Genomic DNA, 230,686 nt, shown 5'->3' with positions numbered 1-230,686 from the left:
GCGAACGCGGTGTAGAAGTGCAGGAACTCACCGCGGGAGTCACGGTCGTACAGCACCGAGTTCGCCCGCAGCGCGGCGATCCGGTCCGGCGGGATGTCGAGCCTGGCTTCGAGGTCGTCGTAGTAGTTGCCGGGGATCTCCAGCAGCGGCGCTTCCAGCGCGCGCATCGCCCGCGCCGCCGCGACGGCGTCCGAGCAGGCGAACGCGACGTGCTGCGGTTCGGGTACCGCGGGCGCCCATTCGCCGCGCCGCACCAGGGCGCTGTCCAAGGTCAGCCGCACGGTCCCGGCCGAAAGGCCGCGGCTGCGCACCAGCCCGAACGGCGCGGCGAACTCCGTCACCGGCGACGGCGTCAGCCCGAACACCGCGCGGTAGAACGACGCGGCCTCCTCGAAGTGGTCGAAGGGCTGCGTGAGCGCGACGTGATCGATTCCGAAGACGCCCGCCCCGGGCGCGGTCTCGCCGGTCGGGACGAAGTCGTCGCGCCAGTCGTCGTTGCCGCACAGGAACACTTCGGTGCCGTCCGGTGCGGCGACCGACGCGAGATCGGCCTCCCGGGGCCCGCGGACCCGCGGCAGGACCGGCGCGAGCAGGGCTTCGGCCCGGCGAGCCGAGCGGGCCGGGTCGGTGCTCGCCAGCGCGACCGCGCCGACGGCGCCGTGCGCCGGACCGCCCTCGTTGACGACCACGCGGGCGTCGCCCTGTTCCCACAGCTCGACCGGCTTGGTCCGGTGCACACCGGTGCGCGCGAAGCCCAGGCTCGCCAGGACGCGCCCGGCGCCGGGGTCGGTGACGACCTCGGCGAACGCGTGACCGGTCAGCGCCGGCGCGGACGGCAGGTCCAGGACGCCGAGCGACTCCTTCAGCGCCACCAGCGACCGCATCGCGTCGACGGCGGCCGGCCTCGGATCGGCTTGGCGGAAGACGTCGTTGAAGACTTCCAGCGACAGCGGGCCGCGGTAGCCGGCGGCGAGCACGTGCCCGGTGAACGCCGTCAGGTCGAAGTCGCCCTGGCCGGGGAAGAGCCGGTGGTGCCTGCTCCACGGCAGCACGTCCATCGGCAGGCGCGGGGCATCGGCGAGCTGGAGGAAGAAGATCTTGTCGCCCGGGATGGCCCGGATCGGCGCCGGGTCGTGTCCCTTCGACAGGATGTGGAAGCTGTCGAGGCAGACGCCGAGCGCGGGGTGCGCGGCGCGCCGCACGATGCGCCAAGCGTGCTCGTAGCCGTTGACGTGCTTGCCCCAGGCGAGGGCTTCGTAGGCGATCCGCAGGCCGCGGGCGGCGGCGAGGTCCGCGAGCGCGTACAGCTGCTCGGCGGCCAGTTCGTCGTCGTCGATGGCGTCCGGCGACACCGAGGAGCAGACCAGCACGGTGTCCGTGCCGAGCTCGGCCATGACGTCGAACTTGTGCCGCGCCCGGCGCAGGTTGGCCTCGTGCAGCCGGGGCGGGACGGCTTCGAAGTCGCGGAAGGGCTGGTAGAGATCGATCGAGAGGCCGAGGCCGGCGCAGCGGCGGCGGATCTCGGCCGGGCTCGACGGCGAGACGACCAGGTCGTTCTCGAACAGCTCGACGCCGTCGAACCCGGCCGCGGCGGCCGCGGCCAGCTTGTCTTCGAGGGTGCCGGACAGGCAGACGGTGGCGATCGCGGTGCGGGGTTCAGGCGGCACGGGCGGTCTCCCCTTCAAGGGCGTCGAAGTGCCGCAGCATCCGCGCCGGGTCCGGGTCGACGCCGGTGAACAGCCGGAACGACTCGGCGGCCTGCAGCACGACCATGCCGCCGCCGTGCAGCACCCGGCAGCCGCGGGCGCGGGCGGCGGCCAGCAGCGGGGTTTCCAGCGGCCGGTAGACGATGTCGGCGACCCACAGCCGCGGGTGCAGCAGCTCCGCCGGGACCGGCGAGCCGGGGTGGGCGGCCATCCCGGTCGGGGTCGCGTGCACCAGGCCGTCGGCGTGGCCGACGGCGTCGAGCCCGCCGGTCCGCGCGCGGCCGGTACCGAACCGCTCGCGGAGCGCGCCGGCCAGCTTGGCGCTCCGGGCGCCGTCGACGTCGTGAACGGTGAGCCGCTTGGCGCCCAGGGAAAGCAACGCGTGCGCGACGGCCGCGCCCGCTCCCCCGGCGCCGAGGAGGACGACCTCGTCCATCCGGACGTCGGGCAGGCCGCGGCCGAGGCTGCGGGCGAAGCCGGTGGCGTCGGTGTTGTGCCCGATCGCGCGGCCTCGCTCGAAGACGACGGTGTTGACCGCGCCGAGCGCTTCGGCCTCCGGGGACAGTTCGTCGAGGTGCTCCAGGACCGCCTGCTTGGCCGGGTGGGTGACGTTGAGGCCGTCGAACCCGGCGAGCCGGGCCGCTTCGACGACGTCGGCGACCGGACGGCCTAGCACGTCGAGGTCCAGCAGGCGGTAGACGTAGCGGAGGCCGAGCTCGTCGGCCTCGCGTTCGTGCAGCGCCGGGCTGGCGGACGGCCCGATGCCCGTGCCGACGAGGCCGATCAGGTAGCTGGTCACGCCGCGCCCTCCGAAGCTAATGTACGAACTAGTACGTTCACGGTAGCGCGCCGCCCGCCCGGACGGAAGGGCTGGGCTAGAGTGGGGCCGTTCACCTGCAGGGGAGGGAGCCCGGTGGCCGCACCATCGTCGGAGGCCGAGCGCCAGCGCGACAAGGAACGCACGCGCGCCGACATCCTCGCGGTGGCCACGCGGGAGTTCGCGGACAAGGGCTACACCGGCGCCCGCGTGGACGAGATCGCAGCCCGCACCAGCACGACCAAGCGGATGATCTACTACTACTTCGGCGGCAAGGAACAGCTCTACATCGCTGTGCTGGAGCAGGCGTACTCCGCGATCCGCGCCCTGGAAAAACAGGTCGACGTCGAGCACCTGGCCCCGGAGGACGCACTCCGGCAGCTGGCGGGGCTGACGTTCGACCACCACGAGGCGAACCCGGACTTCATCCGGCTGGTCAGCATCGAGAACATCCACCACGCCGAGCACCTCGCGCAGTCGGAGATCCTGGCCGGGCTGGCCGACCCGGCGCTCGGCGGGCTGACGGTCGTCCTCCAGCGCGGGCGCGCGGCCGGCCGCTTCCGCGCCGACGCCGACCCGCTCGACGTCCACATGATCATCAGCTCGTTCTGCGTGTTCCGGCTGGCGAACCGGCACACGTTCCAGGCGATCTTCGGCCGCGACATGCTCGACCCGGCCCGGCGCGAGCACTACCGCACGATGCTCGGCGACCTGGTGATCGACTACCTGACCGCCTGAAATCCCCCTCTTGACACCCGGGGTCCGGTCTCGCACTCTCTATTAACTAACTAGACCGTACATTGCTTCCCGCCGACTCTGAGCAACGAAGCACAGACGTCAGGAGATCGTCCCCGTGACCGGATCGATGCCCCGCAAGGCTGCGCTGGCCGCCTGGATCGGCAGCGCGCTCGAGTACTACGACTTCTTCATCTACGGCACCGCCGCCGCACTGGTCTTCAACAAGGTCTTCTTCCCGGCCTCCTCCCCCGCCACCGGCACGCTGCTGGCCCTGGCCACCTTCGGCGTCGGCTACCTCGCCCGGCCGGTCGGCGCGTTCGTCCTCGGCCACGTCGGCGACCGGTTCGGGCGCAAGCGCGTGCTCGTCTTCACCCTGCTGCTGATGGGCGTCGCGACGTTCGCCGTCGGCTGCCTGCCCACGTACTCGAGCGTCGGCGTCCTGGCGCCGGTCCTGCTGGTCGTTCTCCGGCTGCTGCAAGGACTTTCCGCGGCCGGCGAGCAGGCGGGCGCGAACTCGATGTCGCTGGAGCACGCTCCGGAACGGCGCCGCGCCTACTTCACCAGCTTCACCCTCAGCGGTACCCAGGCCGGTCAGATCCTGGCCACCGCGATCTTCCTCCCGGTCGCCACGCTGCCGCAGGACCAGCTGCTGAGCTGGGGCTGGCGGGTACCGTTCTGGGGCAGCGCGCTCGTCGTGGTCGTCGGCTTCGTGATCCGCCGCAAGCTCGCCGAGACGCCGGTGTTCGAACGCACCGAGGTCGCGAAGCTGCCGGTCGCCGAGCTGTTCCGCCGGCACTGGGTGGACGTCCTGCGCGTGGTCGTCGCCGCGACGATCGCCTCGGTGAGCACGATCTTCACCGTCTACGCGCTGAGCTACGCGGTCAACACGATCGGCCTGGCGCGCACCCCGATGCTCTGGGTCGGCGTCCTCGCGAACGTCGTCGCGCTGGCCGCCATCCCGCTGCTGGCGGGGCTCGCCGACCGCGTCGGCCGCAAGCCGGTGTTCATCACCGGGTGCCTGCTGTGCGGTGTCCTGATCTTCCCGTACCTGTGGTCGATCTCGATCGGCTCGTACGCCCTGCTGTTCGTGCTCGGCATCGTGTTGTTCGGGGTGGCGTACTCGGGTGTCAACGGCGTCTGGCCCGCGCTCTACGGCGAGATGTTCAGCGCCCGGGTGCGCCTGTCGGGCATGGCGATCGGCACCCAGATCGGCTTCGCGGTGGCGGGGTTCGCACCCAGCGTCGTCGCGGCGATCGGCTCGGCGAAGGACGACTGGCTGGGCGTCGCGATCTTCACCGCGGCGGTGTGCGTGGCGGCGGCGATCGCCGCGGCGACGGCCAGGGAAACCTACCTGGTGCCGACCGCGGAGCTGGGCGCCAAGGCCGCACCGTCCACTGTGGTCATGTCTACTGTGGACGGCCAGCCAGCGCCACACTGACCGCCGTCACCGCGATGCCCAGCGCGAACAAGACCACGCCGGGCCACAGGCCGACGGCTCCGACGTGCCGGAGCACCCGCCACGCTCCCAGCCCGAACCCGGCCACGGTCAGCAGCGGGCCGAGGACCAGGCCCGCCAGCCGGGCCGTTCCCCGGCCCGCCGCCGTTTCCGCGAAGACCGGCGGTTCGTCGTCCGCCGGGAGCGCGTCGGTGTAGACGGCGCTGATCGACCCGAAGGTCACACGGTCACCGGTGCGCAGCAGCCGGGCCTGCCGCGGTGCCAGCGGCTCGCCGTTGACCAGCGTGCCGGTGCGCGAACCCGCGTCGGACACCCAGGTGCCGCGCGCGTCCCGCCGGAGCCACGCGTGCCGGGGGCTCACCCGATCCGAATACAGCCTCAGGTCCGCCTCCGGCCCGCGGCCGACCAGCCACGCACCCCGCCGCACCGCCAACCTCGCGACCGCGCCGTCGAGTGTCTCGATCGTCGCCGAGTCCCGTCGCCCCATCGTTCCTCCCACCACGTCCCGACTCCCTGCAGAGCCGGGCCGCGGCGGGAAGATGCGTGGCGAACGGGTGAACCGGTCAGGGTTCGGTCGCGGGTGCGGGGGCCTTCACCCGCTCCAGCAGCAGCTGGGCGACGTCGCGGACGTCGACGTTCTCCGCCTTCTGCTCGCTCTGGCGCTGGACCAGGCCGTCGGTGAGCATCACCCGGCAGAAGGGGCAGCCGGTCACGATCGTCTCGGCGTCCGTGGCGATCGCCTCGTCCACCCGCTCGAGGTTGATCCGCTTGCCGATCTGCTCCTCCATCCACATCCGCGCGCCACCCGCGCCGCAGCACAGGGCCCGGTCCGCGTGCCGCGGCATCTCCTCGAGCGTCGCGCCCGTCGCGCCGACCAGCTCGCGCGGCGGCGTGTAGACCTTGTTGTGCCGCCCGAGGTAGCAGGGGTCGTGGTAGGTGACGCGGGGACCCTCCTCCACCGGCTTGACCGGGGTCAGCTGCCCGCCGCGCACCAGCCGGTTGAGCAGCTGCGTGTGGTGCACGACCTCGTAGTGCCCGTCCAGGTCCGGGTACTCGCGGCCGAGGGTGTTCAGGCAGTGCGGGCAGGTCGTGACGATCTTGCGCAGCCGCGGCTCACGGCCCTCGAACACGGCGTTGAGGGTCTCCGCGGTCTGCTGCGCCATCATCTGGAAGAGGAACTCGTTGCCCGCGCGGCGCGCCGGGTCACCGGTGCAGGACTCCTCCTTGCCGAGCACCACGTACTTCACCCCGGCGATGTGCAGGAGCTCGGCCGTGGCGCGGACGGTCTTGCGGGCGTTGTCGTCGAAGGCGCCCGCGCAGCCGACCCAGTAGACGTACTCGACGTCCTCGGCCAGCTCGCCGTCGAACACCGGGACGTCGAAGCCGAGGTCCTTCGTCCAGGCGAGGCGTTCCGAGTTGTTCTGGCCCCACGGGTTGCCCTTGGTCTCCAGGTTCTTGAACAGCCCGCCCAGCTCGGTCGGGAACGCCGACTCGATCATCACCTGGTAACGGCGCATGTCGACGATGTGGTCGACGTGCTCGATGTCCACCGGGCACTGCTCGACGCACGCGCCACACGTGGTGCAGGACCACAGCACGTCCGGGTCGATGACGCCGCCGTCGGCCTCCGGGCCGACCAGCGGGCGCGCCTGTTCGTGCTCGGTGCCCGCGAGGATGTAAGGCGCCTCCTCGAAGAGGTTGTCGCGCAGGCCCATGATGAGCAGCTTGGGCGACAACGGCTTCCCGGTGTTCCACGCCGGGCACTGCGACTGGCAGCGGCCGCACTCGGTGCAGGTCGCGAAGTCCAGCATGCCCTTCCACGTGAAGTCGCCGATCTTGCCGCGGCCGAACGTGTCGTCCTCGCCCGGGTCCTCGAAGTCGATCGGCTTGCCGCCGGACTCCATCGGCAGCAGCGGGCCGAGCGCGTCCGGCAGCCGCTTCGCCGAGACGTTGATCGGCGCCACGAAGATGTGCAGGTGCTTGGAGTAGAGCACGATCGACAGGAACACCAGCATGACGCCGATGTGCAGCAGCAGGCCGACCGTCTCCAGCACCTCGGTCGTCGAGTGCCCGAGCGGCTCCAGGAGGTTCCCGACGCCGAGGGAGACGTACGCGCCGGAGTCGTAGGGGAAGTTGCCGGACGCCGAAGAAGCGCCGCGGAAGAAGAACATCGTCCAGACGACGTTGAAGATCATGATCAGGATCAGCCACGCGCCGCCGGTGTGCGAGCCGTAGAAGCGCGACGCACGGTCCTTGCGCTCGGGGGCGTTGCGGACGCGGATCACCGCGAACACGCCCAGCGAGACGGCCACCATGACGGCGATGAAGTCCTGCAGGAAGCCGAGCACCGCCCAGTGGCCGATCCACGGGATGGCGAACCGCTCGTCGAAGAGCGCGCCGTACGCCTCGAGGTACACCGAAGCGAGGATCACGAAGCCCCAGAACGTGAAGAAGTGCGCCAGGCCGGGCACCGACCACTTCAGCAGCTTGCGCTGGCCGAACACCTCGCGCACCTGCGCGAAGACCCGGGCGCCCAGGTCGTCGGAGCGTTTGGCGTCCGGCTGGCCCGCCTTGATCAGCCGGTACAGGAAGGCCACTCGCTTGCCGGCGACGGCGAGGCCGACGACGGTCATGAGCAGACCGAGGATGAGACGAACGAGCACGAGTCCTCCGCGTCGTGATGGAAGGACCGGCTCAGTGCGAGCCGGTGTAGTACCGGCACGCCTTGCACGCGTACCGCATCTTCGCGACCCGCCAGTGTTTCCGGTACAGATCGAGGTCGGACGATCGGCGGACGCCGAGGCGCTGGTAGCGCCCGGGCCGCCGCCGGCCGGTTTCGTACTGCTCGGTCGCGCGGCCGAGGTGGGCGCGCCGCAGCACGCACCCCCGCGTCCGGCAGCGGCCGAGCGCGCTGCGGCAGAAGCGGTGCAGCAGCACGAGATCGCCGGTCACTTCTTCGACGACGCCGTAGCCGGGGTGACCACCCGGCCCGGCCAGCCGCACCGGCAGCCCGCAGTACGCGCACTTGAGCGTGCACGGGAGACAGCCGGCGACGTGCCTGAGCCGCAGTTCGCGCCGGTCTTCGGAGCCGGGTCCTCGGACGCGCGACGCCATGGGACCTCCCGGAGCGACTGTGATCGGCACCACTGCCTGCTACTGGAGGGTAATGAGGAGATCACTTCACGCGACAGGTCCGAACGGCCTACTTTCCTTGCGCCATTCGGCGTAACGAGCCAGGGTTCAGCAGCCGGGCAACCCGGCCGGGAGCTCCGGGTACGCCGGGCCCGACAACCGGTCCGCGCCGCGATCCCGCCACCACGCGGCCTGCTCGCGCGTCTCGACACCGGTCACGCCGACCTCGGCCCCGGCCGCGTGCGCCGCGTCGATCAACGCCGACAGCGTGCCCGTCACCAGCGGGTGGTCCCGGCGCGCCACCAGGTTCGCCACCAGGCGGACCGCGCGCACCGGCCACTCCGTGAGGCAGGTGACGTCGCCGAAGCCGTGGATCTCCACCGGCACGCCGATTTCCGCCAGCACCTTGAAGTTGTCGGCCGCGTCGCCGGACGCGGCCAGGCCGGCCGCCGGGAAGCCGGGGCGCAGCCGCGAGGGCGCCAAGCCGGTGTCGCCGAGCACCCGGCGGATCTCGCCCACCAGCTCGGGGTCGGCGGCCTGCTGTGCGGTGAGCTCGACGACGAGCGGCACGTCGAGCCCGGACGCCGCGAGCCGCTCGGCCGCCGTCCGCAGCAGCCACGTGCCGAGCGGCAGCGCCAGCCCGGTCTCCGCGGCAAGCCGCACGCACGTCTCGTGCGGCAGCACGCCTTCGGACGGGTGGTTCCAGCGCAGCCGCGCCTCGAGGCTTTCGACCGCGTCGGCGCCCGCGGGCACCAGTGCGCGGTAGCCGACGACGATCTCGCCGTTCTCCCAGGCGCCCGCCAGCGACGCGGCCAGGCCGAATTCGTGCCGGTCGCGCCGGTCCAGCTCGCGGTCGAACAGGCCCCACTGGATCCCCGTCCGCTGCACGCGGCGCAGGGTCAAACCCGACGCGCGAAGCAGCTCCGCGGGCGTGATGTCCCGCGGCGGCCGGTGGACGACGCCGATGGCGGCCGACACCGCGACCCCGTGCTGCCCGTCGACGTACTCCGGCTCGGCGAGTTCGTGGGTGATCCGGTGGACGAGGGTCACCACGTCGGGGGTCTCCGCCGCGTTCTGCACCAGCACCCCGAACTCGTCGCCGCCGAGGCGTGCCACGAGGGCCGTTTCCCGGTCGAACACCACCTTCAGCTTCGCCGCGACACCCCGCAGCACCCGGTCGCCGAGGTCCTGGCCGAGCCCGCCGTTGATCTGCGAGAAGCCGTCGAGGTCGAGGTGGAACAGCGTCGCCCCGTGGACCGGGTCGGCGTCGCGAAGCAGGGTTTCGAGGCGGGTGCTGAAGAACTGGCGGTTGGGCAGGCCGGTCAGCACGTCGTGCAGGGCCTGGTGGCTCAGCCGCCGCTGCAGCAGCGACACCTCGGTGTCGTCGTCGACGATCGTCAGCAGCTGCCGGGGCGTACCGACGGAGTCGCGGATCACCGACGCGGCGAAGGTGGCCCACATCGGCTCGCCGTCCTTGCCGACCAGGCGGCGGCCGGTGCGCAGCCGGTGCAGCCGGCCGGCGACCAGGTCCCGGTAGCCCGCGCGGAGCTGCTCGACGTCGTCGGGGTGGACGAGGTCGAACAGGGTCAGGGTGGCGATCTCGGCCGGCGTGCGGTTGAGCGTCTTGGCGAGCGCGGCGTTGGCCCGCAGCACGCGCCCGTCGAGCTCGCTGAGCGCGACGCCGCTGGCGGAGCCGGCGAACACCTCCTCGAACTGCGCGCGGCTGATGACCTGCTTCTGCCGCGTCTCCTGCTCGACCTTGAGCAGCGCGCGGCTGAGGCCCTCCTGCCGCTTCTGGATGTCCTCGCGCAGCATCTCGCCGTAGCCGGAGCTGAGCGCGCCGAGCACCAGCACGAGCCGCTCGGCGAGCCCGTCGACCCGGCGCAGCTCCGGCTCGTGCAGCAGGGCCTTGCCGAGCACTTCCAGGCTGCGGCGCAGGCTGTCCGCGCCGACGCACCGCAGCTCGACGAGCCGTCCGCCGGCCGCCGCGGCATCGGCGGTGTCCGGCGGGTCGCTCGCGACGGCGTCGAACAGCCGTCCGGCCAGCGCCGTCAGCTCACGCTCGATCTCTTCGGGGGTGTGCGGGAGGTAGGCGGTGGTACTGATCAGGTAACCCCATTTGCGCGCGAGCGTGCCGAGCCGCCGCGCCGCGCGTTCGGCGGACGGCTTCTGCCGCGGGTCGTCACCGCGGGGACGGGGAGCAGTCACCTCAGGCTGTCCAAGGTTCTCGAGCACCCTCCGGTCGGGGGAACCGATACATCCTGCCGTGAAATGGTGCGGGTGCCCACGGTTTCAGTTTCGTCCGATCGAGTGATAACCCTGCGGAGCGATCCCCAGGCGGTTCTGCAGCCACGAACGGGTGGCGTCCCGGTATTCCCCGGCGTTTTCGTGCAACGCCACGGAATGCCCGGCACCCGGAAGGACGTACATCGAAAGCTTCGACGGATCGGCGTAGTACGGCGCCTCCTGCGCGCGCAACACGCCGGCGTCCGAACAGTCACGCAACGCCAGAAGGCCGCAGAAAAGGACGTCCTTTTCCCCGACCACCTGGAAAACCGGTGCGGCGATTCCCCACGTCGCCGGCAGCACGATACCGAACAACGCGACCGTGCCCATCCCGGGCACCGAAACCTGGTCCTTGGTCGCTTCGTCGGCCGCGATCACGCCCGGGTCGGCGTCCCCGGCGGCGTAGAAGAGCCCGGCCCGTGCCCCCGGTTTCGTGGTGAAGTACAACGGGTCGCTGCCCAGGTGGGCCGGCTGTTCGTCGGCGAACGCGGGCTGCAGGCCGAGGGCCGCGCCCAGCGCCAGCACCGGCAGCGCGGGCAGGTGCGTGATGCCGGTGAGGACGACGCCGTCGACGTCGTGGTAGGTCGACGCCTCCGCCGCGACGGTGCCCGAGCCGACCGAGTGCCCGACGATGACCACCTTCGCGAACGGCACCCCGCCGACGCGCCCGGCCCGCAGGTGCCCGACCACCTCGTGCATCGACTCGGCCGCGGCCCAGACCGACAGCGGCAGGCTCAGGGGACGGCTGCTGCGCCCGGCGCCGAGCTGGTCCACGGCGAAGGTCGCGTAGCCGTGGGCGGCCATGTCGCGCTGGTAGGAGTAGCGCGCCGGTTCGTACGGCAGGTCCCAGTAGGCGCTGTTGTACGTCCCGCCGTGCACGAGCAGCTGGACGGTATCCGGCCCAGCACCGGCGGGCAGGCACAGGCGGCCGTGCACGGTCGCGGGGGAACCCGGGACCAGCGGTGGCAGGCCGGGACCGGTGACCGGCAGATCCGTGTCGCCGCAGGAGATCGCGGCGGCCTCGGCGGCCTCGGCGGGCGCCGCCGCGGTCAGCGACGCGAGCAGGACACCGCAGGCGGACAACACCGACGTCAGTTTGAGCGGCCGTCTCAAACCGCATTCCCCTTCCGAAACGGGCGGGCTGAAGGACCCCGGAACACTACACCCGGTAGTGGAATCGGCACCGTCAGGTCCGGCGGGGCACCACGGTCATCGGCAGCCGGTTCGGCTGCATCGTGGCCTTGATCTGCGCGTACACCTTCTTGCCGGGCACGGGATCCAGGCGCCAGCGGGCTCCGATCGTCGCCGCCACGATGGCGATCTCCGTCGGCGCGAACACGTGCCCGGGGCACAGCCGCGCGCCCGCGCCGAACGGGATGTACGCGCCCTTCGGCAGTTCCGCGGCGCGGCCGGGCGCCCAGCGGTCCGGGTCGAACCGGTCCGGCTCGGGGAACCAGCGCGGATCGCGGTGCAGGGTGTGCTGGCTGACGGCGACCTCGCTGCCCGCCGGGATCGCCACCCCGCCGAGTTCGACGTCCTCGCGGGCGCGGCGCATCAGGATCAGCGGCGGGGTGCGGCGGACGATCTCGTTGACGATCTGTTGTGTGTAACCGAGATCCGGCAGGTCCTCGAAGCGCGCGGCCCGGCCACCAAGGACTCCGCCCCCAAGGACCCCGCCGCCCCCAAGGACACTGTCGACTTCGGCGTGGAACCGGCGCTCGACGTCCGGGTGCTGCCCGAGCTCGTGGAAAAACCAGGCCAGCGCGACGGCGGTGGTCTCGGCGCCGGTCGTCAGGATCGTGATGACCTCGTCGTGCACCTGCCGGTCGGACATGCCCTCGCCGGTGTCCTCGTCGCGGGCCAGCAGCAGCATCGACAGCAGGTCGCCGTGGTCGGCGCCGTCTTCGCGGGCGGCGACGACGGTTTCGCCGATCACCTCGCGCAGGCGCGCGGCCGCGGCGTCGAACTTCCGGTTCGGCGGGATCGGCAGCTTCTCCACGAATTTCGGCGAAAACGCGCGGACGAGCACGTACTTCAGCATGACCGGGATCGAACGCCGGATCTCTTCGAGCGCCTCGTCGCCGAGCGCGGTGGAGAACAGCGTCTGCCCGGCGACGGTCAGCACCAGGTCTTGCATGCACTGGTCGAACTGGACGACTTCGCCCGGCTGCCACGAATCCACCAGGGCGGCGGCCAGTTTCGTCATGGTGTTTTCGGCGTAGCCCGCGATCCGCGCGCGGCCGAAGGCGGGCATCACCAGCCGGCGCTGGCGGCGGTTGAGCTCGCCGTTCGAGGTGGCCAGGCCGTCACCGAAGAGGGGCCGCATCTTGTCGAAGACCAGGCCCTTGTCGAACTTGTCGGCGTCGGTGGCCAGCACCTGCCAGGCCAGCTCCGGCGTGGTGACCACGTGCACCGGCAGCGGCCCGAGACGGAGTTCGACGACTTCTCCGTGCGCCGGAAGGGAAGTGAAGAGCTTCAGCGGGTCGCGCAGCAGGGACACGGTGTGCCCGAGCACAGGCAAGCGACCGGGAACGGGACGCGGGTTCGGCATGGCCTCGCCTCCTCGTGACCGGGCCACCCTAGCCGGGCGGCCGGTCCGCCGAGCGCGAGTCCACACGAACGGATGAGAGCGCTAAACTGCGCCACTTCGGAGTGCTCGAGGGGTGGGAGGTCCCGTGACCGGGGAAGCGAGCTGGGTACCGCCGGAGATCGACACCACGGTGCCGAACCCGGCGCGGGTGTACGACTTCTGGCTCGACGGCGACCACAACTTCGCCGCCGACCGGGCGCTCGGGGAGCAGATCCTGAAGATCATGCCCGGGGTCCGGGACGCGGCCCGGCTCAACCGCGCCTTCCTGCGCCGCGCCGCGCGGTACATGGTCGACGCCGGGGTCCGGCAGTTCCTCGACATCGGGTCCGGCATCCCGACGGCGGGGAACCTCCACGAGATCGTCCAGCAGGCCGACCCGGCGTGCCGGGTGGTCTACGTCGACCGCGAGCCGGTCGCGGTCGCGCACAGCGAGCTGCTGTTGCAGGGCAACGACAACTGCGCGGTGCTCCAGGCCGACCTGCGCGACGTCAACGACATCTTCGACGCGGAGCCGGCGCGCCGGCTGCTCGACCCCGAGCAGCCGATCGGGCTGTTCATGTTGCTGCTGCTGCACTTCGTGCCCGACTCGTGGGATCCGGAGGGCATCCTGACCCGCTACCACGACCGGCTCGCGCCGGGCAGTTTCCTCGCCGTCACGCACGTCGCGGCGGACTCCGGTTCGGCGGGCCTCGACGAGGCGATCGAGGTGTACACGAGCCGGCAGAACCAGCAGAACCGGCCGTTCCCGCGCACGCACGACCAGGTGCTCCGGTTCTTCCAGGGCTTCGACCTGGTCGAACCGGGCCTGGTCGGCTGCGCGATGTGGCACCCGGAGGGAGTCGGCGACATGTCCGAAGACCCGTCGGTCAACTCCCTCCCCTACGCGGGCGTCGGGCGGAAACCGTAGGTCACCGCAGCGAGAACGTCGCCACGTTCACCGGGCCGTCGAAGGTCAGGTACACGTCGTGGCGGCCGGCGGCCTTCGCCAGTGCGGCGGTCACCGTCGTGTACGCGTACCGGTCACCTGTGCTCGGCACCGAAGCCGTTCCCAAGACACGGCCGGTCGGCGAGTCCAGGCGGATCGTGACACGCGATGACGCCGGCGCCGACACCGAAGCCGAGAAGCGCGCCGGGCCGTTCAAGGCCACATCGCGGTACGCCACCCAGCTCCCGGCCACGCCCGCGACCGAGGTACCCGAAACCTTCGACGTGTCCGTCAACGTCGTCCCGGAGTAGTCATCGAAGTTCTGGGCCTGCGTCGGACGGCTCAGGTCGCGCGGCAGGGCCCGCTCGCCCGGCACGTAGACCGGCTGCGGTGCCGAAAGTTCGGCGGCGTTGCGGCCCACCGAGAACTCGTAGACCCCCGCCGCCACCACGGACCGGTCCCGCGAGACGTCCCAGGACGCCAGGTCCGCGACGGGCACCTCGAACCGCAGCGTACGGGTCTGCTTCGGCGCCAGGGTCACCTTCGAGAAGTCCCGCAACCGCTGCACGCCGGCGTTCTTCGAGTAGAGCTGGACGACGTCGGTCCCGGCGCGGGCGCCGGTGTTCGTCACGTCGACGCTCACCTGGACCTTGCCGCCGGCCTGGACGGCCCGCACGCCGCTGTAGCGGAAGCTCGTGTAGCTGAGCCCGTACCCGAAGGGGAACAACGGCTTCCCGCGGTAGTACTGGTACGTCATCCCGGTCTTCGCGATGTCGTAGTCCAGGATGCTCGGCAGCCCGGCGTCGGAGGCGTACCAGGTCTGCGTCAGCCGCCCGCTCGGGTCCTTGTCGCCGAAGAGCACGTCGGCGACCGCGTGCCCGGTCTCCTGCCCGGCGTGGCTGGTCCACACGATGCCCGGCACGGACAGCGTGTCCCAGCCGGTCGTCGGATAGCTGTTCTCCACCACGACGACGGTGTGCGGGTTGGCCTTCTGCACGGCCTCGATCAGCGCGCGCTGCGCCGGGGCGAGCTCGGTGCTGGTCCGGTCGTTGGCCTCGCGGCCGTTGATGAACGGCATGCTGCCGACCACGACGACGGCGGTGTCCGCGTCCTTGGCGGCGGCGACCGCGCTGCCGACCCCGCTGGTGAGCACGTCACGGCCGAACTTGGTCGCGTGCGCGGCGTCCGGCGAGGAGATCGTCAGGACCCCGTCGGCGCCGACGACGGCGAACTTGTTCGGGCCGAACCACGGCTCGTTCACTTCGTTGCCCGCGTATTCGAGCACGTAGCTGCCGTCGGGCTGGGCGTCGAGCTTCAGCTGCTGCTGCACGAACCAGCCGGCCGGCTGGTCGACGTCGTTCACCAGGGCGCCGCCGGAGTAGCTGAGGAACTTGCCGTTCGCGGCCGCCCGCAGGGTGTTCTTGCCCGCGCCCCAGTCGTAGACGTCGAAGGATTCGGTGGTGCCCGCGATGGTCCCGCCGGCAGTCACCTTCCCCGTGGTCGTCGGCGCGGTCAGGTACCGGCCGGTCGAGAGGTCCTTCAGCGCGATCCGGTCGACGCCTTCCGACGACGCGACCGTGCCCGCCGAGCCGAGCCGCTCCTTGATGCCCTGCACCGGGGTGACCTTGGTCTGCATCGCGCCGCTGTACCAGTCTTCGTACAACGTGTTCGAGAGCGGGCCGACGACCGCGATCTTCTTGTTCCGCGCGGCGTCCAGCGGCAGCGCGCCGCCGTTGTTGCGCAGCAGCACGACCTGCTCGTCGGCGGCCTTGCGGGCGAGGGCCTGGTGGGCCGGCGAGTTGATGACGGCCGGTGTGATCTTCGCGTAGGGGTTGCGTCCCGGCGGGTCGAACTCGCCGAGCCGGAACCGCAGCGAAAGCAGGTGCCGGTCGGCCTTTTCGACGTCGGCCATGGTCAGCAGGCCCTTGCTCAGCGCCTCCTTGACCGCGGCGGCGGTGATCGAGCCGTCGGTGTCGTTGTCGGTGAAGCTGTCGAGCCCCGCCTTGATCGCCGCCGCGTCCGCCTCGGCCTTGGTGGCGTAGTACTTCTCGGAGTTGACCAGGTTGGACGGTGCGCCGGCGTCGCTGACGACGGCGATGTCCTGGGGCGCCCACTGCCGCAGCTTGCCGCCGAGGTCGGGGCTCACCGTGTTCGGCCGCCCGTTGACCAGGTTGTACGACGGCATGACGGCGTTGGCCGCGCCGGCCTCCAGCGGGATCTTGAACGCCTGCTCGTCGTAGTCGTGCAGGATCTTGGGCGGCACCGAGGAGTTGCTGGTGTCGCGGCTGACCTCGTTGTTGTAGGCGAGGTAGTGCTTGAGCGTGGGGGCGGCCTGCAGGTACCGCGGGTCGTCGCCCTGGATGCCGCGGCCGTAGGCGGTCGCGAGCTCCCCGGTGAGGTGGGGGTCCTCGGAGTAGCCCTCTTCGTTGCGGCCCCACCGCGGGTCGCGCAGCAGGTTCACCACCGGCGCCCAGAGGTTGAGGCCCCACAGCGTCGGGTTCCGCGCGTTGAAGCCGCGCGCCTCCTGCCCGACGGCCGAGCCGACCTGCTTGACCAGTGCCGGGTCCCAGGTGCTGGCGAGGCCGATGGCCTGCGGGAACACGGTGCCGTCCGCCTTGACGACGGCGCCCTTGTTGTCGTAGTCGGTCGACCACGCGATGCCGTGCAGCGCCTCGGTGCCGGTCTTGAACACGCCGATGCCGAGCCGCGGGATGGCCGGTTCGTACTGGTGCAGCAGGGAGATCTTCTCGTCCGCCGTCAGGCGAGACAGCAGGTCGTCGATCCGCGTCGCCAGGGGCAGCGACGGATCGCGGAACGGGGGCGGGGCCGCCGCGAGCGCCGGCGAAGGGGCCAGCAGCAGGGTCGCGGCCACCGCCGGGACGAGAGCACGGCGGAAGAGGGAGTGGCGCACGGACAGCCTCCGGAATCGTCGAATCGTTTCGACGGCGCGGCGCAAACATTCGCGTCGAAGGGGTGGGGAGCGTGACGACTATTACAGCCGGGTGAGCATCCGGTCAAGAGTTCCTGGGAACGCTCCCAGACACCATGGTCGAATCGCCGCACTCCGGCGCTGAGCTGCAAAAACTGTCCTCAACAGGGACCTTCGACACTTTCGACGAACACACCCGCTGTCGAAATCGAATCGAATGCGGGCGAACGGTGAATGATGCTTGTGTTTCCGGCGTGTGTCACTTACCTTCGTGCCATCGTCGATGCGCTTCGACACCGCACCGCTCGCCCGTCCCCAGGAGGCCGCCCGTGGTCACGATCAACGACGTCGCCAACGCGGCCGGCGTGGCCCCCAGCACGGTGTCGTACGTGATCAGCGGGAAACGCTCGATCTCGCCGAAGACCCGGCGGCTGGTCGAGGACAGCATCCGCAAGCTCGGGTACCACCCGCACGCCGGGGCGCGGGCGCTGGCCAGCAGCAAGACCAACGTGCTCGCCCTGGTCGTGCCGCTGCGCACGGACCTCAACGTCGCCGTCGTGATGGAGTTCGTCGCCTCGGCGGTCACCGCGGCCCGCGCGTACGACCACGACCTGCTGCTGCTCACCAAGGACGAAGGACCGGCCGCGCTGCAGCGGGTGGCGTCGTCGGCGATCGCCGACGCGCTGATGGTGATGGACGTCGAAACCGCCGACCCGCGGGTGCCGATGCTGCTGGCGCTCGACCTGCCGGTGGTGCTCATCGGCGTGCCCGACCACCCCGCCGGGCTGAGCTGCGTCGATCTCGACTTCACCGCCGCCGGCACCACGTGCGTCGCGCACCTGGCCGAGCTCGGCCACCGCTCGATCGCGCTGATCGGCCCCTCCCCCGCGGTCTACCGGCGCGGCACGAGCTACGCGACCCGGTTCCTGCGCGGCTTCGACGAAGCCACGAAGAGCCGCGGGGTGCGGGCGGAATCCCGGGCGTGCGCCCACTCCTACGAAGCGGTGAGCGCCTGCGTGGACGACCTGCTCGCCGCCGACCCGGACCTGACCGGCCTGGTCGTGCACAACGAGGCCGTGCTGCCCGGGCTGCTGTCGGACCTGCGCCACCGCGGCCTGCGGGTGCCCGAGGACATCTCGGTCATCGCCGTGTGCCCGGACAGCATGGCCGAGCAGCACGTCGTCTCGCTGACCAACGTGGCCATCCCGGCCGAGGAGGTCGGCACCCAGGCCGTCGAAATGACCATGCGCCGGCTCGCCGGCCACACCACCCCGGAGGTCCGGCTGCTCGGGCCTCGCCTCACCCGGCGCGAAAGCACCGCCGCGCCCCGCCCTTAGTCCCGGTCCCGGTTCTGCTCCGCCGCTGAAGGAGAATCACCATGTCCGTAGCCCGTCGCGCCCTCGTTCTGACCGCGAGCGCCACGAGTGCCGTGCTGCTGGCCGCCTGCAGCCCCAGCCCGGCCCCGTCCGCGTCGAACGGCGCCGGCGCTCCGGCCGCCACGTCGATCACCGAGCTCGACTACTACGCCGACGAGCAAGGCTCGGCCGCGTGGCAGAAGATCCTCGACACCTGCGCCACGCAGACCGGGATCAAGATCGAGCGGCAGAAGGTGCCGACCAACCAGATGCTGCCGAAGGTCCTGCAGAGCGCCAGCTCCAAGACGCTGCCGAACCTGCTCTTCACCGACAACCCGACGCTGCAGCAGGTCGCCGCCACCGGCGCGCTGACCCCGCTGACCGACTACGGCATCACCACCGACGGCTTCTACCCGAGCATCGTCAAGGCCGGGACCTACCAGGACAAGCTGTACGGCGTCGCCCCCGGCGTCAACGGCCTCGCGCTCATCTACAACAAGGACCTGCTGCAGGCCGCGGGCGTCGAGCCGCCGAAGACCTGGGACGAGCTGAAGGCCGCCTCGGCGAAGCTGACCAAGGGCGGCAAGTACGGCCTCGCCTTCTCGGCGATCCCGTCCGAAGAGGGCACCTGGCAGTTCCTCCCGTTCTTCTGGAGCAACGGCGCCGAACTGTCCCAATTGGACTCGCCGCAGTCGACGCAGGCCCTGCAGTACGTCACCGACCTGGTGAACTCCGGTTCGGCGTCGAAGTCCGTGGTGACCTGGAACCAGAACGACGTCGCCGACCAGTTCGTCGGCGGCAACGCGGCGATGATGATCAACGGGTCGTGGAACATCGCCCGGCTCGACGAGCAGAAGTCCCTGCACTACGGCGTCGTGCCGATCCCGGTTCCGCAGGCCGGCGGCAAGCCGGTGGTCGCCCTCGGCGGCGAGGTCGGCACCGTGCCGGTCACCAGCGGTCCCGCCCAGCAGGCCGCCGGCAAGGTGCTTTCCTGCATCCTGTCCGAGCCGACGATGCTCGAGTGGAGCAAGGCGCACGCCTACATCCCGTCGAAGACGGCCACGGCGCAGAAGTTCGGCACCGAGCAGCCGGCGATGCAGGCGTTCGTCGACGAGGTCGGCACGGCCCGCTCCCGGACCGCCGAGCTCGGCGAGAAGTACCCGAAGGTGTCGCAGGCGCTGGCCGACGCGCTCCAGGCGGCACTGACCGGGAAGACGCCGGTCGACCAGGCCCTCAAGGCCGCACAGCAGGCGAGCGGTTCGTGACGGTCACCGCCGCCCCGACGGTCTCGGCACCGCCCCGCGCGAACCGGAAGTCCCGGCGGGACACCCGGTTCGCCGCGTGGGCGTTCCTCCTGCCGGCACTGGCCTACATCATCGTGTTCTTCGGCTATCCCTTGGTCGCGAACCTGGTGATGAGCACCCAGAACTACACGGTGAAGTCGTTCTACACCGGCGAAGCGCCGTTCGTCGGCTTCTCGAACTACTCCGCCGTGCTGAGCAGCCCGCTGTTCTCGACGGCGGCGCTCAACACGGCGCTGTTCACCGCCGGGTCGCTGGTCTTCCAGTTCGGCATCGGCCTGGCGCTCGCGGTGTTCTTCAACGGCCGCTTCCTCGGCAGCGCGCTGCTGCGGTCGCTGCTCCTGCTGCCGTGGCTGCTCCCGCTGGTGGTCAGCGGGGCGATCTGGCGGTGGATGTTCGACCAGGACCACGGCGTGCTCAACGCGGGCCTGCGGTTCGTCGGGCTCGACGCGGTCCCGTGGCTGAGCAGCACGAGCTGGGCGCTGCCGGCGGTGATCCTCACCAACATCTGGATCGGCATCCCGTTCAACCTGGTGATCCTGCACGGCGGGCTGCGCGCGATCCCGGCGTCGCTCTACGAAGCCGCGGCGCTGGACGGCGCCGGCGCGTGGCAGCGGTTCCGGCACGTCACCTGGCCGCTGCTGCGGCCGGTCACCGGCATCGTGCTCATGCTCGGGCTGGTCTACACGATCAAGGTGTTCGACGTGATCATGGTCGTCACCGGCGGCGGGCCGGCCAACGCGACGCAGACGCTGACAACGTGGTCGTACCGGCTGTCCTTCCAGGACTTCGCGTTCGGCCAGGGCGCGGCGGTCGGGAACGTCCTCATCGTGGTGGCGACCGTGTTCGGGCTGCTGTACCTGCGCTCGGCGAAGGCGACGTTGGCGGAGGCGGCGGCATGAAGACGTCGAACTGGCCGCGGACCGTGGCCGGCGTGCTGATCGTCGCGGTGCTGCTGTTCCCGCTGTACTGGATGGTCAACGCGTCCCTGCAGCCGAGCGGCGCGCTGCTGCGCCCGGACCCGGCGTTCTTCCCGGTCGGCGGCACCCTGGACGGCTACCGGAAGGCCGTCGCGACGCAGGGCCCGAACCTGCTCTCGAGCGTCATCGTCGCGCTCGGCGCGGTGCTCGTGTCGCTGCTGGTGGCGGCACCCGCGTCGTACGCGTTGGCGCAGCTCAAGGTGCGCGGCGGCCCGGTGCTGGTGTTCGTGCTGCTCATCGTGCAGATGATCCCCGGCATCGTGATGGCCAACGCGCTCTACACCGTGTTCAGCAACCTCGGCCTGATCGACAGCTACCTCGGGCTGGTCCTCGCGGACTCGACCGCGACCATCCCGTTCGCCATCCTGCTGCTGCGGGCGTTCATGATCTCCGTGCCGAAGGAGCTCACCGAAGCGTCCCGGGTGGACGGTGCGGGGTACTGGCGGACGTTCTTCTCGATCATCCTGCCGGTCAGCCGCAACGCGCTGGTCACGGCCGGGCTGTTCTCGTTCCTGTTCGCCTGGGCCGACTTCCTGTTCGCCGTCACCCTCACCACCGGGCAGGTGTTCGAGCCCATCACGGTGGGCATCTACCGGTTCGTCGGCAACCAGTCCGCCGACTGGAACGGGATCATGGCCACCGCCGTCCTCGCCGCGGTCCCCGCGGCCATCCTGCTCGTCGTCGCCCAGCGTTACGTCGTCGCCGGGCTGACCAGCGGCGCCGTCAAAGACTGAATCTTCTCAAGGAGACCCTCGTGATCGCCACGACCGAAGACGGCCGCTCGCTCGAAGTCCGCGTGCGGCACGAGGTGCTGCGCATCGAGCCGTGGGGCGACGGCAGCCTGCGCGTACGCGCCGGACGGCACCGCATCCTCGACGACGTCCCGGGGGCGCTCGTGCCCGCGAAGCCGTCCGCCGCCACCGCGGAGGCGTCCGAGCGCTCCGGCCGGGTGGTCAACGGCGCGCTCACCGCGATCGTCGAGATCGCCGACACCGACACCGGGATCGACGCGCAGCTGCGGTTCGTCCGCACGGACACCGGCGAGGAGCTGCTGTCGGAGCAGCGCGCGCACTTCTGGTGGCCGGGGGCGCGGCTGTTCATGCCGTCGCGCAACGGCTACGGCCGGCTCGAACAGCGGTTCACCGCCTACGACGACGAGCGGATCTTCGGCCTCGGGCAGCGCACGCACGGCCGGCTCGACCAGAAGGGCCTCGTGCTCGACCTGGTGCAGCGCAACGCCGAGGTGTCGGTGCCGTTCCTGCTGTCGAGCCGCGGCTACGGGTTCCTGTGGAACAGCCCCGCCGTCGGCCGCGTCGAACTGGCCGCCAACGGCACCCGCTGGGTCGCCGACGACGCGCGTCAGATCGACTACTGGGTCACCACCGGCGACGGGCCACGGCAGATCCTCGGCCACTACGCCGACGCGACCGGCCACGCGCCGATGCTGCCGGAGTGGGCGGCCGGGTTCTGGCAGTCGAAGCTGCGCTACCGCACCCAGGACGAGCTGCTGGCCGTGGCGCGGGAGTACCACGAGCGCGGCTTGCCGCTGTCGGTGATCGTGGCGGACTTCTTCCACTGGACGCACCTGGGCGACTGGAAGTTCGACCCGGCCGAGTGGCCCGACCCGGCGGGGCTGGTGCGGGAGCTGTCCGAACTCGGCGTCAAGCTGATGGTGTCGGTGTGGCCGTCGGTCAACCCGCAGTCGGAGAACTACCGGGAGCTGCACGAGAACGGCCTGCTGGTCGCCACCGAGAACGGTGTCCCGTTCCACGCGCCGTGGAAGGACAAGGGCTTCGACGTCGAGATGCCGGTGGCGTTCTACGACGCGACGAACCCCGCGGCGCGGCAGTTCGTCTGGGGCAAGGTCAAGCAGAACTACTACGACCTCGGCGTCCGCGCGTGGTGGCTGGACGGCGACGAGCCCGAGATCCAGCCCGGCCACCCGCACAACCTCGGCTTCCACGCCGGCCCTGGTGCGGAGGTGTTCAACCTCTACCCGCACGCGAACGCGCAGACCTTCCACGACGGCATCCGCGCCGAAGGCGACGACGAGGTCGTGCTGCTCAGCCGCTCGGCGTGGGCGGGCAGCCAGCGGTTCGGGGCCGCGCTCTGGTCGGGCGACGTCGGGGCGACGTGGGCGTCGCTGCGGGCGCAGGTGCGGGCGGGGCTCAACGTGGCGGTCGCCGGGATCCCCTGGTGGACCACGGACATCGGCGGCTTCCACGGCGGCGACCCTTCGTCGCCCGAATATCGCGAGCTGATGGTGCGCTGGTTCCAGTACGGGGTGTTCTGCCCGCTGTTCCGCCTGCACGGCTACCGCGACCCGCGCCCCGCCTTCGGCCCGGAGATGACCGGCGGCCCGAACGAGGTCTGGTCGTACGGTTCCGACGCGTTCGAGGCGATCACCGCGTCCCTGCGGCTGCGGGAACGGCTGCGGCCGTACCTGATGGACCAGATGCGGGTGGCGCACGAGCAGGGTGTCCCGCCGATGCGGCCGCTGTTCGTCGACTTCCCCGCGGACCCGGCGGCCTGGGACGTGTCGGACCAGTTCCTGCTGGGCCCGGACGTCCTGGTGGCGCCGGTGCTCGAACCCGGCGTCACCGGGCGGCGGGTATACCTGCCCGCGGGGGCGACGTGGACCGACGCGGTGACCGGCTCGCGCCACGAAGGCGGCGACTGGATCGAGGCGGCGGCCCCGCCGGAGCGCATCCCGGTGTTCCTCCGCGACGGGGCGGACCTGCCGATCATGCCCGGGTGAGGTCAGCCCGGCGGCCAGGCCCGCCGCACGTGCGCGTCCGTCCGGGCGCGCGCCCCGGTGAAGAGGAAGCCCGCAGCCGTCGCTCCCGTGAAGTCCGCGTGGCCGCTGAAGCGCGCGCCGCCGAACAGGACATCCGCGGCGCACCGGGTGTCCCGGAACGACGTGGGGCCGGCGAAACCGGCGCCCTCGAACGACACATCGTCACCGAAAGAAGCGCCGGCGAAGTCCGTGCGAGCCGAGAACCGGGCGGCGTCGAACCACAACTGCCCGTGCGTGGTGATCCGGGGAAAGGCGGCCGTGCCGGTGAACGTGGTGCGCTCGAAGTCGGCGTCCGCCCCGAACCGCGTGCCGCCGAAGAAGGCGTGCCGAGCGAACCAGGCTTCCTCGAAGCTCACCGACCCGGTGAAGACCGCGCCGTCGAAGCGGGCGTCTCCGGCGAAATGCACCTGGCGGAAGAAGGCGTCGCCGACTTCGCAGCCTCGCAGATCCACATCGTGGAGCACCATCGCCTTCGGGTAGAGGTTCATCCCCGGCCAGAACTCCGGTGACCCGCGCCGCAGTCGCCTCAGCAGCACCGGCCAGAGCTTCGCCTGCCAGGCCGCGGACTCGGGCCACGTGTAGCCCAGCTGGACGAAGAACTGGTCGACGAAGTCCTGCCGCAACGACGGATCGCGGTCCGCGAGGTCGGCAAACTCGTGCACACCCGTCAGCCGCACGTCGCACTCGTCGGCGAAGATCTTCCGCTCGATCACGGGGTCGATGGCCTCGGGCGCGGCGGCCGGGTGGACCACCTCGGCGTACCGGTGCCGGCGCAGGAGCAACCACGCCGTGAACGCCCCGGAGACGGCGCCGATCAGCGCTAGGACTGCGAAGGGCGTGACGGTGGACATACCGGGGATTGTCGCGTCCCGGCGGGTCTGCGCGACACCGGTTTAACGGGGACCTGCGGGAACCGGCGCTGAAGCCGGTTCCCGCTCCCGGAAATCAGGCGGACTTGATCGCGGAGATCTCGAACTCCAGCGTGACCTTGTCGCTGACCAGCACGCCGCCGGTCTCGAGCGCGGCGTTCCAGGTGATGCCGTAGTCCTTGCGGCTGACCGTGGTCGAGCCCTCGAAGCCGATCCGGTCGTTGCCGAACGGGTCCTTGGCGGAGCCCTCGAACTCGAACGGGATGGTCACCGAACGGGTGACGTCCTTGATCGTCAGGTCGCCGGTCACCTCGAAGCTCGTGTCGCCGGTCTGCTTGATCTCGGTCGAGGCGAAGGTGATCTGCGGGTACTCGTCCATCGACAGGAAGTCGTTGCTCTTCAGGTGCCCGTCGCGGTCGGCGTTGCGGGTGTCGATGCTGTGGGCCTGGATGGTGACCTGGGCCGACGACTTCTCCGGCGCGTCGCCGTCGATGGTGGCGGAACCGGTGAAGTCGTTGAAGCTGCCGCGCACCTTGGTCACCATGGCGTGCCGGGCGACGAACCCGATCCGCGAGTGCGAGGGGTCGATGGTGTACTCGCCGGTCAGCTGGGGGTAGGTGGTCGCGCTGGTCATCGCTGTTCTTCTCTCCTCGTGGTGGCGCCCCCTGGTGATTGAGGGTTCAACGACACTGTACTCACTTTGGCTGGTTGCGCAAGCAAGCTTTCGGTAGACTCGCCGGAATGGGTGATACCTCCGCGCTCGACCTCGACGAAGCCGCCTTCTGGCGGCCGCTGATGCGCATCATGACGGCGCTGCCGCGCGCGCTCGAGGACCACTTCCTGCCTGAGACGGGCCTCACCATCACCGACTACGGGGTGCTCGTCGCGCTGTCCGAGGCGCCGGATCACCTGCTCCGCATCTCGGCGCTGGCCGCGACGACGGGCCTGTCGCTGAGCCGGATCAGCCGGGTGGTCGACGACCTGACCCGCCGTGGCCTGGTCGAGAAGCGCCGGTGCGCCGAGGACGGGCGCGCGTCCAACGCCGTGCTGACCGAGGCGGGGTCGGCCAGACTGGAGGCGGCCTACCCCGGCCACCTCGCCCGCGTGCGGGCTTCGGTGTTCGACCACCTGAGCGCCGAGGACATCCGCGCGGCCGGGCCGGTGCTGGCCCGGCTGGCCGCGGCACTGGACACCGCTCCCCCGACCGACGACTGCTGAGGACGCCGATGACCGACAAGGGCGAGTACAAGCGGGACCTGAACTACCTCCCGGACCGCATCACCGCCGACGGCCGCGACGGCTGGCCCGTAGAGCCCGGCCGGTACCGGCTGGTCGTCGCCCGCGCGTGCCCGTGGGCGAACCGCGCGGTGATCGTGCGGCGGCTGCTGGGTCTGGAGCCGGTGCTGTCGATGGGCATCGCCGGGCCGGTGCACGACGAGCGGAGCTGGAGCTTCGACCTCGACCCGGACGGACGTGACCCGGTGCTCGGCATCGAGCGGCTGCAGGAAGCGTTCTTCAAGCGCGACCCGGACTACCCGCGCGGGATCACCGTGCCGGCCTTCGTCGACATCCCGAGCGGCAAGGTCGTGACCAACGACTTCGCGCGGATGACGCTGGACATGTCGACCGAGTGGACGGCCTACCACCGCGAAGGCGCCCCGGAGCTCTACCCGGAGAAGCTGCGGGACGAGATCGACGACGTCGCGCAGAAGGTGTTCACCGACGTGAACAACGCGGTGTACCAGTGCGGGTTCGCCCGCTCCCAGGAGGCGTACGAGCACTCCTACCGGAAGCTGTTCGCCCGGCTCGACTGGCTGTCCGAGCGGCTGGCGGACCAGCGGTACCTGGTCGGCGACACGATCACCGAGGCGGACGTCCGGCTGTTCACGACGCTGGTGCGGTTCGACGCGGTCTACCACGGCCACTTCAAGTGCAACCGCCAGAAGCTGGCCGAGCTGCCGGTGCTGTGGGCCTACACCCGCGACCTGTTCCAGACGCCCGGGTTCGGCGACACGATCGACTTCGCCCAGATCAAGGAGCACTACTACGTGGTGCACAAGAACGTGAACCCGACGGGCATCGTCCCGCTGGGCCCGGACGTGTCCGGCTGGCTGACCCCGCACGACCGCGAGCAGCTGGGCGGCCGCCCGTTCGGCGACGGCACCCCGCCCGGCCCGCCGCCCGCCGAAGAGAGGGTGCCCGCGCTCTGATTTCTTGGTTACGGTGATCACCATGGAACGCCTGCGCGATCGCCGAGTCCTGGTCACCGGCGCCGGTTCCGGCATCGGCCGGGCCACCACCCTGCGCCTGCTCGACGAAGGGGCGAAAGTCGTCGCCACCGACGTCAAGGGCGTCGACGAGCTGCCGGGGTCTCCCGGCCTGAAGACGTTCACCATGGACGTGTCCGACGAGACGTCGGTGGCCGAGGGCACGACCGCCGCGATCGACCACCTCGGCGGCCTCGACGTCTTGGTCAACGCGGCGGGGATCCTGCTGGCGTCGCACACGCACGAGACGTCGCTGGAGCTGTGGAACCGCGTGCTCGCGGTGAACCTGACGGGAACGTTCCTGGTGACACGCGCGGCCTTGCCGGCCCTGCTCGAGAGCGGCAAGGGCGTGGTGGTGAACTTCAGCTCGACGTCGGCGTCGTTCGCCCACCCGTACATGGCGGCGTACAGCGCGAGCAAGGGCGGCATCCAGGCGTTCACGCATTCGCTGGCGCTGGAGTACGCCAAGCAGGGCCTGCGCGCGGTGAGCATCGCACCGGGAAGCGTGAAGAGCGGCATCACGGACTCGGCGGTGAGCTGGCTGCCGAAGGATCCCGACTTCACGCTGTTCGGGAGGTTGCTCCCGATCTTGCCGACAGGCTTGACAACGGAGGTGGGCAACCCGGTGGCCCGCCCGGAGGCGGTGGCGGGAGTGGTGGCGATGCTGGCGTCGGACGACGGCGAGTTCATCACGGGCACCGAGATCCGCGTGGACGGCGGGACACACACGTAGCGGCCGATCGCCGGTCGCGCCCTTCCTGCGGTAGGAGATGGACGGCTGCTGTGCATTTCGCTTATGCCTGGCGCCTCGGGATCCTCGGGTAGTTGAGCCGATCCGGCATTGACGCGCGTGGGTGTAGGCCCGCAGCCGTGTGGCTGCGGGCCTTCCCCGTGTTCGGTTGTCTATGCCGCGAAGGGCAGGGGTTGGTGGAGGTTGTTGCGCCTGGGTTTTCGCTGCTTGTCCAGGAACACCGGCGGTAGGAACTCCGGGAGACCGTCGGCGGCGATGCGAACTTCCCACCCGGAGCGATGCACCAGCCGATGGTGGTGGGCGCACATCAGCACGAGATTGCCCAGCTCCGTTGGACCACCATCCGCCCAATGGCGAACGTGGTGGCCCTGACAATGCCGGGGCGGCCGATGACACCCCGGGAAAGCACAACCCCGGTCACGCAGGTAGAGGGCATGCCGGATCCCCGTGGGAACCAGCCGCCGCAGGCGCCCAACATCAAGGGGTGCGCTCTGGCCGCCGAGGACCACGGGAATGATCTTGCAGTCGCAGGCATGCAACCGCGCCTCGGCCGCGGAGATTGTTCCGGTATCACCCAGGAGGGCGGTGCCGATCCCGGACTTCAAGTCCTCCAGCGAGACCGCGACCATCACGTGCGCGCGTTCACCAGCCTGCCTCGGCAACTCCGGGCCATTCAACGCCAGATCGACCGCGTCGGAGAACGCATCGCCGTAACGCTCCTGCGGAGACCGCAAGTCGGGACCCTCGCCGGTGCTGCGACGCTGAGCAAGCGAGTCCAGCAGCGCACTGGCGCGGGCACCGGTCTCATCATCCAGCTTGCCGCTGATCTCCCACATCCCGGTCCGCTTGCGCCGCAACGACAGTTCCCGGGTGGGGGTGGTGATTTCGGTGTCGTCCGGTTCGGTGCCGTCGGGGTCGAGGTGGGCCAGGATCCGGGCGCCGAGCGCGGCGACCTGCCGATGCCCGGCCTCCTCAGCAAAGGTAAGCAAATGCTGCTCGGCACCCTCACGATGCTCAGGCGGAACATCCTGCAACACCCCGACAATCACATCGATCATCGGGTTACTCAACCGCCCCGACCGAGCCACAACGCCCGTGGCAGCAGCGACTGCGGGAATCGGGGTGCCGTCGAGGGTCGCGCCAGGGTTGATGGCCCGGGCGCGTTTCACGATCCGCTCGGCCGAGGATTTCGGGACATCCACCAGATGCTCGAGCAGCCGGGGAACGGACCGGTAGCCGAACAGCTCCAGCACACCCCGCCGCTCGATCTCCACCACCAACGCACCAACTTCAGCCTCAGCAGACCGCATGCACGCGAACAGCTCACCGAGACGGTCGGCGAGTGCCACCGCATCAGCTTGCCAGATCGCATGTTCGGCCATAACTCAAGAATACCGACAATCGAACACCTGTCATCACACGATCAGGTACCACCAAAGCCAACCTGTCACAGCAGCAGAACACCTACGAGAAAGGCGGAAGGGACTCGGTGCGTGGGGAATCGGCGCTGCCGACCACAACGAGAAGACAACCCGAGAAGCGCCGATTTCCCACGCCACGGCGAAGCCGCATCTTGAAAGCCCAGTAATTCAGTCCACAATAGACGACCGACGCCGCCGCCGATCAACAGCACCATCGAGCAGCGGACGCAGTTCAGCAACAACAGTATCGAGCGGCGCAACGTCCCGATGCGCCCGAGCCAGCACAATGGCCCCCTCCAAAGCACTGAGCATGAGCACGGCAAGAGACGAGCTACGAACCGGCGGCACGCCGAGCTGTTCGAGGGTGGCCGAGACCGGCCGCTGCCAGCCATCGAAGGCCTTGCCGACCGCTTCACGCAGGTCGCCGCTGGTCGCGGCCGTGTCGGCGACCGTCGCGACCAGGGGACAGCCGGCGTCGAAACCGGCGGTCGTGAACTCGTCGCGCCACTGAGCAGCCATGGCTTCGAACAGCTTCCCGGGCGTCGGGTCCTCGAGCTTCGCGGCGACGCGGGCCACGCGCCGGGCGGCGTAATCCCCAGCCCAGGCGACGGCTTCGGCGATCAGCTGGTCCTTACCGCCCGGAAAGTAGTGTTGCAGCGACCCCCGCGGCGCTTCGGCGTGGGCGACCACGTCCCGCATGCCGGTCGCCCCGACACCGTGGATCCGCACCAGCTGCGCGGCACTGAGCACCATCCGCTCGCGCGGTGTCCTGGTCATCGACCGCCTCCTTCATGACGTCCGTCATGGTAGCCCAGTCCGGCACGACGAGCGCGAAGTCGCGTTCGCCGCGCTCGTACGCCGGTACCGGCCGGAAGCCCTGGCCCAGCAGCAGCGCCTCGGCTCCGGCGTTCCCGGCCTGGACAGTGGCCCGCACGGTCCAGCCCGGCCAGCGCCCGGACGCCCACAGCCACCGGCTCAGCGCGCTGCCGATCCCCTGCCGCTGCCACGCGTCGGCGACCAGGACCCCGACCTCGGCCTCGCCCGGCGTCTCCGCGACGAAGTTGAGCAGGCCCACCGGAGTGCCGCCGGAAAAGGCCAGCAACGCGACACCGGCCGGCGGGCCGGCGAGCAGGAACCGCTGGTAGCGGTCGAAAACCTCGGTGGGCCGGGCCGGGCCGCCCATCATGAACCGGCGCCGGAGACTGTCCGGCGAGCAAGCCGCGACGAGGGTGGCGACACACTCGCGGTCGGCGACCCTTATGACGATGGTCATAGTCCCATGAGAACACACTGCGGCGCCGGCCACACTATGACCGCCGTCATAGACCACCGTGGCGGTTCGCCCGGCGGGGTGCCGGGTACGTTGCCGTGGCCGCGCTCCCCCACCGCGAAAGGCGCCCCGATGCAGCTCTACGCCGAACGGCCGATCCGCCGCACCGCCCAGCTCGTCAGCGACCTGCTCGCCCTGTTGCTCGTCGTCCTGGCGGTGTGGCTGGGGACGTCGGTGTATGACCAGGTGATGAAGCTGCGCGCGCCCGGGGACGGGCTCGTCGACGCCGGGACCGGGCTGCGGGGCACGTTCGATTCGGCGGCGAACACGGCCGGCGGGATCCCGTTCGTCGGGAACGCGCTCGCCAAGGCCCTGCACGGCGGTTCCGCCGTCGGGAACAAGTTCGCCGACGCAGGCCACTGGCAGATCGAGGCGGTGGAGAACCTGGCCTGGTGGATGGCGGCCATCATCATCGCGCTGCCGGTGCTGACGCTCGTGGTGACGTGGTTGCCACTGCGCTGGCACTTCACCCGCCGCGCGACCGCGGCCGCGCACCTGCGGACCCTCGGCGACGAAGGGCTGGACCTGCTCGCGCTGCGGGCCCTGGCCACGCAGCCGCTGCGGCGCCTGGCTTCCGTGGACGCGGCGGCCACCGGCTGGCGGGAGCGGGACCGGGACGTCATCGAGAAGCTGGCCGGGCACGAGCTGTCCCGGCACGGCCTCATACGCTGAACAGCGCTGCTACGCGTTGGCGCGGGTCAACGCGTGCACCGACTCGATCAGCTTCTTGGCGGACATCGCCCAGGTTCGTTTCGCCGAAAGCTCGTCGCGAAGCTGCCTCGCGGCGAAGAAGGCGGGCTTAGGATGGTTCAGCACGGCGGCCAGCGCGTCGCCCCAGCGCAGGGCATCCACTCCTTCGTCGTCTGTCACGGGAAGCACTCGGTTCAGTTCGACCGACAGGTCCGCACGCTCTTCCTCGAGCAACGCGCCCAAGCCGCTGCGTCTGCTCACCAAGGTCGGCACCCCCGCGGTGATCGCCTCCAGCCCCACCAGGCCGAAGCCTTCGGTGCGAGAGGGCATCACCACGACACTCGCCTGGTGCAAGTCCTGGGCCAAAGTAGCGGCCTTGGGCGAATATGGACGAGGGACAACACGCAACGAAGGCATCCCCGCCCAAGCCCGGACCTCGTCGGCCAACGGCTTCCCTTCCTTGGCCTCGACGCCACGAAGTACGAGTTCTACTTCAGGGTCACCCGGGCCTCGCTGTTTGAGAGCGTGCCCGAGTGCCCGGGCCAGCAGGTCGATGCCTTTCACCTGCGCCTCACGACGAGAGAGCCTGCCCACCATGAGCACTCGAACGGTGTCGCTGACCGGGGGCAGTCCGGCGAGCACGTCCGCCGCGTCGAACCCCGGATCAAACCGGATCGGGGGCCTTCCCGGGGTGCCGTGGAGCCGATCGCGCAGGTAGTGGTGCAACACCGGCCCGACACCTATCGCGAGGTCCGCGCGGGCGGCGATGGTGAACTCCTCCTCATAGCGCCTGTCGGCTTCGAGGACTGGATCCTCATCGGAGTCGTACACCTTTTCGAGTTCGACACGATCGGAAATCACGTGGCAGAAGTGCACCAGCTTGGCGTCGCGGAAGTGGTCGTCGACCAGCCACATAGCCGGCTCACCCGTCTTGCGGCCATGACCGATCACCACGTCCGGGACGATGCCCTCCGGCAAGCGTGGAGGCCGGGAAAGCGCTGTCTCGGGCGCGTTGAGAGCCGGTGGCGGGTGAACCAAGGCGACGCCCATCTCGCCGGCGTCACGTCGCTCCTCCTCGGAAGCGAACGGCGTCGAGCAATAGACCTCGGCGTCTTGTGCCGCCAGGGCCTTGCACAGCTCTCGGTTGAACGTGCTCAGCCCGCCGTTCAGCGACGTCCATTCCGTGTTCACGGCGAGCACCCGCAGCCGCCGGCGCACCAAAACGCGGGCCTGCGTCGCCACCTCACCGCATCCTGGCTCGGCCGGCCTTGACGCGGTCTCCGTTGCGCTGACGCGCGCCGTCGGCGACTCCGCCACGGCGTGGTGCGTCGACGATTCTTCTCGGAGCCGCGTGATGTCGGCCGTAGCACCGACTTCTTCGTACAAAGCGGTCGCTGCCGCGCGGTGCGCGGCCGCCTCCACCACGTCACCGGACGCGGCAGCCACCCGGCTGAGGCCCTCGAACGCCACTGCTTCTTCCCTCGTGGCTCCGCCGGCGCGAGCCCGCTCCACGGCCTCCCGGTAGTGGTCCCCGGCTGCTGTGGTCCGGTCGAGACGCAGCTCCGTTTCACCGAGGTGGGACAGCAGCTGTGCGACGTCGCCATCCCGGAATCCCAGCTCGCCGAACTCGACGAGGGCCCGCCGGAAATGGGTTTCGGCCTCCTCCAGCAGACCGAGCCCCAGCTGACATCGCGCGATGAGGTCCAGCGCGATGGCCGCGTTGAACCGCTGGTGCTCTCTCTCGTAGAACTGCCAGGTTGTTTTCGCGTGTCCCAGTGCGACTTCGCGATCCCCGTTCTCGTAGGCGAGCCAAGCATGGTTCGCCACCACGTTCATCTCGCCGTAGGGGTCCTCGGCGGTGACGAACTCGGCCCTTGCGCGCGAGTAGAGGCGCATCGCCTCGTCCGGCTCGCCGAGCTGGCCGAGCGCCAGACCCAGGCCGTTGAGCGTGACGCCCAATGCCCGGTGATCACCAGTGCGCCTCGCGGGCTCGACCGCCTGCTTGAAACAAGCGACCATGAGCTCCCACTGCTTGGTCGCGTAGAAGTACTCCCGCAGGTTGTGGACGAACTGCCAGCATTCGGCGTCGTTTCCCTGGGCGGCCATCTCTTGCACCAGCGGAAGGAAGTTGTCGACCTCGAGGTCCATCCACTTCTTCCCCGCTTCCGCGTCCGCGAACGCCGGGCTCGTCACCGGTGCCGACGGCGGCTCGACCGGGATCCGGTAGCGGTGTTCGTTGCCACTGCTGTTCGCGGCGGCGGTCGTGTGCAGGAAATAGTCGAACAGCCGGCGGCGGCCCGCGACAGCCTCCCCCTCGGACAGGATGCCGATCCCCGGACGACGCAAGTGGTCCCGCAGCATGTCGTGCAAGCGGTACGCGTTGTGCGAATGCCGCTCCAGCATTCCGGACCGGATGAGCTCGTCGAGCAGGTACTCCGCCGCGTCGGGGGCGAGTCCCGCGAGAGCTCCCGCCGCATACGGGTCGATCCTCGGGCCCGGATGCAAAGCGGTGAGCGCGAGCATCGTCTGTTGAGGGTCGGACAAAGTCGCGCAGGCTGCGGCGAAGACCGCGGTCATGCTCCGCACGCCGTCGTCGAATTCGCGGGGACGCACGGCCTCGTCGGCCAGGCGAGCGGCGACGTCTTCGAGGCGGCGCACGGGGTTGTCGCGGAATCGCGAGGCGACGATACAAAGCGCAAGGGGAAGGTGGTAACACATTCGGGTGATTTCTTCGATCACCGCCGGATCACCTCGTTCGTCCGAACCAGGCCGCAGCCCCGCAACAGCGCGGAACAGGTCAGCCGATTCGCCAGGGGCGAGCGTCGCGACTTGCCTGACGAGAGTGGCCGCTAGCGAAGTCAGCGGCCGGCGGCTCGTGATGATCACCGCTGACCGCCCGTTCGGGGGCAGCAGGCGGCCGATCTCCTGCGCGTTCTTCACACTGTCGAGAATCAGCAGGACGCGTCGGCCGGCCAATTTCTGACGAAGCAACGCGCCGCGGTCGTCGGTGTTCCTCGGAACCAGCTCGCCGGGAACTCCCAGGCGTCGCAACACACGATCGAGTGCCTCTTCTTCCGACACGTGCTGACTGTCCGGGTTGTACCCCTGCATGTCGAGGTAGAGGCGACCGTCGGGGTACTCGGCGTGGAACAGCTCAGCGACACGCAAGGCGATCGCCGTCTTGCCGACACCGGGCAAGCCGTGCAACACGCACACGCGGCCGCCGGGGCGGTGGCCGGCATCCGCCAAGTGGTCTTGCAAAGCTTCGACCTCCGCGGCCCGTCCGATCAACCTGTTCGGACCGGCAGGCAGGTCGAACGCGGGTTCGGCGGCCATCCGCCGGTCACCGACCGCGCGCTTCGCGGCTGCCCTCGCCAGCTCACCCCCGGTGCCGAAGACGCGGTCACACGCGGCCGCGAAGTTCGTCGTCGGTGGAGAATGCCCCTGCTCAACCCGGCTGACCTGCGCCTTGCTGTAGTGGATCAGGTCGCCGAGCGCCCTGGTGGACAGGCCGGCGGCCATCCGGAGTTCGCGCACCCTCCGGCCGAAGGGCTTCCAGTCTTCGTCCACGTCGCCTCCTCCGGCCCGCCACGGTCTGGCAACCGCTACCCCATCATCCGGCACAGCCACTGAGCGTGAAGTCACGGGCGCAGCCCACCGGCGTTACAAGATAAAGGGAACGATGTAACGCTGCCACGCAGTGTGAGCGCTGGTACAAATGGGGGACCCAGGCCTTCGGCCGCTACCCGTGGCGACGTGCGCGCAAGTCGTCAACACCCGAGAGGACCAAACGACTTGCTGGACGCGAAATACGATGTCTTCTTGTCCTTCTCCGGGCCAGACCGGGAAGCGGGACGACAACTCGCCAACGAGCTTCGCACGCTCGGAGCGCGCGTCTTCGTCGACGAGAGCATCGAGTGCTACTCCGGGATCACCAAGAGTATCCGGACGGCGTTGAGCGAGTCGAAGACACTCGTCGCCTACTTCTCGACGGATTACGCGGAGCGAGCTGCGTGCCAGCATGAGCTCTTGATGGTGTTCCTCGCCGGTGAGCGTGAAGGCGATCCGTGCGGCCGGATCATGGTGATCAACCCCGAGCCGGGAACCGGCCACCTACGCCCGATCCAACTGGCCGACGCCAAGTTCGCGGTACCCGACGCCGGTACGGCCTCCACCGCGGGCCTCATCGCCAAGCGGGCCGCGGCGCTCACCACTCCCATCGGAACTGTTCTCCCGGCCGCTCCCCCGCGTTGGCCCGCATCCCGGGCAGGCATCGTGCGGAACTTCGTCGGGCGGTACCGTGAACTCTGGGATCTCCACACTGCTTTGCACGCCGCCGATTACCCGTTGATCGACGAATCCGCATGCGGTTCGTTCGTCGCCGTGTCGGGACTGCCGGGCGCCGGCAAGACGGCATTGGCCACCACGTACGCCTGGCGGTTCGCCGGAGCGTTCCCCGGCGGCGTGCGGTGGGTGAGCCTCAAAGGCTCGTCGGCCGATCCTGAATCTCTGAGGCTCCGGTACGAGGCCACGCTGCCGGGCACCGGCGGGGAGCAACCGGCAAGGAGCGACGGACGCTCGGACGGTGCGAGCTTGCTCATCGTCGACGACATCCCCGCCGGCGTAGGACCTGAGCTGCTCGAGACCCTTCCGCTTCCCACTGACAGCGCAGTCCGGACGATCCTCGTCTGCGAAGACGACATCTTCCGCGACTGTCTGCCGGTCGTGCGCGTCGGTCCGTTGCCGTCACGCGACGCCGCGACGCTGCTGGACGCCTACCGCTTGCCGGACGACGACCAAGATCGCGCTGCACGCGACCAGCTGGCTGAACGACTGGGGCACAATGCGGCCGCACTGGTCACCGTCGGTGACCACCTTCGCGATCGGCACGGGCTGCTGTCTTACCGGGCTTTCGCGGACGATCTCGACCCCACCGGAACGGTCGGCGGCGCGATCTTCGCGCCGGCACACGGCGTCCTCGACCGGATGACGTCAGCTGAGCGGACCTTCCTGTCGAAGGCGAATGAGCTGCAAACCACGACGTTTTCCGCGCCCGAGCTGATCGATTTGGGCCGTCTCGTCCCCTTCGACGTGGGTGCAGCGCTGAAAATGCTGCGGCACCGCTCGGCCGCCGTCCGGATCGACACCAGCTGGTACCTCGATCCCTATGTCATGTACGCGGCACGCCTGGATTCTTTGGTGGTGTCCGGCCGGGGGTGAACTCCAGTGCGGCCGCTGCCGCGGGGCGCGGGAAGGTCTCCCCGCCGGGGCTCAGGACTCCGGCGGGGCGACCTCCGCACTCCGCAGGCTGATGGACGTGGAGTTCAGCCGACGGAGGGGCCCATCCCGAGGGACTGCGGTGTGCTCGCGTCCGGTGAGGGCTGGTGGAGGCCTTCGTCCAGCGGGCCGAACTCCGTCATCAACGCACGGCTGCCGCCCCACGGGGTCTGTTCCTCGGCGATCAGCGAGTTCGTCGTCAGCAACAGGCCCGCCACCGAAGCCCCGTTCTGGACCGCCGACCGGCACACGCGCAGCGGATCGACCACGCCGAGGTCGATCATGTCGCCGAAGCGGTCGTTCAGGGCGTCGAAGCCCTCGTCGGCACCCAGCTCGCGAGTGCGCGCGACGATCTCGTGGGCCGGGTGGCCCGCGTTGTGCGCGATGAGGAACGCCGGTTCCGCCAAGGCACGCCGGACGATCTCGACGCCGATCGCCTGGTCGCCTTCGAGGCCCAGGTCTTCCAGGGCCTTCTCGGCGTGCAGCAACGCCGCTCCCCCGCCGGCCACGATGCCCTCGGCCATCGCCGCCCGGGTCGCCGACAGGGCGTCCTCGACCCGGTGCTGCAGCTCCTTCAGCTCGGCCGGGGTGGCCGCGCCGACGCGCACCACCGCGACCTTGCCGGTCAGGGCACCGATCCGTTCGGTCAGGACGTCCTCGTCGACGCCGAACTGCGCACGCTCCAGCTCCGCGCGCAGCTGGCCGACCCGGAAGTCCACCGCGGAAGACGAGCCCGCGCCGCCCACGATCGTCGTGCGGTTCTCGGTGACCCGGACCTGCTTGGCGCGGCCGAGGTGGTCGAGGGTCATCGTCTCCATCGTGAACCCGGACTGCCGCGAGAGCACCGCGCCGCCCACGATCGCCGCGAGGTCCTCCAGCTTGTGCAGCCGCCGGTCGCCGAAGCCGGGCGCCCGCACCGCCACCGACTGGAACGTGCCGTTCAGGTGGTTGTGCACCAGCATGGACAGCGCCGTGCCCTCGACCGTCTCGCCGATCACCACCAGCGGCCGCGGTGCCCGCATGACCTTGTCCAGTAACGGCATCAGCTGCTGCACCTTGGTGATCTTCTCCGCGCACATCAGGATGTACGGGTCGTCGAGCACGGCTTCCAGCCGGCCCGGGTCGGTGACCAGGTACGGCGAGAGGTAGCCGTTGCCGAACTCGAACCCTTCGACGAACTCGACGCTCATCCCGATCGACGGCGACTCCTCGACCGTCACGACGCCGCTGTCGCCGACGGTGTGCAGCGCCTTGGCGATGACCGCGCCGACGGCGTCGTCGTCGTTGGCCGAGATCGCCGCCACCCGTGCGTAGTCCTGTTCGGACACCACCGGGTGGGCCTGCTTCTCCAAGTACGCCACCAAAAGGCTGACGGCGTGGTCGATCCCGCGCTTGACGAGGACCGGGTTGCCGCCCGCCGAAATGGCCCGCATGCCTTCATGGACGATCGCCTGGGCCAGCACGGTGGCCGTGGTGGTGCCGTCGCCGACGACGTCGTTGGTCTTGATCGCCGCTTCCTTGACCAGCTGCGCGCCCATGTTCTCGAACTGGTTCTTCAGGTGGATCTCGCGTGCGATGGTGACGCCGTCGTTGGTGACCACCGGGGAGCCGGTGATCTTCTCGATGATCACGTTGCGGCCCTTGGGGCCGAGGGTGGACTTGACCGCTTCGGCGAGTTTGTCGACGCCCGCCAGCAGCAGGTCGCGGGCGTCCGGGCCGAACCGCAGTTCCTTCGCCATGAGCCTGCTCCTAGGGGGTGAGGATGGCCCGGCCGCGCACGCGCCCGGCGTCGAGGTCGGCCAGCGCGTCGAGCGCCGCGTCCAGGGGGTACTTCTTCGTGTGGAGGGTGACCTTCCCGGCCTGAGCCAGCACCATCAGCTCGGCGAGGTCGTTGTAGGTGCCCACGAGGTTGCCGATGATGTTGCGCTCGGTGGAGATGATGTCGATCGTCGGGATCTCGATGTTCGAGCCGTAGCCGATGACGAAGTGCGCCCCGGCACGGCGGGTCATCGCGAAGGCGTCCTGCTGGGCGCCCTGCTCGGCGACGAAGTCGAGGACGACCTCGGCGCCGTTGCCGTCGGTCAGGTCCAGGACCGCCTCGACCTGCTTGCCGTCGGCCAGCACGGTCTCGTCGGCGCCCAGCGTCGATGCCAGCTCGAGGGCGTCGGCGTTGCGGTCGACCACGATCACGCGGGCGGCGGTCAACGCTCGGAGTGACTGGATGCCGATGTGCCCGAGGCCGCCGGCGCCGTTCACCACACACGTCGTGCCCGGGTACAGCTGCGGGACGGCCTTGCGCACCGCGTGGTAGGCGGTGATGCCCGCGTCGGCGAGCGCGGCGACGTCTTCCGGTTGCGTCGAGGGATCGAGCTTGATACACGCCCGCGCCGACGTCAGCAGGTATTCGGCCATTCCGCCGTCGCTGCTGATGCCGGGGAAACTCCCATGGGGACAGTGCATGTCGTCGCCCGCGCGGCAGGCATGGCAGAGCCCGCACGTCGGCGTCGGGTGCAGGATGACCGTGTCGCCGACCTCGACGTTCGTCACCGCCGGACCCACCTCGTGCACCCAGCCCGCGTTCTCGTGCCCGATCGTGTAAGGCAGCGTGACGCCGGACTTCTCGGCCCACTGCTCCTCGATGATGTGCAGGTCGGTGCGGCAGACGCCGGCGCCGCCGATCTTGACCACGACGTCGAAGGGCCCGGTGGCGCGCGGCTCCGGGACGTCTTCGATCACCGGGTGCTGGTGGTACTTCTGCAGCCGCACGGCCTTCATCCCGTGCCCTCCTCTTCGCTGGTCAGGGCGTACCGCGCACGCAGCATGCCGCGGCAGACGCCCGAGTTGGCCTCCATGCTCGTACGGGTCAGCCGCGCGAAGGCGAGGTGCCGCTTCGCGTCGGCCGCGGACACAGCTCGCCCGGTGGCCGGGTCGAGCAGCAGCGGGTCGCCGTCTTCGGCGGGAAGGCCCAGCTCGCGGCGGCGGGTCCGGAGCCGGGCCAAGTCGGGGCTCGGCGGGACGTCGCCGAGGGTCAGCGATTGCGGGTCTCGGCCCAGGGACCGGCAGACGCGGTCGGTGCCCGCCAGCACGGCCTTGCGGACGAAGTCGTACCGCAGGGTGTCCAGCTCGTCGACGGCCTCGCCCTCGAACGACGCCACGAACCCCTGCCGGGCCGCCACCCCGCGGTTGATGACGTCGGACGCGAAGTGGTCGTCGAGGCGGATGTCGAGCCCGGTCAGGCCCGGCACGCCGGCCACGGCATCGTAGGCGTCGGCCACCATCAGGAACGCGAAGTTGGGCGCGCAGAAGTACGTCGGCAGCCGCAGCCGGACGACGGCGTGGCCCTCGTCGCTCACCTCGCAGCGGGCCACGAACCCGAGGTCGGTGAGGGGTTCGTCCAGTTCGGGATCCCGGACGGTGCCCAGCGCCGCCCACACGGCGGCGCGGGCCCCGGTCACCAGCGTGGTCATGAGTTCGGCACGCCGACGGGCTCGACGGTCTTCGGGTCCGGGAGCCGCAGCTCCTCGGGGACGTCGATGCCGTAGAGGCGGGCGGCGTTCAGCCCGAGGATCTTTTTCTTCTGGTCGACGGTCAGCGGCGCGAAGTCCGACAGCTCGTCGTCGGCCGGCATGTTCCAGTCCACGAAGCCCTCGACCTGCCACTTCGGTTCCCAGATGGCGTAGTCCGCGCCGAAGATCAGCTTGTCCTCGCCGAGCCAGAACATCAGCTCGCCCATGACCTTCGCGAAGAACTTCGGGCGGGCGTGCATCAGGCCGCCGACGACGACGGCGAGCCCCGCGTAGACGTTCCGCTCCTGGGTGGCCATGAAGCAGAAGTCCTCGATGCGCGGCAGGCCGACGTGCTCGACGATGAAGTTCAGGCCCTGGAAGCTCGTCGCGACCTGGTCCACATCGGACACGTCGAAGGCGTCCTTGTCCAGCGGCCAGATCGTCGGTCCCTTGTGGATGTGGACGTTGGTGACGCCGAGTTCCTCGCACTTCTCGAGGTAGCGAGCCGCGGCGGGGTCCTTGAGGCTCCAGCCGCGGGAGCCGCCCCGCCACTCGGCGGTGTAGAGCTTGACGCCCTTGCAGTCGTACCGCTTCACGCGCTCCTCGAACGCCTTCATCCCCGCGTCGCCTTCCCGCGGGTCGAAGGTGGTGTTCACGAGGAACTTGTCGGGGTGCTTCTCGGCCAGCGCGCCGTCGTTCTCGGTGGTGTTGAAGCCCGTCTTGTACCACTGCCGCAGGTTGGTCGGCTGGAAGATGGCCTTGTCGACGTGCCCGACCTCGAAGAGGTCGTGCATCATCAGCTCCTCGGAGTACTTCTGGAACCGGTCGATCGGCCAGTGCGTCTCCTTCGGGCCGAGCCCCTGGTAGGCGTGGAAGCACTCGATCCAGCCCTTGGCGTATTCCTCCTGCCCTTCCACCCAGTTCTCCGGGCTCGCGTCCCAGAAGTGGGTGTGGGCGTCCACCACGAAGTATTTCTCGCCGTCTTTTTCGTACATTCGTTGATCCTCCTGAGCCGGATCGAGTGCTGTGTTGTTCCGGGGCTTCGCCCCGGGCCGGGGGCTCCGCCACCCGGAGCCCCCGAAAGAAATTGGTTGTCTAGCGAATGGGCTTGAGGTCGAAATCGAGGTATTCCGCCGCGTCCTCGGGGTTGGCGAACATGATCGTGCGGTCGTCCTCGTGGATCATCCGCCCGTAGTGGGTGGACATGCTCTCCTCGAACTCGGCCGCGTTGAACCAGCCCTCTTCCTCACCGGCGGCCTCGTCGACTTCGGCGTAGACCAGGTCCGTCCGGCCCCGCGCGTCGACGCGGATCATCGACGGCAAGGGCGTCACGGTCACGTTGTCCTTGGTGGCCATGACTTCGGCGATGATCGCGCCGACCTGGTTGTTCATCAGGGTGAAACCGCACATGTTCGATGCGGTGTTGTCGGCCTTGAACGGGCTTTCCGCGGTTTTGAAGATGGTCACTGGCCCAGCTCCTCGGGTGCCTTGAGGCCCAATTCGGACAGGATGCCGGCGAACCGGCTCTTCACGCGGTCGAGACCGTCCTCGAACCGGATCGGCTTGGCGTCGGGCTGCGACCACAGCGGCTGCAGCACGCGGGCGGCGGCGATGCAGCGCGGCACCCAGTCCTCGAGCCACTTCTGCAGCAGCGCCTTGTTGTGGTCGGCGAACTCCTTGTCGTTGATCAGCAGGTGGAACAGCGGTTTCGTGTAGCGGAGGTCGCGTTCGGAGAAGTCGAACTCCTCGGCCCCGATCAACGTCGGGGTGACGAAGTCGCCGTTGGCGGGCGCGGCCTGCTGGACGAGGTTGCTGCGGAACAGCTCGCCGACGAGGGGCTCGAAGACGACGTTGGCGGCGAAGATCGCCTCGCCCCAGTCCCAGATCCCGGTCAGCTGCTCGGCGGTCTCGCGCACGCCCTGCCAGGCCGGGTCCTCGTTCCAGGTGGCCAGGTGGGCCGCGCCGTCGAAGCCCTCGATCTCCTCGGTCAGCGTCAGGTTGTACAGCGCCAGGTCCTGCGCCGCGCGGATGCGATGCATGCTGTTCACCGAGATCGCGTTGTTGTGCATGTTCGTCGGGGCGCGGCGGTTGGCGTTGGCGAACAGGTACAGGCCGAGGCCGTGGTCGACGTGCATCCAGGCGCCGACGTGCTTGGCGACGAAGTCGACCCAGTTGCGGTTCCACTGCTCGAACGCCTTGGCCTGGCGGGCGGCGTCGACGTTCTGGTTCAGCTGGCGCACGACGTTCGCGTTGTAGCGGTAGAGGGTGAGCTCCCACTCCTCGTTGGGGTCGCGGAACTCGTGCCAGCCCAGGGCCGGCCAGTCGTAGCCCTTGCCGCCGGACCCCGGGCCGCGCTCGGGCACCGGCCGGTCCGAGCCCCACGCCTTCAGCGCGGTCCATTCCAGCGGGTACCCGGCCTTGCCGTCGGCGAAGGCGTAGAGCCAGCCCTGGGACAGGTAGTGCCGCGGGTCGGGCTGGACCTCGACGGTGACGTCCTCGTAGTGGCTCTGCTTGCGCTTGGCGGCGGTGAAGTAGTTGAACTGCCGGGCATCGGAGTCGGGGAAGACCTTCGCGCCCGCTTCGGCGTCGGTGAACGCCGGCTTGGGCACGCTGCGTTCTTGGGTGGCTGTCATGGGTTCCTTACCCTTCGCCCGTGGTGGTGAACTTGTCGTAGAAGACGCGCTTGCCGTCGACGCCGAGCGCGGGCAGCAGTTCCAGCGCGGCCTCGACCATCGGCGGCGGCCCGCAGACGTAGGCGTCGGCTCCGGTGAGGTCGGCGCCGGCCCGGCGCAGGACGTCGGTGACGAAGCCGGTTTCGCCGGTCCAGTCGTCGTCGCCCGGCTCGGAAAGTGCTGGTACGTAACGGAAGCCGGGTAGTTTCGCCTCCAGCTCCCGCAGTTCCGCCTCGAAGCAGAGGTCGCGCCGGCGGCGGGCGCCGTAGTAGAAGGTCGCCGTCCGGTCGAGGCCGCGCTCGGCCATGGACCGCAGCAGGGACAGGATCGGCGCCATCCCGGCCCCGCCGCCGACGAAGACGAGGTCCGCGTTCGGGTTGTCCCGGAGGGTGAACACCCCGAACGGGCCGGTCACCCGGAGCCGGTCGCCGACCGCGACTTCGGCGGCCAGGAACCGGGAGAACAACCCGTCGGGGTAGATCTTGATGACGAACTCCAAGAGCCCGTCACGCGCCGAGGTGTTGGCCATGGAGAACGACCGCGTCTCCTCGGTGCCCGGGACGGCGAAGTCCAGATACTGGCCGGGGAAGAACTTGAGGTCGCCGTCCAGTCGGACCACCAGGTGCCGCAGGTCGTGGGTGACGGGGTCGTTGGCGACGACCTCGACCGTGGCCTCCTGGATCGGCAGGCCGGACTGGATCATCTCCTCGTCGTAGTTGAGCAGCTCGATCGTCAGGTCTTCGTAGGCGTGGGCCCGGCACAGCAGCGTGAAGCCTTCCTCCTTTTCGTAGTCGGGGAGCGCGAAGGTCGAATACCGGTCGTGTTCGACGTCGTCGCCGTCGAGGAGGAACGACTTGCAGGCCGCGCACTGCCCTTCCTTGCAGCCGTGCATGAGCATGACGCCCTGCTCGGCGGCGGCGCGCAGGATCGTCTGGTCCTCGGCGACGTCGATCTCGATCCCGACCGGCTCGAACCGGACGCGGTGCTTCTCCGCCATCCCGCCCCAATCCGGCACTTTCACGTGAAAGTGCCCACCTGGGGGCGGCACTTTCACGTGAAAGTGCCGCCCTTCCCGTCGTGTCAGGCCTGCGGCGCCGGGCGCCCGGCCGGGCCCTGGCGGTTGTAGTCGGCCACGAACGCGGCGCGCTGCTCGGCGGTCATCTGGTTGAGCAGCACGTTCGGCGACTGCACCTCGGGCATCCGGCGCAGGTGGTCGAGCGTCCACATCTTCTTCGGGTCGAGGTCCAGGTGCGGCTGGGCGACCATGGTCTTGCCGTCGTCGCGGACGAAGCCCATGTCGGAGACGACGTCGGCCCAGTTCCAGCCGTGGTAGAGCGTCTCCCACTCGCGGGCGCCGACCAGCTGGCCCATGTTCGGCGTGTTGCGGCCCTGGTAGGTGGGCCGGAACGCCTCGGCGTCGGTCCAGCGGCAGGTCTCCGAGCAGTACGTCCGGTGCTGGCCGTCGACCTCGTCGACCACCATGTCCTCGCGGATGAGGCACGGCACCATGCAGGTCCAGCAGCGGTGCGGGTACACGTAGCCGACGTCCTCGGCGACGATCGGGTGGTGCCCGTTCGGCGTCGCGAGGCGGTTGTAGTTCTCCCACCACTTGCCGTACTTGTCGTACCAGCCCGGGTACTTGTACTCGAACCACTCGAAGTCCTTGTCCGTCATCGGGTCGATGCGCCAGTAGTTGGCGAGCCACCCGGTGGCGAAGAACTGCGCGACTTCGTGGACGTAGCCCTTGTTCCAGATCCGGTTCCAGGCTTCTTCGATGAGGTCGTGCGGGATGACGAGCCCGTACTTCTCGAGCGGGACCAGGTACGAGCGGTAGTAGTCGTCATAGATCCAGCGGCGCCACATTTCCGCGTAGCTTTCGCGGTCCTTGCGGCGGTCCTTGGTGCCGTACTCGATGAACGTGCCGATCGCCGCGTCGACGACGGCGTGGTTGTTCCACCACGCGTAGCGCAGGTCGCGTTCGAGCAGCTGGTGGTTGCTTTCGTCGGACAACGCCATCAGCAGCGTCGCGTAGCCGTTGCTGATGTGGCGGGATTCGTCGGACTGGACCGAGTGGAACACCGTCGGCAGCAGGTAGTCGCCGTTCGCGGCGGCTTCGGCCGGCATGGCGACGAACAGCGTGTTCGTGAACGCCGTTTCGGCGACGATCGTGAGGTAGATGCTCGCCGCGGTGATGGCGTCCCCGGTGATGAAGCCTTCCGCGAACTGGCGGCCGATGGTGCCGCAGTAGTCGTTCTGGAAGTTGCGCAGGCTCGAGTTGAAGCCCGCCGGGTCGATGTAGTTCTGCATGTACAGACGCTTGAGGTTCTGCTGGATCGTCGAGTGCCGGACCTCGTCGATCATCTGGATCGCCTGGCCGTTGTGCAGTTCCGGGTTCGGGACCGTGCGGAACAGCAGCGGCATCGCCCGCGCCGCGGAGATCTCCGGCAGCGGGATGATCGACAGGAACAGCTTCTGCCACTCCAGCCAGCGCTCCTGGACCTGACGGAACATGTTGCCGCGGATCGCGCCGTCCTCGGCGCCGTAGACCCGGTGGTCCTTTTCCTCCTGCATCGGGAAGTACGAGCGGAGGACCTGCTTCAACGGGTCCTTCTTCTTGGCCTTCTGGAAGGTGTAGTCGGTGCCGTAGTGCGAAACCGGGGTGTGGTACGCCGGTTCCCACGACAGTTCCTGGATCTTCTGGTGGGCTTTCGCCACACTCTGGCGACTCATGGATCAGCTCCTTATCCGTGGTTCGCCGCCCGGGGCGTCCTGCGTTCACCATTAAGGGGGCGTCCGCGGCGGACGCGGGTCTCAATCTGAGACAGAACCGCTGCTCAGGGTGTGTCGAGCAGCCGCGCGCGCAGGGCGGCGAGCTCGTCGTGGATCCCGGCCTGCACCCGCGCGTCACCTTCGACGGTCGGCACGATCCCGAAGGTGCGCAGCAGCGCGGCGGCGGGTTCGCCGGGGTGGCCGTCCGCGCCGAGGGCGGGATGCAGCCCCTGCTCGGCCAGGTGCGCGAAGACCAGGTTCACGATCGTCCAGGGGTTGTACGTCTCGGCGGCCATGGCTCCATCGCACCGCCGCCGCGCCGCCGGGAGCGTCTCAATTTGAGACACCGGCACCGGCGCCGCACGCCTAGGCTGGACGGGCGGCACAACGGGTGTGCCCGCACCCACGTGGGCCGCGGGAAACGGGAGGTCACGTGGACGAGATGGCGCCCGGCACCCTGCTCGCCGACGGCGAACTGGCCCGCAGCCGGGTGCGCTTCCTGACCGCCGAACCGGTGCCGGACGGCGCGGTCCGGCAGACGATCCTCGCCTCGTGGCGGCGTTCGCGGGAGTTCCGGGTCGAAGCCGACCGGATCGACCCGCTCTACCTCGGCGACCAGCACCCGGACAGCCCCCTGGTCCGCGGCGCCGAGCCGGTGCTGCACAAGCTCGGCGAGCAGTTCGAAGGCCAGCCGATCAGCCTCATCCTCACCGACGCGAGCGGCGTCGTGCTCACCCAGCGGACCGGCGACGCCGACCTGGCCCGGCACCTGGAGCGCGTCGAGCTGGTGCCCGGGTTCAGCTACGGCGAGCAGTCCGTCGGGACCAACGGCATCGGCACCGCGCTGGAGGACGGCCGCCCGACGACGGTGTTCGGCCACGAGCACTACGCCGAGCACCTGGAGAACCTGGCGTGCGCGGGCGTGCCGATCCACCACCCGATCTCGGGCAAGAAGGTCGGCGCGGTCGACCTCACCTGCTGGTACAAGGACGCGGGCGGCCTGCTCGTCGCGCTGGCCCGCTCGACGGCCGAGCAGATCCGCCAGGCCCTGCTGCGGCACAGCGACCTGCGGGAGATGATCCTCTTCCAGGCCTACCTGCAGACGTGCCGCCGGTGGACCGGCATCGTGCTGGCGTTCAACGACGACATCGTGATGATGAACGACCGGGCCCGGCAGCTGCTCGACCCGGCCGACCAGTCGGTCCTGCTCGGCCACGCCACCGAAGCGCTGGCCGAGGGACGGCGGACGCCGGCGACCCTGGCCCTGTCCAGTGGCCTGCGGGTCCGCGTCTTCTGCCGCCGCGTCCCGGGGCAGCGGGCGACCGACACCGCGGGCGGCGTCCTGTCGGTGAAACTCATCGAAGCGGACGAGACGCTCGCGGCGGCGACGCCGACGGTGCCCCTGTACCTGCCGGGCGTCGTCGGCTCGGCGCCGCTGTGGCTGCGCTGCGGCCACGACCTCGACACCGGCCACCGGCGCGGCGAGTGGGTCGCGCTGGAGGGCGAGCCGGGCTCCGGCAAGCTGACCCTGGCCAAGGGCCTGCACCAGCGGCACCACCCGGCGGCTCGGCTGCTCACCGTTGACGCGGCGCCCGGCACGGACTGGGACGCGCTGCTGCGCGAACACGCCGAAGCCCCGATCCGTACGCTGGTGATCCGGCACGCCGATCGCCTGACGGCCCCGGCGGCCACCGCGCTGGCCGCGGTCCTGCGGACCCTGCGCGAGGACCCGGGCGCGCCATGGGTGGTGGCCACCCTCGTGCCGGAGGCCGAGACCGAGCCGGCGCTGGCCGAGCTGCTCAAGGCGTTCCCACGGACAGTCCGGGTGCCGCCGCTGCGCCACCACGTCGAGGACCTGGCGGAGCTGGTCCCGCTGGTGCTGAGCAAGCTCGGCTACGGCGGCCGGCTGACCTGCTCGGCGGCGGCGCTGCACCTGCTGATGCGGGCGGAGTGGCCGGGCAACACCGGCCAGCTCCACCAGGTGCTGCGCGTGGCGGCCCAGCGCCGCCGCGCGGGCACCATCCACCCGGGCGACCTCCCGGCCGAGTTCCACGCGGTGACGCGGCGGCCGCTCAACCGGTTCGAGTCGATCGAGCGGGACGCCATCGTGCGGTGCCTCGAAGACGCGGACGGCAACAAGGTCCGCGCGGCCAAGCTGCTCGGCATCTCCCGGGCGACGATCTACCGCAAGATCCACGAGTACGGCATCGTGCCCCCGGCCCGGTAGAGCGCGGCGGCGGTGTCATGAACGACTCTTTCCTGTCGTCGGACGAGGTGAAAGAGTCGTTCACGACGTGCGAGAACCCCGTCGTCACTTCGCCGGCGGGTTCACCGCCGCGGCGACGTCGGCGATCGTGGTCGCGTCGACCAGCCCGGTGTCCTCCAGGACCGTCATGTGGTCGAGGACGGTCTGGTTCGCCTGCGTCGCGTGCCGCCGGATGACGTCGTTCTGCGTGCCGGCGCGGACTTCGGCGATGGTCGCGAAGATCTTGCCGTGCGACGCGCGGAGCAGGTTCGCGAACAGCTTGTCGAACTCCAGGCCCTGGGCGTTGGTCAGCTGGCGGACCCAGCCCTGCTGCTCGGGGGTGGCCAGGTCCGGGAGTGTCACGCCGAGGATCTTCGCGTCCTCGCGGACGAGCTGGTCGAGGTGCGAATGCCCGTCCAGCAGGTGCAGCCCGGCGCGCTTCACCTGTTCACTGCTGGCGTGGGTCTGCGCGAGGTCGCCCGCGGGGATCTCCCAGAGCCCGGCTTGGCGGACCTTGACAAGGAACGTCTTGTCGAGCTCGGTGACCGGTCCGGCGCCGGCCACGTCGTTCGCGGCCCCGGGCTGGGCGGCCGAGCCCAGCTGCATGCCGGCCATGCCCGGGCTGTGCGCCGGGACCTGCGCCTGCGTCGAGCCGGGCGCGGTCTGGGCGCTGGCGTTCAGCACCATGACCGAGCCCACGCCGACCACGGCGAGCGTGGCCACCACGACCAGCGCGGTCCGGGCCTTGGCGCGGCCCGTCATGCCACGGTGATCCGGCATGGGTTCCTCCTTCTGACGACAGTTCGGTACGGGGTACACGGACGTCGTCGCGGGGAGGTTCAGCGAAATCCTTATGAATGTCTTACGTGCCAACGGATTCAGCGCAGGGAGCAGCCTTCGGCCACGAAAAATTGAGCTGCGGCCGAGACGGCCGGAACCGCCGGCGAGCGCCGGGGATGTCCATCTTGACCGATGCTCTTGCGGTTGGCAAGTATTGCGGCATGCAACCCATCCAAGACGCCGACCCGGATGTGGCCGCGCTCGACAGCCTCACCGTGGTCCTGGTCGGGATCGCGTGGGAATGCGCGCACGCGGCCCCACCCGAGGTGTCGTTCCCGCAGTCGCGGCTGCTGCTGATCCTCGACCGCCTCGGCCGGGTCCCGAGTTCGCAGCTGGCGGTGGCGATGGGCGTCAACGCGTCCTCGGTGACGCGGCTGGCCGACCGCTTGGAAGCCCTCGGCTACGTGGCTCGCGGCCGCAGCCCCGGCAACCGCAGCGTCGTCACGCTGGAGGTCACCGAGACCGGGCACGAGATCGTGGCGCGGATGCTCGACCGCCGGCACGCCGCGCTGGGCGCGCTGCTGGACAAGCTGCCGCCGTCGCAGCGGGCCGCCGCGGGCGCGGCGGCCCGGCAGCTGGTGCACGCGGCCGCCACCATCCCGGCGCTCGGCCCGGCGGCACTGTGAGTGCCATCCTGGACGGCATGCCGACCCGGTGGACGTGCCCGCGCTGCGACCGCGAGTTCGCGCGCGCCCGCCAGGGGCACACGTGCGTCCCCGGCTGCACCGTCGACGAGACGTTCGCCGGCAAGGCTCCGTGGCAGCGTGCGGTCTACGACGCCGTCGTCGGGCATCTGCGCACCCTCGGCGACGTCCACGAAGACGCCGTCAAAGTCGGGGTGTTCCTCAAACGGGACCGGAAGCTGGCCGAGCTGCGCCCGCGGTCGCGTGACGTCCTGGTGTACCTGTGGCTGCCGCGGCCGATCGAAACGGCCCGCATCGCCCCGGCGAACTGGGCGAGCGGGCCGCGCGTCGGGCACAAGCTGAGCCTGCGCGCCGTGTCCGATGTGGACGAAGAGGTCCGCGGCTGGCTGACCGCGGCCTTCGCCATCTCCTGAAGCTCGTGAAGGCCACCTTGAGGAACTTGAAGTTCCTCAAGGTGGCCTTCACGAACTTGCGCGAATCAGGAGGTCGCCGGGCCCGTCCAGCCGTCGGGCACGTGGCCGATGCGGACCCGCTGCGGGTGGTCGCCGACCGGGACCGAAACGAGCTTCCGCCCGGTCGCGAAGTCGATGGCGGTGACCTGGTCCGCGCCGGCCTCGGAGATCACGCACGCGCTGCCGTCGCCGCTCACCGTCGCCCAGTACGGCTTCACCGCGGGCACCAGCGGTCCCGGCTGCAGGGACGTCCGGTCGACGACCGTGGCGTAGTCGTCCATGGTCCCGGCGACGCAGAGCTTGGTCCCCGCCGGGTTCATCGACAGGCCGTGGTGGCGCGAGTCGTTGACGAAAGTCTTGCGGTCGTCGCTGGTGGCCGGGTTCTTCGGCAGCTCCTTGACCCGCGTGATCTTGTCGGTCGCGACGTCGTACTCGGCGAAGCCGTTGAAGAACGAAACCTGGAAGTACAGCTTCGACCCGTCCGGGGTGAACGCGACCGGCCGGACGGCGTCCGAAAGGTCGCTGCGCCCGAAGGCGTCGAGCCGCTGCCGCATGTCGATCACCTTGACCTGGCGGAAGGTGGCGGCGTCGACGACGGTGATGTGCCGGTCCCCCTTGGTGAAGTCCCAGCCGGGGTCGTCGAGGTCGGTGTTGACCTCACCGATCGACATGTTCCACAGATACCGGCCGCCGTCGGTGAAGACGTTCTCGTGCGGCTTGTCCCCGGTGGCGAACGAGCCCACCTGCTGCCCGGTGCCGATGTCCAGCACGTGCACGGTGTTGGACGTCGAGGCCGAGACGGCGACGCGGCGGCCGTCCGGCGACACCGCCATGTGGTCGGCGCGGAAGCCCGACACCGGGAAGCGCCAGTTGATCCGGCCGGTGGCGAGGCTGATCGAGACGACGTCGGCGAAGCTCGGCCGCGACGCGACCACCGAAGTGCCGTCCGGCGTGGTGTACATGTCGTCGACGAACTGGTCGTGCCCCTCACCGGGGCCGTTGCGGATGCCGAGGAAGAACGCCAGCTTGACCGGGTTCAGGTAGATCTCCGCGAGCCGCTGGTCCTTGTCGGGGATGATGTTCACCCGCCCGATGCGGGCGAAGGAGCCCCGGGACTGGATGACGTCCGCCGTGCCTTCCCAGTTGTTGCCGACGAACATCACCTCCCGCAGCGCCGCCGGGGCGCCGCTCGCCGGGACCGCGATAGCGGTCGCCACCAGGGCGGAGGCGGAGACCAGGTACGCCAGGCGCGAGAGGTAGGACCGCCGTCGGCGGCTGTTCGGGGAAATGGGCACGGCAAACACCTTTCGACGCTGAAGAGGTGTGGTGACCTCGCGAAAGCCAGGGAATCGCGTTCGCGGAGGAACGGGGTTACTGTCCGGTATTCTCACGATAACCGGCCACCGGAGCCGCTCCGGTAGGGCCGCTCGCCCAACATCGCGCACACGGTGTTGTGGCCGTGCCACAACGGGGTGGGGAGGTGCCGTGCCGGCGTCACCGCTGATCAGGCAGGTGCTCGACGCGATGGCGGCGGACGAGGACCTGCTCGACGAACTGGTCAAGGCCGCGCGAAGCCAGTCGCCGGAGGTCGCCCGGCTGCCCGAGGCGGAGAACCGGCGGCACGTCCAGTTCCTGCTTTCCGCGGCGCTGCGGGCCGCGACCAATCCCGACAACGCCGACTACACCACGGCCGAGGCGCTGGGCGCCGACCGCGCCGCGCAGGGCGTCCCGCTCGCCGACCTGCTGAGCGGTGTCCAGGCCGGCCGGATGCTCGCGGCCCGCTTCGCCGTCGAACGGGCCAGGGCGGTGGGCGTGCCCGACAAAATCATCCTCGAAACCGTCCTCGAGGCCGAGCGCTACACCGGCGCGCTGGAACGCCACGTCGTCAAGGGCTACCACGCCGCCGAGCTGCAGCTGTCGCGCACAGTGCGCGACGCGCGGACCCAGCTGCTGCGGACCTTGCTGCTCGCCGGGCACCCGCCCACGCCCGAAGAGCTGCGGCCGGCCGGGCTGCGACCCGACGGGCGGTACTCCTGCGTGGTGTCCGACGTCAGTGACCCGGCGCGGGCCCGCACACTCGAGCAGGCGCTGCTGGAGTTCGGCGGGGTGTACGGGCTGGTCGAGGGCAGGCTCACCGGCTTGGCGGCCCGGCCGCCCACCGGCGTCGGGCTCGCCGAAGACGTCCTGCTCGTCGTCGCGCCGCCGGCCGCCTTACCCGAACTGCGCGAGGTGCACCGGCTCTGCACGGCGGCGGCGCGGATCGCCGGGCGCGGCTACCACGACCTCAGCGAGCTGGCGGGCGAGATCGCGCTGGGGGCGCAGCCGCTGCTCGGCGAACTGCTCACCGCGGACCTGCTCGGCGAGCTCGATCCCGGCAACGCGTTCCACCGCGAGCTGGCCGCGACGGCGCTGACCTACCTCGACCACGGCCAGCGCCTGCGTCCCACGGCCGACGCGCTGCACCTGCATCCCAACACGGTCCGCTACCGCCTCGACCGGCTGATCGAGCTCACCCCGCTGGCGCTGGCGGAGAACAGCGGCGGCCGGGTGCTCGACGCCGTGCGGTCCTGGTGGGCACTGCGCCACTGGCTCGGCGGCCGATAAGGTCGCCCACATGGCAGAACTTCACCGCATGCCGCCGACCACGTCCGGCGGAGAATGCGTTTTCTGCGCGATCGGCACGGGCCAGGCGCCCGCGGCGTTCGTCCACGAGGACGACGAGTTCGCCGCCGTCGTCGACCTGCGCCCGGTGACCACGGGCCACCTGCTGGTGCTCCCCCGGGCCCACCACGCGGACCTGGCCTCCCTCCCCGCCGAAGCGGGGGCGCGGATGTTCACCATCGCCCACACGCTCGCGGCGGCGCTGCGCCGCACGGACCTGCGCTGCGAGGGGATCAACCTGTTCCTGGCCGACGGCAAGGCCGCGGGCCAGGAGATCCCCCACGTCCACCTGCACGTGATCCCCCGGTTCGCCGGCGACGGTTTCGTCATGGACGCCGACTGGCGGGTGCGGTCGAGGGAGGAGCTGGCGGAGGTCGCGGCCAAGGTGAAGGCCGCGCTCTAGACGAGCCGCGCGGCCGGGTAATCCTTCAGCACCAAGGCGTTCGCCGCTTCACGGACCGGGCGGGCCATCTGCTCCAGGACGCGGTTGCGGCCCGGCAGGTACGGCATCAGCCGGATCATCCGGGTGGTGAACCACGCGAATGCCCGTGACTGCGGGATGATGCCGCGCAACGCCGTCTTCGCCAGCGCCTGGTTCTTCTCGATGAACGGCCGCATCGCGGCTTCGTACCGGGACAGTGCCGTCGCAAAGCCGGCCTTCGCGAAGTCGTCCGAAGTGGCCAGTTCGCCCGCCAGGACGTACGCGCCCGCCAAAGCCAGGCTCGTGCCCTGGCCCGACGCCGGGGACGGGCAGTATCCCGCGTCGCCCAGCAACGTCACCCGGCCCGTCGACAAAGTCTCCATGACGATCTGGCACACCGGATCGAAGTAGAAGTCGCCCGCTTCGCGCATCGCCTCCAGCAACGCCGGGATTTCCCAGCCCAGGCCGGCGAACCGGTCCGCCACCAGGTCCTTCTGGCCGTCGACGTCCCGGCGGTCGTAGGTCAGCGGGGGTGCGGTGAACCAGAACGCCGCCTTCGCGTCGGCCGCCCGCGCGGTGCTGTAGACGTTGACCATCTTGCCCGGCGCCGCCGAGTGCAGCAGCTCCCAGCGGTCCAGCTCGAAACTGTTGGGCACCGTGGAGATCGAGAGGTAGGCGTCGAACCGGCGCAGGTAGTCCTCCTCCGGGCCGAACGCCAGCGCACGGACGCCGGAGTGCAGGCCGTCGGCTCCGACGACCAGGTCGAACCGGCGGGGCGCGCCGTGGGCGAACGTCACCTCGATACCGTCGGGACGCTGGTCGAGCCCGGTGATCCAGTCGCCGAAGACGTACTCGGTGTGCGAGCGGGTGGCGTCGTAGAGGATCTTCGCCAGGTCGCCGCGCAGGATCTCGGTGTCGTCGCCGTGGCGGAAGCCGAACGTGTCCGCGTCGAGCGTCGCGAGCTGCTTGCCGCGCTTGTTCACGAACGCCGCGCCCCGCATGCCGGTGCTCGCCGCGCGCACTTCGTCCAGCAAGCCCATCCGGCGGACGACGTCGACCGCGACGCCGCGGATGTCGACCTTGTAGCCGCCTTCGCGCAGGCTCGGGGCGCGCTCGACGACGGTGGCGCGGAAGCCGTGGTGGTGCAGCCACCAGGCGAGGGCGGGGCCGGCGACGCCGGCGCCGGAGATCAGGATGTGCTTCGTCATGCCCCGAAGGATCGGCGGGGCCGCTGACCGCTCACGAACCGAGCGCGAACCGCCGCTGACCGGCCTCTTCGACGGCCTGCTCAGGGGGCATTTCGCGGCCGCGGTCGAACGCCTCGGCGTAAGCCGAAGCGCCGATGCGCGCCCGGACGCGGTCCGCCACCCCGGCGACGTCGGCGTCCCCCGTGACGGGCGAGCCGCGCAGCCCGACCGCGACGCCGAGCAGGAACGCGGCCCGCTCGTCCTGACCCCGCCCGGCCAGGACCCCGGCCAGCCCTTCGATCGCCTGGGCCGCGCCGGGCAGGTTCGCGTGTTCCAGCGCCGTGGCCAGCGCTTCCTGGTGCAGCTCGGTCGCCTCTTCGAGGTGGCCCTCGGCGGCCGCCGTCCAGCCGAAGCCGGTGTGCAGCCGGATCCGCGTCTCGCCGCCGGTCACCGGGTCGGTGGCCAGGCCGAGCGCCGAGGAATACCAGCGCCGGGCTGCGGCCAGGTCGCCCGCGCGCCGCGCGATCTCCCCCAAGCCGCCGCGGGCCCGGGCGAGCATCACCGGCGTGCCCGCGGCGCGCGCCTGCTCGGCGGCGGCTTCGTAGTCGGCTTTCGCGGCTTCGGCGTCCCCGTGCCGGAGCACGCCGTCGGCGCGGCGGCAGAGCAGGTCGGCGGCGTCTTCGGCCGCGCCGAGTTCGCCGGCCAGCCGCACGGACTCGTCCATCAGCTCGCGAAAGCGCGCGTGGTCGCCGTGCCAGTCCGCGAACTCCGCGAGTTTCTCCAGCGCGCTCGCCTCGCCCCAGCGGTCGCCCAGGGTGCGGAAAGCCGCCAGTGACGCCGAAAAGTGCGCTTCGGCTTCGGCGATCCGGCCGCGGTACTGCGCGCCGAGGCCGTCGCCGATCCGCGCGAACGCCAGGGACCACGCGTCCGGGCCGATCAGCGCGGCCAGCCGTTCGCCGTCCTCGGCCTTGGTGCGCGGGGAAAACGCCCACAGCAGGAAGAGGTACGGATATCGCAGCGGCCCGTCGAGCCGCCGCAGGATCGGCTCGATCGCGACGTCGGTGCCCGAAGCCTGGATCACGCACAGGACGTATTCCTCGGCCAGCCCCGGCGGCGGTTCCGGACCGACGGCGGCGAGCACAGTGTCCGCGATCGGCGTCGCCTCGCTCCGCAGGCCGCGCAGCCACCAGTACCAGGACAGGGCCGCGATGAGCCGCACCGCGGTCTCCGGCTCTTCGGTGACGCTCCAGCGCAGGGCCGCCTGCAGGTCGGCGTGTTCGGCGGTCAGCTCGGCCAGGGCCGTCAGCTGGTGCGCGCCGCGCAGCTTCGGCTCGTTGGCCGACGCCAGGTCCAGGAAGTACTTCGCGTGCTCCGCGCGCCGGTCGTCGCCCTGCTCGGCGCAGAACGCACGGATGGTCTCCAGCATCCGGTACCGGCCGCCGTCGAACTCCACGAAGGACTTCTCGACCAGGCCGGTCAGCACGGCGTCGGCATCAGGGACGTCACAGACGCGCTCGACGGCGGCCGGCCGGGCGCCCCCGGCGAACACCGCGAACCGCCCGGCCAGGAGCCGTTCCTCCGGGTCGAGCAAGTCCCAGCTCCACTCGACGACGCCGCGCAGGGTCCGGTGCCGCGGCTCGGCGGTCCGGTCGCCGCGCGAGAGGAGACCGAACCGGTCGCCGAGCCGGGCGGCGACGTCGTCCGCGGACAGCGACCGCAGCCGGGCGGCGGCGAGCTCGATGCCCAGGGGGAGGCCGTCGAGGGCGGCACAGATGCGGGTGACCGTGGCCGGTGCGGGCGGCTCCCCGGGGGCGACCGCCGCGGCCCGCTCGGTGAACAGCCGCGCCGCGGCGCCGGCGGGCAGGGCGCCGACCGGCACCAGCGTCTCGCCGGTCAGGCCCAGTGCCTCCCGGCTGGTGGCCAGCACGCGCAGGCCGGCGCACTCGCCCAGCAGGCGCCGCACCAGCCGCGCGGCCTCGGCGACGACGTGTTCGCAGTTGTCGAGGACCAGCAGCAGCGGCCGGTCGGCGAGCCCGGCGGCCAGCCGGTCGGCCGGGTCCGCGCCCGCGCCCGGCGTCAGCACCCCTTGTTCACGCAGGCCCAGCGCGGCGAGGACGGTGCGCGGGACCTCGGTGGTCGTCGCGAGTTCGACGAAACAGGCCTCGCCCGCCGCCCGGGCGGCGGCTTCGACGGCGAGCCGGGTCTTGCCCGCGCCGCCCGGTCCGGTGAGCGTGACGAGCCGGGCGTCGCGCAGGGCCGCGGTGAGCCGGTCGAGCTCGGCGCGGCCGACGAACCCGGTAAGCGGCACCGGCACCCGGCGCGCCGGGGCGGGGGCGGCTCGGAGGACCGCGGTGTGAGCGGCCGCGAGCTCCGGCGACGGGTCGGCGCCGAGTTCGTCGGCGAGACGTTCCCGGATCTCGGCGAACACCGCGAGGGCTTCGGCGGACCGGCCGCTGCCGTGCAGAGCCCGGATCAGCTGGGCGATGAGCCGTTCGCGCAGCGGGTGCTCGCGGGTGAGCTCCCGCAGCTCGGCGACGAGCCGGTCGTGGTGGCCGAGCGCGAGCCCGGTTTCGACGCGGTCCTCGGTCGCGGCCAGCCGCAGTTCCGCCAGCCGGGCCGCGCGCGGCGGGTCGGCGAGCCCGTCGAGCGCGGGACCCCGCCACAGCGCGAGTGCTTCGGTGAACAGCTCCAGTTTCGCCGCGGGACCGGGGGCTTCCCGCGCTTGCGCAGTGAGGTGTTCGAAGCGGTGGACGTCGACGTCCCGGGGGTCGACGGCCAGCCGGTATCCGGCGGGGGTGAACTCGACGAGGCCGTCGGGCGCGCCGCCGTCCCGCAGCCGCCGCCGCAGCCGCGAGACCTGGGATTGCAGGGCTTCGGCCGCGCCCTCGGGCGGGTGCTCGCCGTGCAGGCCGTCGATGAGCTGCTCGGCACTGACGACCCGCCCGGCGTCGAGGGCGAGCAACGCGAGCAGCCCACGCAGCTGCGGGCCACCGAGGGCGATCGGGGTCCCGTCGGGACGGCGGGCTTCGACCGGCCCGAGGATGGCGAACTGCACGACGACGATTCTGGCCCAGCGCGGCGGTCCGGCGGTCAGTTTCCGGTGAACCGGACCGGCCGTTCCCCCGCGTCGAGGAACGCCAGCAGCCGCCCGGCTTCCCCCTCGATCTCCGCCCGCTCCCCCGCAGAGAGCCGGTCGTGCGGCGAGACCTCCAGGCCCGTGCCGTGCAGCCGCCAGTCCGCGCGGTAGAAGCCGTCCACCAGCACGGTGCCGCGTGAAGCGCCGTTGCCCGGCGGCAACGGGACCCGCCGGCCGGGCGGGAGCACCCGGGCCCGGTCGGCGTGCGAAAGCAGGACGTTGTCGTACTCCGGCAGGAACCGCGCCGGCGCCGGGGTGTCCGGGTCCGGGAGCAGGCCGTCTTCGACGTCGTAGAGCACGTCGCCGGACTCCGCGCGGACCGTCCGCAATTCCATCGGCTCGACGACTTCCCGCAGCTTCGTCAGTCCCGACCACGCCTGGACGTCGGCGACCGACGCCGGGCCGAACGCGCGGAGGTAGCGGCGCACGACGTCCTCGATCGGCGGCTTTTCGGCCAAGGGACGGCCGAGCCAGCCGTCGAGGGTCGTGAGCACGGCCGGGCCGGTCGAACCCCAGACGCCGCGGGGCGGGACCTGGGCCGTGGGGACGAAGTAGCCGACCGCGTACGAGAGCGCCTCGGCATCGTGGTCAGGCCAGCGTTCGGCGAGGAGATCCCGCAGCTGCCGCCGCGTGCGTGGCCGTTCTTCGAGCCACGCGCGCCCGGCGGCGGCCACCACGTCGAGGTCGGCGTCGCCGATCCGCCGGCCGAAGTGCCCGGTGTAGCCGCTCGCCACGACGCGCTGGATCAGCGGCCGCAGGATCAGCGCGTCCTCGGCGAGGACAAGGTGGACCGTCCCCCGCATCAGCGACCCGCGCACGGCGTCACGCCCGGTGATCAGCGCGGCCAGTTCTTCCGGCCGGAAGCCGGAAAGCCGGGTCCACAAACCGACGTACGGCGCCAGCGGTGCCTGCGCCTGCAGGCCTACGAGGTGCCCGAGCATCGCGGCGGCCGGCTGCGCGGTCCGCTCGAGGAGGTGCTGCCGCGCGAGCAGCGCACGGTTGAGCGCGCGGACGTTCACGGCCGAAGCTTACGGAAGAACGCGCGGATGTCGCCCACGAGCAGCCCGGGCTCCTCCATCGCCGCGAAGTGGCCGCCCTCGGCGAAGTCCGACCAGTGCACGATCTTCTCCTCCGGGTCCATGATCCGCCGGACCACCGGCGAGGTGTTGAACACCGCCCAGCCCGCCGGGACGTCGGAGGGCGCCAGCCAGCCGTGTCCGGAGTGGGCGGCCTCGTAGAGGAACCGGGCGGCGGTCGCGCCGCTGCGGGTGAACCAGTAGAGACTGACGTTGGTCAGCAGCCGGTCGCGATCGATGCCGTCCGCCCCGGTCCACGCTTCGAACTTCTCCGCGATCCAGGCCAGCTGGCCGACCGGGGAGTCGGTCAGCGCGGCCGCGATCGTTTCGGGCTTGTGCGACTGGAGGTCGAGGTAACCGCGGCCCGCCCGCCACGCCGCGCGGGCGGTGTCCAATTCGGACTGTTCGGCCTCGGACAGGTTCTCCGGCACCGGCAGTTGCTCGCCGGCGAGCACGATCGTGCCGCGGTCGCTGTTGACGTGGGTCCCGATGACGCGGTCCGGGTACACCGCCGCGAGCCGCCCGGTGACACCCGCGCCGAGGTCGCCGCCCTGCGCGGCGAACCGGTCGTAGCCGAGCCGGGTCATCAGCTCGGCGAACGCGCCGGTCGTCCGGGCCAGGTCCCAGCCGGGGCCGCTCAACGGCGTCGAGAACCCGAACCCGGGCACCGACGGGACGACGACGTGGAACGCGTCCGGGCCCGGCTCGGTCAGCGGGCCGATGACGTCGAGAAACTCGGCGATCGAGCTGGGATAGCCGTGGGTGAGCAGCAGCGGCATCGCGTCGGCCTGCGCCGAGCGGACGTGCAGGAAGTGGATCGTCTGGCCGTCGATCACGGTCGTGAACTGCGGAAACGCGTTGAGCGCCGCTTCCTGGGCGCGCCAGTCGTAGCCGTCGCGCCAGTACTCGGCCAGCTCCCGGACGACGTCGGCGGGGATGCCGCGGGACCAGTCCGGCTCGTCGCCGGGCACGGGTTCGGCGAACCGGGCGGCGGCCAGGCGCCCGCGGAGGCCGGCCAGCTCGGCCTGTGGGATCTCGATGCGGAAGGGGCGGATTTCGTTCGTCATGGGAAGCACGTTAGAAGCCATTGCGGAAGACTTCCTTCCGCGATTCGTGCGATCCTCGGAGCATGTTGCAGACCTCCGCCCGCCTCCTGCGGCTGCTGTCGCTGCTCGAAACGCGGCGCGACTGGACCGGCGCCGACCTGGCCGGCCGGCTCGGCGTCACCGCGCGCACCGTCCGCAGCGACATCGGCAAGCTGCGCGAGCTCGGCTACCCGGTCGAAGCCGCCCCCGGCGTCCAGGGCGGTTACCGCCTCGGCGCGGGCGCGCAGCTCCCGCCGTTGCTGCTGGACGACGACGAAGCGGTGGCCGTCGCGGTCGGGCTGCGGACGGCCGCGGGCGTCGCCGGCATCGCCGAGACGTCGGTGCGCGCGCTCGCCAAGCTGGAACAGGTGCTGCCGTCGCGGCTGCGGCACCGGGTGCGGGCGCTGCAGACCGCGACGGTCACGGTGCCCGGCGCCGGCCCGGCCGTCGACGCCGACGTGCTCACCGCGATCGCGGCGGCGATCCGGGCGAGCGAGCGGCTGCGGTTCGGCTACACGAGCCACCAGCGCACGCCGAGCCGGCGCGACGTCGAGCCGCACCGGCTGGTCAGCTGGGGACGGCGCTGGTACCTCGTCGCCTGGGACACCGCCCGCGACGACTGGCGCACCTTCCGCGTCGACCGGATGACGCCGAAGGTGCCGAACGGCCCGCGGTTCACCCCGCGCGAGCCGCCCGAGGGCGACGTCGCGCAGTTCGTGCAGCGGAGCGTAGGCGCGGCGACCTGGCGGTTCCACGCGAAAGTACGGCTGCACGCTTCGGCGGACCACGTGCGGGCCCGGCTGCCGATCGCCGTCGGCGTGACGCCCGAGGGCCCGGACCGGTGCGTCGCCGAGGTCGGGTCCGACAACGCGCAGATGCTCGGGCTGTACCTCGGGATGCTCGAAGTGGACTTCGAGGTGCTCGACGCCCCGGAACTCGCCACGGAACTGGCGAAGACCGGCGAGCGGTTCCTGCGCGCGGCCGGCGCGGGAAGCCCGCCGGCCCCCGGGACTATTTCACATCAGTCTTGGTAACAGAGCTTTGCGGCGATCGCGACCGGGACCTTTTCGCACAAATCTCCCGTGCCGCCAGTCTGGGCGATCCAGGTTCCGTTCCGGTAGGCGAACAGCACATTGCCCCCGTCGATGTCGTTGGAGAAATGGGCGAACGCCCAGGGAGCCACGCATTTGATGCGCTGGAGGCCCTTGCTGTCGACGAGAAGCGAGCGGGAGAGCTGCTTGTCCGCCTTGAGCGCGGCTTCCAGCCTGGCCTTGGTCGCCGAGGCACAGGCGTCGGCCGGCCCGTTCGCCGCAGGCTGCACAGGCTTCGCGGCCTGCGCGGTGGTGGCCGGGCCGGTCGTCGTGGTCGTGGCCGGCCCGGCATCCGGCGATTTCTGCTGACCGGAACAGGCAGCCAAAATCACGGCCGCCGCCAAAGCGGCTCCGGCACCGAAACCAGCGCGCACGACACGGTTGAGCGAAGTCATTGTTCCCCTGAGCACAGTGGCGGCCCCTCGCCGCCTTCACAGCCATCAAGACGCTCAGTGGTATTCCCGGTTGTACGGCCAAGCTAACGGTAGAATAACGCGCCGAGCCCCCGCGTTATCGCAAGGAGTTCGCCAGCTCCTCGATGATCACCATCTGCTCCTGGACGCCGACCTCCATGCCGGATTCGAGGATCGTGTCCCGCAGCTCCCGGCTGCCCGTCTCGGTCAGCAACTCCAGGCGCGTGCGGTCGCCGTCCAGGGCGGTGAAGGTGACCGTGTTGAGCGGCCCGTCCACGGCGTCGAGGTCCACGCCCGGCATCTCGAACACCTCGGTGTAGACGATCCGCTCGTCCGGGACGATCTCGCGGTACTCGCCGTGGAAGCCGACCTCGGCGCCGTCGTTCGTCTTCAGCACGTACCGCCAGCGCCCGCCGGGCCGCAGGTCCATCGCGACCTCGGTGGTCGTCCCGCGGTGGCCGCTCCACCAGCGTTTCACCAGCTCCGGCGTGGTCCACACGCGGTAGACCAGGTGTTTCGGCGCGTCGAACTCGCGCGTGATGAGGATCCGGTCGTCGGCGGGGGTGGTGATCTCCACGTCACTGCTCCTGTTCCTTGAGTTCCTCGAGGACGTCGTCCATCAGGTCGAACCGCTCCGCCCACGTCCGTTCGTACCGCTTGACCCAGTCGTGGATGGGTTTGAGCGCCGGCCCGTTGAGCCGGTAGAGCCGCTGGCGGCCGTCGCCGCGGACGTCCACCGCGCCGACCTCCCGCAGCACCCGCAGGTGCTTCGACACCTGCGGCTGGGCCAGGCCGAGCAGGTCGACGAGGTCGCCGACCGACCGCTCACCGGCCATGAGGAGGTCGAGGATCTGCCGCCGCCGGGGTTCGGCGACCGCGTTGAACGTGTCCGCCGTCGTCGCTGCTCGTGCCACGCGACTCATCATATTCCCATATGGGCATGCGTCAAGGCCCCACATCGTGGGCACGCTGGGCGCGGGGCGCCGCGTCTGCGACGATCGAGCCATGCCCTCCCCGGTGGACGGTCCACAGAGGACGGACGCGCGCGGCGCCCGGCGCAGCGCGAGCGCGAGCGCGGTCCTGCGGGCGGTCCTCGACTCCGGGCCGATCGCGCGCAGCACCATCGCGCGGCAGACCGGGCTGTCCGCGGCCGCCGTCACCGGGCACACCGCCGAGCTGGCCCGGCTCGGGCTGCTGCGCGAGCTCCCCGAAGCCGAACCCCGCCGGAGCGTCGGGCGGCCGCACGTGCCGGTCGGCCTCGACACCGGCCGGCACGTCGCCGGCGCGCTGCACCTGGCCGTCCACCACGCCACCGTCGCGCTGCTCGACCTGCGCGGGAACGTCCTGGTGCAGCACGAAGAGCCGCACGACGGCCTGGCCGCCGAAGACCTGCTCGCGCGCGCCGCCGAGATCCTCGACGACCTCCTGCTCGGGCACGCGCCGGACCGCGAGCCGCTCGGCCTCGGGGTCGCCACCGGCGGCTGGGTGGACCGCGAGTCCGGCACCGTGGTCGAGCACCCGCCGCTGGGCTGGCGGAACGTGCCGGTGCGCGACCTGCTGGCCGAAAGCACCGGGCTGCCCGTGGAGGTGGACGGCCACGCGCGGGCGCTGGTCCACGCCGAACGGCTCTTCGGGCACCCGCGGGCGCGCGAAAGCATCGTGCAGCTGTTCACCGGCAACGTCGTCGACGCCGCGTTCGCCACCGGCGCGGGAGTGCACCACGGCCCGCGGTCGGCCGCCGGCGCCGTCGCGCACCTCCCGGTCGACGACAGCACCGAGCCGTGCCACTGCGGGCGGACCGGCTGCCTCGAAGCCACCGTTTCGGAAGCGACGCTCGCGCGGCGAGCCGCGGAAAGCGGGCTTCTCACGCGTCCGGACTTTCCGGAATTGCTCGCGCTCGCCGCGTCCGGCGATTCCGCGGCGGTGCGGTTGTTCCACGAACGCGCGCGGCTCATCGGCCAAGCGGCCGCTCTCCTGCTCGACGTGCTGAACCCGGCGGTGCTCGTGGTGGTCGACCGGAGTGTAGCGCGGGTGCCCGGCTGCCTTCCCACCATCCGGGACGAGGTCCGGCGGCGATCACGCTGCCTCGATCCGGCGGAAACCGTTGTGGGCACGAGCTTCCCGGGCACCGAGCTGGCGACGGCCGGCGGCGCGGTGCTCCTCGACGTGCTCTACGATGACCCGCTCGGTCCGCTCCTGACCCGGTGGCCGCGCGCTTCGTAAAACGGGCACTGTCCTCAACGGCGGAGTTATTTCACGAACTCGCAAAATTGACCGTCCGCTCGGCGGTCCCGAACAATCGAGGGCAACCCCGCCGACTCCCGGAACGGACGAAACCACCGTGAAGAAAACCCTGCCCCTGCTCGCCTTCGCCGCGGTGCTGCTGGCCGGCTGCGCGTCGGCGACGGCCACCAGTACGCCCGGGCAACCCGAGAAGCTGGAGCTGCGCTACCAGGGCAGCGCGAACTCCGTGACCCTGCCCGAACTCGCGCAGGACCTGGGCTACTTCGGCCCGGTCAAGCTGAAGTGGGTCGGCAACACGATCAGCGGCCCGCAGGACATCCAGTCCGCGGCCACCGACCAGACCGACTTCGGCGGCGCCTTCACCGGCGCGGTCGTCAAGCTCGTCGAAGCCGGCGCGCCCGTCAAGGCCGTCGTCAACTACTACGGCTCCGACGCGAAGGCCTTCATCGGCTTCTACACCAAACAGGACAGTCCGATCCGGACCGCCCGCGACCTGATCGGCAAGAAGGTCGGCGTCAACACCGCCGGCGCGAACCTCGAGGCCGCCCTCGACACGTGGCTGAAGGGCCAGGGCCTGTCCCGTGACGAGATCAAGCAGGTGCAGCTCGTCGTGATCCCGCCGGTGAACGCGGAGCAGGCGCTGCGCAACGGCCAGCTCGACGTCGCCGCCCTGCAGGGAATCCTGCAGGACCACGCGCTCGCGGCCGGCGGCGTCCGCCCGCTGTTCAGCGACGTCCAAGCGTTCGGCCCCTACAACGGCGGCCCGTACGTGCTGCGCACCGAATTCATCAAGAAGTACCCGGAGACGACGAAGATCTTCGTCGCGGGAGTGGCCAGGGCGATCGAGTGGGAGCGCACGACCCCGCGCGACGAAGTGATCGCCCGCTTCACCAAGATCATCCAGGCCCGCGGCCGCAACGAGAGCACGGACACGCTGAAGTACTGGAAGAGCGTCGGCATCACCCGCGGCGGCCTCATCTCGGACCAGGACTACACGCTCTGGGAGCCGTGGCTGAAGGAGCAGGACTACCTCAAGGGCGACAAGATCGACACCTCGAAGCTCTACACCAACGAGTTCAACCCCTACCGCGACGGCGCCCCGGCGGTGACGAAGTGATCGCCATCCGCTCGGTGACCAAGACCTTCGGCGAGCTCACCGCGCTCGACGACGTCTCCCTCGACATCGCCGACGGCACCTTTCTCTCCCTGGTCGGGCCGAGCGGCTCGGGCAAGTCGACGCTGCTCGACCTGCTCGGCGGGCTCGCCACCCCGACGTCCGGCGAGGTGCTCATCGACGGCCGGCCGGTGCGCGGGCCCGGCCTCGACCGCGGGGTCGTGTTCCAGCAGTACGCGCTGTTCCCGTGGCGCACCGCCCGCGCCAACGTCGAGTTCGGCCTGGAAGGCGGCTCGCTCGGCAAGCGGCAGCGGGCGGAGCGGGCGCGCGAATACCTCGCCCTGGTCGGGCTTTCCGGTTTCGAGGACCGCTACCCGCACGAGCTGTCGGGCGGGATGAAACAGCGCGTCGCGATCGCCCGCAGCCTCGCCTACGACCCGGCGGTGCTGCTGATGGACGAGCCGTTCGCCGCGCTCGACGCCCAGACCCGCGAGCAGCTGCAGGAGGAGCTGCTGCGGATCTGGCGCCGGACCGGCAAGACCATCGTGTTCATCACCCACGGCATCGACGAGGCCGTCTACCTCGGGCAGCGGGTCGCCGTGCTGACGTCGCGCCCCGGCAGGCTCAAGGCCGTCGTCGACGTCGACCTCGGCGACCGCGACGGCGACGTGCGTTCCGGTGCGGCGTTCGGGCGGCAGCGCCACCTGCTCTGGGAACTGCTGCACGACGAGGTCCGCAAGGCGGCCGAACACGAACGGAGCGCGGTCCGATGACCACCACCCTCGACGCCCCGGCCGTCCACACCGGACCCGTTCCGGTCGCGCGACCGCGACGACGCTGGACGAAGAAGCTCACCCGCGCGGTCCACGGCTCAGCCGCGGTCGTGTTGTTCGCGGCGCTCTGGGAGCTGGTCCCCCGGTTCGTCCTCGACGAGAGCACGCGGACGTTCCTGCCGCCGCTGTCGGAAGACCTGCAGGCCCTGTGGGGCCTCATCGCCGACGGCGAACTCGCCGAGCACCTGCAGGCCAGCATCGGCCGGTCGGCCGCCGGGTTCGCGCTCGCCGTCGGCGCCGGCGTCCCGCTCGGGCTGCTGATCGGCTGGTACCGGCCGGTGGCGCGGTTCCTGCAGCCCCTGCTGGAGCTCGCCCGCAACACCGCCGCGCTGGCGCTGCTGCCGGTGTTCACGCTCCTGCTGGGCATCGGCGAGCTGTCGAAGATCAGCCTGGTGTTCTACGCGTGCGTGTGGCCGGTGCTGCTCAACACGATCGCCGGCGTGCATTCGGTCGACCCGCTGCTGGTCAAGGCCGCCCGCTCGCTCGCGCTGTCCAGTCCGCGGCTGTTCCGGAAGGTGATCCTGCCCGCGGCCGTGCCGACGGTGTTCACCGGCATCCGGCTGGCTGCGTCCTACTCGATCCTGGTGCTGGTGGCCGCCGAAATGGTCGGTGCGAAGGCCGGGCTGGGCTACCTGATCAACACCACCCAGGTGAACTTCCTGATTCCCCAGATGTACGCCGGGATCATCGCGGTCTCGGTGCTCGGCGTGCTCGTCAACCAGGGCTTCGTCGCCCTCGAACGCCGGTTCTCGACCTGGCGTCCCAAGGAGAAACCATGATGCACCTCAACGCCTTCGTGATGCCGAACGGGCACCACGAGGCCGCCTGGCGGCACCCGTCGACCGACCCGCACCGGGCCCGGACGCTGCAGCACTACGTGGACATCGCGCGGACCGCCGAGCGCGGCAAGCTCGACTCGCTCTTCCTCGCCGACGGCGTCGCGCTGTGGGGCAACGTGAAGCACAACTCCCACAGCCACTTCGAACCGCTGACGCTGCTGTCGGCGCTCGCCGCGTCCACGGTCCACATCGGACTGATTGCGACCGCGTCGACGACCTACAACGAGCCCTATCACCTGGCGCGCAAGTTCGCCTCGCTCGACCATCTCTCCGGCGGGCGCGCGGGCTGGAACATCGTCACCTCGGCGGGCATCGACGAGGCCCGGAACTTCAACCTGGCCAAGCGTCCCTCGCACGACGCGCGGTACGACCGGGCCGAAGAGTTCGTCGAGGTCGTCAAGAAACTGTGGGACAGCTGGGACGACGACGCCGCGGTCGTCGACCGGGCGAGCGGCGTCTACGCCGACACCGGCCGCATCCGCGCGATCTCCCACGACGGACCCCATTTCCAGGTCCGCGGGCCGCTCAACATCGAACGGCCGGTGCAGGGGCACCCGCTGCTCGTGCAGGCCGGGTCGTCGGAAACCGGCAAGGAATACGCGGCCCGGCACGCCGAAGCCGTGTTCACCGCGCAGCAGACCTTGGCCGAGGGCAAGGCGTTCTACGACGACGTCAAGGGCCGGCTGAGCAAGTACGGCCGGACGCCGGACGAGCTCAAGATCCTGCCCGGGATCTCGCCGATCCTCGGCCGCACCGAAGCGGAGGCGCGCGAGCGCGAGGCGGAGCTGACCGCGCTGATCACGCCGGACTACGGGCTGCAGCAGCTGTCGAAGATGCTCGACCACGACGTCACCGGCTACCCGCTGGACGGCCCGCTGCCGGAAGTCGGCAGCTTCACCGAGGGCGGCCAGAGCCGGTTCGAGCTGGTCGTCGGCCTGGCCCGGCGCGAGGACCTGACCATCCGGCAGCTCCTGGAGCGGCTCGCCGGCGGGCGCGGGCACCGCGTCTTCGCCGGAACCCCGGTCCAGGTCGCCGACGAGCTGGAGGCGTGGTTCACCGGCGGCGCCGCCGACGGCTTCAACGTCATGCCGCCCACCCTGCCCGGCGGGCTCGACGACTTCGTCGACCTCGTCGTCCCGGAACTGCGGCGGCGCGGGCTTTTCCGCACCGAGTACTCCGGCAGCACCCTGCGCGAGCACTACGGGCTCGCGCGTCCCGTCAACCGCAACCGAGTGAAGGAGCCCGCATGACCGCGATCAGCACCGACGTCCGCAAGCTCACCGGGAGGATCGGCGCCGAGATCATCGGCATCGACCCCGCCGGCGACCTCGACGCCACCCAGGTGGCTTTCCTGGCCGACGCCCTGCACGAGCACAAGGCGCTGGTGTTCCGCGGCGTCGACCTCGACGACGAGGGCCAGCAGCGGTTCGCCGCGCGCTTCGGCGAGCTGACCAAGGCCCACCCAACCGTGCCCGCCGTCGAAGGCGCGCCGGCGATCCTGCCGGTGGACAGCGAGCGCGGGCGGGCCAACCACTGGCACACCGACGTCACGTTCGTGCTCAACCCGCCGAAGGCCAGCACCCTGCGCAGCCTCGTGGTGCCGCCCTACGGCGGGGAGACACTGATCGCGAACACCGCGGCGGCCTACCGCGACCTGCCGGCGCCGCTGCGCGCGTTCGCCGACACCCTGCGCGCGGTGCACACCAACGACTACGACTACGTCCAGCCGCCGGAAACCCTGGACGAGCAGGAGAAGGAGCGCCGCGCCCAGTTCGTCTCGCGCAAGTACCGGACCGTGCACCCGGTGGTGCGGGTGCACCCGGTGACCGGCGAGCGCGGCCTGTTCATCGGCGGGTTCGCGCAGCGGATCGAGGGCCTGTCGGTGACCGAGTCGCGGGATCTGCTGCGGCTGCTGCAGTCCTACGTCACGCGGCCGGAGAACATCGTGCGCGTGACGTGGGAACCGAACCAGCTGGTGCTGTTCGACAACCGGGTCACCCAGCACTACGCGATCGACAACTACGACGGCCTGCCGCGGCGGCTCAACCGCGTCACGGTCGCCGGGGACGTGCCCGCCGGGATCGACGGGCGCGCCAGCGAGTCCCTCGAAGGTGACGCTTCGCACTACACCTCCGTCGCCTAGCCAGGCGCCGTCCGCACCCGGGTACCCGGGTGCGGACGGAAGGAGGGCGAGCGTGGTCGGTGCCGCGTCACCGCCCGTTCCGCGCCAGGTCCCGGAAGCTGTCCCAGGCCCGGCTGACCAGCGCCGGGTGCGTCCGCAGGTCGATCGCCGTGCGGGCCAGCGCCGCCGCCGACGCCAGCATCGCCGCCCGCCCCCGCGGGCTCGCCGCCGCGGCCGCGAACTCCGGCGTGTGGACCGACTTCTCCTCCGCCGTGATCGCGATGAACGGGTGGATCGCCGGCACGCGGACGCTGACGTCGCCGATGTCCGACGACCCCAGGAACACGCCGGGCGCCGGCGGAGTCGCGTGGATCCCGCGGGCCGCCAGGTGCTCGGTGAACCGCTCCGACAGCACCGGGTTGTCGCGAAAGTGCGCGTAACCGCGCCCGAGGCGTTCGACGTCCACCTTCGCGCCGGTCGCCAGCGCGGCACCCTCGGCGCAGGTCGCGACGTCCTCGGCCAGGCGGTCCAGCGCGTCGGTCGTCAGCGCGCGGAGGCCGAACCGGCCTTCGGCGCGGTCGGGGACGATGTTCGTCGCCTCGCCGCCGTGGGTGACGATGCCCTGGACGTGCGAGCCCGCGGGCAGCCGCTGGCGCAGGGCGGAGACCGCGCCGAACGCCTGGATCAGCGCGGCGAGGGCGTCGATGCCGTGCTCGGGATCGCCGGTCGGGTGGGCGGCACGGCCGTGGAAGGTCACCTTCAGCTCCACCTGCGCGGTCAGCGGAGCCCACGACCACGAGTGCACGCCGGGGTGGACCATCAGGGCCGCGTCGACGTCGTCGAAGACGCCGGCCTCGGCCATGGCGACCTTGCCGCCGCCGCGTTCCTCGGCGGGCGCGCCCACCGCGAGCAGCGAGCCCGGGCTGTCCCCCAGCACCTCCTTGGCGGCCAGCGCGGCACCGAGCCCGGCCGCGGCGATCAGGTTGTGCCCGCAGGCGTGCCCGAGGCCGGGCAGCGCGTCGTATTCCAGCAGCAGCGCGACGCACGGCCGTCCGTGACCGGCGCGCGCGACGAACGCGGTCGGCAGCCTCGCGACCCCCGTCTCGACTTCGAACCCGTCCGCGGCCAGCTCGCCCGTGAGCCGGTCGGCGGCGGCGTGTTCCGCATAGGACAGTTCCGGTCGTTCGTGCAGCGCGGTCGCGACGGCCCACAGCCGCTCGTCCAGGTGCTCGATCCGCTCGTCCGCCCGCTCGTGCAGCTCCTCGTGCCACTCCATGCCCTCCGGAATACCCGCACCACGCACGGTCACACAACCGGGGGTGTCCACGCGGCCCGGCTCCGGGCAGCGATCAGGCCTTCGCGCTCTTGAGGTCGAGGGGGTTCTTCGGGGCCTTCGGGCGCGCGTCGATCATCCGCTGTCCCAGCTCCTGCAGCTGCTTGCGGCCCATGGCCGAGCGGACCTCGGGGAACCACTCGTCCTCTTCCTCTTCGACGTGGTGGCGGACGTTCTCGGTGAGCACCGTGACCTTCGCGTCGAAGGTCTCCTCCTTCGCGTCCATGGCGAGCAGCTCGGAAAGCATCCACACGACGACGTGGTGCTCTTCCACGCTTTCCAGGATGTGGTCCTTCGTCTCCGGCACGGCCGCCCGCGCGGCCGGGTAGAAGATCTCTTCCTCGATGTAGGCGTGGACGGTCAGCTCCTCGATGATCGAGTCGGCGATCCGGCGCTTCTCGTCGTACGCGTCCTCCCCCGCCTTTTCGAATTGCTTGAAGAGCTTCTCCACGGTCTTGTGGTCGTTCTTGAGCAGCACGATCGCGTCGGTCGACATCGGTGTCCTCACGGTGTGGCCAGGTCCCGCAGGGCGACCTGGGAATTCTCGAGTTCCTTCGTCATCAGCAAGGCCACGGTCCCGGCGTGCGCCAGCGCCCGGCCGACCTCCCCTACCGAGTCCCACGTGGCCGCGACCGCCTCGCCGTCACCGAGGTGGACCACCTCGCCGGACAGCAGGCCCGCCTCCAGCCGGCTCTGCAGCGCCGGCAGCAGGTGGGTGAGATCGCCGGCCAGCAGGCGCAGGGCCCCGAGCACGCGGTACATCTCGGCCGGGGAATCGAGCTCGCCCCCGCCGACGCAGCGTGACAGCCGGCGCACGGTGGCACCCGCGTCGGCGGCCAGCAGCGACGGCGAAGAGGCGGCGCTCGGGTTCATGACCGGCCGGATACCCGCTCTCCGCCGGGGAAAACGCCGTTTGCCGGATTCCCTGCCCGGGTACTCAGGCGGTCCCCGGTGGCACCATTCGGGGCGGAGCCCCCGGAACCCCGAAAACGACCTCCAGGAGAACACCGGTGAACGAACCGACCGGCGATGTGCTGACCTTCGGCGTCGAAGAGGAGTTCTTCGTCGTCGACCGCCGGGGCCACCTGTCCCAGGCCGGCGACGACGTCGTCGACGCCGCCGAGGCGGCCGGCGACGAGCAGGGCGAGCTGCAGCACGAGCTCACCCGGTCGCAGGCCGAGGCCGCCACCGACATCTGCCGGACCCACGCCGAGGCCCTGCGCCAGCTGCGCGGGCTGCGCGGCGACCTGGCCCGGGCCGCGCGGCGGCGCGGGTGCCGGCTGCTGCCCGCCGGGTCCCCGGTGCTGTCCGAAAGCGACCCGCCGCGCATCACGCCGAACCCGCGCTACGAGCGGATGGCCGAGCACTTCGGCGCCACCGCGCGGACTTCGCTCACCTGCGGCTGCCACGTCCACGTCGCGATCCCCGACAAGGAGACCGGCATCCGGGTGCTCGGCCGGATCCGGCCGTGGCTGCCCGCACTGCTGACGGTGACCGCGAACTCGGCGGTCGCCGACGACTACGACACCGGCTACAGCAGCTGGCGCTACCAGCAGTGGAGCCGCTGGCCCTCGGCCGGCCCGCCGCCGCGCTTCGCGTCGCTGGACGAGTACGAAAGCATCGTCGACGCGTGGCTGCGCGCGGGCTCCATCCTCGACCGCGGGATGATCTACTGGGACGTCCGGCTGTCGGAGAAGCAGCCGACGCTGGAGTTCCGCATCGCCGACGTCGCCGCGACGCCGGAGGAAGCGGTCCTGCTGGCCGTATTGGCCCGTGGCCTGGTCGCCACGGCGCTCGACGACGACGATCCGCCGCCGTACCTCTCGAACGAGGTGCTGCGCGCCCAGCTCTGGCGGGCCTCGCGGGAAGGGGTCATGGGCTGCTGCCCGCACCCGAAGAGCGGGAGCCTCGAACCGGCGAAAGCGGTGCTCGACGACCTGATCGCGCTGACGGCGCCCGCGCTGGAAGCGGCCGGGGACCTCGAATTCGCGAGGGAAGGAACGGCGCGGCTGGCGGCCGAAGGCGGCGGCGCCGACCGGCAGCGGCGGCGCTTCGCGGAGCGGCAACGCGGCGAAGACGTCGTCGACCTGCTCGCCGGCGACAGCTGACGAGACCCCTAACTCGCCGGCGAGCAGCTGACGAAACCCCCTAACGAAGGGGCACGTCGAGGGCGTCGAGCAGTTCGAGCGCGCGCACGGCCGCGCGGGAGCGCCCGGGGTCGATGACGAGGTGGACGCCGGCGGCTTCGGCGTCGCGGTGGGCCCGGACCAGCGTCCGCAGGCCCGCGGCACCGAGGAACCCCACCTGGCCCAGGTCGACGCGCAGGACGCCGGGGCACGCGCGGACGTGCTCGGCCAGCGCGGCTTCCAGCAGGGGCGCGGTGCACGCGTCGATCTCCCCGCCGACCTCCACGACGATCGCGTCCGCGCTCTTCCACCGGGTCTGGCTCCGCAGGTCGCCGTCCGACGAGGCGCGGGGCGCGGGCAACCGGCGTGCCGACGGCGGATCCACCGTGGCCACGCGCACCCGCTCGTGAGTTGTCATGGGTGCGAGGTACCCGCGGCGCGCTCACGGCGAAACAAGCCCGGAGTCCGGGCGCATTTCCGGGGCCGGAACGGGTATCCCCGGCGGACGACCGTCCGGAAGGAGCCCGCCCATGTCCGACGGCCCGCCCACGATGGGTGTCGAAGAGGAGTTCCTCCTCGTGAACCCGCGCACGGGACACGCGTCGCCGTGCGCTGAGCCGGTGCTGGCGCGCTACCGCCACCACGGGCCGCTCCCCCACGGCGTCAAGGTCCACCGCGAACTGCGGCTCACCCAGATCGAGGCCGCCAGCGGCGTCTGCACCACCGCCGACGAGCTCCGGAACCAGCTGACGGTGGCCCGGCGCGTGCTGGCCGGGGCCGCGGCGGCCGAGGACTGCGCGCTCCTGGCGACCGGCACGCCGGTCGGGCCCGGACCGGCCGCCGCGCCGCCCGAAGGCACGGGCCGCTACGCCGAGATCGACGCCGCTTACGGCGCGGTGGTCGCCGACTACGACGCCTGCGGCTGTCACGTCCACGTCGGCGTCGCCGATCCCGACACCGCGGTCGCCGTCGTCAACCACCTGGGCCGCCGGCTGCCGACGCTGCTCGCGCTGTCGGCCAACGCGCCGTTCGACCACGGGCGCGACACCGGTTACCACAGCTGGCGGATGGTCCTGCAGTCACGCTTTCCCGGCTCCGGCGTCGCGCCGTACCTGCGAGACCACGACGAATACCGCCGGGTGGTCGAGACGCTGGTCGGCTGCGGCGCGCTCGTGGACCCGGACCAGACGTTCTGGCTGGGCCGCCCCTCCGGCCGGTTCCCGACGGTCGAGTTCCGGATCGCCGACACCGCGCTGACCGTCGACCACGCCGTGCTGCAGGCCCTGCTGAGCCGGGCCCTGGTCCAGCGGGCGCTGGCCGACCTCGACCGGGGCCGGGAAGCGGCGCCGCTGTCCCCGCAGGTGGCCGCGGCGGCGGTGTGGGCGGCGGCGCGCCACGGCCTCACCGGGGAACTCGTCGACGCCGGCGAGGAGACCCGGCACCCCGCGTGGTCGCTGGTCGGCGAACTCCTGGCGCACGTGCGGGAACCCCTGGAAGAAAGCGGCGACCTCGACGAAGTCGAGAACCTGCTCGCGGCACTGCGCACCGACGGCACCGGGTCCGTGCAGCAGCGCGCGGTGGCCGGGCGCGGGACGGCGGCCGCGGTGCGGTGGCTCACCGCCCGAACCGTGCCGTCGGGGCATGGAACGCTGCTCACGGGGTAGCCGGAGTCATGACGACCTCCCTCGCCGGGGCCGCACTCCCGGCCGCCCGGGGCTCCCTCTCGGAGTCCGTGCTCGCGATTCTCCTGCGTGCCCGCCCGCGGGCGGACCTCGACTTCGACGGCCTGGCGGACGCCGACCCGCTCGGCGACGACCTCCAGCTGGCCCTGCACCTGTGCTACGAACTGCACTACCAGGGCCTGCCCGGCGTGTCGGCCGACTGGGAGTGGGACCCTGAGCTGCTGCGCCTGCGCGGCGCGCTGGAGGCCCGGTTCCTCACCGCACTTCGCGAAAACGTGGCGGGTGGCGACGACGTGGCGGCCGAACTCGACGCCCTGCTGGTCGAGCCGGTCGACGCCGAAGGCGTCTCGCACTTCCTGCGCGACCACGGCGGCTGGAAGCAGGTGCGGGAGTACTTCGCGCACCGGTCGATCTACCACCACAAGGAAGCCGACCCGCACGCGTGGGTGATCCCCCGGCTGCGCGGCCGCGCCAAGGCCGCGCTGGTCGCGGTGGAGTTCGACGAGTTCGGCGGCGGCCGCGCGGAGTTCGTGCACGCGCGGCTGTACGCCGATCTGCTGCGTGCGGCGGGGCTGCCGGACGGCTACCTGGAGCTGATCGACCACGTCCCCGGCACGATGCTGGCGGTGGTCAACATGATGTCGCTGTTCGGCCTGCACCGGTCGCTGCGGGGCGCGCTGTGCGGCCACTTCGCGGCGGCGGAGATCACGACCGCGCCGTCCGCGCAGCGGATGGACCAGGCCCTGCGGCGCCTCGGCGCCCCGGAGGCGTGCCGGTTCTTCTACACCGAGCACATCGAGGCCGACGCGGTCCACGAGCAGGTGATGCGCCACGACGTGCTCGGCGACCTGCTCGAGCAGGAGCCCGAGCTGGCCGCCGACGTCGTCTTCGGCATCCAGGCGACGGAGTTCCTGGAGGGCCGGTTCGGCGCACGGTTGCTGAACAGCTGGAAGGCCGGCCGCTCATCGCTGCTCCGGCCCCTCGGCTGATCGCCCCGGCGGAAAGTCCATGAGGGGCACCCTCATGGACTTGAAAGTCATGAGGGTGCCCCTCATGTCCCTTGCCTCAGCCGTCCTGGGTGCGCACCCGTTTGCGGTGGCTGGTGTCACAGAACGGGTACCGCTTGCTGCGCCGGCACGCGCACACCGCGACCAGGAACCGGTCGGACTTCACGACTTCGCCGTCCGGCGTGCACAGCTCGACCGGTCCTTCCACCAGGACCGGCCCGCCGGGTACGACGGTCACGCGGCGGGGACGGCGCTCAGCGGTCGGCACGCAGCACCACCAGCTCCTCCATCCGCTGACCGGGTTCGATCAGCCCGGCCGACTCGAGGAACGCCGTCCGTCCGGACAGGACCGGGCCGAACGGGATCCGCGCACTGCGGGCCACCGACGTCCGGAGGCCTTGCGCGGCCAGGAGCTCCCGTGATCTGTCCACATCGGACATCGTCGACTGCACGAGCAGCAACGTCCCGCCCGCGCGCAGGAGCGTGCCGGCGGCCGAGCACAGCGGGTCCAGGACCGCCCGGCCGTCCGGGCCCGCGTCCCAGCCCCGGCTGGACCGGACCGTCGGCGCCGGGGACGGCACGTACGGCGGGTTGGCGACCACGACGTCGAACGGGCCTTCACCCAGTGCTCTGGCGAGGCCGCCCCGGCACGGGCGTACCGCGAGCCGGCGCGCGAACGCGTTGAGCCGCGCCGAAACCAGCGCCCGGCGCGAAAGGTCCACCGCCAGCACGGTTCGCGCGCCCCGGCGGGCCAGGGTGAGCGCCTGCGCGCCGGTGCCGGTGCAGAGGTCCAGAGCCCGCGCGCCGGCCGGGATGGTCAGGTCGTCGATCGCCGCGGCCAGCAGGGCGGTGTCCTCCTGGGGGCGGTAGACGCCGGGCAACCGCAGCAGCCGCGGGACGGGCGGCACGGCCCGGGCGGCCAAGGGGCCCGGGCGGACGGGTTCCGCCGACGTGGTCATCTCGGTCTCCTTCACCTCGCCGCGGTCCCCGGCGCGATCGCCGGTGAGACAACCGCGTCGGCCCCCGGCTACCCGGCGATGATCGCGGCAAACGCTGCGGTTCGACCGGCCGCGGAGGGGTACCCGGGCCGGAAAGGACCGATGAAGGAGGACCCGAAGTGACGTCCGAGGACCGCACGCAGCACCCGACCGAACCCGCCGGAGGCGGCCGCGACCCGCACGGCGACACGCCGGAAGCCCAGCGGGAAACCCTGCGCGGCGAGCAAGGCACGTCGAGCGGTGACGAGCACGACGACAGCGACCCGCAGTCGGGCTGACTCCGCCGCAGGAAAAGCGACCGCGGGAAAGCGGGGGTCGCGTTCGGACTGTCCGAACGCGACCCCCGTTCTCTTATGCCTGGTCGAACTCGAACGGCAGCGCGTCGACGCACGCCTGGTACTTCTGCACCATTTCGTGCTCGGTGTGCCCCGCGACGAACAGGTGGGCCAGCTCGAAGCTGTAGCTGTCCTGCTCCGGCAGGTCCGAAAGCCGTTGCCCCGCTTCGGGGATGATCTCGATCTGGGTGCCTTCGACGCGCTCCTGGATCGCCGCGATCTCGTCGGCCGTCGGCACGCGCGTCACGACGCCGTCTTCGAAGCGGCGCAGGTACCACTTCCCGGCGATCTGGTACTTGCCCTTGCTGGGACGGCGCCCGGGATTCTGGCCGAGGCCGAGGCGCACCATGATCTCGTGGTTGGCGACCCCGTCGACGAACTCGAAGAGTTCGGCGTGCGACTGCGAATGCCGCGGGTTGATCTCCAGCAGGCACACCTGGCCGGACTCGGGGTCGCAGAAGAACTCGATGCTGAAGGTGCCGTTGTCGAAGCCGATCTGCTTCATCACCCGCTCCGCGACGTCGCGCATCCGCTGGACGGCCTCCTCGCCCAGCTGCGACGGGTACTGGTGGCGCAGGAACGACGAGCTGTCCGGGTAGTTGATCGAGTCGAGCGCGCCGTAGACGACGACCTCGCCCTGGTAGACGTACCCCTCCACAGCGGCTTGGACGCCGTGCAGCGCCGCTTCGGCCAGGCAAGCCGCGCCGCCGACGCGGGCGATCTCCGGCGGGAGCTCGACCTGTTCGAGCACGTACCCGAACGGCTCCCCCACGCGGCCGACACCGGCCCGGATCTCGGCGACGGCGTCGGCGAACTCGCTCTCGTTCCCGGCCTTGAACGCGAGCTCCGAGGAGAACGACTTGACCGGCTTGAGCCACATCGGGAAATCGACGCCCTCGGGCGGGGCGGGCCGCTCGGCGTCGAGGTCGACGATGCCGAAGTTCGGGAGCTCGTCGATCACCTTTCTCTGTTCGAGCCTGCTCCAGTACTTGTGTTCGCACTTCAGCACCGCCTCCAGCGACACGCTGGGCAGGTCGTACCGCGCGCACAGGATGGGGACCAGCGACGCGGCCGGGAAGTCCCAGTAGCTGACGATCGCGCCGACGTCGCCGTCGAACGCGTCGAGCTCGTGCTGCGCCGTCTTCAGGAGTGCTTCGAAGTCGATTTCGCCGTGCTGCAGCTCTTCGGGGGTCAGCAGGCCGTGGAACCGGTAGCTCCCGGACCAGGGCAGGCGATCGAGGACCCGCCGGTTCTCCTCGTCCAGGCCGATCACGAAGATGTTCGTACTCATGGCCAGGGGCTACCCGACGCGCCGAGCGGCCGAAACGGGCCGGATGGCCGGTTTGGCCCGGCGATGAGCGGGCATCCGCAGGCATGACAGCCCTGCCCGAGCCGCTTTCGCTGTGGATCGAGACCGCCCCCGCCCCGGATCGCACCGGCGTGCCGGTGCCCGGGTCCGCCGACGTCGCGGTGCTCGGGGCGGGCATCGCCGGGCTCACCACCGCGCTGCTGCTCGCCCGCGGCGGCCGGTCGGTGGTCGTGCTGGAGGCCGAACGGGTCGCCGCCGGGGTGTCCGGCCACACCACCGCCAAGGTCAGCGCCCAGCACGGGGCGAAGTACGCGGAGCTGACGGCCCGGCACGGCGCTCCAGCCGCGAAGATCTACGCCGGGACCCAGGCCGCGGCGGGCGAGTGGATCGCCGGCACGGCGGCCGAGCTGGGGATCGACTGCGGGTTCACCCGCGCCGACAGCTACGTCTACACCACGCGCGAAAAGACGGTGGACTCGCTCAAGCGGGAAGCCGACGCCGCCGCGGCGGCGGGCCTGCCGGCGTCGTTCACCGAGGACGTCGCCCTCGACGTGCCCGCGCTCGGCGCCGTGCGGACCACCGGGCAGGCACACTTCCACCCGCGCCGGTGGCTGCTCGGCCTGGCCGCCGAGATCGAGCGGGCGGGCGGGACCATCGTCGAGCACGCCCGCGCGACCGCGGTGAACGGGCAGACCGTCCGCACTTCGCGAGGCGACGTCGTGGCGGGCGACGTCGTCGTCGCGACCCACTACCCGGTGCTCGACCGCGGCCTGTACTTCGCCCGGCTCGACCCGGTGCGCGATCTCGTGGTCGCCGGCCCGGCGGCCGGGAACGCCACGGTGGAAGGCATGTTCCTCGACGCCGACACGCACCATTCCGTGCGCAGGTACACCGAGCGGGGCACGCCGATGGTGATCGCCGGCGGCGAGCACTACCGCGTCGGCGCCCACGTCAACGTCGAACGCCGGTACCAGCGGCTCGCGGACTGGGCGGACGAGCACGCGGGCCTGCACCGCGTGACCCACCGCTGGTCGGCGCACGACATGTCCACTGTGGACAAACTGCCGTACGTCGGCCGGTACCTGCCCGGGACGAAGGACCTGTGGGTGGCCACCGGGTTCGGCCAGTGGGGCATGACCGGCGGCACCGCGGCCGGGCACGTCCTCGCGGCGCGGATCCTCGGCGAGCCACACCCGGCCGCGGACCTGTTCGACCCCAACCGCTTCGACCCGCGGTCGGTCCTCGAGGTCGCCCAGGACAACCTGATCGTCGCGAAGTACCTGGTCGGCGACCACGTCGCGGCGCTGTGGCGGTCGGAGAAGCTCGACGACCTCCAGCCCGGCGAGGCCGAGGTGGTTCGCGTCGGCGGCGAGCTCGTCGCCGCCCACCGCGACGACACCGGGCAGCTGCACACGGTCGGCGCGCACTGCACCCACCTCGGCTGCCTGGTTTCCTTCAACGACGCCGAAAGGACCTGGGACTGCCCCTGTCACGGCTCCCGGTTCGGCGTGGACGGCGAAGTCGTGCAAGGCCCGGCGGTCCGGCCGCTGCACCGCGGCCCGCGATGACAGCAACAACAGGGGTGACCGGCCGGAGGAGACGTTCCTCCCCTCTGCAGCGAAGAACGTCCCCTCCGGGCTCGGGCGGCTAACCGGACGCGAGCTTCTTGCCCGCGTCGTAGAGCAGGTGCAGGGCGTCCGCCATGCCCACGGCGGTCAGCACCGTGGCCGCCAGGCGGGCCGGCCGCGGCGCGATCACCAGGCCCGCGGCGAGCCCGGTGCCGATCCAGACGTTCAGGCAGAACGGGCACGAAAGAAGCTCGCCCACCGCGTGCTCGACGGGCCCCTTCCCGGGCACCGACTCGTTCAGCTCGTCGTTGCCGGCCGGCTCTTCGTACCGGGTGAACGGCGCGCGCACCGGGCTGGTGACCGCGTCCTTGGCCAGGAGCCGGCTGGCCTTGAACGTCGCCGCGGCCAGCAGCACCGTGTCGCCGGCGCCGAACCGGCGAGGCAGCCGGGCCCCGGCGGCGCGGCCCAGCAGGGTCAGCCCGCCGACGAAGGCGCCGTACACGCCCATCACCCCGACGTAGCCGGCCAGTGGCCGGTCGGCCTCGCCGGCGTAGCCGCGTTGGACCCGCTTCGCCTTCTCGGCGACTTCCTTGACCACGCTCATGCGTCCGCCGATCCCTCGTGCCGGGCGAACTGCCTCGCCGGCTCGAGCCCGATCCCGCCGGACGCGCCGGTGAGGACGGCCCGCGGGCTGGTTGCGGTGGTCATGCGTGCTCCTTTCGTCCTTTCGTGGCGGCTACCCGCCGCGGCGGGCGGCAATCATGGTTTCCCGGTACGCCGGGCGGGTATTTCGCGGCGGTGGGACGCACCAGACTCCGGCGCAGTGACCTGCGCGGCCCCGGCATCCGGCGGATCCGCCGCGGCCGCGGGTTCTCCTATGCCATGCCCGACGGCTCGCCGGTGACCGACGCCGAGCTGCTCGAGCGGATCAAGGCGCTGGTCATCCCGCCCGCGTGGCGGAACGTGTGGATCTGCCCGTACCCGAACGGGCACGTCCAGGCGGTCGGGACCGACGACGCCGGGCGGCGCCAGTACCTCTACCACGAGCAGTGGCGGCGGGATCGCGACGAGGAAAAGCACGACCGCGTGCTGCAGCTGGCGCGCCGGCTGCCGAAGTGGCGGGCCCAGGTCGAGGCCGACCTCGCCGGCCGCGGCCTGACGAGGAAACGGGTGCTCGCCGCGGCGCTGCGGATGCTGGACCGGGGCATCTTCCGCACCGGTGGCGAAGAGTACGCGGAGGAGAACGGCACCCACGGCGTCGCCACACTGCTGCGGGAGCACGCCGCCGTCCGCGGCGGCGAATGCCGGTTCTGCTACGTCGCCAAAGGCGGCCTCGACCGGGAGGTGGCGATCCGGGACCCCGAGCTGGCCGCGGTGGTGAAGTCGCTGCTGCGCAGCCGGTCCGGCAGCGACCGGCTGCTCGTCTACCGCGAGGGCGGGACCTGGCGCGAGGTGCACGCCGCCGACATCAACGAGCGGTTCAAGGAGCTGGCCGGCGAGGACTGCACGGCGAAGGACATGCGGACCTGGAACGCGACGGTGCTGGCCGCCGCCGCGTTCGCCGCGGCGGACCCGCCGACGTCGGAGACCGCCCGCAAGCGCGCGGAGGCGAAGGTGATGAAGGAGGTCTCGAAGGCGCTCGGCAACACCCCGGCCGTCTGCCGGTCGTCCTATGTGGACCCCCGGCTGGTCGAGGCCTTCCGCGGCGAGCGCACGATCGCCCCCGCGCTCGAGCGGGCGGCACGGCTGGACGGCGACGAGGCACGGACGGTGCTCGAAAAGGCCTGCATGCGCCTGCTGAAGGCGTCGTGATTTCGTGATTGAAGATCACCCGGAAGGGGAACCCGCCGGGCGCGCAGACGTCCCCAAGCAGCAGGGGTCCACGAGCGACAGGGGGCACGGTGAGTGAACGCCGATCCATCCGAACGTGTACTGGCCCGCGGACCCGGCCGTCCGGGACGCTGGAGACGATGAAACCGGACCCCTCCCCCGTGCGCTGGCGCGCGTCGATCGGCCTCGCCGTCGGCGACGGCCCGGTGTCGAGCATCGTGGAGTCCGACCACGGCAGCGAAGGCTCCGCGCGGGAGTGGATCGAGCACAAGCTGCCCCGCGCCCGTTTCCCGGCCTGGATCCCGCCCGCCCGCCGCGCGGACGGCGTCGAGCTGTTCGGCCGGGTGGCCCGCGGCCGGGTCGTCACAGGCCGGCTCGTGCCGACGTGGGAGTCCGACACGGGCACCGCGGTCTGGCACGCCGACCGGGCCGGCGACCACGTACAGTGGCGCCGCTGCCCGGCCGGCGAGCGCTGAAGCCGGTCTACCAGCGGCTACACGCCGTCGTGGTCGGGGTCGGCGTTCAGCACGATGCAGCCGACGTACCCGTCAGGGGCCTTGGTCACCTTCAGCAGCATGCTCGGCTGGTAGATCGAGTCACCGTCGTTGAAGGTGTCCCGGCCGGTGCGCTGTGCGTACGGCTGCTTGGCCAGCACCTCGGCGTTCAGCGCTTCGTCGAACATGAGCTGCGTGGTCAGCGTCTTCTCGTTGCCGACGTGCACCATCACGTGGACGTGCACGGTGCGGCCGCGGTACCAGCCCGGCCAGATCGTCGTGAACTCGACGATCCCGCGCTGGTTGGTGACCTGGGCGCCGCGCAGGTACCGCTTGTCGTCGGTGGGCTCGAGGTCGGCGTTCCCGCCGGGCGGCGTGCCGGTGGGCGGGGTGCCGGTCGGCGGGGTGCCGGTCGGCGGCGTCCCACCCCCGCCGCCGGAGGCCGCTTCCGCGCCGGAGTACAGGCCGCCCGCGTCGCAGTGCCAGATCTCGACCACCGCGTGCGGAATGGGCTTGCACGTCTCGCTGTCCTGCACCTGCAACGCCAGCCGCAGCTTCACGCCCTGCTTGTCCTCGCGGATGTCGCTGCGGATCTTGTCGGCGTCGAAGTAGTACGGCCCCTGCGTGGTGGAAGCGGTGAGCGTGCACGTCCGCGCGCCGGCGAACAGCGCGGTCAGGTCCGCGTCGGTGACCGCCTGCAGCGCGACCGTTTCCCCGGTGGTCGTCGTGACCGGGCTCTTCCCCGCGCACGCCGTGACGAGCGCGCCCAAGCCGACCGAGCTCACGCCGGCGAGCAGCCGCCGCCTGCTGACCCGCTGTCCTTCGTGGTCGTTTCCCATGCCTGTCCCTTCGTGGTGGTCGGGGTAATGGCCGGTTGACTTCCGCCTGACCCGGCCTTGGGCCAGCGTGGCGAGCACAGCTGTGCCAGGGCTGTGGTGGAGCTGTGCGTCGCCGATCGGTCACGGAAGGCGAGCGGGTACGCTGATCTGCGGTACTCAACAAATTGACTAGGTGAGGTGCGCTGTGAGCAGCTTCCGCAAGGCCGTCGAGGCCCGCGACCCCGACGCCATGGCCGCGACGCTGGCGGAGAACGTGGTGTTCCGCAGCCCCGTGGCGTTCAAGCCGTACCCGGGGAAGGCGATCACGGCCGCGATCCTGCGCGGCGTCCTGCGCGTGTTCGAGGATTTCCGGTACGTGCGCGAGCTGACCGGCGGCGAAGGCCGGGACCACGCGCTCGTCTTCGAAGCCCGGATCGGCGACGTGCGGGTCGAGGGCTGCGACTTCCTGCACCTGGACGAACACGGCCTGATCGACGAGTTCACGGTGATGGTCCGCCCGCTGTCGGCGGCGCAGGCGCTGGCCGAGGCGATGGCGGCGCAGTTCGACCGGATCCAGCGCGAAGCAATCAACTAGTTGAGTATGGCGCTGCGGCACGCACTGATGGCGGCGCTGCTCGAGGGCGAGGCGTCGGGCTACGACCTGGCGAAGGGGTTCGACGCCTCGGTGGCCAACTTCTGGGCGGCGACGCCGCAGCAGCTCTACCGCGAGCTCGACCACATGGCGGCCGACGGGCTGGTGCACGCCCGGGTCGTGCACCAGGAGCGGCGGCCGGACAAGCGGCTGTTCTCGCTGACCGAAGCCGGGCACCGGGCACTGCACGAGTTCACGGCCCGCCCGCCGCGCCCGGGGGTGATCCGCGACGAGCTGCTGGTCCAGGTCCAGGCGGTCGACGCGGGTGACGGGGCGGCGGTCCGGCGCGCGCTCGAGGAGCGGCTGAGCCGGGCGGAGGCGAAGATCACCCGTTACGAAGGGCTTCGCGCGCGGTTGCTGGACGGCCGCTTCGAGGACGACTACCTCGCCGAAGCCGAGCGGATCGGCCCGTACCTGACGTTGATGCGCGGCCTGTCGTTCGAGCGCGAGAACCTGCGGTGGTGCGAGCAGTCGCTGAAGATCCTCGCGCGCCGGGCAGCCGCGGCTCCCCCGACGTCATGAACGACTCTTTCCTGTCATCCGGCGACAGGAAAGAGTCGTTCACGACGTTCTCCGGCGCGGTCTCGGGTGAGCCGGCCCCCGTCCGATGTGGACTGCCATGGGCGGCTTGTACGGCTCTTGTACGGCCCGCGCCGACGATGGGTCCCATGTCATTGCACCGTCTCACCAAGGCCGCGCTGGCCGCCGGCGTGCTCGCGGGCCTGGTCGCCGCGCCGGCGGCCGCCGCCGCGGCCGCGCCGACGACCCTGCCCGCGGACCAATACACCTTGACCGCCGGCTACAACCAGTTCGACGCGGTGAACAGCGCTCTGGTGTCGACGCTGGGCACCGCGGCCGTCCACACCGTCATGGAGAACGCGAACCACGACCGCACCGCGCTGCCGTCGTCGTTCTCCGTCGCCGGGCTCTCCACGGGGTTCCGGTTCGACAGCGACGACAACTCCGACTGCGCCAACTACCCGCAGGGCATCACCACCAGCCGCGACGCCGTGGGGACGGCGAACGGCGGCAACTACGACGGGCACCAGCTCATCGCGGTCAGCTGGTACACCAAGGACGGCTGCAGCGGTGACCAGTCGCGCAGCCGGATCACCCTGGTCGACTGGGACTCCACCTACCCCAACAAGTACCGCAAGATCCTGCTGGTCGAGCCGACCGGGACCGCGGCGGCACCGGACTTCAAGGACATCCCGATCCACGCCGGCGGCATGTCCTGGTACGGCGACTACCTCTACGTCGCCGACACCGGGAAGGGCATGCGCGTGTTCGACATGCGCAAGATCCTCAAGACGAACGGCGGCGGCACCGCCGACCAGATCGGCCACCAGAGCGGCAGCACGTACTACGCCCACAACTACACCTACGTCCTGCCGCAGGTCGGCACGATCGCCTCGAAGACGACGTCGGGAACGAACCTCGCGTGGTCGTCGATCTCCCTCGACCGCGTCAGCAAGTCGATCGTGATGACCGAGTACACCTGCCCGTCCGGCTGCACGGACTACCCGAACCGGGCGCCGCGGGCGATCCGCTACCCGTTTGCCTCCTCCGGCACCTTCGCCGCCACGACCACGGCGAGCCAGGCGCTGCAGCTGCCCTGGTACAAGCTCAACGGCGTGGCCTCGCACAACGGCCGCTGGTGGTTCCAGTCGTCCGGCCAGAAGCAGCTCTACTACTGGAAGCCGTCGGCCGCCGCGCAGACCTTCGCCTGGGTCAGCAGTGGCGAGAGCATTTCCTACTGGGAGGACGACACCAGCGCCGACCTGCTGTGGTCGCTGCAGGAAGGCGCGGGCAGCCGCAACGTCTTCGCGGTCACCCAGGCCACCTACGGCGGTGGCTGAGCCGGCCTGATCACGACGGGCCCGTCCGGGACAGTTCCCGGACGGGCCCCTTTTTTACTCCGCGAGCCTGACCCCACGAGGGTGTGGCTGCGCTACCCCGCCGCTGCCCATACTGGCTTCATGGAGGCCAGACGACGACTCGGCGAGTTCCTCAAGACCCGCCGTTCCCACCTGCGGCCCGAAGACGTCGGCCTGGCCACGTACGGGGACCGCCGCCGCGTGCCGGGGCTGCGCCGCGAAGAGCTCGCCCAGCTCGCCGGGGTGAGCGCGCCGTACTACTCGCGGCTCGAACAGGGCCAGTCCGCCAACGCCTCGCCCGAGGTGCTGGACGCGCTCGCCCAGGCCCTCCGGCTCGACGACACCGAACGGCGGCACCTGCACGAACTGGCGGCCGGAGCCCGGAAGCCGGGCACCCGCCGCCGTCCGGCGCCGGAGCGCGTCACCCCGGCCGTCCGGCAGCTCCTGGCCACCCTCGGCGACGTGCCGGTGGTCGTGCTCGGCCGGCGCAGCGACGTCCTGGCGTGGAACACCGCCGGGCACGCCCTGTTCGCCGGGCACCTCGACCCGCACGCTCCCGAACAGCCCGGACACCGCCCGAACATGGCGAGGCTGGTGTTCCTCGACCCGCACACCCGCGAGCTGTACGCCGACTGGACCGCCAAGGCCCGCGCGGTGGTGGCGACGCTGCGGATGGCGTCCGGACAGTACCTGGACGATCCGCGGCTGGCCGCGCTGGTCGGCGACCTTTCGGTGCGGAGCAACGAGTTCGCGTCCTTCTGGGCGGACCAGCGGGTCAAGTCCGGCGGCGACGCGGTCTACGAAATGCGCCATCCGCTGGTGGGCACGATGACGGTCACGCACCAGGCGCTGCGCACCGAGCAGGAGCAGCACGTCGTCGTCGCCACCACCGAACCCGGTTCCCCGTCCCACGCGGCGATGACCCTGCTGACCCACACCACCATCACCGCGCGCCGCACCCAGCCCGCGCACGGCTGACACACCCCTTACCCCCCAAGGCATTCGCGACGAATGCCGGGTCGAACGCGCCCGAAACACCCCAGGAGAAAGAGAAAGATGAACGAAATCAAGCTCGGCGACGTCACCGTCACGCGCGTCGAAGAGCAGCACGGCCCGGTCATGCCGGCGCGGGACTTCTTCCCGGACCTGCCGGAGCGGGCGTGGCAGGAGCACCGCCACGAGCTGGAGCCCGACCACCTCACCGCCGACGACCTGGTCCTTTCGGCGATGCAGACCTGGTTGCTGCGCAGCGAAGGCCGCACGATCCTCGTCGACACCGCGGTGGGCAACGACAAGCACCGCCCGGCCGTCCCCGCGTGGGACCACCTGCGGCTGGACTACCTGGACCGGCTCCGCGAAGCGGGCGTCCGGCCGGAGGACGTCGACCTGGTCGTCAACACCCACCTGCACCTCGACCACATCGGGTGGAACACGCGCCTCGCCGACGGCGCGTGGGTGCCGACCTTCCCCAACGCCACCTACCTCATGCCCCGCGCGGACTTCGAGCACTGGGATCCGGCCCGCAACCCGGCTGTCGCCGGCGGCGTCAACGAACACGCCTTCGAAGACAGCATCCAGCCGGTGCACGAGGCAGGCCAGGTCCAGCTGTGGGAAGACAGCCACACGATCGACGCCCACCTCCGCCTCGAAGCCGCACCCGGCCACACCCCCGGCTCCAGCGTCGTGAAGCTGGCGTCCGGGAGCGACCGGGCCCTGTTCGCCGGCGACCTGCTGCACACTCCCCTGCAGCTCGCGGAACCCGGGCACAGCAGCTGTTTCTGCGAAGACCCGGCCCAGGCGAACGACACCCGGCGCCGCCTGCTGGGCTGGGCCGCCGACGAAGCCGTCCTGCTCCTGCCCGCCCACTTCGGCGGCCACAGCGCGCTGGAGGTCGAACGCCACGGCGGCTCGTTCGCCGTCAAGCGGTGGGGGCCGTTCTCCCACCGGTGACCATCGGGTGAGATCCAGGTCACGTCGGCGTGGTTCGGCGAGCCGGGGAGGCGGGCGCCTGCCATCCTGTGCCGTCAAGAAGTAGCGGACGAGAGGACACCCCCCGTGGGCATCATCGCTTGGATCGTGCTCGGTCTCATCGCCGGGGTGATCGCGAAAGCTCTCATGCCGGGCAAGGACCCGGGTGGCTGCATCATCACGATCCTGCTGGGCATCGCGGGCGCGTTCGTCGGCGGCTGGGTGGGCAAGACGCTGTTCCACACCCAGCTCGGCACGTTCTTCGACCTGCGCACCTGGGGCCTGGCGATCCTGGGCGCCCTGATCATCCTGGCCGGCTACCGGCTCATCTTCCACCGCCGCGACTGACCGCACCGGTGGGGGCACCGCGTGGTGCCCCCACCGGTCGTGCGTTCGGGTTGCAGCGGAGATGTTGTGTCACAGCGGTTTTCGAACTGAGGTGAACAAGATACCCCTGTTCGCACGAAGCTGCCCCGCCGTTCGCGTGTCTATGCTGGACACCGGCAAGCCCCACGGTTTCCGGGAAGTTGCGCGACATGAACGACCAGCGGCAGGTGCTCCTCCGGGCGGAATCCCGCCGCGTCGCCGTCCCCGACTTCGGCGGCAGTGACGAGACACTCTCCTACCCCGGTGTCACGCTCACCCGCGTCATCGCCGGCATTCCGGACGACGAGACCTGGCTGCCGATGGGCGACCGGCCCACCGAGGTCGACGACGAAGCCCTGATCGCCGCGCTGCGGGAAGCGTTCCTCTGGCGGATCGGCCTGCACTGAACGGCCGCATGAGTATCGGCCGCGTTTCCGGGTAGACCTCTTCGAAAGGAGGGGTCCGCACGGTGCAAGTGAACTGGGGAGCGGCGGACGAGCCGGGGTGGCAGGTGCTGGACGTCTCCGGTGCCGGCCTTCCGGGGCTGGCGGGCGCCCGCCGGTGGGCCGAGGCCAGGCTGGCGTCGCTCGCCGAACGGCACCGGGTCGACGTCCTGATCGTCGTCGGGGAGCTGCTGGAGAACGCGTACGTGCACGCCGGCGGGCCGGACCAGCTGCGCATCCACCACGCGCTCGACCCCTGTGTGATCACCGTGGCCGTCGCCGACGTCGGAACCGGTGAGCCGCGGCCACGGGTGCCCGGCCGGACCGGCGGGCGCGGCCTGCTCCTGGTCGACCAGCTCGCCTTCGCCTGGGGCGTCAGCCACCACGACGACGGCAAGATCGTGTGGGCGCGCCTCGCGTGCGAATAGCGGCCGGTGGCCTGCTTCAGCGCTGCGGCGGCTTTCCGTTCCAGTGGACGACGTCCGGGAACTCGAGGAACTTCCGCAGGTGCTGCTGCTCGGTGCGGCCGTGGATGGGAAGCCGGAAGATCGAGCCGTCCGGCCAGGTCAGCGTGCTTTTGCGGAAACTGAGCTCCGGCGCCTGCGGCCTGCGTGCTTCCCAGACGATCCGCGGCGGGGGCGCGTCGGCCGGATCGGTGGCGGTCGTCCCGGTGTCCACCACCGCCAGGCACGACGGCGAGCACGCCAGCCACGCGCCCTTCACCGGCCGGAGCCGGTCGGCCAGGTCGAGCGCCATCGCGTTCTCCGGGCCCGAAACGCCGATCTTCCGCTGGAACGGCAGTCCCGGCCGTTCGCCGTTCGCCAGGGCGAAGACGGCGAACACCGCGGCGCCGATCCCGCGCAGGATGTTCCAGAAGAACCGCCGGACGAGCCGCTTCCCCTCGACGGTGCCGTCCTGGCGGCGGCCGGGGACGTCGTAGCCCACGTCGGTGTCGCCGAGATGCAGCACGATGACCGGCTCGCGCCACCGGTCCCGCACCAGCACCTCGACCCGCTCCCGGAACCCGGGGCGGACCCGGGTCTGCTCGGCCCAGCTCTCGACGTTTTCGGCGAACCCGCTCAAATGTCCAGGTCCTTGCGCGTCTCCTCCGGGCTGCGGTCCCCGCCGATCTCGCTCTTGTCGAACCACGGTTCGTCCCCCTCGGCCGTGACGGCTTCCTTGCCTTCGGCGAAGGCGCCCTTGCCCGCCCCGGTGCCGGCCTTCACGCCGGCGCCGGCGAGGAACGGCTTCACGCCGGCCGAGGTGCCGAACATCGTCGTCAGTGCCCGGTTGCTCGGCTGCCAGCCCTCGGCGACCGCGCCGAAGCCGAACTTCGTCTCGCCGGGCATCACGCCGACGCGCAGCTTGCGGGTGAAGACCTCAAGCTTCCCGGAGTACCGGACCAGGAACTCCATGAACTTGTCGAGCAGCTTGCCGAACTTGCCGAGATAACGCGTCACCTTCTGCAGCACACTGGCCGCCTTGGCGATGGACGCGGTCATCGCCGCCGCGACGGTGCCGCCGAAGCTGATCACCGAAGCGGCCAGCGCGGGCAGCCACAGGGTGATCAGCCAGGAGACCAGCTCGGTGATGATCCCCTTGATCACCTCTTCGATGACCACCATGACCATCGACCACATCTGCAGCACCTCGGCCACCGAACCGGCGGCCGAGCCGACGCCGCGGATGCCGGCGGAGAAGTCGCCGAGGGCTTCCTTCGCCGCGTTGCCCGCCTCGTCCACCCACTCGGCCAGCGCAGCGTCGCCGGTGCGCTCGAAGTCGTCGGCGAGCGCGACGAACCCCTGCGCGATCGTGACGAAGTTTTCCGACGCGTGCCCGATGGCCGGGCCGTCGCCGGTGACCTGGTGCAGCGCGTCCTGCAGCGGCTGGACCAGTTCGAGCAGCATGTTGAGGCCGTGGCTGACCAGCCAGCCGATCGGGTCCATGGCGAAGGTGACCATGTCGCCGGCGGCGGCGCCGACGAACGCCGCGCCGTCGCCGACCAGCGCGGCCCCGGCGGACGCCAGCTCGCCCGGGCCGTCGGCCTCCGCGGCCTGCCGGGCGTGCTCGCCGATCTTCTTGCCGGCCTTGTAGGCGGTGCCGGCCACCGGCACGTAGCCCGCCGCGCGGTCGAGGTTGGCGCCCGTGCTCTCGTCGTAGGCCCCGACGTTCAGCGCGTCGGCGATGCTCTTCTTCGGCTCGGTCATTCGCCCTTCCCCACCGCGTCGATTTCCGCCTCGTACCGGCCGAAGGTGACCTTCCCGGCGTCTTCCGCGCCCTGGTACATCTCCGCGGCCTTGGTGAGCTTGGTGGTGAAGCCGTCCACGCCGTCCTTGAGGTCGGTGAGCAGGGAACGCAGCTCGGTGAGGCGCTCGGTGTAGCCCTGCTTGGCGAAGAGGCCGACGAGGCCCCACGCTTCGCCGGTCACGTCCGCGGCGTCGATCTTGGCGCCGAACTTCTCCGCTTCCTGCTCGTAGTAGGGCAGCTGCCGGGCGTAGGCGGAGATCGCGGCGATGTTCGTCTGTATTCCGTCTGGCATGGCGTTCCCTAGGATCGGCGGAGGATGGGGCCCTGGCCGAAGTCGTCGTCGTCCTCGGCGGGCCGTCGGGCGGGCCGCGACGGCGGCCGCGGCTGCTGCTCCGACGCGGGCTCGGCCGCCGTGGTTCCGAACGCCTCGGCCTGGGCTTCGCGGACCTGCGCCGAGACGTCGACGCCGAACGCGTCGCCGAAGGCGTCGTCCACGATGCCGGCCTGCTGCTGCGCGGCCCCGGCCACCGCCCGGCGGATGGTGTCCATGATCGTCGCGGCGAGCTGCCCCGCTTCCACGCGCGTGGCCCCGGCGGTGAGCCGCAGGCCGGTGATGGTCCCGCCGGCGCCCGCGGTCACCGTCACGGTCCCGTCCGGCGAGGTGACGGTGGTCTCGAGCCGGGCGATCCGCTCCTGCATGTCCCCCACACCGGCGAAGCGCGCCTCGGCTTGGCGCACCTTGCTCTGGAAGTTCTGGAACTGGGCGATCAGCTCGTCCATCTCGGCGGACATCGTGTCTCCCTTTGCGCGGTTCGGGGCCTGTGTCCGCATCATGGCAGATCCGTTCGGCCGCCGATCGCGTTTCGCGCCGATCGCGCGATCAGAAGCCGACGAGCTCCACGGTCACGGTGCAGGTGTCCCCCACGTCGAGGCCTTCGGCCGCCCGGACGGCCCGCTTGAGGGGCAGGACGTAGGCCTCGCGCGAACCGTCCGGGAAGATCGAGGTCTGCCACCTGGTGGCCCCGATCGTCACCCGGACGCGCACCGAACCGAAGCCCCGCCGCGGCTCGGCGGCGAGCTCGCGGATGTCGTCCGACGCGTCGGCGGGCAGGCTGACGAAGACCCAGCTGTCGGTGCGCCGGGCATCCCATTCCCACAGCCGCGCCTCGAAGACGATGATCACGCCCGCAGTGTCACACGGGGCACCGACACGAATGAAGTGAACACCTCGGCCCAGCACCACCTGCCCGGACGGGCCGGCGGGCCACCCGGCTAGGCTCTTCGTCGGCGAAAACGACCAGCTTCGCCGACGAAAGCGCACCACGACGCGGGGAGAACACCCAATGCCGGACCGAGCGGTCATCGACGCCCTCTTCCCTGCCGACCTGCCCGAGCCCGAGCACTGGGAGCAGCAGTACCCCGCCCGCGACCTCCCCGAAGGCGCGCTGGTCACGCGCCTGGGTCCGTCGCCGACCGGGTTCGTGCACCTCGGCGGCATCTACGTCGGCCTCATCGACCAGGACGTCGCCCGGCGCTCCGGCGGCCGCTACCTCGTCCGCGTCGAGGACACCGACCAGTCCCGCGAGGTCGAAGGCGCCCTCGCGCAGTTCGAGCGCGGCTTCTCCTACTTCCACCTCGCCGCCGACGAGGACCTCGGCCGCGGCGGCGGCTACGGCCCCTACCAGCAGTCCGCCCGCGAGCGGATCTACCTCACCTACGTCCGCGACCTCCTCCGCCAGGGCAAGGCCTACCTCGACTTCGCCACGAAGGAGGAGCTGGCCGCCATCACCCAGCGGCAGCAGGCCACCAAGCTGCCCACCGGCTACTACGGCAGCTGGGCGATCTGGCGCGACGCCGACCCGGCCGACGTCCAGGCCAAGCTCGACGCCGGCGACCCGTACGTCGTGCGGTTCCGCGCCCCTGACGACACCGGCGCCCGCGCCCGGTTCACCGACGCCATCCGCGGCCCGCTGGAAGCCGAGGCCAACCGCAACGACGTCGTCATCCTCAAGAGCTCCGACCAGAGCCCGCGGCTGCCGACCTACCACTTCGCCCACGCCGTCGACGACCACCTCATGCGGGTGAACCTGGTGATCCGCGGCGACGAGTGGATCTCGTCGGTCCCGGTGCACCAGCAGCTGTTCGACGCGCTCGGCTTCGAGCCGGTCACCTACGCGCACATCGCGCCGCTGATGAAGCAGGAGGGCGGCAGCAAGCGCAAGCTGTCCAAGCGCAAGGACCCGGAAGCGTCCGTCGACTTCTTCATCGAGGCCGGCTACCCCGCCGAAGCCGTCCTGTACTACCTGCGCGGCCTCGTCAACGGCCGGCTCGCGGAGATGCCGCTGGAGCAGGCCCTGACCGAGCCGATCAACCTCGACGAGTGCGGCGTCGCCGGCCCGCTGGTCGACCTGGTCAAGCTCGACGACATCGCGGCGGATCACATCGCCACCCTCTCGGGCGCCGAGATCCTGGCCGCGGTCCGCTCCTGGGCCGAGCGGTTCGACCCCGAACTGCGCCGGGTCCTCGACGACGAGCCCGACCTGGCCCTGCGCGCGCTGGCCGTCGAGCGCGACGGCGCCGAGAATCCCCGCAAGGACCTGAAGAAGTGGAGCGAATTCCGCCCCGTCTACGGCTTCTTCTTCCCCCAGCTCCACGCGGCCGTCAGCGGTCCCGACGACGAACGCATCGCCGCGCTCGGTGTCGACCGCGTGGTCGTGCAGGCCGTCGCCCGGGACTTCGCCGCCGACTACCGCCAGCTCGACGACGGCCAGGAGTGGTTCGAGCAGATCCGCGCCGTCGCGGCCAAGCACGGCTTCGCCCGCAACGCCAAGGAGTTCAAGAAGAACCCGGAGGCGTTCCCCGGCTCGATCCGCGAAGCCTCGCAGATCATCCGCATCGCGCTCACCGGGTCGACGCGCAGCCCCGACCTCCACGCGATCACGCGGGCACTGGGCCAGGAGGAGGTCCTGAACCGGATCTCGGCGCTCACCAAGTAGTCAGGCGCGTTCCGGGACCGCTACCCGGCCCGACGATCATCGGCGGCGCCGGGCGGCGGGGACAGGACGGCCCAGACGACCTTCCCACCGGCCCACGACCGGCTGCAGCCCCACGTGCGCGCGATCTGCGCGACCAGCTTCAGCCCGATGCCGGGCTCGAACGGCGAAAGCCGTTCGAGCAACATCGCCGGCCGCGTGTCGTGGTCGGCGACGGCCACCGTGCCCACGCCGTGGCGGAGGTCGAGCCGCAGCCGCGGCTCCGACGCGGTGTGCCTCAGCACGTTTTCGACCAGCTCGGTGACGATGAAGCGGGCGTCGCCGGCGAGTTCCGGCACGGCCCACTCGGTGAGCTTGGCGGTGACGAAGTCGCGGGAGCGGGCCGAACTGGCGTCGGCACGGGGGAAGACGCGTTCACACCGCCGTCGCACCGGTGGGTCCAGCGCCACCACCGCCGCGGCCAGGTCGGCGCGGACGGGGACGTAGCGGTCGACGACGTGGCGGTTCAGCAGCACCCGGTGGCCGGCCTCGCCGGCCGCGACCGTGAACGGGATGCCCGGCCAGTCACCGATCCGCAGGGCGATCAGGGAGAAAACGCTCACCAGCGACGAATCTTCGATCGTCAGCCCGCTGATGTCGGCCACCAGGCCGTCCGGCGCGTCCGTCGCGATCTTGAGCAGGCCATCGCGCAGCGACGGGTACGACGCGGGGTTCAGCTCGCCGGTGACCGTCACGACGGTCGCCTCCTCGCGGCGGCCGATGGCGAGACGGACCGGGTCGCGGTTCATCGCGGCACCCCGCAGGCCAGGGCTCCGGCGACCTCGAGGTCACGCCGGAAAGGCGGCACGACGTCCACCTCCTTCGAGCTTCACGGTAGAGCACGTCGTCCGTTACGACGAGTAGCCGCTGCCGGCCGGGCTAAACACCGGCCGCATGTCCGGGACCATCCCCGATGCCGGGCCCGGTACGGACGTGAGATGCTGCGACCGCGCAGGCAGGCCGGAGCGGGAGGCGGAACGGGTGACCACCTGGATCGACGTGATCAACTTTGTCCGGACGCGGTACGAAGTCCTCGAAGAACGGGACGGCTGGCTGCGGTTCCGGCTCGACGGCCCGCAGGACCGGACTCAGCAGGTGACGGTGCACCACCTCCCCGAGCTCGACGGCGGCTCGTGGATCGAGATCTCCTCGCCGGTCGGCTGGGCCGACCGCATCGACCTGCGGAAGCTGCTGGAACTCGCCGGCGGCTCGGCCGTCGGCGGCGCGGCGGTCGTGGACGGCGTCGCCCTGCTCAAGCACACCGTGCCCCTGGAGGACCTGAGCATCCAGGAGGAGTTCGAGCGCCCGCTCAAGTCGGTCGTCGCCCGGGCGGACGCCTTCGAGCACGAACTCACCGCATCCGACGAGTTCTGACCCTGATCGACCGGCGGCGGCCGGGACAGCGGTCGCCTTAGGCGGGTCGCCGGGACGTCATGAACGACTCTTTCCTGTCGTCCGACGAGGTGAACGACTCGTTCCTGTCGTCACCGGCCCGTCGCTGTCCCCTGTGGACCGGCCCCCGGCGCGGGGGCGCGCCGGGCTCGGGCATGCTGGTGGCCGGTGTTTTGCGGGGACGAGAGGGCGAGATGGGTGCTTCACCCGAATTGACCGTGCCGGCGAAGGTCGACAGCCCGGTGGCACCGAAGCCGCCGGCTTCCGGCGTGGCCCGGTGGCTGCTGGAGCACCGGGTGGCTCCGGTCGGCCGCGCGGGCGGCGAGGACCACGGCACGCCGCAGGCCTGGTGGAAGGTCATGTGCCTGACCGGCGTCGACTACTTCTCCACCCTCTCGTACCTGCCGGGGATCGCCGCACTCGCCGCCGGGGCGCTCTCGCCGCTGGCGACCCTGCTGATCGTCGCGCTGACGCTGCTGGGCATGCTGCCGATGTACCGCAGGGTGGCCGCGGAAAGCCCGCACGGCCAGGGCTCGGTGGCGATGCTGGAGAACCTGCTGCCGTTCTGGCGCGGCAAGCTGTTCGTCCTCACCCTGCTCGGGTTCGTCGCCACCTCGTGGATCATCACGATCACCCTGTCGTCGGCGGACGCCACCGTGCACATGCTGGAAAACCCGTACCTGCCGGGCTTCCTGCACGGTCACGCCGTGCTCATCACCGTCGTGCTGCTGCTGGTCCTCGGCGGCGTGTTCCTGCTCGGCTTCAGCGAAGCGGTCGGCGTCGCCATCCCGCTCGTCGCGGTCTTCCTGCTGCTCAACGCCGTGGTCACGGTGGCGGGCGTGATCGACCTGCTCGGCGACTCCGCGGCCCTCTCCCGCTGGACCGACGCGCTGACCGCGGGCGGCGGCGGGTTCACCGGCGTCATCGGGCCGGCCGTGCTCGCGTTCCCGCTGCTCGTGCTGGGTCTGTCCGGGTTCGAGACCGGCGTCAGCATGATGCCCCTGGTCGCCGCCGACGGGAAGACCGCGGAAGAGAAGCTGGAATCCCGGATCCGCAACACGCGGAAGCTGCTGACCGCGGCCGCCCTCATCATGTCGGTGTTCCTGATCGCGACGAGCTTCGTCACCACTGTGCTCATCCCGGCCGACGCGTTCAAGGACGGCGGGGAAGCCAACGGCCGCGCGATGGCCTACCTCGCCCACCACGAACTCGGCGAAATCTTCGGGACCGCCTACGACATCAGCAGCGTCCTGATCCTGTGGTTCGCCGGCGCGTCGGCGATGGCCGGGCTGATCAACATCGTCCCCCGGTACCTGCCCTCCTACGGGATGGCCCCGGAATGGGGCCGCGCCGTCCGGCCGGTCGTGCTCGTCTACACGGCGATCAGCGTCCTCATCACCATCGCGTTCGGTGCCGACGTCAACGCCCAGGCCGGCGCGTACGCGACGGGGATCCTGGCGATGATGGTCTCCGGCTCGGTCGCGGTGAGCATCTCGGCGATCCGGCGGCGACGGCACGGCGCCACCGCGGGGTTCGTCGTGCTGACCCTCGTGCTGCTGTACGCCCTGGTCGAGAACGTCATCGAAAAGCCGGACGGCATCGCCATCTCGGCCCTGTTCATCCTCGGGATCATCGTCGTCTCGCTGGTCTCCCGGGTTTCGCGGACGACGGAACTGCGTGCCGAGCACATCGAATTCGACGAGGAGGCCCGCCGGTTCATCGCCGACTCGCTGGCCAACGACGGTGCCCTCAACATCATCGCCAACCGCCGCCAAGGCGGGGACGACGCCGAGTACTCCGCCAAGGAAGCCGAACAACGGGCGTTGAACCCGGTTCCCGGCGCCGCCGACGTCCTCTTCCTCGAAATCGACGTCGTGGACCCGTCGGAGTTCAGCAACGTGCTCAAGGTCCGCGGGGTCGATGTCGACGGGCACCGGATCCTCCGCACGGACAGTCCCGCCGCGCCCAACGCGATCGCCGCGATCCTGCTGGCGCTGCGGGACGCGACCGGCGTCCGGCCCCAGTGCCACTTCGAATGGGCCGAAGGCAACCCGCTCGGGCACCTGTTCCGCTACCTCCTGCTCGGCCGCGGCGACACCGCGCCCGTGGTCCGCGAAATCATCCGCACCGCCGAAAAGGACCCCGCCCGCCGTCCGGGCATCCACGTCGGCGGCTGAGGAAGCTCAGCGGGCCACGCGGCTCATCGCGTGGCGGGTGGCGGCCCTGCGCGCCGGATCGGGGCGCGGACGGGCGCCCGGGGCCCCGCCGGACGCGGCATGCGAGCGGGCGCCCGAGCCGGTGAGCGCGCCGGTGCCGGGCGCCGCGCCCGCGCCGGAGCTGCCGCGGGTGGCACCGGGCCGGGACGGTTGGCCCAGGAGTCGAAGAGGAGGATCAAGCCCGCGAGGGCGGCGAAGCCGAGCCCCAGCGGCACGTTGACCAGCGCGCCGAGGATCCCGGCGACGAACAGCACCGGCAGCACGGCCAGCAGGCAGTACGGATCGATCCGGCCGAACTTCGGGCGGGAGGGCCCCTCGCGCGGGCTCACCGCGCGGGCTCCGGGTTCTTCGGCGGCATACCTGCAGTATGCAACGCCGAGCCCGGCGCGGCCACCGCGTCAGCCGGCGCGGACCGCGAACACCATCCCGATGTCCGCGGCTTCCTGGACCGGGTCCTGCACCACCTCGACCGCGAAACCTCGCGCGGCGAAGAGGTCACGGACCGTGTCGCGGTGCTGCCGCCATCCCTCGACTTCGACGACCGCCTGCCGGACCAGGGGCCAATGCCGGTCCTCGAGCCCCCGCAGCACGTCGAGCTCGGCCCCTTCGACGTCGACCTTGAGCAGGTCGACGCGGTCGATGCCCTGCTCGTCGAGCACCGCCGACAGCGGCCGGACGCGGACGCGGTGGGTTTCGAGCTCCCGCATCACCCGCAGCTTGCGCCCGACGAGCCCGCGCAGGACGGGCGCCGGCACGCGGCGCAATCCCGCGCCCAGGCCACCCCGGCGGATCATCTCGACGACGCTGGCGGTGACCCGCCGCCGCTCGGCCTCGACGTTCCCCTCGTCCCGGAACGACGACGAGAAGATCGTCGCGGCCGGGAAGTAGCTGAAGTCGAGCTCGTCCTCACCGGCCGCCAGCCCGTAGGGCAGCGCGGTCAGCCGCCCCTCGAAGAAGTCGCGGCCGTTGCGCTCCAGGGTTTCGTGGAGCGGCGGCATCGGCTCGAAGGCGTAGATCCGCACGTCGCCGTCCAGCCGCTCGTACACGGCCGCGGAGAAGACCCCGATGTTGGCGCCGACGTCGAGGACGGTCGCGCCCGGGGCGAGTTCGACGCCGTGGGCGAAGTAGGCGCCCACCTCCTCGCGCAGGAACGACACTTCCCACGGGTTGACGCTGTGGAGGTCGATCACGTCCTTGGTCACGCACAGAGGAATATCAGCATCGGCCCCCGTGATCCAGGCCCGTTCGGCGGTTCCTCACCCTGACCGCCGGGTAACCGGCTGCCATGACCGAATCCGAACACGGGCCGCTGAGCCCCGACGCACCCCGCCCGCCCGGGACCCCGGACGTCGACCTCGACGTGGAAGTTCCCGAGGTCGAGCGGGAGAACCCCGGCACCCAAGACGTCGACGAAGACGCCGGCGAGGTGGAACCGCCCAGCTGAGCGGCTACCCGGCCGGCCAGGGGCGCGCTGCGGCCATCAGGCCGATCATGCCGGCGACCAGGCGCATCTGGTCCACTGTCCGGATGTCGGCTTCGACGAGCCGGGGTGAGCACACCAGGACCGCGAGTGCCTGCGCCCGCGACAACGCCACGTTGAGCCGGTTGCGGGACAGCAGGAAGTCGAGGCCGCGGGGCAGGTCGACCGCCGACGACGACGTCATCGTCGCGATCACCACCGGCGCCTCCTGGCCCTGGAACCGGTCGACCGTGCCCACCCGGACGCCGGGGAAGCCCGCGTCCGCCAGGGCCCGGGTCACCGTCCGCGCCTGCAGGTTGTACGGGGCGACGACGAGGATGTCGGCGTCGCCGAGTGGCCGTGCCGGCCCGTGGTCCGTCCACATGCGACCGTGCACTTCGGACACGATCCGGACGACGGCGGCGGCTTCCTCCACCGATCGGGTCGTGTTGCCCTGGTGGTCGGCCTCGGCCAGGTACAGGCCCGCGGTGACACCCTCCAGGACGCGGACCGCGGCCGACGGGTGGGCGTGCAGCCGTCCGGCGTAGGAGAGGTTCGACACCGGTTCGCACACGGCCGGATGCATCCGCCGGGTCTCGTCGAGGAAGTACCCCAGCGACGGCGGCATGATGTCGGCGTCGCCGATCAGGTGCCCCAGCGCCGAAGCCTCGGCGCCCGCCGGGTGCGTCCCCTGCACCACCTGGGGCAGCTGCTGCGGGTCGCCCAGCAGCAGGACGTTGCGGGCGCACACCGACACCGCGAGCGCGTCCGCGAGGGCGAACTGGCCGGCCTCGTCGATGATCATGAGGTCGAAGGGTTCCTCGCGGATCGCGGCGTTGGCGAACGTCCACGCGGTTCCGCCGACCAGGTGCCCGGTGTCGTGCTCTTCGCGCCACTTCACCAGCGCCGGGTTGCTCTTCGGCTGGTCCCACGGCGCGGCCGGGTCCGGCGTCTTCTTCGCGCGCTTGGCGCACGGCAGCTCCGGCGCGCTCTTCTTGGCCGCGCTCAGCACGTTTTCGACGGCTTTGTGGCTCGTGGAGGTGACCGCGACGGTCCGCCCGGCGCGCACGAGGTGGGCGATCAGCTTCCCGGCGAGGTAGGTCTTGCCCGCGCCCGGCGGACCCTGCACGGCGAGCGCGGAGCCGTCGAGCGCGTCGACCGCCTCGATCACCGTGGCGACCAGGTCCTCCCCCGGCTCGGGCAGCGCCCGGCCGCCGCGCAGCCGTGGCGGCGTCCGGCGGAGCAGGTCGACGCCGGGGTGCCGCGGGAGCGCCGGAAGGGTGCCGACGACGAGGCGGGCCAGCTCGGCGACCGCCTCGTCCTTGGGCGAGGGCCGCACCGGGCTGCCGGGCAGCACCGCCGTCGGCCGGTCGTTCGTCGTCGCGTCCGGCGGGCAGCTCTCCTCCAGCGTCAGCTCCACGGCCGAAGCGGTGACGACCTTCGCGTCGCGGGCGGTGTCGCCGTAGCGCAGCCGCACGTCGTCGCCCGGCGCGAAGGGGTGCGGCCGGTCGGGGTCGCACGCCAGCATCAGCGTCCGCTTCGCGGTGCGCGCCCGCCCGGCCGGAGGCACCCACTCCCCTGCCTCCAGCGAAACCGGCACGGCGCAGGCGGTGTCCACTTCGAGGTCGCCGAGCGGGGCGGCCAGCCGCCGGAAGTACTCCCACCACGCGGGGTTCGTCTCGCGGCGGTGGTAGCCGACGGACGCCGCCAGCAGCGCGCGGGCCCGCTCGTCGGCGGTGAACCGGCCCGGGTCGTCCGGCAGCCCGTCGAGCAGGGGGTCGACCAGCGCGGCCAGCTGCGCGGCCCGTTCGGCACGCCGCTCGGCGGCGACGTCCTCCTCGGCCGCGCGGAGCAGCGCGTCCTCGGCGGATTCGACGGCCGGCTCCGGGACGGCGATGCCCGCGTCGTCGCGGACCCGGTGCAGGAACTCGAACAGCCGCCGCGCCGAGACGCAGTCGTCCTCGGTGTTCTCGCCGATGCGGCGGAGGGCCTCGTCCGCGCGTTCCGGCTCGCCGGACTGCGCGAGCGCCAGGTACTCCTCGTACGCCTCGACGTCGGACACCGCGGTCTTCCCGCGGGCGCCGGGCTGGTAGAGCGGCTCGAGGTGCCGGATCGAGTACGACCGCTGCGACACCCGCAGCGCCTTGCGCACTACCGCGTGCAGGTCCACCACCGCGCCGCTGCGCAGCAGGTGGTCGACGGTCTCCTCGCGGGTGCCGTGCACCGCCGCGAGCCGCTTGATGGCGGTGACTTCGTACGGCGCGTAGTGGTAGACGTGCGAGCCGGGGTGCTCGGCGACCCGTGCCGCGGCGAAGTCGACGAAGTCCTCGAACGCGCGCCGCTCCTGGGCGCGGCTGTGCGCCCAGAACGGCGTGAACCGCCCGTCGCCGACCGCGCCGAACAGGTACTCCAGCCCCTCGCCTGCGAGGGCGTGCGGGTCGCCCGCCACCTCGGCGAACACGTCACCCGGCGCGGGTGACGGCAGGGTGGCCAGCGCGCCGGGGTCGACGATCTCGTAGGCGATCTCGCCGGTGGTGTCCTGCCGGACCTGCAGCGCGGCCTGGGCGCGCAGGGCCGCGAACGACGTCACGGACAGGTCCCGCGGCCGGTCGCCGGGGCCGGCCGCGGCCAGGGCGTCGATCGAACCCAGCCCGGCGGCCGCGAGCTTGCGGCGCTGGTCACCGCGCATCCCGGCCACGAGCGAGAGGTCGCGGTCGGCTTCCCTGGCCGACGCGCAGTGCCGGCCGAACCCGCAGCCGGCGCAGGCCGGGCGTTCGTCGGCCCACAGCGGGACCGGCAGCCGGGGCGCCCGCCCGCGCAGCCGGGCCCGCAGGCGGTCCACGAGCGGCCGGAAGTCCTCGACCCGCAGCGTCCGGGTGCCGCCGTCGCTCAGTCCCAGGTGCAGGTGCGGCCCGGCGGGCCAACCGGCCCGGCGCAGCACGTCGGCGCACGCGGTCAGCTGCACGACCGCCGCGGGCGTCGCGTGCCTGACCGGCTTCGCGTCGTACACCTCGTAGCGGCCTTCGTCGTCCCGGACCAGGAAGTCCACCTGACCCGAGAACTCGTCGTCACGCAGGACAGCGCGATGGATCACCGCGGCCCCGGACCGCGCCGCCTCCTCCGTCGCCTTCGCGGCGAGGGCGGAATCGCGGACGTCGATCTCGGCCACTTCGCGGCCTTCGGCGCGGAACCGGGCGAGGATCGCCTCGGCCACGGCCCGGCCGCTCGGGGCGTCCGGCTCGCCGGGCCGCGGCGCCCCCGGCAGGCCCGCGGCCAGCGCCTGGACGAGGATGCTGCGGTGCTCGCATTCGAGCAGGTCGGCGAGATCGGCTGGGGTGAGCATCGCCGCGAAGTCTGACACGGTCGATCACCGGGCCGGAGCACACCGTCCCCGACACGCCGAAACTTTCGGAATTCCACGGTATATCGCCAATTCTTGACACCTCGGACCACGCCCGCAATAGTGCGAGAAACGAACTGAATACTCGGGACCACGCTGGGGGAACTTTGTCTCTCCACGACGAGAACGAGCTGAGCGGGCTGCGCCGGCGCTCATTCCTGATCGGCAGCGGAGCCGCCCTGACCACGTCGGTGTTCGGCGCGGCCGCGGCGCAGGCGAGTCCGCCGAGTGCCTTTCCGAGCGGCTACGACGGCTCGGACCTGTGGCTGCGCTACGAACCGATCGGCGATCCCGGCCTCCTCGCCCGGTACCGCGCCGCGCTCGGCGCGATCGTCGTGGAAAACGCCGGCCGGACCAAAGTCCACCGCCACACGACGAACCTGAGCATGGCCCCCGGATCCACCGAGCACCTGGTGGAAAGCACCCTGGAAGCGGCGCGGGACGAACTCGTCCGCGGCCTCGGCGGGCTGCTGGGCCGGCCCGTGCCGGTGCAGGGCGGGTTCCCCGATCGCGCGGTGGTCGTGGGCACTCCGGACAGCTCGTCCCTCGTGCGCCGGCTCGTCCCCGCGCGCGACCTGACCTCGCTCGGCGCCGAGGGCTACCTCATCCGCTCGGTGTCCCGGGGCGGGCACAGTTCGGTCTTCATCGCCGCCACCACCGATCTCGCCGCCCTGTACGGGACTTTTGCCTTCCTCCGGCGGCTGCAGGCCCGGCAATCCGTTACTAACCTCGACATCCGGTCGGTCCCCCGGATCCACCACCGGTACCTGAACTACTGGGAAACCGAGCGCCTCTACGCCGGGAACAACGCGGCCGGAACCGGCGGGCTGAACGGCGAAAACGGGGCGATCTTCGACTTCGCCGCCACCGGCGCTTCCGCCGGCCTGAACCTGCCGGTGATCCTCGACCGGTATCTCGTGGCGGCGCGCGCGATGGCCTCCGTGGGGATCAACGGCATCACGATCAACAACGTCAACGCCAACAGCTTCTACCTCACCCCGGCCGCCATCGAGCAGGAAGCCGCCCTGGCCGACGCGCTGCGCCCGTACGGCGTCAAGCCGGCCTTGTCCATCAACTACGCGGCACCGACGGATGCCCGGTTCGCCCCCGACACCCTGACCCGCGAACAGCTGGATCCCTACAGCGACCAGTTCCGGGGCTGGTGGACCCGCCGGGCCCGGCAACTGCAGGCCGCGATACCCGACTTCATGGGCTTCACCGTGAAGGCGAATTCCGAGGGCCAGCCAGGTCCTCAGGACCTGGGCTACGACCACGGTGACGGCGCCAACGGCATGGCGGCGGCGGTGGCGCCGCTCGGGATGCGGATCTTCTGGCGGACCTTCGTCTACAACGCCGACGTGGACGTGGACCGGCTGAAGCGGGCCTACCTGGAGTTCGGCCCCATCGACGAGGAGCCCCAGCCCGACGGCACGAAGGGCCGGTTCGCGGCGAACGTGTTCCTGCAGACCAAGAACGGCCCGCTCGACTACCAGGCCAGGGAGCCGGCCAATCCGCTCTTCGGCCGGATGGAACACACCAACCAGGCCCTGGAGCTGCAGGTCACCCAGGAGTACACCGGGCAGAACACGATGCTGTGCTACCTCGGCCCGCTGTGGGAAGAGGTCCTGAAATCCGACACGTACGCCACCGACGAGCAAGGCCGGCTGCTGGAGAAGCGCCTGGTGGGCCACGTCGTGGACGGCACGGCCCAGGGCCACCCGGACAGCGCCATCGTCGGCGTCGCCAACTTCGGCAATGCCGACGACCTGACCGGGCACCACTTCGCGCAGGCGAACCTGTACGCCTTCGGCAGGCTGGCCTGGGACTGGACCCTGGACGCCCACAGCATCGCCGAGGACTGGGTCCGGCTGACGTGGAGCAACCGCGACTCCGTCGTCCGGACGATCGTCGCGATGATGCTGGGCTCCCGGGAGGCGCTGGTGAGCTACCAGACGCCGCTCGGCGTCGCGCACCAGTTCCGGTCCAGCGACCACTACGGCCCCAACCCGGCCGAACGGCTGGCGCGGGACGACTGGAGCCCGGTGTACTACAACCGGGCCGACCGCGCCGGGCTGGGCTACGACCGCTCACCCACCGGCAGCGGCTTCACCGCGCAGTACTTCCCGGTGCTCGCGGCCCGCTACGCCGACATCGACGCCGTCCCCGAGAACCTGCTGATGTGGTTCCACCACGTGCCCTGGGACCGGCGGCTGCGCAGCGGCCGGATCTTCTGGGACGAACTGGTGTACCGCTACCAGACGGGCGTCCACTACGTGTCGTGGATGCGCCAGGCCTGGGAATCGCTTCAACCCTGCCTCGATGCGCGGCGCTTCGCCGAGGTCAAGGCCAAGCTCGCCGCCCACGAGGCCGACGCGGGCACGTGGCGCGACACCTGCGTGCGCTATTGGCAGGAGTTCAACGGTCTGCCCGTCCCGACGGACGGACCCCTCGCGATCGAGATCGTGGTCGGCGGCCGGACGATCGGCGGCTTCGACGCCGGCGCGCCGTCGTACACCATCCCGGTGGCGGCCGGTACGTCACCGGAAATCACGAAGGTCGTGCCCGCCGATCCCACCGCGAAGTGCGCGATCCTCGGCCAGGCTCACGGGGTCCCCGGGCGCGCTGTGGTGCGAATCACCGCGAACAGTTTCTTCGGGCCCATCCTCAAGGACTACGTCTTCGACCTCGTATCCCCCACCGGCTGAGCCTCGGGAACCACCCGGCGCCCGTGTCCGTTGTCGTATCCTACGGCACCGTAAGTTACGGTTGCGTAGGTACGGAAGGACGTTGCCCCATGCCGGTTCCCGAAACCACCCGTCTCCTGCACGAACTGGAAGGCACGGTCGAAGAGAACCTCAACCGGCACCTCGCCGCCGCCCAGGAGTGGATGCCGCACGAGTACGTCCCCTGGAGCCAGGGGCGCGACTTCGCCGAGCTCGGCGGGGAGGCGTGGGACCCGGAGCAGTCCCGGGTGACCCCGATCGCGCGGACGGCGCTGGAAGTCAACCTGCTCACCGAGGACAACCTGCCCAGCTACCACCGCGAGATCGAGCGCGCGTTCGGCCGCGACGGGGCGTGGGGCACCTGGGTGCACCGGTGGACGGCCGAAGAGGGCCGCCACGGCATCTGCATCCGCGACTACCTGCTGGTCACCCGCGCCGTCGACCCCGTCGAGCTGGAGCGCATGCGGATGGAGACCATGCAGGCGGGCTACGACACCGGCGACAAGCCGCTGCTGAACGTCTGCGCGTACGTCTCGTTCCAGGAACTGGCGACCCGGCTTTCGCACCGCAACACCGGCCGCTACACCCAGGACCCGCTGGCCGAGCGGCTGCTGGCCCGGGTGTCCACGGACGAGAACCTGCACATGGTCTTCTACCGCAACCTCGTCAAGGCGGCGCTGGAGATCTCGCCGGACGCCATGATGCGCGCGATCACCGACGAGGTGCTCAACTTCGCGATGCCGGGCGCGGTGATCCCGAGCTTCGCGCGCAAGGCGGCGCTGATGGCCAAGGCCGGCATCTACGACCTGCGGATCCACCACGACGACGTCGTCCAGCCGCTGCTGCGCTACTGGAAGGTCTTCGACCTGACCGGCCTCGGCGCGGTCGGGGAAGCCGCGCGGGAAGAGCTCGCGACGTTCATCAAGGGACTCGACACCCAGGCGTCCCGGTTCGAGGAACGCCGGGACGCCACCGCCGCGCGCCGGGCGGCGCGGGGCATAGTGGACCTCTGAGCCGCACCCGCCGGAGGTCGCCGTTGCCCCATCGAGGTCGCGTTCCCGGCGCCACCGGGCCGGTGCTGGGCCGCGCGCTGCGGGTCCTCGAAGCGTTCTCCCCGGACCGGCCGGCGCTGCGGCTGAGCGACGTCGCGCGCCGGGCCGGGATCCCGGCCGCGACCGCGCACCGGCTGCTGCGGGAGTTCTGCGAGTGGGGCGCGCTCGAACGGGACGAAGTGGGCATCTACCGCGTCGGGCTGCGGCTGTGGGAACTCGGGTCGCTCGCGCCGCGGGGACTGGGCCTGCGGGAGCTCGCCCTGCCGTTCCTGGAGGACCTCTCGCAGATCACCCGGGAGAACGTCCAGCTCGCGGTCCGCGAGGGCACCGAAGTGGTGTACATCGAGCGGATCGCGGGCACCGGGGCCGTGCCCGTGCTGACCCGCGTCGGCGGGCGGTTCGCGCTGACCGCGACGGGCGTCGGGCTCGTCCTGCTCGCCCACGCCCCCGCCGAGGTGCAGGAGGACGTCCTCGGCCGCCCGATCGAGGGGTACACCAGCGAAACCGTGACCGATCCGGACCGGCTGCGCCACATGCTGGCCGACGTGCGCACCCACGGGTTCTCGATCAGCGAGCGCCAGGTGACCCTCGACGCGTTGTCGGTCGGCGCGCCGATCCTCGACTCGCGCGGCCAGGTCGTCGCGGCCGTGTCGCTCGTCGTGCGGTACGGCAGCGCGTCGCCGCACGCGCTCGCTCCGCTGGTGATGACCAGCGCCCGGGCGATCTCCCGCGCGCTTTCCATCTTATGAAATAGCCCTTCGTGGCACCCGGGCCGGTCCCGCAGGCTGTGACCCGGCCCACCACGAAAGGACGACCCGATGAGCGCCTTCCCCCGCGACCAGTGGTACGTCGCCGCCTACGGCTCCGAGATCGGCCAGGAACTCTTCAGCCGCACCATCTGCGGGGAACCGATCCTGTTCTGGCGGACCCGCGACGGGAGCGTCACCGCGATGGCCGACCGGTGCGTGCACCGGCGGTTCCCGTTGTCGCAGGCGCCGTCCCGGCTGGTCGACGACCAGGTCATTTGTGGCTACCACGGCTTCACCTACGGCGTCGACGGCAAGTGCGTCGCCGTGCCCGGGCAGACGCGGGTGCCGCGGACCGCGCGGCTGACGCACTACCCGCTGGTGGAGCAGGACTCCTTCGTCTGGGTGTTCATCGGCGACCCTTCGAAGGCCGACGCGGCGGCGATTCCGCGGGCGCCCTGGCTCGACTCGCCGGACTACACCACGGTCTGCGGGATGGAACCGCTCAAGGCGCGGTATTCGCTACTGGTGGACAACCTGCTGGACCTGTCCCACGAGACCTACCTGCACGGCGGCTACATCGGCACCCCCGAGGTCGCCGAAACGCCGATCACGACCGAAGTCGACGACGAAGCCGGCGTCGTCTACGTCTCGCGGCACATGGCCGACGCGGCGTGCCCGCCCTTCTACGCCAAGTCGACCGGCCTCGAGGGCCGCATCGCGCGCTGGCAGGACATCGAGTACACGCCGCCGTGCCTGTACAAGCTGCACAGCCGCATCGCGCCGGTCGGGTCCGTGCCGAACCCGGACGGCAGCGACCCGGACGCCTTCCACGTCGAGGTCGTCTACGCCATCACGCCGGAAACCGAGCACTCCACACACGACTTCTGGGCGGTGGCCCGGGACTTCGCGCTCGACGACGAGGGCGTGTCGGCCTTCCTCGCCGAGAACAACCGCACCGTGGTGCTGCAGGACGTCGAAGCACTCGACGTCCTCGAGCAGGTCATCGCCACCGAACCGGACGGCTACCAGGAACTGTCGATCAACATCGACACCGGCGGTCTCGCGGCCCGCCGGATGCTGCAGCGGATGGCTGCGCCGGTGACGCCGTGACCCGCCCCATGCTCACCGGGGACCGCGTCTACCGGATCCACTGGGTGCTCGGCACCGACCGCCTGCGCGCGGTCTGCCACTGCGGCGCCGAGCGCGAGTTCGAAGACCCCGTAGAGCTGTGGGAATGGCTCCTCGCTCACCCTGAAGGACACTGATGGCTCTCGATCTTTTGGTGGACCGCAAGGAAAAGCTGGCCGACGGCGTCGTCCGGCTCACCCTCCGCGCGCCCGGCGGCGAGCCGCTGCCGTCGTGGGAGCCGGGGGCCCACGTCGACCTCCTGCTGCCCGGCTTGGTGCGGCAGTACTCGCTGTGCGGCGATCCCGGGGACACGTCGGTGTACCAGGTGGCGGTGCTGCGGGAGCCCGACGGCCGCGGCGGCTCGGCGTACGTCCACGACGCACTGGCCGACGGGGACCGCGTCGAGGTGGACGGCCCGCGCAACCACTTCGCCCTCGTCGACGCCGAGCGATACCTGTTCATCGCCGGCGGCATCGGCATCACTCCGATCCTGCCGATGCTCGACCGGGTCGCTCGCTCGGGCCGCGACTGGCAGCTGGTGTACGGCGGCCGTACTCGCGCGTCGATGGCGTTCACGTCCGACCTGGCTTCTTACGGCGACCGGGTGAGGTTCCGGCCCCAGGACGAACAAGGCCTGCTGGACCTCCCGACGCTCCTGGCCACGGCAGATCCGGGCACGGCGGTGTACTGCTGCGGCCCGGAACCGCTGCTGGCCGCGGTGGAGGCCCTCGAACCGGGCAACCTGCACGTCGAGCGCTTCACCGCTCAGCTCGATGATGGTCCGCGCACGGCGTTCGAGGTCGAGCTGGCCGGGTCGGGCCGGGTGCTGCCGGTGCCCGCGGACCGATCGATCCTCGAGGTGGTCGAGGAAGCCGGGGTGACGGTGCTGTCGTCGTGCCGCGAGGGCACGTGCGGCACCTGCGAAACCGGCGTCCTCGGCGGCGAACCGGACCACCGCGACTCGGTGCTGACCGAGGCCGAGCGGCTGGAGAACGAAGTGATGATGCTCTGCGTGTCGCGCGCCTGCTCCCCGCGGCTGGTGCTCGACCTCTGACGGAGCGTCACTGCGCGGCGGGCCGGGCCGATCTGTAGTGATATGGGACGGTGAATGCTTTCCTGGACAAGGTGGACGAGCGGCTGGGCGACGGGCTGGAGAGCGTCCTGTGCGCCCACCACCGGCGGCGGCTGCACCGGCTCGGCTGGGGTGCCGTGCTCGACCCTGGCGGCGCGCACGACCCGCTCGGCGGCCGGGCTCCCGTCCGGGACGGCAACCGCGTCGAGGTGCTGATCGACGGCGAGGAGTCGCTGCCCGCCGTGGCGGACGCCATCCGGCGGGCGAAATCGCACGTGCACATCGCCAACTGGCACGCGAGCGCCGACTTCCGGCTGACGCGCGAGCCCGGCTCCCCCACCTTGCGTCAGCTGCTCGCCGAGGCCGCCGGGCGCGGCGTCCAGGTCCGGGTCCTGCTGTGGGCCGGGCCGCCCTTTCCGGCGTTCCAGCCGTCGCGGAAGCTGGCACGGTCCGAGCGGCGGAAGTTCACCGACGGCACCGACGTGCGCTGCGTGCTCGACGCCCGCGAGCGGACGATGCACTGCCACCACGAGAAGCTGGTGATCGTCGATGACGCCGTCGCGTTCGTCGGCGGGGTGGACCTCACCGCGCTGGAGGGCGACCGGCACGACAGCCCGGACCACCCGCCGCGGCCGATCGGGTGGCACGACCTGATGGCGCGGCTCGACGGACCGGTCGTCGCCGACGTCGCCGACCACTTCCGCCGCCGGTGGAGCGAGGTGGCGGGCGAGGACCTGCCGGCGTCCGCGGTGCCGGAACCGGTGGGCGGCAGCCGCGTCCAGCTGCTGCGGACGGTGCCGAACGACACCTACGACTTCCTGCCGAAGGGCGAGTTCACCGTCCTGGACGGCTACCTCCGGGCGCTGCGCTCGGCGCGGCGGCTGATCTACCTGGAGAACCAGTTCCTGTGGTCGCCGGAGATCGCCGAGGTGCTGCTGGACAAGCTCCGCAACCCGCCGTCCGACGAGTTCCGTGTGGTCCTGCTGCTGCCCCGCAAGCCGAGCAACGGCTCCGACACCACCCGCGGCCAGCTGGGCCGGTTGCTCGACGCGGACGACGGGAACCAGCGGCTGCTGGCCACGACGATCAGCGCCCACGACGGTGACTCGGCGGCCCCGGTGTACGTCCACGCGAAGCTCGGCATCGTGGACGACTCGTGGTTGACCGTGGGCTCGGCGAACCTGAACGAGCATTCGCTGTTCAACGACACCGAGGTCAACATCGCCACCGACGACCCGTCCGTGGTCCGCGCGACCCGGCTGCGATTGTGGGCCGAGCACCTGGGACGTCCGGTCTCGGAACTCGAAGACCGGGACCCGGCGGATGTGGTCGACAACCTGTGGCGGCCGCTGGCCGAGGAACAGGCCGAGCGGGAACGCCGCGGTGAGCAGCGGACCCACCGGCTGGTGCTGCTGCCGGGGGTTTCGCGGCGGGCGGGCCGGCTGCAGGGACCGTTGCGAGGGCTGCTGGTGGACGGCTGAGCGTTACCGGATCCGCAGCTTCCGCATCAGCTTCAGCCCGGAAAGCATGCTCTCGACGTACTTCTCGTACCCCTGCCCCGGCCGCGGTCCCATCACCTGCTTCTTCAGCACGGCCAGGTTCTGCACGTCCGTGTACTTGAGCAGTCCCTGATCACCGTGCCGCGCACCGACTCCGGAGTTCTTCACCCCGCCGGACGGCGTCCCCTTCGCCGCGTACGCGGTCGCGAGGATGTCGTTCACGTTCACGTTGCCGGACTCGATCCGGGCCGCCAGCGCGCGGGCCGCCGTGACGTCGGTGCTCCAGACCGAGGCGTTCAGGCCGTAGTCCGTGTCGTTGGCCAGCGCCACCGCTTCGTCGACCGTGCGGTACTTGTGCAGTGCCACCACCGGACCGAAGGTCTCCGTCACGCCGCAGTCCATGTCCTTCGTGACACCCTCGAGGATCGTCGGCTCGAAGAAGGCCGGGCCGAGGTCGGGCCGCGGCTTGCCGCCGCACAACACCGTGGCACCCTTGGCGACCGCATCGTCCACATGGGACTTCACCCGGCGCATGTGGTCCACCGAGACCAGCGAGCCCATGTCGGGGCCGAAGTCGTAGGCCGCGCGGACGTCGAGGGCCGACGCCGCCGCCACGAACGCCGTCTTGAACTCCTCGTACCGGGACTCCGGCAGGTAGATCCGCTCGATGTGCATGCAGATCTGGCCCGTGTTGCCGAACGCACCGAAGATCGCGCCCTGCACGGCTTCGGCCAGCGAAGCGTCCTCCAGCACGATCATCGGGTTCTTGCCGCCGAGCTCCAGGCAGCAGCCGATCAGGTTGCGTCCCGCCCGCTCGCCGATCACCCGCCCGGTGGCCGTCGAGCCGGTGAACATCACGTAGTCGGCGTGGTCGATCAGCGTGGGTCCGACGTCGGGCCCCTCGCCGCACACCACCTGGAACAACCCTTCCGGCAGCCCCGCTTCCTCCAGCAGCCGAACCCCGTAGAGCGGTGAGAGCGCCGTTTTGTTGTCCGGTTTCAGCACGACCGCGTTGCCGGCCATCAGCGCCGGGATCGCGTCGGAAACGCCGGTGGCGAACGGGAAGTTCCACGGCGCGATGATGCCGACGACTCCCTTGGGCAGCCGGACCTCGGTCGAGTTCGTCAGCAGCGGCACCGGGCCGCCGCGCTTCGTCGGCGCCAGCAGCTTCGCCGCCCGCTTCAGGTAGTGGCCCATCACCATCGGCGGGTCGCAGGTCTCCTCGATCGCCATCCGCCGGTTCTTGCCGCTCTCCACCTGGATGAGGTCGGCGACGGTCCGCGCCCGGTCGACGAACAGCGTGTGCGCCCGCTTGAACACCGCCAGCCGTTCCTTGACCGGCGTGGCCGCCCACTTCCGCTGGGCCTCGCGCGCGACGGCGAACGCCCGCTCGATGTCCTCCGGCGTCGACTGCGGCAGCTCGACGAGCACGTCTCCGGTGTAGACCTCGGTCAGCTTCCAGGTCGCGCCGGACGAACCCGGCACGCGGGACACCAGCTGCGCCAGGAAAGCGTCGGTGACGGACGCCGGACGGGTGAGTTCGAGCGGGGTGAGGGTCACGGCCTGCTCCCGAGGACGAGCTGGGCGCCCATTTCGCCGATCATGACGCAGGGCGCGTTGGTGTTGCCGCCGGTGATGGACGGCATGATCGAGGCGTCGCAGACCCGCAGGCCCTCGACGCCGCGCACGCGCAGGTCCGGGCCGACGACCGCGAGCTCGTCGACGCCCATCCGGCACGTGCCGACGCCGTGGTAGACCGACGTCGCGCGGTTCAGGATCGCGTCACGCAGGTCCTGCCCCCGCAGCTTCGCGCCCGGGTGGATCTCTTCCTTGACCGCGCCCTTGAACGCCTTCGACGCGAAGATCTCGCGCGCCATCTCCGAGCCCTCGCCGAGCAGCTCGAGGTCGGCCGGGTCGGACAGGTACTGGAAGTCGATGAGCGGGGCCGCGGCGGGATCGGCCGAGGCGAGCCGCAGCGTGCCGCGGCTCTTCGGGTAGATCAGGGTGGTCAGCACGGTGAGCGCGGGCCGCTTGTCGACGTCGTGCCGGATCGGCGCGTCCTGGTTGGGCGAAACGTAGGCCCACGGCAGCAGGTGCAGCTGCAGGTCGGGAATCTTCCCGGCCTGCGAGGTCCGCAGGAACGCGACCGCCTCGAAGACCGAGTTCGCCAGGAACGTGGTGCCGGGCCGCAGCAGCTCCCTGGCCAGCCCGCGGGCGAAGTACGGCGCCGTGCCCTTGTTCTTGCTGGTCGTCACGTGGAACGTCAGGGCGTGGAACATGTGGTCGTGCATGTTGTCGCCGACGGGCAGGTCGGCGACGACGTCGATGCCGTGGTCCTTGAGGTGCTCGGCGTGGCCGATGCCGGACAGCATGAGCAGCTGGGCCGAGCCGATGACGCCGGCGGAGAGGATGACCTCCTTGCCGGCGCGGATGGTGCGACGACGGCGTCCGTCGAGGACCTCGACACCGACGGCGCGGCCGTTTTCGATCAGCACCTTCTCGACCAGCACCCGGTCTTGCAGCTGCAGCGTCGGGGACGCGAGGTCGTGGAGGTAGCCGCGCGAGGCGCTGTAGCGCAGGCCGTCGGCGGCGTTCTGCTGCATCCGGCTGACGCCTTCTTGGGACTCGGCGTTGTAGTCGTCGAGGATCTTGCAGCCGAGCGCGTCGGCGGTGGCGTCGACGAACTGCAGCGAGCCTTCCTGCGGGTTCTTCGCGCGGGTGACCCGGATCGGCCCGCCCGCGCCGCGGAAGGCGTTCTCGCCGTCTTCGAAGTCCTCGATCCGCTTGTAGGCGGCGTTCACGCTGTCGGCGTCCCAGCCGGTGTTGCCCTCGGCGGCCCACGAGTCGAAGTTGGCGCGGTTGCCGCGGACGTAGACCATGCCGTTGATGGAGCTGGAGCCGCCGACGACCCGGCCGCGCGGCACCGGCATCCGCCGATCGAGAACGTGTTTCTGCGGCACGCCGTAGAAGCCCCAGTCGAGCGGTTTCTTGAGCTGCGGCACCGCGTGCATCGGCCCGACCAGGCCGGGCTTCTTGACCAGCAGCTGGTCGTCGCTCTTGCCGGCTTCCAGCACGATCACGCTGGCCCCGGACTGTGCGAGCCGCCCCGCGATCGCCGCCCCGGAGCTCCCCGACCCGACGACGACGTAGTCGGCCTCGTCGCCGCGCGCCGCCCTTTTCGCCATGTCCGCTCCTCGGTGACCGGCCCGACAAACTATAACGTGTTCTAGTTCGCCAACCGTATAGCGTCGCCACCCGGTTCCGCAACGGTCCTAGGCTCGCTTCCGAAGTGCCTCGGTGACCTGCTCCCCCACCTCGGGCGTCAACGGTCCCGCCAGTTCGAACCCCAGGCGGTCGGCGACATCGCGCCCGTGCAGGTCGACCGCCGCCTCGACGAGGTCGGCGTACACCCCGACCGAGCGGCGGATCCGCCGCCGCGAAACCAGCAGCAGCCCGAGCCCCGGCACGAGCGCGGGCCACCAGTACGCGCCGACGGCCAGGTAGGCCAGGCCCCACACCGGCGTGCGGGCCGCCGAGGCGCACCGGTCCTGGACCGTCGTCACCTCCGTCCGCACTGCGTCCGGCAGTACCAGCCACAGCCGCGGCCACGTCGTGGTCAGGTCGAGGCCGGTGCCGCGGCGGACGCGGACGGCCACCGCGCGCAACCGGTCGCCCGCCCACGTCGGCGCGTCCGGCTCGATCTCGGAGATCGCGTCGCGGCGCAGCACCGATCGACGCGCTTCGGCCTTGGCACGGCGGTTTTCGCGATCGGCCAGCACCGCCTCGACCGCGGTGTCCGCCTTGGCCGCCGCCCGGCGCCAGCGTCGGCGGCGCAGCGCGGTGAACGGCCGGCCGGGGCCGGTGCCCGGCGCGCCCCACGCCGCGGTCACGACGCCGCCCAGCGCGGTCACGGCCAGGCCGGCGAGCGTGGTCGCGGCGAGGAACCCCGCCGCGGCCCACACCAGGGCCGGGCCCGTGGACACCGTCGTCACCCGGGTACGCAGCAACGCGAAGTCGAGCGCGTGCGCGGGCCCGAGCACGACCGCCACCACCGTGACGGCCACGAACACCGCGGCGGGCACCGCGAGCGCGGCGGCCCAGCGACCGGCCAGGTTCTTGCCGAGCTCGGTGAGGAAAGCGTTCACAGCTCGACCCGGGTCTCGCGGAACGGCCGCCCGGTCAGCCGGCACGACGGCTGCTCGCCGGTCGCCACGCGCGGGCACGCACCGGTCGGGCACTCCCACCCGGTGGCGACGAGTTTCCGCGCGCCCGGCCACGGTTCGAAGCTGCGGTGCCCCCGCGTCAGGTGGTCGATGCCGTGCCGGGCGAAGGCGCTGTCGAGCAGATCGAGGTCGGCTTCGGCCACTTCGCCGCGAGAAGCCGCCGCGACGACCCTGGCCAGCACGTCCGCCACGCCGTACCGCGCGGCACGGTCCGCCAGCGCCTCCCCCGCCTGCTCGCACAGGATGCCGACACGCGGACCGGTCGTTGGTGCCATACCGCTCTCCGAACCCCCTTCGCCACGAACCCGCACACGCTACCGTGAACCGGAGAGGGCAGGGGGCCGCGCGTGCACGACGACGTCCGATCGGTGGTCGAGAACTTCGAGTACTCCGGTGACGTCGGTGCCCTTCTCACCGCCGCTCTCCCGGCGCCGTCGGAGTGCCCGCGGAACCTGCTGCCGTACCTCGCGCGGGCGTACTGGCACCGGTACCGCGCACAGAGCGGGTTCGACGGCCTGGCCGACCGCGAAGTCTGGGCGTCCCTGGCCGGCGAGCGGGCCGACCTCGCGGTCGCCGGGGTCACCTCCTCCGACCCGTACTGGGAGCTCATGGCGGCACGGGCCGAGTTCGATGTCCATCAGGACACCGATGCGCTGGTCGCCCTCGTGAACGCCTACACCGCGGCGATGGAATCGGTGGACGACGAGCGGATGAAAGCCGCGCTCACCGTCGACCAGGCCGGGTTGCTGCTTCGGCTCGACGAACTGGACGGCACGAACCGCTACGCCGAGCGGGTGGTCAACGCGCTGGACTGGGCGGTGGCCCGTACGCCCCGGGACGACCCGCAACGCGCCCGCCGGCTGGTCGACCGCGCCCGTGCCCAGGCGAACGCGGGACGGCGGCCGGGTCAGGTGCTCGCCGGCTACCGGGCCGCCGCCCAGCTGGCGCTGCGGGAGAGCCCGGTGTGGCGCGACGTCGTGGTCGAACTCGCCCAGTACGAGGCCGACCTCTACGCGAACGGCGGTGCGCCGATCCACCTGGCGGGCGCGCTCGTCGCGTGCCGCGACCTCGCCGGCGCGCTGGAGCGGGACTTCGGCGACACGGCGGCGCTGCCCGCGCTCGCTCAGCTCGAACACGAGGTCAGCAGCCGGATCGGGCCGGACGTCGCGCGGTTCCTGCGGACCTGCCACCGCGATCCCGATGTGCTGCGGGCGCAGCGAGACAAGCTCGAAGCCCGGAAGCGGCAGGACATCGGGCCGGGCGTGCTGCTGGACCGACGGGACCAGGCGTGGCTGCTCGCGCTCGGCCTGCCGCTGGACCACGAGGGCAGGCTGGACGCGCTGATGGACCTCTACCGCGGGCACAGCGACCTGTGGGTGCTCGGCGGCGACCACGCGGCGATCGGGCTCGCCTACGACACGGTCACCGAAGCGCAGCTCACCACGTCACCCGGCGACGCGGGCAAAGCCCGGTTGCACAGGGCGCTCGCCCACGCCGCGTCGACCTTCGCCGTCCAGACCGGCTCCCCCGACGACGCGAAGATCGCCGTGGACGCGGCCCGCGCCCTGGTGCGGCTGCCGGCCCAGGACGACGGCGAGCGAGCGCTGTGGCTCAGTACCCTCGCGTTCGCGCTGGAGCGGCAGTACGAGCTGGGCGCCAACCCGGCGGCGGGGCGGGAAGCCGTCGCTCTCGGGGAAGAGGCCATCTCGTTGACGCCCCCCGGCGACGAGAATCTCCCCGTGCGCTGGTCGGCGTTGTCCACCGCGGCACGGCGAGTGGCCGAGAACGGGGACCACGAACTGTTCGCGAAGGCCGTGGAAGCGGGCGCACAGGCGGTGCGCACCATTCCCGCGGACGACGTGCGCCGCGTCGGGATGCTCTACAACTACGCCGCCGCCGTGCAGGTCCAGGCGACGAGCATGAAGGTGACGGACGAGGAGCCGTACCGCGAGGCCGAACAGGCCTACCGGGCCGCGCTCGCGTTGCTGCCGGCCGGTCACCCCGACCACCCGCGCATCGAGAGCACGATCGCGGACCTGCTGGGCCGGCGGTACCGGCACTGCGGGCACCTCGACGCGCTGGACGATGCGCTGGAGCTCGCCGAAAAGGCCGTCCGCGAAACGCCGCCGGACCACCATTGGTGGCCGGTGCGGGCGCTCGCCCTGGCCTGGTCGGCTCGGGAGCTCGCCACGTTCGGCGGGCCACGGGCCGGCGAACTGCGTGAGCTCGCCATCACCCACTACCGCTCGATCGGGGCGCACCCGGCCGCCACCGCGCAGCAACGGATGCTGTCCGAAAAAGCGCAGGCCGCGATGCTCGCCGAGGCGGCCCCCTCGACGTGGCTCGACGCGCAGGAACGCGTGATCGCCGCCATTCCGGCGACGGTCAGCCGGGCCCTGCCGTGGTCCAGACGACTCGACGGCGTGCGGCTCGTGGACGGGCTCGCCGACCAGGTGGTGCACGCCGGCGTGCGGTCGGGCGAGCTGGACCGGGCGGTGGCGCTGGTCGAGCAGTGCCGGGCCGTGCTGTTCGGCGACGCGTGGGGGATCCGGCGCGGCTGGGCGAAGCTGCGCGAAGTCCGGCCGCGACTCGCCGACGAGCTCAGCCAGGTGGAGTCGGACCTCGACGAAGCCGACTCGTACGCCGACTTGACGTTCCACATCGAGGTCAAGTTCCAGGACCGGACCTCCGCCCAGGACTGGGACCCGCGGCCTCAGGCCGTGGAGCGGATCAGGCGGCTCGCCGCGCGGCGAGCCGAACTGCTCGAAACCGCACGGGGAGTGCCGGGGCTGGAAAACCTGCTGCGGCCACCGGATCCCGGGCACCTGCGCGAGCGCCTGGCCGGGCACACCGCGGTGGTCGTCAGCGCGACGGGTACCGCGCTCGTCGTCCCCGGCGACCGCGGACTGCCCGTCGAACCCGTGTCACTGCGGCAGCTGAGCGAGGTCACGGTCCGCGCCCAGGTCGGGAAGCTGCGGGCGGCGCTCGCCGCCGCGAAAGACCCGGCGTCCTCGTTCGACCGGCGCGAGCAGGCGCAGCTGGACGTGCACGCCGTGCTGGAGTGGCTCTGGGACACCACGGCGGGCCCGATACTGGACCGGATCCCGGACACGCGGCTGTGGTGGTGCCCGATCGGCGTCGCGGCGGGGCTGCCGCTGCACGCCGCGGGACGGCACCGCGAAGAGGCCGGCCGGACGGTGTTCGACCGGGTCGTCTCCTCGTACACGCCGTCGCTCACCGCGCTGGCCGACACCGTCGCGACGCCCCGGCCGCACCACGCCCGCGCCACCGCGCTCGTCGTCGGTGTGGGCGAACGGGAAGGCGTGCCCGTGCTGCCGGGCGCCCGCGCCGAGGCCGAAGCGGTGGCCGCGGCGCTGCCCGGCTCCACCCTGCTCCTCGACGCGGACGCCTCCGCGGACGCGATCAAGCAGGGACTGCACGAGCACGCGATCGCGCACTTCGCCTGCCACGGCCGGGCGGCCGGCTCCGACCGGCACCGCGACACCGGTGGGCTGGTGATCGCCCACGGCCTGTTCGTGCCGTCGTTCGTGCGCGACCTGCGTACCACGCGGGCGCAGCTGGCGTTCCTGTCCGCGTGCGACACCGCCGGCCCCGACCGGACGCTCCTGGACGAGCCGCTGAACCTGGCTTCGGCGTTCCACCTCGCCGGGTTCCGCGGCGTCATCGGCACGCTGTGGCACACCGCCGACAGCACCGAAACGGCCACGGCGGTCTACGACGCGCTGACCGCGCACGGGAGCCGTCCCGCCGACACCCCGCTGGCGGCCTCCGCGCTCACGGAAACGTTGCGCCACATGAGGGACGCCTATCCGGCCGTGCCGGCGCGCTGGGCCGCCCACGTGCACGTCGGCGACTGAGCGCGGGCCCCGGCTCAGCCCCAGGTCAGGAAGCGGTAGTGCAGACCCGCCGACGACTCCAGCCACTCCCCCACGGAGTCCGCCGGACGCCCCACCTCCGGCGCGTACGTGTCCCCCTCGAAGGACTCCCGGATCTCGGTGACGACGACGCGGTCCGCGAACGGCAGCGCCGCCCGGTACACCGCCGCCCCGCCGATCACCCAGACGTCGTCCGCCGCCGCCAGCGCCGGAGCCAGGTCCGGGAACGTCTCGGCCCCCTCCTGCGGAGTCCGCGAAAGCACCAGGTTCCGCCGCCCCGGCAGCGGCCGGAACCGCGGCGGCAGCGACTCCCACGTGCGGCGTCCCATCACCACCGCCGCACCGGCGGTCAGCTCCTTGAAGTGCCGCAGATCCTCCGGCAGGTGCCACGGGAGCTCGCCGTCGCGGCCGATGACGCCGTTCGCCGCCTGCGCCCAGACGAGCCCGATCACACCGCCACCGGGGCCTTGATGCCCGGGTGCGGGTCGTAGCCGTCGAGCGCGAAGTGCTCGTAGGTGTAGCCGAACAGGCTGTCCGCCGGCTTCAGGCTCAGCGTGGGGAACGGCCGCGCCTCGCGGGCGAGCTGCGTCCGGACCTGGTCGACGTGGTTGTCGTAGACGTGGCAGTCCCCGCCGGTCCAGACGAAGTCGCCGACGCGGAGCCCCACCTGCTCGGCGATCAGGTGCGTCAGCAGCGCGTAGCCGGCGATGTTGAACGGCACGCCGAGGAACAGGTCCGCGCTGCGCTGGTACAGCTGGCAGGACAGCTCACCGTCGGCGACGTAGAACTGGAAGAACGCGTGGCACGGCGGCAGCGCCATCCGCGGGATGTCGGCGACGTTCCACGCGGACACGACGATCCGCCGCGAGTCGGGGTTTTCCCGCAGCGTGTGCAGTACCTCGGCGATCTGGTCGACGTGCCCACCGTCCGGGGTCGGCCACGAGCGCCACTGCACGCCGTACACCGGGCCGAGGTCACCGTCCGGCGCCGCCCACTCGTCCCAGATCGTGACGCCGTGCTCGCGCAGCCACCCGACGTTCGCGTCGCCGCGCAGGAACCACAGCAGCTCGTAGGCGATCGACCGGAAGTGGACTTTCTTCGTGGTGATCAGCGGAAAACCCTCGGACAGGCGGTACCGCAGCTGGTGCCCGAAGATCGACCGCGTGCCCGTGCCGGTACGGTCGCCCTTGCGGGCACCCGTGTCGAGGACGTGGCGGAGGAGGTCTTCGTACTGCGTGTCCGGCATGCCCGGGAGCCTAGCCAGGCCGCTGACTCAGCGTGAACTCCGGATGCCCGACGCGCCGCCCGAACCATAACTTGACCCATTCCAGAAAACGCCCTAGGGTCCCTGGTGATGTCAGACTTCGAAGCGCAGTTGCGGGCGGTCTCGCTGCGGGTCACGCGGCCCCGGCTGGCCGTGCTGTCCGCACTGCGCGACCATCCCCACGTCGACACCGAAACGGTGATCGACCTGGTACGGGCCGAGCACCCGACGGTGTCGCACCAGACGATCTACGACGTGTTGCGGGCCCTCACCGACACCGGGCTGGTGCGGCGCATCCAGCCGGCAGGCGCGAACGCCCGCTACGAGTCACGGGTGGGTGACAACCACCACCACGTCGTGTGCCGCTCGTGCGGGGCGATAGCCGATGTCGACTGCGCCGTCGGCCACACCCCCTGTCTGACCGCCTCGGACGACCACGGTTTCGTGATCGACCAGGCGGAGGTCGTCTACTGGGGCACCTGCCCCGAGTGCGCGGCCGCACGCCCCCGAAATGATTCGCCGCTCCCGGAAGGAAGTAAATGAGCTCCACCCAGGACAACGCCCCGTCCAGCGCGCAGGGCGTGGACCAGAAGGCGGCGGCCGGTTGCCCGGTCGCGCACGACTCGGTGACCTCGCACGGAAGCGAGAGCGAAAACCCGGCGATCGACTCCCCGACGCCGAAGACGGGGGGCCGGCCGCGCACGAACAAGGACTGGTGGCCCAACCAGCTCGACCTGTCGGTGCTGCACGCCCACTCGGCCAAGGGCAACCCGCTCGGCGAGAACTTCAGCTACGCCAAGGAGTTCGCGAAGCTCGACGTCGAGGCCCTCAAGCGCGACATCACCGAGGTGCTCACCACCTCGCAGGACTGGTGGCCCGCCGACTTCGGCCACTACGGCGGCCTGATGATCCGCCTGAGCTGGCACGCGGCCGGCACCTACCGCATCCACGACGGCCGCGGCGGCGCCGGTGACGGCAACCAGCGCTTCGCCCCGCTCAACAGCTGGCCGGACAACGCCAACCTGGACAAGGCGCGCCGCCTGCTGTGGCCGGTCAAGCAGAAGTACGGCCAGCAGGTCTCGTGGGCCGACCTGCTCGTGCTCGCCGGCAACGTCGCTCTGGAGTCGATGGGCTTCAAGACCTTCGGCTTCGGCTTCGGCCGCGAAGACGTCTGGGAGCCCGAAGAGGTCATCTGGGGCCCGGAGGACGACTGGCTGGGCGACGAGCGCTACGTCAGCGAGGCGGAGATGGCGCCCGAGGTCGGCGCGACCGAGATGGGCCTCATCTACGTCAACCCCGAGGGTCCCCGCGGCAGCGCGGACTTCGAGGCGGCGGCCCACTTCATCCGGGAGACCTTCGCCCGGATGGCGATGAACGACGAGGAGACCGTCGCCCTCATCGCCGGCGGCCACACCTTCGGCAAGACCCACGGCGCGTCCACCGCCGACGACCACGTCGGCCCGGAGCCCGAGGGCGCCCCGATCGAGGCCCAGGGCCTCGGCTGGCTGAGCACGCACGGCACCGGCAAGGGCGCCGACGCGATCACCAGTGGTCTCGAGGTCACCTGGACCGACAAGCCGACCGAGTGGAGCAACCGCTTCTTCGAGATCCTCTTCGGCTTCGAGTGGGAGCTCACGACCAGCCCCGGCGGCGGCAAGCAGTACGTCGCCAAGGACGCCCCGGAGATCATCCCGGACCCGTTCGACCCGAACAAGAAGCACAAGCCGACGATGCTCACGACGGACCTGTCGCTGCGCTTCGACCCGGTCTACGGCCCGATCTCGCGCCGCTTCCTCGAGAACCCGGACGAGTTCGCGCTGGCCTTCGCCAAGGCCTGGTACAAGCTGCTGCACCGTGACATGGGCCCGGTCAGCCGCTTCCTCGGCCCGTGGGTCGCCGAGCCGCAGCTGTGGCAGGACCCGGTGCCCGCCGCCGAGGGTGACCTCGTGGGCGACGCCGACATCGCGGCCCTCAAGGCGAAGGTGCTGGAGTCCGGCCTGACCACCGCGGAGCTCGTCAGCACCGCGTGGGCGTCGGCCGCGAGCTTCCGCTCCACCGACAAGCGCGGTGGCGCGAACGGCGCCCGGATCCGGCTGGAGCCGCAGCGCAACTGGGCGGTCAACCAGCCCGAGCAGCTCGGCAAGGTCCTCGAGGTCCTCGAGGGCGTCCAGCGCGAGTTCAACGAGGCGGGCGGCGCGAAGATCTCGCTGGCCGACCTCATCGTGCTGGCCGGCTCGGCCGCCGTCGAGAAGGCTGCGCGCGACGCCGGCGTCGAGACGACCGTGCCGTTCCACCCGGGCCGCACCGACGCCTCGCAGGAGCAGACCGACACCGACTCGTTCAAGGTGCTCGAGCCGCGCGCCGACGGGTTCCGCAACTACCTGCGCTCCGGCGAGAAGCTGCAGCCGGAGGTGCTGCTCGTCGAGCGCGCCTACCTGCTCGACCTGACCGCGCCGGAGATGACCGTCCTGGTCGGCGGCCTGCGCTCGCTCGGCACCAACCACGGCGGTGCCGCGCACGGTGTGCTCACCGACAAGCCGGGCGTGCTCACCAACGACTTCTTCGCCAACCTGCTCGCGCCGGGCACCCGATGGAAGGCGTCGGAGTCCGCGGAGAACGTCTACGAGATCCGCGACGTGGCGACCGACGAGCTGAAGTGGACCGCCACCGCGGTCGACCTCGTCTTCGGTTCCAACTCGCAGCTGCGGGCCCTCTCCGAGGTCTACGCCGCCGAAGACGCCCACGAGAAGTTCGTGGCCGACTTCGTCACGGCGTGGACGAAGGTCATGGAGCTCGACCGCTTCGACCTCGCCTGATCACCGGTTCGTGAAGGCCACCTTGAGGAACTTGAAGTTCCTCAAGGTGGCCTTCACGGCTTTCAGCGCCAGCCCAGCTCCGGGGCCACGTGGGTGAGGATGCTCTCCAGCACGTGGACGTTGTATTCCACGCCGAGCTGGTTCGGGATGGTCAGCAGCAGGGTGTCCGCGGCCTGGACGGCCTCGTCCTCCTTGAGCTCCCGCACCAGTTCGTCCGGCTCGGCGGCGTACGAGCGGCCGAAGATCGCCCGGGTGTCCTCGTCGATCATGCCGACCTGGTCGCGCGAGTGGCGGTCGCGGCCGAAGTAGGCCCGGTCCAGGTCGTTGGTCAGCGCGAAGATGCTGCGGCTGACCGAAACCCGCGGCTCCCGCTCGTGGCCGGCTTCCGTCCACGCCTCGCGGTAGGCCTCGATCTGCTTGCGCTGCTGGACGTGCAGCGGCTCGCCCGTCTCGTCGTCCTTGAGCGTCGAGCTCTGCAGGTTCATGCCCAGCTTCGCGGCCCAGACGCTCGTCGCGTTCGAACCGGAACCCCACCAGATGCGGTCGCGCAGGCCCTCGGAGTGCGGCTCGAGCCGCAGCAGCCCCGGCGGGTTGGCGAACATCGGCCGCGGGTTCGGCTGGGCGAAGCCCTCGCCGTCGAGGAGCTTGAGGAACACCTCGGTGTGCTGCCGGGCCATGTCGGCGTCCGTCTCGCCGTCGGCGGGGTTGTACCCGAAGTAGCGCCAGCCGTCGATCACCTGCTCGGGGGATCCCCGGCTGATGCCGAGCTGGAGCCTGCCGCCGGAGATGAGGTCGGCGGTACTCGCGTTTTCAACCATGTACAGGGGGTTCTCGTAGCGCATGTCGATCACGCCGGTGCCGATCTCGATCTTCGAGGTCCGCGCGCCGATCGCCGAGAGCAGCGGGAACGGGCTGCCCGCCTGCCGCGCGAAGTGGTGCACGCGGAAGTACGCGCCGTCCACGCCGAGCTCCTCGGCGGCGACGGCCAGGTCGATCGACTGGTGCAGGAAGTCCGCGGCCGACCGGGTCTCGGAGTGCGCACTCGCCGACCAGTGGCCGAACGAGAGGAAGCCAATCTTCTTCACGCCAGCTCAAGCGTCCGGCGACCGGGTTTGATTCCCCGGTGTGAGCGGGCCGACCGGTTCGCCGTTCACCGGATCGAAGGAACTCCCCCGGCGAGCCGCGGTTTTCGCGCTGCCCCTCCCCTACCTGCCGTGATTTGATCTTGCCGGCTGGTGCGCGAGGAAGGAAACTGCGGTGCGAACGTCCCGAACTGGGCTGGCGGTGGCCGTCTCGGTCCTGGTGGCGGCCACGGCGCCCGCCGCCGCGACCACGCCCGATCCCCTCGCGCCGTACCTGACACAAAAGGTCTCCTGGGGCGCCTGCCCGTTCAAGCAGCGGGACCAGTCGCCGTCCGCGCAGTGCGCGCGGATCACCGCCCCGCGGGACTGGGCGGCCCCGGCCGCCGGTCCCGAGCTCCAGGTGGCGATCAGCCGGGTCACGGCCACCGGGGACCGGCGGGGCGCGATCCTGCTGAACCCCGGCGGGCCCGGCGGCCAGGGCACCTCGCTCGCCGGCGCGCTGGCCGGGCTGGAGCCGTCGGTGCGCGAGCACTACGACTTCGTCGGCATGGACCCCCGCGGCACCGGCCAGGAAGGCGGCACGGACCCGGGGTTCGTCTGCCGGGTGCCGCTCGGGCGGCTGCCCGCCGACGACGGCCTCGACGCCCGCGACCGCTCGGCCGGCAGCATCGCGCTGCACCAGCGGACGCCGCGGGTCCTGGCCGAGGCGTGCCAGAGCGACGCCCTCGCGCCCTACATCACCACCTGGCAGACCGCGCACGACATGGACCTGATCCGCGCGCTGCTCGGCGACGAGAAGCTGAACTACCTCGGGTACTCCTACGGCACCTGGCTCGGCGCGAAGTACGCATCGCTGTTCCCCGAGCACGCCGGCCGGATCGTGCTCGACTCCAGCGTCGACTTCGAAGGCCGCCTGCAGGCCGCGTTCGAAGCGTTCCCGAAGATCGACCAGCGCCAGTTCGACCGCGTCTACGCGCCGTGGCTGGCCCGCCGCTTCCCGGACCAGCTGGGCAAGACCGCCGCGGAAGTCCGGGCCAAGTGGGAGCGGCTGCGCGCCTTCTTCAAGGGCAAGGGCGTGCCGCCCGACGTCTTCGACCACATCTTCGTCGGCAACGGCAGCGGCCGGCAGTGGCTGGCCGGCGCGCTGGTCCTCACCAAGGGCGCGGCCGCGCTCGACGGCACCGCCAAACCGCCACCCGCCGCGCTGAAGGACGACCTCGACCGCGTCTCGCGCGCGGTCTTCGGCCGCCCCACGGAGAAGCTGACCGCCGCCGACGTGGCGGCGGCCGCGCCGGAGCTCCGCCGCACTCAAGAACTCCGCCGCACTCAAGAATTGGAGCCCGACTACGCCGACGTGCCCGGCACCCGGTTCGCGGTGGCGTGCGGCGACCAGCCGGCCCGGGCGGCGACCTGGTACAAGCTGCTCAGCGACCTGCAGGGCCCGGCCTACCCGCTGTTCGGCTGGGCGTACGGCCTCAGCGAGCCGTGCGGCTTCTGGTCCGACCTCCCCCGCCACGAGCTGCCGGAGCTGCCGGTGCGCGCGGCGAAGAACGTCCTCGTCGTCCAGGGCGAGTTCGATCCGCAGACCGGCTACGAACAGGCCGAGACGGCGGCGAGGGCGGCCGGGGTCCCGATGATCTCGGTGGCGGATTCGCCGTTCCACGGCCAGTACGCCGTCGGCGGCAATTCCTGTGTGGACGATCTGGTGAACACGTTCTTCCTCGGGACCACGCGTCCCGCGGCCACCGTCTGCCCCGGCGTCCCGCTGCCCGGGGAGAACAAGGTCTTCCCGGTGGAGGGCCCGGCCGGCGAGCCGACCGCCCCCTCCGAGCCGGCGCCGCGTGACGCGCATTCGCCGACGCGCCAACGGCTTCAGGACACCATCAGCTCGGTCAACCGCGGGGACTGAGCCGGCCCGGAAAGCGACACTCCGGCTAAAGCCGTGAATGGCACATTGAGGGACTTGAAGTCCCTCAATGTGCCATTCACGGCTTTTCGGTGCTCACGCCTGTTCGGCGAAAGCGGCGAACATCCCGGGCTCGTAGGAACCGCCCTTCTGGTGCACGATCACGGCGAGCCGGTTGGCCGCGTTGATCAGGGCGACCAGCGCCACCAGCGCGGCGACCTGCTCGTCGTCGTAGTGTTCGCGCACCCGGGCCCAGGTCGCGTCCGACACGCCCTCGCCGGCGTCCGCGAGGCGCGTGCCCTCCTCGGTCAGCGCGAGCGCGGCTTCCTCGGCCGCGGTGAACACGGTCGACTCACGCCACGCGGCGACCAGGGCGAGCCGGACCGCGGTCTCCCCGGCGGCCGCGGCGTCCTTCGTGTGCATGTCGATGCACCAGCCACATCCGTTGATCTGGCTGGCCCGCAGGCTGACCAGTTCCTGCGTGGCCTTCGGCAGCGGCGACCGCGCGACCACCTGGCCGAGGTTCGCGAACCGCTTGGTGAGCCGGGCGCCGGTCTCGGTGGCGAACAGGTCCATACGGGGTTCCATGGCTTCGTCCTCACTCTGTCATCGGGTTCGACGCCCTGAAGACACCGGCTCGGCAAAGCCTGTGACAGCTCGCTTGTGTGACGCGGACCACGGCTCCCCCGGCTACCCGCGGCCGAGCAGCCTCCCGACGAACCGGCGGCGGCGCGGCCCGGGGATGGGCGTGGTCCCCGCCCGCAGGACGATCTCCAGCAACGCCGCTTGCTGTTCGGCGGCGGCTCGCACGTAACCGGGCGAAGCGGTCACAGCGCGGCGAAGGTCGTCAGGGTTGGCCGTGGCGGTGTCGAACCCGGCGACCCGGGTCACGTCGATCGGGCCTCGCCACTGGTGCTCCACGCGAACGTTCTCCTGCTTTCCGGGGTGGGCTGTCGATGCTCTCGTTATCGCTCCGTTACCGCCCGCGCGTTACCGGTTCCGCGTCACTCGGACAGGTGAGACTTCGCCTTCGCGGCGGCTGATTGACAACCACCGCGGCGCGGAGGAATCTGGGAGCGCTTCCAGACCGAGCGCTTCAGACACCGACGTCCGATGGGGTGCGCCCGTCGAAAGCGGAAGGAGAGTCCATGGGATCCGCCTCCCGCCGGATCGCCGGGCGGCCGGCCGTCCTCGCCGCGGTCGCCGCGCTCGTGCTCGGTGTTTCCCTGCTGTGGCCGTGGAGTTCGGGTGCCGCGCCGGCGAGCCCGGTGACCGGCAACGCGACCCACTTCGACGGGCTCGGTGCTCCCTACGGCGGCTGCGGGCTGCCCCAGGAAGTGCTGGACGCACCGGATTTCGTGGCCCTCAACGTCTACAACACCCCCGGCGACTACTCCTTCTACCCCCGGCCGCTGCCGCCTTCCCAGGCCGCCAAGATCGGCCTGTGGGACAACGGCCGCAACTGCGGGCGCTTCGTGCAGGTCACGATCGGCGACTACTGCACCGGGGTCAACGACGGCGCGCCCGGGCAACCGTTCTGCCGCAACGGTTCCTGGGTGTCCGACGGTTACGCCGGCGCCCAGCTGACCATGGTCGTCGCCGACAGCTGCGGCGACTCGAACGCCTGGTGCCGCGACGATCCCGGCCACCTCGACCTCTCGACGGCGTCGCTGAACCGGTTCGTGAAGAACGGCGTGCCCGTCGGCGACATGAACCCCGCGCACTGGAACAACCGGCGGATCTCGTGGTCGTACGTGCCACCCCCGAACTACACCGGCGACCTCAAACTCGGCTTCCTCCAAGGCTCACAGCGGTACTGGACGGCCGTCGCCGTGTCGCACCTGCCCAACGGCGTCCACGGCGTCGAGTACCTCGGCGCGGACGGCACCTGGCAGCAGGCACAACCGGACAGCGACATGGGACAGGCCTTCTTGATCGGCCCGACCGCCACGGCGGGCACCGCGTACGCGATCCGGGTCCGGGACGCGAGTGACGCGCTCGTGAACAACGGCCGCGTCTACCGCTTCTCCCTGCCGGACCAGTGCCTGTCGGGGTGCGCGGCCGCCTACACCGCCACCGGCTACACGACCGACCCCGGCAACCCTGCCACGACCACGACGCCCACCACACCGGCCACCACCACGAGCACGCCGCCCGGCGCGTCGTGCTCGGTGACCGCCGCGGTCACGACGACCTGGAGCGGTGGCCACCAGCTGGAGTTCACCGTGCGGAACACCGGCTCGGCCGCGCTGTCCGGCTGGACGACCACGTTCACGTTCGCGGGGAGCCAGCAGCTGATCAACACCTGGAACGCGGTGCCGACCCAGACGGGCCACGAGGTGCGGGCGGCCAATCAGACGTACAACGGGACACTCTCCGCCGGGGCCACGACGACCTGGGGCGCCGTCGTGAACGGCGACGCCCAGCCGTTGTCCGGGCTCGGCTGCACCGCGCGGTGACCTCCGCTCAGCGCACCGTCGCCCAGAACGACACCGGTGCCGCCGCGCCGCGGGCCGGGCCGTAGGTCATCCACTGGCGACCGAGGCCGTAGGCTCGTCGTCGGATGCGGAGGTAGGTGACGGTGTGACTGGGCGTGAACGTCTGCCGCGGATCAAGCGCGCGACGATCGAGGACGTGGCCCGGGAAGCCGGGGTGGGTCGTCAGACGGTTTCACGCGCTCTTCGCGACCTGCCGGAGATCGCGCCGGAAACCCGGGAACGCGTGCTGGCGGCCGCGACGCGGCTGGGGTACCGGCCGAGCGCGCTGGCCAAGGGCATGCGCACCCAGCGTTCGGACGTCATCGCCCTGGTCGTTTCCGACATCGCGAACCCGTTCTACCCGGCGGTGGCGCGCGGGGTGTACGACGCGGCCGAGGCGGCCGGGTGCAGCGTCGTCCTGTACAACACCGACGCCGATCCCGGCCGGGAACGCGACGCCATCGAGGACGCCCTCGCCCGCTCCGCGCGCGGAGTCGTCGGCTTCTTCTACGGGACACCCGAGGACGTCCTCGCCGACTACGCGCGCTCGGTGCCCCTGGTCGTCGCCGACCGCGAACTGTCGACGGACGTGGCGGCTTCGGTGAGCAACGACTTCGCGACCGGGACCGCGGCCGCTGTCGACCTGCTCGCGCGACGGCCGGACGCCTGCCTCGGCATGCTGGCCAGCTCGGTCGGCGTCGCGGTCGACGAACGGCGGCTGGCCTTCCTCACCGCCTGCGCCGCGCACGGGTTCGGCGACGTCTCGGCGCGGATCGTGCAGGGGCCGCCGAGCATCGCGGGCGGCACCGAGGGGACCCGCCAGCTCCTCGACGCGTGGCCCGAGGTCAACGGCATCTTCGCGTTCAACGACCTGATGGGGATCGGAGCGGTGCAGGCGGTGCTCGCGCGTGGCGGCGCGGTTCCGGCGGACTGCGCCGTGGTCGGGTTCGACGACCTGGAGATGTCCGCCTACCTCAACCCGCCGCTCAGCACGGTCCGGATCGACAAGTACGACCACGGGCGCGCCCTCGTCAAGGCCCTGCTGGCGGACACGGCCGACCGGATTTCGCTGCCGGTCTCGTTGATCACCCGCGCGACCGCCTGAATCGAACCCGTCGACACCCCTCTTGACGGCATCGCCCCGAGATGCGCATACTCCCCGGGAGCAGCGGCCGGGAACATTCCCGGGAACGTTCCCGGGCCCCACGGGACACGGACACGGGAGACCACGGCATGAGCGGCGAGCACGCAGGCAGGCCCGAGCTCGGCGTCCGCCTCACCACGACGCCGGATCTCGGCTGAAGCCGCCACCCCCGAAAGGACCGAACGCAATGGTGCGTACTTCTCCCTCGACAAGACGGCTCCGCCGGCTGGGGGCCGTCCTGGCCGCGGCCGGGCTCGCGCTCGCGACGGCCGCCTGCGGCAGCACCGACGCCGCGGCGCCGGCCGCCGCGGCCTGCGCGCCGACCGGCGGCAAGGTCGAGCTGTCGTTCTGGTCCTGGCTGCCCGGCATCGACCAGGCCGTCGCCCTGTGGAACCAGGGCCACCCCGACATCCACGTGACCGTCGAGCAGACGCCCCAGGGCAACCAGGGCACCTACAACAAGATGTTCACCGCGCTGAAGGCGAAGCAGGCACCGGACCTCGGGCAGGTCGAGTTCGACTCGCTCCCCGGCTTCCGCGTCCAGCAGGGCCTGCAGGACATCTCGGCCTGCCCCGGCGTCGCGGACGCGAAGTCCAAGTTCGTGGACTGGACGTGGGCGCAGGCCTCGGTCGGCGGCGACGGCGTGTTCGCCGTCCCGCAGGACACCGGTCCGATGGGCCTGTTCTACCGCAAGGACCTGTTCGAGAAGTACCACGTGCCGGTGCCGACGACCTGGGACGAGTACGCGCAGGCCGCGAAGACCCTGCACGCCGCGGACCCCAAGCTGACGATCACGCACTTCCCGCAGAAGGACGTCAACTGGTTCGCGGGCCTGGTGTGGCAGGCCGGCGGGCACTGGTTCACCCAGGACGGCCAGCAGTGGAAGGTGAACCTGACCGACCCGGCCTCGACCAAGGTCGCCGGCTACTGGCAGAACCTGCTTTCGCAGGGCCTGGTGTCGAACTACCAGGGCTTCTCCGAGTCCTGGAACAAGGCACTGGACTCCGGCCAGATCGCCACCTGGACCGGCGCCGTCTGGGGCGTCGGCACGATCGCGAAGTCCGCGCCTTCGACCGCCGGGAAGTGGGCCGTGGCGCCGCTGCCGCAGTGGGCGAAGGGCGAGCAGCGCTCCGGCAACTGGGGTGGCTCGACCACCGCCGTGTTCGCCGGGACCAAGCACCCCGCCGAGGCGGCGCAGTTCGCCCTGTGGCTCAACAGCGACCCGCAGGCCCTGGCCGTCCTGACCGCCCAGGCCGGCATCTACCCGGCCACCGTCGCCGCCCAGGAGTCGGCGAAGGCGTCGCCGGAGAACACGCAGTTCTTCGGCGGCCAGGACGTCAACGCGGTGTTCCGCGAGGCGGGCAAGGGCATCAGCCAGGACTTCACCTGGGGACCGTCGATGGAACAGACCTACGCCCACGTCCGTGACGGCTTCGGCGCCGCGCTCGCCGGCAACGGCACGCTCGGCAAGGCGCTCTCCGATGCCGGCGCGGCGACGATCACCGACCTGCAACGCCAGTCCATCCCCGTGGCGAAGTAAGGACGACGATGGTTGTCGCAGCGTCCGAAACCGTCGCCGGCGCGCCGGCCCGCCCCAGGGTGGCGCGCCGGCGACGGGCGAGCAGCAGCACCCGCGCCGCCTGGCTGCTGCTGGCTCCGTTCCTCGCCGGGTTCGCGGTGTTCTACGTGGCCCCGGTCGTCGTGGCCGTGGTGAAGAGCTTCACCGCGGTCACGAGGACCTCGACCTACGGCCGTCCCGTCGAGGTGTTCGCCGGGCTCGGCAACTACACCGCGGCCCTCGGCGACAGCGGGTTCGTCGGCTCGATCGGGCGGGTCCTGCTGTTCGGCGTGATCCAGATCCCGATCATGCTCGGCCTCGCCCTGCTCCTGGCGCTCGCCCTGGACTCCGCGGTCGTGCGCTTGCGGCGGTTCTTCCGGCTCGCGTTCTTCCTGCCGTACGCCGTGCCCGGCGTGATCGCCGCGGTGATGTGGGGCTTCTTCTACGCCCCGAACCTCTCGCCGATCAACCAGCTGCTCGACCCGGTCGGGCTTCACCCCGACCTGCTGTCCGGCAAGGTCATCCTGTACTCGATCGCGAACATCGTCACCTGGACGTTCACCGGCTACAACATGCTGATCCTCTACTCGTCGCTGCAGGCGATCCCGCCCCAGCTCTACGAAGCGGCCCGGCTCGACGGCGCGTCCGGCTGGGCGATCGCCTGGCGGATCAAGGTGCCGGTCATCGCGCCGTCGCTGGTGCTGACCGGGGTGTTCTCCATCATCGGCACGTTCCAGCTGTTCACCGAACCCCAGGTGATGGCCGGGGTCTCCAGCGCGGTGTCGTCGGCCTACACCCCGTCGATGGCCGCCTACGCCCAGATTTCCGCCCAGAACTACGGCCTCGGCGCCGCGATGAGCGTGCTCGTCACCCTGCTCATCGCCGTCCTGTCCTGGCTGTTCTTCCGGATCACCCGAGCGAGGGCCGCCCTGTGACCACTCACCCGAACACCCGGCGCCCCACCGGATCCTCGGTCGTGGTGACCACGGCGATGTTCGTGGCCGCGGTCTACTTCCTGCTGCCGGTGGTCTGGCTGGCCATCTCGGCCACGAAGTCCGCGTCCGGCCTCTCGACGACGTTCGGGCTCTGGTTCTCCGGCAACCACTTCGGTGAGAACCTGCGCGACACCGTCACGTTCGGGGACGGGCTCTACCTGCGGTGGCTGGCCAACAGCGCCCTGTACTCGGTCGTGGGTGCCGCGGCCGCCACCCTGCTTTCGGCGATGGCCGGGTACGCGCTGGCCAAGTTCACCTTCCGCGGGCGGTCGTTCACGTTCTCCACCGTTCTCGCCGGGGTGCTCGTCCCCCCGACCGCGCTCGCCGTCCCGCTGTTCCTCATGCTCGCCGGAGCGGGGGTGACGAACACCGTGTGGTCGGTGCTGCTGCCCAGCATGATCAGCCCGTTCGGGGTCTACCTCGCCCGCGTGTACGCCGCGGCGTCGGTGCCCGACGAGCTGCTCGAGGCCGGCCGCATCGACGGCGCGGGGGACGTGCGCATGTTCTACACCGTCAGCCTGCGCCTGATGGCGCCGGCGCTCGTCACGATCTTCCTGTTCCAGTTCGTCGCGATCTGGAACAACTTCCTGCTCCCCCTGGTGATGCTGACCAGCGACCGCCTGTACCCGGTGACCCTCGGCCTGTACACCCTCAACACCCAGATCAGCCGCGACCCCGACCTCAAGGCCGTCGTCGTCACCGGCTCGCTGCTGTCCATCATCCCGCTGATCCTGGCTTTCCTGGCGCTGCAGCGGTTCTGGCGCACCGGGCTCGCCGCCGGCGCGGTCAAGGACTGACCGCGCCGGGCTCGGCGAGATCCCGGGCGTGGGAGCGCGTCTCCTCGTCCATCGGGAAGAAGCACTCGATGCGCAGCTCCTGAAGGGTCACGTCCTGCGGGGTGCCGAGGGTGGTCACCGTGGAGAAGTAGGCGAACCGCCGGTCGCCCCGCGCGTACCGGATCGGGACGATCGGCAGCGTCGGGACCGTCGCGTCGAGTGAACGCAGGCCCGGCGGGACGCCCGGGTAGGCCAGCACCTCGTCGAGGATCCGCCGGGCCCGCTCGTCCTCGACGCCGCCGACGGCTTCCCGCCTCGCCCGCCGCACCAGCGCTTCGGCGACCTCCGGCCAGTTCGTCACGTGCGGCCGCACGCCGTCCGGGTGGAACATCCGGCGCAGGACGTTCGCCGGGCCCGGCGGGCTCGCCGGCTGTCCACTTCGGAGGAACGCGAAGAACCGGCGGGCGGCCGAGTTGGCGTGGCGGATGTCCCAGCCGCGGTCCATGACCAGCGCCGGGAACGGTTCCTGCTGGGCGAGGATCGTCTCCAGGGCGGCACGGACCGCGGACAACGACGGCGCGTCCAGTTCCGACTCCGGGTACTCCGGGGAGAACCCGGCGCTGAGCAGCAAGGTGTTGCGTTCGCGGAACGGGACGTCCAGCACCTCGGCGAGTTTCAGCACCATGGCCCGGCTGGGGTTCGCCCGGCCGGTTTCGACGAAGCACAGGTGCCGGACGGACACGGCCGCCTCCGCCGCCAGCGCCAGCTGGCTCAGGCGCCGGGCGCCACGCCAGTGTTTCAGCAACACGCCCACGTCAGCCACCGGTCGAGTGTCCCGCGGTCCAGGCGTACGGCGCCACCGCGTCCTCCAGCGGTGGCCGGGCGACGTTGGCGGTGTAGTTCGTCATCACCGAGATCGCGATGCCGGTGACGACCTCGAACACCTGCTCGCCGGTGAAGCCGGCCGCTTCGAAGGCGGTCACCTCGGCCTCGCCGATGTGCCCGCGCCCGGCGATCAGCGACCGCGTGAACGCCGAAAGCGCCGCCATGCGTTCGTCGCCGGGAGCCTCGCCCCGACGCAGCGCCTCGACCACGTCCGGTTCGACACCGTCCGCGAGCGCCTCCAGGGAATGGAACGCGACCGCCCACTCACTGCCGTTGGCGACGGCGTTCGACAGGAGCAGCACCTGCCGTTCGGCCGGCCCGAACGTGCCGGTCCCCCGGAAGTACCCGAACGCGGCGAAGAAGGTGTTGAGCAGCGCCGCCGAGTTCGCCATCAGGCCCGCGGCGGCGGGCACGAACCCGAACGCGCCCTGCAGGACCTCGAGCGGCTCCCTCACGGCTTCGGTGGCGGTAGCGGCGGTGTGGATCCGGTAACTGGTCATGGCCCGAGCTTGCGGCACCGACGTCATCGAACCAATTCCCTCCGAGGTAAACGCCCCGGCGAGCGGGCGGAATAACCTGTTGGTGTTCGGGGGAAATTCGGGTTAGGTACCGCCCATGGCCCAGACGCGGGGTACCTGTGACGAGCGGTTCGAAGCGGTGCGGGCGGCGCTGGAGGCGTCCCTGGACGGACCGGACGTCGGAGCGTCGGTCGCCGTCTCCCTCGACGGCGAGCCGGTGGTCGACCTCTGGGGCGGGTACGCCGACGCCGACCGCACCCGGCCGTGGGAGCGGGACACGATCACCTGCGTCTTCTCGACCACGAAGACGATGACCGCGCTGTGCGCGTTGATCCTCGCCGATCGCGGCGAGCTCGACCTGGACGCGCCGGTCGCGCGGTACTGGCCCGAGTTCGCGGCCGCGGGCAAGGAAAAGGTGCTGGTGAGGCACGTGCTCGGCCACACATCGGGCCTGTCGACGTGGCAGGAGCCGCTGCGGCCGGAGCAGCTCTACGACTGGCCGGTCGTGACGAGCCTGCTGGCCGAGCAGGCGCCGACCTCGGAACCGGGCGTGGTGGGCGGCTACCACGCGGTCACGCAGGGGTACCTGATCGGCGAGGTCGTCCACCGGATCACCGGCCGCGGGTTCGCCGCCTTCTTCGCCGAGGAAGTCGCCGGGCCGCTGGGCGCCGACTTCCACATCGGGTTGCCCGCGGAGCACGACCACCGGGTCGCCCCGATCATCCCGTCCCCGACCCGCGCGCCGGAGATCGTGGCGCGAGGCCCGGGAAACCCGCCGCTCGATCCCGAAATCGTCAACACCGAGGCCTGGCGGCGGGCGGAAGTCCCGTCGGCGAACGGGTTCGGCAACGCACGGTCGGTCGCGGCGGTGCAGTCGGTCCTCGCCTGCGGCGGCCAGGCAGGAGGAGTGCGGCTGCTCTCCCGGGCGGGCTGCGAGCGGGCGCTGGAAGAACAGTTCCGTGGCGAGGACGAGGTCCTGGGCGCGCGGATCCGGTACGGCATGGGCTACGGCGTGCAGGGCCGGACGTGTTCGTGGGGTGGCTGGGGCGGTTCGATCGTCACGACCGACCTGGACACGCACCTGACGGTGGCGTACGTGATGAACCAGATGGTCGAGCAGGGACCGCTGGGCGACGACCGCGGGCTGGGCATCGTGATGGCCGCTTACGAAGGGCTGGGAAACGCTCTCTGAGCACGCTCACGCACGCCGTTCGGCGCAGCAACCGACAGTGATCGCGGCGCGCGGCGTCAGTGGTGATCCGTGCGCAGCGCATAGCGGCGCTCGGCGTACGCGAGGTCGTCCCGCCAGAGGCGGGCCGCGGCGCGGCGCATCAGGGGGCGCAGGACCGGCGCCAGCCGGGCGGCCCTGGCGAACCCCGGCCGGCCGGACGCGGCGATCGTCGCCTCGATCACCGCCGTGCGCGGGCGGCCGTCGGTGCCAGGGCCGAGTGGCGTCGCGTGGGTCTCCACCACGCTGCCGGCCCCCTCACCGTCCACAATGGTCATCAGCACCGTGCGCGGCCCCGGGCAGGTGAACTCGGCGACCACCGGCACGCCGAGCTTTCCCGCGAGCCGGAACGTCACCTCCACGACGAACCGGTCGTCGGGCTCCGCGACGTCGATGCCCCGCGGCGCCGACAGCACCCGCAGGCGGGCGAAGGAATACGGGTGGAACCAGGCACCGTGCCAGGGGTCGAGCCGGTTGGCGACGACGTCTTCGGGCTCGCAGACCCCGGTCAGCGTCGCGACCGCGTCGACGGTGGTGCCGCGCGGGCGGGCCGGCACGACCGGACGTTCGGCGGGCGGTTCGCCGCCGGGCCGGTCGAGGCGGACCCACGCCAGTACCCCGTCGTCGTACGACGGCAGCGCCGTCCACCCGGGACGGTCGCCGCCGACGCGCAGGCCGTGCCACCGGCAGACCAGCTCGCCGCAGTGCACGCGTGCCTGAGCCAGCGGCGCGCCGAGGTGCGGGCAGGCGCCCGGGCCGACCCGCAGCTCGCCGCCGGGTCCGCGCCAGGCCACCAATTCGCGGCCGGCCACCCGCACGCCGGACGGCCGGTCGGCGCGGACTTCGCGGGCGGCCGCGAAGACGAACCAGTTGCCGGCCGGGCGGGAGCCGGCCCGCTTGACCGCCGCTTCGATCAGCGCGGGGCCGCACTCCGCGTAGGTGGGTTCCTGACGGGCCCAGGCCGGCTCGCGGAACGGCCGCACCGGCCACCGCTCCGGCCGGCGCCCGATCAGCTGCCGCTTGAGGTCCACGGACCCATCATCAAGCATGCGGAGCGATTGCGCAACGCTTCCCCCGATTCACGCTTTGACGCGTTCGGCGGCCAGCTCGAGCGCGCCGGGCAGGTCGTCGACCCAGCGGACGCCGTCCTGTCCGGCGAGGTTTTCCCAGCCCGGTCCCGCCATGACGACGTCGAACCCGCGGCGCCGCAGCCGGCGGCCGAGCAGGTCGTCGGCGGTGGCGGCGGACATCGACCACAGGAACACCGCCACCGGGCCGAGCTTTTCCGCGCCGGCGATCGTCGTCTCGGCGGGCACCATCTGTCCCAGGTGGACGGCCGGGATCCCGGCCTCCGCCAGCGCGGCGCGCAGCACCTCCATCGGCAGGCCGTGGCGTTCGCCGGGGCAGCACGCCAGCAGCACCCCGCGGCCGGGCGGGGCGGTCGCGAACCGGGCGCCGCAACGCTGCAGGGCGAGCGAGATCTCGCCGGTCAACGCCCACTCGGACGCGAAGCAGAGGTCGCCGCGCAACCAGCGGCCGCCGAGGTGCCGCAGGACGGGAACGAGCACCTCGGTCCACGCTCCGGCGGGTCCGAGCGCGTCGAGCGTTTCGTCCAGCAGGGCGGCCAGCGACCCGTAGCCGAGCTCCTCCGCCGCCCGCTCGAGCTCCTCGGCGCGCCGGGCGTGGGAGACTTCGGGGACCGCCTCCCCCGTGCCCGAGAACGCGGCCGCGGCGGCTTCACGGGCGCGCATGCCCCGGTCGACGAGCCGCTGCATGTGCTGCAGGCGGCGGACATCCGCGTCGGAGTAGCGCCGGTGCCTGCCGTCGTCCCGCAGGGACGGGCCGACCCCGTAGCGCGCGGCCCAGGTGCGCAGGGTCACCGGGGAGACGCCCAGCAGCCCGGCGACCTTGCCGGGCGTCCACGAGCCTTCCGCCCGGGGACGCTCCCGGCCATCCACCTCGTCGACGTCCATCGGCACCACGTTTCCACACGTCCGGCGGATCCGCTCCCGCAGACTCCGCGGCCCCGTTCGAGTGGACAAGCTACACCACCTGTGAAACGGTTGTGCATCGAATACTCGGAGACCGGGAGGGCGGCGGATGACAGCGATCATGACGGCGGGGGTGGCCTCCGCGGACGAGGCGGCCGCCGGGTGGCTGGACACCACGGGCCGCCGCTGCCTGGCCGAAGCACACGATTTCGTGAGCGCGCGGGTGGCGGAGCACTTTTCCGGGCGCAGCGAGGGCGCGCTCGCGGAAACCGCGCTCCCCGAGTTCGTCGCGGGCGGAAAATGCCTCCGCCCCCTGTTCGCCTGCGTCGGGTGGCGGTGCGGGCAGCCGGAATCCCCGGCCGCGGTTCGCGCGGCCGCCGCCCTGGAACTGTTGCACTGCTTCGCCCTGGCCCAGGACGACGTGATGGACGGCTCGCCGCTGCGGCGCGGCCGCCCGGCCCTGCACGCCCGGTTCGCCCGGTGGCACGAGGAGCAGGGCTGGGCGGGGCCGGCGGCCCGGTTCGGCGAGTCGGCGGCGATCCTGTCCGGGGACCTGTTCCTGGTGTGGTCCGAGCAGATGCTGCGCGAAAGCGGGCTCGACGCCGCGCAGCTGGCGCGGGGCTGGCGGCACTACGACCTGATGCGGGCGGAGCTGGCCGCCGGCCAGCTCGCCGACCTCGTCAACGACGCGCGCGCCCTGCCCAGCTGGGACACCCTGCTCGACGTCCTGCGCCGCAAGTCCGGCAACTACACCGTCCGGCGGCCGCTGGAGTTCGGGGCGGCGCTGGCCGGATGCGGCCCCGGACTGCTCGCCGGGCTGGCCGAGTTCGGTGGCCTGCTGGGCGAGGCGTTCCAGTTCCGCGACGACCTGCTGGGCGCGTTCGGCGATCCGGCCGTCACGGGCAAGCCCGCCGGGCAGGACCTGCGTGACCGCAAGGCATCCAGCGTGGTCGTGCTGGCCGCCGCGATGGCCGGCCGGCGTCAGCAGGCCGAGCTCGCCGAGCTGCTCGAACTCGACGGCGTCGACGACGACGCCGTCGCGCGGTGGCAGGAACTGATCGTGGCGACCGGCGCGCAGGACCGCATGGGCGAGCTGATCGCCGAACGGGCGGGCAAGGCACTCGCGGCAATCGACCCGGCGGTGGTCCCCCGGCACGCCGCCGACCTGCTCGCCGCGCTCGCGGCCCGGTGCACCGAGCGCGACCGATGAAGACGGTGCCCGGGCCGTCGGACCGCGTCGTCGTCGTGGGAGCGGGCCTGGCCGGCTTGGCCGCGGCGATGCACCTCGCCGGGCGTGGCCGGGAGGTCACCGTCCTCGAACGCGACCCGGGGCCCGGTGGCCGCGCGGGACGCGTCGAGCGCGACGGCTACCTGCTCGACACCGGCCCGACCGTGCTGACCATGCCGTCGATCCTGCGCGGCACCTTCGCCGCGGTGGGCGCCGAACTGACCGAGGAACTGCCGCTGACCCGGCTCGATCCGGCGTACGTCGCGCAGTTCGCCGACGGCAGCACGCTGCCCGTGCACACCGACGCGGACGCGATGACCGACGCGGTCCGGGACTTCGCCGGCCCGGCCGAGGCCGCGGGCTACACCCGCCTGCGCGACTGGCTCACGAAGCTCTACCACGCCGAGTTCGGCCGGTTCATCGACGCGAACATCGACTCGCCGCTCGGCATGCTCCGGCCGGAGCTGGCCCGGCTGGTGGCCCTGGGCGGGTTCCGGCGGCTGGACGGCCGGGTCGGGCGGTTCCTGGCCGACGAGCGGCTGAAGCGGGTGTTCACCTTCCAGGCGCTCTACGCGGGCGAGTCGCCGATGCGGGCGCTGGCCCTCTACGCGGTCATCGCGTACATGGACACCGTCGGCGGCGTGTACTTCCCGGCCGGTGGCATCGCGGCCCTGCCGCGGGCCCTGGAACGCGTCGCGGCCGGCGCCGGGGTGAAGTTCGGCTACGGCGACGCCGTGCACGCCCTGGAACGCCGCGGCACCCGCGTCACCGCCGTCCGCACCGCCTCCGGTGCGCGGTACCCGTGCGACGCCGTCGTTCTCACCACCGAACTGCCGGAGAGCTACCGGCTGCTCGGGCGGCACCCGCGTCGGCCGGTCCCGCTCCGGGCCGCGCCCTCGGCGCTCGTCGTGCACGCCGGCGGCCCGGCCACCCACCCGGAGATCGCGCACCACACGATCTCCTTCGGACACGGCTGGCGGTCGACCTTCGACGAGCTGATCACCCGGGGCAGGCGGATGAGCGATCCCTCGCTGCTCGTCACGCGGCCGACCGCGACCGATCCCGGGCTCGCGCCGCCGGGGCGTCAGCTCTACTCCGTGCTCGCCCCGGTGCCCAACCTCGACCGCGGCCCGGCGGACTGGACCGCCGAGTCGGGCCCCTACGCCGAGGAGGTCCTCGAAGTGGCCCGTGACCGGCTCCTGCCCGGCTTCGAGCCGGAGTTCACGCACGTGGTCGGCCCGGCCGGCTGGGCGGCCCGCGGCCTGGTCGCCGGGACGCCGTTCGGCTACGCGCACTCGTTCGTCCAAACCGGACCGTTCCGGCCGCGGAACCTCCCGCGCGGTACGGACAACGTCGTCCTGGCGGGCGGTGCGACGGTCCCGGGCGTGGGCGTCCCGACCGTGCTGATCTCCGGCAGGCTCGCCGCCGACCGGATCACCGGAGGGCCGCGATGACCCGCCGCGAACTCGACGCCGCCGGCATCCGCGAACCGGGGCTGCGCTCGGCGTACACGTGGTGCCGCGAGCTCAACGCGCGCCACGGCCGGACGTACTTCCTCGCGACGCGGATGCTGACCCCGGCGCAGCGGCCGGCCATCCACGCGCTCTACGGCTTCGCCCGGTGGCTCGACGACATCGTCGACGAGCCCGAGGACGACGCCACTCCCGAATCGCTCGCCCGGCGCCTGCACGACGTCGAGGCACGCTTCCTCACCGATCTCGCCGCGCGTGCGAGCGACGACCCGCTGCTGACCGCCGTGATCGACACGGCCGCCCGGTACGCGTTGCCGGAGGCGTACTTCCGGGCCTTCTTCACGTCGATGCGGATGGACCTCACCGTCACCGGCTACGCCACCCGCGCCGACCTCGACGGCTACGTGCACGGCTCGGCCGAGGTGATCGGGCTGCAGGTGCTGCCGGTGCTCGGCACCGTCGCGCCCCGCGACGAGGCCGAACCGAGGGCCGCCGCGCTCGGCAAGGCGTTCCAGCTGACGAACTTCCTGCGCGACGTCGCCGAGGACCTGGCCCGCGGGCGCGTCTACCTGCCGGCCGACGAGCTGGCCGCGCACGGCGTGGACCGCGACCGGCTGGCGTGGTGTGCCCGGCACGGGCGGGCCGACCAGCCGGTCCGGGCCGCGATCCGGCACCAGATCGCCGTGACCCGCGAGGTGTACGCCGAGGCCCGGCCCGGGATCGCGATGCTGCACCCGGTTTCCCGCCCGTGCGTGGCCACGGCGGCGGCCTTGTACGGGCGGATCCTCGACCGGATCGAAGACGCCGGTCACGACGTCTTCGCCGGGCGCGCCACCGTGTCCCGCGGGCGGCGGCTGGCGGTCGCGTGCGGGGCGCTGGCGCGCACCCGGTGGGCCCGGCGGCGGCACCCGGCTCCGGCGCTTCCGGTGGCGGTGAGCTGACGTGGGTCAGGCGGAATACCTCGTCGTGCTGGCCGCTTGCGTCCTCGTCACGCTGCCGCTGGAGTTCGCCGGTGCCCGGGTCTACCGGCAGCCGCGGCGGCTGGCCCGCGCGGTGCTGCCGGTCGCGCTGGTGTTCCTCGGGTGGGACGCGCTGGCGATCGCCGATGGGGTCTGGGACTACGCACCCGGCCACGTCACCGGGATCCGCGCGCCGTTCGCCGTGCCGCTGGAGGAGGTCCTGTTCTTCGTGGTGATCCCGATCTGCGGAGTGCTGACCTTCGAGGGCGTCGAGCTGACCCTCGCGGTGTTCCGGCGGCGTGCCCGGCAGGAGGCCCGCCGGTGATCCCGTGGGGCTACACCGTGCCCGCGGTCGCCTCGGTCGCCGTGGTCGTCCTCGCCGAGGTCTGCCTGCTGCGGACGGGGTTGTTCCGCCGTCCCGGCTACTGGATCACAATGGCCGTCGTGACCGCCTTCCAGATCCCGGTGGACGGCCGGCTGACCGAGCTGTCCGACCCGATCGTCCGGTACGCCCCGGAGCACATCACGAACTGGCGCTTCCCGTGGGACATCCCGGTCGAGGACTTCCTCTTCGGCTTCGCCCTGGTGACCGCCGTGCTGCTGGTGTGGGAACGGGCCGCGCCCCGCGAGGAGCGATCATGAACGCGATGGCGAAGGATGTGCCCTGGCCGCGGCTGCCGGCCGCCGGCCGCGGCACCGACCGCCGGATCGTGACGCGGCCGGCCCCCGCGGGCCTGGCCGACGCCGGGCAGCTCGGCAGTCGCCCGGCCGCGGCGGTCGTCGGCGGGGGCATCGCGGGCCTCACCGCGGCGACCGGGCTGGCCGAGCGCGGGGTCACCGTGACGCTGTTCGAGCGGGAGGACCACCTGGGCGGGCGGGTCGGCGGCTGGACCGACCGGCTGCCCGACGGCACCGCGGTCACGATGAGCCGTGGCTTCCACGCCTTCTTCCGTCAGTACTACAACCTGCGGTCGCTGCTCACGCGCACCGATCCCCGGCTGGACCGGCTGACGCCGCTGGCCGACTACCCGCTGCTGGACGCCCAGGGGCGCACGGACACCTTCGCCGGTCTCCCCCGGACCCCGCCGTGGAACGCGCTCGCGTTCGCCTGGCGCAGCCCGACCTTCACCCCGCGGGACCTGCTGCGCATCAACGGCCGCGGCGCGCTGCCGCTGGCGACGGTCAGCGTCCCGGAGACCTACCGCCGGCTCGACGACATCGACGCGGCGAGCTTCCTCGAAGCGATCAACTTCCCGGAAGCCGCGAAGCACCTGGCATTCGAGGTCTTCTCCCGGAGCTTCTTCGCCGATCCCCGGGAGCTGTCCGCGGCGGAGCTGGCGACCATGTTCCACCTGTACTTCCTGGGCTCCAGCGAGGGTCTCGTGTTCGACGTACCCACCGAGCCGTTCCCCCAGGCGCTGTGGGACCCGCTGTCCGGCTACCTCGGCGATCGCCGGGTGACCCTCCGGACCGGCACCGCGGTGGCGTCGCTCGAACGCACTCCTGACGGCTTCGCGGTCACGACCGCGGACGGCACCGGGCAGTTCGACGCCGTCGTGCTCGCCTGCGACGTGGCAGGACTGCGCGAGATCGCCGCCGCGTCGCCCACGGTCGGCAGTGTCGAGTGGCGAGCCGCCATCGCCGGGTTGCGCACGGCACCGCCGTTCCTCGTCCGCCGGCTCTGGCTCGACCGGCCCGTGGCCGCCGCCCGGCCGCCGTTCCTGGGCACCGGGAGCGTGCCGCCGCTGGACAACATCAGCCTGCTCGACCGCTACGAGGGCGAGGCGCGGCGGTGGGCGGTCCGCACGGGCGGGTCGGTCGTCGAACTGCACGCATACGCGGCCACGACCGGGGATCGCCTGGCGAAAGCCCTGGACGAACGGCTGCACGAGATCTACCCCGAAACCCTCGACGCGCGCGTCATCGGTTCGATCTCGCTGTGGCGTGCGGACTGCCCGCTCTTCGGGGTGGGTGACTTCGCGCGGCGGCCGATGGTCGAAACGCCGGATCCGGCGCTGGTGCTGGCCGGCGACGGCGTGCGGATCGACCTCCCGGTCGCGCTGATGGAACGGGCGGCCACCACCGGCTGGGCCGCCGCCAACACGCTCCTCGCGGGCTGGGGCCTCGCCGGGCACCCGGTGCGCTCGGTCCCCAACCGGGGCCGGATCGGCCTGCTGAACCGGCTCGCCGCGGGCGGCCGGTGATGGCGCGCCACGAGACGGACGTCGTCATCGCCGGCGCGGGCCTCGCCGGCCTGGCCGCCGCCGTGACGCTGCACCGGGCCGGAGTGCCGTGCGCGGTGCTGGAAGCGTCCGACGACGTCGGCGGCCGGGTCCGCACCGACGTCGTCGACGGCTTCCGCCTCGACCGCGGGTTCCAGGTCCTCAACCCGGCCTACCCGGCGATCCGGCGCCTGGTGGACGTCGAAGCCCTGCGGCTGGGCCGGTTCTGGCGCGCGGTCCGGGTGGCCGGCGACGACCGCGTCGCGCTGCTCGGCAACCCGATCGACACGCCCAAAGCGGTGCGCGACATCGTGGCCCGGCGCTATTTCTCGGCGAAGGACCTCGCCGCGCTCGGAGCGCTGTCCGCCCGCGTCGCCGCGGGGCCGGTCCACGGGATCCTCGACCGCGACGACCGCACGACGCTGGACGAACTGCGCCGCGCGGGGTTGTCCGAGCGGGCGGTGGAGACCGTGCTGCGGCCGTTCCTGTCGGGCGTGTTCCTGGAAAGCGGGCTGACGACGTCCTCGCGCTTCTTCCAGCTGGTGTGGCGCAGCTTCCTGCGCTCGGCGCCGTCGCTGCCGGCACTCGGGATGGGCGAGCTGCCCCGGCAGCTGGCCCGTTCGCTGCCGGCCGTTCGCAAGAACACGCCCGTCGAGGCGGTCCGGCCGGGCGTCGTCCGCACCGCCACCGGAGACACCTGGACGGCCCGCGCGGTCGTCGTCGCGACGGACGGCTCCACGGCCGCCCGGCTCGCCGGTGTGGCGGAGCCGAAGTGGAACAGCGGGACGACGTGGTACTTCGCCCCGCCGCGGTCGCCGTTGCGCGAACCGGTCATCGTGATCGACGCCCGCGGCGGCCCGGTCGCGAGTACGAGCGTGGTCAGTGAGGTGTGCCCGACGTACGCGCCGCCCGGCGCCGCGCTGGTGAGCGCGTCGGCGCTGACCACGTTGCCGGTGACCGACGTGCGCCGGGCGCTGGGCCGGATGTACCGCACGGACGCGGCCCGCTGGCCGCTGGTGGGCCGGTACGAGATCGCCCGCGGCCTTCCGGCGATGCCGCCCCCGCACGACATCCGCCGCGAGGTCCGGCTGGGCGACGGACTCTACGTGTGCGGCGACCACCGGGACACGAGTTCGCTGCAAGGCGCCCTGGCTTCCGGCCGCCGGGCGGCTCGCGCGGTGCTCGCCGATCTCGGCTCCTGAACGGCACTTCGACCCGGCGGGATCACAGTTCGCGGGCCGTGTCCATGCCGCCGCCGGTGGTGACCAGCAGGGCGCTCCAGGCCGCCGCCGGGCTGATGTTGAGCAGCACCGCGCGGTCGCCGTCGGTGAACTGCCCTTGCTCGCGCGCACTCGACAGGTTGAAGAACACGTCGTTGGGGCCGAGGTGGCCGTAGCGGGCGAGATTCTCAGGGCACACCGGGGAAATCGGCGCGCCGATCGCTTCCGACCAGCTTCGGAACGCGGCCGTCGACAGGTTCTGCGTCAGGTAGCACGTGATGTCGGCCGGGCCGAGGCCGTTGCGATCCAGGAGGCGGGTGACCAGGGATCGCAGCCGGTTGCGGGTCTCGACCGCCAGCCGGAACGAATACGTGGCCTGGTCGGTGCATTCCTCCCGCCAGCGTGGGTACGGCTCGTCGCGGTACTCGACGTGGAACAGGTCCGCGTAGGCGCCGTTCGTCTCCAGCAGGATGTCCCGGATCCGGACCGCGCCGCTGCGGCCCAGCAGCAGCGCGCCGCCGCTGTCGCCGTTGACCGTGACGGGGTGGCGGTACCGGCCTGGGGTCGCCGGCTTGCTCCCGTGCAGCACCAGCACGTTCGCCAGGTCCGGGTCGGCGCGCAGCAGCCCGCTCGCGGCGAGCAGGGCCGGGGTGAGCGACGCGCAGCCGAGGCCGCCGACCGAAAACGCCATCGCCCGCCCGGCGCCCAGCATCTCCTGCAGCCGGGTGGCTTCCGAGCTGACCAGCGTCTGCGGTGCCCTTGGCTCCACCGTCAGGACGACGTCGACGTCGTGGGCGTCGAGGCCGGCGGCGGCGAGCGCGCGCCGGCCCGCACGGGCGGCGAGGTCGGCCGCGGTGAGCGTGTCGTCGGCGGGCACCCGGTCGATGCCCAGCGCGGCGCAAATGGCGCGTTCGGCCTCGGACAGCGAGGGCAGCTCGGAGACGGCCAACGACGTCTCCGGCAGGTACCACGCCGACGCGGCCAGCGCGATCACGCGTTCGCCGCATAGGGAAGCTCTTCGAAGGCACCCAGGATCTCGTCGGCGAGGGCGTCCATCCGGTCCTGGCCCACGCCGCCGGCCACGGCCAGCCGCAGCGCGCCCTCGCGCACCGCGGTCGTCACGACCAGCGGGAACCACGACGCGACCGCGCGTTTGAGGCTCAGCGACAGATCCCAGCGGGTCCGTAGCAGGCGAACGCCGGAGTCGAACGCGGAGGTGTCGCTCGGCCCGTGGAGCACGAGGACGTCCGGTTCGTCCAGTGCGCGCAGCCGGGCCGTCCCCGGCGAATCCGGCGAAAGGTGGCGCAGCATCCCGTAGCCGACGCCGTCGTTCGGCACGGACCGCAGGCGGTCGGTGATCTCCGGCAGGCAGTCCCGGGCCGTGGTCCCCCGTCCGACCGGCAGCACCAGCGGGTGCAGGGTGGTAAACCAGCCCACCGACGGGCCGCGGCCGGCCAGCCGGAACGGGTTGGGGGTGGACTCCCCCTCCGTCATCACGAACGCGCTCGGCGCGTCCTGCCAGCGGGCGAGGCCGCACGCCACCGCGCACAGCGCCGCCTCGCGGCCGTGCGCGGCCCCGGCGGCCAGCAGCCGCGCGAGCTCCGGGTGCTCCAGCGTCCGGGCGGTGATGTCGTCGCCGGGCGGGCTGCCGATCGTCCCGGCTGCCGCGCCGGCCCGCAGGGTCGCCGTCCAGTAGGTCAGCTCGCCCGCGAGCTCGTCCGAGGTTGCCATGGCCCGCAGGTGCTCGGCCCACTCGCGCCACCGCGGCGGCCGGGGCGCCGGGTCCGGGGTCCGGCCCGCCGTGAGGTCGGCGAGCAGCACGTCGAGGTCGTCCAGAACGACCACAGTGGACATGTTGTCGAAGACGAAGTGGTTGACCAGCAGCACGAGCAGGCCGCCGCGGGCGCGGCCGCGGTCGTAGTGGCGGACGCGGAACAGCGGCCCGCGCGCGGGATCCATCTCCGCCTTCAGCGTCTGGCAGTCGTCCATGACGATCGCGAGTTCCTCGTCCTCGCTCAGCGGCGGGAGGACCACGGCGTCGAACACGTCGGTCACGGTCATGGTCCCGACCTCGAGCCGGGTGCCCAGTGCGTTGCGCCGCAACCGGTAGCGCAGGGGTTCGTGCATGGCCAGGAGGTGCCCGACGGCCGTCCGGATCGCGGCCGCGCCGACCTCGGGCGTCGTTTCCACCGTGTGCACGTCGACGAAGTCCCCGGCCTCGTCCGGCAGCCGGTGCAGGAAGCTGTGCATGATCGGGGTCGGCGGGATCGCCCGGACGGGCTCCGGCGCCGCCGAGACCGGCATCGTCGAGACCGGCACCGGCTGCGCGGCCGGGCCGTCGACGACCGCCGCCCGCGCCAGTTCGCCGAGGGTGCGGCACTGCAGCAGCTGCTGCGGGGTGAAGTGGACGCCCTCCTTCGCCGCCCGCGCGGCCACCCGGACACCGAGGACCGAATCGCCGCCGAGGTCGAAGAAGTTGTCCTTCGGCGACACCGGGTGGTCGGTCAGCAGGTCCGCGCAGAGCGCGGTGAGGACCCGTTCGGCGTGGCCGAGCGTGTCACTGTCCACAAGGGAAGGTGGGGTCATGGTCGGCTCACTGCTCCGGGGGGTGGTGGCGGGGCGCGGGACGGCGCCGAGCGGGACGGTGCCGATCGGAACAGCGGGTTCGCGCAGCAGGGCGTCGAGCAGGCCGGGCAGCAGGCGGGCGAGTGCCGCCGCCGTCTCCCGGTCGAACAGCGCCGTCGCGTATTCGAAGTACCCGTCCATCGGCCCGTCCTGCTGGTCGACGACGCCGACGGTCAGGTCGAACTTCGCGGTGCCCGGCGCGATCCCGGCGATCCGGCCGCCGTCCGAGTACTGCGAGCAGCCGAGGCCACCGAGCTCCGCGGTGTCCTGCAGGACGTTCTGGTAGGTGTAGGCCACGTCGAACAGCGGCTGGCGGCCGGGTTCGCGCGGCCCGCACACCGCCGAGACGATCTTTTCCAGCGGGATCTCCTCGTGGTCGAGCACCTTCGCGACGGTGTCCGCGCAGCGCCGGACCAGGTCGGTGAACGACAGCGACCCGTCGACGCGCGTGCGGAACGGCGGCAGGTTGTTGAAGTACCCGATGAGGTCGTGCGTCGCCGGGTGCGTCCGGCCGGAGGTGCCCACCCCGACGACGACGTCGGTGAGCCCGGCCCAGCGGTGCAGGAGGGCGTCGACCAGCGCGAGCATCGTGACGAACGTCGTCACGCCGTGCTCGCGGCTGAACCGGCGGGCGGCCTCGGCGGCCGTCGCGTCCACGGTGAACTCCACGAGGTCGCCGTCGAAGGTCTGGACCGCCGGGCGGGGCCGGTCCAGCGGCAGTTCCGCGACCGGCGGGCCGGCCAGCTCGGTGCGCCAGAACTCGAGTCCGCGCTCCAGCGTCTCCCCCGTCAGCCGCTCCCGTTGCCAGGCCGCGAAGTCGGCGTACTGGAACGGCAGCTCGGGCAGCTCCGGCTCGCGGCCGGCCAGCCGCGCCCGGTACAGCTCGGAGAAGTCGCGGAAGAACACCGTCGGCGACCAGCCGTCGAAGACGATGTGGTGGTAGGTCCACACCAGGACGTGGTCGTCCTCGGCCAGGCGCAGCAGGGTGACGCGCATCAGCGGCCCGGTGGCCAGGTCGAACGGCCGGACGGCCTCCAGCGCGGTCAGCTCCTGCGCCGCTTCGTGCCGGTCGAGTTCGGGCAGTGTGCTCAGGTCGCGCACGACGAGCCGGGGCGCGGACTCGACGAGCCGGACGAACGGCACGCCGTCCTCGCTCGGGATGCGGGTGCGCAGGATCTCGTGCCGGGCGACCAGGTCGTCGACCGCGCCGGCCAGCGCGGCCTCGTCGAGCGGGCCGGACAACCGCAGGTCGTGGGGGATGTTGTAGAGCGCGCTGCCGGGGTTCAGCCGGTCCAGGTACCACAGCTGTTCCTGGCCGAACGACAGCGGCAGCGGGCCCCCGCGCGGCAGCACCGCCACGGCCGTGACCTCGGCGGACGGGCCGCGCTCGGCCCGCACCGCCTCGACGCGGGCGGCGAAGGCCCGCACGGTCGGGTGGGCGTAGAGGTCGGCGAACGTCAGGTCCACGCCGAAGTCGCGTTCCATCGTCCGCAACGCGGTGATCGCCGCGATCGAGGTGCCGCCGAGGGAGAAGTAGTCCGACTCGGGCCCGAGCCCGTCTTCGCCCAGGGCGCGCGCCCAGATCTCGGCGATCCGGCGCTCGGTGTCCTCGTGCGGCACGGCCACCGGTTCCGGGACCCGGGCCCGGCGGGAGACGGACGGCGCGCCCGGCGGGCGGCACCAGCAGCGGACGCCCTCGAACGGGTACGTCGGCGCCTCGATCCTGGGCACGGCCACGCCGTCGTAGTGGCGGTCCCAGTCGAGCCGGACGCCGAGCCGGTAGAGCGACGCGAGCTGCCGCAGCACGGCCCGCCGTCCGGCACCGGCGATCAGCTCGATGCAGCCGAGCTCGGGGGCCAGGCGGCGCATGCTCCGCGACAGGACGCCGCCGGCGCCCAGCTCGACCAGCACCGCGCCGTCGCGGGCGAACCCGCGCACCGCCTCGGCCAGCCGTCCGGAGTCGAGCCCGGGACCGACGGGCCGGTCCGCCGCGGCCGCCAGTCCGTCCACAAGGGACAGTTCGCCGCGCGCGATCCGCACCGACAGGTTGCCCGCGCCCGAACCGACGAGGTGGGTGCCGGGGATGCCCAGCGACCGAGCCAGCCGGTGGAGGGCGTGGTGGACGGCGACCAGCCGCGGTCCCGGCTCCTCGGGCAGCGGGTCGTCGCCCAGGACCGGCCACTCGGCGCACAGCTCGCGCCAGACGTCGGGTTCGACGCCGCCGTCGCCGGAGAAGAGCAGCACCACCGGCGGGTCGTCCGCGGCGGGCGTGTCCGGAACGGCGGCCGATCGCAGGGCCGCGGCGAGGCCGCCGGGTTCATCGGCGACCACGGCGACGCGGAACGGGTGGTCGTCGCGGCCCCGGTTCATCGCGTGGCCGATGGCGAGCACGCCCTGCCCGCTCGCTTCGGCGAACTCGGCGAGCCGGTCGCGGTAGCGGGTGAGCGCGGACGCCGTCTTGGCCGAAACCGTGACCAGCTGGGCGGTCCCGGCGGGTTCGGCAGGCAGCGAGGCCGGCGGGGGCTCCTCCACGACGGCGTGCACGTTGGTCCCGGTCAGCCCGAACGAGCTGAGGCCCGCGCGCCGCGGCCCTTCGCCGTCCCACGGGCCGAAGGCGGGGTTGACCCGCACCGGGCCGCTGAAGTCGATCAGCGGGTTGGGCGTCTCGAAGTGCGCGGTCGGGTAGCGGACGCCGCGTCGCACGCTGAGCAGCACCTTGATCAGCCCGGCCAGGCCGGCGGCGTTGTCCAGGTGCCCGATGTTGCCCTTGATCGAGCCGATCGCGCAGCCCGGGCCGGTGACGCGCGCGTCGAGGAACGCCTGGCGCAGGGCCTCGACCTCGACGACGTCGCCGAGCGGCGTGGCCGAGCCGTGGCACTCGACGTACCCGAGTGTGGCCGGGTCGACGCCGGCGTCGCGCCAGGCCGCGGTGATCACTTCGGTCTGGCCTTCCCGGCTCGGCGCGCTCATGCTGGCCATCCGGTAGCCGTTGTGGTTGACGGCGACGCCCTTCAGCACCGCGTGCACGTGGTCGCCGTCGGCGAGCGCGGCGGGCAGGGGTTTGAGCACGACGATCCCGCCGCCTTCGCCGCCGACCGCGCCGGTGGCCTTCTCGTCGAACGGGCGGCACCGGCCCTCGGGCGACTCGACGCCGCGGACCGGGATGTGCCCGGCCTCCCGGATCGGCAGCGGCCGCACGCTGATGCCGCCCGCCAGTGCCAGTTCCGCGGCCCCGCCGCGCAGCAGGGAGACGGCGTGGGCGATCGCGACCAGGCTGCCGCTGCACGCCGTGTCGAGGACGAGCGCGGGCCCGGTGAAGTCGTGGCGGTAGCTGATCCGGGCCGCCATCGAAGCACCCAGGATGCCCAGGATCTGCTGCGGGTCTTCCTCTTCGAAGAGCTCTTCGTAGTCCGAGCGGGCGTCCCCGAGGACGACCGCGGTGCGCGTTCCCCGCAACGCCTGGGGCGCGTAGCACGCGTTCTCGAGGGCCTCGTGGGCCAGCTGCAGGATCAGCCGCTGGTGCGGGTCCATCCACGCGGCCTCGGCCGGCGGCACCCCGAAGAACCGGTGGTCGAACCGGTCGATCCGGTCGAGGTAGCCCATCGGCAGGTACTCGGCGTCCACCGGAAAGCCGTTGTCCCGCAACCGTTCCAGGTCCGGCTGCCCGACGGCGTCGCGGCCCTCGGCGAGCAGCTCGTGCACGGCGTCCAGCCCGTGGGCGCCCGGGAGCAGGGCGGACACCCCGATGATCGCCACGTCGTCGTTGCGCACCGGCTCCGACCTCCTAGAGCTCGTAGTCCTTCGGTTCGGGCGTGGGGTGCTCCAGCAGCTCGGCCAGTGCCCCGACGGTGGGGTTGTCGAACAGCGCCCGCGGCGGCAGCTCGGCGCCGAAGTCCGCGCGCAGCCGGGCGGTGACCCGCAGGCAGAGCAGCGAATCGCCGCCGAGGACGAAGAAGTCGTCGTCGACGCCGACCTGCTCCACCGCGAGCACCTCGGCCCAGATCCGGCTCAGCGCGCGTTCGGTCGCGGTGCGGGGTGCGAGGTAGGCCCGGTCGCCGGGACCGCGCACCGGAATGGGCCGCGCGGGCGGCAGGTCACGCGGGGGTGCGGCCTCCCGTGCCGGTTCCCGCAGCAGGTCCGCCAGTTCGCCGGCGAGTGTCTCGACCGTGCCGGTGTCGAACAGCGCGGGGTCGTAGCCGAGCCGCAGCCTCAGCGGTTCGTCCTCGCGTGCGCTGCCATAGGCGACGAGGGTCAGCGGGTAGTTGGTGACCTCGATGGCGGACAGCTCCGCCACGTGCAGCCCGCGCTCGGCCAGGCTGTCGGCGTCGAGGGGGTAGTTCTCGAACACGACGATGCTGTCGAAGAGGGCCACCTGGGCGGGCAGCCCGCTCCAGCGGCGCAACGCGGCGAGCGAGACGTGCCCGAACCGGCGGGCCTCGGCCTGGTCGGCCTGCAGCCGCCGGAACCAGCCCGGCCGGTCTTCGGACTCCGCGACGGTGACGCGGACCGGCACGGTGTTGACGAACATGCCGGCGATCGAGTCCGCGCCGGGGAGTTCGGGCGGCCGGCCGGACACCACCGATCCGAAGCAGACGTCCGGGTCGCCGCCGTGGTGGGCGAGCAGCCGCGCCCACGAGCCCTGCACGACGGCGTTGACGGTCAGCCGGTGCCGCCGGGCGAAGGCGGCCAGCCGGCCCGAGTCCACTGCGGACAGTTCACGGTCCACTGTGGACGAGGACTGCGTCCGGTGGGCCCGGCCGGGCGGCCGGTCGAACGGCAGCCGGGTGGGGGTGAGACCGGCGAGGACCTTCCGCCAGTGGGCTTCGGCCGCCCCCGCGTCCTGCCGGGCCAGCCACGCCAGGTGGTCGGCGAACGGACGGCGCCGCCGGGCCGGCACCCCGGTCACGTGCGCCAGGACGTCGGTGAGCACCTCGAACACGCTCCAGCCGTCGAGGATCACGTGGTGGAACGTCCAGACCGTCCGGATCCGGTCGTCGCCGAGCCGGATCAGCGTCACCCGCATCAGCGGTGGCACGGCGGGGTCCAGCCCCGCCGCCCGGTCGGCGGCCAGCACCCGGCGCAGCGCGTCGTCCCGGCCGGCTTCGGGCAGTGAGCGCCAGTCGTGCACGGTCACCGGAAGCGTCACGGCGCGGTGCACCACCTGCACCGGCTCACGCACGCCGGTCCAGCGCACGGCGGTGCGCAGCACCGGGATCTCCGCGACCACCCGGTGCCAGGCGCGCTCCAGCGCCGCGGGGTCGCCGGCCCCGCTCAGCGTGAAGGAGATCTGTTCCAGGTAGGTGCCCGGTTCCGACAGGCTGTGGAACAGCATGCCCGCCTGCATCGGGGTCAGCGGGTAGACGTCCTCGACGTGCCTGCCGTCGCCGATGACCCGGTCGAGCTCGGCCTGGTCCGCCGCGGCGAGCGGGAAATCCGACGGGGTGGCACCGCCCGCCGCCGGATCCGCGCAGTGGGCGACGATCTCCTCGAGCGCCGCGAGCACGTCACGCGCCAGCCCGGCGACGGTCCGCTCCTCGTGCGCGCCCGGGGAGTACGTCCACTCGAACTCCAGCTCGCCGTCGCCGGTGACGGCCGCCATGACGTCGAGCCGGGCGGTGCCGGTCGGGTGGGCGGCGCGGTCCAGCCCGACCACGGACGGGGCCGCCCGGTACGGCTCGCCGTCGGCGAGGTCGAACCGGCCCAGGTAATTGAACGCCGCCACCGGCCGGGGCACGGGCAGGGGCGCGTCCCCGAGGTGGCGCAGGGCGCCGTAGCCCAGTCCGCGGTCCGGCACCGCGCGCAAGCACTCCTTGACCGACTTGAGCACCGCGCCCCAGCCACCGTCCGGGACGTCGACCGCGCAGGGGTAGAGCGTGGTGAACCAGCCGACGGTCCGGGACAGGTCCACGTCGTCGAAGACGTCCTCGCGGCCGTGGCCTTCCAGCTCGAGGACGACACGGCCCTCCCCCGTCCACCGGGCGAGCACCCGGCCGAGCGCGCTCACCAGCAGGTCGTCGATCCGGGTGCGGTAGGCGGCCGGGGCGTCGCGCAGCAACGCCGTGGTCGGCCCGGCGCCGAGCCGGACGGTCACCGCGCGGGGCGGCAGCGGGAGGCCGTCGGGGGCTGCCTGGGCGCCGTCGGCCGCGCGCCGCCAGTGGGCGAGCTGATCGCCGAACCCGCCCGAAGCGACGTGCGCGGCCAGCCGCCGCGACCAGTCCCCGAACGAGGTGGTCCGGGGCGGCAGCTCCACCGGCCGCCCGGCGCGGGCGGCCCGGTAGGCGGTCCGCAGGTCCGCCAGGAGGATCCGCCACGAGACACCGTCCACGACCAGGTGGTGGGCGGCCAGGAGCAGGCGCGACCCGTCCAGCACCGCCGCGAACAAGCCACCGCCGTCGAGCTCGAACAGGTCCATTGTGGACAACGCGCCGACGCGGAACACGTCGTCCGGCACGGCGTCCGTGTACTCCTGACGCCATCCACCGTCGACGCGCCGGAAGCGCAGCCGGAGAGCGTCGTGGTGGCGGACCAGCGCCTCGACCGCGATGCGCAGCGCTGCCGGGTCGGTGTCCGCGACGAGGTCCGCCGACACCCACTGGGCGAAGTGCGCCGGGTGCTCGGTGATCGTCGCGAAGAACCAGTGCTGGATCGGCGACAGCGGAACCGGGCCGGACGGCCGGGGTGCTTCCTGCGCCGCCGGCGCCTCCCAGACGGCCGCCGCGGCCAGCGCGGCCGGGGTCTGCCGGAGGAAGACGTCCTTGACGCTCAGGCGCAGCCCGAGCTGCCGGGCGCGCGCCACGACCTCGATGCCGAGGATCGAGTCCCCGCCGAGCTCGAAGAAGTTGTCCTCGGCCCCGGCGCGCTCCACGCCGAGCACCTCGGCCCACACCCGGGTCAGCAGCTCTTCGGCCGCGCCGCGCGGTGCGGTGGGGGCCCGGCCGGCCCGGCGCCGCGGCGCCGGCAGCGCCCGGCGGTCGATCTTGCCCTGCGGCGTCAGCGGGAACCGGTCGAGCAGGACGAGAGCGCCGGGAACGAGGTGGCCCGGCAGCCTTTGGGCGAGGAACTCCCGCAACGCGCTCGCATCGGCCGGGCGGCACGGCACGACGTACCCGGCCAGCCGCTTGTGGCCGGGGGTGTCCTCCCGCGCCACCACGACGGCCTCGCCGACGTCCGGGTGCCGCCGCAGTGCCGCCTCGACCTCGCCCACCTCGATCCGGAAGCCGCGGATCTTGACCTGGTCGTCGGACCGGCCGAGGAAGTCCAGCACCCAGTCCTCGTCAGCGCGCCAGCGCACGACGTCGCCGGTGCGGTACAGCCGGGTGCCGTGGCCGAACGGGTCGGCCACGAACCGGTCGGCCGTCAGCCCGGGACGGTCCAGGTAGCCGCGCGCCACGCCGCCCCCGATGTACAGCTCGCCGGGCACCCCGGCCGGCACCGGATCGAGGTCGCGGTCGAGGACCAGGCAGTGGAGTCCGGGGACCGGCCGCCCGATCGGCACCGGCCGCCCGTCGTCGGCGGCGCGGACGCGATGACACGACGTGAACGTGGTGCTCTCGGTGGGACCGTAACCGTTGACCAGCTCCAGGTCCGGCCACCGGCGCAGGACCTCGGCACACTGCTGCGGCGACAGGACGTCGCCGCCGGAAACCAGCCGCCGCAGGCCCTTGAAGACCCCGGGGCCGGCCGCCGCCACCTCGTGGAACATCCCCGCGGTCAGCCAGAGCGCGGTCACGCCCTCGGCGCGGATGAACGCCCCGAGAGCCTCTACCGACGGCACGTCTTCGGTGTCGATCGCCAGCCGGGCGCCCGACAGCAGCGCGCCCCAGATCTCCAGCGTGGAGGCGTCGAACGACAACGTCGCGTACTGCGACGAGACGTCGTCCGGGCGCAGCCGGGCGAACGGGCCGGCACACAACCGGACCACCGAGCGGTGCTCGATCAGCACGCCCTTCGGCCGGCCCGACGAGCCGGAGGTGTAGAGCACGCAGGCCAGGTTGGCCGGCCGGACCCGTGGTGCCGGGGAACCGCCGGGCAGGCCGCGCTCCCAGCCGTCGTCCAGGCCCAGCACGCGGACCCCGCGAGGCACCCGGTCGCGCACCGCCCGCGTCGCGAGGACCGTCGAGACCCCGGAATCCGCCAGCAGCAACGCCAGCCGCTCCTCCGGGTAGCGGGGGTCGAGCGGGACGTAGGCCGCGCCGGCTTTCAGGACGGCCAGCATCCCGGCGATCGCGTCGATCCCCCGCGGCACGCACAGGCCGATCCGGACGTCCGGTCCGGCGCCGTGCGCGATCAGGCCGTGGGCGAGCCGGTTCGCCCGGGTGTCCAGCTCCCGGTAGGTCACCGTCTTTCCGGCGCAGGTCACCGCGAGCGCGTCCGGGCGCTCGCGGACGCGCTCGGCGAAGACATCGAGCATGGTCCGGTGCGGTCCCTCCGGCGTCCCGCGTCCCACTTCCAGGAGTTCGCGCCGTTGTGCCGGAGCCGGCCACGGCAGCCGGGACAGCCGCCGCCCCGGATCCTCGGCGATGCTCGTGAGCAGGGCGAGCATGTTCTCCGCCAGCCGCCGGATCGTGTCGGCGCCGAACAGCTCGGTGCTGTACTCGACGGTGGTGCGCAGGCCGCCGTCCCGCGGCTCGAACTCCACGGTGAGGTCGAACTGAGCCGCCTGCCGGGGCAGGTCGGCCTCCTCGACGGCCAGGCCGCTCATCGCGGGTGCCGGCGACGGCGCGTTCTGCAGCGCCACCATCGTGTTCACCAGCGGCGACCGGCTCGCGTCGCGGTCCGGCGCGAGCAGCTCCACCAGGCGGCCGAACGGCACTTCGTCGTGGGCCATCGCGTCGAGCACCGTCGAGCGGACGCCGGCGAGGAAGTCCGTGAACGACGGGTCGCCGTCGACCCGGGACCGGATCACGACGGTGTTGACGAAGAAGCCGACGAGGTCCGCCAGCTCGTCCCAGGACCGCCCGGCCGTGACCGTACCGAGCGCGATGTCCCGCTGGCCCGTGTAGCGCGCGAAGAGCACCTGCGCCGCCGCGACCAGGGTCATGAAGAGCGTGGCGCCGCGTTCCCGGCCGAGTTCGGCCAGCCGGGCGGTCACGGCCGCGGGCACGGTGAACCGGTGGGCCGCCCCCGCCGTCCCGCGCACCGCCGGTCGCGGGCGGTCGGTGGGCAGTTCCAGGGCCGGCACCCCGGCCAGCTGCCGTTCCCAGTAGGCGATCCGGTCGTCCAGCTCCGGGCCGGCGAGCCGGTCGCGCTGCCAGGCGGCGAAGTCCGCGTAGCGCAGCGGCAACGGCGGCAGCTCGGCCGCGGCTCCATTCAGTGCACCGGAGTACAGCAGGCCGAGTTCGCCCGCGAGCAGGCCCATCGACCAGCCGTCGGTGACGATGTGGTGCAGCACGAGCACCAGCAGGTGGTCGTCCTCCCCCAGCCGGAGCACGGTCGCCCGGAACAACGGGCCGCGGGCCAGGTCGAAGGGCCGCTGGACCTCGGCGAGCAGTGCGTCGTCGACGTCGGACGCGGCCACCGCGCGGATGTCCGGCCGGACCGCGACCGGCGGCCCGACGACCTGGACGCCCCGTCCCTCCACCGTGGGGAACGTCGTGCGCAGCGACTCGTGCCGCTCGACCAGCGCGGTCAGCGCCGCTCCCAGCGCGTCCAAGGACAGCGGCCCGCGCAGCCGGAACCCCGCGCTGATGATGTACTCGGCGCCGCCCGGGGCGAGCTGGTCGAGGAACCAGAGCCGCTGCTGGCCGGACGACAGCGGCAGCGCCGTCCCCGGCGCGGTCCGCGACGGCGCGCGCCCGGCGTGGGCGGCGGGGATCGCCGCCGCGAGCCCGGCGACCGTCCGGTGCTCGAACACGGCCTGGGCGGGCAACGCCGTGCCCAGCCGCCGGTTGAGCGTCCCGGCCACCCGCATCGCGAGGATCGAGTCCCCGCCCAGCTCGACGAAGTCGTCCGAGACGCCGACCCGCGGCACGCCGAGCACTTCGCGCCAGATCCCGGCGACCAGCTGCTCCGCCGGGTCGCCGGGAGCGGCGTCCCCGTCGTGGCTTCCGGGCACGGGCAGCGCGCGCCGGTCGATCTTCCCGCCGGTCGTCAGCGGCAGTTCGGCCAGCTCGACGAACCGGGCGGGCACCAGGTGTTCCGGCACCCGGGCGCGCAGGAAAGCCCGCAACCGGGCCGGCAAGTCTGTGCGGCAGCCGGTGCGGCAGGGTGCCGGCGCGGTCACCGGCACGACGTAGGCGACCAGGTGGTCGGCGTCCCGGCCGTCCCGCCGCGCCACCACCGCCGCGGCGGCCAGTTCGGGGTGACCCAGCAGGGCCGCCTCGGCTTCGGCGGGGTCGACGCGGATCCCGCGGATCTTGACCTGCCCGTCGGCGCGGCCCAGGAAGTCCAGCAGCCCGTCGTCCCGGCCGCGCACCCGGTCGCCGGTGCGGTACATCCGCGAGCCCGGCGGCCCGGCCGGGTCGGCGACGAACGCGGCCGCGGTCACCCCCGGCCGGCCGAGGTAACCGCGGGCCAGCCCGTCCCCGGCCAGGCAAAGCTCCCCCGGCTCACCGGGTGGCACCGGCCGCAGACCGTCGAGGACCTGGGCGCGCGTCCCGGCCACGGGCTTGCCCAGCACCACGCCCCCGGCAGGCTCCGCCCGGCACACCAGACTGTCCACCGTGGTCTCGGTGGTGCCGTACGCGTTGTGGACCCGCACCCCGGCGGCCGTCAGCGCGGCGACCAGATCCGCGTCGACCGGCTCGCCGCCGGTGACGACCACCCGAGGCCGCGCGGGACCGTCCAGCAACCCGGCCAGCAGCAGCATGCGGAGGTACGACGGGGTTTCGTCGAGTACGTCGACGCGCGCGGCCGCCAGCGCGGCCACCGCGGCCCGCGGGTCGAGCCGGGTGGGGCGGTCCAGCACGTGCAGCTCATGGCCGGCCAGCATCCACAGCAGCGGAACCCAGGACGCGTCGAAGGACAGCGCCGCGGTGTGCGCCACCCGCAGCCGCCGCCCGCCCGCGGCCGGCTCGAAGATCTCCGCGCGGTGGGCGGCGAACAGGCGGCTCAGGCCACGATGGGTGCCCAGCACGCCCCGGGGCCGTCCGGTCGAACCGGACGTATAGAGCACGTAGGCGAGGTTGCCGGGCCGGATCCGCGGCCGCGGGGGGACCGCGGATCCGGCTTCACCGCCCGCGACGAGCACCGGCTCGCAGCGGGACGGGACCCGGTCCGCCAGCTCCGGCTGGGTCAGCACGAGGCCGGCTCCGGCGTCGGCGAGGAGTGCTTCCCGGTAGTCCGGCGGGTGGTCCGGATCGAGCGGGACGTACGCGGCGCCGGCCTTGAGGACGGCGAACACCGCGACGACCATGTCGACGCCGCGCTCGACGAGGAGCCCGACCCGGCTCTCGAGCCCGGCGCCCCGGGCGGCCAGCCGGGCGGCGGCTTCGTCGCTGCGCGCGTCCAGTTCCGCGTAGCTCAACCGGGTTCGGCCGTCGGCCACGGCGGTCGCCCCGGGATCGCCGGCCGCCCGGTCGGCGAGCAGGCCGCCCACGCCGCTCCACGCTCCAGTCGTGACCGTCATCCCCCGAGTCATCCCCCGAAAGTTGCCCGTTCCCGGCGCCGGAAACCGCAATGGTTTCCGGCGTTTTTCCGGCGGCGATCCTCGGATACTTCCAGCGGCCGCCCGCCGTCGGCAAGCCGCCGAACGAGGGATCACCTTAACTTACGTTCAGCCACAATGGAAATTGATCGTCCACAATGGATGCCCAAAAACGGCGAGCAAGCGATTAGGCCGTTCGGAGCCGTCGGCCGAACCGGACGCCGTGTTAGCTTCAGATGGGGAGTTCGGCGAGGGAGGGTGCGGTGACCGGCCAGCGGACCGTGAGCGAGGACAGCACCGCCGAGGAAATCTTGGCGGACCTGAAGGGATTCTTCGCCACCGCGACCGCCGGGAACACGCCCGGTCCCGACGAGGACTACTTCGCGCTGGGGCTGGTGAACTCGCTGCTGGCCCTCGAACTGGTCGCGCACGTCGAGCGCCGGTTCGGCATCGAGGTCGGGGTGGAAGACCTCGACCTCGACAATTTCCGGACGATGAACCGCGTCGCCGGATTCGTGCGCCGAAAACGATCGGCCGGAATTTCGTGACCGCGGATTTCGTGACCCCGGGTTTCGCGAACAGAGTGGATTCCGCCGCGTTCGCGGCTTCGGTGCGGCCGGACGCGGCGGGCTGGGACGCCCGCGGCGCGGTGCCCGCCGAAGTGGTCAAGACCATGGCGCGGGCGGGTTTCCTGGCCGCCGACCTGCCCGTGTCCGCCGGCGGGACCGGACGCACGCAGGCCGGGCTCGGTGAGCTGTGCGCCGACCTCGGTGGCGTCTGCGGTGCGTTGCGGGCGCTGGTCACGGTGCAGGGCATGGTCGCCGCGGCCGTCCTCCGCTGGGGCACCGCCGGGCAGCGGGCCGGCCTGCTGCCGGAACTGGCCCACGGCGAGGTGCTGGCCGGGTTCGCGGCCACCGAGGCCGGCGCCGGAAGCGACCTGTCGGCCGTGACGACGTCCGCGGTGCGCGAGGGCGGGCAGGTGCGCGTGCGGGGCCGCAAGCTGTGGGTCACCTTCGGGCAGCTCGCCGGCGTCTTCCTGGTGCTCGCCGAATGCGCGGGCCGTCCCGTCGCCGTGCTGGTCGAAGCCGACCGGCCGGGCACGGCGGTCGAGCCGGTGCGCGGTCAGCTGGGGCTGCGGGCGGCCCAGGTCGCCCACGTCCGGTTCGACGGTGTGCTCGTGCCCGAGGAGAACCTGCTCGCCCCGCCGGGGTTCGGCCTTTCCCACGTCACGGCGACCGCGCTGGACCACGGGCGGTTCACCGTCGCCTGGGGCTGCGTCGGCATGGCGGAGGCGTGCCTGCGCGCCGCCGCGGGGCACGCCGGAACCCGCGTGCAGGGCGGCGTGCGGCTGGCCGGGCACCAGGCGGTGCGGGCACTGCTCGGCCGTTGCCTCGCCGACGCCGCCGCGGCGCGGCAGCTGTGCGCCCGCGCGGCGGACCTGCGGGAGCGCGGCGACCCCGAAGCCGTGGCCGGGACCGTGCTGGCCAAGTACGTGGCGGCGCGCGCGGCCGCCGCGGTCGCCGACCGGGCCGGGCAGGTCCTCGGCGCGGCGGGCTGCGCGGAGGACAGCCTGGTGGGCCGTTTCTTCCGCGACGCCAAGGTCATGCGGATCATCGAAGGCGCCGACGAGGTCGCCGAGCAGCAGCTCGGCGAGTACGCGTTGCGGTGGCGGCCGTGAAGCGGGTGACAACCGAGGCTTCGCCTCGGGCCGGGGGCTTCGCCGCCCGGACCCCCGAAAAGCGGGTCAAGTGCCTGGTCTGGGACCTGGACGACACCCTCTGGGACGGTGTCGTGCTCGAAGGCGACCGGCCCCGCCCGTTCCCCGCCGCGGTCGAGACCCTGCACACGCTGGACCGGCGGGGCATCCTGCACGCCGTGGCGGGCCGGGGCGAGCTGGCCCGCGCCAGCGGCCACCTCGCCGAACACGGCCTGGAAGACCTGTTCTGCGCGCTCGAAGTCGGCTGGGGCGAGAAGTCGGCGTCGATCCGCCGCATCGCCGCGGAGCTGAACATCGGCCTGGACACCATCGCCTTCGCCGACAACGACCCCGCCGAGCGCGCCGAGGTCGCCGCCGTCCTGCCGATGGTGCGTTGCTACCCCGCCGAGCGGGTCGGCGAGCTGCCGGGCCTGGCCGAGTTCCGGCCCGAGCTGGTGACCGGCGAGTCGCGCCGCCGTCGTCACCGGTACCTCGCCGAACGGGACCGGGCCGCCGCGGAACGCGCGTTCCCCGGTCCGCCGGCCGAGTTCCTCGCCTCGCTCGGGCTCACGATGACCGTCCGGGCCGCCACCGAGGACGACTTCGCCCGCGCGCACGAACTGACGCTGCGGACCCACCAGCTCAACACCACCGGCCGCACCCTCGACGCCGGCCGGCTGCGCGCACTGTGCGCGTCCCGCGAGCACGAGGTCCTCGTCGCGGACGTGACCGACCGGTTCGGCGCGCACGGCACGGTCGGGCTCGCCGTGCTGCGTCTCGCCGGCCAGGACGTCGTGCTGGAACTGCTCCTGACGTCGTGCCGGGTGCTGAACCGCGGCATCGGCACGGTCCTGCTCGGCCACCTCGTGCGGGACATCCTCGCGCGGGGGCGGCGGCCCGTCGCCCTCTTCGTCCCCACCACCGCCAACCGGATCATGCTGGTGACGCTCCGGTTCGCCGGCTTCGAACCAGCCGGCCCGGAGGGCGCGCTGGCCTTCGATCCGCGGCGGCCGCCACCACCCCGGCCGGGGCACGTCCGGATCGTCGACGGGAGGAACCGGTGAAGATCGGCGTGGTGGGCGCGGGCGTGATGGGAACCGGCGTCGCCCAGTGCTTCGCGGCGGCCGGGCACGACGTCGTCGTCGCCGACCCCGACCCGCGGGCGCTGGACCGGGGCCCCGCGCGCGTCCGGGACGGGATGAGGCTGACGGCTCTGCTCGGCCGCCGCCCGCCACCGGCGGCCCCCGACCGGATCCGCTGGAGCGACCGGCTCGAAGAGCTCGGCGGCAGCGGGTTCGTCGTGGAGTGCGCCGCCGAACGGCTGCCGCTGAAGGAGACGCTGTTCGGCGAGCTGGACCGGCTCTGCCCCGCCGCGACGATCTTCGCCTCGTGCACGTCCGCCGTCCCGATCGGCCACCTCGCCGCCGCCACCGCCCGCGCGGACCGCGTCATCGGCACCCACTTCATGAACCCGGCCCCGGTCAAGGACGCGGTCGAGGTGGTCCGCGCGGCGGCGACGAGCGACGAGACGCTCGGTGCGACCACGGAACTCCTGACCGCCATCGGCAAACGGCCGATCGTGGTCGCCGACGGCCCCGGCTTCGTCGCGAACCGCGTGCTGATGGCGACGATCAACGAGGCGATCGCGACGGTCGGCGACGGCATCGCCGACGCCGTCACCGTCGACCAGGTCTTCGAAAGCTGTTTCGGTCACGCGATGGGCCCGTTGCGCACGGCCGACCTCATCGGCCTCGACGTCATCCGGGACACCTTGGTGGTGCTGCGGGAGTGCACGGGGAACCCGATGTACACCCCGTGCCCGCTGCTGACCGAGCTGGTCGACAGCGGCAGGCTGGGCCGCAAGACCGGCCGCGGTTTTTATCCCTACCCGGCCGGTTACTGTGCCGATCGTTACTAATCCGACCACAGTCACGGCCGAATGACTTTCGTAGCAACAGTTACGCGCCGCGCGAGGGTCGGCCTACTTTTGGTCGGATTAGTAACACCAAAAGAGCACTATTGAGCCGTTCGAGTGAAACACCCTCCTACCGTGGCAGGCAAACCACCGCGAGGCCATACTTAATTGTGTCAAGCAGCATTTGCTGCAATCACCAAGGGGGGTTCCATGAAAAGAATGCTGATCGCCGCATCGACCATTGCCGCACTGGGCATGGTGGCCACGGCCGTTCCGGCGTCCGCCGCTTCAGCGCCGGAAAACACCACTGCGCAGGCGAAAGCCGGCCACTGGGCACTCTACGACACCTTTGGCGGAGGAATTCGCGGTGAGATCGAGTGTTCCGTGGCCGGCGAAACCGGCCTCCGGCAGGGCCGCTGGCCCGCTTACTACTGCGACAACGGAGTCTTCGAGACAGATCTGATGATCTGGATTCCCTGACCGATTCCACTGAATGTGCCCGGCGGCCCTTCGATTCCGAATGGCCGCCGGGTACATCTCTTTTTCTCTCCGGCGCGGTTCACCCGCAACGTCATCCGAACAGGAAACGCCCGAATCCGACGAAGACCCGGCCCAGCGCCATGCCGAACCTGAACGACGTCTCGGCGAGCGCCCGGGCCACGCGCCAGACGATGCGGCCGGCATACCCCAGGACGCGCCCGGCCGCCTGCGTGATGCCGGTGACCACCGTCCGGGCGAAATGGACGGTGGCACCGGCCACCCGGGTGACGCCGTGCCACACGTCCCGGACCGCCCGCCCGGCCTTGCAGGCCCAGCTGAAGATCGACCAGCACCGCGTTCCGTCCAGGTCCTGCCGGTTGACCGGGTCGCCGTGGACGTAGTCGTAGTCGTTCGCCGAGCCGCCGTCGACCGGGTCCACCGAGAGGAACCGGCCCAGCGCCGGGCTGTACGGCCGAGCGCCCATCTCCACGACGGCCAGCGAACCGGCGTGTTCGTACGGACGCTGGTACTGCCCGAGCCAGCCGTCGTCCAGCTGTCCCGGCCCGTTGTCCGGCACGTTGTCCGGGTCCACCGCGCCGTCGGAACCGAGGGGCAGGCCGTCGGGCGTGTAGGTCCGCAACGCGCCGACGACGAGTCCGCCGTTCTGGACGGTGGCGAACAGGTCGCCGCGCACGGTGGGCAGGTCCCAGTTGTCCGGTGCCTGGGACGTCTGTTCGGTCCAGACCACACCACCGGGTAGCACCTGGGTCCAGGTCAGGACGTGGTGGTCCGCGTCGAAGGTGACCGAGGCGTTGTCGCCGTCGGCGGCGTAGCCGTAGAGCACCGCGGCCGGCTGGTCGCCTTGGGCGACGTCGCGCCGGATGATCCGGTTCGTCGCGTCCCGCAGGTAGGACACGTCCGCGGCGCCCGGACCGGTGACGGACAGGCCGAGGTTGCGGTCGGCGGAGTCGAACCGTACGAAGGTCGTCGAGCCGCCGGTCGTGGACGCCGTGGTGTTGCCGTGGGTGTCGTAAGTGACGCCGCTGGTCGCACCCGCGCCGACGGTGGCCAGCAGCCGGTCGGCGTTGTCGTAGCAGTAGCCGGTTTCCGCGGTGCCGCCCGCGGTCTGGTCGAGCAGGCGGACGCGGTTGGTGTCGCGGCCCGCGTTCGCCTGTGTTCCGGTGGGGCAAGTACCGCTCGCGACGGACGTGAAGTCGTAGGTGAAGTGGTGTCCGTTGACGTACGCCTGCGTCAAGCGGCCGGCCGCGTCGTAGCCGTAGTTCGGGCCCGCGGGGTTGGCGTCCACTCCGGCCAGCGACTCGTCGGTGATCGTGCCCGCCAGGGAGCGCGTCACCGCAGACACGGTTTCCTTGCCGTCACCGGTCTTCCAGGTCTGCGAGGTGATCCGGCCGGCGTCGTCCCGGCCGATCGCGGCCAGCGACGTGCGGTTGGAGTAGGACACGGACGCGAGCTCACCGGCGCCGTCGTAGGTACTGGTGGCCTGGGTCGTGCCGTCGACCTGGACCGTCAGCACCCGGCCCGCGTCGTCGTAGGCCGTCACGGTCACGCGCGGCGGGTCGTTGGACAGCGACGGGTCGCCGGCCGTCCGGACGACCCGGCCCGCCTGGTCGTAGGTCGTGGTGGTGTCGGTCCCGTTGGCGTCCCCGTACTGGACGACGCGGCCGAGCAGGTCCACCTTTGTGGTGACCGTGCCGTTGTAGTCGCTCACCGCACTGGTCAGCGGGTCGCCGCCGACGGCGTAGTCGTGGGTGACGGTCCGGGCGCCGATGGCCGGGTTGGCCGGAAAGGTCTGCCGGGTGATGCGGTCGCGGACGTCGTAGCTCGTGCACGACCAGTCGCCGGAGGTGGACTTGGCCACCACCCGGCCGGACGCGTCGTACACCTGCTCGTCGACCCGCGCCGGCCCGGAAGCCGGCATGGCGCCGGTGGTCTGCCGGGCCATCCCACCCTGGTTGACGGCCGGGCTTCCGGCGACGCACGGGTCCGATCTCGTCTCCGTGTCCCCGTAGTAGGCGTAGGTGGCCTGACCGCCGGCCGGCAAGGTCTTGCCGGTCTTGCGCAGGTATCCGCCGCCGGGCTGCTCGTAGCCGCTACCCTCGCTCAGCGAGAGTCCCGCAGGGTCGGTGACAACCGCCGAAGCCAGGCCGAACGCCGGGTCCAGGCCGGTGTAGCGGGTCGCGGCGGTCCGGTCGGGCACCCCGCCGGACTCGGCCGTCACCGTCGAGGTGACCAGGCCGTACCGCGGCCGCAACCGGCTGCCGGGCACGGGTTCCTGAACCCCGCCGGGTGTCGTCCAGTGCAGTTCCAGCTGGGCGAGGGACGTCGCGTCGTAGTAGTCGACGCGGATCCGCCGGATCCGGCCGGGGGCGTCGCTGCGCACCGTCGCCTGCCGCCAGCTCGCCGCGGTGTCCTTCCAGTCGTCGATCACGGTCCCGTCGTCGATCCACACCCGCACGCCGTCGTCGGCGAGCACGCGCAGGGTGTAGTCGCCGGTTTCGGGGAACACGATCTCGCCGGTGGCACGCAGCGAAAACCGATCGGCGGGAATGCCGTCGGCGGGCGCGGCGGTGTCCCAGTTGCGGACGAGCCCGCCGCCGGGATCGCCGATCCCGGTGGCGAACACCTTGGGCGCGCCGGTCAGGGAGTCGTTGTCGTAGTAGGCGACCGAGAGGCCGTTCATGCCTTCGTCGTAGCCGGTGTGCTCGTGCGGCACGGTGTTCGCGCACGCCGCGGTCGGCAGCTGGCCGCTGAAGCACGCGCCGGGCGCGGGGCCGTAGGAGCCGACCAGCCGGTCGGCGTGGTCGTAGACCTTGGCCGACACGCGGCCGGCCGGGTCGGTCGACGTCAGCTGCCGGTCCTGGGCGTTCCAGGTCCGGCCGGTCGTCCGGCCGGTCGCGTCGGTGCTCGTCAACGCGCGGTCGGCGGCGTCATAGGTGACCTTCGTGGCGTACCCGGGCGCCGGGGACAGGCCCGCGACGTCCGTATAGGTCTGGCGGCCGGCCGGGTCGTAGCGGTAGGTCCGGCCCTGCCGCGCCTGGCCGATCGCCGGAACCGCGGAACCGAGACCGGTCGCCTTCGGCTTGGCTCCGTCGTCGTAGGTGACGAAGCCGGTCACGTCCGCGGCCTGGCCGGTGCGGGCGGCCGGGTCGGCGGCGATCCAGTCGTTGGCCCGGCTGTCCCGCAGGCCGTTGAGCAGGCCCCGCGCGGTGTAGCCGAAGTCGGTGACCTCCGCGCCCGGGTCTTCGATCCGCGCGAGGTTCCCGGCCGAGTACCAGAGGCGGGTCTCGGTGCCGTCCCAGTACGTGACGCGGCACAGCATCTGCGACGGCGGCAACGGGTCCGCCCCGGGCGGCAGTGGTGTCCCGCCGTAGCAGTCGTCGCCCGCGCGGTTGTAGTGGAGGACGTGCGAGCGGCCGGAAACCGGATCCTTGATCTCCCGTAGCCGTGACGGCGCGCCGTCGTAGACGTTCCGCAGGGTCGCGGGCTTGCGCGAGTCGGCGACGCTGGTCTGCGACTCGAGCCTGCCGTCCGCCCGGAACGAGAACACGTTGGGGCCCTCGGTCAGGGTCACCCGCCCGCCCGCGTCGAGCCCGAGCACGCCGACCTCGCCGGACGGCGGGGTGTACCCGCCGGTCCCGGCCTTGACCCACGTGTGTTTCGCGCCGGTGCCGTCGGTGAGCACGATCGACTGATCGGCGATCTTCGCCTCGACGTAGCCCGTCCCCTCACCGTCCACATCGGACGAAAGCGTCCAGCCACGGGGCACCGCGGGCAGGTCCGCCGAGTAGAGCCAGTCGCTCGGCACGATCTGCGCGGACACCGTCGCGCCGTCGTCGGCGCGGGTGAACAGCTTCATCTGGGCGAGCCCGGTGGCCTCCGCCAGCTCCACCTTGACCGGCACGCGCTGCCCCGCGGCGAGGGACGTCGGGGCCGACTCGGTCCAGTTGACGTCGCTCGGCCCGGACACGTCGTAGACCTTGGCCCCGTTGACCCAGACCACCGCGCCGTCGTCGTGGACGCCGGCGAACTGGTACCGGCCGGTGGCCGGCGCCTGGAAGTAGCCCTCCCACCGGACGACGAACCAGTCGGCCGTCAGCGCGGGCGCGAACGGCGACTCGCCGCCCCAGTTGACGTTGACCTGGGGTTCGGTGCGGACCAGCACCGGTTGCTGCGCGTCGCTGATCAGGCCGTTGTGCGACAGGTCGGCGAAGTAGGACGTCTTGAGCCCCTTGGGCTCGGCCTGCTGGGAGTTGTAGCCGAACGAGAGCCCGGCCTTGCCCGCCACCGTCGTGAACGCCGGGCCGCTGACCCGGGTGGACAGGTTCCCGTTGGCCAGGTTCACCGTGAACGGGCCCAGGGTGTCCACCGGCGACGGTTCGTGCTCGCCGATGCGCTGGTCCACCTTGAAGTGGCCGACCCACGGCGGCGCGGTCGTGGTGATCCCGCTGGCGGTGGTGGCCTGCCAGGTGTAGGTACCCCCGTCCTGGAGCACGCCGGGTGGGACCGTCCACGTGGGACTGTTCAGGCAGCCGGAGTCGACCACGACGCCGGACTTCGCGTCAGGACCGGTCGCCACCTTGTAGCAGTAGGCGACCGGGTCGCCGTCCGGATCCGACACCGGGTTGACCGCCAGGGTCGGGCTCAACGACGTCAGCACGCTGTTGTCCGCAGGTGCCACCGGGGTCGCCGCCGGGGGCGCCGTGCCGGTGTCGACCGTCAGGGTCGCGTCGAGGTTCTTGTACGTCCAGGTTCCCGGCACCTCGCTGCCCACCAGCATGAAGAACGCCGCCTGCCGGGTATCGACGACGTGCCGGAGGAACCCGGTCAGCTCCGCCGAGGAGAACGCGCCGACATCGCCGACGAGCGCGCTCGCCAGCCGCGCGCCGAGCCCGTTGAAGTTCAGCGCGGCCGCGTGGTACAGATCCGCGTTCCACGTCTTGAGCGATCCGACGACGCTGGTGTTGCGCGTGACGTCGACCCGGGCACCGACAACGGTCTTCCCGTAAAGAGGCGAGTAGTCGAACCGCAGGGCGGTCCGGTTGTAGGAGTCGCCACCGAACTGGCTGTTGCCGATCCGAAGACCGCAGTTGTCGCAGACGTAGCCATCGGAGCGGTACGCCTGTGAGCTCAACACACCGAAGGTGAACGTCGGATCGACCCGCACCGGGTACACGCGCTTCGGATCGCTCAGCCAGTTCCCGTCCACCGAGACCGTCAGGATCCAGTGCGCACCGGCGCGTTCGACCCGGTACCGGCCCCCGGTCAGCCCCGGGGCCCGGTCGGCGCCGCCAGAAGAGTCCCATGCCTCGACGGGGGGCATGACCAGCCTGACCACCGATTCGTCATCGACGAGCCGGACCGTGCCGTCCGGTGCCACGCTCGGCGTCAGTCCGGCGGTGGACAACCGGAACCGCCACTGCGCTTTTCCCGTCGCGGGCGGCTGCTTCAAGACCAACGTCTCCTTGACCGCGCCCCTGGTGATCTCGTACTCCAGGTCGGTGCCGGTCTGCGCGTTCTCGTACGTCACCCGGTTCCCGGTGACGCGCGCCGGGCTCGGTGCCGCCTGCTCCAGCCCGAGCGAGGCACGCTTCCCGGCCACCGCCACCGAGACGACGTCCGGGTCGGCGGCGTTGGGCCCGAGGGACGGCGCCAAGGGCTGGGCATCGGCCGCCAGTCTGCCGGACGGCACGCGCCGCAAGGTCGTGTCGACCGGATGCCACTGTCCCTTCGCGTCCGCCACGTTCATGGGCAGGCTCGACTGCCGCGACGTGCGCGTGCCATCCGGATTTTCGTACTCCTCGGCGAACATCGAGCGCGACACCAGCCTCGACCGCCGCGGATCGAAGTGCGCCGCGGTTCCGGCGCGCGTCGACATCGGCCCGAAGCCGGCCTTGGCGACCGCGACGGGGTCCGCCACGACGGGCCGGCCCGGGATCACCGGAACGTCTCGCGGGTCGATCCGGCGCGGCGCAGCCGCCGCCGGTGGTGCGCCCGCTGCCGTCGGCACGTCGAACGCCGTCATCCCGAGTGCGACGACCGCGGCGAGCACGAAGGCCCGGCATCCGCGCGCTCGGCATCGTCCGAACCGGCGTGGCATCGGCATGGCTCCCCCTAGCGTCCGCAGCCCCAGTGAGCGTCACAGTAGCGCGACGCCCCGTGGTGCGCGCCGATTCACATGTGCGCTGGTCATCAGGCTTTTTGCGGCGGCGAACCGGCAACTTTGCCGCGACGGCGGCCGGTCTCGACCAGGTCCGTCTGCGCCTGGTCCGCCTCGGCCAGGGCGTAGGGCACGGTGCTGACGCTCAGGTGATGAGCCCCGGCGAAGCCCAGGAACTCGCGCGGCCGCCGGGCAACGCCGCGGGGACGACCGCGAACCACGACCTCGCCGACCACCCTCGTGGTGCAGTCGGTCGTCTCGGGCGTCACCGCGGTGACCGCGATCGCCGCGCTCGTCTACACCGCCCAGTCGACCACCCGGCAGCTGCACCTGACCGAGCAGGGACAGGTCACCGATCGCGCCGCCCGCGGATCCGTCGAATAACTCACCGTCACATCCTCCGAGGCACCCGGCCCGGCGGCGGCCCAGCTCAGCCGCACGCCTTCCCGTTCACCGTGAAGGCCGCCGGATTCGAGTTGGTTCCGGTGTAGCTGCCGTTGAAGCCGATCGGCACCGACTTCCCGGGCGCCACCGAGCCGTTCCAGGGCATGGCCGTGGCGGTCACGTCCGGGCCGGACTGCGACCACGTCGCCGACCAGCCCTGCGTCACCTTCTGGCTGCCCGGGAAGGAGAACTTCAGCGCCCACGTCGTCCAGGCCGTGGTGCCGGTGTTGGTCAGGGTGAGGGCGGCGGTGAACCCGCTGTTCCACGTGTTCGCGGTGTACGTCACCGCGCACCCGCCGGCCGGCTTGTCCGGCAGCGTCGTGAACTGCGCGGACGGCGAGTCGGGACCGGCGAGGCCCGCGCCGTTGCGGGCCACCACGACCAGGGTGTAGGCGGTCGACGGCGTCAGGCCCGTCAAGGTCGCGGTCGTCCCGGTGACGGTGGCGAGGACCTTGCGGGCCGCGCCGGTCACGCTGACCACGTCGTAGCCCTTGATGCCGCTTTCCGGATCCGAGGACGCCGCCCAGGTCACCGTCGCGCTGGTGCCGGCCACCGCGGAGACGGCGGGCTCGCCCGCGGCGGCCGGGGGTGTCGTGTCCACAGTGGACGGGGACTTCTCCGCGGTCCAGTTCGCCAGCCACGCCAGCGCCGAGTTCCAGTTGATGGCGACCTCGTTCACCGAGTACGCCTGGATGTCGTCGACGAAGCAGCGCTGGGGCGCGCAGCCGGCGAGCAGCCGCGCGGCGGTCGGGTCCTGCAGGCCGCTGTTGGGCCCACCGGACAGCGCGCCGGGCGGGGCGGTCGGCAGCGACGGGTCCAGCTCGTGCGCCCAGAACCGGTGGTGCACGTTCTGCACGGCCTGGTCGCCGTGGCCGGAGACGTAGGAGTAGTTCGCGGGGTTACGTCCCAGCAGGTAGTCCATGGCCTGGAACGCGCCGTCGCGGTACTTGTCCTGCTTGGTGAAGTCGTACGCCAGGCCGAGCACCACGCCGTTGTTGGCGACCAGGCCGTTGGAGCCCCACTCGTACGTACCGTCGGCGGTGCGGTAGGGCGCGGGGTAGCCCATGGCCGCCATCTGCGCCAGGTGGCTGTCGGCGGTCGTGGTGATCGCCGTCTTGATCGCCGCGACGTCGGCCGCCGGCAGGTCGTTGGACACCAGGGCGAGAGTGATGTCGCCGAGCGCGCCCGTCGAGCCCCAGTCGAAGCCGTGGGTGGTGAAGCTGGCGCCGCGGTAGAGCGAGGAGCCCGTGACGTCACTGCGGTAGGCGCTCTTGCCGGTCGTCGTGTACAGCTCCGCGGCGGCCCAGTAGAACTCGTCGGTCACGGTGTTGTCGCTGTAGGTGCCGCCACCGGTGCCGTCGTTGGGGTCCGCGAGCACATTCGGGTTGGCCTTCGCCGCGGCGTAGGCCTTCTCGGCCGCGGCCAGCAGCTTCGCCGAGTACGCCGGGTCGATGGTCCGCCACAACCGCGACGCCTGCGCCGCGACGGCGGCCATGTTCAGCGTGGCGGCCGTGCTCGGCGGGGAGAGCCGGCGAGGCTGGCTGTCCTGGTCGGGGCGGGTGGGCAGGCTCGTCCACTGCGCGTCGTGGATCTTGTGGTGCACCATGCCGGCGTTCGGCTTGCCGTCGGGGACCTGCATTTCCAGCAGGAAGTCGACCTCCCAGCGCGCCTCGTCGAGGATGTCGGGCACGCCGTTGCCCTGTTCCGGGATAGCCAGCTTCCCGTCGCCCAGCGCGCTCGCGTCGCCCATCCGCAGCGCGCGCTCGTACTCGTCGAGCAGTTCCCACGTGGCGATGCCACCGTTGACGACGTACTTCCCCTGGTCGCCGGCGTCGTACCAGCCACCGCGCACGTCGAGGGTGTAGCCGCAGTTCAGGTCGGACCGGCAGGGAACGTTGTTGTCGCCCTGGTTCGGCGCGACGTTCAGGTGCCCCGCCGGGCGAGCGTAGGCCGCGCCTGCGTATCGGGCGTCGATCGCGATGCCGCTGCGCTGGTGGTAGAAGAACGCGAGCGAGTCGTAGCGCAGTTTCTTCAGCCCGTCCGCGGAGATGTCGAAGGGGAAGCTGGTCTCGGAGCCGACGGTCAGCGTGTAGCCGGTCCCCGCGGTGTCATAGGCGGAGAAGTCGATCTCGTGCACCTTTTCACCGGAAGCGGCGTCCGCACCGCGCGGCCGGGTCTGCCCGGTGGCGACGGCGGCGCCGGCGGAGTTCTTCAGCGTCCACGTCAGTGCCGTGGCCGAGTCGCTGATCACGGTGGCCTTCTTGGGCAAGCCAGGCGTGTAACTTTCCTGGTTCACCCGGATGCCACTGGTGGGTGGCAGGCCACCGGGCGGAATGACACCGCCGATCAGGGAGATGTTGTCCAGGCAGACGGTGTTGTTCGCGGCCTGGCCGCCGAACCAGAACGCCAGCTGCCCGTTGCCGGCGTTCGGGAAGTCCAAAGTGGACGTGAAGGTGACGGTGAAGTGCTGGGTCGCCGGCGTGACGGTCAGGTCGGTGCGCGAGATCTGCCGGTAGGGTGAGACGGCCTCCCCGGCGACGGCGGAGATCTGCTGGGCGGTGGTGGCGTGCGCGTCGAAGGTCAGCGTGTACTGCTGTCCCGCCTCGAAGGGAACCCCGTTTTGCCCGGCCAGAGCGTCGTAGCCGTTGGCCGTACCACCGGTGACGTCGGTGCAGAACTCCCCAGCGGTGACGCGGCCGGTAGTGCCGGACCCGGCCCACCAGGGGTCGATGGTGCCACCGGAGAAGGTGCCGTTGAGCAGCCGCTCGTAGTCAGCGGCCGACGCGGGAACGGACCCGGCCGTCAGCCCGAGCGCCGCCGCGGCCAGCAAGGCCAGACCGGTCCGCAACTTCCTTGCCCGCATTCGCCATCTCCTCGTCGTCGAGCCGGCCGCAGGTTGGGAGCGCTCCCAGGAAGGAGACTGTAAACGGCCCGGCACACGGTTGGCAATATCCGCACTGTGCGGGCCGGGATCAGCTGCTTGAGGAGGCGTTCGGAGGTATGGGCCGTTGGTGGGCAGCCGCCTGCTGTCATGCCGCTGCTGCTCCTTGGGAATCCGGGGCTCGGCGGACCCCCGGGCACTGCCGGCAAGCCGCGGAGGTGACGGGATAGGCCTCAGCCGGCTGCGTATCACCCCAGTGGCGGGTATCCGGGGCCAGGGCCGGGGCCGGCTCAGTACGGGGCGGGCAGGTGCTCGACAAGACGGCCGCACCGTGCGGGTGCGCCCATCCGAAGCAAGACAGAGCCGAGGCCGACCCAGTACGGGCGACCAGGTGCCCGGCGAGACGGCTGCACCGTCTTGACAACGTGCACCAGTGCATCGCGCTCGGTGGCGGTCGACCACGATCGACCTGGGCACGACCGTCCACACTGGAGTCCAGTTGTACTCATGGGACTCCGCGACCGTCTTCAACGCCAGTAGGCTCAACGTGTGTATGAGAATGGCGTGGGTGTAGGCCCGTAGCCGTGCGGCTCCGGGCCTGTCCCATGTTCTGTTGTCTATGCCGCGAAGGGCAGGGGTAGGTGGAGGTTGTTACGCCTGGGTTTTCGCTGCTTGTCCAGGAACACCGGCGGTAGGAACTCCGGGAGACCGTCGGCGGCGATGCGAACTTCCCACCCGGAGCGATGCACCAGCCGATGGTGGTGGGCGCACATCAGCACGAGATTGCCCAGCTCCGTCGGGCCACCATCCGCCCAATGGCGAACGTGGTGGCCCTGACAATGCCGGGGCGGCCGATGACACCCCGGGAAAGCACAACCCCGGTCACGCAGGTAGAGGGCATGCCGGATCCCCGTGGGAACCAGCCGCCGCAGGCGCCCAACATCAAGGGGTTCACTCTGGCCGCCAAGGACCACAGGAATGATCTTGCAGTCGCAAGCATGCAACCGCGCCTCGGCCGCGGAGATTGTCCCAGCGTCACCCAGGAGGGCGGTGCCGATCCCGGACTTCAAGTCCTCCAGCGAGACCGCGACCATCACGTGCGCGCGTTCACCAGCCTGCCTCGGCAACTCCGGGCCATTCAACGCCAGATCGACCGCGTCGGAGAACGCATCGCCGTAACGCTCCTGCGGAGACCGCAAGTCGGGACCCTCGCCGGTGCTGCGACGCTGAGCAAGCGAGTCCAGCAGCGCACTGGCGCGGGCACCGGTCTCATCGTCGAGCTTGCCGCTGATCTCCCACATCCCGGTTCTCTTGCGCCGCAACGACAGTTCCCGGGTGGGGGTGGTGATTTCGGTGTCGTCCGGTTCGGTGCCGTCGGGGTCGAGGTGGGCCAGGATGCGGGCGCCGAGGGCGGCGACCTGCCGATGCCCGGCCTCCTCAGCGAAGGTAAGCAAATGCTGCTCGGCACCCTCACGATGCTCGGGCGGAACATCCCGCAACACCCCGACAATCACGTCGATCATCGGATTACTCAACCGCCCCGACCGAGCCACAACGCCCGTGGCAGCAGCGACTGCGGGAATCGGGGTGCCGTCGAGGGTCGCGCCAGGGTTGATGGCCCGGGCGCGTTTCACGATCCGCTCGGCCGAGGATTTCGGGACATCCACCAGATGCTCGAGCAGCCGGGGAACGGACCGGTAGCCGAACAGCTCCAGCACACCCCGCCGCTCGATCTCCACCACCAACGCACCAACTTCAGCCTCAGCAGACCGCATGCACGCGAACAGCTCACCGAGACGGTCGGCGAGTGCCACCGCATCAGCTTGCCAGATCGCATGTTCGGCCATAACTCAAGAATACCGACAATCGAACACCTGTCATCACACGATCAGGTACCACCAAAGCCAACCTGTCACAGCACCGGAACACCTACGAGAAAGGCGGAAGGGACTCGGTGCGTGGGGAATCGGCGCTGCCGACCACAACGAGAAGACAACCCGAGGAGCGCCGATTTCCCACGCCACGGCGAAGCCGCATCTTGAGACTCAACCAGACGAAGCACGACGCTCAGCAGAACCGGCAAGAAGAAGGTAAGCACTGGCAGTCCAGGTATAAGCACGATCACGCAACCCCTCACCGGTCAAGGCGTCGAAGTTCTCCGCAAACCCGGACTTCTCACACACAGAACGAAACCGAGCACTGACACGATCGGCAAGATCGACAGCACCAGCCCGCCGCAGACCGTCTTCGACGAGCACCGTCGCAGGCGCCCACACCGGACCGCGCCAATAACCGTCAGCCTCGTAGAACGAGGAAGCCGGCTGCTCAGTGGCCAGCCCGATGTCGGTGAGATGCTCCTCAAGCCCGGCCACGACCTTGTCACGAACGTCGGAAGGCAGGTACTCCCCCAGCACGATCGGCATGAGATCGAGCAGGCTCGAGCCGGTCGAGACCGGCTGGCTGACGAAACGAGTGCCGTCCCACAGCCGGTCCAGCAGCGCCGTCAGCAGGTCGCCCGCGAGAGAACGCCACCGCGCAGCAGCGCCGGGGTCCTTCAGCTCGACAGCCAGGACGGCCAGTTCGTTCAGCTGCAGCACCAGGAACGCCGCGAGGTCGGGAGTCCGCACGAGCCGCCGTTCGGCGAACGGGGTCGCGTTGTCCCAGCCGCTGTCGTTGCCGTGCTCGTAGTGGGCGAACGGCTGGCCCGGCACGCGGCGATGGTCCAGCCAGAACGTCGTCCACGCCGCCAGCTGCCGGTAGACGCGCTCCTTTTCCGGCAGGCCACCGGGAAGACGGCCGCGCAGGCGGGACAGCGTCCAGCCGTGGATCGGAGGCTTGACGAAATTGCGCAGCACCTCGGCGTGGGTGATCGAGTCCGGCAGGGCGCCCTGGTCGTCCTGGTGGTCGAAGACGACCTGGAACTGGTCCCACGCCAGCCCGGGACGGCCGGCGGCGAGGGCGAGCGCGTTGAAGCAGTGGTCCCAGCTCCACACCTTGTCCATCCAGTGCTTCGACATCAGCACGGCCGGACGCCCCACGAACCCGGACGGTCCCACGATCGCCGACCAGAGCACGTAACAGGCGAGTTCGGCCGCCGGGGTGCGTTCGCTGCGCCACGGCGCCACGTCGTCGGCGAAGGTCGTGAACGCGGCGAGTGCCGCCGTGACGACCTCGTCGAACGTCTGCTCCGGCACGTACTGCGCGCGGGCCCCGGGCAGTTCCTCGATCGCCACCTCCCACTCGTCGCCGCTGACGACGACCGCGCGCTCGGCTGTGCCGAGTGCTTCGGCTCCGATGTGCCGTACGTGTCCGGAAAGGACGGTGATCCGGTAGCGGTAGCCGGTCTCGTACGAGGTGAACACACCGGAGCCGTCGACCGGGTCGGTGAAGAAGTACGTGCCGGTGAACGGGGTCAGCGTGGGCTCCGCCGCCCTGATCCGCAGCTCGGCGCCGCGCCCGGCGATCCGCAGTGCTTCCGGGGACGCGAACGCCGCCCTGATCCGCCCGCGGCCCCAGGCGAGTTCTGACGGCGTGGCCGTCACCGGTCCGTCGGCGACCAGGGCCAGGACGGCGTGCATGCCGTGGCGGTGGGAGACCAGGTGCGGGTCGTCGGCGCAGGTGGCCTGGGCCACCACCGGGGAGACGTCGAGCCACGATCCCGGGTAGCTGAACGGGATCTCCCGCAGCGAGAATTCGCCCGTGGGCACAGAAGTTGTCCTTTCCGGAAGGGGCTAGTCCTTGACGGCGCCCGCGGTGACGCCGGCGGCGACGAAGCGCTGCGCCAGCACGAGGAGCACGGCGGCCGGCACCGAGGCGACCACCGCCGTCGCCATGATGGAGTTCCACTCCTGGTTGTTGTTGCCGATGTAGCGGTAGATGCCCAGGGTCAACGGCCGCATCGAGCCACCGCCGTCGAGCGTCGCCGCGAAGACGAAGTCGGACCAGGCCCACAGGAACGAGAAGAGCCCGGCGGTCACGACCCCGTTGCGGCTCGCGGGCAGCACCACCGACCAGAACGTGCGCACCGCGCCCGCCCCGTCGATCGTGGCCGCCTGGACGAGCTCGTCCGGCACGGAGGTCATGAAGGAGGTGAGGATGAGCACGGCGAACGGCACCGCGATCGTCGAGTCGGCCAGGACCAGCCCCCAGGCCGTGTTCGTGATGCCCAGTTTGACGTAGATGCCGTAGAACCCCAGCGCCATGATGATGCCGGGGACCATCTGCGCGACGAGCAGCACGAAGCCCAGCGACCGGTGCCCGCGCGGGCGCAGCTTCGCCAGCGCGTACGCCGAAGGCGCGGCCAGGGCCAGGGTCAGCGCGACCGTGCCCAGTGCGACGAACAGGCTGGTGGTGAAGTACGGCAGCTGCTCGCGCAGGACCCGTTCGTAGCCCTCGAACGTCGGATCGGCGGGGAACCAGTCGGGCGGGGACTTGCGCATCCGCCCGGCCGGGGTCAGCGACACGTTGACCATCCAGTAGACGGGGAACAACATCACGGCGGTGAGGACGAGCCCGGCCGCGGTGCGCCAGTGCCGGGTCACGCTTCCTCCTGCCTGCGCTGCGTCCGGATGTAGAGCAGCCCCGCGACCAGTGCCAGCAGGATGAGCACGTTGCCCACGGCGGCGCTGGGCCCGAACCGCGGGAGCATGCTGCCGAACCCGAGCTGGTAGGACCAGGTGGCCAGGGTGGTCGACGATCCGCCGGGGCCGCCCTTGGTCATGATCCAGATGACGTCGAACACCTTCAGCGTGTAGACGAGCCCCAGCAGCAGGGTGATCGCCGAGACCGGTCGCAGGAGCGGGAACGTGACGTGCCGGAACCGCTGCCAGGCCCCGGCGCCGTCGAGGGACGCCGCTTCGTACACCTCGGCCGGGATGTTCTGCAGGCCGCTGTGCAGGACGACGAGGTTGAACGGCACGCCGATCCAGATGTTGGCGATGATCACCGAGACCAGCGACCAGGACGGCGACGTCAGCCAGTCGATCTTGCCGCCGCCGACCCAGCCGAGCACGGAGTTGACGACGCCGGACTCGCTGTTGAGCAGCCACGCCCAGGTCGATCCCGAAACGATCAGGGGCAGCAGCCACGGCACGAGGAACAGGGCCCGCAGGGTCGGGCCCAGGCGGAAGTTCCGGGCGAAGAACACCGCCATCGCCAGCCCGATGCCGTACTGGAACAGCAGCGACGCGGCGGTGAAGACGACCGTGTCGAACAGCGCCGTGCGGAACGTCGGATCGCCGAACACCGTGACGTAGTTGTCGAACCACACCAGCGGCGCCCCGCCGTGGACGAAGGTGCGGACCGTGTAGCCGCGGAGGCTGAGGTCGATGTTCGTCGCCAGCGGGTAGCCGTAGCACAGCACGAGGTACGCGACGAGCGGCAGGAGGAACGCCCACGCGAGGAGCTGCTGCCGCCGTCGCCGCGCGCGCCCGGCCCGTCCGGGCGCCGGAGCGTCCGGACGGGCGGTGAGCACGACCGGCTCACGGATGTCCTGCATGAGCCGGCCTACTTCGCCGCGGCGGCGGTCGCCTGCGCGGCCGAGAGCGCGGCACCGGGGGCTTTCGCGCCGGTCAGCGCGGACTGCACGGCGCCCCAGAGGGGTTCCGAGATCCGGGGGTAACGGGTGCCGAGGTTGTCGCCGGTGCGGCCCTTCGCGACCTTGACCGCGTCGACCCACACCTTCAGCTCCGGCTGGGCGGCGACCTGCTTCTCCTGCACGGACGGCACGGCGGAGACGTAGGTCAGCGCCGTGTCCGAGTCGAGGACGTTCGCGGGGCTGGTCAGGCAGGACGCGATCTTGCCCGCGGTCTTCTCGGCGTCCGGGCTGCTCTGGGCCGGCACGGTGACGAACTCGCCACCGGTCGGCGCCGGGGCCGCTCCCCCGGCGCGTCCCGGGATCGGCAGGACGCCGTAGTCGAGGCCGGCCTTCTTCGCGTTCTGCAGCTGCCAGGTCCCGTTCTCGGCGAAGGCGTAGTCCCCGGTCGCGAACTCCTGCCAGCTGGTGGTCTGCGTGTTGCCGACGACGGAGTTCGGGGCGTATCCCTGGTCCAGCCACGACTTCCACTGGGTGAGCGCCGAGACGGCGTCTGCCGAGGACACGTCGGTCAGGTTCGCGCCCGAGCCCCAGAACCACGGCAGGAACTGGAAAGTACCTTCCTCGGTGCCGATGGCGGAGAACGTGATGCCCTTCTTGCCGGCCGTCTTCACCTTCGCCAGTGCGGCGTTGAGCGAGGCCCAGTCCCGCACCGACGCCGGGTCGACGCCGGCCGCGGTCAGCACCTTTTTGTTGTAGTACAGGGCGAGCGTGTTCGCGCCGATCGGCACGCCGTACACCTGGCCCTTGACGTCGGCGGCGGCGAGCAGGTTCGGGGCCACCTGGGCCGCGTCGAGACCGGTGTCCTGATTGGACTTCAGCACCCCGGCCTCGGCCAGGGTGGAGACCACCGGGTTGTCCACCACCAGCACGTTCGGCGCCGTGTTCTGCTGGGCGGCAAGCAGCACCTTGTTCGTGAGGTCGGTCGTGTCGAACGCCTGCCGCGCGATCTTGACGCCGGCTTCGGCACCGCACTTGTCGATGACCTTCGCCCAGGCGGAGCTCGCGTCGAACTGCGGGTAGGGGTCCCAGACCGCGAAGGCGCCGCCGGCGCCCGTCCCGCCCGAGCCCGTGGCGGGGGCCGTCCCCGAGGAACACGCGGCCACGGTCGTGACGGCGACGGCCGCCGACAGCAGCCGGATGAGGGGGAGACGCTTCATGAGAGGTCCTTCCTGTCGGCACCTGCGACGACCTGGAGGCGGTCGACCCGTCATCGAACCGGTTCGACGCTTGATAGCGGCGTCACCGTAAACCGCGAGCCGGGTCCGGCGCAATACTCAGTTCCGCAGGAGGTCAGACCCGTGTATTACCATCGACGCGACGTCGAACCGGTTCTGACGACCGGGGTCAGGAGCGGCATGAACATCGGGGAGATCGCGCGCCGCGCGGGAGTTTCGCGCAGCACCGTGTCCTACGCCATCAGCGGCAAGCGACCGGTTTCGGCGGCCACCGTGCAGCGCATCAACGACGTCATCGCCGAGCTCGGCTACCGGCCCAACGCCAGCGCCCGCGCGCTGGCCGAAGGCCGCACGCGCACCCTGGGCCTGGTCGTGCCGCCGGCCAGCCGCCGGCTGACCGACGTCCAGCTGGGGTTCGTCGGCAGCGTCGTCGACGCGGCCGCCGCCCACGATCTCGACGTCCTGCTCTCCCCCAGCGGCGGCGACCACGACCGCTCGTTCGAGCGCATCGTCACGGGGCGGCGCGTCGACGGCGTGATCCTGATGGAGATCCTCCTCGAAGACCCGCGGGTCGAGCGGCTGAGCCAGGCGAGCCTGCCGTTCGTGACCATCGGCCACGTCGAGCACCCCGGGGCGTCCTGGTGGGTCGACGTCGACTACGGCGCCCTCATCACGCGCTGCGTGCACCACCTCGCCGACCTCGGCCACGAGGAGGTCGTGCTCGTCAACCGGTCGGCCGAGCTCGTCGCCGCGGGCTACGGCCCGGCTTTGCGTTCGGCGACCGGCTTCCTCGAAGCCACGGCCGCGCGCGGCCTCACCGCGCGCACCGTGTGCTGCGCGGACGACGCGGCCGCCGGCCTGGCCTGCTTCGAAGAGATCCGCACGCAGTGGCCCTCGGTGACCGCGGCAGTCACGATCAACGAAGCCGCGCTGCCCGGCGTCCAGCGAGCCCTGCACCGGGCCGGGCTCGAAGTGCCTCGCGACTTTTCGCTCACCGGCGTGATCGCCGAGCGGCTGGCGGAAGACTTCCACCCGCCGCTCACCGCGGCCGACGTGCCGGCCGTCGAGCTGGGCCGGCTGGCCGTCGACCTGCTCCTGGCGCAGATCGCCGACGGCGACGCCGCCCCGCGGCACGCCCTGCTCGAGCCGCCGATCTCGCTGCGGTCCAGCACCGGCGCCCGCCCGCGCCACGTCTGACCAGCACCTTTCCCCCACAACCCTCTCGAAAGTCCATGAGGGGCACCCTGATGGACTTAAGAGCCATGAGGGTGCCCCTCATGACTTTGCCATCGTCGAACCGGTTCGACGACTCCCGCCGCCCGGCTGGAAACGACCCCGCGGCGCCGCGGTTTCGGACCGGTGCCGGGGGGTAGTTCACTGAGGAGGGGGGCCGCCGACCGTGCTGAGAGGCTTCGATGTCGTCCCTCGACCACCTGATCATCGCCGTCGTCGGTGCCCGCCGCGCGGAAGCCTGTGAGCCCCGGCCCGCACCGGGAACCGACGCGCTACGCCGTTCAGACGCACGGAAACAGCGCCCGGGCGCACCTGACCCGGAATCCGGCCACAGCCGGCCGAACCCGGAGTAACCGGGCTTGTGGTCCGGACCGCGGGCCCCCTACGGTGGGCCCGGGTCGACACGGGGAGGGGCACCGTGGGGAGGGGCAGGGACACTGTGCGGGTTTTCGGGGCGGTCCTGGTGAGCGCTTTCCTGCTGGCCGGCGGCACACCTGCGGTAGCGAGCACCAGCTGGTCACCGATCACCTGGGCGGCCTGCCCCGACGACCCGGACAGTCCCGAGCCGCCGGACGGCGAATGCGGCACGCTGCGGGTGCCGCTGGACTGGGACCGGCCGTGGGGACCGGCGCTCGACCTCGCGGTCGCCCGGCACCGGGCCACCGATCCCGCGCACCGCCTCGGCGTGCTGATGATCGATGGCGGCGGCCCCGGCAGCTCGGGCGCGGAGTTCGCGCTGGCCTCGAGCCACGTGTTCAGCCCGGAGATCCTGGCCCGGTTCGACATCGTGGGCTTGGACCTGCGCGGAACCGGGCGCAGCGCGTTCATCGAGTGCGACGACACGATCACCCCGCCGAGCGACGAACCCACCGACCGAGCGGAGTTCGAGGCCCTCCGGCAGTACAGCCGGCAGGCGATCGCCGACTGCCGTGCCCGCAACCAGCCGGTCTTCGACCACGCCGACACCGGCGTCAACGCCCGGGACATGGACGCCGTCCGCCGTGCGCTGGGGGAAGACAAGATCAGCTTCCTCGGCGTCTCCTACGGCACGCTGCTCGGCCAGCAGTACGCCGAGCGGTACGGCGACCGGGTCCGGGCGATGGTGCTGGACAGCACCATCGACCACAGCGTCGACATCCGGCGCTTCATGGGAGACCGGGCGGCCGCCGCGGACGAGCTGTTCCGGCAGTTCGCCGCGTGGTGCGACCGGACGGCGACCTGCGCGCTGCACGGCCGGGACGTCCTGGCCACCTGGAAGCAGGCCCTCGTCGCGGCCGACCAGCTGCCCCAGGCGCACAACTGGCTGCCCGACCGGGTGTTCTCGGACATGTACGGCCCGGACTGGGACGACGTGGCCCGGGTGATCGCCGAAACCGCGACCGGTCAGCCGCCGATGAGGGCCCAGTTCCAGTACAACTACCGGTCGATCCGGCTGGCCGTCGTCTGCCAGGACTTCGACCTCCGGATCGGGTCCTTCGCCCAGTATTCGGCGCTGCGCGCAGAAGAGCTGCGCCGGTCGCCGCTGATGCGAGGCCGCACGATCGGTCACTACGAAGCCACCACGTGCCTCGGCGCCGCCGGCCCGCCCGCGAACCCGCCGCACCGGCTGAACATCTCGCGAGCGCCACGGATCCTGCTGGCGAACTCCCGCTTCGACCCGGCGACCCCGTACGCCTGGGCGGTGAACATCCACCGCCAGGCTCCGGCGAACACCACCCTGCTGACCTACGAAGGCTCCGGCCACGGCGCCTTCTCGCGCACCCCCTGCACCCGGACCACGGTGGACCACTACCTGCTGACGCAGGAGGCTCCCCGGCACGACGTCAGCTGCCCGGCGGCCTGACCCCCGCCGGGCCGGTCTCCTCGACCCGCCCCTGCCGCTGACCCCCGACCGCCAGCTCGTCGCCGACTTCCGCGGCGACGACGAAGGTCCCGTCCTCGGCCACCGTGGTGGCGCCGTGCGGGGTCGAGACGACCGTGCCCGGCGCGGCGGCGCTGTGGCCGCCGACGAACAGGCGGTTCTCGGGCGCCGAACCGGTCGGCGTCACCGCGACCTCGTACCGCTCGACCGGCTCGCCAACCGGGGCGAGCAGCGCACTGTCCACAGTGGCCGTCACGGTGATGTCGAGCCCGGGCTTGAGCTGGCCGCCCAGTGCCGACCAGAAGTCCGAGTTGTCCCGGCCGTCGCCCGCGCCGACCTCGATCGACGGCAGCGGCCGCACGGCCTGGTAGGCCCCGCGCAGGTAGCGGCTCTCCAGCTCCGGGTGCCGCAGGAACACCGCGAGGGCGTCGCCCAGCAGCGAGTGCTCGTCGCGGATGTCGGAGGTCCACGCGGTGACCAGGTACCGGCAGTCCACCCGCGGCAGCCTCGCCCGCCGGTACCGCGCCCCATCGGCGCCGGAGACGGTCTCCACACCGAATTCGCGGTCGCCGAGGTTGCGCCGCACGTCCCACAGGTAGAGGTTCAGCGTCGGCCGGGACACCTTGGCGGCCCAGTCCTTGTCCGGCGCGGCGAAGGCGACGTCGACCTCCCGCTTGGCCACCGGGACGACGGTGGCGCGCAGGAACTCCTCCAGCGACTCGTCAAGCAGGTGCAGCATCGTCGTCCCCGTTCACCAGTGGGAAGTACGGGCCGAACTCGGCCTCGGTGCGCAGCCGGCCCAGTTTCTGGAACTCGCGCTTGAGGGCCAGCGCCACGCGGTTCATCGTCACGGCGGCGCCGTCCTCGGCGGCGAGGAACGCCGCGCCGAGCGCCGCGTTGCGGATGACCCCGCCGGTGACGCGGAACTGCCGGGCGAGGAAGTCGAAGTCGAGCCGCTCGCCCAGCGGCGCGCCGGCCGGGAAGGCGCGCTCCCAGATCAGCCGGCGCCGCCGCTCGTCCGGGGGTTCGAAGTCCACCGCCACCGAGATCCGCCGCAGGAAGGCGTCGTCGATGTTGCGCTGCAGGTTGGTCGCGAGGACGACCAGTCCCTGGTAGGCCTCCAGGCGTTGCAGCAGGTAGGCGACCTCGATGTTGGCGTACCGGTCGTGCGCGTCGGCGACCTCCGAGCGCTTGCCGAACAGCGCGTCGGCCTCGTCGAAGAACAGCACGAGGTCCCCGGCGGACGCGGCGCCGAAGATCCGCTCGAGGTTCTTCTCGGTCTCGCCGATGTACTTGCTCACCACCGACGACAAGTCGACTTTGTAGAGGTCGAGCCCGAGCCGACCGGCCACGATCTCCGCGGCGAGCGTCTTGCCGGTGCCGGACGGGCCGGCGAACAGCGCGACCACCCCCGGCGCGGCCACCGGCGCGAAACCCCAGTCGTCGTAGACGATCCGCCGCAGCCGGAACCGCGCGACCAGTTCGTCCAGCTGCGCCGTCCGGTCGTCGGGGAGCACGAGGTCCTCGGGCCGCCGGTGGGGGCGGATGCGGACCGCGAGGCCGTCGAGGTGCCCGCCGGCCAACCGCCGTACGCCCGCCTCGAGCCGCGCGGGGTCGCCGCCCGCGGCCGCGCCGACCAGCCGGATCTGGTCGCGGCTCAGCAGGTACGCGGGTTCCGGCCGGGTGCCGAACGTCGTTTGCCAGTCGGCTTCGTCCGCCGCGGCCGACTCGAGCCGCAGTTCCGTCCAGGGCCGGTCCGGCAGCGTGTCCAACGCCAGTTCGCCCGCCGAGCCGAGCACCCAGTCCAGGTGCGCGGCGCGGTCGATCCGATCGGCGGCGGCGCGCGTGAGCGGGGCGGCCAGCTCCAGGAAGACGGCACGGCCGCCCAGCCCGGCTTCGCGCACCACGGCGGCCCACTCCGCGTCGTCAGCGGGCAGCGGCGACACGAGGAAGGGCTTGTGCGGCAAGGCTTTCCTGGCCGCCGCCAGCCGGCTGGCGGCGTCCGCGCCGGCGACCAGCAGCAGACGCGGCCGCGCGGGAACGCCGTCGCCGGCCGACGCGGCCAGCCGCCGGGCCCCCGCCGGCAGCGCGGGATCCGCGGAGTCGTCGCCGGTCAGGGCCCACAGGACCCGGGTGGCGGGCCAGCACATCCGCGTGGCCCACGGCCCTTCGGCGCCGGACTCGGCGAGTTCGGCCCGGCGCAGCGGGGCGTCCGGGGCCAGCGCCCGGGCACCGCCGCCGAGCAGCCGGCCCAGGCTCGCCAGGGTCAGCCTGGGCAGCTGGACATTGTCCTGAAAATAGGCCACCAACCGCATCCGATGCGGTGAACATTCCACCGCGGCGAGCAGGGCGAGAGTTTGCGCCGGCAATTCGCCGAGGTGCGCGTGCCGCACGATTCCGGCGAAGACGGACGCGCCGGTCAGGTATTCGGAGAATTGCTGACGAGCAGCGGCCAATCCCGGTTCGAGCTGCCGCGCCAGCGCCTCGGCCCGCTCCTCGGGCGGCCCCGAAATCCCCGGCAGAGCACGCAGCACACGGTCGACTTCTTCGGAAACCACGTAGAGACCGGCGAAATCGTGCGGCAGCAGCCCTTCCCCGAGCCGGCACAGGAGTGCTTCGCGTTGCAGCAGGATGTCGGCCATGAGCTGCCACGGCGGGGCTTCCTCTGCCACGTCACCCCCTGTCGGTCCGGCTCGAACCTAGCATCGGCGCCGCCTGCCGTCGGCAATTGCCGCCCCTTCGGGCACGCGGAACGCCACCACGAAGCGATCGGCCACCCTAGTATGGGGTGGTGGCGCGATTTACGGCCGAGCAGATTTACGCGTTCGCCCGCGAAGCCGGTTTTTCCCCGGATCGCGCCGCGACGATGACCGCGGTCGCCCTCGCGGAGTCCGGGGGCAACAGCGGTGCGCACAACCCCCACGGCGAGGACAGCCGTGGCCTGTGGCAGATCAACGTGCGCTCCCACGCCACGCTCGGCCAAGGCAACCTCTACGACCCGCTCACGAACGCGAAGGCGGCGTACGCGGTGTCCCACGGCGGCGCGGACGTCTCGCCGTGGACCACCACGCACGGCGGGCTTTCCGCCCGGTACCTGCGGTACCGCGCCCAAGCCGAGGCGGCCGCGGTGGCCTACGGCGACGGCAGCGGCCACGGCATGTGGACCGGCACGGCGGGCTACGGCGACCACGTCGGTGCCGGGTCGGCCGAGGGTGGCGGGAAGCCGGCCGGGCCCGCGACCGGCGACGGCAGCGACGCCGTCGTCGTCTCCCACCCGGCCGCCGGCACCGGTCCGGCACCCGGCGCCCGCGCCGGTGAGGAGTACGGGATCCCGCTGGACAACTCCGATCCCGGTGACGGCGTGCACACCGCCGCCGCGACCAGCGGGACAACCGGTGCGGCCGGGCGGGCCGGGCAGGAGTACGGCATCCCGCTCGGCGACGAACCGCCGCCGACACCCGGCGGCACCCCGGCGGCCGGCGACCACCCGGCCGCCGGCGGGGACGCGGCGAAGCTGCAGCGGTTCCTCGACGTCGCCGTGGCCCAGACCGGCGACCACTACGTCTGGGGCGCCCACGCCGGCATGAACGACCCCGACCCGACCGCGTTCGACTGCTCGGACCTGGTGCAGTGGGCCACCCACCAGGTCGGGGTCGACCTGCCCCGCACCGCGTGGGAACAGTACGAGTTCCTGCACAAGCGGGGCTTCACGATCCCGGTGGACCAGGCGATCCACACGCCGGGCGCGCTGCTGTTCAGCTTCTCGTCCGATCCCGACAAGGGCCTCCCGGCGCACAACCACGTCGCGATCAGCCTCGGCAACGGCCGGACCATGGAGGCGAAGGGCACCCAGTACGGGGTCGGCTCCTGGGAGGCGAACACCAAGCGGTTCCAGTACGCCGTCGTCATCCCCGGCGTCTCGGACGGCGGGGCGGGCTCCCACCCGGCTCCCGCGCCCGCCGCGCACGTCGTGGACGACTTCCAGCACCGCCTCGACACCGATCCGGCCGCGCTGGACGCCGATCCCGCCGTGGTGACCGCCAGCCAGCAGCTCACCGCCGCCGAGCCGGCGCCGCACGTTCCCGGTGAGCACACCGAACCGGCCCCCGAGCCGGAACCGGAGCACCTGAGCGGCACTCTCGACGACATCGACCACGACGGCGTCGACGACGCCCTGCACCACGCGGAACAGTGGTCCGTCCAGCTCGACGACCACCACGCCGATCCGGCGGACCACCACGACGTCTCCGGGGCGCACTGACCATGACCTCCGCCGCGGACACCGCCGACCTGCTCACCCTGCTCGACACCGCTGTCGGCGAAACCCGGTCGGCCGGGCGCGAAGACCTCGCCGAGAAGCTGGTCGCGTGCAAGCACCGGCTGACGTCCGGCGCCTGGCACGTGCTCGTGGCGGGCGAGTTCAAGAAGGGCAAGAGCACGCTGGTCAACGCGTTGCTCGGGGTCGAGGTGTGCGGGACCGACCCGGTGGTGTTCAGCGCGGTGCCCACACTGGTGCGCCACGGCGAGCGGGCCGGCGCCACGCTGGTGCCCGACGCCGAGTCCGCGGCGCCGCGGCCGGTGGACGTCCGGGCGGCCGCCGAGCACGGCCGCACCGGGCTCACCGAGGACGGCACCCGGTTGCGCGCGGTCGAAGTCGCACTCCCCCGGCAGGTCCTCGCCGACGGGCTGGTGCTCGCCGACACGCCGGGCCTCGGCGGCGGGTTCGCGGCGGCCGCCGCGGCCGCCACCATGCGGGCCCTCGCGCTGGCCGACGGCGTGATCATGGTGACCGACGCGTCGCAGGAGCTCACCGCCACCGAGGTCGAGTTCCTCCGGCACGCCGTCGAGGTATGCCCCACGTTGCTCGTCGCGCTGACCAAGATCGACTTCTACCCGCACTGGCGGCGCATCCTCGACCTCGACCGCGAACACCTGCGCACCGCCGGGATCGACGCGGAGATCGTCGCGGTGTCGGCTCCCCTGCGCGAGCTGGCCGTCACCACCGGGGATCCCGCGCTCAACGCCGAATCCGGGTATCCGGTCCTGGCCGACCGGCTGCGCGCGTGGCGCGCCGCGGGTCGGGCCGAGTCCGCGCCGGCCGCCGCGGCTCTGGTCCGGACCGCGCTGCGGCAGGTCGCCGGCTCGCTCGCCGCCGAGCACAGCACGCTGACGCGGCCGGAACAGCGGCCGGAAACCGAGCGCCGGACCGAGCACGCGCAGCGGCGCGCCCAGGGGCTGGCGAGCCCGTCGTCGCGCTGGCTCAACACGATCACCGACCGGTTCGCCGACATCCAGGTGCGGATGGAAAGCGAGCTGGCCACCCGGACCCGGCAGCTGGAGGCCGAGCTGACCAAGGGCATCCGCGAAAGCGATCCCACCCGCGAGTGGGCCGGGATCGTGCCCCGGATCTACCGCCGCACCAACGAAGAGCTGACCGACGCGCACGCGTCGCTGCTCCGCTCGATCGACGAGCTGGCCGAGGAGATCGGGGCGTTGTTCGACGCCTCGGCCGACGAGGTGGGCGCGCTCGGCGACCGCGCGGTGGCGCCGTCGCGCGACCTCGAAATCGGCCGGCTCGGCGCGCGGGCGGGCAGCAAGCTGGAGGTCGGCATGCACGCCGCGCGCGGCTGGTCGCTGTCCAGTTCGGTGGTCACCACGTTGCTCGTCACGACCCTGCATCCCGGCCTGCTGATCGCGCTGCCGGTGACCGCGGTGCTCGGCAGCATCTTCGCCGTGAAGGCGGTGCGCAGCTACCGGAACACCCGGCTGGACGCGGCCCGCAACGAGGCCGTGCGGACCGTCGCGAACTACCTGAACCAGGCCCGCGCCGACGCCCACCGCGCGTCGCTGGACCTGATCCGGCACAGCCGCAGCCGCATCCGCGACTACTACCTCGACCAGGCCGCCGAGCTCGTGTCGGCGGCCAAGCACGAGCAGGCGGCGGTGGCCAAGGCGGCCCGCACGGCCGACGGCGAGGCGGCGGCCCGCGGCGCGGCGGCGAAGGCGGAACTGGACCGCGTCAACGCGCTCCTCGCCACCGCGGACCGGTTCGCCGGCGGTGCGCGATGACGCCGGGGCTGCCCGCGCAGGCCCGATCGCTGCTCACCGAAGCCGCGCACGCCTACCGGGGCCGACCGGCCGAAGCCCGGCTCGGACAGGCCGTCCGGCAGCTGGCCGGGCCCCTGCGCGTGGCGCTGGCCGGGCGGGTGAAGGCCGGCAAGTCGACGCTGCTCAACGCGCTGGTCGGGGCACGGGTGGCGGCCACCGACGCGGGCGAGTGCACGAAGATCGTCACCTGGTACCGGCACGGTCCGCAGCCGGCCGCGACCGCGTTCGGCCCGTCCGGGCCGCCGATCCCGCTCGAGGTCACCGACGACGGCGGGCAATGGCTCCTGGAACTGGCCGGCCTGCGCGCCGAGGACCTCGACCGGGTGGAGGTCGCGCTGCCCTCGCCGTGGCTCAGCCGGATGATCCTGGTCGACACGCCCGGCATGGGCTCCCTGACCGAGTCGGCGGGCCGGCGCACCCAGGACCTGCTCGGCGAGACCGGCTCGGTGGACGCCGTGCTGTACCTGCTGCGGCACCTGCATTCGTCCGATGTGGACTTCCTGGACACGTTCCACGAGGCGGCGTCCGGGGGCGGCACCCCGGTCAACGCGGTGGGCGTGCTGTCCCGCGCCGACGAGCTCGGCGGCGGTGATCCCGGCGCGCTCGGTCACGCCGCGCGGGTCGCCGCCGGCTACCGCGCCGACCCCCGGATCCACAGCCTGGTGCACACGGTGCTGCCGGTCGCCGGGCTGCTCGCCGAGACGGCGGCGACACTGTCCACTGAGGACTTCACCGCCCTGGCGGCGCTCGCCGCCGCCGGCGAGCCCACGACCCGGCCGCTCCTGCTCTCGACACGGCGGTTCACTTCGCCGGTGCGCGGCCTGGACGTCACCCCCGAGGCCCGGCAGCGGCTGCTGGACCTGCTCGGGGTGTACGGCGTCCGGCTCAGCCTCGGCCTCGTCCGCACCGAAGCGTCTACTGTGGACGCATTGCGGACAGCGCTGGCGGAGCACAGCGGGCTCGGCGAGCTGCGCCGTCTCCTGCTCACCCAGTTCGCCGAGCGGCGTGACGTGCTCAAGGCCGACGGCGCGCTGAGGCTCGTCGAGGCGGTCTGCCGCGAGGACCCGATCCCGGCCGCGCCGCGGCTGCGCCAGGCCGTCGAACGGCTGCGGGCCAACGCCCACGAGCTCACCGAGCTCAGGCTGCTCACCGACCTCCGCCTGGGCGCGGTCCCCGGCCCGCCGGCGGAGCTGGCGAAGATGGAACGCCTCCTGGGCGGCGACGGCGCGGCGCTCGCCACGAGGCTGGGCCTGACCCCGGACGCCCCGCCGGCGGCGGCTCGCGCGGTGCTGGTGGAGCTGCACACACACTGGCGGCGCATCGCCCAGAACCCGCTCACCGACCCGGCGCTGGCCCGGGCCGCCCAGGTGCTGCAACGCACCTGCGAAGGCCTCGACGCCGGTGGTCCGCCGCCACCGCGTCCGGGGCCGGTGGATGTCGAACGGACCGTGTCACTGCGGGTTCCCCCGCGGCCGGGAGGGCCGCGCCCGTGACCGAGCTGACGCGGCAGATCGGGCCGGCGCACCCCGCCCGCCAGGCCGAGCCCGACCGGGCACCGCAGGGGCGGCAGTTGGCTGTGGGGAACGCGGCGCTCGGCCGCCTCTTCGGCGGTCCGGTACCGGGCGGAACCGACTTCACGGCCGGCGGCAACGCCGCGGCTTCCCGGCTGCTCGGTGCGCAGGTCCGGCGGTGCGGACCCGACCCGTGCTCCTGCACCGAAGACGAAGAGCCGGAACTCCGGGTCCACCGATCGGCGCTCGGCACCACCGGGCCCCAGGTCCGGCGCTGCGGGGCAGGTCCGTGTTCCTGCGCCGAAGAAGCCGAAGAACCGGAGTACCCGGTCCGGAGGTCGGCCGCCGGGACGGCCGGGCCGTCGCCCGCCTTCCTCGGTGCCCTGGACCGCAGCGGGGCGGGCGGCGCCCTGCCGGACGGGTTCCGCTCGGTCGCCGAGGACCGCTTCGGGGCGGACTTCGGCGCCGTGCGGCTGCACACCGACAGCGCCGCGGCGGCCGCCTCCGAAGTCATCAGCGCCCGGGCGTTCACCATCGGCGACGACGTCTACTTCGCCCGCGGCGAGTACCGGCCGGAAACCGTGCGCGGGCAGCGGCTGCTGGCGCACGAGCTCACCCACGTCGTCCAGGGTGGCGGGCCGCGGGCGGCCGGGTCGTGGCTGAGCCACCCCGCCGACCCCGCCGAACGGGCCGCCGAGGCCGCCGCCGAGGCCTTCCTGGCCGGCGGCACGGTGTCCACAATGGACTCTGCCCAAGCGCAAGTGCACCGCGATGCGCCGCCGGCACCGGACACCACCGCGGCGCCCGCGATCATCACCGCCGTCCGCGCCGACGACGTCCCCGGCGTGGTCCGGCTGCTCGACGGGCACACCCGGCCCGAGCTGGCCGCCCTCCGCGGCACGGTCAACGCCGCCATCGGCACCCGGCTGGAGAGCTGGCTGTTCACCGGCGGCCTCGCGGCGGTCCCGGACCCCGAAGGCTTCGGAGCGGTCCCGCAGGGCCCCGCGCCCGAGGCCGAACACGGGCTCCGGCTGCTGTGGCCTGCTCTCACGCTGATCGAGCGGCTCCGGTTCTACGACGAAGGCTGGCGCGAGCTGGAACAGGCCCAGCTGGACGTGATCAGGGCGGCGAGCGCCGACGAACGGGCCGTGGCCCGCACCGACACCGCCGCGCTCGCGCCGGTCTACGCCGGCCTGGAACCGAAGGAGGAGTTCCAGGCGCGGTCGCTGATCGACCCGACGCCGGACGGCCGGTACGCCGCGGCGGAGCAGCTGCTGCGCCGGGCCCCCGGCGTGTTCCACGACGAGGAGGACGCGGTCTTCGACTCGCTGATGGACCTCTCCCCCACCCAACGTCAGCAGTTCTACCGCGCGCACGAACCGGCGATCTCCAGCCTGATGAGCGACTCCCGGCGCGACCTGCTGCACAACCTCGCGTACGGCAGCGAGGCCGACGCGCTCATCGCCCGGCTGCGCGAAGCCACCGAAGGCCGCCGGGACGACATGGCGGCCGTCCAGGACGTTGTCGACCGCGCCGTCCGGCTCTTCCAGGAACGCGGCACGCTGCGCGCGTCACTGCAGGCCGGCTCGCTGCCGCCCGCCGACCGGGCCACGGTCGAAGCCCGGCTGCGGGAACTCGACGACCTCGACAAGCTGCTGCGGTTCGACCGCGGCGGCGACGGGACGCTGGACCCGGCGGGCTTCCTCGGCCGGCTCGCCGACGCCCGGGGCGACGCGGGCGCGTTCACCGCCGACGCGCAGCGGCTCGGCCAGTTCGCGAGCCCCGCGGAGGCGCGCAGGCAGGCGTTCGAGACCGCCAAGCAACGCGTCCTCATGGCCGACGGCGACGTCGACACCCTCCGCGCCGCGTTGATCGGCTTGCACGCGCCGCGCACCGCCGCGCCCGGGCCCGGCGGCCCGTCGGCCGCCGACCAGGCCGAGGACGAGCGGCTCCGCCGGGAGCTGCTGGCCGACCCGGCGGTGACCGCGGTCATCGACGGGCTCACCCCGTACCAGCGGATGCGGGTGACCGACGCCGTCACCGCCGACGCGTTCGTCGAGACGCTGGGCCACCTCAACGACGCGTTGCAGGGCGGGCAGTGGGGTCCGTTCTTCGTCGAACTGGTGCGCATCGCGCGCAACCCCGCTTGGCGGGCCCGGTACCAGGCCACCGCGCCCGACCCCTTCGGCGTTTACGCGCAGGTCCACGGCGACGAGCGCGCGATCATGGAGACGATCCTCGCCGACCCCGCGCGCGTCCCGCTGCGCGCGCTCCTGGCGTTCACCGGCGACGCCGACGTCCTGGCGACGGCCGCGTCCGAGCTCACCGACGACCAGCGCGGGCAGCTGCGCACCGGGTACCTGCTGGTCACCGAGCCGCCGATCGGGCCGCCCACGGAGGCCGAAGCCGCCGCGGTCACCGCGTACCGCGAGTTCGAGGCCCAGCTGCGCTCGTCCCAGACGACCCTGCACATCTCCTTCGACGACGCCGGCTACCAGCGCGTCCTGTGGGCGGTGCTCGGCAGCGACCCGACCCGCGACGAGATGGCCACCGGCGAAGGCCGGTTCCGCGCCGCCGAGCTGATGTACCGGCAGCAGCAGGCCAAGCTGGGCCTGGACCGCGGCGCGGCCGCCGGCTTCACGGAAGCCGACGAGACGATGGTGGCCGCCGGACGCGAGTTCGCCGCCCGGTTCGAGCCGCTCCGGGCGGCCCGCAGGCTGTCCACTGTGGACTTCGCGGCGCTGGCCGCCCTGCACGACCGGTTCACCGGCCGGGCGTCGGAGTTCGAGCAGGCGAGCAACACCGTGGGCGAGCTGGCGGGCATGATCGCGGCGACGGTCGCCGGTGTCGTCGTGATCGCCGCGACCGGCGGTGCCGCGACACCGGGCGTCGTCGCGCTCGCCGCCGCGGCGGGCGCCGGCTCCCGCGTGCTCACCCGGGAGATGATCGGCGGCGACTTCTACACCGCCGCGTCCGCGACCGGCGCCCGGGACGCGCTGCTCGGTGCCGTCGACGCAGCGCTGGCGGTGGTCGGCGCCTCCTTGGCCGCACGCGGCGCGCAGCTGCTGGGCGTCGGCGGGCACGCGCTGACCAGCGGCGCCGCCCGCGTCGCCGGAGCCGTCGCCGAGGAGGCGAGCGGTGCGGCGGTCGAGGCCGGTTCTTCGCTGGCCAGGCGGGTCGCGGCCGGCGCCGTCGAGTCCGCTTTGGACGGTGCGTTCTCCGGCGCGGTGAGCGAAGCCTTCGGCACGATGACCGACGAGGCCACCTGGCGCCGCGGGGTCTGGTCCGGCCTGGTCCGGGTCGGCGAAGCCGCCTTGGTGGCCGGGCTGACGGGCCTGGCGACCGGCGGCCTCCTGGGCGCCGCGATGCCGCTGGCGGCCGCGGGCGCGGGCCGGCTGTGGAACGCCGTGGTCGGCCAGGGCATCGAGCGGAAGCTGGCCGACGCGGGCGCGTCGGCGCTGCTGGCGGACGCGCGCCGGGCGGCGCAGGCCGGACAGACCGCCGAGGTGGACCGGCTGGTGCAGCAAATGGAGAACCACCTCACCGCCGACGAGGCGGGAGCGCTGCGGCAGGAGCTCAACGCCGAGCTGCGGGAGGTGCTCGGGCACCCGCCCGGCACCGCGTCGTCCGGATCCGAAGCCCAGTCCCGCCTGCTGGCCGAGAGTGCGGCCATCGAGGACGGCGCGGCGTTGCGCACCGAGCAGCTCGAAGCGGAGTTCGACATCGTGCGCCGCAGCGAGCCGCAGCCGAGCACCGCCGACGGGTACGTCGACGAGGTCGACCTCGGCAACGGCCACACCTGGCGACGGCGCGAGGACGGGACCTGGTGCCGGTTCAGCACGCGAAGCCTCTGCGGGACGACGATTCCGGGCGTGCGCGGCATGTCCCCGGAGGAGCTGGCGAGGTTCGAAAGCGCACAGGCCGGGGTCAGCCACATCCGCAGCCAGCTCGCGGCGGCGCGCCGGCTCTCCGAGGACTATCCGGGCGTTGCCGCGAAACTCGAAGCGGCCCGGATTCCCGGACGGCGCACCATCAACCTCGAGGCACTCACCGAGCACGAGCGAGAGGTGCTCGGGGACGTCTTCCCGAACGCGGATCTCGAAACGTTGACACTGCGGCAGGTGCAGGACGCTCGCGGGGTGCCGGGGCGGGAGCTCAACGCACTGTACTCCGCGGAGGAGAAGGCACTCGACAACCTCTCGGACGCGAGTCTCCCGTTGTACCAGCGAATGCGCGCCCGTACCCCCACCGAGCGCGCCCGGGACGTCGTGCTGCGCCGCGGGCAGGTCGACCAGATCTCGCGGCTCGCGCCGCCGTCCGGAGCGCTCGACGTCGACCACGTGTACCCGCTCCGGCTGATCGTCGAGATGCCCGGCTTCCGCGAGCTGGAACTCGCCGAACAGCGGATGATCATCAACGACCCGGAGATCCTGCTGGCGGTCGACTCGGGCATGAACCGCTCCCGCGGCGACCGGCTGTGGACTGCCGAGTGGCCCGGCCGCCGCAACTACGACGCGCTCGCCCTGCAACGCGCCGCGGACGCCGAGGAGCGCGCCATCGCCCGTATCCGCAGCGAAATCGCCCGTCTTTCCCGGAGGTGAGCCGCACCATGGGCCGACAGCGACCGCGTCAGCGGGCTCGGACCGGTGCCGTCCCGGCGCCGGCTGCGGAACCACAGCCGGTCGGGATCGCCTTCGGGCCCGGGAACGGCGCGCTCGGCCGGCTGTACCGGTCCGCCGCCGGAGACGCTCCTCCCGGGTTCGCCGGAAACCTCCCCACCGGTGGACAGCCGATCCCGGCCGGGCAGCGGGACACCCTCGAAGCCGGGCTCGGGGCCTCGCTGGCCAGTGTCCGGGTGCACACCGGGCCGGCCGCCGCGGGGCTGGCCCAGCAGGTCAATGCCCACGCCTTCACCGTCGGGACCGACATCTACTTCGGGCGCGGGCACTACGACCCCGGCTCCGCCGCCGGGTACCGGCTGCTGGCCCACGAGGTCACCCACACCCTGCAGCAACCGGCGGCTCCGACGTCCGGCTCGCTGTCGGTCAGCACTCCGGACCACCCCGCCGAACACGAGGCCGAACGGGTCGCCGGCCTGCTGACCGCCGGGCAGGGTGCGGACGTCCACAGTGGACAGCAAGCGGGTGTGCACCGCTTCTCCGGCTTCGAGCACGAACAGCTCGGCGACGCGACGTACGCCGACATCGACCTCGGCGGCGGGGTGACCCTGACGTGGGGTGAAGTCGTCGCGCTGGCCGGGGACGAGTACGGCTCCGTCGGGGAACTGCAGGCCGCCGTCGCCACACCCGACGGCAAGGCGCGGCTGCGGCACCGGCTCGAGCACGACGGCGTGCGCGGTCCCGTCCCGGCCGGGCTGCCCACGCCGGCCGGTGACCAGGCGGGCAACAGCCGGTACATCGACCTCGCCATGCACAACATCGCGCACTTCGCCGGCGGCGGCACCGCGCTCGACACCTGGCGCGGGCACCACGAAGCCGCGCTGGCGGCCGCGATGCAAGCCGGAGTCGACGGCAGCGAACCGGGCTGGCAGACCGCCCAGCTGACCGAGGCCTTCGGCCAGCACTTCCTCACCGACTCCTTCTCCGCCGGGCACGTCCGTACGCCCCGCGCCGAAATCGTCGCCTGGTACCAGGACGACTTCACGCCGCGGGTGCTCCCGGCCTTCGTCGCCCACGTCCGCGAGCGGGTCACCCAGGCCCTCACCGACGACCTCGCGCGGCAGATGAACGCGCCGGCCTTCCTGGCGCACGGGGAGTTCGACCTCATCCTGCGCGCCGTGCTGGCGTACCTCGACGACCGGATCCACGCGCAGTTCGAGCCGCTGTTCGGGCTCGGCATCTCCGGCGCGATCAGCGGCACCCTGCACGACCACGACAACGAGCGCGGGCTCTGGGTCGCCAGCGACGCGCACCCGGTGCCGTGGCAGGCGTTCGGTGACAGCAGGCTCGCCTGCAGCCCGACCAGCCGTGACCAGGCCGAACTCGCCGTGATCACCGCACGGGAACAGCTGGTGCGGGCCCGCGCGCTCGGCGAGATCCGCGCGCGGGACCATGTGCGGCCCGCCGGCGACCCGCCCGGCGTCGTGCACTTCGCCTTCGACTCGGCCGCGCTCGACGCGGGCGCGGCCACCGCCCTCGACCGCGCGGCGGACCACCTGACCGCGCACCCGGAGATCGTGCTCCGGATCGTCGGCCACACCTGCCCGCTGGGGACCGACCAGTACAACGACGCACTCGGCGCGCGGCGGGCCGAAGCCGTCGCGACGTACCTGATGAACCGCGGTGCCGCGCCACACCAGCTCGTCTCGGTGACGGCCGGGGAGCACCAGCTCGTCTCCGCCGAGCAGGCCCAGTACCCGGCCGACCGGCGGGCGGAGCTGCAGTACGTGGCCACCGGCGAAGAACCACCCGACCTCGTGTGGGCGCAGCAGAAGCTCGTGGAGGAGTTCGGCACCCCGCCGTACGCGGCGATCGAGCGGTACGTGCCACGGGAAGTGCCCGGCCTGAACGACCCGCAGGAGGACTGGCACTGGGGCACGCTCACCGACGTCATGGCGTCCGAAGTGGACGCCTGGATCGCGCACTACGTCGCCGACGCCCGCACGCAGGCCGCCACCGCACCCGAGCTCGCGGACCGGACCATCCCGGTGCCGGACCTCGGCTTACCGCTCATCCCTGGCGGGCCGCCGATCACCGTGACCCCGGTCGTCGTCCACCCCCGCCCGGCGGTGCTCGCCCTGCTCGACGAGCTGATCGCGCACCCCACCGGCTTCGTCGGCAAGCTGGTCGGGATCCCGGCCGCGAACCGTTCGGCCCCGCCGCCCGCCCCGGCGGTGCCGTGCGTCCCGCCGCGCCCCTGACAGCCAAGTCCGTGAATGGCACATTGAGGGACTCTACGTCCCTCAATGTGCCATTCACGGACTTGGGCCTGACGCGCGAGCCAGCGCGTCAGCCGGGGTGCGCCGTCCACAGTCCGGCGTCCACAGTGGATCCAGTGCGGGCCGCGCCGGCGAGCACCACGCCGTCCTGAGTGGACACCAGGCCGTAGAGGTACAGCGGTGAAGGGGTGCCCGTGACCGTCCAGGGGCGCCAGGCCGCGCCGTCCCGGCGGGTCCAGCACCCGGCCGCCGGCTGGTCCGCCGCGCCGACCGAGCCGCAGGCGAGCACCGTCCCGTCCGCCTGCCGGGTCAGGCCGAGCAACGACGGCGAGCCGGGCGGGACCGACGCGTCGGCCGTCCACGCGACGCCGTCGGGGGACGTCCAGAGCGCCGGGCCGCGGCGGGCGCCGGTCAGTGCCGACCCGGCCGCGAGGAACCGGCCGTCCGCCGTGCGGATCAGCCGGGTGACCGTCTGCGGTCCCGGCCCGCCGAGCCCGGTGGCCGGCAGCCGGTCCCACGTTTTCCCGTCCGCGGAAGCGAAGATCGCGACGTCGCCGTCGACCGGGTCGCCGCCGCGGTCGACGCCGGCGGCGTACAGCTTCCCGTCGCCGCCCGCCGTGACCGCGGTCAGCTCGGTGACCCCGCCGCCGGGGACGAACGAACCGCCCGCGGGCAGCAGCTGCCACTGTTCGCCGGTCGCCGACAGCCACACCGCCGGACGGCGGTCACGGCCGCTGCCCGTCCAGCCCACCGCGACCACGCCCGAGCCGGACGCCACGACGTCGGCCAGCGCCGCCTGCCCGTCTCCCGGCGGCGGCACCGCGGCCACCGCGGCGCCGGGACGGCGCAGCCACGCCCGCGGCTTCTGGCCGTCGGACAGCCCCACCGCCACCAGCGTCCCGGACGGCAGCCGCGTAACCGCGCGCATGACGTCCTCGCCGTCCGGTGGGACGACCAGTTCGCCGGTCAGCTCCAGGGTTCCCGACGCCGCGACACTCGGGCCCGCCGGCACCGGGCGAGCCTGGGACTTCGGCGCGGCGTCGCCCGGCGGCCGCGTGACGAAGAACGCCACGGCCGCGACGACCCCCAGCACCAGGACGGTCACCAGGACGGCGACCAGCCTGCCGTGCCCCTTCGCCGGAACGCCGGTGCTACCCCGGGTGCGCAGCACTTCCCGCGGGGCGGCGGTGCCCGGCGGGACCAGCACCACCGGCACCGGCACCGGCACGTCGGGGGCGCCGGTCAGCCCGGTGCGGACCAGGTCGACCGGCGCGCTCACCTCCGGACGGCCCGGCACCGGCGGTCGAAGCGGCAGAGGTGGCCGCGGCGGCCCGGGCACCGGCACGGGCGGGCCGGCGACCCGCGGCGCCGCGGCGATCGCGGCACCGAGGCTGACGGTGTACTTCGGGTGCGCGTCGACCGCCACCCTGATGCCCAGTTCGGCCGCCAACAGCGTGCGCACCAACGGGATCCGGCTCGACCCGCCGACCAGCAGCACCGCGTGCAGGTCGGACGGCGCGACGCCCGCACGGCGCACCACCTGGCCGAACACTCCGACCGTGCCTTCCAGCCGGGTCCGGATCAGGTCCTCGAACTCGGCCCGCGTGATCAGCACCTGGCGCGTGATTCCCGGCAGCACCACCGGAACCCGCACCTCGATGTCCGCCGACAGGGCTTCCTTGGCCTCCACCACCGAAGCGAACAGCTGCGCCAGCGCCGCGGCGGCCGCGGCGTCGCCCGGGTCGAACCGCGCCGGGTCCACGCCGGCGTTCGCGCAGACCCGCTGGAACAGCGCGTGGTCGAAGTCGATCCCGCCGATCCGGTCGTCACCGCCCGGTTCGCCGTGGATCTGGACGCTGTCGGCGGTCTTGCGGACGACGCTCGCGTCGAACGTGCCGCCGCCGAAGTCATAGATCGCAATCAGCGCACCGGGTTCGACGCGTTCCTGGGCCGCGTACCAGGTCGCCGCGGCCACCGGCTCCGGCAGCAGCCCGACGTCGGTCAGCCCGGCCGCGCGCGACGCCTCGGCGAGCCGCCGCTTCCGGTAGTCACCCCATTCGGCCGGATGGGTCAGCACCACGTGTCCCGGTGGTCCGCCGCGCTGCTCCGAAACGCGTTCGACGACCGTCCGCAGGACCCGCCCGGTCAGTTCGTGCACCGGGAACCGGCGGCCGCCGACCAGCACCGGGACGTCGTCGCCCATGCGGCGCTTGAACTCCCGCGCCATCCGGTCCGGCTCGAGCACGCCCCGCCGGGCCGCCGCCTCGCCCACCAGCACCGCGCCGTCCTCGCGGAGGAACAGTACCGACGGCACCGCGTTGGCCCGGTCGCCGAGCGGCACGGTCTGCGCCCGCCCGTCGTGCCACAGCGCCGCCGCCGTATACGTGGTCCCGACGTCGATACCGAGGGGATAGCTCACCGGCCAACCGTACTGGGGACACCTCGCGATCACCCGGCCGACGTCAAATCGGTATTCGGCGCGGAGAACTTAGCCCGAACGGGCATGGACGTCCGGCGGAAAACGAGTAGCCTTCTGCTCCGGAACACCCGCAACCTGGGGGAGCGAATGACGTACAGCACTGACCTCGGGGAACGGGTCGGCTGGGTTCAGCGGCGCTGCAATGATCTTGTCCGCAACATCGAGCATTTCATCCACGGAAAGACGAACGTGGTATGGAACGTCGTGGTCGGGCTGCTCGCCGAGGGGCATATTCTTGTCGAAGATGTTCCCGGTGTCGCCAAAACTTCACTGGCGAAGGCCGTGGCCCATTCCATCAGCGGCACGATGCACCGTATTCAGTTCACTCCGGACCTGCTGCCCTCCGATGTCACCGGGGTGCAGATCTACGACTCCGAGAAGCGGGAATTCCAGTTCCGCGAAGGCCCGGTGTTCGCCAACATCGTCCTCGGCGACGAGATCAACCGCGCCTCCCCCAAGACCCAGTCCGCGCTGCTGGAGGCGATGGCCGAGCGCCAGGTGACCGTCGACCGCGTCGCCTACGCCCTGCCGCGCCCCAACTTCGTGATCGCCACCCAGAACCCGGTCGACCAGCAGGGCACCTACTCGCTGCCGGAAGCGCAGCTCGACCGGTTCATGATGCTGCTGCGGATCGGCTACCCCAGCCCGGAGCACGAGGTGCGGATCGTCGCCGACGCCGTCGCCCGCCGGCTGCCCGAACAGCTGCGGCCGGTCACGACCGTCGAAGAGATGCAGCAGATGATCGACGTCGTGCGCGGGGTGTACGTCGCACCGGCGTTGCAGGCCTTCATCGTCACCATCACCAACGCCACCCGCACCATCCCGCAGCTCAAGCTCGGCGCGAGCCCGCGCGCGAGCAATGCGCTCGCGGCCGCCTCGCAGGCGCGCGCCGCCGTCGACGGCCGCCCGTTCGTCACCGCCGACGACGTCAAGCAGATGGCGAAGGCGGTGCTGTGCCACCGGTTGATGCTGACGCCGGAGGCGGCGGTGCAGGAGTTCACCGCCGACGGCATCGTGGACCGCATCCTCGCGGCCGTGCCGGTTCCGCAGTCCCCGGCCGGTGTGTGACGCGCGATGCCCACCGGATCGGGACTCCTGCTCGCCGCCACCGCGGTGGCGCTGCTCGGGCTCGGCTGGCTCGCCGACTACCCGGAACTGGTCGCCGTCGGCTTCGCCTGCTTGGCCGCGCTGCTGCTCGCGGCGGCGTGGATGCTGCTGCGCCCGGACCTGGCCGCGGTCCGCGACGTCCGCCCGCAGCGGGTTTCCCCGGGCGAGGAGGCGTTCGGCGTCCTCACGCTGATCCTGGCCGGCGAGACGGTCGCGGGCCGGCGGCTGCAGGTACCGGTGCCGAGCCTGCGGCCCGGGCAGGAGCACACCGCGAACTACCCGCTGCCGACCGGGAAACGCGGCATCTACCAGGTCGGCCCGTTGACCATCGGGCACACCGATCCGCTGCGGCTGATGCAGGTCGGCAAGACCTACTCCACCTACTCGACGCTGTACGTCCACCCGAAACTGCACCGGGTGGAACCGGTGCCCAGCGGGCAGACGCGCGACATGGACGGCCCGACGTCGAGCTACGCGCCGCAGGGCGGGGTGGCGTTCCACAGCCTGCGCGAGTACGTGCCGGGCGACGACTACCGGCTGATCCACTGGAAGTCCACCGCGCGGACCGGCGCGCTCATGGTGCGCCACAACGTCGTGCCGAACCAGCCGCGGCTGCTGGTCGTGCTCGACACGAGCTCGGCGGGCTACACGGACAACACGTTCGAGTACGCGGTCAGCGCGGCCGCGTCACTGGCCGTGGCGGCGATGCGCGGCGGGTTCCCCCTGGAATTGCGCACCACGGCGGGCGGCGTGGTCGCCAGCGACGCGCGCGGCGACGGCGTGCTCGCGGCGATGGACCTGCTGGCCGCCGCCGAACGCTCCCCCGGCGACCCCGGCCTGGCCGCGCTCCCGGCCATGGTGACGCTCGACGACAGCGTCTCGCTCGGCGTGGTGACCGGCGAGCCCGACCCGCGCACGCTCAGCGTGCTGCCCGTCGTCCGGCGGCACTTCCTGATGGCCAGCCTGATCCAGTTCTCCGAGCGGCCCGAGGCCTGGTCCACCGGGCTGCCGGGGATCGTGACGCTGATGGCGCACAGCGTCGAGGAGTTCGTGCAGGCCTGGAACAAGCTCACGCGGACGTCATGACGACCAGCCGGACCACTCCCGTCCGCATCCGCGAGGAGACCGACCCGCGGGGCGAACCCGCCGACGGCGGGCGGATCACCCAGACCGTGGAAGCCGCCAAGACCGCGCTCGCGGACGACGGCCACCGCCGCCCGGCCGGACCCCGGTCGTCCGCCGTGGAACGCGTGCTGCGCGCGGCGGCCTACCCGCAGCTGATCCTCGCCGCCGTCGCCGTGGCCACCACCGCCCTGCCCTACCTGTCCTTCTTCGGCGGCCTGGACTTCCTGATCGCCCTGCTCGTCGCGGCGGGCGGCGGCGTGCTCGTCGCCGGCGTCGCCGGGGCCCGGCGCCTGCGGACGCTACCGACGCTGTCGGCCTGCGTGCTCGCTTTCCTGCCGGTCGCGGTGTTCGCGGCCGGGCACACCACCCTGCGGCACGGCGTGCCCACCTGGGAAACCCTGCGCGGCCTCGGCACCGGGCTGACGTCGGGCTGGGCGCGGATGCTGAGCGTCACGCTCCCCGCGGACGCCACGCCCGAGCTGGTGTTCACCCCGGCCCTGCTGACCTGGATCGCCGCCACCGTCTCGGCGACGCTCGCCGTGCGCACGAGATCCCTGCTGGCCCCGGCCGTCCCGCCGCTGCTGACCTTCGCCGCCGCGCTGCTGTTCACCGCCGGCCACCCGCTCGGCGGATTCCTTCCCGTCGGCGCGTTCCTGGTTTCGGTGCTCACCCTGGTCCTGGCCAGGGCCGGCGCGGCCGATCCGGCCACGCGCATCGCCGATACCCGGGCCACGTGGGGCCGTTTCGCCTTCGGTGTGCCGGTCGTGCTCGTCGCGGCCGCCGCCGGGCTCGCCGGCATGCACTACCTCCCGCTCGCCACCGGGCAGCACCGGTTCGACCCGCGGACGGTGCTGCCGGTGCGGCTCGACATCGGGGACACGATCTCTCCGCTGGCCACGCTCAAGAGCCAGCTGCGCGCCCCCGCCCACGACCTGTTCACGGTGCGCTTCACCGGGGACCCGGCCGGGGTGGACCGCGTCCGCACGGCCGCGCTGGACGACTACGACGGCGCGCTCTGGGCCGCGCACGACCGGTTCCTCCTGGCCGGGAAGAGCCTTCCGGCGGGCGACCACCTGACCGCGCCGCGGCAGGTGTCGCTCAGCGTGCGGATCAGCGGGCTGTCCGGCCCCTACCTGCCGGAGGCCGGCGAGCCGGTCCGGACGACCGCACCGCGCGTGGGCTACAGCGCGGAGTCCGGCGTGCTGGCCACGGACGCGCCGACGTTGTCCGGGCTCGGCTACGACCTCGTCGCCCAGGTGGGCCGCAAGGACGGGCTGGAGCACGCGGTGCCCGCCGCCGACGACGGCCACGACTCGGCGCTGCCGCCCGGGCTCCCGCCGGAACTGCAGGAGCAGGCCGCGGCGCTGGCCGGCGCCGTCGACGAACCGTGGGCCAAGCTGATGGCCCTGCAGGAGCGCCTGCGCCGGCTGCCCTACAGCCTCGACGCGCGGCCCGGTCACTCCTACGACGCGCTGCGGCGGCTCTTCGGCGCCAACCCCGCCGACCAGGTCGGCTACGCGGAGCAGTTCGCCGCCGCGTTCGCCGTGCTGGCCCGCTCGCAGGGGTTCCCCACCCGGGTGGCGGTCGGCTACCTGCTGAACCCGGCGCGCCTCAAGGACGGCACCTACACGGTCACCTCGGCCGACGCCCACGCCTGGCCGGAGGTCCACCTGGCCGGCTACGGCTGGGTGGCGTTCGACCCCACGGACCCGCTGCGGCACGGCGGCGTCGCGCCGAAGCAGCCGGACACGCCGCCGGCCGGGAACACCGCGAACGACCGGCCCGACGACCACGGCAAGGCGTCGCAGGTCGGCGTAGACCCCGACCTGCCGAAGCTCGCCGGCGACCGGCTGAGCGTGCTCGACTGGGCGTTGATCGTCCTGATCGCACTCGGCGCGCTGATGCTGCTGACGCCGATCGCGGTGGCCGTCGAGAAGGTCCGGCGGCGCCGGGCGCGCCGGTCCGGCAGCCGGGCCGCGCGGATCACCGGCGCGTGGCAGGAAACCACCGACCGGCTGACCGAGAACGGCATCCGCGTCTCGGCGTCGTCGACCGCCGGTGAGGTCGCGCACCAGGCGGGCGAGGTGCTCGGCGAACGCGCCGGTGCCGTCGCGCTGCTGGCGCCGCTGGTCACCGCCGCGGTGTACAGCCCGGCGGAACCGGACGACACGACGGTCGCCGAGGCCTGGGGCCTGGACGCCCGGCTGCGCCGCGAGCTGCGTGGCACGCGCGGGCCGTTCGTGGCCCTGCGGGCGTGGTTCGACCCGCGCCCGCTGTTCGACCGGCGGCGCGACGCCCGCCGACGCCGGCGGGCGCTGGAAAAGCTGACGAGGGGATGACGCGGTGATGGCTGGTCTCGGTTTCCTGCGACGGCGCTGGACGCGGGCCGGGCTGCTCGGTCTCGCCGCGGCGGTGGCGGTGGGCGGGATCGCCGTCGCCGGAGCGGGCTACCCGGAGCAGGACGTGCGCCTGCTGTCCGGCTCGGCGTGGCTGGCATCGGCGAACGTCGGCCAGCTGACGCTGCTCGACGGCTCGTCGGCCGAGGTCGCCGCCCAGGTCCAGATCGCGACGCCGGGGCACGCGGTGGACGTCGTCCAGCAGGGTTCCACCGCCTACGCGGTCGACCGCACCGCGGGCACCCTGCGCCGCGTCGACGGCGCCACCTACGACGCCACCCCGCCGGTCGCGCCGATCGACGCGGCCCGCGGCGGGCTGACCGCGTTCGCCGGCCGCACCACTCTGTACACATTGGACAGTCAGCGCGGGCTGCTCGCCAGCAGCGACCCGCGCACGCTCCTGCCCCGCGGGGAGCCGCTGCCGCTGGCCGCCAAGCTCGGCGCCGGCACGGCGGCACTCGACGACGCCGACCGGCTCTGGACGCTCGACGACGCCACCGGCGACCTCACCCGGATCGCCGACGGCCAGCGCGTCACCCACCGGCAGTTCACCCGGCCGGGCCACAACCTGCTCACCGTCGCGAACGGCAACCCCGTCGTGGTCAACCCGGCCGAGCGCACCGCGACCACGGTCGACGCCCTCAGCGGGGAAACCACCGGCTCGATCCCGCTCGACCTGCGTCCCGACGACGCCCTGCAGATCAGCGGCTCACCGCACGGCGACCGCCTGTACGTCGTCGCCTCCCGCGGCGTCCTCGACATCTGCGACCTCGGCGCCGCCACGTGCGACACGACGGTCCCGCTCGACGCCGCCACCCGGCGGCTCGGTGCCGCGGTCGAGGCGGGCAACCGCCTGTTCGTCCCGGACTACACCACCGGCCAGGTCTACATCGTCGACCTCACCCGGCCCGCGGTGATCGCCAAGACCCAGGTGCTCACCCCGCCGACGACGTTCCAGCTGCTCACCCGCGACGGCATCGTCTTCTTCAACGACCCCGCGACCGAACGCGCCGGCGTCATCCACCTGGACGGCACCATGCGGGACATCGCGAAGTACGACCCGAAGAACCCCGCGAAGGGCGTGCATTCCGACAGCGGCCAGGCACCCGCACCGCAGCAGCCGACCGGCCAGCAGCCACCGCCCACCTCGCCCGGCAGCACCGACAATCCGCCGAGCGGCACGCAGGTCCCGCCGGGCGGGCAGGTCACCCCCACCGACGGCCGGGTGCCGCCGCCGGACGGGGTCCCGCCCACCGACAGCCCGTTGCCGTCCGGCACCGACGTCCCGCCGCCGCCGACCGACCCCGGCGTGCCCCCGAGCAGCACTCCCCCGGAGCCACCGGTCCTGCAGATCACGCTGAGCAAGAGCAGCCCGATGGTCGGCGAGGACGTCACGGCCAAGGTCGCCGACCAGCATGGCACCGCACCGGTCACCGCGCACTGGGACTTCGGGGACAGCACGCAGATGGACGGCGCGCTCGTCGTGCACCACTGGGCGACCGCCCGGACGTTCCAGGTCAGCGTGCAGGCCACCATGCCCGACGGGCAGCAGGCCACCACGTCGGTGAGCCTGACAGTGAGCGAGATCCCGAAGACCCGGCTGACGGTGAACGTCACCGGCACCGGCAGCGTCACCGGGGGCGGCATCAGCTGCCCCTCGACGTGCACCGTGACCGTCGACAAAGGACAGTCGATCACCCTGGTCGCACAGCCGGGCCGGGACTTCGCCTTCTCGGGCTGGGGCGGCGCCTGCTCGGGCGCGGGCCCGTGCACGGTGGCCATGGACGCCGACAAGGCGGTGAGCGCCACCTTCACCAGCACCCTGCCGCCGCCGTCGCCGGAGGACTGCGTGAGCCACGACCCGAACCAGCTGACCATCACCGGGAACGACGCCGACGGCTACAAGCTGATCGACAGCGGCAGTCATTCCATGGCCATTTTGTCCACCCGGCAGGACGCCCAGAACGCGCTGTCGGTCGCGCGGGGGTTCACCCAGCGCTGTTTCGACAGCCGCAGCGACTCCAGGTCGGACTGGCTGATGGACTACTGGAAGGGCGGCCGGGGCGTCGCCGGGCCGGTTTCGAACGAAGACTGCATTTCGTACGACCGTGCGAGCCTGCACATCGTGGAAGTCAACGACGCCGAGAACGGACATTGGTGGTCGCTGCAGGACAGCCGTTCCCGGATGGAAGCTTTCGTGTCACAGAACGATGCCGTCCGTGGGCTGCTGGTCGCCCGGCAGTACAGCAGGCAGTGCTTCATCGGGCGAGGCAATACACGGCCGGACCGCAAACGCTTCATCCTCGAGTACTGGCGCTGACCCATGGCCGGTGCATTGAAGGTCACGTTCACGCCGGACCGGCTCACGCTGGGGCCCGGCGAGTCCGCCGAGCTCGAAGTGACCATCCAGAACGCGAGCCGCGTCGTGGAGCACTTCGGCACGACCGTCGTGGGGCTGCCGCGCGACGACCTGTTCTCGGCCGAACCGGCCGTGATGAAGCTGCGGCCGATGGAGACCGGCACGGTCCGGCTCCGGGTGAGCGTGCCGGACCACGGCGGGATGGTCGCCGGGGCGTACGCGCTGGGTGTCCTGGTGCGGTCGCCGTACCAGCGGGAGGTCTCGCGATGCGAAGAGCTGCCGCTCGACGTGCGCCCGGCCCCGGGGCTGGCGCTGGGCGTGCAGCCGGAGATCGTCACCGGCGGCAAGAACGGGCTCTACGTGCTGAACCTGGCCAACGAGGGCAACACCCCGCTGGCCGTCGCCCTGGCCGGGCGGGACCAGGAGAACCGGGTCGGCTTCGAGTTCCGGCCCCGCGAGGTGTACCTCGAACCGGGCACGTCGACCGGCGCCGAACTCGTCGTGCGGGCCGATCCGCCGCTGACCGGCCAGGAGACGCGGCGCGCGCTGACCCTGCGCGCGCACGCCGGCGACGTCGAAGCGGAACGGCCGGTGACCTTCCTGCAGCGGCCACGGATCGCGGGCGGCCTGCTGCGGGTCGCCACCGTCGCGGCCGGGGTCGCCGTCCTCGCGGGAGCCGCGCTCGGCGGCGCGCTGCTCATCCGCAGCGGCAAGGAGACACCGGCGCAGGTCGCGCCGATGGGCCAGCCGGCGGCCCCCGGAGCTTCGTCCGCGCCGGGTGGCAGCGCGGCGCCGTCATCGCCGGCCGCGTCGAGCTCTTCGGCCGCGCAGCCGTCCTCCTCACCGCCACCGGCGCAGTCTTCCGCGCCGCCGTCGTCGGCCGCGAGCACGGCGACCCCAAGCGGCGCGCGGCTGGTGGACTTCAGCCGCCTGCCGGACGGCTCGCCCCCGGGCAACCGGATCATCTCCGGCGACCTGTACGCGGCCAAGGGCGTCAAGCTCTCCGCCGACACGCAGAACGCCCCCACCGGCTGCAAGGACGCGACGGCGGTGGCGTTGCGCACCGCGGGCAGTTTCGGCAGTTTCCTGACCAGCTCGGGCCAGGCGGGCGCGGACGTGTGCAACACCGACCCGGTCCGCGTCGACTTCACCGCGCCGGCCCACTGGGTCCGGGTGAGCTTCACCGGCTCCCCCGCGACGACGAGCTACACGATGACGGCCCAGCTCGACGACGGATCGACCCAGCAGGTCGCGGCCACCGTGCAGGCGGGCAACGTCGTGTTCGAAGCCCCCGCGGGCACGTCGGTCGCGTCGGTGACCTTCGGCCACACGAACCCGGACCCGACGGCGAAGGAGTTCACGGCGATCAAGGCCCTGTCCTACACCCCGGCCCAGTAAGCACCGCCCGACGGACACCCGGTGGCTCACTGGACGACATGAACGACTCGTTCATGGCGTCCGACGTCATGAAAGAGTCCTTGGGTTTTAACCTCTGGGGCGGTTGGGGCTACCCTGGTTGATCATGCAGGCAGCCCTTGGTTGATCCTTCTTCTTGTCTAGGGAAGAAGTGCCAAACCAAGGGCTGCGGTGATCAGTGTGCAGGACGCGGACGCGCAGGACACGACGGGGTCTCTGGCACAGTTGCGGCAGAAGCTGCATGGGTGTCTGACCCGTCGGGCTGATGCCCTGTTCGAGCTGGCCGATGCCCTGGCCAGCGCACCAGCGCGAGTCGGGTCGCTGCCGGGGTTGTCGCTGGAGCCGGAGTTCCGTCGTGGTCACGGCAGTGTGTATGCCGCGCTGACCCGGGGCCGGATCGACGAGCCCCGGCTGCGGAAGCTGCTGCTGGGCACGGTGGGTTCGGGCCGGGATGGGCTGGTGTGGTTCGCCGGGGACGTGTCCAACTGGGCCCGACCGGAGGCGGTGTGCTCGCCGCAGCGGCTGGTGGTGCACGACAAGTCCGCCCGGACGCTGACCGGGGCCCCGGTGACCTCGGGGTGGCCGTTGGCGGTGATGGCCGCGCTGGAATGGGGCCCGACCTCCTGGACCACGCCGGTGGACCTGGCCCGGCTGGGACCCGCTGACACGCTGACCGGAGTGACGCTGGCCGCGATCGAGCGGGTCCGCACCGGTCTGGCCGCCGAGGGCCGGGCCGAGACACCCGGGTTCGTGTTCGACGCCGAATACGACCTGATGGCGTTGAGCCACCACCACGCCGCAGGGGTGCATGTCCTGGGCCGGTTGCGGTCCAACCAGATCTTCCACGCCGAGCCCCCACCACCGGCAGCGGGGGCCCGAGGGCGGCGCCGCCGGCACGGGGACAAGATCGCCTTGAACAACCCCGACACCCTCACCACGCCCGACCGGGTCGCGACCGTGGACTCGCCCCGCTACGGCCAGGTCACCCTGACCGCGTGGGACGCCCGGCACCGGCGGCTGATCCGCGACGGCCACTGGAAGGATCACGACGGGCCGCTGCCGATCGTGGCCGGGACCGTGCTGCGGGTCGAGATCGCACGGCTGCCCGGCGGCGGGAAACCGGCCGGGCCGATGTGGTTGTGGCACGCCGGGCCCACCACGCTGGACCTGGTCACCCTGTTCGCCGCCTACCAGCGCAGGTTCGACCTGGAGCACACGTTCCGGTTCCTCAAACACGACCTCGGGTGGACCACCCCGGCGCCGCTGCACCCGGACACGGCGTTGCGGTGGAGTTGGCTGGTGCTGGTCGCCTACACCCAGCTGCGGCTGGCCCGCGGGTGTGTCCGGGATCTGCGGTTGCCCTGGGAGAAACCCCAGCCAGCACAGGTGATGTCACCGCGGCGGGTCCGACGGGATTTTCGGCGGGTTCGTGGACTGACCGGCACCCCGGCCAACCCACCGAAACCCACCCGCCCCGGCCCCGGACGCCCTGCAGGCTCCACCCGACCACCCCGGACCCGATATCCCACCCACCGCAAGAACAGCCGACGAGGCAAGAAACCCACCACCCGTTAAAACCCAAGGAGTCGTTCATGACATCTCGGCGCAGCTGCGTGCGTGCTACAGCAGCAGGGCCAGCAGCCAGACCGCGCCGACCGCCAGCAGCGGGACGGCGATCAGCAGCACCAGCTTCCACCACGAGCGCCGCCGCGGTGGCGCCGGTGCCATCTCCGGTGGCCGCGGCATCCAGCGAGCCGGGGACGCCGCGCCGGGCCACAGTTCCTCGCCGCACGTCTCGCACCGCTTCCGGTGCGGCGGGTTGATCGTTCCGCAGCGGCCGCAGTGCGGTCCCGGCACCTCCACCCGGCGCGGCGCCGGGTAGCCGTAAGGCGCCGGACCCGGCGGCAGCGGCATGCGGCCGGACGGGACGGATGGCGCGCCGGGCCCCTGGTCGGTCGGCTTGTACACGGCCTTGCGCGGCTCGTGCTCCGCGACCGCCGGGCGCTCCAGCAGCAGCGGGTAGCCGCAGTTCGGGCACAGCTTGGCGCCCTGCGGTGGCAGCGGGCGCCCGCACTCCGGGCAGCCGGGCGGCGGACCGGGTCTCATCCGGCACCTCCCGCCGACCGGACCCGCAGGTCCACGCGCACACCTATCGGCAGCTCCTCGGCCAGGAACGCCCGCAGCTGCCGCTCGCTCAGCCCGCCGGTGTGGTCGAGCCGGACCACCACGACGTCGGTGGCCGCGGGCACCGTGTCACCGGGAGCGAAGATGCCGCCCGGGTCGATCACCTCGACCCGGCTGCCGGTGAGCGCCTCCAGCAGCGTCTCGACACCGTGGCGGGTCCCGCGCCACACCAGTGCCTGCCCCACCGCGCGGATCAGGCGCCGCTGCGCCTCCCGGACCTCGGCGTCGCCCACGCGGGTCGCGTCCAGCTCGACGCCGAGCCAGGAAGCCAGGTACACCAGCATTTCCGGGGAAGCGAGCCCGACGTCGAGCTCGTGCTCGAGGTCGGAGATCTGATCACGCACGGAGTCCGCGATCTCCTCGAAACCCCGGACGAAGCCGGAGATCACCGGGTCCCGCCCCATCACGGCGGGCAGCTGCGCGAGCAGCCAGCCGCCGGTCATTGCCGCACCACCACCCGGTGGGCCACCGAGAGGAACAGCTCCTCCGGGGCGAGCCGGACGCGCTGGCCCGCTTCCTCGGGCTGCCGCTTGCCGCGCAGGTCGGCCAGGAACAGGTGCACGGTCTCGGCCCGCGCCACGCCGGCGACGCCCTGCAGCACCGAGAAGACGTCGCCGATGGACAGGTCCGTGTCGAACGGCCACCCGCGCCCGGCCGGGCCGCCGATCACCGGGTTGACGTAGGCGTAGAGCGCCGATTCGGCGTCGGCGCGGACCTTCTCCGGCTGCACCGTCGGCGCCGCGTGCACCTCGGCGACGACGGTGATGCCCTGGTACGACGGCTCGTCGATGCGGGCCTGCGTCGTCAGCAGGCGCCGGGCGTCGAGGTAGACCTTGATCCGGTCGGACAGCTCGCGCGGCAGCGCGAGGTCGGCCAGCCGCAGCGCCTCGGGGGCCACGTCCACCCGCGGCACCACCAGCAGCCGGGCGGGTTCCCCCGACTTCGCCGGCGGCAGGCACCGGGCGCGGGCGACGCCGGGCGCGGCTTCGAGCGTCAGCCGTTCGAAGTCCTTCGCCGTCACCGCCCGGTGCCCGCCCCGCAGGTACAGCGGGCCGCGGATCTTCGCGTTGTCCACGGTCTCGGCGTCCACGCCACCGGTGGCGGGCTCGAGGTTGCGGACGGAGTCGACCGACGGGATGGCACTGAGCGGGATGATCAGCTTGGCCGCCCCGACGTTGCCCCGCCGCCCGCCGCCGTAGCGGTAGCCGGTGACCCACAGCTGGGCACCCTCCTCCGGGACCGCGCCGTAATGGCGGACCCGCCCGTCGCGGCCCGTCACGCTCGGCCCGAAGCGGATCTCCCCGGTGGCCCCGGCCCAGGTGAACACCCGGTCGTGGGGGCTCGCGTCAGTGAAGTCGGCCACCTCGGTCCAGGTGCGCACCTCCGGCTCGCTGCCGTTGTCCCGGCGGGCGAGGACCTCCTGCACGGTCTCGCCGCCGCGGCGCGGCAGGACCGGAGCGCGCCGGACGACGAACATCTGGCCCGGCTCCCCGGTGCTGGTGCCGATCAGCTCCCGCGGGGCCGGCTCGGCGTGGTGGGCCGCCACCTCGCCGCCCAGCCCGGTGGCGTCGATCCCGTGCAGCATCGGGGACGTGTCGTACGTCCGCCCGTCTTCCAGGGGCTCGACGAGCGCGCAGCGGAGCCAGTGCGCGCGGACCGGGCCGATCGCGAGCTGTTCGTGGTCCCCCGCCAGCAGCAGCGTGACCGCGCCCGAGGTGTTGAAGCCGTCGCTGGTGTCGGACAGGATCCGGGCGTCACGCCAGTCGCGGCCGTCCCAGCTCTGCCACCGCCGCGGCGGGTTGCGCGGGTCGATGCCCCGGCCGGCCGCACCGCTGACCTCCACCTCCAGTTCGATCAGGTTGCGGGCCAGCGAGTTCTCGAACCCGAGGTACAGCGCGTCCGCCACGGTCAGCGAGCCGAACACCGCGATCGGCTCCACGCCGAGTTCCTCGGTGTGGTCGGTGAAGCGGCCGCCGGTGCGGGTGAGGCAGGCCTGCAGCACCGGCGCCACCAGCTGCAGGTCGCGGTCGGTCATGAAGACGATCTGGTCGGCGTCCGGTCCGGTCTCGGTGCCGACCTGGGTGCCCGCCGGGACGCGGATCGCCTGCTCCGGCGGCGCGGCCAGGGTGAACAGGAGGTCGGCCCGGGCGGGTGAGGCCGAGGCCAGCTCGATGCCGACCAGCTCGAGGAACTTGACGTAGAGCCGGTCGGGCACCTGGTTGAGCCGGTAGAGGATCATCTCGGTCATCCACGCGAACAGCTCGATCAGCGCGACACCGGGGTCGGAGACGTTGTGGTCTGTCCACTCGGGACAGTGACGGGCGATGCGCCGCTTGGCTTCGTCCACGATGTCCTGGAAGCGGCGGTCGTCGAGGTGGGGCGCGGGCAGGCTCATGGCGCCGCTTCCTCCTGGGGGATCACGTAGAACGGGAACACCAGGTTGCGGTGGTCGTTCGTCGCCCGGATCCGGTAGGCGATGTCGATCGACACGCGCGCGCCGTCCCCGTCGGCGGTGGCGGTCACGGTGAGCGGCTCGATCCGGGGCTCCCAGCGCGCGACGGCCTCCCGCACGCTCTGCTCGATCCGGCCGAGGGTGTCGAAGTTCACCGGCGCGAACAGGTTCTCCCACATCGCGCAGCCGAAGTCCGGCCGCATCACCCGCTCCCCCGGCGCGGTGGACAGGATCAGCCGCAACGCCGCGTCGATCTCCTCGCCCCCGCTCACCAGCCGCACGCCGCCGCCGGGGGTGAGCTGCCCGGGAAACGCCCAGCCGCGGCCGATCAGGTCCGCCCGTTCCGCCATGCCTCAGCCCACCAGCACGTTCGCCGAACCAGGCCCGATGGCCGACGTCGGCGCGTCCACGGGGTCGTTGCACGTGCGCACCGGATCGCCGGTGCGGGCCATGCCCTTGCCGTTGCACAGCACGGTGACCGAACCGGTCAGCACCGTGCCGGTGTTGGCGGGCGGCCGGGAGAACGACGCGCCCGGCGGTGGCAGGTGCGGCGGCAGGTTCTGGGCGCCGCTGTTCACCGTCGCGGCCGGGAGGCCGTTGACGAGCACGTCGGTGGACAGCCCGGACACCAGCTTCCCGGAGAACGGCATCGGCGTCGGAGTGGGGACCGGGCCGCCCGGCGAGGGCACGAGCACGACGTGCGTGTCCATGCCGGTCACCGGATCCCCCTGCCGCGCTGCGGGTTGTGCCATTCGTCGCCTTCCCTAGTTGAGCTTGATCGGCTTGCCGGAGACGGTCACCGCGCCGGTGGCCGTGATCTCCACCTGTGGTCCCTCCAGCACGAGCTTCTGCCCCGCCTTGACCTCGATCCGGTCGGCGGTGACGACGAGCTTGCGCTCGCCGGTCAGCTTCGACTCGGACTGCTCCAGGTGCAGCAGGCACCCGGAGTCGCCCAGCTTCAGCTCGATCGAGCTGGTGGGGTCGTCGGTCAGCACCAGCCGGTGGTCCTTGCGGCTGGCGAGGATCCGCCGGTCCGCCTTCCCGCCGCTCGACACGGTGGCCTCCGGCGGCGCGTCCTTGCGGCTCCACAGGCCGCCGAGCACCAGGGGCCGCGCCTTGTCGTCGTTCTCGAAGCCGACCAGGACCTCGTCGCCGACCTCGGGCAGCCACTGCACGCCCCGCTTCGCGCCGGCCCCGGGCGCGACCACGCGGGCCCAGGTGCTTTCGTCGTCGGTCAGGGTCGGGAACCGCACCTTCACCCGGGCCTGGCCCGCCTTGTCGTCGTTGTTGGTCACCACGGCGACCACCAGGCTGCCCCAGCCGCGGTGCTCGGCCTCGCCGCGGAGCAGGTCGGCCAGCCCCTCGGACTCCTGGCCGCCGCAGACGAACCGCGTCACGTACGGGCGGCCGGCGCCGTAGATGTGCTCGACGCTGGTGACCCGGTACTTGCCGGCCAGGCGGCGGCCCACCCGGTCGAGCTGGACGTCGGTGCCCGCACCCAGCCACGGGTTGCCCGCCGCCTCGCCGCGCAGCACGACCTGGCCGCCCGAAGCCTTGCGCAGCAACGCTTCGGCCCGCGCGTCCGCTTCCGGCTTGCTCGCCGCCGGGAACTGGCCGGCCCGCCGGGTCACCGCGCCGAAGCCGCGGCGCGCCGCGGCGGCCATCTCGGCGACCGCCGGGGCGTCCGACCCCGGGTCCGGCGTACTCGCCCGGCCGGTGACGGCCCGCTTGTCCACCGGGTCCCACGCGGTGACGACGACCTCGTCGCAGGCCTCCGCGGAGGCGAAGCGCACCCGGAAGTCGTGGAGGTTGCCGCCCCACACCAGCACCGGCGGCCGGTGCCGCTCGGCCGGCTTGCGCTTGAAGCAGAACTTCCGTTCGGTGATCCAGAAGTCGTAGCCGATCCGGCCGGCGATCCGCCGCAGGAACGCGTAGTCGGTCTCGCCGTGCTGCAGCGTGTGCTCGCGGATCTCGCCGGTGCCGTCGATGTCGGTGTCGAGGCCGTACTCCCCGGCGATCCGGCGGGCGATGTCGGCGTCGGTCATGTTGGTGAACGCCCGCGACTTGCCTCCGCGGGCCAGGCGGTGGGTCAGGTCGAGCCCGGTGACGACGAGCTCGTGCCGTCCGCTCGCCCCGGCTTCGACGGCGACGGCGGTCACCTCGCCGGAGGTGACCACGACCGGTTCCCCCTCGGCGCGGAATGCGATGCCGATCGCCGTGCCGAGCCGGAACCGGTCCTCGTCGAACAGCTCGAAGTGCTGGTCGTCGAAGCGCAGCAGGAACGTGTCGGGCAGCTGCACGGACTCTTCGACGTGCACCAGCGTGAGCCGCCCGTACAGCTCGGTGCGCAGCGGCGAGCCGTCGACGGTGACGAGCACGCCGTCGAGGCGGCGTTCCTCAGTCACGGTGGCGCACCTCGAGCTCGGGCACGGCCAGCGAGACGCCTTCGGGCAGCCGCAACGGGTCGAGGATGCCGTTGGCCTCGGCGATGACCCGCCACCGGGTCGGGTCGCCGTAGGCCGCGGCGGCGATCCGGTCCAGCGTCTCCCCGGGCAGCAGCTGGTGGACGGTGTGCAGCGACGGCGTCGACGACGTCGGGTTCTGCAGCGGCAGCTGGGCCTCGTCCTTCCACTGCTTCAGCGACACGTCGGCCTTGGCACGCAACGGCGTCCCGCTGCCGGCGAAGTAGGTGAACCGCATCTGCAGGCGTTCGACGACGGCCTTGAAGGAGTAGGTGGCGCCCCAGTGGAACTCGACCCACGGCGGGCGGGCGGAGTTGCGCCCGCGATCGGAGCCGGAGAGCTTCGGGTCGACCTTCATCAGGCCCAGCAGCTGGTCCGTGTGCTGGGTGACCGGGTCACCGGTGCGGGTCGTGTCGAAGGTCAGGCTCATGGTCAGTGTCGCCGACTGGCCGGCCTGGAACCGCAGCTCCGGCGCGTTCTTGCCCTTGGCCTCCTTCGAGCTCCAGGTGTTGGACTTCGCGATGGTGAGCTCGGCGGGGTTGAACATGCACTCGATCCGCCCGCCGCCCTCGATCTGCAGGTAGGCCTTCACCGGAGCGGACATCAGAACACCCCCGAGTACCGGCCGCCGCGGCGCTCGAGCTGCCGCAGCACCCGCTCTTCCAGCGCCTCGGCGATCCGGTCGAGATCGACACCGGACGGTCCCTTTGCGACAGTCGTGGCCGCCTCGGCCACCGCGTGCCCGGCCGTGGCTCGGGCTTCTCCGGCTGCCTCGCTGACGGTGTCCACCGCTTCGCTCGCCTGGCGGGCTTGGGTCAGCTGCTCGGCCGCGTGCTCGGCCACCGCGGATCGCGCGGCCTGCGTCGCGACGTCCACGACTCCGGCCGTGCCCGCACCGCCGACCGGCAGGCCGTCGACGACGCCGGCGGAGACCGTCCGGGCCGCGCGGTCCCCGACGGCCTGCGCGGCGCGTTCTTCCTCGTCGGCCGCACCACTGGGCAGTCCCAGCAGGAACCGTGGCCTGCCGACGGGCCGCCGGGCGTGCGCGAGTTCGTGCGCCAGCACACCGATCGAGGACGGCCGGGTGTCCGGCGGCGCGCTGAGGTGCACGGTGCTGCCGGTGGTCGCGCCCAGCGCACCGGCGGCGGCGAGCGCGGCCCGGGTGCGCGGGCCGGTGGTGTACCGCACACGGGAGCCGCTTCCGGTCAGCCCGGCGACCATCGGACGGAAGGCGGCGGGGAACGCCCGGGGCGTCTCCAGCGGCTGCCGCGCGACGGCCGCCCGCCAGCGCTGTTCGGCGGTCCGCGGTTCCCGCGCGGGCTCGTCGACGGCCCGGCGAACCGTCCGCAGCCCGGACGCCGGTGCGGCGAGGAGACGCTCATCGCCGGTTCCCGAGGCCACGCTTGCCGAAGCGCGAGCGCCGGGCAAGATCCTCCGCGCGGAGGCTGCGGCTGCCCGATCCCGTGCCACCGAGGCCATTCCGGCCGACCCCGCGCCGACCGGGATTCCTCTCGCCGAACCGGCAGCGGCCGGCTTCCGCACCAGGCCCACACTTGCCGAAGCGCGGCGAGCGCCGGGCAAGATCCCACTCGCAGCCCCTGCTGCCCGGGCCCGCGCAACCAAGGTCATTCCAGCCGGACCCGCGCCGACCGGGATTCCTCTCGCCGGACCGGCGGCCGCCGGTTCCCGCACCGAGCCCACGCTTACCGAAGCGCGAGCAGCAGGCAGAATCCCTCTCGCGGAGGCCGCTCGATCCCGCGCAGCCGAGGTCAATCCGGCCGAAGCCGGGCGGGCAGGAGTTCCTCCGGCCGAGTCCGCCGCAGCCAGGCTCCTGCGGGCCAAAGCCGCGCCGGACAAGGCGACCCCCGTTCGGCCTCCGGCCGAAACCCTCCCGGCCAAACCGGCTGAAAATCCCGCCGACGAGGCGGTGTTCGCCGAGTCCACTCCAGCTGCCTCGGACGTGACCGGCCTTGCCGAAGCCATTCCAGCCCGATTCGCGCCAGCCGACACCGCGCTCACCCGAACCGCGCCGACCGAGCCCACGCCCGGCAAAACCGCGCCCGCCGAAGCCGCGCGCGCCGAACCCACGCCCGGCAAAACCGTGCCGGGCGAGGCCGTTCGCGACCGGGAAACGAGAGCGCGTCCCGTCACCAAGCGCGGCACCGGGCTCCCGATGCCCGGGGTCTCCCGCTGGGAGGTGAGGTCGATCGTCCGGGGCAGCAGGGGTTTCGGAGCCGATCGCCCGGAAGCCGTCGTCCGGCGAGGCTCCCCACCCGGGCTCAGCCGGGCCACCAGCCATCGGGCGACCACGCGCCACCAAGGCGGCCGCACCGGCAACGCGGCCACCCCGCCACCCGGCCGGTGCCCGGTCCGCGCACGGACCGGCAGCAGCCGGCGGGTCACGCGGGAGAGCCGTCCACGCGCCGCACCACCAGGGTTACTTCTCCGGTTTGAAGCCACAGTGGCACACCTCCAGCTCCTCGACGGCGAGATCACGGGAGGACGCCGCCAGCCGTGGTCCGGTCCACTTCACCGGGTAGGCCTCGACGAAGCTCCACCGGCGTACCGTCTGGCCCTTGGTGTCCAGCAGCTTCACCGAACCGCCGAGCCGCTCGAGCCGGTTGTCCTCCTTCGCGAACCCGTCGCCGGAGCACTTGGCGAACCACTCGAACAGGTTGTCCGAATCGGTGATCCCGCGTTTGAGCACGAGGTTCGGCCACTTCATCCGGCCGGGCAGCTTGTGCGTGTAGTGGTTCTGGCCGCCCTCGGCCAGCTCCTCGGTGTCGATCTGCACCGACAGTCCCGACACCTCGGTGAACGCGCCGATCGTCAGGCCGTCCACCAGGAACACGAACCGGCCGGTGAACGGCGGGTCAGGCGTGCGTGCCGTCCCGGTCACCTTCCACCCCCTGCCAGAACCGTTCGTTCAATCCGCCGACCTCGGTGAGCAGCCTGATCCGGTCGCCGTGTTCGAGGTCCAGCAGCTGGTCCAGGCCCCAGTGCAGGTGGTAGGCCAGGTACGCGACCTCCCGCCAGAGCTCGTCGACGGCGTAGCGCGCTAGTCCACCGCCAGCACCTCCTGCGGGAAAGGGCTGCCCGGCTCCAGCGTCTCCAGGATGCTCGCGTCCCCGAAGTTGATGATCCGGTAGAAGTCCTGCAGGTACTGGTAGTCGCTGACGAACAGCTTCTCGACCACCTTCGGCGTCACCTGGGCGATGTCGCCGAGCTCGGTGATCACCTTCGCCAGGACGATCACCGTCGCGTAGGCCTCGTTCTCCTTGACCCGGGGGTCGCGCAGCGGCTCGATCTCGTCGCGGGCGCAGGCCAGCCGCATGACCCCGGTGCGGTGCAGCGAGCCCTCGTCGTCCACATAGCCCTTCGGCAGGGTGAAGGGGTATTCGGTGTGCAGGCTCACGCGCGGACCAGGCCTTCGTGGGTGATGACGACCTTCTCGGTCGCGACGTCGTTGGCGCCGGCGTCGAAGTCCGCGCCGGTCCACTTGGACGGCCACCCGTCGGTGAAGTTCCACCGGGCGACCTCCTCCATCTTGGAGTTCTTGGCGACGATCGACCCGTGCCGGCGGGCCTTGTCGATGTCGCCCTCGATCACTTCCTTGCGCCACTCCCACAGCGAGTGCGAGCTGTCGATCCGGCGCTCCAGGGTGATGTCGGACCACTTCATCGCGCCCGGCTGCTTGCGGATGATCATCCGGCCGTCCTTGGTGACCTCCTTGTACTCGATCGTCTCGGTCTCCGACTCGATCCCGGAGACCTTGCGGAAACTCCCCATCTCGACACTGTCGATCTCCAGCACGAAGACCGACGTCGTCGCCAGATCCGGCACTTGCTACTCCTTCCGGGAGCTGTTCCGACGCGCGCTGTTCCGACGTCCGCTATTCGGATGTCGCGGCGCCGCCCTGCCACTGGCTGATCCGGAACACGACGAACTCGGCCGGCTTCACCGGGGCGAGCCCGACGTCGACGACCAGTTTTCCTTCGCTCACCGACGACTCCGGGTTGTTGGACTCGTCGCACAGGATGTAGAAGGCCTGGTCGGGAGTGGCCCCGACCAGGGCGCCCTGCATCCACAGGCCGTGCAGGAACGCCGCGACGGTGCGCCGGACCCGCGCCCACAGGTCGCTGTCGTTCGGCTCGAACACCACCCACTGCGTCCCGCGCCGGATCGTCTCCTCGATGAAGATGAACAGCCGCCGCACGTTGATGTAGCGCCAGCTCTGGTCGGTCGCCGCGAGGGTGCGCGCGCCCCAGACCCGGATCCCGTTGGCCCCGAAGGACCGGATGCAGTTGACCTGCGCGGGGTTGAGCAGGTCCTGCTCGCCGTCGGTCACGTCGTTCGCGAGCCGCGCGACGCCGCGGCAAACCTCGTTGGCCGGTGCCTTCCACACGCCGCGGCTGCCGTCCGTCCGCGCCCAGACCCCGGCGACGTGCCCGCTCGGCGGCACGGTGAGGAAGCGGTCGCCGTTCGTCGAACCCGGACGGGTGAGCGGGTTCGGCACCACCAGGTGCGGGTAGTACGCGGCGCCGAACGCGCTGTCCTTGCCGAGCGCGGACCGCCATTCCAGGGCGCGTTGCGCATCGAGGCCGGGCGGTGCGTCGAGGATCGCCATCTTCGTCCGGCTGCGCTCGCACCAGTCCACCAGCCGTCCCTGCGCGGCCAGGTAGACCTCGTCGTCGAACGAACCGTCGTCGCGGGTGGCGAGGGTGATCAGGTCGGGGATGGCGACCATGCTGACCGTGTCGGCGACCGCGAGCCCCGAATACCCGGTACGCGCCGCCTCGGACCCTTCGAACTCCTGCGGTGAAACGCTCGCCGCCGCCGGGGCGGCGGGCTCGATCGGGTACCGGCCGGGGGCGGGCAGCCGGTCCGCCAGCGCCGTGCCGGGGACGTTGTGCACCTCGACCCGGATGAGCTTGGAGTGCCCGTTGACCAGTTTCTCGACACCGCGCTGGCCGCGGCCGAGACCGACCGCCGGGTAGTCCTCCCTGACCTGCCCGTCTTCCACGACCTTCAGGGTGAACTCGCCCCCGGCGGGTTCCTCGCCCTCCGCCGGCGGTGCGGGCGGTTCGATCACGACCTCGCAGTTCACCCCCGGGTCGAGCGCCTCCACGGTCAGCGTTTCGATTTCCTGCTTGCCGCCGGACACCAGCACCCGCCGGGGCCGCTCCGCCCCGTCCGGGGCCGGAATGCGCACGATGTAGCAGGTGGACCCGCCGTTCTCGAAGAAGCCCTTCACCGCGTGCGGCAACAGGATGCCGGGCGCGAACCCGCCGTAGATCCGTTCGTACTGCGGCCAGCTCGTCACCAGCTGCGGTTTCACCCCGTCCGGGTCGGCCGGGTCACCGGCCTCGGCGTGGTAGGCCGCGGTGAAGCCGACGAAGGCCGCGACCGCGGTGCCGACCCCCTGCAGCGGCATCGACCCACTCGGGCGTTCCTCGATGTAGACCCCTGGGGCGCCGTAGGTCGCCGCCATGTTCGACTCCTCGTTCGAGACGTGCATTTCTCGCCGAATGATTCGGCGCTCCGTCAGATATTCGCGCGAAGGTGCCCGATGCCGTGCCGCCCTCCCCTGTTCGTCCGCCGTCCCGGCGGTAAACATTGCCCACGCCGCAATTCGCCGTCAAGACCCCGCCGGGGTTCGTCGCCGGACGGCAACCGGCCGGATGACACCGCGCCGGGAGCGGGAATTCCCCTTTGCCTGCCCCAAGGGGCAACGAAGATCAACCGCGCCCGCGTTCGGCCGACTGCCGTAGCAAGGCATGACCCGATCGACGCAACCCGATCGCGCCACGGCAGCCACTCCACCCGCCGGGCCGTCCCGCCGGCGCGAATTCAAGATCGTCGCCGGACGCCGGCCGAAAAGCATCCGGGCGGGCTTCACGGAAATCACCGCGTCCCGCTTTCCCATTGTTCGCCACAGGTCTCCGACCGCTCGCCCACCGGCTGCCCACCACTCCCCGGCATCGTGACCGCGGCAGGCGTGGACGGCCAATCCGGCCGTCCCATCGGCACCGAGGAGAAACGCATGTCCGATCACGAAATCATCCGGTCCTGGAAGGACGAAGAGTTCCGGAACAGCCTCGGCCCCGCGCAGCGGGCCGTGCTGCCGGGCAACCCGGCCGGCCTGATCGAGCTCACCGACGAGGCGCTCGACGACCTCATCGCCGGCGCCGCCGCGCTGGACTCCTGCTGCTGGAGCAGCTGCAACTCCACGCAGTAACGGTGGCCGCGGCCCCGGCGGCGCACCCGCGCCGCCGGGGCCGCTCGGATCGAAGGGAGAACAGATGGCCGAGGAACCCGGCGAACCCCGGTCGATCTTCCGGGCTCAGGCGCTGGAACACCACCGCACCGGCCGGTGGGCGGCCGTCCTGCCGCCGTCGGCCCGGCCCCGGGCCTTCCGGCGGCTGTGGCTGGTGCTGGGGGTGCTCGGACTGCTGATGGCCGTCCTCGCCGCGCTCCCGGAGCCGTTCTACGGCACGGGAACCGCGTTCGCCGTCCCGGGCCGGGACGTGGGCCGGCCCGCCGAGGCGGTGGTGCTCGTGGTCGCGTTGCCCGCGGCGGACCTGCCCGGTCTCGCCGACGGCGCGCCGGTGGTACTCCAGCAGGGTGACGTCCGCGGCACGGTCCAGGCGCACGAACGCGTTCCCCTGGCAGCGGCCGAACTGGCGGCGCGGTTCGGGGTGCCGGGAACCGGGCTGCCGGATCCCGCGGCGGTCGCCGTGGTGCGGCTGGACGCGGGCGCGGTGGCGGCCGGCGACCGCCTCCCGGCCAGGGTGCGGGCCGGGTCCCGCAGCGTGCTGGCCGGATTGCCGGTGCTCGGCAAGGTTTTCCGATGATCGCCCGGTGGTGGCGCGCACTCGACCGATGGCTGTCCCCCCGCCGCCGGCTGCCGGTGCTGCTGCAGCTCAGCGCCACCGAATGCGGTGCCGCGTGCCTGGCGATGCTGCTCGGCTACCACGGCCGCGTCACCCAGGTCTCGGAGTGCCGGGAGTTCTTCGGCGCCGCGCGCGACGGCATCACCGCGCGGGCACTCGTCCAGGCCGCCCGGTCGTTCGGGTTGCGCACCAAGGTCTTTTCGCTCGACCTGGCGGCACTCGGCCGGCTCGAGCTGCCGGTGATCGCGCACTGGTCGTTCAACCACTTCGTGATCATCGAACGACGGCTGCGGCGCGGCTACCGGATCGTCGACCCGGCGGTCGGCCGCCGGATCGTCGACGACGAGGAGTTCGCGCGCGAGTTCACCGGCGTCGTCATCACGGTGGCCCCGGGGCCCGGGCTCGCCGCCCGCCGGCCGGGGCAGTCGGCGTGGTCGGTGTATCTGCGGCAGGTGCTGCGGATGCGGGGCTGGCGGCGGATGCTCGTCCAGGTGGTCGCCGCTTCCCTGATCCTGCAGGCGATGGCGCTCGCGGTCCCGGTGCTCACCAAGGTGCTCGTCGACTACGTCATCCCGCTGCACGTGACCGACCTGCTGGGCGTCATCGCCGTCGGCGCGGCGCTCATCGTGGTCACCGACCTCGTGGCCGGGTACCTCCGTTCGGCGATCCTCATCCACCTGCAGGGCCGCTTCGACACGCAGATCATGCTCGGCCTGTTCGGCCACCTGCTGAGCTTGCCCTACACCTTCTTCGCGCAGCGCACCAGCGGCGACCTCCTGCTGCGGCTGGGCAGTTCCGCGGTGATCCGGGAGATGCTCACCGGCCAGGCGCTGTCGGCAGTGCTCGACGGCGGGTTCGTGCTGGTGTTCCTCGTGGTGCTGTTCACCCAGAGCTGGGTGTTCGGGCTGCTCGCGCTCGGAATCGGCGTGCTCCAGGTGGTGGTGCTGCTGGTCACGGCGCGGCCGCTGCGCGACCTGACCCAGCGCTACCTCGTCGCCCAGGCCGAGTCGCAGGGCTTCGGGGTCCAGCTGCTCAAGGGCATCGGCACGCTGAAGGCCAGCGGTGTCGAAGACCGCGTGCTGGACTTCTGGTCCAACCTGTTCCACCGCGAGCTGGGCTTTTCCTTGCGCCGCAACCAGTTCGCGGCGGTGGTGGACACGGTCCTGAACGCGCTGCGGACGTTCGCGCCGCTGGTCCTGCTCACCGTCGGCATGGTGAGCGTGACCGCCGGGACGATGCCGCTCGGCACGATGCTGGCGCTCATCGCCGTCGCCACGGCGTTCCTGACCCCGCTCGCCTCCCTCGTCACCACCGGGCAGCAGCTGCAGCTGGCGGGCGCGCACCTGCGCCGGATCATCGACGTCGTCGAGGCCGAGCCCGAACCGGCCACCCCGGCGGGCGAACCGCGGCTCACCGGCCGGCTGGAGCTGTCCGGAGTTTCGTTCTCCTACGACCCGCACGGGGAGCGGGTGCTCGAGGACGTGTCGTTCACCGCCGAACCCGGGCAGAAGATCGCGCTCGTCGGCCGCACCGGGGCCAGCAAGAGCACGCTGGCGCTGCTGCTGCTCGGGATGTACCAGCCGACGGGCGGGACCATCCGCTACGACGGGACGCCGCTGACGGAGCTGGGGATCCACGGCGTGCGCCGCCAGTTCGGGGTCGTGCTCCAGGAACCCTTCCTGTTCAACGGATCCATCCGGGCGAACATCTCGATCGGCGATCCGGCCATGCCGCTGGACCGGGTGGTCGAAGTCGCCAAGCTCGCCGGCATCCACGACGAGATCGAACGGATGCCGATGCGGTACGAGACGTTGCTCGGCGAGGGCGGCAGCGGCCTGTCCGGCGGCCAGCGCCAGCGGCTGGCACTGGCCAGGGCGCTGGCGACGAACCCGACGTTCCTGCTCCTCGACGAGGCGACCAGCCATCTCGACATGGCGACGGAAGCCCAGGTGGACACCAACCTCAGTGCGCTCGCGTGCACCCGGATCGTCATCGCCCACCGGCTGTCCACCATCCAGAACGCCGACCGGATCCTGGTGCTCGACCGGGGACGCATCGTCGAGGCCGGGCGGCACGAAGAACTCCTCGAACTCGGCGGCCACTACGCCGGCCTGCTGCGCACCCAATTGGAGCGGACCCCATGAACGACCAGTCACTGACGGCCGACCTGCGCAGGCTTCTCGCCGGCCGGGTCTCGGACGACCCGGCGGCACTGGCGGCCCACGAGAGCGACTACGGCCAGGTCGTGCACCGCCGTCCGGCCGTGGTGGTCCACCCGGACGGACCCGCGGACGTCGCGGCCACCCTCCGCTACGCCACGAAGCACGGCATTCCCGTGTCGCCGCGCGGCACCGGGCACTCGCTGCGCGGGCAGTCCACCAACGACGGCGGCGTCGTGCTGGACCTCACCCGGCTGGACGACCTGGACATCGACCCCGGTGCCCGCCGGTTCCGGGCCGGCCCCGGGACGCGGTGGCGCTCGGTCGTCGCCGAAGCGAGCCCGCACCGGCTCACGCCGCCCGCGTTGACCGGCTACCCCCACGTCACGGTCGGCGGCACGCATTCCGCGTGCGGCTGGGGAGAAGGGTCGTTCCGGTACGGCGCCCAGGTGGACAACTGCACCGACCTGGAGGTCGTGACCGGCGCGGGCGACCGGCTGCGGTGCGACCCGGACCGCGAACCCGAGCTGTTCGGGCACGTCCTCGGCGGGATGGGGCAGTTCGCCGTGATCACCGAGGTGACGCACCGGCTGCGGTCGTTCGGGCCGGTGGCGCGGACCTACCCGCTGACCTACGACACGCCCGAGGACCTGCTGGCCGACCTGGACCGCATGGTGGCCGCCGGCTCGCCCCTGCACAATCTGGAGTGCACCGGCGCGCCGGCACCCGACGGCCGGTGGCGTTACCGGGTGCTGGCCACGATCGAGGCCGGGACACCCCCGGCCAGCTGCCCCGTCACCGGGCTGGCCGGGCGCCGGGGCACGCCGTCCGACCAGCCCACCGCCCGGTTCCTGGCCCGCGAGCAGACCCCGGAAACCCCCGTCGTCGCGGGAGTGGCTCAGCCGTGGGTGGCGGTCTTCCTGCCGTGGTCGCGGGTACTGTCCTTTTTGGACCTCGTGCACCGGGTGGGCAAGGCGCTGTTCGCCGGCACCGAGGCACCGGTCCGGTTGTGGCCCGCCCGGCGGGCGATGACGGCCACCCCGATGTTCCGGGTCCCCGGCAGCGAAGAGCAGCTCGTCATGGTCGGCCTGTTCCCCACCCTCCGCGCCACCGCGCTGCCCGCCGCGCTGGCCCTGCTCAGCAGGATCAGCGACCGGGCGCTGGAGCTGGGCGGCACCCGCCACCTGGCCACCTGGGTGCACCTCGACCTGCCGCGCTGGCGGCTGCACTTCGGCGACGAGTGGCCGGCGGTGAACGAACTGAAGCACCGCTACGACCCGGCCGGGATCCTGAACCCCGGCTTCATCGAGTACGAGCCCTCACCGGTGGTCTCTGCTGCGAGGTAGTGAACGACTCTTTCCTGACGTCGGACGTCAGGAAAGAGTCGTTCACTACACGCGGGCGGGGACGCTCAGCGCAGCACTGGCAAGCCCGCCCGCGACCACGCCTCCGCCAGCAGCTCGAAACTCCGCACCCGCGTGGCGACCTCCGCCGACTCGGTGATCACCATCAGCTCGTCGGCCGCGGTTTCACCGGCGAGTGTGGCGAGGCCGGCGGCGACCGTGTCCGGCGCGCCCGTGATCAGGTTGATCGGCAGCCGGCGCGCCTTGTCCACGTGCGGGTGTGCCGCGGCCGCCTCGGGACTGAGCAGCAGTTGCTCCGACCGGCCGGTCAGCATCTCCAGCACGCGCATCCGGTGCGGGACAGCCAGCCTGTCGGCCTCGTCGTCCGTGGCCGCGGTGAGGACGTTGATCGTGACGATCACGTACGGCTCGGCGAGGACCGCCGACGGGACGAACGTCTCGCGGTAGAGCCGGAGCGCGGGCAACGTGGCGCCGGTGCTGAAGTGGTGGGCGTAGGCGTAGGGCAGGCCGAGCCGCGCCGCGAGCCGGGCGCTGAAGTCGCTCGACCCCAGCAGCAGGACGCTCGGTGCGGAGCGGGCCACCGGAGTGGCGGCGAACCGGTCCCAGACGCCCTCGCTCGTCCGCGGGTCACCGAGCAGTCCCAGCAGGTCCTGCAGGTACCGGGGAAACTCGGCGTCGGTCAGCGCGGCCGGTGCCCGGCGCAGCATCGACGCGGTGACCGGGTCGGTGCCGGGTGCCCGGCCGATCCCCAGGTCGATCCGCCCGGGGTGCAGGGCCTCCAGCATCGCGAACTGCTCGGCGACGACGAGCGCGGGGTGGTTGGGCAGCATCACACCGCCGGACCCGACCCGGATCCGCGACGTCACGGCCGCCAGGTGCGCGGCGAGCACCGCGGGCGACGTGCTCGCCACGCTGCGGGCGTTGTGGTGTTCGGCAACCCAGAAGCGGTGGTAGCCGAGCTCGTCGGCGCGGCGGGCGACCTCGGTCGTGTCCCGCAGCGCGTCGGCGCTGGCCGACTCGGTGCCGAGGAGGGCGAGGTCGAGCACGGACAGCGGAACGGTCATCGAGAGCTCCTCGTTTCGAGTGGGTCAGGTCGCGCGCGCCCCGGACAGCGCGGTGCGTCGGCCGGTTCCGGTGGCTCCGGCCCGCCGGATGGAAGAGGCGCTTGAGCCGGGACAAGGAGCGCGCCTCGGTCAAGGTCTGGGTGGTTCGAGGGCGAGGACGGACGGGACGTGCGCCGGGTCGGCGGCGCGCAGCAGGCCGTAGCCGATGCCGGCCAGCCCGGCCATCAGCCCCGGTGTCTCCGCGCCCGTCGGGACGCCGCAGCGCCAGCCGTGCCGGTCGATGCTCGCGAGGACGGCGGCGCCGCGGTCGGCCGCCTCGTCGTGCCCGGCTGCCAGCAGGAGATCGAGGCTGCCGAAGTCGCCGTGGCACAGGCTGTGGTTGGCGCCGAACCCGGTGGCGAGCGCCGCCGCCGTCGCGACGGCGATCTCGGCGGAGCGTTCCGGGTCCGCCGGGCCGGGCAGGGCCAGCCGGCCGAGCCCGATTCCGACGGCGCCGTGGCACCACGCCGTCATGCCCGCCGAAGGGTCGTCGGCCCGCAGGTCCGGCCAGTTTCCCCGGTCCGGCAGGAACCGCGCCCGTTCGTAGCCGATCGCGCGGCCCGCGGCGTCGGCGAACCGCTGTCCCGCGCCGAGTTCGGCGGCGGTCGCGAGGGCCCAGCCGACACCGGCCGCGCCGTGGGCGAAGCCGGTCAGCGGCCGGTCGGCCATCGGCGAGGGCCAGCCGAGCGTGTCGCCCGCCGGGAGCGCGGTCGCCAGCAGGTGGTCACCGCAGCGCACGATGGCGTCGACGAGACCGCCGTCCGGCCGGTGGCGGTGCAACGCGGCCAAGGCGCCGATGCAGCCGGCCGCACCACCCAGCACGTCGAGCTGCGTGTCCGCGTCGACCAGCCCCGCCACGCCGGCCGCGAGCTCCTGTGCCTCGTCGAACAGCGCCGGCCGGTCCCACAGGACACCGAGGTGGGTGAACAGGTAGACGGGACTGCCCAGCCCGGAGAAGGCGCCGATCTGTCCGGTGTGGACACTCCCGCGGCGGGCCAGCCGCCGCACCGTCGACAGCCCGCCTTCGGCCAGCGCCGTGTACCGGTCCTCGCCGGTGACGTGGCCGAGGTAGGCGAGGAACAGGACGATGCCGGAGACGCCGCCGTAGAGGTCGACGTCGAGGGCGGTCAGGTCCCAGTACTGCTCCTGGAACGCGGTGAGGCCGAGCCAGTACAGGTCGTCGCCGCGCCGGACGGCGAGCTTCTCCAGCCGGTTTCCGACGGCCCGCGCCGCGGCGAGGTAGTCGGCCGCCCCGGCGATGCCGGGCACGAGCCGGCCGCCATAGGTCGCGGGACCGGCGGTGCCGTCGCCCAGGGCGAGCGAGGTGAGCGAGCCGCGGACGATCCAGGTCTGCCAGTCGAGGTCCGCCGCCGAGAGCCGTTCGATGCGCTCCCGCGCCACCTCCATGCTCGGCCGCTCCAGGAACCCGGCCACCCGCTCCCCCGCGCTGGTCCGGACGTCGACCGAGTCCGGGGTGGTGACGAAGATCGGCACGTCACCACGCCACAGGTCGGCGCGCTCCGCGGCGATCACCCGGCCGAGGTAGGGGAAGTCGTCGACCGACACCCACAGCTTGTCGAAGAACCGGTCGCGGTCGAGGCCGTCCCGGAGCAGGTCGGGGTGGAAGCTTTCCCGCAGCAGCAGGCTGTAGATGTGGGTGGGGCGCACGATGACCCGGATCTCGTCCGCCGCGAACCGCGCCAGCGGGCCGTCCGGGGCCAGCAGTTCCGCGCGGTGCGCCAGGAGCCCGCGGTAGGTGTCACGGAAGCCGTCGACGAGCTCCTCGGCGTAGTCGAGCACGTCGACCTCGGCGTCCCGCAGGGTCGGCCGGTTGTGCCCGCCGGAGGTGGCCATGCGCTTGCGGTCGGTGCGCATCCGGTCGGTGCCCGTCTCCGCCCAGTACTGCGACGCGCGCGGCGACAGCTGGTTCTCCTGGTAGCCGAGGCCGGACAGGTCGAGGCCGGGCGCGCCGGTGTGGCCCCAGGACCGCTGCGGCAGCAGGCCGACGCGCAGCACGGAGTCGAGCGACGCCGTCGGGCCGCCGAGCGGGATCTCCGACTGGACGGCCATGTTGGGCTGGAACAGCGACTCGAGGTCGACCACCACCGGGTGCTCCCCCGCCGCGATGAGGTTCTCGTAGTGCATGTCCGTGCCGCCGAGCCCGTACATCAACGCGAGGTAGGCGCCCAGCCTGCGGTAGAAGCGCGCCACCTCCTCCTCGGAGCGGCACGTCGTCCGCGCGCAGAACTCGGTCCAGCCGTACTCGCCGCGGTCCAGCACCGCGAGCGTGCGCAGCCCGAGGCCGGGCACGACGGTGCCGAGCCACTCGAGAAGCTCCTGGAAGTGTGTGTCCACCGCCAGGGACTTCGGCTTGTACACCAGCCGGAACCCGCCGGAGAAGCCCGCGACCAGCACGGCCCGGCCGCCGCGGTGCCGGTCGCCCAGGTTGGCCTCCACAGTGGACAGCAGGCCGGGATCGGTGCGGGAGAACAGCTTCCGGATGTCCGGCCAGTCCGCGGTGAGCCGGCGCAGGAACTCCACGTGCACCGCGGTCAGCCGTCGCACGTGCTCGGCCAGCAGCCTGCCGAGCAAGGGGTACTCGGCGAACAACGCCTCGACGGTGGCCGGCTCGCGCAGGCGCCGCACGAAGCTGCGGTAACGCGCTTGCGGCGTGTCGCCCGCCGTTTCCCCGCGCAGCCGCGCCACGTTCAGTTCGAGCGCCAGTGTCCGTTCGACCATGGTGGGCAACGTCGGCAGCAGGTGCGCGCGCAGCAGATCCGCCGAGCGCGCCGGGTCGAGGGGGCCACCGGCGGCGGCCAGCTCGGTCGCGGCCGCCGTCACCTCGGCGCAGGCGTGCCGCACCAGGGGCTCGGCCAGGGCGAGGAACCCATCCGCCGCGCCGTCGCCGGGTGCCGGCGGCTCCGCGAACGCGGCGACGTCGGCCAGCCAGGCCGGCCGGTCCAGCCGGGTGCGCAGCGCGGCGTCGTCCTCTCCGAGGACCGCGGCGAGGTCGGCTTCGGTGATCCCGTCGGCCGCCAGCCGCCTGGCCAGCCAGTCGCCGGAGTCGAACGGGCGCTGCCGCCGCCACCGCGCCAGCCGCCGGGCCCCGCGTTCCGGATCCGCCGGGGCGCCGGCGGGCAACCGCTCGGCCAGCGACAACCCGCGATACCACTGTTCGGTCAGCACAGCTCAAGCTCCTGTTCCATCGGGGAAACCGGTGAACCTGGCCTGCCGGGTCACCGGGTCGAAGGCCAGCCAGTCGTGGGTCAGCTCGAGGTAGGCCTTCGCCACCACCGGGCGGTCCGGCTCGAACACCACCTTGACGTGCGCGAGCTTGCGCAGGAGCACGCTGAGCACGTTCGGGCCGTGCCGGTCGGACGCGGCACGCAGGCCGGCCGGCCAGCTCTCCTGGTCGATCCGCTCGTGGTCGAACCCGATGCAGGCCAGGAGGGGGTCGCGTTTGTGCCGGGCGCACAGCCCGTCCTCGACCAGCCGGTCCAGGAACGGCCGCCAGCGGGCCGCGCTGTCGTGCAGGCTGCGGCGGGCTTCCAGGTTGTACTCGATCCCGAGCCGCGGCCGCACCGACGTGCCGACGTCCAGGGCCAGGGTGGCCAGCGTGGTGAAGCCGTCGAGGCCGTCGCGGATCGCGTGCAGCTGCGCGGCCGAGCCGGTCCAGCCGATCCGCTCGAGGTAGCCGGGCACCCCGCTCGCGGGCAGGCCGGCGACGCAGACCCGGACCGGATCCGCCGGCCTGCCGAACATCACGCCGAGCGAGAGCCAGCGTGCTTCGGGCGGCAGCTCGGTGACACAGGTGGCGATCGTGGCGAGCACGGCGGGATCGACGTCACCGTCGCCCAGGACGGCGAGCGCGGCCCCCGCGGTCGCGGCCGGGTCGGCGGACCGCGCGGCTGCCGGGTCGAGATCGGCGAAGAACGACGGCGCGGGCAGCGCGGCCCCGGCGTGCGGGCGGGGCAGGTCGAACTCGAGCCACGTCTGCGCGAACGCGGCCAGCGGCGAGTCCCGCGCGGCCCAGAGCCGGGCGAAGGCGCGCAGCCGCGTCCACGTGGCCGGGGCGGCCTCGCCGTCCACGTTCGCGAGCGCGACGGCGTCGGAGCGCAGGAAGCGGATCAGGAAGTCGGCGCGGGGCTCGTCGAGGCCGAGGTGGCACTCGACCATGCACGCGGCGGGCGGGAACGCGCCCGCCCACCGGCCGAGGCACTCCGCCGCCGTGGGCGAGAGCAGGACCGGCGCGATCCTCGGCAGGGCCACCCGCAGGTGGTCACGCAGGGATGGAGCGGTTGTCGCGGTCATGGTTTCTCCGTGGATAAGGGGAGCCGGGGTGAGGGGACCCGGCGTCCGCACCCGGGGCTTCACCCTGGAGCAGGCGGGTCGGCGGATGGTGGGCAGCCGGTCGGAAGGGCTCGTCGAGGCTCGCGGCGTAGATCCGGAGCAGTCCGGAAAGGACGTACCGGCCGTCCGCGCCGGGCCGGACGAGGTGCTCGGTGGCGAGCAGTTCCAGGACGCGGCGGGCCGCGCAGACCCCGCCGCCGAGCACCGCGGCCACCGTTTCCGCGTCCAGCACGGGAAACCGCGCGGCCAGCCGGAACACGCGGCTCGCGTCGGGCGGGAGCCGCCGGGCGGACCAGGAGAACGCCGCTCCCACGCCGGCCCGCGGATCGCCGCCGGCTTCCAGCACCTCGAGCCGGTGGTCGTGGAGCTCGCCGGCGAGAACGGCGAGGTCGTCGGCCGGCCGTCCGGCGATGTATTCGGCGGCGACCCGCAACGCGAGCGGCAACCGGTCGCAGTGCTCGGCCAGCGCCGCCGCGGCCTCTGGCTCGACGTCGGCCCGCGCGCCGATCAGGATGCGCAGCAGGGTTTTCGCGGCTTCGGCGGGGAGCGGGCCGAGCCCGAGCCGGTGCGCGCCGTGGAGCGCGACCAGCCCCGGGAGCGTGTTCCGGCTCGTCACGACCACCGCACAGGACGGCGTGCCGGGCAGCAGCGGGCGGATCTGCTCGACCGTGGCCGCGTTGTCGAGGACGACCAGCATCCGGCGGCCGGACACCGCGGTGCGGAACCGGGCGGCCCGCTCGTCGACGTCGACGGTGTGGTCCGGCACCGCGACGCCGAGCCCGGCCAGGATCCCCGCCAGCGCGGCCGCCGGCGCCGGCGGCGGGCCGGGGTCGTAGCCCCGCAGGTTCACGTACAGCTGCCCGTCCGGGAACCGGTCGCGGACGGCGTGCGCCCAGCGCAGGGCGAGCGCGGTCTTGCCGACGCCCGGGGCACCCAGCACGGCGACGATCGGCACCGCCGAGCGGGACGCGGTGAGCAGGTGCGTCAGCTCGGCCAGCTCGGTGTCGCGTCCGGTGAACCCGGCGGCCACCGCGGGCAGCTGCGCGGGCACCGACGGCGCCCCGGCACGCGTGGTCCGCGCCGCCGCTTCCGGCGTCCCGGCCAGCACGACGCGGTGTGCCTGCCGGAGCGTCGCACTCGGCTCGACCCCGAGCTGCTCGACGAGCGAACGCCGGATCCGCCGGTACACGGCGACGGCGTCGCTCTGCCGGTTGGCGCCGTGCAGCGCCAGCATCAGCTGCGCCCACAGGCGTTCCCGCAGCGGGTGCTGCCGGACCAGTGCCTGCAGCTCGGCCACCAGCTCGGAGTAGCGGCCGCTCCGCAGGTCGAGGTCGACGCGCTGTTCGAGCACCGACAGCCGGCGCTCGTCCAGCCGGGCCGCCTCCGCCCGGCACGCTTCCGGGACCAGCCCGTCCAGCGCGGGCCCCCGCCAGCACGACAGCGCCTCACGCAGGGCCGCCGCCCGCACCGGCGGGTCGTCCGGCAGCCGCCCGGCGGTCTCGACCAGTTCGTCGAACCGGTCGAGGTCCCGTTCGCCGGGCAGCACTTCCAGCAGGTAACCGGGTGGGTGGGTGAGCAGCCGGTCCGTGCGCCCGACCCGCAGCGCCTTGCGCAGCCCCGCGATGCACCCCTTCAGCAGGCGCCGCGCCGAGTCCGGTGGACGCTCGCCCCACAGGTGGTCGATCAGCCGGTCGGCCGACACCACCGAGTTGGCGTTCACCAGCAGGACCGCGAGCAGCGCCCGCTGCTGTGGCCCGCCGAGGTGCAACCGCTCGTCGCCGTCCCACACCTCGAGCGGGCCCAGCATGCCGAACTTCATGGCGGCGACGGTCGCAAGGCCCGTCGACAGTTCGTCGACAATTCGTCGACGGTCCCGGTGACACTTTGTCACCAGCTTGCCCCGCAATGGGTGATACACCAACGAGGTCGTCTTCCGGTCGCGTGACTTTCGAGGCTTTTCCGTCGCCGAATCGACGAAAAACCCGCCGTATAATGTCGCGATGAGCATCCAGGAGCAGCAGGCACTCGATTCCCTTTACGACGTCGACAATGTCCTGACGATCAATATCGTGATGCCGGCCGCGGACTGGGAAGCGGTGCGCACCGAGCAGCCGGCGGGTGGGGTGTGCAACTTCGACTGGGCCGGCGGCAGCCGTTACACCTGGCGCAAGGCGACGTCGGTGGAGCTGTCCGGGACGAAGTTCCCGGCGAGCACGTCGTTCGCGGACGTCGGGATCAAGAAGAAGTCCTTCTGCGGCTCGATCAGCAGCGGCAAGCCGTGCCTGCACATCGACTTCGGGAAGTTCCTCGACACCAACAAGGCGCCGGTCCAGAAGCTGATCGGGTCGCGTTACATCACGCTCAACAACTCGGTCCAGGACCTCTCCTACGTCCGCCAGCTGCTCGGCTACAAGCTGTTCGAGCTGGCCGGCCTGCCCCATTCCCGCGGCAATTTCGCCAAGGTGCTCGTGAACGGCACGCCGATCGGCCAGGGCGAGGCCGGCGTCGGCAGCCCCGGCGTCTTCGTGAACGTCGAGCCGATCATGCCCCGCTACATCGAGCGCAACTTCGGCGCCGCGAAGGGGAACCTGTACGAGCTCGAACACAAGGACGATTTCGTCGACGGCCGGTTCTCGTTCATCGGGGTGGAGTCGCTCTCGGCGTTCGAGGACAAGGCCGACCTGCGGTTCGCCATCGACCACATCGCCGCGCACGGACTGGCCGGGGCGAGCGAGGTCTTCGACCTCGACCAGTTCATCCGGCTCTACGCGATGGAGTTCCTCCTCAAGCACTGGGACGGCTATTCCCGGAACACCAACAACACGTACGTGTACAACGATGTGAACGCCGTCGCGAAGCCCGGCGTGAACGACGTCAAGTTCAAGATGATCCCGTGGGGGCTGGACCAGACCCTGCAGCCCGGCCGGCACTTCCGGATCGACACCGCCGGGCTGATCGCCAAGCTCGTGCGCGACGACCCGGGCCGGCGCGCGCAGCTGATCGACCGGATCCGCGGCTACCGGGACACCGTGTTCGGCTACAAGACCCAG

186 protein-coding genes and 1 pseudogene (2 of these 187 only partly in view) are annotated in these 230,686 nt (G+C 72.0%); 92 read left to right on the top strand and 95 right to left on the bottom strand.

What is annotated here, in order from left to right:
• A protein-coding gene (locus tag A3CE_RS0148360) for a sugar phosphate isomerase/epimerase and 4-hydroxyphenylpyruvate domain-containing protein (RefSeq protein WP_020647349.1) crosses the window boundary here: on the bottom strand, positions 1-1,667 show its 5' portion. It extends 136 nt beyond the left edge of the window; only the first 1,667 of its 1,803 coding nucleotides appear in the window; its start codon is at positions 1,665-1,667; its stop codon lies beyond the left edge, outside the window.
• A complete protein-coding gene (locus A3CE_RS0148355) occupies positions 1,657-2,505 on the bottom strand; it encodes a shikimate dehydrogenase (RefSeq protein WP_020647348.1) in 849 nt (282 codons plus the stop codon). The genes A3CE_RS0148360 and A3CE_RS0148355 overlap by 11 nt, the downstream gene beginning before the upstream one ends.
• Positions 2,506-2,619: 114 nt before the next feature.
• Between A3CE_RS0148355 and A3CE_RS0148350 the strand changes: the two genes are divergently transcribed.
• Entirely contained in the window at positions 2,620-3,261 is a 642-nt protein-coding gene (locus A3CE_RS0148350; RefSeq protein ID WP_020647347.1) for a TetR/AcrR family transcriptional regulator, read from the top strand.
• Positions 3,262-3,376: 115 nt separating this feature from the next.
• Entirely contained in the window at positions 3,377-4,699 is a 1,323-nt protein-coding gene (locus A3CE_RS0148345; protein ID WP_020647346.1) for an MFS transporter, read from the top strand.
• On the opposite strand, the gene A3CE_RS58235 is transcribed toward A3CE_RS0148345, so the two are convergent.
• The 6 genes from A3CE_RS58235 to A3CE_RS0148315 all read right to left on the bottom strand — a co-directional run bounded on the left by A3CE_RS58235 (position 4,668) and on the right by A3CE_RS0148315 (position 12,686).
• Complete coding sequence (locus A3CE_RS58235) at positions 4,668-5,204, bottom strand: FHA domain-containing protein (RefSeq protein ID WP_020647345.1); 537 nt, start codon at positions 5,202-5,204, stop codon at positions 4,668-4,670. The genes A3CE_RS0148345 and A3CE_RS58235 overlap by 32 nt on opposite strands.
• Positions 5,205-5,280: 76 nt before the next feature.
• Entirely contained in the window at positions 5,281-7,380 is a 2,100-nt protein-coding gene (locus A3CE_RS0148335) for a (Fe-S)-binding protein (RefSeq protein WP_020647344.1), read from the bottom strand.
• 31 nt (positions 7,381-7,411) lie between these two features.
• On the bottom strand, positions 7,412-7,831 hold the full coding sequence (locus tag A3CE_RS0148330; RefSeq protein WP_020647343.1) for a hypothetical protein: 420 nt from the start codon (positions 7,829-7,831) through the stop codon (positions 7,412-7,414).
• Between the two features lie 126 nt (positions 7,832-7,957).
• A complete protein-coding gene (locus A3CE_RS0148325; RefSeq protein ID WP_020647342.1) occupies positions 7,958-10,057 on the bottom strand; it encodes an EAL domain-containing protein in 2,100 nt (699 codons plus the stop codon).
• Positions 10,058-10,141: 84 nt separating this feature from the next.
• On the bottom strand, positions 10,142-11,248 hold the full coding sequence (locus A3CE_RS0148320; RefSeq protein WP_020647341.1) for an alpha/beta fold hydrolase: 1,107 nt from the start codon (positions 11,246-11,248) through the stop codon (positions 10,142-10,144).
• 73 nt (positions 11,249-11,321) lie between these two features.
• Entirely contained in the window at positions 11,322-12,686 is a 1,365-nt protein-coding gene (locus tag A3CE_RS0148315) for a cytochrome P450 (protein ID WP_026469582.1), read from the bottom strand.
• 124 nt (positions 12,687-12,810) lie between these two features.
• Between A3CE_RS0148315 and A3CE_RS0148310 the strand changes: the two genes are divergently transcribed.
• On the top strand, positions 12,811-13,632 hold the full coding sequence (locus A3CE_RS0148310) for an SAM-dependent methyltransferase (RefSeq protein ID WP_020647339.1): 822 nt from the start codon (positions 12,811-12,813) through the stop codon (positions 13,630-13,632).
• Position 13,633: 1 nt separating this feature from the next.
• Here A3CE_RS0148310 and A3CE_RS0148305 read toward each other — a convergent pair whose 3' ends face one another.
• Entirely contained in the window at positions 13,634-16,561 is a 2,928-nt protein-coding gene (locus A3CE_RS0148305; protein WP_020647338.1) for a glycoside hydrolase family 3 protein, read from the bottom strand.
• Between the two features lie 347 nt (positions 16,562-16,908).
• On the opposite strand from A3CE_RS0148305, the gene A3CE_RS0148300 reads away from it, so the two are divergent.
• The 5 genes from A3CE_RS0148300 to A3CE_RS0148280 are packed head-to-tail and all read left to right on the top strand — an operon-like array spanning position 16,909 to position 22,973.
• Positions 16,909-17,916, top strand: a complete 1,008-nt coding sequence (locus A3CE_RS0148300; protein ID WP_020647337.1) for a LacI family DNA-binding transcriptional regulator — start codon at positions 16,909-16,911, stop codon at positions 17,914-17,916.
• A gap of 41 nt (positions 17,917-17,957) precedes the next feature.
• Positions 17,958-19,199: a sugar ABC transporter substrate-binding protein gene (locus tag A3CE_RS0148295; protein ID WP_020647336.1), complete on the top strand. Its 1,242-nt coding sequence runs from the start codon at positions 17,958-17,960 to the stop codon at positions 19,197-19,199.
• Complete coding sequence (locus tag A3CE_RS0148290; RefSeq protein WP_020647335.1) at positions 19,196-20,137, top strand: carbohydrate ABC transporter permease; 942 nt, start codon at positions 19,196-19,198, stop codon at positions 20,135-20,137. Before A3CE_RS0148295 ends, A3CE_RS0148290 begins: the two co-directional genes overlap by 4 nt.
• Positions 20,134-20,949 carry a carbohydrate ABC transporter permease gene (locus A3CE_RS0148285; RefSeq protein WP_020647334.1) on the top strand — a complete coding sequence of 272 codons (816 nt, stop codon included), beginning with the start codon at positions 20,134-20,136 and terminating at the stop codon, positions 20,947-20,949. The genes A3CE_RS0148290 and A3CE_RS0148285 overlap by 4 nt, the downstream gene beginning before the upstream one ends.
• Before the next feature lie 20 nt (positions 20,950-20,969).
• Complete coding sequence (locus tag A3CE_RS0148280; RefSeq protein ID WP_020647333.1) at positions 20,970-22,973, top strand: glycoside hydrolase family 31 protein; 2,004 nt, start codon at positions 20,970-20,972, stop codon at positions 22,971-22,973.
• A gap of 2 nt (positions 22,974-22,975) precedes the next feature.
• Here the strand turns inward: A3CE_RS0148280 and A3CE_RS0148275 are convergent, their stop codons facing one another.
• Together A3CE_RS0148275 and A3CE_RS0148270 are read right to left on the bottom strand one after the other, a co-directional pair.
• Positions 22,976-23,863: a pentapeptide repeat-containing protein gene (locus tag A3CE_RS0148275; protein WP_020647332.1), complete on the bottom strand. Its 888-nt coding sequence runs from the start codon at positions 23,861-23,863 to the stop codon at positions 22,976-22,978.
• A gap of 94 nt (positions 23,864-23,957) precedes the next feature.
• Positions 23,958-24,515, bottom strand: a complete 558-nt coding sequence (locus tag A3CE_RS0148270; RefSeq protein WP_020647331.1) for a YceI family protein — start codon at positions 24,513-24,515, stop codon at positions 23,958-23,960.
• Between the two features lie 107 nt (positions 24,516-24,622).
• Here A3CE_RS0148270 and A3CE_RS0148265 point away from each other — a divergent pair, with 107 nt between their 5' ends.
• Genes A3CE_RS0148265 through A3CE_RS0148255 form a run of 3 tightly spaced genes read left to right on the top strand, consistent with a single transcriptional unit; the run spans position 24,623 to position 26,881 of the window.
• Complete coding sequence (locus tag A3CE_RS0148265) at positions 24,623-25,099, top strand: MarR family winged helix-turn-helix transcriptional regulator (protein ID WP_020647330.1); 477 nt, start codon at positions 24,623-24,625, stop codon at positions 25,097-25,099.
• An 8-nt stretch (positions 25,100-25,107) separates the two neighbouring features.
• Positions 25,108-26,091, top strand: coding sequence for a glutathione S-transferase family protein (locus tag A3CE_RS0148260; RefSeq protein ID WP_020647329.1), 984 nt, complete (start codon positions 25,108-25,110; stop codon positions 26,089-26,091).
• Positions 26,092-26,113: 22 nt separating this feature from the next.
• Positions 26,114-26,881 (top strand): SDR family NAD(P)-dependent oxidoreductase, encoded by a 768-nt coding sequence (locus tag A3CE_RS0148255; protein ID WP_026469581.1) that lies wholly within the window; start codon positions 26,114-26,116, stop codon positions 26,879-26,881.
• 170 nt (positions 26,882-27,051) lie between these two features.
• Here A3CE_RS0148255 and A3CE_RS0148250 read toward each other — a convergent pair whose 3' ends face one another.
• The 3 genes from A3CE_RS0148250 to A3CE_RS59145 form a co-directional block, all read right to left on the bottom strand.
• Positions 27,052-28,281: an HNH endonuclease signature motif containing protein gene (locus tag A3CE_RS0148250; RefSeq protein ID WP_020647327.1), complete on the bottom strand. Its 1,230-nt coding sequence runs from the start codon at positions 28,279-28,281 to the stop codon at positions 27,052-27,054.
• Positions 28,282-28,488: 207 nt separating this feature from the next.
• Positions 28,489-29,019 carry an LmrA/YxaF family transcription factor gene (locus A3CE_RS0148245; protein ID WP_245589746.1) on the bottom strand — a complete coding sequence of 177 codons (531 nt, stop codon included), beginning with the start codon at positions 29,017-29,019 and terminating at the stop codon, positions 28,489-28,491.
• Positions 28,952-29,593 carry a GNAT family N-acetyltransferase gene (locus tag A3CE_RS59145; RefSeq protein WP_245589745.1) on the bottom strand — a complete coding sequence of 214 codons (642 nt, stop codon included), beginning with the start codon at positions 29,591-29,593 and terminating at the stop codon, positions 28,952-28,954. Before A3CE_RS59145 ends, A3CE_RS0148245 begins: the two co-directional genes overlap by 68 nt.
• Before the next feature lie 129 nt (positions 29,594-29,722).
• Here A3CE_RS59145 and A3CE_RS0148235 point away from each other — a divergent pair, with 129 nt between their 5' ends.
• Positions 29,723-30,322: a hypothetical protein gene (locus A3CE_RS0148235; protein ID WP_020647323.1), complete on the top strand. Its 600-nt coding sequence runs from the start codon at positions 29,723-29,725 to the stop codon at positions 30,320-30,322.
• A gap of 9 nt (positions 30,323-30,331) precedes the next feature.
• Here the strand turns inward: A3CE_RS0148235 and A3CE_RS0148230 are convergent, their stop codons facing one another.
• Complete coding sequence (locus A3CE_RS0148230) at positions 30,332-33,877, bottom strand: tetratricopeptide repeat protein (protein ID WP_260473760.1); 3,546 nt, start codon at positions 33,875-33,877, stop codon at positions 30,332-30,334.
• A 258-nt stretch (positions 33,878-34,135) separates the two neighbouring features.
• Here A3CE_RS0148230 and A3CE_RS0148225 point away from each other — a divergent pair, with 258 nt between their 5' ends.
• On the top strand, positions 34,136-35,560 hold the full coding sequence (locus A3CE_RS0148225; protein WP_020647321.1) for a toll/interleukin-1 receptor domain-containing protein: 1,425 nt from the start codon (positions 34,136-34,138) through the stop codon (positions 35,558-35,560).
• 104 nt (positions 35,561-35,664) lie between these two features.
• Here the strand turns inward: A3CE_RS0148225 and groL are convergent, their stop codons facing one another.
• The 9 genes from groL to A3CE_RS0148180 form a co-directional block, all read right to left on the bottom strand.
• The gene (gene groL, locus A3CE_RS0148220; protein WP_020647320.1) at positions 35,665-37,356 is read right to left on the bottom strand and encodes a chaperonin GroEL; all 1,692 of its coding nucleotides are present in this window, start codon (positions 37,354-37,356) and stop codon (positions 35,665-35,667) included.
• 10 nt (positions 37,357-37,366) lie between these two features.
• Complete coding sequence (locus A3CE_RS0148215) at positions 37,367-38,392, bottom strand: NAD(P)-dependent alcohol dehydrogenase (RefSeq protein ID WP_020647319.1); 1,026 nt, start codon at positions 38,390-38,392, stop codon at positions 37,367-37,369.
• Positions 38,389-39,084 carry a metal-sulfur cluster assembly factor gene (locus A3CE_RS0148210; protein ID WP_020647318.1) on the bottom strand — a complete coding sequence of 232 codons (696 nt, stop codon included), beginning with the start codon at positions 39,082-39,084 and terminating at the stop codon, positions 38,389-38,391. Before A3CE_RS0148210 ends, A3CE_RS0148215 begins: the two co-directional genes overlap by 4 nt.
• Positions 39,081-40,118, bottom strand: a complete 1,038-nt coding sequence (locus A3CE_RS0148205) for an amidohydrolase family protein (RefSeq protein WP_020647317.1) — start codon at positions 40,116-40,118, stop codon at positions 39,081-39,083. Before A3CE_RS0148205 ends, A3CE_RS0148210 begins: the two co-directional genes overlap by 4 nt.
• Before the next feature lie 100 nt (positions 40,119-40,218).
• Positions 40,219-40,590 carry a propane 2-monooxygenase effector subunit MimD gene (mimD, locus tag A3CE_RS0148200; protein WP_020647316.1) on the bottom strand — a complete coding sequence of 124 codons (372 nt, stop codon included), beginning with the start codon at positions 40,588-40,590 and terminating at the stop codon, positions 40,219-40,221.
• A complete protein-coding gene (locus A3CE_RS0148195; RefSeq protein ID WP_020647315.1) occupies positions 40,587-41,756 on the bottom strand; it encodes a ferritin family protein in 1,170 nt (389 codons plus the stop codon). The genes mimD and A3CE_RS0148195 overlap by 4 nt, the downstream gene beginning before the upstream one ends.
• Before the next feature lie 7 nt (positions 41,757-41,763).
• The gene (locus A3CE_RS0148190; protein WP_020647314.1) at positions 41,764-42,792 is read right to left on the bottom strand and encodes an FAD-binding oxidoreductase; all 1,029 of its coding nucleotides are present in this window, start codon (positions 42,790-42,792) and stop codon (positions 41,764-41,766) included.
• 83 nt (positions 42,793-42,875) lie between these two features.
• Positions 42,876-44,525, bottom strand: coding sequence for a ferritin family protein (locus A3CE_RS0148185; protein WP_084642006.1), 1,650 nt, complete (start codon positions 44,523-44,525; stop codon positions 42,876-42,878).
• 104 nt (positions 44,526-44,629) lie between these two features.
• Positions 44,630-44,860, bottom strand: a complete 231-nt coding sequence (locus A3CE_RS0148180; protein WP_020647312.1) for a hypothetical protein — start codon at positions 44,858-44,860, stop codon at positions 44,630-44,632.
• 137 nt (positions 44,861-44,997) lie between these two features.
• Between A3CE_RS0148180 and A3CE_RS0148175 the strand changes: the two genes are divergently transcribed.
• Positions 44,998-46,791 carry a sigma-54-dependent Fis family transcriptional regulator gene (locus A3CE_RS0148175; RefSeq protein WP_020647311.1) on the top strand — a complete coding sequence of 598 codons (1,794 nt, stop codon included), beginning with the start codon at positions 44,998-45,000 and terminating at the stop codon, positions 46,789-46,791.
• 84 nt (positions 46,792-46,875) lie between these two features.
• On the opposite strand, the gene A3CE_RS0148170 is transcribed toward A3CE_RS0148175, so the two are convergent.
• Positions 46,876-47,589 carry a DUF4142 domain-containing protein gene (locus A3CE_RS0148170; protein WP_020647310.1) on the bottom strand — a complete coding sequence of 238 codons (714 nt, stop codon included), beginning with the start codon at positions 47,587-47,589 and terminating at the stop codon, positions 46,876-46,878.
• A 221-nt stretch (positions 47,590-47,810) separates the two neighbouring features.
• On the opposite strand from A3CE_RS0148170, the gene A3CE_RS0148165 reads away from it, so the two are divergent.
• Together A3CE_RS0148165 and A3CE_RS0148160 are read left to right on the top strand one after the other, a co-directional pair.
• A complete protein-coding gene (locus A3CE_RS0148165) occupies positions 47,811-48,275 on the top strand; it encodes a MarR family transcriptional regulator (protein WP_020647309.1) in 465 nt (154 codons plus the stop codon).
• Positions 48,276-48,292: 17 nt separating this feature from the next.
• On the top strand, positions 48,293-48,706 hold the full coding sequence (locus A3CE_RS0148160; RefSeq protein WP_020647308.1) for a DUF5655 domain-containing protein: 414 nt from the start codon (positions 48,293-48,295) through the stop codon (positions 48,704-48,706).
• A 65-nt stretch (positions 48,707-48,771) separates the two neighbouring features.
• Here the strand turns inward: A3CE_RS0148160 and A3CE_RS0148155 are convergent, their stop codons facing one another.
• On the bottom strand, positions 48,772-50,040 hold the full coding sequence (locus A3CE_RS0148155) for a YncE family protein (RefSeq protein ID WP_020647307.1): 1,269 nt from the start codon (positions 50,038-50,040) through the stop codon (positions 48,772-48,774).
• A 190-nt stretch (positions 50,041-50,230) separates the two neighbouring features.
• Between A3CE_RS0148155 and A3CE_RS0148150 the strand changes: the two genes are divergently transcribed.
• Both A3CE_RS0148150 and A3CE_RS0148145 read left to right on the top strand, forming a co-directional pair.
• Positions 50,231-51,349, top strand: coding sequence for a PucR family transcriptional regulator (locus tag A3CE_RS0148150; protein ID WP_020647306.1), 1,119 nt, complete (start codon positions 50,231-50,233; stop codon positions 51,347-51,349).
• Between the two features lie 10 nt (positions 51,350-51,359).
• Positions 51,360-51,809, top strand: a complete 450-nt coding sequence (locus A3CE_RS0148145; protein WP_026469577.1) for an HIT family protein — start codon at positions 51,360-51,362, stop codon at positions 51,807-51,809.
• On the opposite strand, the gene A3CE_RS0148140 is transcribed toward A3CE_RS0148145, so the two are convergent.
• From A3CE_RS0148140 to A3CE_RS0148125, 4 genes are read right to left on the bottom strand one after another with little or no spacing between them, the layout of a single operon-like run.
• On the bottom strand, positions 51,806-53,035 hold the full coding sequence (locus A3CE_RS0148140) for an FAD-dependent monooxygenase (protein WP_020647304.1): 1,230 nt from the start codon (positions 53,033-53,035) through the stop codon (positions 51,806-51,808). The genes A3CE_RS0148145 and A3CE_RS0148140 overlap by 4 nt on opposite strands.
• A gap of 31 nt (positions 53,036-53,066) precedes the next feature.
• Positions 53,067-56,069 (bottom strand): ATP-binding protein, encoded by a 3,003-nt coding sequence (locus tag A3CE_RS0148135; RefSeq protein ID WP_020647303.1) that lies wholly within the window; start codon positions 56,067-56,069, stop codon positions 53,067-53,069.
• Between the two features lie 35 nt (positions 56,070-56,104).
• Entirely contained in the window at positions 56,105-57,169 is a 1,065-nt protein-coding gene (locus tag A3CE_RS0148130; protein ID WP_020647302.1) for a winged helix DNA-binding domain-containing protein, read from the bottom strand.
• On the bottom strand, positions 57,166-58,293 hold the full coding sequence (locus A3CE_RS0148125; protein WP_020647301.1) for an epoxide hydrolase family protein: 1,128 nt from the start codon (positions 58,291-58,293) through the stop codon (positions 57,166-57,168). Before A3CE_RS0148125 ends, A3CE_RS0148130 begins: the two co-directional genes overlap by 4 nt.
• 62 nt (positions 58,294-58,355) lie before the next feature.
• Between A3CE_RS0148125 and A3CE_RS0148120 the strand changes: the two genes are divergently transcribed.
• Positions 58,356-59,345 carry a helix-turn-helix transcriptional regulator gene (locus A3CE_RS0148120; RefSeq protein WP_020647300.1) on the top strand — a complete coding sequence of 330 codons (990 nt, stop codon included), beginning with the start codon at positions 58,356-58,358 and terminating at the stop codon, positions 59,343-59,345.
• On the opposite strand, the gene A3CE_RS59140 is transcribed toward A3CE_RS0148120, so the two are convergent.
• From A3CE_RS59140 to A3CE_RS0148105, 3 genes are all read right to left on the bottom strand, one after another.
• Entirely contained in the window at positions 59,333-59,797 is a 465-nt protein-coding gene (locus A3CE_RS59140; RefSeq protein WP_020647299.1) for a hypothetical protein, read from the bottom strand. The two genes, A3CE_RS0148120 and A3CE_RS59140, sit on opposite strands and share 13 nt — an antisense overlap.
• Positions 59,798-59,912: 115 nt before the next feature.
• A complete protein-coding gene (locus A3CE_RS0148110; protein WP_020647298.1) occupies positions 59,913-60,392 on the bottom strand; it encodes an SRPBCC family protein in 480 nt (159 codons plus the stop codon).
• A 1-nt stretch (position 60,393) separates the two neighbouring features.
• Complete coding sequence (locus tag A3CE_RS0148105; protein ID WP_020647297.1) at positions 60,394-60,729, bottom strand: ArsR/SmtB family transcription factor; 336 nt, start codon at positions 60,727-60,729, stop codon at positions 60,394-60,396.
• A 91-nt stretch (positions 60,730-60,820) separates the two neighbouring features.
• On the opposite strand from A3CE_RS0148105, the gene A3CE_RS0148100 reads away from it, so the two are divergent.
• From A3CE_RS0148100 to A3CE_RS0148075, 6 genes are all read left to right on the top strand, one after another.
• Entirely contained in the window at positions 60,821-62,038 is a 1,218-nt protein-coding gene (locus A3CE_RS0148100; protein ID WP_020647296.1) for an ROK family transcriptional regulator, read from the top strand.
• A 118-nt stretch (positions 62,039-62,156) separates the two neighbouring features.
• On the top strand, positions 62,157-63,176 hold the full coding sequence (locus A3CE_RS0148095; protein WP_020647295.1) for an ABC transporter substrate-binding protein: 1,020 nt from the start codon (positions 62,157-62,159) through the stop codon (positions 63,174-63,176).
• Positions 63,173-63,946, top strand: a complete 774-nt coding sequence (locus A3CE_RS0148090) for an ABC transporter ATP-binding protein (protein ID WP_020647294.1) — start codon at positions 63,173-63,175, stop codon at positions 63,944-63,946. Before A3CE_RS0148095 ends, A3CE_RS0148090 begins: the two co-directional genes overlap by 4 nt.
• Entirely contained in the window at positions 63,943-64,785 is an 843-nt protein-coding gene (locus tag A3CE_RS0148085) for an ABC transporter permease (RefSeq protein ID WP_020647293.1), read from the top strand. Before A3CE_RS0148090 ends, A3CE_RS0148085 begins: the two co-directional genes overlap by 4 nt.
• The gene (locus tag A3CE_RS0148080; protein ID WP_020647292.1) at positions 64,782-66,095 is read left to right on the top strand and encodes an LLM class flavin-dependent oxidoreductase; all 1,314 of its coding nucleotides are present in this window, start codon (positions 64,782-64,784) and stop codon (positions 66,093-66,095) included. The genes A3CE_RS0148085 and A3CE_RS0148080 overlap by 4 nt, the downstream gene beginning before the upstream one ends.
• Positions 66,092-66,988 carry a TauD/TfdA dioxygenase family protein gene (locus A3CE_RS0148075; protein WP_020647291.1) on the top strand — a complete coding sequence of 299 codons (897 nt, stop codon included), beginning with the start codon at positions 66,092-66,094 and terminating at the stop codon, positions 66,986-66,988. Before A3CE_RS0148080 ends, A3CE_RS0148075 begins: the two co-directional genes overlap by 4 nt.
• A 67-nt stretch (positions 66,989-67,055) precedes the next feature.
• Here the strand turns inward: A3CE_RS0148075 and A3CE_RS0148070 are convergent, their stop codons facing one another.
• From A3CE_RS0148070 to A3CE_RS0148060, 3 genes are all read right to left on the bottom strand, one after another.
• Complete coding sequence (locus tag A3CE_RS0148070; protein WP_020647290.1) at positions 67,056-68,243, bottom strand: amidohydrolase; 1,188 nt, start codon at positions 68,241-68,243, stop codon at positions 67,056-67,058.
• Positions 68,244-68,316: 73 nt separating this feature from the next.
• Positions 68,317-68,796 (bottom strand): hemerythrin domain-containing protein, encoded by a 480-nt coding sequence (locus A3CE_RS0148065; protein WP_020647289.1) that lies wholly within the window; start codon positions 68,794-68,796, stop codon positions 68,317-68,319.
• 8 nt (positions 68,797-68,804) lie between these two features.
• Positions 68,805-69,173, bottom strand: a complete 369-nt coding sequence (locus A3CE_RS0148060) for a hypothetical protein (RefSeq protein WP_020647288.1) — start codon at positions 69,171-69,173, stop codon at positions 68,805-68,807.
• Between the two features lie 137 nt (positions 69,174-69,310).
• Between A3CE_RS0148060 and A3CE_RS0148055 the strand changes: the two genes are divergently transcribed.
• On the top strand, positions 69,311-70,408 hold the full coding sequence (locus A3CE_RS0148055; protein WP_020647287.1) for a carboxylate-amine ligase: 1,098 nt from the start codon (positions 69,311-69,313) through the stop codon (positions 70,406-70,408).
• A gap of 40 nt (positions 70,409-70,448) precedes the next feature.
• Here A3CE_RS0148055 and A3CE_RS0148050 read toward each other — a convergent pair whose 3' ends face one another.
• Positions 70,449-70,844 (bottom strand): STAS domain-containing protein, encoded by a 396-nt coding sequence (locus tag A3CE_RS0148050; protein ID WP_026469574.1) that lies wholly within the window; start codon positions 70,842-70,844, stop codon positions 70,449-70,451.
• Positions 70,845-70,956: 112 nt separating this feature from the next.
• On the opposite strand from A3CE_RS0148050, the gene A3CE_RS0148045 reads away from it, so the two are divergent.
• The gene (locus A3CE_RS0148045; protein WP_020647285.1) at positions 70,957-72,090 is read left to right on the top strand and encodes a carboxylate-amine ligase; all 1,134 of its coding nucleotides are present in this window, start codon (positions 70,957-70,959) and stop codon (positions 72,088-72,090) included.
• An 8-nt stretch (positions 72,091-72,098) separates the two neighbouring features.
• Complete coding sequence (locus tag A3CE_RS0148040) at positions 72,099-73,097, top strand: iron-containing redox enzyme family protein (RefSeq protein ID WP_020647284.1); 999 nt, start codon at positions 72,099-72,101, stop codon at positions 73,095-73,097.
• Between the two features lie 76 nt (positions 73,098-73,173).
• Here A3CE_RS0148040 and A3CE_RS0148035 read toward each other — a convergent pair whose 3' ends face one another.
• Together A3CE_RS0148035 and A3CE_RS0148030 are read right to left on the bottom strand one after the other, a co-directional pair.
• Complete coding sequence (locus tag A3CE_RS0148035) at positions 73,174-73,383, bottom strand: CDGSH iron-sulfur domain-containing protein (protein ID WP_020647283.1); 210 nt, start codon at positions 73,381-73,383, stop codon at positions 73,174-73,176.
• Complete coding sequence (locus tag A3CE_RS0148030; protein WP_020647282.1) at positions 73,370-74,074, bottom strand: methyltransferase; 705 nt, start codon at positions 74,072-74,074, stop codon at positions 73,370-73,372. The genes A3CE_RS0148035 and A3CE_RS0148030 overlap by 14 nt, the downstream gene beginning before the upstream one ends.
• 158 nt (positions 74,075-74,232) lie before the next feature.
• Between A3CE_RS0148030 and A3CE_RS57620 the strand changes: the two genes are divergently transcribed.
• A complete protein-coding gene (locus tag A3CE_RS57620) occupies positions 74,233-74,391 on the top strand; it encodes a hypothetical protein (RefSeq protein ID WP_020647281.1) in 159 nt (52 codons plus the stop codon).
• Between the two features lie 73 nt (positions 74,392-74,464).
• Here A3CE_RS57620 and A3CE_RS0148020 read toward each other — a convergent pair whose 3' ends face one another.
• On the bottom strand, positions 74,465-75,739 hold the full coding sequence (locus A3CE_RS0148020; protein WP_020647280.1) for an ATP-grasp domain-containing protein: 1,275 nt from the start codon (positions 75,737-75,739) through the stop codon (positions 74,465-74,467).
• 83 nt (positions 75,740-75,822) lie between these two features.
• Here A3CE_RS0148020 and A3CE_RS0148015 point away from each other — a divergent pair, with 83 nt between their 5' ends.
• Positions 75,823-77,325, top strand: a complete 1,503-nt coding sequence (locus A3CE_RS0148015) for an FAD-dependent oxidoreductase (protein ID WP_020647279.1) — start codon at positions 75,823-75,825, stop codon at positions 77,323-77,325.
• A 79-nt stretch (positions 77,326-77,404) separates the two neighbouring features.
• On the opposite strand, the gene A3CE_RS0148010 is transcribed toward A3CE_RS0148015, so the two are convergent.
• Complete coding sequence (locus A3CE_RS0148010; protein ID WP_020647278.1) at positions 77,405-77,929, bottom strand: DUF1360 domain-containing protein; 525 nt, start codon at positions 77,927-77,929, stop codon at positions 77,405-77,407.
• 194 nt (positions 77,930-78,123) lie between these two features.
• Between A3CE_RS0148010 and A3CE_RS0148000 the strand changes: the two genes are divergently transcribed.
• Both A3CE_RS0148000 and A3CE_RS0147995 read left to right on the top strand, forming a co-directional pair.
• The gene (locus A3CE_RS0148000; RefSeq protein ID WP_026469573.1) at positions 78,124-79,137 is read left to right on the top strand and encodes a DNA topoisomerase IB; all 1,014 of its coding nucleotides are present in this window, start codon (positions 78,124-78,126) and stop codon (positions 79,135-79,137) included.
• 158 nt (positions 79,138-79,295) lie between these two features.
• A complete protein-coding gene (locus tag A3CE_RS0147995) occupies positions 79,296-79,631 on the top strand; it encodes a hypothetical protein (protein ID WP_245589743.1) in 336 nt (111 codons plus the stop codon).
• A 17-nt stretch (positions 79,632-79,648) separates the two neighbouring features.
• Here A3CE_RS0147995 and A3CE_RS0147990 read toward each other — a convergent pair whose 3' ends face one another.
• Entirely contained in the window at positions 79,649-80,488 is an 840-nt protein-coding gene (locus A3CE_RS0147990; RefSeq protein ID WP_020647274.1) for a peptidase associated/transthyretin-like domain-containing protein, read from the bottom strand.
• A gap of 184 nt (positions 80,489-80,672) precedes the next feature.
• On the opposite strand from A3CE_RS0147990, the gene A3CE_RS0147985 reads away from it, so the two are divergent.
• The 8 genes from A3CE_RS0147985 (at position 80,673) to A3CE_RS0147950 (ending at position 86,201) form a co-directional block, all read left to right on the top strand.
• Positions 80,673-81,062 carry a nuclear transport factor 2 family protein gene (locus A3CE_RS0147985; RefSeq protein WP_020647273.1) on the top strand — a complete coding sequence of 130 codons (390 nt, stop codon included), beginning with the start codon at positions 80,673-80,675 and terminating at the stop codon, positions 81,060-81,062.
• Positions 81,063-81,068: 6 nt separating this feature from the next.
• Positions 81,069-81,641 (top strand): PadR family transcriptional regulator, encoded by a 573-nt coding sequence (locus A3CE_RS0147980; protein WP_020647272.1) that lies wholly within the window; start codon positions 81,069-81,071, stop codon positions 81,639-81,641.
• Positions 81,642-81,787: 146 nt separating this feature from the next.
• Positions 81,788-82,978 carry a hypothetical protein gene (locus A3CE_RS0147975; RefSeq protein WP_020647271.1) on the top strand — a complete coding sequence of 397 codons (1,191 nt, stop codon included), beginning with the start codon at positions 81,788-81,790 and terminating at the stop codon, positions 82,976-82,978.
• Between the two features lie 120 nt (positions 82,979-83,098).
• On the top strand, positions 83,099-83,974 hold the full coding sequence (locus A3CE_RS0147970; protein WP_020647270.1) for a helix-turn-helix domain-containing protein: 876 nt from the start codon (positions 83,099-83,101) through the stop codon (positions 83,972-83,974).
• A gap of 78 nt (positions 83,975-84,052) precedes the next feature.
• The gene (locus A3CE_RS0147965) at positions 84,053-84,946 is read left to right on the top strand and encodes an MBL fold metallo-hydrolase (RefSeq protein WP_020647269.1); all 894 of its coding nucleotides are present in this window, start codon (positions 84,053-84,055) and stop codon (positions 84,944-84,946) included.
• Positions 84,947-85,051: 105 nt separating this feature from the next.
• Complete coding sequence (locus A3CE_RS0147960; RefSeq protein WP_013225295.1) at positions 85,052-85,312, top strand: GlsB/YeaQ/YmgE family stress response membrane protein; 261 nt, start codon at positions 85,052-85,054, stop codon at positions 85,310-85,312.
• Positions 85,313-85,500: 188 nt separating this feature from the next.
• Complete coding sequence (locus tag A3CE_RS0147955) at positions 85,501-85,737, top strand: hypothetical protein (protein WP_020647268.1); 237 nt, start codon at positions 85,501-85,503, stop codon at positions 85,735-85,737.
• 62 nt (positions 85,738-85,799) lie between these two features.
• A complete protein-coding gene (locus A3CE_RS0147950) occupies positions 85,800-86,201 on the top strand; it encodes an ATP-binding protein (RefSeq protein WP_026469572.1) in 402 nt (133 codons plus the stop codon).
• A gap of 16 nt (positions 86,202-86,217) precedes the next feature.
• On the opposite strand, the gene A3CE_RS0147945 is transcribed toward A3CE_RS0147950, so the two are convergent.
• From A3CE_RS0147945 to A3CE_RS0147925, 5 genes are all read right to left on the bottom strand, one after another.
• Positions 86,218-86,856 carry a hypothetical protein gene (locus A3CE_RS0147945; RefSeq protein WP_020647266.1) on the bottom strand — a complete coding sequence of 213 codons (639 nt, stop codon included), beginning with the start codon at positions 86,854-86,856 and terminating at the stop codon, positions 86,218-86,220.
• The gene (locus A3CE_RS0147940; RefSeq protein ID WP_020647265.1) at positions 86,853-87,980 is read right to left on the bottom strand and encodes a hypothetical protein; all 1,128 of its coding nucleotides are present in this window, start codon (positions 87,978-87,980) and stop codon (positions 86,853-86,855) included. The genes A3CE_RS0147945 and A3CE_RS0147940 overlap by 4 nt, the downstream gene beginning before the upstream one ends.
• Positions 87,977-88,312 (bottom strand): hypothetical protein, encoded by a 336-nt coding sequence (locus tag A3CE_RS0147935; protein ID WP_020647264.1) that lies wholly within the window; start codon positions 88,310-88,312, stop codon positions 87,977-87,979. The genes A3CE_RS0147940 and A3CE_RS0147935 overlap by 4 nt, the downstream gene beginning before the upstream one ends.
• Positions 88,313-88,320: 8 nt before the next feature.
• Positions 88,321-88,812, bottom strand: a complete 492-nt coding sequence (locus A3CE_RS0147930; RefSeq protein WP_020647263.1) for a YbaB/EbfC family nucleoid-associated protein — start codon at positions 88,810-88,812, stop codon at positions 88,321-88,323.
• Between the two features lie 88 nt (positions 88,813-88,900).
• Complete coding sequence (locus A3CE_RS0147925) at positions 88,901-89,203, bottom strand: DUF1905 domain-containing protein (protein WP_020647262.1); 303 nt, start codon at positions 89,201-89,203, stop codon at positions 88,901-88,903.
• Positions 89,204-89,363: 160 nt separating this feature from the next.
• Here A3CE_RS0147925 and A3CE_RS0147920 point away from each other — a divergent pair, with 160 nt between their 5' ends.
• Positions 89,364-91,016: a glutamate--tRNA ligase gene (locus tag A3CE_RS0147920; RefSeq protein WP_020647261.1), complete on the top strand. Its 1,653-nt coding sequence runs from the start codon at positions 89,364-89,366 to the stop codon at positions 91,014-91,016.
• Between the two features lie 20 nt (positions 91,017-91,036).
• On the opposite strand, the gene A3CE_RS53075 is transcribed toward A3CE_RS0147920, so the two are convergent.
• Positions 91,037-91,801 (bottom strand): hypothetical protein, encoded by a 765-nt coding sequence (locus tag A3CE_RS53075; protein WP_020647260.1) that lies wholly within the window; start codon positions 91,799-91,801, stop codon positions 91,037-91,039.
• Between the two features lie 232 nt (positions 91,802-92,033).
• Between A3CE_RS53075 and A3CE_RS0147910 the strand changes: the two genes are divergently transcribed.
• A complete protein-coding gene (locus tag A3CE_RS0147910; RefSeq protein WP_020647259.1) occupies positions 92,034-92,426 on the top strand; it encodes a hypothetical protein in 393 nt (130 codons plus the stop codon).
• 212 nt (positions 92,427-92,638) lie between these two features.
• Positions 92,639-94,621, top strand: coding sequence for an APC family permease (locus A3CE_RS0147905; protein ID WP_020647258.1), 1,983 nt, complete (start codon positions 92,639-92,641; stop codon positions 94,619-94,621).
• Between the two features lie 23 nt (positions 94,622-94,644).
• On the opposite strand, the gene A3CE_RS53070 is transcribed toward A3CE_RS0147905, so the two are convergent.
• A complete protein-coding gene (locus A3CE_RS53070) occupies positions 94,645-94,989 on the bottom strand; it encodes a hypothetical protein (protein WP_051183852.1) in 345 nt (114 codons plus the stop codon).
• Positions 94,990-95,058: 69 nt separating this feature from the next.
• The gene (locus tag A3CE_RS0147895) at positions 95,059-95,862 is read right to left on the bottom strand and encodes an FkbM family methyltransferase (RefSeq protein ID WP_020647257.1); all 804 of its coding nucleotides are present in this window, start codon (positions 95,860-95,862) and stop codon (positions 95,059-95,061) included.
• 83 nt (positions 95,863-95,945) lie between these two features.
• Here A3CE_RS0147895 and A3CE_RS57150 point away from each other — a divergent pair, with 83 nt between their 5' ends.
• Entirely contained in the window at positions 95,946-96,104 is a 159-nt protein-coding gene (locus tag A3CE_RS57150; protein WP_020647256.1) for a hypothetical protein, read from the top strand.
• 4 nt (positions 96,105-96,108) lie between these two features.
• Here A3CE_RS57150 and A3CE_RS0147885 read toward each other — a convergent pair whose 3' ends face one another.
• The gene (locus A3CE_RS0147885) at positions 96,109-99,462 is read right to left on the bottom strand and encodes a TM0106 family RecB-like putative nuclease (RefSeq protein WP_020647255.1); all 3,354 of its coding nucleotides are present in this window, start codon (positions 99,460-99,462) and stop codon (positions 96,109-96,111) included.
• Positions 99,463-99,626: 164 nt separating this feature from the next.
• Between A3CE_RS0147885 and A3CE_RS0147880 the strand changes: the two genes are divergently transcribed.
• From A3CE_RS0147880 to A3CE_RS59500, 7 genes are all read left to right on the top strand, one after another.
• Positions 99,627-102,224 carry an alpha-glucuronidase family glycosyl hydrolase gene (locus A3CE_RS0147880; RefSeq protein WP_020647254.1) on the top strand — a complete coding sequence of 866 codons (2,598 nt, stop codon included), beginning with the start codon at positions 99,627-99,629 and terminating at the stop codon, positions 102,222-102,224.
• An 89-nt stretch (positions 102,225-102,313) separates the two neighbouring features.
• The gene (locus A3CE_RS0147875; protein ID WP_020647253.1) at positions 102,314-103,255 is read left to right on the top strand and encodes an acyl-ACP desaturase; all 942 of its coding nucleotides are present in this window, start codon (positions 102,314-102,316) and stop codon (positions 103,253-103,255) included.
• Positions 103,256-103,278: 23 nt separating this feature from the next.
• Entirely contained in the window at positions 103,279-104,043 is a 765-nt protein-coding gene (locus A3CE_RS0147870; protein WP_051183851.1) for an IclR family transcriptional regulator, read from the top strand.
• Positions 104,044-104,112: 69 nt separating this feature from the next.
• Positions 104,113-105,153, top strand: coding sequence for an aromatic ring-hydroxylating oxygenase subunit alpha (locus tag A3CE_RS0147865; RefSeq protein WP_020647251.1), 1,041 nt, complete (start codon positions 104,113-104,115; stop codon positions 105,151-105,153).
• Positions 105,150-105,308: a hypothetical protein gene (locus A3CE_RS53065; RefSeq protein WP_043791512.1), complete on the top strand. Its 159-nt coding sequence runs from the start codon at positions 105,150-105,152 to the stop codon at positions 105,306-105,308. The genes A3CE_RS0147865 and A3CE_RS53065 overlap by 4 nt, the downstream gene beginning before the upstream one ends.
• Entirely contained in the window at positions 105,308-106,225 is a 918-nt protein-coding gene (locus A3CE_RS0147855; protein ID WP_020647249.1) for a PDR/VanB family oxidoreductase, read from the top strand. Before A3CE_RS53065 ends, A3CE_RS0147855 begins: the two co-directional genes overlap by 1 nt.
• A 50-nt stretch (positions 106,226-106,275) precedes the next feature.
• Positions 106,276-107,724 (top strand): phospholipase D-like domain-containing protein, encoded by a 1,449-nt coding sequence (locus A3CE_RS59500; protein ID WP_020647248.1) that lies wholly within the window; start codon positions 106,276-106,278, stop codon positions 107,722-107,724.
• A gap of 3 nt (positions 107,725-107,727) precedes the next feature.
• On the opposite strand, the gene A3CE_RS0147845 is transcribed toward A3CE_RS59500, so the two are convergent.
• The 4 genes from A3CE_RS0147845 to A3CE_RS0147830 form a co-directional block, all read right to left on the bottom strand.
• Complete coding sequence (locus A3CE_RS0147845) at positions 107,728-109,302, bottom strand: succinic semialdehyde dehydrogenase (protein ID WP_020647247.1); 1,575 nt, start codon at positions 109,300-109,302, stop codon at positions 107,728-107,730.
• Positions 109,299-110,927 (bottom strand): GMC family oxidoreductase, encoded by a 1,629-nt coding sequence (locus A3CE_RS0147840; protein WP_020647246.1) that lies wholly within the window; start codon positions 110,925-110,927, stop codon positions 109,299-109,301. Before A3CE_RS0147840 ends, A3CE_RS0147845 begins: the two co-directional genes overlap by 4 nt.
• 87 nt (positions 110,928-111,014) lie before the next feature.
• Positions 111,015-111,887 (bottom strand): hypothetical protein, encoded by an 873-nt coding sequence (locus A3CE_RS0147835; protein ID WP_020647245.1) that lies wholly within the window; start codon positions 111,885-111,887, stop codon positions 111,015-111,017.
• Positions 111,884-112,240, bottom strand: coding sequence for a hypothetical protein (locus A3CE_RS0147830; protein WP_020647244.1), 357 nt, complete (start codon positions 112,238-112,240; stop codon positions 111,884-111,886). The genes A3CE_RS0147835 and A3CE_RS0147830 overlap by 4 nt, the downstream gene beginning before the upstream one ends.
• A gap of 72 nt (positions 112,241-112,312) precedes the next feature.
• Here A3CE_RS0147830 and A3CE_RS0147825 point away from each other — a divergent pair, with 72 nt between their 5' ends.
• The gene (locus A3CE_RS0147825; RefSeq protein ID WP_020647243.1) at positions 112,313-115,843 is read left to right on the top strand and encodes a CHAT domain-containing protein; all 3,531 of its coding nucleotides are present in this window, start codon (positions 112,313-112,315) and stop codon (positions 115,841-115,843) included.
• A 14-nt stretch (positions 115,844-115,857) separates the two neighbouring features.
• Here the strand turns inward: A3CE_RS0147825 and A3CE_RS0147820 are convergent, their stop codons facing one another.
• Together A3CE_RS0147820 and A3CE_RS0147815 are read right to left on the bottom strand one after the other, a co-directional pair.
• On the bottom strand, positions 115,858-116,313 hold the full coding sequence (locus A3CE_RS0147820) for a dihydrofolate reductase (RefSeq protein ID WP_020647242.1): 456 nt from the start codon (positions 116,311-116,313) through the stop codon (positions 115,858-115,860).
• Complete coding sequence (locus A3CE_RS0147815) at positions 116,310-117,107, bottom strand: thymidylate synthase (protein ID WP_020647241.1); 798 nt, start codon at positions 117,105-117,107, stop codon at positions 116,310-116,312. Before A3CE_RS0147815 ends, A3CE_RS0147820 begins: the two co-directional genes overlap by 4 nt.
• Positions 117,108-117,215: 108 nt before the next feature.
• Between A3CE_RS0147815 and A3CE_RS0147810 the strand changes: the two genes are divergently transcribed.
• Together A3CE_RS0147810 and katG are read left to right on the top strand one after the other, a co-directional pair.
• Positions 117,216-117,668, top strand: a complete 453-nt coding sequence (locus A3CE_RS0147810; protein WP_020647240.1) for a Fur family transcriptional regulator — start codon at positions 117,216-117,218, stop codon at positions 117,666-117,668.
• Positions 117,665-119,941, top strand: a complete 2,277-nt coding sequence (katG, locus tag A3CE_RS0147805) for a catalase/peroxidase HPI (RefSeq protein ID WP_020647239.1) — start codon at positions 117,665-117,667, stop codon at positions 119,939-119,941. Before A3CE_RS0147810 ends, katG begins: the two co-directional genes overlap by 4 nt.
• Positions 119,942-120,003: 62 nt before the next feature.
• Here the strand turns inward: katG and A3CE_RS0147800 are convergent, their stop codons facing one another.
• Positions 120,004-121,026 carry an LLM class flavin-dependent oxidoreductase gene (locus tag A3CE_RS0147800; RefSeq protein WP_020647238.1) on the bottom strand — a complete coding sequence of 341 codons (1,023 nt, stop codon included), beginning with the start codon at positions 121,024-121,026 and terminating at the stop codon, positions 120,004-120,006.
• Between the two features lie 199 nt (positions 121,027-121,225).
• On the opposite strand from A3CE_RS0147800, the gene A3CE_RS0147795 reads away from it, so the two are divergent.
• Positions 121,226-122,932 carry an alpha/beta hydrolase gene (locus A3CE_RS0147795; RefSeq protein ID WP_020647237.1) on the top strand — a complete coding sequence of 569 codons (1,707 nt, stop codon included), beginning with the start codon at positions 121,226-121,228 and terminating at the stop codon, positions 122,930-122,932.
• A gap of 93 nt (positions 122,933-123,025) precedes the next feature.
• Here A3CE_RS0147795 and A3CE_RS0147790 read toward each other — a convergent pair whose 3' ends face one another.
• Positions 123,026-123,517: a carboxymuconolactone decarboxylase family protein gene (locus A3CE_RS0147790; RefSeq protein WP_026469571.1), complete on the bottom strand. Its 492-nt coding sequence runs from the start codon at positions 123,515-123,517 to the stop codon at positions 123,026-123,028.
• A 102-nt stretch (positions 123,518-123,619) separates the two neighbouring features.
• A complete protein-coding gene (locus tag A3CE_RS0147785) occupies positions 123,620-123,850 on the bottom strand; it encodes a hypothetical protein (RefSeq protein WP_020647235.1) in 231 nt (76 codons plus the stop codon).
• A 227-nt stretch (positions 123,851-124,077) separates the two neighbouring features.
• Here A3CE_RS0147785 and A3CE_RS0147780 point away from each other — a divergent pair, with 227 nt between their 5' ends.
• The 5 genes from A3CE_RS0147780 (at position 124,078) to A3CE_RS0147760 (ending at position 129,900) form a co-directional block, all read left to right on the top strand.
• On the top strand, positions 124,078-125,388 hold the full coding sequence (locus A3CE_RS0147780) for a cellulose binding domain-containing protein (RefSeq protein ID WP_020647234.1): 1,311 nt from the start codon (positions 124,078-124,080) through the stop codon (positions 125,386-125,388).
• Between the two features lie 124 nt (positions 125,389-125,512).
• Positions 125,513-126,511 (top strand): LacI family DNA-binding transcriptional regulator, encoded by a 999-nt coding sequence (locus A3CE_RS0147775; RefSeq protein WP_020647233.1) that lies wholly within the window; start codon positions 125,513-125,515, stop codon positions 126,509-126,511.
• Between the two features lie 226 nt (positions 126,512-126,737).
• The gene (locus A3CE_RS0147770) at positions 126,738-128,090 is read left to right on the top strand and encodes an ABC transporter substrate-binding protein (protein WP_020647232.1); all 1,353 of its coding nucleotides are present in this window, start codon (positions 126,738-126,740) and stop codon (positions 128,088-128,090) included.
• 8 nt (positions 128,091-128,098) lie between these two features.
• Positions 128,099-129,043, top strand: coding sequence for a carbohydrate ABC transporter permease (locus A3CE_RS0147765; protein ID WP_020647231.1), 945 nt, complete (start codon positions 128,099-128,101; stop codon positions 129,041-129,043).
• A 41-nt stretch (positions 129,044-129,084) separates the two neighbouring features.
• The gene (locus A3CE_RS0147760; RefSeq protein WP_026469570.1) at positions 129,085-129,900 is read left to right on the top strand and encodes a carbohydrate ABC transporter permease; all 816 of its coding nucleotides are present in this window, start codon (positions 129,085-129,087) and stop codon (positions 129,898-129,900) included.
• On the opposite strand, the gene A3CE_RS0147755 is transcribed toward A3CE_RS0147760, so the two are convergent.
• Positions 129,890-130,702 carry a helix-turn-helix domain-containing protein gene (locus A3CE_RS0147755; protein WP_020647229.1) on the bottom strand — a complete coding sequence of 271 codons (813 nt, stop codon included), beginning with the start codon at positions 130,700-130,702 and terminating at the stop codon, positions 129,890-129,892. The two genes, A3CE_RS0147760 and A3CE_RS0147755, sit on opposite strands and share 11 nt — an antisense overlap.
• On the bottom strand, positions 130,695-131,264 hold the full coding sequence (locus tag A3CE_RS0147750) for a carboxymuconolactone decarboxylase family protein (RefSeq protein WP_020647228.1): 570 nt from the start codon (positions 131,262-131,264) through the stop codon (positions 130,695-130,697). Before A3CE_RS0147750 ends, A3CE_RS0147755 begins: the two co-directional genes overlap by 8 nt.
• A gap of 115 nt (positions 131,265-131,379) precedes the next feature.
• Here A3CE_RS0147750 and A3CE_RS0147745 point away from each other — a divergent pair, with 115 nt between their 5' ends.
• Entirely contained in the window at positions 131,380-132,474 is a 1,095-nt protein-coding gene (locus A3CE_RS0147745) for a serine hydrolase domain-containing protein (RefSeq protein WP_020647227.1), read from the top strand.
• Between the two features lie 56 nt (positions 132,475-132,530).
• Here the strand turns inward: A3CE_RS0147745 and A3CE_RS0147740 are convergent, their stop codons facing one another.
• Both A3CE_RS0147740 and A3CE_RS0147735 read right to left on the bottom strand, forming a co-directional pair.
• Positions 132,531-133,541 (bottom strand): Rieske (2Fe-2S) protein, encoded by a 1,011-nt coding sequence (locus A3CE_RS0147740; protein ID WP_020647226.1) that lies wholly within the window; start codon positions 133,539-133,541, stop codon positions 132,531-132,533.
• Positions 133,542-133,589: 48 nt separating this feature from the next.
• Positions 133,590-134,483 (bottom strand): MerR family transcriptional regulator, encoded by an 894-nt coding sequence (locus A3CE_RS0147735; protein WP_020647225.1) that lies wholly within the window; start codon positions 134,481-134,483, stop codon positions 133,590-133,592.
• Between the two features lie 127 nt (positions 134,484-134,610).
• Here A3CE_RS0147735 and A3CE_RS0147730 point away from each other — a divergent pair, with 127 nt between their 5' ends.
• Genes A3CE_RS0147730 through A3CE_RS0147700 form a run of 7 tightly spaced genes read left to right on the top strand, consistent with a single transcriptional unit; the run spans position 134,611 to position 141,584 of the window.
• Positions 134,611-135,711 (top strand): polyprenyl synthetase family protein, encoded by a 1,101-nt coding sequence (locus A3CE_RS0147730; protein WP_020647224.1) that lies wholly within the window; start codon positions 134,611-134,613, stop codon positions 135,709-135,711.
• Positions 135,708-137,183, top strand: a complete 1,476-nt coding sequence (gene crtI, locus A3CE_RS0147725) for a phytoene desaturase family protein (RefSeq protein WP_020647223.1) — start codon at positions 135,708-135,710, stop codon at positions 137,181-137,183. Before A3CE_RS0147730 ends, crtI begins: the two co-directional genes overlap by 4 nt.
• Positions 137,180-138,142 (top strand): phytoene/squalene synthase family protein, encoded by a 963-nt coding sequence (locus tag A3CE_RS0147720; protein WP_020647222.1) that lies wholly within the window; start codon positions 137,180-137,182, stop codon positions 138,140-138,142. Before crtI ends, A3CE_RS0147720 begins: the two co-directional genes overlap by 4 nt.
• Before the next feature lies 1 nt (position 138,143).
• Positions 138,144-138,485: a lycopene cyclase domain-containing protein gene (locus A3CE_RS0147715; protein WP_020647221.1), complete on the top strand. Its 342-nt coding sequence runs from the start codon at positions 138,144-138,146 to the stop codon at positions 138,483-138,485.
• A complete protein-coding gene (locus tag A3CE_RS0147710) occupies positions 138,482-138,802 on the top strand; it encodes a lycopene cyclase domain-containing protein (protein ID WP_020647220.1) in 321 nt (106 codons plus the stop codon). The genes A3CE_RS0147715 and A3CE_RS0147710 overlap by 4 nt, the downstream gene beginning before the upstream one ends.
• Positions 138,799-140,364 (top strand): FAD-dependent oxidoreductase, encoded by a 1,566-nt coding sequence (locus A3CE_RS0147705; protein WP_020647219.1) that lies wholly within the window; start codon positions 138,799-138,801, stop codon positions 140,362-140,364. Before A3CE_RS0147710 ends, A3CE_RS0147705 begins: the two co-directional genes overlap by 4 nt.
• The gene (locus tag A3CE_RS0147700; protein WP_020647218.1) at positions 140,364-141,584 is read left to right on the top strand and encodes an NAD(P)/FAD-dependent oxidoreductase; all 1,221 of its coding nucleotides are present in this window, start codon (positions 140,364-140,366) and stop codon (positions 141,582-141,584) included. Before A3CE_RS0147705 ends, A3CE_RS0147700 begins: the two co-directional genes overlap by 1 nt.
• Before the next feature lie 22 nt (positions 141,585-141,606).
• Here the strand turns inward: A3CE_RS0147700 and A3CE_RS0147695 are convergent, their stop codons facing one another.
• From A3CE_RS0147695 to A3CE_RS53060, 3 genes are read right to left on the bottom strand one after another with little or no spacing between them, the layout of a single operon-like run.
• Complete coding sequence (locus A3CE_RS0147695) at positions 141,607-142,596, bottom strand: 3-oxoacyl-[acyl-carrier-protein] synthase III C-terminal domain-containing protein (RefSeq protein ID WP_020647217.1); 990 nt, start codon at positions 142,594-142,596, stop codon at positions 141,607-141,609.
• Positions 142,593-147,998, bottom strand: a complete 5,406-nt coding sequence (locus A3CE_RS0147690; protein ID WP_026469568.1) for a condensation domain-containing protein — start codon at positions 147,996-147,998, stop codon at positions 142,593-142,595. The genes A3CE_RS0147695 and A3CE_RS0147690 overlap by 4 nt, the downstream gene beginning before the upstream one ends.
• Positions 147,999-148,011: 13 nt before the next feature.
• Positions 148,012-155,793 (bottom strand): non-ribosomal peptide synthetase, encoded by a 7,782-nt coding sequence (locus A3CE_RS53060; RefSeq protein ID WP_051183849.1) that lies wholly within the window; start codon positions 155,791-155,793, stop codon positions 148,012-148,014.
• Positions 155,794-156,074: 281 nt separating this feature from the next.
• Here A3CE_RS53060 and A3CE_RS0147680 point away from each other — a divergent pair, with 281 nt between their 5' ends.
• From A3CE_RS0147680 to A3CE_RS0147660, 5 genes are all read left to right on the top strand, one after another.
• Positions 156,075-156,359 carry an acyl carrier protein gene (locus A3CE_RS0147680; protein WP_020647215.1) on the top strand — a complete coding sequence of 95 codons (285 nt, stop codon included), beginning with the start codon at positions 156,075-156,077 and terminating at the stop codon, positions 156,357-156,359.
• Entirely contained in the window at positions 156,356-157,489 is a 1,134-nt protein-coding gene (locus tag A3CE_RS0147675) for an acyl-CoA dehydrogenase family protein (RefSeq protein WP_020647214.1), read from the top strand. Before A3CE_RS0147680 ends, A3CE_RS0147675 begins: the two co-directional genes overlap by 4 nt.
• Positions 157,486-158,571 (top strand): HAD-IIIC family phosphatase, encoded by a 1,086-nt coding sequence (locus tag A3CE_RS0147670; RefSeq protein WP_245589741.1) that lies wholly within the window; start codon positions 157,486-157,488, stop codon positions 158,569-158,571. Before A3CE_RS0147675 ends, A3CE_RS0147670 begins: the two co-directional genes overlap by 4 nt.
• On the top strand, positions 158,568-159,425 hold the full coding sequence (locus A3CE_RS0147665) for a 3-hydroxyacyl-CoA dehydrogenase family protein (protein ID WP_020647212.1): 858 nt from the start codon (positions 158,568-158,570) through the stop codon (positions 159,423-159,425). Before A3CE_RS0147670 ends, A3CE_RS0147665 begins: the two co-directional genes overlap by 4 nt.
• Positions 159,426-159,632: 207 nt before the next feature.
• Positions 159,633-159,902 (top strand): hypothetical protein, encoded by a 270-nt coding sequence (locus A3CE_RS0147660; protein WP_125591730.1) that lies wholly within the window; start codon positions 159,633-159,635, stop codon positions 159,900-159,902.
• Between the two features lie 91 nt (positions 159,903-159,993).
• Here the strand turns inward: A3CE_RS0147660 and A3CE_RS0147655 are convergent, their stop codons facing one another.
• Positions 159,994-165,972, bottom strand: coding sequence for a PA14 domain-containing protein (locus A3CE_RS0147655; protein WP_020647210.1), 5,979 nt, complete (start codon positions 165,970-165,972; stop codon positions 159,994-159,996).
• Positions 165,973-166,112: 140 nt separating this feature from the next.
• Positions 166,113-166,316, bottom strand: coding sequence for a hypothetical protein (locus A3CE_RS53920; RefSeq protein WP_020647209.1), 204 nt, complete (start codon positions 166,314-166,316; stop codon positions 166,113-166,115).
• 7 nt (positions 166,317-166,323) lie between these two features.
• On the opposite strand from A3CE_RS53920, the gene A3CE_RS57145 reads away from it, so the two are divergent.
• The gene (locus tag A3CE_RS57145; protein WP_157376802.1) at positions 166,324-166,464 is read left to right on the top strand and encodes a hypothetical protein; all 141 of its coding nucleotides are present in this window, start codon (positions 166,324-166,326) and stop codon (positions 166,462-166,464) included.
• A gap of 46 nt (positions 166,465-166,510) precedes the next feature.
• Here A3CE_RS57145 and A3CE_RS0147640 read toward each other — a convergent pair whose 3' ends face one another.
• The 6 genes from A3CE_RS0147640 to A3CE_RS0147615 form a co-directional block, all read right to left on the bottom strand.
• Complete coding sequence (locus A3CE_RS0147640) at positions 166,511-169,387, bottom strand: glycoside hydrolase family 9 protein (RefSeq protein ID WP_043791507.1); 2,877 nt, start codon at positions 169,385-169,387, stop codon at positions 166,511-166,513.
• A gap of 635 nt (positions 169,388-170,022) precedes the next feature.
• Positions 170,023-171,252: an HNH endonuclease signature motif containing protein gene (locus A3CE_RS0147635; RefSeq protein ID WP_020647206.1), complete on the bottom strand. Its 1,230-nt coding sequence runs from the start codon at positions 171,250-171,252 to the stop codon at positions 170,023-170,025.
• A gap of 198 nt (positions 171,253-171,450) precedes the next feature.
• The gene (locus A3CE_RS0147630; RefSeq protein WP_020647205.1) at positions 171,451-173,112 is read right to left on the bottom strand and encodes an amylo-alpha-1,6-glucosidase; all 1,662 of its coding nucleotides are present in this window, start codon (positions 173,110-173,112) and stop codon (positions 171,451-171,453) included.
• Positions 173,113-173,136: 24 nt separating this feature from the next.
• Positions 173,137-173,946: a carbohydrate ABC transporter permease gene (locus A3CE_RS0147625; RefSeq protein WP_020647204.1), complete on the bottom strand. Its 810-nt coding sequence runs from the start codon at positions 173,944-173,946 to the stop codon at positions 173,137-173,139.
• On the bottom strand, positions 173,943-174,902 hold the full coding sequence (locus A3CE_RS0147620; RefSeq protein ID WP_020647203.1) for a carbohydrate ABC transporter permease: 960 nt from the start codon (positions 174,900-174,902) through the stop codon (positions 173,943-173,945). Before A3CE_RS0147620 ends, A3CE_RS0147625 begins: the two co-directional genes overlap by 4 nt.
• Positions 174,903-174,910: 8 nt before the next feature.
• A complete protein-coding gene (locus tag A3CE_RS0147615; protein WP_020647202.1) occupies positions 174,911-176,158 on the bottom strand; it encodes a sugar ABC transporter substrate-binding protein in 1,248 nt (415 codons plus the stop codon).
• A gap of 198 nt (positions 176,159-176,356) precedes the next feature.
• Here A3CE_RS0147615 and A3CE_RS0147610 point away from each other — a divergent pair, with 198 nt between their 5' ends.
• Together A3CE_RS0147610 and A3CE_RS0147605 are read left to right on the top strand one after the other, a co-directional pair.
• Positions 176,357-177,373: a LacI family DNA-binding transcriptional regulator gene (locus A3CE_RS0147610; RefSeq protein ID WP_020647201.1), complete on the top strand. Its 1,017-nt coding sequence runs from the start codon at positions 176,357-176,359 to the stop codon at positions 177,371-177,373.
• 499 nt (positions 177,374-177,872) lie between these two features.
• Entirely contained in the window at positions 177,873-179,252 is a 1,380-nt protein-coding gene (locus tag A3CE_RS0147605; RefSeq protein WP_245589740.1) for an alpha/beta hydrolase, read from the top strand.
• Here the strand turns inward: A3CE_RS0147605 and A3CE_RS53915 are convergent.
• Positions 179,233-180,009 carry a Pvc16 family protein gene (locus A3CE_RS53915; protein WP_020647199.1) on the bottom strand — a complete coding sequence of 259 codons (777 nt, stop codon included), beginning with the start codon at positions 180,007-180,009 and terminating at the stop codon, positions 179,233-179,235. The two genes, A3CE_RS0147605 and A3CE_RS53915, sit on opposite strands and share 20 nt — an antisense overlap.
• Entirely contained in the window at positions 179,993-181,942 is a 1,950-nt protein-coding gene (locus A3CE_RS0147595) for an ATP-binding protein (protein WP_211231881.1), read from the bottom strand. Before A3CE_RS0147595 ends, A3CE_RS53915 begins: the two co-directional genes overlap by 17 nt.
• Before the next feature lie 119 nt (positions 181,943-182,061).
• Between A3CE_RS0147595 and A3CE_RS53910 the strand changes: the two genes are divergently transcribed.
• Genes A3CE_RS53910 through A3CE_RS53900 form a run of 5 tightly spaced genes read left to right on the top strand, consistent with a single transcriptional unit; the run spans position 182,062 to position 193,769 of the window.
• The gene (locus A3CE_RS53910) at positions 182,062-183,531 is read left to right on the top strand and encodes an NlpC/P60 family protein (protein ID WP_125592462.1); all 1,470 of its coding nucleotides are present in this window, start codon (positions 182,062-182,064) and stop codon (positions 183,529-183,531) included.
• 2 nt (positions 183,532-183,533) lie between these two features.
• Positions 183,534-185,339: a dynamin family protein gene (locus tag A3CE_RS0147585; RefSeq protein ID WP_020647196.1), complete on the top strand. Its 1,806-nt coding sequence runs from the start codon at positions 183,534-183,536 to the stop codon at positions 185,337-185,339.
• Positions 185,336-186,871: a GTPase gene (locus A3CE_RS0147580; protein ID WP_020647195.1), complete on the top strand. Its 1,536-nt coding sequence runs from the start codon at positions 185,336-185,338 to the stop codon at positions 186,869-186,871. The genes A3CE_RS0147585 and A3CE_RS0147580 overlap by 4 nt, the downstream gene beginning before the upstream one ends.
• Entirely contained in the window at positions 186,868-191,490 is a 4,623-nt protein-coding gene (locus A3CE_RS53905; protein ID WP_020647194.1) for an eCIS core domain-containing protein, read from the top strand. The genes A3CE_RS0147580 and A3CE_RS53905 overlap by 4 nt, the downstream gene beginning before the upstream one ends.
• Positions 191,491-191,498: 8 nt before the next feature.
• Positions 191,499-193,769 carry an eCIS core domain-containing protein gene (locus tag A3CE_RS53900; RefSeq protein WP_020647193.1) on the top strand — a complete coding sequence of 757 codons (2,271 nt, stop codon included), beginning with the start codon at positions 191,499-191,501 and terminating at the stop codon, positions 193,767-193,769.
• 88 nt (positions 193,770-193,857) lie between these two features.
• On the opposite strand, the gene A3CE_RS53895 is transcribed toward A3CE_RS53900, so the two are convergent.
• Complete coding sequence (locus A3CE_RS53895; protein WP_051183847.1) at positions 193,858-196,206, bottom strand: Hsp70 family protein; 2,349 nt, start codon at positions 196,204-196,206, stop codon at positions 193,858-193,860.
• An 84-nt stretch (positions 196,207-196,290) separates the two neighbouring features.
• Here A3CE_RS53895 and A3CE_RS0147560 point away from each other — a divergent pair, with 84 nt between their 5' ends.
• From A3CE_RS0147560 to A3CE_RS0147535, 6 genes are all read left to right on the top strand, one after another.
• The gene (locus A3CE_RS0147560; RefSeq protein ID WP_245589739.1) at positions 196,291-197,334 is read left to right on the top strand and encodes an AAA family ATPase; all 1,044 of its coding nucleotides are present in this window, start codon (positions 196,291-196,293) and stop codon (positions 197,332-197,334) included.
• A 6-nt stretch (positions 197,335-197,340) separates the two neighbouring features.
• Positions 197,341-198,459 (top strand): DUF58 domain-containing protein, encoded by a 1,119-nt coding sequence (locus tag A3CE_RS0147555; protein WP_020647191.1) that lies wholly within the window; start codon positions 197,341-197,343, stop codon positions 198,457-198,459.
• Positions 198,456-200,837, top strand: coding sequence for a transglutaminaseTgpA domain-containing protein (locus tag A3CE_RS0147550; RefSeq protein WP_020647190.1), 2,382 nt, complete (start codon positions 198,456-198,458; stop codon positions 200,835-200,837). Before A3CE_RS0147555 ends, A3CE_RS0147550 begins: the two co-directional genes overlap by 4 nt.
• 7 nt (positions 200,838-200,844) lie before the next feature.
• Positions 200,845-203,214, top strand: coding sequence for a PKD domain-containing protein (locus A3CE_RS0147545; protein WP_026469564.1), 2,370 nt, complete (start codon positions 200,845-200,847; stop codon positions 203,212-203,214).
• Positions 203,215-203,217: 3 nt separating this feature from the next.
• Positions 203,218-204,651 (top strand): COG1470 family protein, encoded by a 1,434-nt coding sequence (locus tag A3CE_RS0147540; protein WP_020647189.1) that lies wholly within the window; start codon positions 203,218-203,220, stop codon positions 204,649-204,651.
• Between the two features lie 189 nt (positions 204,652-204,840).
• Positions 204,841-206,244, top strand: coding sequence for a transposase (locus A3CE_RS0147535; protein ID WP_157376770.1), 1,404 nt, complete (start codon positions 204,841-204,843; stop codon positions 206,242-206,244).
• A 45-nt stretch (positions 206,245-206,289) separates the two neighbouring features.
• Here the strand turns inward: A3CE_RS0147535 and A3CE_RS0147530 are convergent, their stop codons facing one another.
• The 13 genes and pseudogenes from A3CE_RS0147530 to A3CE_RS0147470 form a co-directional block, all read right to left on the bottom strand.
• Complete coding sequence (locus A3CE_RS0147530) at positions 206,290-206,775, bottom strand: zinc-ribbon domain-containing protein (protein WP_020647188.1); 486 nt, start codon at positions 206,773-206,775, stop codon at positions 206,290-206,292.
• Positions 206,772-207,296: a phage tail protein gene (locus A3CE_RS0147525; protein ID WP_020647187.1), complete on the bottom strand. Its 525-nt coding sequence runs from the start codon at positions 207,294-207,296 to the stop codon at positions 206,772-206,774. The genes A3CE_RS0147530 and A3CE_RS0147525 overlap by 4 nt, the downstream gene beginning before the upstream one ends.
• Entirely contained in the window at positions 207,293-209,248 is a 1,956-nt protein-coding gene (locus A3CE_RS0147520; RefSeq protein WP_020647186.1) for a putative baseplate assembly protein, read from the bottom strand. Before A3CE_RS0147520 ends, A3CE_RS0147525 begins: the two co-directional genes overlap by 4 nt.
• Positions 209,245-209,655 (bottom strand): GPW/gp25 family protein, encoded by a 411-nt coding sequence (locus tag A3CE_RS0147515; RefSeq protein WP_020647185.1) that lies wholly within the window; start codon positions 209,653-209,655, stop codon positions 209,245-209,247. Before A3CE_RS0147515 ends, A3CE_RS0147520 begins: the two co-directional genes overlap by 4 nt.
• A gap of 3 nt (positions 209,656-209,658) precedes the next feature.
• Positions 209,659-210,057 carry a PAAR domain-containing protein gene (locus tag A3CE_RS0147510; protein WP_026469562.1) on the bottom strand — a complete coding sequence of 133 codons (399 nt, stop codon included), beginning with the start codon at positions 210,055-210,057 and terminating at the stop codon, positions 209,659-209,661.
• Between the two features lie 12 nt (positions 210,058-210,069).
• Positions 210,070-211,710: a VgrG-related protein gene (locus A3CE_RS0147505; RefSeq protein ID WP_020647183.1), complete on the bottom strand. Its 1,641-nt coding sequence runs from the start codon at positions 211,708-211,710 to the stop codon at positions 210,070-210,072.
• Positions 211,703-212,371, bottom strand: a complete 669-nt coding sequence (locus A3CE_RS0147500; protein WP_020647182.1) for a CIS tube protein — start codon at positions 212,369-212,371, stop codon at positions 211,703-211,705. The genes A3CE_RS0147505 and A3CE_RS0147500 overlap by 8 nt, the downstream gene beginning before the upstream one ends.
• Positions 212,371-213,168 (bottom strand): eCIS core domain-containing protein, encoded by a 798-nt coding sequence (locus A3CE_RS57615; RefSeq protein WP_020647181.1) that lies wholly within the window; start codon positions 213,166-213,168, stop codon positions 212,371-212,373. The genes A3CE_RS0147500 and A3CE_RS57615 overlap by 1 nt, the downstream gene beginning before the upstream one ends.
• A gap of 1,036 nt (positions 213,169-214,204) precedes the next feature.
• Complete coding sequence (locus A3CE_RS0147490; protein WP_020647180.1) at positions 214,205-214,666, bottom strand: phage tail protein; 462 nt, start codon at positions 214,664-214,666, stop codon at positions 214,205-214,207.
• A pseudogene (locus tag A3CE_RS59700) lies at positions 214,641-214,805 on the bottom strand (DUF6760 family protein); the annotation flags it as partial. The gene A3CE_RS0147490 and the pseudogene A3CE_RS59700, both read right to left, overlap by 26 nt.
• A 20-nt stretch (positions 214,806-214,825) precedes the next feature.
• Positions 214,826-215,182: a hypothetical protein gene (locus A3CE_RS0147480; protein WP_020647178.1), complete on the bottom strand. Its 357-nt coding sequence runs from the start codon at positions 215,180-215,182 to the stop codon at positions 214,826-214,828.
• Complete coding sequence (locus tag A3CE_RS0147475) at positions 215,179-215,610, bottom strand: phage tail protein (protein ID WP_020647177.1); 432 nt, start codon at positions 215,608-215,610, stop codon at positions 215,179-215,181. Before A3CE_RS0147475 ends, A3CE_RS0147480 begins: the two co-directional genes overlap by 4 nt.
• 49 nt (positions 215,611-215,659) lie before the next feature.
• Positions 215,660-217,258 carry a phage tail sheath family protein gene (locus A3CE_RS0147470; RefSeq protein ID WP_026469561.1) on the bottom strand — a complete coding sequence of 533 codons (1,599 nt, stop codon included), beginning with the start codon at positions 217,256-217,258 and terminating at the stop codon, positions 215,660-215,662.
• Positions 217,259-217,810: 552 nt separating this feature from the next.
• On the opposite strand from A3CE_RS0147470, the gene A3CE_RS53890 reads away from it, so the two are divergent.
• From A3CE_RS53890 to A3CE_RS0147450, 4 genes are all read left to right on the top strand, one after another.
• The gene (locus A3CE_RS53890; protein WP_020647175.1) at positions 217,811-218,005 is read left to right on the top strand and encodes a mersacidin/lichenicidin family type 2 lantibiotic; all 195 of its coding nucleotides are present in this window, start codon (positions 217,811-217,813) and stop codon (positions 218,003-218,005) included.
• A gap of 64 nt (positions 218,006-218,069) precedes the next feature.
• Positions 218,070-218,621 carry a hypothetical protein gene (locus A3CE_RS0147460; RefSeq protein ID WP_020647174.1) on the top strand — a complete coding sequence of 184 codons (552 nt, stop codon included), beginning with the start codon at positions 218,070-218,072 and terminating at the stop codon, positions 218,619-218,621.
• Positions 218,618-220,804 (top strand): peptidase domain-containing ABC transporter, encoded by a 2,187-nt coding sequence (locus A3CE_RS0147455; RefSeq protein WP_020647173.1) that lies wholly within the window; start codon positions 218,618-218,620, stop codon positions 220,802-220,804. The genes A3CE_RS0147460 and A3CE_RS0147455 overlap by 4 nt, the downstream gene beginning before the upstream one ends.
• Entirely contained in the window at positions 220,801-222,165 is a 1,365-nt protein-coding gene (locus A3CE_RS0147450) for an FAD-binding oxidoreductase (protein WP_020647172.1), read from the top strand. The genes A3CE_RS0147455 and A3CE_RS0147450 overlap by 4 nt, the downstream gene beginning before the upstream one ends.
• 65 nt (positions 222,166-222,230) lie before the next feature.
• Here the strand turns inward: A3CE_RS0147450 and A3CE_RS0147445 are convergent, their stop codons facing one another.
• The 4 genes from A3CE_RS0147445 to A3CE_RS53015 form a co-directional block, all read right to left on the bottom strand.
• On the bottom strand, positions 222,231-223,247 hold the full coding sequence (locus A3CE_RS0147445; protein WP_020647171.1) for an LLM class flavin-dependent oxidoreductase: 1,017 nt from the start codon (positions 223,245-223,247) through the stop codon (positions 222,231-222,233).
• A gap of 129 nt (positions 223,248-223,376) precedes the next feature.
• Entirely contained in the window at positions 223,377-226,472 is a 3,096-nt protein-coding gene (locus A3CE_RS0147440) for a type 2 lanthipeptide synthetase LanM family protein (RefSeq protein ID WP_020647170.1), read from the bottom strand.
• Positions 226,473-226,475: 3 nt separating this feature from the next.
• Positions 226,476-227,597, bottom strand: coding sequence for a hypothetical protein (locus tag A3CE_RS0147435; RefSeq protein WP_020647169.1), 1,122 nt, complete (start codon positions 227,595-227,597; stop codon positions 226,476-226,478).
• On the bottom strand, positions 227,566-229,455 hold the full coding sequence (locus A3CE_RS53015) for an AfsR/SARP family transcriptional regulator (protein WP_020647168.1): 1,890 nt from the start codon (positions 229,453-229,455) through the stop codon (positions 227,566-227,568). Before A3CE_RS53015 ends, A3CE_RS0147435 begins: the two co-directional genes overlap by 32 nt.
• A gap of 181 nt (positions 229,456-229,636) precedes the next feature.
• Here A3CE_RS53015 and A3CE_RS0147425 point away from each other — a divergent pair, with 181 nt between their 5' ends.
• Positions 229,637-230,686, top strand: the 5' portion of a protein-coding gene (locus A3CE_RS0147425; RefSeq protein WP_020647167.1) for a CotH kinase family protein. The gene runs 603 nt beyond the window's last position; the window shows 1,050 of its 1,653 coding nt (coding positions 1-1,050); the start codon lies at positions 229,637-229,639; its stop codon lies off the right edge, out of view.

The organism is Amycolatopsis balhimycina FH 1894 (assembly GCF_000384295.1).
GTDB classification, from domain to species: domain Bacteria; phylum Actinomycetota; class Actinomycetes; order Mycobacteriales; family Pseudonocardiaceae; genus Amycolatopsis; species Amycolatopsis balhimycina.
Note: the sequence above shows the minus strand (reverse complement) of the source record. Positions and strands in the feature narration are given on the sequence as shown.

Coding starts and splice junctions, on each gene's coding strand:
- A3CE_RS59140 (WP_020647299.1), bottom strand. CDS start 59,797: ATGACTTCGCTCAACCGTGTCGTGCGCGCTGGTTTCGGTGCCGGAGCC.
- A3CE_RS0147460 (WP_020647174.1), top strand. CDS start 218,070: ATGGCCGAGGAACCCGGCGAACCCCGGTCGATCTTCCGGGCTCAGGCG.
- A3CE_RS0147445 (WP_020647171.1), bottom strand. CDS start 223,247: ATGACCGTTCCGCTGTCCGTGCTCGACCTCGCCCTCCTCGGCACCGAG.
- A3CE_RS0148145 (WP_026469577.1), top strand. CDS start 51,360: ATGGCAGAACTTCACCGCATGCCGCCGACCACGTCCGGCGGAGAATGC.
- A3CE_RS0148250 (WP_020647327.1), bottom strand. CDS start 28,281: ATGGCCGAACATGCGATCTGGCAAGCTGATGCGGTGGCACTCGCCGAC.
- A3CE_RS0147500 (WP_020647182.1), bottom strand. CDS start 212,371: ATGTCCGCTCCGGTGAAGGCCTACCTGCAGATCGAGGGCGGCGGGCGG.
- A3CE_RS0147765 (WP_020647231.1), top strand. CDS start 128,099: ATGGTTGTCGCAGCGTCCGAAACCGTCGCCGGCGCGCCGGCCCGCCCC.
- A3CE_RS0148020 (WP_020647280.1), bottom strand. CDS start 75,739: ATGAGTACGAACATCTTCGTGATCGGCCTGGACGAGGAGAACCGGCGG.
- A3CE_RS0147815 (WP_020647241.1), bottom strand. CDS start 117,107: ATGCCGGACACGCAGTACGAAGACCTCCTCCGCCACGTCCTCGACACG.
- A3CE_RS0148210 (WP_020647318.1), bottom strand. CDS start 39,084: ATGACCACGCTGGTGACCGGGGCCCGCGCCGCCGTGTGGGCGGCGCTG.
- A3CE_RS0148190 (WP_020647314.1), bottom strand. CDS start 42,792: ATGGCGGAGAAGCACCGCGTCCGGTTCGAGCCGGTCGGGATCGAGATC.
- A3CE_RS0147435 (WP_020647169.1), bottom strand. CDS start 227,597: ATGACCGCGACAACCGCTCCATCCCTGCGTGACCACCTGCGGGTGGCC.
- A3CE_RS0147545 (WP_026469564.1), top strand. CDS start 200,845: ATGGCTGGTCTCGGTTTCCTGCGACGGCGCTGGACGCGGGCCGGGCTG.
- A3CE_RS0147990 (WP_020647274.1), bottom strand. CDS start 80,488: ATGGGAAACGACCACGAAGGACAGCGGGTCAGCAGGCGGCGGCTGCTC.
- A3CE_RS0147770 (WP_020647232.1), top strand. CDS start 126,738: ATGGTGCGTACTTCTCCCTCGACAAGACGGCTCCGCCGGCTGGGGGCC.
- A3CE_RS0147980 (WP_020647272.1), top strand. CDS start 81,069: ATGGCGCTGCGGCACGCACTGATGGCGGCGCTGCTCGAGGGCGAGGCG.
- A3CE_RS0148330 (WP_020647343.1), bottom strand. CDS start 7,831: ATGGCGTCGCGCGTCCGAGGACCCGGCTCCGAAGACCGGCGCGAACTG.
- A3CE_RS0147810 (WP_020647240.1), top strand. CDS start 117,216: ATGTCAGACTTCGAAGCGCAGTTGCGGGCGGTCTCGCTGCGGGTCACG.
- A3CE_RS0147560 (WP_245589739.1), top strand. CDS start 196,291: ATGGACGTCCGGCGGAAAACGAGTAGCCTTCTGCTCCGGAACACCCGC.
- A3CE_RS0148125 (WP_020647301.1), bottom strand. CDS start 58,293: ATGACGAACGAAATCCGCCCCTTCCGCATCGAGATCCCACAGGCCGAG.
- A3CE_RS0148315 (WP_026469582.1), bottom strand. CDS start 12,686: ATGCCGAACCCGCGTCCCGTTCCCGGTCGCTTGCCTGTGCTCGGGCAC.
- A3CE_RS0147720 (WP_020647222.1), top strand. CDS start 137,180: ATGACCCGCCGCGAACTCGACGCCGCCGGCATCCGCGAACCGGGGCTG.
- A3CE_RS0148295 (WP_020647336.1), top strand. CDS start 17,958: ATGTCCGTAGCCCGTCGCGCCCTCGTTCTGACCGCGAGCGCCACGAGT.
- A3CE_RS0147975 (WP_020647271.1), top strand. CDS start 81,788: ATGTCATTGCACCGTCTCACCAAGGCCGCGCTGGCCGCCGGCGTGCTC.
- A3CE_RS0148065 (WP_020647289.1), bottom strand. CDS start 68,796: ATGTCGACCGACGCGATCGTGCTGCTCAAGAACGACCACAAGACCGTG.
- A3CE_RS0148215 (WP_020647319.1), bottom strand. CDS start 38,392: ATGAAGGCCGTGCGGCTGCAGAAGTACCACCAGCACCCGGTGATCGAA.
- A3CE_RS0148050 (WP_026469574.1), bottom strand. CDS start 70,844: ATGACAACTCACGAGCGGGTGCGCGTGGCCACGGTGGATCCGCCGTCG.
- A3CE_RS0147610 (WP_020647201.1), top strand. CDS start 176,357: ATGAACATCGGGGAGATCGCGCGCCGCGCGGGAGTTTCGCGCAGCACC.
- A3CE_RS53890 (WP_020647175.1), top strand. CDS start 217,811: ATGTCCGATCACGAAATCATCCGGTCCTGGAAGGACGAAGAGTTCCGG.
- A3CE_RS0147730 (WP_020647224.1), top strand. CDS start 134,611: ATGACAGCGATCATGACGGCGGGGGTGGCCTCCGCGGACGAGGCGGCC.
- A3CE_RS0147885 (WP_020647255.1), bottom strand. CDS start 99,462: ATGCTCACCCCAGCCGATCTCGCCGACCTGCTCGAATGCGAGCACCGC.
- A3CE_RS0148180 (WP_020647312.1), bottom strand. CDS start 44,860: ATGGCCGCCGAGACGTACAACCCCTGGACGATCGTGAACCTGGTCTTC.
- A3CE_RS53075 (WP_020647260.1), bottom strand. CDS start 91,801: ATGAACCGCGACCCGGTCCGTCTCGCCATCGGCCGCCGCGAGGAGGCG.
- A3CE_RS0147970 (WP_020647270.1), top strand. CDS start 83,099: ATGGAGGCCAGACGACGACTCGGCGAGTTCCTCAAGACCCGCCGTTCC.
- A3CE_RS0147510 (WP_026469562.1), bottom strand. CDS start 210,057: ATGGCACAACCCGCAGCGCGGCAGGGGGATCCGGTGACCGGCATGGAC.
- A3CE_RS0147930 (WP_020647263.1), bottom strand. CDS start 88,812: ATGTCCGCCGAGATGGACGAGCTGATCGCCCAGTTCCAGAACTTCCAG.
- A3CE_RS0147750 (WP_020647228.1), bottom strand. CDS start 131,264: ATGACCAGTTACCGGATCCACACCGCCGCTACCGCCACCGAAGCCGTG.
- A3CE_RS0147995 (WP_245589743.1), top strand. CDS start 79,296: ATGAAACCGGACCCCTCCCCCGTGCGCTGGCGCGCGTCGATCGGCCTC.
- A3CE_RS0147470 (WP_026469561.1), bottom strand. CDS start 217,258: ATGGCGGCGACCTACGGCGCCCCAGGGGTCTACATCGAGGAACGCCCG.
- A3CE_RS0148255 (WP_026469581.1), top strand. CDS start 26,114: ATGGAACGCCTGCGCGATCGCCGAGTCCTGGTCACCGGCGCCGGTTCC.
- A3CE_RS0147530 (WP_020647188.1), bottom strand. CDS start 206,775: ATGAGACCCGGTCCGCCGCCCGGCTGCCCGGAGTGCGGGCGCCCGCTG.
- A3CE_RS0148270 (WP_020647331.1), bottom strand. CDS start 24,515: ATGACCAGCGCGACCACCTACCCCCAGCTGACCGGCGAGTACACCATC.
- A3CE_RS0148265 (WP_020647330.1), top strand. CDS start 24,623: ATGGGTGATACCTCCGCGCTCGACCTCGACGAAGCCGCCTTCTGGCGG.
- A3CE_RS53060 (WP_051183849.1), bottom strand. CDS start 155,793: ATGACGGTCACGACTGGAGCGTGGAGCGGCGTGGGCGGCCTGCTCGCC.
- A3CE_RS0147555 (WP_020647191.1), top strand. CDS start 197,341: ATGCCCACCGGATCGGGACTCCTGCTCGCCGCCACCGCGGTGGCGCTG.
- A3CE_RS0147955 (WP_020647268.1), top strand. CDS start 85,501: ATGAACGACCAGCGGCAGGTGCTCCTCCGGGCGGAATCCCGCCGCGTC.
- A3CE_RS0147550 (WP_020647190.1), top strand. CDS start 198,456: ATGACGACCAGCCGGACCACTCCCGTCCGCATCCGCGAGGAGACCGAC.
- A3CE_RS0148165 (WP_020647309.1), top strand. CDS start 47,811: ATGCAACCCATCCAAGACGCCGACCCGGATGTGGCCGCGCTCGACAGC.
- A3CE_RS0147525 (WP_020647187.1), bottom strand. CDS start 207,296: ATGACCGGCGGCTGGCTGCTCGCGCAGCTGCCCGCCGTGATGGGGCGG.
- A3CE_RS0148120 (WP_020647300.1), top strand. CDS start 58,356: ATGTTGCAGACCTCCGCCCGCCTCCTGCGGCTGCTGTCGCTGCTCGAA.
- A3CE_RS0147580 (WP_020647195.1), top strand. CDS start 185,336: ATGACGCCGGGGCTGCCCGCGCAGGCCCGATCGCTGCTCACCGAAGCC.
- katG (WP_020647239.1), top strand. CDS start 117,665: ATGAGCTCCACCCAGGACAACGCCCCGTCCAGCGCGCAGGGCGTGGAC.
- A3CE_RS53015 (WP_020647168.1), bottom strand. CDS start 229,455: ATGAAGTTCGGCATGCTGGGCCCGCTCGAGGTGTGGGACGGCGACGAG.
- A3CE_RS0147875 (WP_020647253.1), top strand. CDS start 102,314: ATGCCGGTTCCCGAAACCACCCGTCTCCTGCACGAACTGGAAGGCACG.
- A3CE_RS0148010 (WP_020647278.1), bottom strand. CDS start 77,929: ATGAGCGTGGTCAAGGAAGTCGCCGAGAAGGCGAAGCGGGTCCAACGC.
- A3CE_RS0148235 (WP_020647323.1), top strand. CDS start 29,723: ATGCAGCTCTACGCCGAACGGCCGATCCGCCGCACCGCCCAGCTCGTC.
- A3CE_RS0148085 (WP_020647293.1), top strand. CDS start 63,943: ATGACCACCACCCTCGACGCCCCGGCCGTCCACACCGGACCCGTTCCG.
- A3CE_RS0148245 (WP_245589746.1), bottom strand. CDS start 29,019: ATGCGGGACGTGGTCGCCCACGCCGAAGCGCCGCGGGGGTCGCTGCAA.
- A3CE_RS0147520 (WP_020647186.1), bottom strand. CDS start 209,248: ATGAGCCTGCCCGCGCCCCACCTCGACGACCGCCGCTTCCAGGACATC.
- A3CE_RS0148045 (WP_020647285.1), top strand. CDS start 70,957: ATGTCCGACGGCCCGCCCACGATGGGTGTCGAAGAGGAGTTCCTCCTC.
- A3CE_RS0147940 (WP_020647265.1), bottom strand. CDS start 87,980: ATGACCGAGCCGAAGAAGAGCATCGCCGACGCGCTGAACGTCGGGGCC.
- A3CE_RS0147735 (WP_020647225.1), bottom strand. CDS start 134,483: ATGGACGTCGACGAGGTGGATGGCCGGGAGCGTCCCCGGGCGGAAGGC.
- A3CE_RS0148205 (WP_020647317.1), bottom strand. CDS start 40,118: ATGTACGAAAAAGACGGCGAGAAATACTTCGTGGTGGACGCCCACACC.
- A3CE_RS0147935 (WP_020647264.1), bottom strand. CDS start 88,312: ATGCCAGACGGAATACAGACGAACATCGCCGCGATCTCCGCCTACGCC.
- A3CE_RS0148100 (WP_020647296.1), top strand. CDS start 60,821: ATGCCCTCCCCGGTGGACGGTCCACAGAGGACGGACGCGCGCGGCGCC.
- A3CE_RS0147780 (WP_020647234.1), top strand. CDS start 124,078: ATGGGATCCGCCTCCCGCCGGATCGCCGGGCGGCCGGCCGTCCTCGCC.
- A3CE_RS0148170 (WP_020647310.1), bottom strand. CDS start 47,589: ATGCCGGATCACCGTGGCATGACGGGCCGCGCCAAGGCCCGGACCGCG.
- A3CE_RS59145 (WP_245589745.1), bottom strand. CDS start 29,593: ATGACCATCGTCATAAGGGTCGCCGACCGCGAGTGTGTCGCCACCCTC.
- A3CE_RS0147540 (WP_020647189.1), top strand. CDS start 203,218: ATGGCCGGTGCATTGAAGGTCACGTTCACGCCGGACCGGCTCACGCTG.
- A3CE_RS58235 (WP_020647345.1), bottom strand. CDS start 5,204: ATGGGGCGACGGGACTCGGCGACGATCGAGACACTCGACGGCGCGGTC.
- A3CE_RS0148185 (WP_084642006.1), bottom strand. CDS start 44,525: ATGAGTCGCCAGAGTGTGGCGAAAGCCCACCAGAAGATCCAGGAACTG.
- A3CE_RS0147790 (WP_026469571.1), bottom strand. CDS start 123,517: ATGGAACCCCGTATGGACCTGTTCGCCACCGAGACCGGCGCCCGGCTC.
- A3CE_RS0147515 (WP_020647185.1), bottom strand. CDS start 209,655: ATGGCGGAACGGGCGGACCTGATCGGCCGCGGCTGGGCGTTTCCCGGG.
- A3CE_RS0147830 (WP_020647244.1), bottom strand. CDS start 112,240: ATGGCACCAACGACCGGTCCGCGTGTCGGCATCCTGTGCGAGCAGGCG.
- A3CE_RS0147455 (WP_020647173.1), top strand. CDS start 218,618: ATGATCGCCCGGTGGTGGCGCGCACTCGACCGATGGCTGTCCCCCCGC.
- A3CE_RS0148075 (WP_020647291.1), top strand. CDS start 66,092: ATGACCGCGATCAGCACCGACGTCCGCAAGCTCACCGGGAGGATCGGC.
- A3CE_RS0147640 (WP_043791507.1), bottom strand. CDS start 169,387: ATGCGGGCAAGGAAGTTGCGGACCGGTCTGGCCTTGCTGGCCGCGGCG.
- groL (WP_020647320.1), bottom strand. CDS start 37,356: ATGGCGAAGGAACTGCGGTTCGGCCCGGACGCCCGCGACCTGCTGCTG.
- A3CE_RS0147855 (WP_020647249.1), top strand. CDS start 105,308: ATGGCTCTCGATCTTTTGGTGGACCGCAAGGAAAAGCTGGCCGACGGC.
- A3CE_RS0148015 (WP_020647279.1), top strand. CDS start 75,823: ATGACAGCCCTGCCCGAGCCGCTTTCGCTGTGGATCGAGACCGCCCCC.
- A3CE_RS0147705 (WP_020647219.1), top strand. CDS start 138,799: ATGAACGCGATGGCGAAGGATGTGCCCTGGCCGCGGCTGCCGGCCGCC.
- A3CE_RS0148160 (WP_020647308.1), top strand. CDS start 48,293: ATGCCGACCCGGTGGACGTGCCCGCGCTGCGACCGCGAGTTCGCGCGC.
- A3CE_RS0147660 (WP_125591730.1), top strand. CDS start 159,633: ATGAAAAGAATGCTGATCGCCGCATCGACCATTGCCGCACTGGGCATG.
- A3CE_RS0148195 (WP_020647315.1), bottom strand. CDS start 41,756: ATGACAGCCACCCAAGAACGCAGCGTGCCCAAGCCGGCGTTCACCGAC.
- A3CE_RS0147905 (WP_020647258.1), top strand. CDS start 92,639: ATGGGTGCTTCACCCGAATTGACCGTGCCGGCGAAGGTCGACAGCCCG.
- A3CE_RS0147635 (WP_020647206.1), bottom strand. CDS start 171,252: ATGGCCGAACATGCGATCTGGCAAGCTGATGCGGTGGCACTCGCCGAC.
- A3CE_RS0148140 (WP_020647304.1), bottom strand. CDS start 53,035: ATGACGAAGCACATCCTGATCTCCGGCGCCGGCGTCGCCGGCCCCGCC.
- A3CE_RS0148260 (WP_020647329.1), top strand. CDS start 25,108: ATGACCGACAAGGGCGAGTACAAGCGGGACCTGAACTACCTCCCGGAC.
- A3CE_RS53900 (WP_020647193.1), top strand. CDS start 191,499: ATGGGCCGACAGCGACCGCGTCAGCGGGCTCGGACCGGTGCCGTCCCG.
- A3CE_RS0147920 (WP_020647261.1), top strand. CDS start 89,364: ATGCCGGACCGAGCGGTCATCGACGCCCTCTTCCCTGCCGACCTGCCC.
- A3CE_RS0147965 (WP_020647269.1), top strand. CDS start 84,053: ATGAACGAAATCAAGCTCGGCGACGTCACCGTCACGCGCGTCGAAGAG.
- A3CE_RS0148040 (WP_020647284.1), top strand. CDS start 72,099: ATGACGACCTCCCTCGCCGGGGCCGCACTCCCGGCCGCCCGGGGCTCC.
- A3CE_RS0147840 (WP_020647246.1), bottom strand. CDS start 110,927: ATGGCGAAAAGGGCGGCGCGCGGCGACGAGGCCGACTACGTCGTCGTC.
- A3CE_RS0147620 (WP_020647203.1), bottom strand. CDS start 174,902: ATGCAGGACATCCGTGAGCCGGTCGTGCTCACCGCCCGTCCGGACGCT.
- crtI (WP_020647223.1), top strand. CDS start 135,708: ATGAAGACGGTGCCCGGGCCGTCGGACCGCGTCGTCGTCGTGGGAGCG.
- A3CE_RS53915 (WP_020647199.1), bottom strand. CDS start 180,009: ATGCTGCACCTGCTTGACGAGTCGCTGGAGGAGTTCCTGCGCGCCACC.
- A3CE_RS0147745 (WP_020647227.1), top strand. CDS start 131,380: ATGGCCCAGACGCGGGGTACCTGTGACGAGCGGTTCGAAGCGGTGCGG.
- A3CE_RS0148030 (WP_020647282.1), bottom strand. CDS start 74,074: ATGACCACGTCGGCGGAACCCGTCCGCCCGGGCCCCTTGGCCGCCCGG.
- A3CE_RS0148285 (WP_020647334.1), top strand. CDS start 20,134: ATGAAGACGTCGAACTGGCCGCGGACCGTGGCCGGCGTGCTGATCGTC.
- A3CE_RS0147450 (WP_020647172.1), top strand. CDS start 220,801: ATGAACGACCAGTCACTGACGGCCGACCTGCGCAGGCTTCTCGCCGGC.
- A3CE_RS0147865 (WP_020647251.1), top strand. CDS start 104,113: ATGAGCGCCTTCCCCCGCGACCAGTGGTACGTCGCCGCCTACGGCTCC.
- A3CE_RS57150 (WP_020647256.1), top strand. CDS start 95,946: ATGACCGAATCCGAACACGGGCCGCTGAGCCCCGACGCACCCCGCCCG.
- A3CE_RS0147585 (WP_020647196.1), top strand. CDS start 183,534: ATGACCTCCGCCGCGGACACCGCCGACCTGCTCACCCTGCTCGACACC.
- A3CE_RS0148080 (WP_020647292.1), top strand. CDS start 64,782: ATGATGCACCTCAACGCCTTCGTGATGCCGAACGGGCACCACGAGGCC.
- A3CE_RS0148275 (WP_020647332.1), bottom strand. CDS start 23,863: ATGTCCACCGTCACGCCCTTCGCAGTCCTAGCGCTGATCGGCGCCGTC.
- A3CE_RS0147615 (WP_020647202.1), bottom strand. CDS start 176,158: ATGAAGCGTCTCCCCCTCATCCGGCTGCTGTCGGCGGCCGTCGCCGTC.
- A3CE_RS0148070 (WP_020647290.1), bottom strand. CDS start 68,243: ATGGAGTGGCACGAGGAGCTGCACGAGCGGGCGGACGAGCGGATCGAG.
- A3CE_RS0147700 (WP_020647218.1), top strand. CDS start 140,364: ATGGCGCGCCACGAGACGGACGTCGTCATCGCCGGCGCGGGCCTCGCC.
- A3CE_RS0148060 (WP_020647288.1), bottom strand. CDS start 69,173: ATGAACCCGAGCGCCGCCTCTTCGCCGTCGCTGCTGGCCGCCGACGCG.